General features: G+C 67.3%; 201 protein-coding genes, 4 tRNA genes and 3 riboswitches. Of the genes, 116 read left to right on the forward strand and 89 right to left on the reverse strand.

Annotation, left to right across the window (positions count from 1 at the left end; all coding sequences use genetic code 11):
- A partial coding sequence (locus CA234_RS02515) for an aconitase family protein (RefSeq protein WP_241213187.1) occupies window positions 1–818 on the reverse strand: 818 nt, incomplete at its 3' end.
- A 400-nt stretch (window positions 819–1,218) separates the two neighbouring features.
- On the opposite strand from CA234_RS02515, the gene CA234_RS02520 reads away from it, so the two are divergent.
- The 5 genes from CA234_RS02520 to nadA all read left to right on the forward strand — a co-directional run bounded on the left by CA234_RS02520 (window position 1,219) and on the right by nadA (window position 6,129).
- Complete coding sequence (locus CA234_RS02520) at window positions 1,219–1,587, forward strand: BlaI/MecI/CopY family transcriptional regulator (RefSeq protein WP_126000786.1); 369 nt, start codon at window positions 1,219–1,221, stop codon at window positions 1,585–1,587.
- Complete coding sequence (locus CA234_RS02525) at window positions 1,584–3,227, forward strand: M56 family metallopeptidase (RefSeq protein ID WP_125972813.1); 1,644 nt, start codon at window positions 1,584–1,586, stop codon at window positions 3,225–3,227. Before CA234_RS02520 ends, CA234_RS02525 begins: the two co-directional genes overlap by 4 nt.
- 136 nt (window positions 3,228–3,363) lie before the next feature.
- Window positions 3,364–4,230, forward strand: a complete 867-nt coding sequence (locus CA234_RS02530; protein WP_125972811.1) for an MBL fold metallo-hydrolase — start codon at window positions 3,364–3,366, stop codon at window positions 4,228–4,230.
- Window positions 4,231–4,317: 87 nt separating this feature from the next.
- Window positions 4,318–5,076: a hypothetical protein gene (locus CA234_RS02535; protein ID WP_241213189.1), complete on the forward strand. Its 759-nt coding sequence runs from the start codon at window positions 4,318–4,320 to the stop codon at window positions 5,074–5,076.
- A 51-nt stretch (window positions 5,077–5,127) separates the two neighbouring features.
- The gene (gene nadA, locus CA234_RS02540) at window positions 5,128–6,129 is read left to right on the forward strand and encodes a quinolinate synthase NadA (RefSeq protein WP_125972809.1); all 1,002 of its coding nucleotides are present in this window, start codon (window positions 5,128–5,130) and stop codon (window positions 6,127–6,129) included.
- Between the two features lie 4 nt (window positions 6,130–6,133).
- On the opposite strand, the gene CA234_RS02545 is transcribed toward nadA, so the two are convergent.
- Window positions 6,134–6,535, reverse strand: a complete 402-nt coding sequence (locus CA234_RS02545; RefSeq protein ID WP_125972807.1) for a helix-turn-helix transcriptional regulator — start codon at window positions 6,533–6,535, stop codon at window positions 6,134–6,136.
- 145 nt (window positions 6,536–6,680) lie between these two features.
- On the opposite strand from CA234_RS02545, the gene CA234_RS02550 reads away from it, so the two are divergent.
- The 4 genes from CA234_RS02550 to CA234_RS02565 are packed head-to-tail and all read left to right on the forward strand — an operon-like array spanning window position 6,681 to window position 9,626.
- Window positions 6,681–7,643, forward strand: a complete 963-nt coding sequence (locus CA234_RS02550) for a helix-turn-helix domain-containing protein (protein WP_241213191.1) — start codon at window positions 6,681–6,683, stop codon at window positions 7,641–7,643.
- Window positions 7,644–7,675: 32 nt separating this feature from the next.
- Window positions 7,676–8,521, forward strand: a complete 846-nt coding sequence (nadC, locus tag CA234_RS02555; protein WP_126000787.1) for a carboxylating nicotinate-nucleotide diphosphorylase — start codon at window positions 7,676–7,678, stop codon at window positions 8,519–8,521.
- Between the two features lie 11 nt (window positions 8,522–8,532).
- Window positions 8,533–9,249 (forward strand): ribonuclease T, encoded by a 717-nt coding sequence (locus CA234_RS02560; RefSeq protein WP_126000788.1) that lies wholly within the window; start codon window positions 8,533–8,535, stop codon window positions 9,247–9,249.
- On the forward strand, window positions 9,246–9,626 hold the full coding sequence (locus tag CA234_RS02565) for a putative quinol monooxygenase (RefSeq protein ID WP_126000789.1): 381 nt from the start codon (window positions 9,246–9,248) through the stop codon (window positions 9,624–9,626). Before CA234_RS02560 ends, CA234_RS02565 begins: the two co-directional genes overlap by 4 nt.
- Window positions 9,627–9,669: 43 nt before the next feature.
- On the opposite strand, the gene CA234_RS02570 is transcribed toward CA234_RS02565, so the two are convergent.
- Together CA234_RS02570 and CA234_RS02575 are read right to left on the reverse strand one after the other, a co-directional pair.
- Window positions 9,670–10,089 carry a DUF4112 domain-containing protein gene (locus CA234_RS02570; protein WP_125972797.1) on the reverse strand — a complete coding sequence of 140 codons (420 nt, stop codon included), beginning with the start codon at window positions 10,087–10,089 and terminating at the stop codon, window positions 9,670–9,672.
- A 9-nt stretch (window positions 10,090–10,098) separates the two neighbouring features.
- Window positions 10,099–11,559: an ABC transporter substrate-binding protein gene (locus CA234_RS02575; protein ID WP_125972795.1), complete on the reverse strand. Its 1,461-nt coding sequence runs from the start codon at window positions 11,557–11,559 to the stop codon at window positions 10,099–10,101.
- A 101-nt stretch (window positions 11,560–11,660) separates the two neighbouring features.
- Here CA234_RS02575 and CA234_RS02580 point away from each other — a divergent pair, with 101 nt between their 5' ends.
- A complete protein-coding gene (locus tag CA234_RS02580; RefSeq protein ID WP_125972793.1) occupies window positions 11,661–12,164 on the forward strand; it encodes an NUDIX domain-containing protein in 504 nt (167 codons plus the stop codon).
- 94 nt (window positions 12,165–12,258) lie between these two features.
- On the opposite strand, the gene CA234_RS02585 is transcribed toward CA234_RS02580, so the two are convergent.
- From CA234_RS02585 to aroA, 5 genes are all read right to left on the reverse strand, one after another.
- Window positions 12,259–12,345: transfer RNA gene (locus CA234_RS02585), tRNA-Leu, on the reverse strand.
- Between the two features lie 47 nt (window positions 12,346–12,392).
- Window positions 12,393–12,671 (reverse strand): integration host factor subunit beta, encoded by a 279-nt coding sequence (locus tag CA234_RS02590; RefSeq protein WP_066719245.1) that lies wholly within the window; start codon window positions 12,669–12,671, stop codon window positions 12,393–12,395.
- A 184-nt stretch (window positions 12,672–12,855) separates the two neighbouring features.
- Window positions 12,856–14,568: a 30S ribosomal protein S1 gene (gene rpsA / locus CA234_RS02595; protein ID WP_121074891.1), complete on the reverse strand. Its 1,713-nt coding sequence runs from the start codon at window positions 14,566–14,568 to the stop codon at window positions 12,856–12,858.
- Window positions 14,569–14,856: 288 nt separating this feature from the next.
- Entirely contained in the window at window positions 14,857–15,483 is a 627-nt protein-coding gene (locus tag CA234_RS02600; protein WP_125972791.1) for a d(CMP) kinase, read from the reverse strand.
- 58 nt (window positions 15,484–15,541) lie between these two features.
- The gene (gene aroA / locus CA234_RS02605; RefSeq protein WP_126000790.1) at window positions 15,542–16,870 is read right to left on the reverse strand and encodes a 3-phosphoshikimate 1-carboxyvinyltransferase; all 1,329 of its coding nucleotides are present in this window, start codon (window positions 16,868–16,870) and stop codon (window positions 15,542–15,544) included.
- 104 nt (window positions 16,871–16,974) lie between these two features.
- Between aroA and CA234_RS02610 the strand changes: the two genes are divergently transcribed.
- The 4 genes from CA234_RS02610 (at window position 16,975) to CA234_RS02625 (ending at window position 19,504) form a co-directional block, all read left to right on the forward strand.
- Window positions 16,975–17,301 (forward strand): TIGR02300 family protein, encoded by a 327-nt coding sequence (locus tag CA234_RS02610; RefSeq protein WP_121074901.1) that lies wholly within the window; start codon window positions 16,975–16,977, stop codon window positions 17,299–17,301.
- Between the two features lie 82 nt (window positions 17,302–17,383).
- A tRNA-Ala gene (locus tag CA234_RS02615) sits at window positions 17,384–17,459 on the forward strand.
- 669 nt (window positions 17,460–18,128) lie between these two features.
- Window positions 18,129–18,959, forward strand: a complete 831-nt coding sequence (locus CA234_RS02620; protein ID WP_125972912.1) for an alpha/beta hydrolase — start codon at window positions 18,129–18,131, stop codon at window positions 18,957–18,959.
- Between the two features lie 128 nt (window positions 18,960–19,087).
- Window positions 19,088–19,504: a flagellar biosynthesis protein FlgC gene (locus tag CA234_RS02625; protein WP_125972787.1), complete on the forward strand. Its 417-nt coding sequence runs from the start codon at window positions 19,088–19,090 to the stop codon at window positions 19,502–19,504.
- Between the two features lie 226 nt (window positions 19,505–19,730).
- On the opposite strand, the gene CA234_RS02635 is transcribed toward CA234_RS02625, so the two are convergent.
- Window positions 19,731–20,156, reverse strand: a complete 426-nt coding sequence (locus CA234_RS02635) for an organic hydroperoxide resistance protein (RefSeq protein ID WP_125972783.1) — start codon at window positions 20,154–20,156, stop codon at window positions 19,731–19,733.
- A gap of 140 nt (window positions 20,157–20,296) precedes the next feature.
- Here CA234_RS02635 and CA234_RS02640 point away from each other — a divergent pair, with 140 nt between their 5' ends.
- From CA234_RS02640 to CA234_RS02650, 3 genes are all read left to right on the forward strand, one after another.
- Window positions 20,297–20,728: a MarR family transcriptional regulator gene (locus tag CA234_RS02640; RefSeq protein WP_125972781.1), complete on the forward strand. Its 432-nt coding sequence runs from the start codon at window positions 20,297–20,299 to the stop codon at window positions 20,726–20,728.
- Window positions 20,729–20,956: 228 nt separating this feature from the next.
- On the forward strand, window positions 20,957–22,567 hold the full coding sequence (locus CA234_RS02645) for an FAD-dependent protein (protein ID WP_125972779.1): 1,611 nt from the start codon (window positions 20,957–20,959) through the stop codon (window positions 22,565–22,567).
- Between the two features lie 70 nt (window positions 22,568–22,637).
- Window positions 22,638–24,401, forward strand: coding sequence for a GGDEF and EAL domain-containing protein (locus CA234_RS02650; protein WP_126000791.1), 1,764 nt, complete (start codon window positions 22,638–22,640; stop codon window positions 24,399–24,401).
- Window positions 24,402–24,449: 48 nt separating this feature from the next.
- Here the strand turns inward: CA234_RS02650 and CA234_RS02655 are convergent, their stop codons facing one another.
- Window positions 24,450–26,228: an ABC transporter transmembrane domain-containing protein gene (locus CA234_RS02655; RefSeq protein ID WP_125972775.1), complete on the reverse strand. Its 1,779-nt coding sequence runs from the start codon at window positions 26,226–26,228 to the stop codon at window positions 24,450–24,452.
- A gap of 154 nt (window positions 26,229–26,382) precedes the next feature.
- Here CA234_RS02655 and phaZ point away from each other — a divergent pair, with 154 nt between their 5' ends.
- Entirely contained in the window at window positions 26,383–27,615 is a 1,233-nt protein-coding gene (phaZ, locus tag CA234_RS02660) for a polyhydroxyalkanoate depolymerase (RefSeq protein ID WP_125972773.1), read from the forward strand.
- Window positions 27,616–27,782: 167 nt separating this feature from the next.
- On the opposite strand, the gene putA is transcribed toward phaZ, so the two are convergent.
- On the reverse strand, window positions 27,783–30,827 hold the full coding sequence (gene putA / locus CA234_RS02665; protein WP_126000792.1) for a bifunctional proline dehydrogenase/L-glutamate gamma-semialdehyde dehydrogenase PutA: 3,045 nt from the start codon (window positions 30,825–30,827) through the stop codon (window positions 27,783–27,785).
- A 121-nt stretch (window positions 30,828–30,948) separates the two neighbouring features.
- Between putA and CA234_RS02670 the strand changes: the two genes are divergently transcribed.
- From CA234_RS02670 to CA234_RS02695, 6 genes are all read left to right on the forward strand, one after another.
- Window positions 30,949–31,380 carry a MaoC family dehydratase gene (locus CA234_RS02670; protein ID WP_125972910.1) on the forward strand — a complete coding sequence of 144 codons (432 nt, stop codon included), beginning with the start codon at window positions 30,949–30,951 and terminating at the stop codon, window positions 31,378–31,380.
- A gap of 47 nt (window positions 31,381–31,427) precedes the next feature.
- Window positions 31,428–32,603 (forward strand): acetyl-CoA C-acyltransferase, encoded by a 1,176-nt coding sequence (locus CA234_RS02675; protein ID WP_126000793.1) that lies wholly within the window; start codon window positions 31,428–31,430, stop codon window positions 32,601–32,603.
- Window positions 32,604–32,644: 41 nt separating this feature from the next.
- A complete protein-coding gene (locus CA234_RS02680) occupies window positions 32,645–33,136 on the forward strand; it encodes a DUF805 domain-containing protein (RefSeq protein WP_241213197.1) in 492 nt (163 codons plus the stop codon).
- A 112-nt stretch (window positions 33,137–33,248) separates the two neighbouring features.
- Window positions 33,249–34,199 carry a glucokinase gene (locus CA234_RS02685; RefSeq protein ID WP_125972767.1) on the forward strand — a complete coding sequence of 317 codons (951 nt, stop codon included), beginning with the start codon at window positions 33,249–33,251 and terminating at the stop codon, window positions 34,197–34,199.
- A 46-nt stretch (window positions 34,200–34,245) separates the two neighbouring features.
- On the forward strand, window positions 34,246–34,725 hold the full coding sequence (locus CA234_RS02690; protein ID WP_125972765.1) for a pyridoxamine 5'-phosphate oxidase family protein: 480 nt from the start codon (window positions 34,246–34,248) through the stop codon (window positions 34,723–34,725).
- A gap of 42 nt (window positions 34,726–34,767) precedes the next feature.
- Window positions 34,768–35,136: a YkvA family protein gene (locus CA234_RS02695; protein WP_125972763.1), complete on the forward strand. Its 369-nt coding sequence runs from the start codon at window positions 34,768–34,770 to the stop codon at window positions 35,134–35,136.
- A gap of 141 nt (window positions 35,137–35,277) precedes the next feature.
- On the opposite strand, the gene CA234_RS02700 is transcribed toward CA234_RS02695, so the two are convergent.
- Both CA234_RS02700 and CA234_RS02705 read right to left on the reverse strand, forming a co-directional pair.
- Window positions 35,278–36,444, reverse strand: coding sequence for a mechanosensitive ion channel family protein (locus tag CA234_RS02700; protein ID WP_125972761.1), 1,167 nt, complete (start codon window positions 36,442–36,444; stop codon window positions 35,278–35,280).
- 9 nt (window positions 36,445–36,453) lie between these two features.
- Window positions 36,454–37,470, reverse strand: coding sequence for a DNA topoisomerase IB (locus CA234_RS02705; protein WP_126000794.1), 1,017 nt, complete (start codon window positions 37,468–37,470; stop codon window positions 36,454–36,456).
- Window positions 37,471–37,589: 119 nt separating this feature from the next.
- Between CA234_RS02705 and CA234_RS02710 the strand changes: the two genes are divergently transcribed.
- Window positions 37,590–38,141, forward strand: coding sequence for a type 1 glutamine amidotransferase domain-containing protein (locus tag CA234_RS02710; protein ID WP_125972757.1), 552 nt, complete (start codon window positions 37,590–37,592; stop codon window positions 38,139–38,141).
- On the opposite strand, the gene CA234_RS02715 is transcribed toward CA234_RS02710, so the two are convergent.
- The 3 genes from CA234_RS02715 to CA234_RS24210 are packed head-to-tail and all read right to left on the reverse strand — an operon-like array spanning window position 38,092 to window position 40,662.
- Window positions 38,092–39,180, reverse strand: coding sequence for an acyltransferase (locus tag CA234_RS02715; protein ID WP_126000795.1), 1,089 nt, complete (start codon window positions 39,178–39,180; stop codon window positions 38,092–38,094). The genes CA234_RS02710 and CA234_RS02715 overlap by 50 nt on opposite strands.
- On the reverse strand, window positions 39,177–40,526 hold the full coding sequence (locus CA234_RS02720) for a putative O-glycosylation ligase, exosortase A system-associated (RefSeq protein WP_125972753.1): 1,350 nt from the start codon (window positions 40,524–40,526) through the stop codon (window positions 39,177–39,179). Before CA234_RS02720 ends, CA234_RS02715 begins: the two co-directional genes overlap by 4 nt.
- Window positions 40,519–40,662, reverse strand: coding sequence for a hypothetical protein (locus CA234_RS24210; RefSeq protein ID WP_164521687.1), 144 nt, complete (start codon window positions 40,660–40,662; stop codon window positions 40,519–40,521). Before CA234_RS24210 ends, CA234_RS02720 begins: the two co-directional genes overlap by 8 nt.
- Before the next feature lie 82 nt (window positions 40,663–40,744).
- On the opposite strand from CA234_RS24210, the gene CA234_RS02725 reads away from it, so the two are divergent.
- On the forward strand, window positions 40,745–41,947 hold the full coding sequence (locus tag CA234_RS02725; protein WP_126000891.1) for a TIGR04063 family PEP-CTERM/XrtA system glycosyltransferase: 1,203 nt from the start codon (window positions 40,745–40,747) through the stop codon (window positions 41,945–41,947).
- 34 nt (window positions 41,948–41,981) lie between these two features.
- Window positions 41,982–42,680, forward strand: coding sequence for a hypothetical protein (locus CA234_RS02730; protein ID WP_125972749.1), 699 nt, complete (start codon window positions 41,982–41,984; stop codon window positions 42,678–42,680).
- Between the two features lie 7 nt (window positions 42,681–42,687).
- Here the strand turns inward: CA234_RS02730 and CA234_RS02735 are convergent, their stop codons facing one another.
- Window positions 42,688–43,014, reverse strand: coding sequence for a hypothetical protein (locus tag CA234_RS02735; protein ID WP_241213199.1), 327 nt, complete (start codon window positions 43,012–43,014; stop codon window positions 42,688–42,690).
- The gene (locus CA234_RS02740) at window positions 42,957–43,187 is read right to left on the reverse strand and encodes a hypothetical protein (protein ID WP_346962879.1); all 231 of its coding nucleotides are present in this window, start codon (window positions 43,185–43,187) and stop codon (window positions 42,957–42,959) included. Before CA234_RS02740 ends, CA234_RS02735 begins: the two co-directional genes overlap by 58 nt.
- Window positions 43,188–43,287: 100 nt before the next feature.
- On the opposite strand from CA234_RS02740, the gene CA234_RS02745 reads away from it, so the two are divergent.
- On the forward strand, window positions 43,288–43,893 hold the full coding sequence (locus CA234_RS02745) for a S24 family peptidase (RefSeq protein WP_241213200.1): 606 nt from the start codon (window positions 43,288–43,290) through the stop codon (window positions 43,891–43,893).
- The gene (locus CA234_RS02750; protein ID WP_125972745.1) at window positions 43,890–44,510 is read left to right on the forward strand and encodes a 50S ribosomal protein L11 methyltransferase; all 621 of its coding nucleotides are present in this window, start codon (window positions 43,890–43,892) and stop codon (window positions 44,508–44,510) included. Before CA234_RS02745 ends, CA234_RS02750 begins: the two co-directional genes overlap by 4 nt.
- A gap of 30 nt (window positions 44,511–44,540) precedes the next feature.
- Here the strand turns inward: CA234_RS02750 and CA234_RS02755 are convergent, their stop codons facing one another.
- The 5 genes from CA234_RS02755 to CA234_RS25125 form a co-directional block, all read right to left on the reverse strand.
- Window positions 44,541–46,568, reverse strand: a complete 2,028-nt coding sequence (locus CA234_RS02755) for a M13 family metallopeptidase (RefSeq protein WP_126000797.1) — start codon at window positions 46,566–46,568, stop codon at window positions 44,541–44,543.
- Window positions 46,569–46,702: 134 nt separating this feature from the next.
- Window positions 46,703–47,866: an NF038132 family protein gene (locus CA234_RS02760; RefSeq protein WP_125972741.1), complete on the reverse strand. Its 1,164-nt coding sequence runs from the start codon at window positions 47,864–47,866 to the stop codon at window positions 46,703–46,705.
- Window positions 47,867–48,181: 315 nt separating this feature from the next.
- Window positions 48,182–49,594 carry a type I glutamate--ammonia ligase gene (gene glnA / locus CA234_RS02765; RefSeq protein ID WP_125972739.1) on the reverse strand — a complete coding sequence of 471 codons (1,413 nt, stop codon included), beginning with the start codon at window positions 49,592–49,594 and terminating at the stop codon, window positions 48,182–48,184.
- A gap of 92 nt (window positions 49,595–49,686) precedes the next feature.
- A complete protein-coding gene (locus tag CA234_RS02770; RefSeq protein WP_010544265.1) occupies window positions 49,687–50,025 on the reverse strand; it encodes a P-II family nitrogen regulator in 339 nt (112 codons plus the stop codon).
- A 167-nt stretch (window positions 50,026–50,192) separates the two neighbouring features.
- A complete protein-coding gene (locus tag CA234_RS25125) occupies window positions 50,193–51,500 on the reverse strand; it encodes a methyl-accepting chemotaxis protein (RefSeq protein ID WP_125972737.1) in 1,308 nt (435 codons plus the stop codon).
- Between the two features lie 167 nt (window positions 51,501–51,667).
- Here CA234_RS25125 and CA234_RS02780 point away from each other — a divergent pair, with 167 nt between their 5' ends.
- Together CA234_RS02780 and CA234_RS02785 are read left to right on the forward strand one after the other, a co-directional pair.
- The gene (locus CA234_RS02780) at window positions 51,668–51,907 is read left to right on the forward strand and encodes a hypothetical protein (RefSeq protein ID WP_125972735.1); all 240 of its coding nucleotides are present in this window, start codon (window positions 51,668–51,670) and stop codon (window positions 51,905–51,907) included.
- A gap of 127 nt (window positions 51,908–52,034) precedes the next feature.
- On the forward strand, window positions 52,035–52,850 hold the full coding sequence (locus CA234_RS02785; protein ID WP_125972733.1) for a ferredoxin--NADP reductase: 816 nt from the start codon (window positions 52,035–52,037) through the stop codon (window positions 52,848–52,850).
- Between the two features lie 170 nt (window positions 52,851–53,020).
- On the opposite strand, the gene CA234_RS02790 is transcribed toward CA234_RS02785, so the two are convergent.
- Window positions 53,021–54,073 (reverse strand): low specificity L-threonine aldolase, encoded by a 1,053-nt coding sequence (locus CA234_RS02790; RefSeq protein ID WP_126000798.1) that lies wholly within the window; start codon window positions 54,071–54,073, stop codon window positions 53,021–53,023.
- A 51-nt stretch (window positions 54,074–54,124) separates the two neighbouring features.
- Window positions 54,125–54,235: riboswitch (SAM-I-IV-variant riboswitch) on the reverse strand.
- A 179-nt stretch (window positions 54,236–54,414) separates the two neighbouring features.
- Window positions 54,415–55,239 (reverse strand): type I methionyl aminopeptidase, encoded by an 825-nt coding sequence (gene map / locus CA234_RS02795; RefSeq protein WP_126000799.1) that lies wholly within the window; start codon window positions 55,237–55,239, stop codon window positions 54,415–54,417.
- 55 nt (window positions 55,240–55,294) lie between these two features.
- Here map and CA234_RS02800 point away from each other — a divergent pair, with 55 nt between their 5' ends.
- Both CA234_RS02800 and CA234_RS02805 read left to right on the forward strand, forming a co-directional pair.
- Complete coding sequence (locus CA234_RS02800; protein ID WP_125972727.1) at window positions 55,295–55,798, forward strand: GFA family protein; 504 nt, start codon at window positions 55,295–55,297, stop codon at window positions 55,796–55,798.
- Window positions 55,798–56,553, forward strand: a complete 756-nt coding sequence (locus CA234_RS02805; RefSeq protein WP_126000800.1) for a molybdopterin-binding protein — start codon at window positions 55,798–55,800, stop codon at window positions 56,551–56,553. The genes CA234_RS02800 and CA234_RS02805 overlap by 1 nt, the downstream gene beginning before the upstream one ends.
- Window positions 56,554–56,662: 109 nt before the next feature.
- Here CA234_RS02805 and CA234_RS02810 read toward each other — a convergent pair whose 3' ends face one another.
- The 5 genes from CA234_RS02810 to CA234_RS02830 all read right to left on the reverse strand — a co-directional run bounded on the left by CA234_RS02810 (window position 56,663) and on the right by CA234_RS02830 (window position 63,494).
- Window positions 56,663–59,572, reverse strand: a complete 2,910-nt coding sequence (locus CA234_RS02810) for a TonB-dependent receptor (protein ID WP_241213213.1) — start codon at window positions 59,570–59,572, stop codon at window positions 56,663–56,665.
- A gap of 314 nt (window positions 59,573–59,886) precedes the next feature.
- Window positions 59,887–60,816 carry a bifunctional riboflavin kinase/FAD synthetase gene (locus CA234_RS02815; protein ID WP_125972723.1) on the reverse strand — a complete coding sequence of 310 codons (930 nt, stop codon included), beginning with the start codon at window positions 60,814–60,816 and terminating at the stop codon, window positions 59,887–59,889.
- 244 nt (window positions 60,817–61,060) lie between these two features.
- Entirely contained in the window at window positions 61,061–62,230 is a 1,170-nt protein-coding gene (locus CA234_RS02820) for a dipeptidase (protein ID WP_125972721.1), read from the reverse strand.
- Window positions 62,227–62,703, reverse strand: a complete 477-nt coding sequence (locus tag CA234_RS02825) for a dihydrofolate reductase (protein WP_126000801.1) — start codon at window positions 62,701–62,703, stop codon at window positions 62,227–62,229. The genes CA234_RS02820 and CA234_RS02825 overlap by 4 nt, the downstream gene beginning before the upstream one ends.
- The gene (locus CA234_RS02830; RefSeq protein WP_126000802.1) at window positions 62,700–63,494 is read right to left on the reverse strand and encodes a thymidylate synthase; all 795 of its coding nucleotides are present in this window, start codon (window positions 63,492–63,494) and stop codon (window positions 62,700–62,702) included. Before CA234_RS02830 ends, CA234_RS02825 begins: the two co-directional genes overlap by 4 nt.
- A gap of 115 nt (window positions 63,495–63,609) precedes the next feature.
- On the opposite strand from CA234_RS02830, the gene CA234_RS02835 reads away from it, so the two are divergent.
- Window positions 63,610–64,002, forward strand: a complete 393-nt coding sequence (locus CA234_RS02835) for a JAB domain-containing protein (protein ID WP_126000803.1) — start codon at window positions 63,610–63,612, stop codon at window positions 64,000–64,002.
- A gap of 110 nt (window positions 64,003–64,112) precedes the next feature.
- Here the strand turns inward: CA234_RS02835 and CA234_RS02840 are convergent, their stop codons facing one another.
- The gene (locus CA234_RS02840; protein ID WP_241213214.1) at window positions 64,113–65,285 is read right to left on the reverse strand and encodes an aminotransferase class V-fold PLP-dependent enzyme; all 1,173 of its coding nucleotides are present in this window, start codon (window positions 65,283–65,285) and stop codon (window positions 64,113–64,115) included.
- Between the two features lie 218 nt (window positions 65,286–65,503).
- On the opposite strand from CA234_RS02840, the gene CA234_RS02845 reads away from it, so the two are divergent.
- From CA234_RS02845 to crcB, 5 genes are all read left to right on the forward strand, one after another.
- Window positions 65,504–68,059: a TonB-dependent receptor gene (locus CA234_RS02845; RefSeq protein WP_126000804.1), complete on the forward strand. Its 2,556-nt coding sequence runs from the start codon at window positions 65,504–65,506 to the stop codon at window positions 68,057–68,059.
- Window positions 68,060–68,120: 61 nt separating this feature from the next.
- Window positions 68,121–68,197: riboswitch (Fluoride riboswitch) on the forward strand.
- A gap of 23 nt (window positions 68,198–68,220) precedes the next feature.
- On the forward strand, window positions 68,221–69,633 hold the full coding sequence (locus CA234_RS02850) for a voltage-gated chloride channel family protein (RefSeq protein ID WP_126000805.1): 1,413 nt from the start codon (window positions 68,221–68,223) through the stop codon (window positions 69,631–69,633).
- A 27-nt stretch (window positions 69,634–69,660) separates the two neighbouring features.
- A complete protein-coding gene (locus tag CA234_RS02855; RefSeq protein ID WP_241213215.1) occupies window positions 69,661–70,476 on the forward strand; it encodes a universal stress protein in 816 nt (271 codons plus the stop codon).
- Between the two features lie 15 nt (window positions 70,477–70,491).
- Entirely contained in the window at window positions 70,492–70,752 is a 261-nt protein-coding gene (locus tag CA234_RS02860) for a hypothetical protein (RefSeq protein ID WP_125972707.1), read from the forward strand.
- A gap of 3 nt (window positions 70,753–70,755) precedes the next feature.
- Window positions 70,756–71,142 (forward strand): fluoride efflux transporter CrcB, encoded by a 387-nt coding sequence (gene crcB, locus CA234_RS02865; RefSeq protein ID WP_241213216.1) that lies wholly within the window; start codon window positions 70,756–70,758, stop codon window positions 71,140–71,142.
- Between the two features lie 151 nt (window positions 71,143–71,293).
- Here the strand turns inward: crcB and CA234_RS02870 are convergent, their stop codons facing one another.
- The 5 genes from CA234_RS02870 to CA234_RS02890 form a co-directional block, all read right to left on the reverse strand.
- Window positions 71,294–72,700 carry an efflux transporter outer membrane subunit gene (locus tag CA234_RS02870; RefSeq protein ID WP_125972705.1) on the reverse strand — a complete coding sequence of 469 codons (1,407 nt, stop codon included), beginning with the start codon at window positions 72,698–72,700 and terminating at the stop codon, window positions 71,294–71,296.
- Window positions 72,693–73,856 carry an efflux RND transporter periplasmic adaptor subunit gene (locus CA234_RS02875; protein WP_126000806.1) on the reverse strand — a complete coding sequence of 388 codons (1,164 nt, stop codon included), beginning with the start codon at window positions 73,854–73,856 and terminating at the stop codon, window positions 72,693–72,695. The genes CA234_RS02870 and CA234_RS02875 overlap by 8 nt, the downstream gene beginning before the upstream one ends.
- Window positions 73,846–77,064, reverse strand: a complete 3,219-nt coding sequence (locus CA234_RS02880; RefSeq protein ID WP_126000807.1) for an efflux RND transporter permease subunit — start codon at window positions 77,062–77,064, stop codon at window positions 73,846–73,848. Before CA234_RS02880 ends, CA234_RS02875 begins: the two co-directional genes overlap by 11 nt.
- Window positions 77,065–77,187: 123 nt before the next feature.
- Window positions 77,188–78,543 (reverse strand): HAMP domain-containing sensor histidine kinase, encoded by a 1,356-nt coding sequence (locus CA234_RS02885; RefSeq protein WP_126000808.1) that lies wholly within the window; start codon window positions 78,541–78,543, stop codon window positions 77,188–77,190.
- Window positions 78,533–79,207 carry a response regulator transcription factor gene (locus CA234_RS02890; protein ID WP_125972697.1) on the reverse strand — a complete coding sequence of 225 codons (675 nt, stop codon included), beginning with the start codon at window positions 79,205–79,207 and terminating at the stop codon, window positions 78,533–78,535. Before CA234_RS02890 ends, CA234_RS02885 begins: the two co-directional genes overlap by 11 nt.
- Window positions 79,208–79,949: 742 nt before the next feature.
- Between CA234_RS02890 and CA234_RS02900 the strand changes: the two genes are divergently transcribed.
- Window positions 79,950–82,151 (forward strand): TonB-dependent hemoglobin/transferrin/lactoferrin family receptor, encoded by a 2,202-nt coding sequence (locus CA234_RS02900; protein WP_126000809.1) that lies wholly within the window; start codon window positions 79,950–79,952, stop codon window positions 82,149–82,151.
- Window positions 82,152–82,168: 17 nt separating this feature from the next.
- Window positions 82,169–83,152, forward strand: coding sequence for a DUF6607 family protein (locus tag CA234_RS02905; protein WP_126000810.1), 984 nt, complete (start codon window positions 82,169–82,171; stop codon window positions 83,150–83,152).
- A gap of 371 nt (window positions 83,153–83,523) precedes the next feature.
- Here the strand turns inward: CA234_RS02905 and CA234_RS02910 are convergent, their stop codons facing one another.
- The 16 genes from CA234_RS02910 to CA234_RS25135 all read right to left on the reverse strand — a co-directional run bounded on the left by CA234_RS02910 (window position 83,524) and on the right by CA234_RS25135 (window position 93,066).
- Window positions 83,524–83,763: an Arm DNA-binding domain-containing protein gene (locus CA234_RS02910; RefSeq protein WP_209092119.1), complete on the reverse strand. Its 240-nt coding sequence runs from the start codon at window positions 83,761–83,763 to the stop codon at window positions 83,524–83,526.
- A 229-nt stretch (window positions 83,764–83,992) separates the two neighbouring features.
- Entirely contained in the window at window positions 83,993–85,663 is a 1,671-nt protein-coding gene (locus CA234_RS02915; protein ID WP_241213217.1) for a recombinase family protein, read from the reverse strand.
- Between the two features lie 54 nt (window positions 85,664–85,717).
- Window positions 85,718–86,161, reverse strand: a complete 444-nt coding sequence (locus CA234_RS02920) for a hypothetical protein (RefSeq protein ID WP_126000811.1) — start codon at window positions 86,159–86,161, stop codon at window positions 85,718–85,720.
- On the reverse strand, window positions 86,158–86,952 hold the full coding sequence (locus tag CA234_RS02925) for a PRTRC system ThiF family protein (RefSeq protein WP_126000812.1): 795 nt from the start codon (window positions 86,950–86,952) through the stop codon (window positions 86,158–86,160). Before CA234_RS02925 ends, CA234_RS02920 begins: the two co-directional genes overlap by 4 nt.
- Window positions 86,942–87,454 (reverse strand): PRTRC system protein A, encoded by a 513-nt coding sequence (locus CA234_RS02930; protein ID WP_346962880.1) that lies wholly within the window; start codon window positions 87,452–87,454, stop codon window positions 86,942–86,944. The genes CA234_RS02925 and CA234_RS02930 overlap by 11 nt, the downstream gene beginning before the upstream one ends.
- A 143-nt stretch (window positions 87,455–87,597) precedes the next feature.
- Complete coding sequence (locus CA234_RS02935) at window positions 87,598–88,407, reverse strand: PRTRC system protein B (RefSeq protein WP_346962881.1); 810 nt, start codon at window positions 88,405–88,407, stop codon at window positions 87,598–87,600.
- Window positions 88,404–89,432: a hypothetical protein gene (locus tag CA234_RS02940; RefSeq protein ID WP_241213218.1), complete on the reverse strand. Its 1,029-nt coding sequence runs from the start codon at window positions 89,430–89,432 to the stop codon at window positions 88,404–88,406. Before CA234_RS02940 ends, CA234_RS02935 begins: the two co-directional genes overlap by 4 nt.
- A 138-nt stretch (window positions 89,433–89,570) precedes the next feature.
- Complete coding sequence (locus CA234_RS02950; RefSeq protein ID WP_010545922.1) at window positions 89,571–89,780, reverse strand: PRTRC system protein C; 210 nt, start codon at window positions 89,778–89,780, stop codon at window positions 89,571–89,573.
- Window positions 89,781–89,794: 14 nt separating this feature from the next.
- On the reverse strand, window positions 89,795–90,202 hold the full coding sequence (locus CA234_RS02955; RefSeq protein ID WP_126000815.1) for a PRTRC system protein E: 408 nt from the start codon (window positions 90,200–90,202) through the stop codon (window positions 89,795–89,797).
- A 4-nt stretch (window positions 90,203–90,206) separates the two neighbouring features.
- Entirely contained in the window at window positions 90,207–91,574 is a 1,368-nt protein-coding gene (locus CA234_RS02960; RefSeq protein ID WP_126000816.1) for a PRTRC system ParB family protein, read from the reverse strand.
- A 49-nt stretch (window positions 91,575–91,623) separates the two neighbouring features.
- Complete coding sequence (locus CA234_RS02965) at window positions 91,624–92,025, reverse strand: helix-turn-helix domain-containing protein (protein ID WP_126000817.1); 402 nt, start codon at window positions 92,023–92,025, stop codon at window positions 91,624–91,626.
- A gap of 1 nt (window position 92,026) precedes the next feature.
- Window positions 92,027–92,212, reverse strand: coding sequence for a hypothetical protein (locus CA234_RS02970; protein ID WP_126000818.1), 186 nt, complete (start codon window positions 92,210–92,212; stop codon window positions 92,027–92,029).
- Window positions 92,209–92,511, reverse strand: coding sequence for a hypothetical protein (locus CA234_RS02975; protein WP_126000819.1), 303 nt, complete (start codon window positions 92,509–92,511; stop codon window positions 92,209–92,211). Before CA234_RS02975 ends, CA234_RS02970 begins: the two co-directional genes overlap by 4 nt.
- On the reverse strand, window positions 92,508–92,801 hold the full coding sequence (locus CA234_RS02980; RefSeq protein WP_126000820.1) for a hypothetical protein: 294 nt from the start codon (window positions 92,799–92,801) through the stop codon (window positions 92,508–92,510). The genes CA234_RS02975 and CA234_RS02980 overlap by 4 nt, the downstream gene beginning before the upstream one ends.
- On the reverse strand, window positions 92,798–92,932 hold the full coding sequence (locus CA234_RS25130; protein WP_277600204.1) for a hypothetical protein: 135 nt from the start codon (window positions 92,930–92,932) through the stop codon (window positions 92,798–92,800). Before CA234_RS25130 ends, CA234_RS02980 begins: the two co-directional genes overlap by 4 nt.
- Window positions 92,932–93,066 carry a hypothetical protein gene (locus CA234_RS25135; RefSeq protein ID WP_277600205.1) on the reverse strand — a complete coding sequence of 45 codons (135 nt, stop codon included), beginning with the start codon at window positions 93,064–93,066 and terminating at the stop codon, window positions 92,932–92,934. The genes CA234_RS25130 and CA234_RS25135 overlap by 1 nt, the downstream gene beginning before the upstream one ends.
- 180 nt (window positions 93,067–93,246) lie before the next feature.
- Here CA234_RS25135 and CA234_RS24215 point away from each other — a divergent pair, with 180 nt between their 5' ends.
- Complete coding sequence (locus CA234_RS24215) at window positions 93,247–93,411, forward strand: hypothetical protein (protein WP_164521688.1); 165 nt, start codon at window positions 93,247–93,249, stop codon at window positions 93,409–93,411.
- Window positions 93,412–93,725: 314 nt separating this feature from the next.
- On the opposite strand, the gene CA234_RS02985 is transcribed toward CA234_RS24215, so the two are convergent.
- Entirely contained in the window at window positions 93,726–94,568 is an 843-nt protein-coding gene (locus CA234_RS02985; protein WP_126000821.1) for a S24 family peptidase, read from the reverse strand.
- Between the two features lie 268 nt (window positions 94,569–94,836).
- Here CA234_RS02985 and CA234_RS24220 point away from each other — a divergent pair, with 268 nt between their 5' ends.
- The 40 genes from CA234_RS24220 to CA234_RS03175 all read left to right on the forward strand — a co-directional run bounded on the left by CA234_RS24220 (window position 94,837) and on the right by CA234_RS03175 (window position 131,670).
- Window positions 94,837–95,331, forward strand: coding sequence for a phage regulatory CII family protein (locus CA234_RS24220; protein WP_164521689.1), 495 nt, complete (start codon window positions 94,837–94,839; stop codon window positions 95,329–95,331).
- Complete coding sequence (locus tag CA234_RS02995; protein ID WP_126000822.1) at window positions 95,328–95,726, forward strand: hypothetical protein; 399 nt, start codon at window positions 95,328–95,330, stop codon at window positions 95,724–95,726. The genes CA234_RS24220 and CA234_RS02995 overlap by 4 nt, the downstream gene beginning before the upstream one ends.
- 58 nt (window positions 95,727–95,784) lie before the next feature.
- A complete protein-coding gene (locus CA234_RS03000; protein WP_126000823.1) occupies window positions 95,785–96,135 on the forward strand; it encodes a hypothetical protein in 351 nt (116 codons plus the stop codon).
- A complete protein-coding gene (locus CA234_RS03005) occupies window positions 96,132–97,106 on the forward strand; it encodes a hypothetical protein (RefSeq protein WP_126000824.1) in 975 nt (324 codons plus the stop codon). The genes CA234_RS03000 and CA234_RS03005 overlap by 4 nt, the downstream gene beginning before the upstream one ends.
- Window positions 97,103–98,275 carry a DNA polymerase III subunit beta gene (dnaN, locus tag CA234_RS03010; protein ID WP_126000825.1) on the forward strand — a complete coding sequence of 391 codons (1,173 nt, stop codon included), beginning with the start codon at window positions 97,103–97,105 and terminating at the stop codon, window positions 98,273–98,275. Before CA234_RS03005 ends, dnaN begins: the two co-directional genes overlap by 4 nt.
- A 40-nt stretch (window positions 98,276–98,315) precedes the next feature.
- The gene (locus CA234_RS03015) at window positions 98,316–99,671 is read left to right on the forward strand and encodes a CHC2 zinc finger domain-containing protein (protein ID WP_241213219.1); all 1,356 of its coding nucleotides are present in this window, start codon (window positions 98,316–98,318) and stop codon (window positions 99,669–99,671) included.
- A complete protein-coding gene (locus CA234_RS24225) occupies window positions 99,661–99,864 on the forward strand; it encodes a hypothetical protein (protein ID WP_164521690.1) in 204 nt (67 codons plus the stop codon). Before CA234_RS03015 ends, CA234_RS24225 begins: the two co-directional genes overlap by 11 nt.
- A complete protein-coding gene (locus tag CA234_RS03020) occupies window positions 99,861–100,277 on the forward strand; it encodes a GapR family DNA-binding domain-containing protein (protein ID WP_164521691.1) in 417 nt (138 codons plus the stop codon). Before CA234_RS24225 ends, CA234_RS03020 begins: the two co-directional genes overlap by 4 nt.
- 17 nt (window positions 100,278–100,294) lie before the next feature.
- Window positions 100,295–101,878 (forward strand): phage/plasmid primase, P4 family, encoded by a 1,584-nt coding sequence (locus CA234_RS03025; protein ID WP_164521692.1) that lies wholly within the window; start codon window positions 100,295–100,297, stop codon window positions 101,876–101,878.
- A 331-nt stretch (window positions 101,879–102,209) separates the two neighbouring features.
- Entirely contained in the window at window positions 102,210–102,953 is a 744-nt protein-coding gene (locus tag CA234_RS03030; RefSeq protein ID WP_126000828.1) for a hypothetical protein, read from the forward strand.
- A 139-nt stretch (window positions 102,954–103,092) separates the two neighbouring features.
- Window positions 103,093–103,665, forward strand: coding sequence for a hypothetical protein (locus CA234_RS24720; RefSeq protein ID WP_241213220.1), 573 nt, complete (start codon window positions 103,093–103,095; stop codon window positions 103,663–103,665).
- Window positions 103,649–105,829, forward strand: coding sequence for a terminase gpA endonuclease subunit (locus CA234_RS03035; RefSeq protein WP_241213224.1), 2,181 nt, complete (start codon window positions 103,649–103,651; stop codon window positions 105,827–105,829). The genes CA234_RS24720 and CA234_RS03035 overlap by 17 nt, the downstream gene beginning before the upstream one ends.
- Window positions 105,830–105,915: 86 nt before the next feature.
- Window positions 105,916–106,419 carry a hypothetical protein gene (locus CA234_RS03040; protein ID WP_164521693.1) on the forward strand — a complete coding sequence of 168 codons (504 nt, stop codon included), beginning with the start codon at window positions 105,916–105,918 and terminating at the stop codon, window positions 106,417–106,419.
- A 173-nt stretch (window positions 106,420–106,592) separates the two neighbouring features.
- Complete coding sequence (locus tag CA234_RS03045; protein WP_126000831.1) at window positions 106,593–106,823, forward strand: hypothetical protein; 231 nt, start codon at window positions 106,593–106,595, stop codon at window positions 106,821–106,823.
- The gene (locus tag CA234_RS03050; protein WP_126000832.1) at window positions 106,823–108,532 is read left to right on the forward strand and encodes a phage portal protein; all 1,710 of its coding nucleotides are present in this window, start codon (window positions 106,823–106,825) and stop codon (window positions 108,530–108,532) included. Before CA234_RS03045 ends, CA234_RS03050 begins: the two co-directional genes overlap by 1 nt.
- Complete coding sequence (locus CA234_RS03055) at window positions 108,529–109,881, forward strand: S49 family peptidase (RefSeq protein WP_126000833.1); 1,353 nt, start codon at window positions 108,529–108,531, stop codon at window positions 109,879–109,881. The genes CA234_RS03050 and CA234_RS03055 overlap by 4 nt, the downstream gene beginning before the upstream one ends.
- 78 nt (window positions 109,882–109,959) lie before the next feature.
- A complete protein-coding gene (locus tag CA234_RS03060) occupies window positions 109,960–110,631 on the forward strand; it encodes a head decoration protein (RefSeq protein ID WP_126000834.1) in 672 nt (223 codons plus the stop codon).
- 102 nt (window positions 110,632–110,733) lie between these two features.
- Window positions 110,734–111,771, forward strand: coding sequence for a major capsid protein (locus CA234_RS03065; protein WP_126000835.1), 1,038 nt, complete (start codon window positions 110,734–110,736; stop codon window positions 111,769–111,771).
- Window positions 111,772–111,840: 69 nt separating this feature from the next.
- A complete protein-coding gene (locus tag CA234_RS03070) occupies window positions 111,841–112,431 on the forward strand; it encodes a hypothetical protein (protein WP_126000836.1) in 591 nt (196 codons plus the stop codon).
- 4 nt (window positions 112,432–112,435) lie between these two features.
- On the forward strand, window positions 112,436–112,798 hold the full coding sequence (locus CA234_RS03075) for a hypothetical protein (RefSeq protein WP_126000837.1): 363 nt from the start codon (window positions 112,436–112,438) through the stop codon (window positions 112,796–112,798).
- Window positions 112,795–113,391 carry a DUF6441 family protein gene (locus CA234_RS03080; protein ID WP_126000838.1) on the forward strand — a complete coding sequence of 199 codons (597 nt, stop codon included), beginning with the start codon at window positions 112,795–112,797 and terminating at the stop codon, window positions 113,389–113,391. Before CA234_RS03075 ends, CA234_RS03080 begins: the two co-directional genes overlap by 4 nt.
- Window positions 113,391–113,819, forward strand: coding sequence for a hypothetical protein (locus tag CA234_RS03085; protein ID WP_126000839.1), 429 nt, complete (start codon window positions 113,391–113,393; stop codon window positions 113,817–113,819). The genes CA234_RS03080 and CA234_RS03085 overlap by 1 nt, the downstream gene beginning before the upstream one ends.
- A 27-nt stretch (window positions 113,820–113,846) precedes the next feature.
- A complete protein-coding gene (locus tag CA234_RS03090; protein ID WP_126000840.1) occupies window positions 113,847–115,115 on the forward strand; it encodes a phage tail tube protein in 1,269 nt (422 codons plus the stop codon).
- Window positions 115,115–115,660, forward strand: a complete 546-nt coding sequence (locus CA234_RS03095; protein ID WP_126000841.1) for a hypothetical protein — start codon at window positions 115,115–115,117, stop codon at window positions 115,658–115,660. The genes CA234_RS03090 and CA234_RS03095 overlap by 1 nt, the downstream gene beginning before the upstream one ends.
- Window positions 115,661–115,695: 35 nt before the next feature.
- Window positions 115,696–115,869 (forward strand): hypothetical protein, encoded by a 174-nt coding sequence (locus tag CA234_RS03100; RefSeq protein ID WP_206431077.1) that lies wholly within the window; start codon window positions 115,696–115,698, stop codon window positions 115,867–115,869.
- Window positions 115,859–119,149, forward strand: coding sequence for a hypothetical protein (locus CA234_RS03105; protein WP_126000842.1), 3,291 nt, complete (start codon window positions 115,859–115,861; stop codon window positions 119,147–119,149). The genes CA234_RS03100 and CA234_RS03105 overlap by 11 nt, the downstream gene beginning before the upstream one ends.
- A gap of 1 nt (window position 119,150) precedes the next feature.
- Window positions 119,151–119,759: a hypothetical protein gene (locus tag CA234_RS03110; RefSeq protein ID WP_126000843.1), complete on the forward strand. Its 609-nt coding sequence runs from the start codon at window positions 119,151–119,153 to the stop codon at window positions 119,757–119,759.
- On the forward strand, window positions 119,756–120,409 hold the full coding sequence (locus CA234_RS03115; protein ID WP_126000844.1) for a hypothetical protein: 654 nt from the start codon (window positions 119,756–119,758) through the stop codon (window positions 120,407–120,409). Before CA234_RS03110 ends, CA234_RS03115 begins: the two co-directional genes overlap by 4 nt.
- On the forward strand, window positions 120,391–120,813 hold the full coding sequence (locus CA234_RS03120; protein ID WP_206431078.1) for a hypothetical protein: 423 nt from the start codon (window positions 120,391–120,393) through the stop codon (window positions 120,811–120,813). Before CA234_RS03115 ends, CA234_RS03120 begins: the two co-directional genes overlap by 19 nt.
- 119 nt (window positions 120,814–120,932) lie before the next feature.
- Window positions 120,933–124,535, forward strand: a complete 3,603-nt coding sequence (locus tag CA234_RS03125) for a phage tail protein (RefSeq protein WP_164521694.1) — start codon at window positions 120,933–120,935, stop codon at window positions 124,533–124,535.
- Window positions 124,535–124,813 carry a hypothetical protein gene (locus tag CA234_RS03130; RefSeq protein ID WP_126000846.1) on the forward strand — a complete coding sequence of 93 codons (279 nt, stop codon included), beginning with the start codon at window positions 124,535–124,537 and terminating at the stop codon, window positions 124,811–124,813. The genes CA234_RS03125 and CA234_RS03130 overlap by 1 nt, the downstream gene beginning before the upstream one ends.
- Window position 124,814: 1 nt before the next feature.
- Window positions 124,815–125,540, forward strand: coding sequence for a hypothetical protein (locus CA234_RS03135; protein WP_126000847.1), 726 nt, complete (start codon window positions 124,815–124,817; stop codon window positions 125,538–125,540).
- Between the two features lie 11 nt (window positions 125,541–125,551).
- Window positions 125,552–125,839 carry a hypothetical protein gene (locus CA234_RS03140; RefSeq protein ID WP_126000848.1) on the forward strand — a complete coding sequence of 96 codons (288 nt, stop codon included), beginning with the start codon at window positions 125,552–125,554 and terminating at the stop codon, window positions 125,837–125,839.
- Window positions 125,840–125,874: 35 nt separating this feature from the next.
- A complete protein-coding gene (locus CA234_RS03145) occupies window positions 125,875–126,513 on the forward strand; it encodes a DUF4376 domain-containing protein (RefSeq protein ID WP_126000849.1) in 639 nt (212 codons plus the stop codon).
- 23 nt (window positions 126,514–126,536) lie between these two features.
- Window positions 126,537–126,992, forward strand: coding sequence for a hypothetical protein (locus tag CA234_RS03150; RefSeq protein ID WP_126000850.1), 456 nt, complete (start codon window positions 126,537–126,539; stop codon window positions 126,990–126,992).
- A gap of 25 nt (window positions 126,993–127,017) precedes the next feature.
- Entirely contained in the window at window positions 127,018–127,713 is a 696-nt protein-coding gene (locus CA234_RS03155) for an N-acetylmuramidase family protein (RefSeq protein ID WP_126000851.1), read from the forward strand.
- 15 nt (window positions 127,714–127,728) lie between these two features.
- Entirely contained in the window at window positions 127,729–128,334 is a 606-nt protein-coding gene (locus CA234_RS03160; RefSeq protein WP_126000852.1) for a hypothetical protein, read from the forward strand.
- A 44-nt stretch (window positions 128,335–128,378) separates the two neighbouring features.
- Window positions 128,379–130,283: an SGNH/GDSL hydrolase family protein gene (locus CA234_RS03165; RefSeq protein ID WP_126000853.1), complete on the forward strand. Its 1,905-nt coding sequence runs from the start codon at window positions 128,379–128,381 to the stop codon at window positions 130,281–130,283.
- A 22-nt stretch (window positions 130,284–130,305) separates the two neighbouring features.
- Entirely contained in the window at window positions 130,306–131,328 is a 1,023-nt protein-coding gene (locus tag CA234_RS03170; RefSeq protein ID WP_126000854.1) for a right-handed parallel beta-helix repeat-containing protein, read from the forward strand.
- A 39-nt stretch (window positions 131,329–131,367) separates the two neighbouring features.
- Window positions 131,368–131,670 (forward strand): hypothetical protein, encoded by a 303-nt coding sequence (locus tag CA234_RS03175; protein ID WP_126000855.1) that lies wholly within the window; start codon window positions 131,368–131,370, stop codon window positions 131,668–131,670.
- Between the two features lie 38 nt (window positions 131,671–131,708).
- On the opposite strand, the gene CA234_RS03180 is transcribed toward CA234_RS03175, so the two are convergent.
- Window positions 131,709–132,062 carry an SHOCT domain-containing protein gene (locus CA234_RS03180; RefSeq protein WP_126000856.1) on the reverse strand — a complete coding sequence of 118 codons (354 nt, stop codon included), beginning with the start codon at window positions 132,060–132,062 and terminating at the stop codon, window positions 131,709–131,711.
- 229 nt (window positions 132,063–132,291) lie between these two features.
- Between CA234_RS03180 and CA234_RS03185 the strand changes: the two genes are divergently transcribed.
- The gene (locus CA234_RS03185; protein WP_126000857.1) at window positions 132,292–133,143 is read left to right on the forward strand and encodes a DNA adenine methylase; all 852 of its coding nucleotides are present in this window, start codon (window positions 132,292–132,294) and stop codon (window positions 133,141–133,143) included.
- A gap of 55 nt (window positions 133,144–133,198) precedes the next feature.
- On the opposite strand, the gene CA234_RS03190 is transcribed toward CA234_RS03185, so the two are convergent.
- Together CA234_RS03190 and CA234_RS03195 are read right to left on the reverse strand one after the other, a co-directional pair.
- Window positions 133,199–133,269 (reverse strand) — tRNA-Gly (locus tag CA234_RS03190).
- Window positions 133,270–133,448: 179 nt separating this feature from the next.
- Complete coding sequence (locus CA234_RS03195) at window positions 133,449–136,205, reverse strand: TonB-dependent receptor (RefSeq protein WP_126000858.1); 2,757 nt, start codon at window positions 136,203–136,205, stop codon at window positions 133,449–133,451.
- On the opposite strand from CA234_RS03195, the gene CA234_RS03200 reads away from it, so the two are divergent.
- The 5 genes from CA234_RS03200 (at window position 136,189) to CA234_RS03220 (ending at window position 140,263) form a co-directional block, all read left to right on the forward strand.
- On the forward strand, window positions 136,189–136,446 hold the full coding sequence (locus tag CA234_RS03200) for a hypothetical protein (RefSeq protein ID WP_125972687.1): 258 nt from the start codon (window positions 136,189–136,191) through the stop codon (window positions 136,444–136,446). The genes CA234_RS03195 and CA234_RS03200 overlap by 17 nt on opposite strands.
- Window positions 136,447–136,586: 140 nt before the next feature.
- A complete protein-coding gene (locus tag CA234_RS03205; protein ID WP_125972685.1) occupies window positions 136,587–137,807 on the forward strand; it encodes an FAD-dependent oxidoreductase in 1,221 nt (406 codons plus the stop codon).
- 57 nt (window positions 137,808–137,864) lie between these two features.
- On the forward strand, window positions 137,865–138,638 hold the full coding sequence (locus CA234_RS03210) for an enoyl-CoA hydratase-related protein (RefSeq protein ID WP_125972683.1): 774 nt from the start codon (window positions 137,865–137,867) through the stop codon (window positions 138,636–138,638).
- 39 nt (window positions 138,639–138,677) lie between these two features.
- The gene (locus CA234_RS03215; protein ID WP_125972681.1) at window positions 138,678–139,520 is read left to right on the forward strand and encodes a diacylglycerol kinase family protein; all 843 of its coding nucleotides are present in this window, start codon (window positions 138,678–138,680) and stop codon (window positions 139,518–139,520) included.
- Window positions 139,517–140,263, forward strand: a complete 747-nt coding sequence (locus CA234_RS03220; protein ID WP_125972679.1) for a metallophosphoesterase — start codon at window positions 139,517–139,519, stop codon at window positions 140,261–140,263. The genes CA234_RS03215 and CA234_RS03220 overlap by 4 nt, the downstream gene beginning before the upstream one ends.
- On the opposite strand, the gene CA234_RS03225 is transcribed toward CA234_RS03220, so the two are convergent.
- The 12 genes from CA234_RS03225 to CA234_RS03280 all read right to left on the reverse strand — a co-directional run bounded on the left by CA234_RS03225 (window position 140,260) and on the right by CA234_RS03280 (window position 151,025).
- Window positions 140,260–141,615 (reverse strand): DUF1501 domain-containing protein, encoded by a 1,356-nt coding sequence (locus CA234_RS03225; protein ID WP_126000859.1) that lies wholly within the window; start codon window positions 141,613–141,615, stop codon window positions 140,260–140,262. The two genes, CA234_RS03220 and CA234_RS03225, sit on opposite strands and share 4 nt — an antisense overlap.
- Before the next feature lie 12 nt (window positions 141,616–141,627).
- Window positions 141,628–143,316 (reverse strand): DUF1800 domain-containing protein, encoded by a 1,689-nt coding sequence (locus CA234_RS03230; RefSeq protein WP_126000860.1) that lies wholly within the window; start codon window positions 143,314–143,316, stop codon window positions 141,628–141,630.
- A 420-nt stretch (window positions 143,317–143,736) separates the two neighbouring features.
- Entirely contained in the window at window positions 143,737–144,306 is a 570-nt protein-coding gene (rpsI, locus tag CA234_RS03235; RefSeq protein ID WP_064310032.1) for a 30S ribosomal protein S9, read from the reverse strand.
- A complete protein-coding gene (gene rplM, locus CA234_RS03240) occupies window positions 144,306–144,785 on the reverse strand; it encodes a 50S ribosomal protein L13 (RefSeq protein ID WP_084253420.1) in 480 nt (159 codons plus the stop codon). The genes rpsI and rplM overlap by 1 nt, the downstream gene beginning before the upstream one ends.
- Window positions 144,786–144,921: 136 nt before the next feature.
- Window positions 144,922–145,236 (reverse strand): divalent-cation tolerance protein CutA, encoded by a 315-nt coding sequence (gene cutA, locus CA234_RS03245; protein ID WP_125972673.1) that lies wholly within the window; start codon window positions 145,234–145,236, stop codon window positions 144,922–144,924.
- A complete protein-coding gene (locus CA234_RS03250) occupies window positions 145,233–146,261 on the reverse strand; it encodes a COX15/CtaA family protein (RefSeq protein ID WP_126000861.1) in 1,029 nt (342 codons plus the stop codon). Before CA234_RS03250 ends, cutA begins: the two co-directional genes overlap by 4 nt.
- A 42-nt stretch (window positions 146,262–146,303) precedes the next feature.
- Entirely contained in the window at window positions 146,304–146,528 is a 225-nt protein-coding gene (locus CA234_RS03255) for a hypothetical protein (RefSeq protein WP_125972669.1), read from the reverse strand.
- A complete protein-coding gene (locus CA234_RS03260) occupies window positions 146,525–146,896 on the reverse strand; it encodes a hypothetical protein (RefSeq protein ID WP_125972667.1) in 372 nt (123 codons plus the stop codon). Before CA234_RS03260 ends, CA234_RS03255 begins: the two co-directional genes overlap by 4 nt.
- 225 nt (window positions 146,897–147,121) lie before the next feature.
- Window positions 147,122–149,047, reverse strand: coding sequence for a 1-deoxy-D-xylulose-5-phosphate synthase (gene dxs / locus CA234_RS03265; protein WP_125972665.1), 1,926 nt, complete (start codon window positions 149,045–149,047; stop codon window positions 147,122–147,124).
- A 51-nt stretch (window positions 149,048–149,098) separates the two neighbouring features.
- A complete protein-coding gene (locus tag CA234_RS03270; RefSeq protein WP_121075235.1) occupies window positions 149,099–149,557 on the reverse strand; it encodes a transcriptional repressor in 459 nt (152 codons plus the stop codon).
- A gap of 53 nt (window positions 149,558–149,610) precedes the next feature.
- Entirely contained in the window at window positions 149,611–150,006 is a 396-nt protein-coding gene (locus CA234_RS03275) for a MerC domain-containing protein (RefSeq protein WP_125972663.1), read from the reverse strand.
- A 296-nt stretch (window positions 150,007–150,302) separates the two neighbouring features.
- Window positions 150,303–151,025: an alpha/beta hydrolase gene (locus tag CA234_RS03280; RefSeq protein WP_125972661.1), complete on the reverse strand. Its 723-nt coding sequence runs from the start codon at window positions 151,023–151,025 to the stop codon at window positions 150,303–150,305.
- A 136-nt stretch (window positions 151,026–151,161) separates the two neighbouring features.
- Between CA234_RS03280 and CA234_RS03285 the strand changes: the two genes are divergently transcribed.
- The gene (locus CA234_RS03285; protein WP_125972660.1) at window positions 151,162–151,902 is read left to right on the forward strand and encodes a TlyA family RNA methyltransferase; all 741 of its coding nucleotides are present in this window, start codon (window positions 151,162–151,164) and stop codon (window positions 151,900–151,902) included.
- Here the strand turns inward: CA234_RS03285 and CA234_RS03290 are convergent.
- The gene (locus tag CA234_RS03290) at window positions 151,899–152,672 is read right to left on the reverse strand and encodes a TSUP family transporter (protein WP_126000862.1); all 774 of its coding nucleotides are present in this window, start codon (window positions 152,670–152,672) and stop codon (window positions 151,899–151,901) included. The genes CA234_RS03285 and CA234_RS03290 overlap by 4 nt on opposite strands.
- A gap of 161 nt (window positions 152,673–152,833) precedes the next feature.
- Between CA234_RS03290 and CA234_RS03295 the strand changes: the two genes are divergently transcribed.
- From CA234_RS03295 to CA234_RS03315, 5 genes are all read left to right on the forward strand, one after another.
- Entirely contained in the window at window positions 152,834–153,397 is a 564-nt protein-coding gene (locus tag CA234_RS03295; RefSeq protein WP_125972656.1) for a TspO/MBR family protein, read from the forward strand.
- Window positions 153,398–153,411: 14 nt separating this feature from the next.
- Window positions 153,412–153,672: an accessory factor UbiK family protein gene (locus CA234_RS03300; protein WP_125972654.1), complete on the forward strand. Its 261-nt coding sequence runs from the start codon at window positions 153,412–153,414 to the stop codon at window positions 153,670–153,672.
- 112 nt (window positions 153,673–153,784) lie between these two features.
- Entirely contained in the window at window positions 153,785–154,294 is a 510-nt protein-coding gene (locus CA234_RS03305) for a YbjN domain-containing protein (RefSeq protein ID WP_010544228.1), read from the forward strand.
- 1 nt (window position 154,295) lies between these two features.
- The gene (gene proC / locus CA234_RS03310) at window positions 154,296–155,099 is read left to right on the forward strand and encodes a pyrroline-5-carboxylate reductase (RefSeq protein WP_125972652.1); all 804 of its coding nucleotides are present in this window, start codon (window positions 154,296–154,298) and stop codon (window positions 155,097–155,099) included.
- A gap of 72 nt (window positions 155,100–155,171) precedes the next feature.
- A complete protein-coding gene (locus CA234_RS03315; RefSeq protein ID WP_125972650.1) occupies window positions 155,172–155,786 on the forward strand; it encodes a hemerythrin domain-containing protein in 615 nt (204 codons plus the stop codon).
- Window positions 155,787–155,808: 22 nt separating this feature from the next.
- Here the strand turns inward: CA234_RS03315 and CA234_RS03320 are convergent, their stop codons facing one another.
- Complete coding sequence (locus CA234_RS03320; protein WP_125972648.1) at window positions 155,809–156,294, reverse strand: helix-turn-helix domain-containing protein; 486 nt, start codon at window positions 156,292–156,294, stop codon at window positions 155,809–155,811.
- Between the two features lie 69 nt (window positions 156,295–156,363).
- Here CA234_RS03320 and CA234_RS03325 point away from each other — a divergent pair, with 69 nt between their 5' ends.
- Both CA234_RS03325 and CA234_RS03330 read left to right on the forward strand, forming a co-directional pair.
- Window positions 156,364–157,461 carry a branched-chain amino acid aminotransferase gene (locus CA234_RS03325; RefSeq protein WP_125972646.1) on the forward strand — a complete coding sequence of 366 codons (1,098 nt, stop codon included), beginning with the start codon at window positions 156,364–156,366 and terminating at the stop codon, window positions 157,459–157,461.
- A 23-nt stretch (window positions 157,462–157,484) separates the two neighbouring features.
- Window positions 157,485–157,559: transfer RNA gene (locus CA234_RS03330), tRNA-Gln, on the forward strand.
- Window positions 157,560–157,615: 56 nt separating this feature from the next.
- Here CA234_RS03330 and CA234_RS03335 read toward each other — a convergent pair.
- From CA234_RS03335 to CA234_RS03375, 9 genes are read right to left on the reverse strand one after another with little or no spacing between them, the layout of a single operon-like run.
- Window positions 157,616–159,289 carry a GMC family oxidoreductase gene (locus CA234_RS03335; protein WP_125972644.1) on the reverse strand — a complete coding sequence of 558 codons (1,674 nt, stop codon included), beginning with the start codon at window positions 159,287–159,289 and terminating at the stop codon, window positions 157,616–157,618.
- A 31-nt stretch (window positions 159,290–159,320) separates the two neighbouring features.
- The gene (locus CA234_RS03340; RefSeq protein ID WP_126000863.1) at window positions 159,321–160,166 is read right to left on the reverse strand and encodes a sugar phosphate isomerase/epimerase; all 846 of its coding nucleotides are present in this window, start codon (window positions 160,164–160,166) and stop codon (window positions 159,321–159,323) included.
- The gene (locus CA234_RS03345; protein ID WP_125972640.1) at window positions 160,163–160,726 is read right to left on the reverse strand and encodes a gluconate 2-dehydrogenase subunit 3 family protein; all 564 of its coding nucleotides are present in this window, start codon (window positions 160,724–160,726) and stop codon (window positions 160,163–160,165) included. The genes CA234_RS03340 and CA234_RS03345 overlap by 4 nt, the downstream gene beginning before the upstream one ends.
- Window positions 160,723–161,553 carry a DUF1080 domain-containing protein gene (locus CA234_RS03350; RefSeq protein ID WP_125972638.1) on the reverse strand — a complete coding sequence of 277 codons (831 nt, stop codon included), beginning with the start codon at window positions 161,551–161,553 and terminating at the stop codon, window positions 160,723–160,725. The genes CA234_RS03345 and CA234_RS03350 overlap by 4 nt, the downstream gene beginning before the upstream one ends.
- Window positions 161,554–161,567: 14 nt before the next feature.
- Window positions 161,568–162,470 carry a TIM barrel protein gene (locus CA234_RS03355; RefSeq protein ID WP_125972636.1) on the reverse strand — a complete coding sequence of 301 codons (903 nt, stop codon included), beginning with the start codon at window positions 162,468–162,470 and terminating at the stop codon, window positions 161,568–161,570.
- Entirely contained in the window at window positions 162,467–162,832 is a 366-nt protein-coding gene (locus tag CA234_RS03360; protein WP_125972634.1) for a c-type cytochrome, read from the reverse strand. The genes CA234_RS03355 and CA234_RS03360 overlap by 4 nt, the downstream gene beginning before the upstream one ends.
- The gene (locus tag CA234_RS03365) at window positions 162,829–163,974 is read right to left on the reverse strand and encodes a Gfo/Idh/MocA family oxidoreductase (RefSeq protein WP_126000864.1); all 1,146 of its coding nucleotides are present in this window, start codon (window positions 163,972–163,974) and stop codon (window positions 162,829–162,831) included. Before CA234_RS03365 ends, CA234_RS03360 begins: the two co-directional genes overlap by 4 nt.
- Window positions 163,971–165,035 (reverse strand): sugar phosphate isomerase/epimerase, encoded by a 1,065-nt coding sequence (locus CA234_RS03370; protein WP_126000865.1) that lies wholly within the window; start codon window positions 165,033–165,035, stop codon window positions 163,971–163,973. The genes CA234_RS03365 and CA234_RS03370 overlap by 4 nt, the downstream gene beginning before the upstream one ends.
- A complete protein-coding gene (locus tag CA234_RS03375) occupies window positions 165,032–166,255 on the reverse strand; it encodes an MFS transporter (RefSeq protein WP_126000866.1) in 1,224 nt (407 codons plus the stop codon). Before CA234_RS03375 ends, CA234_RS03370 begins: the two co-directional genes overlap by 4 nt.
- A 177-nt stretch (window positions 166,256–166,432) precedes the next feature.
- Between CA234_RS03375 and CA234_RS03380 the strand changes: the two genes are divergently transcribed.
- The 4 genes from CA234_RS03380 (at window position 166,433) to CA234_RS03395 (ending at window position 171,209) form a co-directional block, all read left to right on the forward strand.
- Window positions 166,433–167,440, forward strand: a complete 1,008-nt coding sequence (locus CA234_RS03380) for a LacI family DNA-binding transcriptional regulator (RefSeq protein ID WP_126000867.1) — start codon at window positions 166,433–166,435, stop codon at window positions 167,438–167,440.
- A gap of 67 nt (window positions 167,441–167,507) precedes the next feature.
- Window positions 167,508–168,434, forward strand: a complete 927-nt coding sequence (locus CA234_RS03385) for a VOC family protein (RefSeq protein ID WP_126000868.1) — start codon at window positions 167,508–167,510, stop codon at window positions 168,432–168,434.
- A gap of 123 nt (window positions 168,435–168,557) precedes the next feature.
- Window positions 168,558–169,583 (forward strand): helix-turn-helix domain-containing protein, encoded by a 1,026-nt coding sequence (locus CA234_RS03390; RefSeq protein ID WP_164521696.1) that lies wholly within the window; start codon window positions 168,558–168,560, stop codon window positions 169,581–169,583.
- Window positions 169,584–169,751: 168 nt separating this feature from the next.
- Window positions 169,752–171,209, forward strand: coding sequence for a carbohydrate porin (locus tag CA234_RS03395; RefSeq protein ID WP_126000870.1), 1,458 nt, complete (start codon window positions 169,752–169,754; stop codon window positions 171,207–171,209).
- Window positions 171,210–171,257: 48 nt separating this feature from the next.
- Here the strand turns inward: CA234_RS03395 and glpK are convergent, their stop codons facing one another.
- Window positions 171,258–172,742: a glycerol kinase GlpK gene (glpK, locus tag CA234_RS03400; protein WP_126000871.1), complete on the reverse strand. Its 1,485-nt coding sequence runs from the start codon at window positions 172,740–172,742 to the stop codon at window positions 171,258–171,260.
- 112 nt (window positions 172,743–172,854) lie between these two features.
- Between glpK and CA234_RS03405 the strand changes: the two genes are divergently transcribed.
- The 8 genes from CA234_RS03405 to CA234_RS03440 all read left to right on the forward strand — a co-directional run bounded on the left by CA234_RS03405 (window position 172,855) and on the right by CA234_RS03440 (window position 187,777).
- Entirely contained in the window at window positions 172,855–174,381 is a 1,527-nt protein-coding gene (locus CA234_RS03405; protein WP_126000872.1) for a glycerol-3-phosphate dehydrogenase, read from the forward strand.
- On the forward strand, window positions 174,381–175,163 hold the full coding sequence (locus CA234_RS03410) for a DeoR/GlpR family DNA-binding transcription regulator (RefSeq protein ID WP_126000873.1): 783 nt from the start codon (window positions 174,381–174,383) through the stop codon (window positions 175,161–175,163). The genes CA234_RS03405 and CA234_RS03410 overlap by 1 nt, the downstream gene beginning before the upstream one ends.
- Before the next feature lie 84 nt (window positions 175,164–175,247).
- Window positions 175,248–176,504 (forward strand): MFS transporter, encoded by a 1,257-nt coding sequence (locus tag CA234_RS03415; protein WP_126000874.1) that lies wholly within the window; start codon window positions 175,248–175,250, stop codon window positions 176,502–176,504.
- Window positions 176,501–178,888, forward strand: coding sequence for a glycoside hydrolase family 31 protein (locus CA234_RS03420; RefSeq protein ID WP_126000875.1), 2,388 nt, complete (start codon window positions 176,501–176,503; stop codon window positions 178,886–178,888). The genes CA234_RS03415 and CA234_RS03420 overlap by 4 nt, the downstream gene beginning before the upstream one ends.
- A 113-nt stretch (window positions 178,889–179,001) precedes the next feature.
- Window positions 179,002–181,296, forward strand: a complete 2,295-nt coding sequence (locus CA234_RS03425; protein ID WP_241213221.1) for a TonB-dependent receptor — start codon at window positions 179,002–179,004, stop codon at window positions 181,294–181,296.
- A 263-nt stretch (window positions 181,297–181,559) separates the two neighbouring features.
- Window positions 181,560–183,872 (forward strand): TonB-dependent receptor, encoded by a 2,313-nt coding sequence (locus CA234_RS03430; RefSeq protein WP_126000876.1) that lies wholly within the window; start codon window positions 181,560–181,562, stop codon window positions 183,870–183,872.
- Window positions 183,873–184,124: 252 nt separating this feature from the next.
- A complete protein-coding gene (locus tag CA234_RS03435) occupies window positions 184,125–186,407 on the forward strand; it encodes a TonB-dependent receptor (protein WP_126000877.1) in 2,283 nt (760 codons plus the stop codon).
- A 59-nt stretch (window positions 186,408–186,466) separates the two neighbouring features.
- Window positions 186,467–187,777 carry a dienelactone hydrolase gene (locus CA234_RS03440; protein WP_126000878.1) on the forward strand — a complete coding sequence of 437 codons (1,311 nt, stop codon included), beginning with the start codon at window positions 186,467–186,469 and terminating at the stop codon, window positions 187,775–187,777.
- A gap of 6 nt (window positions 187,778–187,783) precedes the next feature.
- Here CA234_RS03440 and CA234_RS03445 read toward each other — a convergent pair whose 3' ends face one another.
- Both CA234_RS03445 and CA234_RS03450 read right to left on the reverse strand, forming a co-directional pair.
- A complete protein-coding gene (locus tag CA234_RS03445; protein ID WP_126000879.1) occupies window positions 187,784–189,169 on the reverse strand; it encodes an L-serine ammonia-lyase in 1,386 nt (461 codons plus the stop codon).
- 102 nt (window positions 189,170–189,271) lie between these two features.
- Window positions 189,272–189,361, reverse strand: a riboswitch (glycine riboswitch).
- A gap of 28 nt (window positions 189,362–189,389) precedes the next feature.
- Entirely contained in the window at window positions 189,390–190,067 is a 678-nt protein-coding gene (locus CA234_RS03450; protein ID WP_126000880.1) for an HAD-IA family hydrolase, read from the reverse strand.
- 85 nt (window positions 190,068–190,152) lie between these two features.
- Between CA234_RS03450 and glmU the strand changes: the two genes are divergently transcribed.
- The 3 genes from glmU to glmS all read left to right on the forward strand — a co-directional run bounded on the left by glmU (window position 190,153) and on the right by glmS (window position 193,742).
- Entirely contained in the window at window positions 190,153–191,505 is a 1,353-nt protein-coding gene (gene glmU / locus CA234_RS03455; protein WP_126000881.1) for a bifunctional UDP-N-acetylglucosamine diphosphorylase/glucosamine-1-phosphate N-acetyltransferase GlmU, read from the forward strand.
- Window positions 191,502–191,813 carry a hypothetical protein gene (locus CA234_RS03460; protein ID WP_125972598.1) on the forward strand — a complete coding sequence of 104 codons (312 nt, stop codon included), beginning with the start codon at window positions 191,502–191,504 and terminating at the stop codon, window positions 191,811–191,813. The genes glmU and CA234_RS03460 overlap by 4 nt, the downstream gene beginning before the upstream one ends.
- A 105-nt stretch (window positions 191,814–191,918) precedes the next feature.
- Window positions 191,919–193,742 (forward strand): glutamine--fructose-6-phosphate transaminase (isomerizing), encoded by a 1,824-nt coding sequence (gene glmS, locus CA234_RS03465; protein ID WP_126000882.1) that lies wholly within the window; start codon window positions 191,919–191,921, stop codon window positions 193,740–193,742.
- A gap of 135 nt (window positions 193,743–193,877) precedes the next feature.
- Here glmS and CA234_RS24230 read toward each other — a convergent pair whose 3' ends face one another.
- Window positions 193,878–194,027: a hypothetical protein gene (locus tag CA234_RS24230; protein WP_164521698.1), complete on the reverse strand. Its 150-nt coding sequence runs from the start codon at window positions 194,025–194,027 to the stop codon at window positions 193,878–193,880.
- A gap of 591 nt (window positions 194,028–194,618) precedes the next feature.
- Between CA234_RS24230 and CA234_RS03470 the strand changes: the two genes are divergently transcribed.
- The 4 genes from CA234_RS03470 to CA234_RS03485 all read left to right on the forward strand — a co-directional run bounded on the left by CA234_RS03470 (window position 194,619) and on the right by CA234_RS03485 (window position 198,716).
- Window positions 194,619–195,047 (forward strand): DUF983 domain-containing protein, encoded by a 429-nt coding sequence (locus CA234_RS03470; RefSeq protein WP_126000883.1) that lies wholly within the window; start codon window positions 194,619–194,621, stop codon window positions 195,045–195,047.
- A gap of 135 nt (window positions 195,048–195,182) precedes the next feature.
- Complete coding sequence (locus CA234_RS03475; RefSeq protein WP_126000884.1) at window positions 195,183–196,565, forward strand: PLP-dependent aminotransferase family protein; 1,383 nt, start codon at window positions 195,183–195,185, stop codon at window positions 196,563–196,565.
- A gap of 205 nt (window positions 196,566–196,770) precedes the next feature.
- Entirely contained in the window at window positions 196,771–197,547 is a 777-nt protein-coding gene (locus CA234_RS03480) for a DUF2334 domain-containing protein (RefSeq protein WP_126000885.1), read from the forward strand.
- Complete coding sequence (locus CA234_RS03485; protein WP_126000886.1) at window positions 197,547–198,716, forward strand: glycosyltransferase; 1,170 nt, start codon at window positions 197,547–197,549, stop codon at window positions 198,714–198,716. Before CA234_RS03480 ends, CA234_RS03485 begins: the two co-directional genes overlap by 1 nt.
- A gap of 18 nt (window positions 198,717–198,734) precedes the next feature.
- On the opposite strand, the gene CA234_RS03490 is transcribed toward CA234_RS03485, so the two are convergent.
- Together CA234_RS03490 and CA234_RS03495 are read right to left on the reverse strand one after the other, a co-directional pair.
- Window positions 198,735–199,367, reverse strand: a complete 633-nt coding sequence (locus CA234_RS03490) for a twin-arginine translocation pathway signal protein (RefSeq protein WP_125972586.1) — start codon at window positions 199,365–199,367, stop codon at window positions 198,735–198,737.
- Window positions 199,368–199,441: 74 nt separating this feature from the next.
- Window positions 199,442–200,662 (reverse strand): histidine-type phosphatase, encoded by a 1,221-nt coding sequence (locus tag CA234_RS03495; RefSeq protein WP_126000887.1) that lies wholly within the window; start codon window positions 200,660–200,662, stop codon window positions 199,442–199,444.
- A gap of 232 nt (window positions 200,663–200,894) precedes the next feature.
- On the opposite strand from CA234_RS03495, the gene CA234_RS03500 reads away from it, so the two are divergent.
- A complete protein-coding gene (locus CA234_RS03500; RefSeq protein ID WP_126000888.1) occupies window positions 200,895–203,687 on the forward strand; it encodes a TonB-dependent receptor in 2,793 nt (930 codons plus the stop codon).
- 287 nt (window positions 203,688–203,974) lie between these two features.
- On the opposite strand, the gene CA234_RS03505 is transcribed toward CA234_RS03500, so the two are convergent.
- The 3 genes from CA234_RS03505 to cysD are packed head-to-tail and all read right to left on the reverse strand — an operon-like array spanning window position 203,975 to window position 207,551.
- Window positions 203,975–204,718, reverse strand: a complete 744-nt coding sequence (locus CA234_RS03505; RefSeq protein ID WP_126000889.1) for a 3'(2'),5'-bisphosphate nucleotidase CysQ — start codon at window positions 204,716–204,718, stop codon at window positions 203,975–203,977.
- Window positions 204,700–206,613 carry a sulfate adenylyltransferase subunit CysN gene (cysN, locus tag CA234_RS03510; RefSeq protein ID WP_126000890.1) on the reverse strand — a complete coding sequence of 638 codons (1,914 nt, stop codon included), beginning with the start codon at window positions 206,611–206,613 and terminating at the stop codon, window positions 204,700–204,702. Before cysN ends, CA234_RS03505 begins: the two co-directional genes overlap by 19 nt.
- Window positions 206,613–207,551 (reverse strand): sulfate adenylyltransferase subunit CysD, encoded by a 939-nt coding sequence (gene cysD, locus CA234_RS03515; protein WP_241213222.1) that lies wholly within the window; start codon window positions 207,549–207,551, stop codon window positions 206,613–206,615. The genes cysN and cysD overlap by 1 nt, the downstream gene beginning before the upstream one ends.
- Window positions 207,552–207,787: the final 236 nt, after the last annotated feature.

A 207,787-nucleotide genomic window follows, 5' to 3' on the forward strand; every position in this document is an offset into this window, starting at 1 on the left:
GTCTTCCAATAGGCGACGGCGCGGTCCCAGGCTTCGCCGGTCGGGGCAAGCGGGCGACCCTTGAGATAGTCGAAGGTCTTCTGGTCGGGCGCGATCAGCCCCGAGCGCGCGCCGCCCTCGATCGACATGTTGGAGATGGTGAGCCGCCCCTCGATCGAGAGGTTGCGGATCACCTCGCCGGTGAATTCGATGACATAGCCGGTGCCGCCGGCCGCGCCGATCTTGCCGATGATCGCCAGCACCACGTCCTTGGCACTGACGCCGTGGCCGAGCGTGCCGTCGACGCGAACTTCCATCGTCTTCGATTGCTTGAGCAGCAGCGTCTGCGTGGCGAGCACATGCTCGACCTCGCTGGTGCCGATGCCGAAGGCCAGCGCGCCCAGCGCGCCATGCGCCGAAGTGTGGCTGTCGCCGCAGACCAGCGTGGTGCCGGGCAGCGTGAAACCCTGTTCGGGCCCGACGACATGGACGATCCCCTGCCGCGCATCGAGCGCATCGATATAGGGCACGCCGAACTCGGCGACGTTACCGCGCAGCGCCGAGAGCTGGCCCGCGCTAGCCGGGTCGGCGATCGGCAGCGGATTGCCCGCAGTGTCGACGCGCGGGGTGGTCGGCAGGTTGTGGTCGGGCACCGCGAGGGTAAGGTCGGGGCGGCGCACCTTGCGACCGGCCGCGCGAAGGCCGGCAAAGGCCTGCGGGCTGGTGACTTCGTGGACGAGGTGCCGATCGATATAGATCAGGCAGGTGCCATCGTCCCGGCGCTCGACGACATGGTCGGCCCAGATCTTCTCGTACAGGGTGCGCGGTTCACTCGACATGCGCGCGCTTTAATCGAATCGTGCGCGGATGCAAGGTTCGGGGACATTTTCTGCCGTCGCGCCCCAGGGCGCTCGACGCGCTCTTTCGATCGCATGGCGCTCCCGGTGCGGGCGGGTCGATGGCCATGCCGGTGAACCATCGACCCGCCCGGAAGCGTCTTTGGGGGACGCTGGAGCATTTTTGGGGAATGCTCCGGGTGCCTTCAACGTTGCAGGCTGCGTGCCAGTTTCGGGAACGCACGGCATTGTGCGGGGTGCGATGGTGAAACGCGGTTAACCGTGCCACGCGGGTGTAAATTCTCCCGACGGTTTGGCTGCGGCGGGTGTGGTTCATCTGGCATTCAGTGCCTTGACTACAGACGTAATCGGAGCGATTACACGCGTAGTCAGTGAGGGGTGTATGACCGAGCGAATCAGCGAAGCCGAACATGCGGTGATGGAAGTGCTCTGGGAAGAGTCGCCGCTCACTGCGCAGGAGGTGGCCGAGCGCGTGCCCGCCGATCGCGACTGGAGCGCCAACACGGTCAAGACCCTGCTCGGGCGGCTGCTCGCCAAGAACGTCATCGCGCATGAGGAAGAGGGGCGGCGCTACCGCTATCGTCCGCTCGTCGCGCGCGGCGATTATGTCGTGGGCGAGTCGCGCAAGCTGATCGACCGACTGTTCGGCGGCCGGCTGACGCCGCTGGTGGCGCATCTGGCGGAACGCGACGCCATCACCGATCAGGACATCGCTGAAATCGAAGCTCTCCTGAAGGAGCTGAAGCAATGATCGGATGGTGGATCGAAACCCTGCTGGCGAGCACGCTGCTGATGCTGCTCGCGCTGGCTCTGCGCGGACCCGTGCGCAACGCGTTCGGGCCGCAGCTCGCCTATGCGCTGTGGGTGCTGCCCGCCGCGCGGATGCTGCTGCCGCCGCTGCCGGGGCAATGGCATCTGAGCCAATGGCTCGCACCGCTCACTCGCAACGCGGCCGAGGCGCCGCCGGTGGCGATGGGCCTGCTCAATCCCGACACGCTTCCGGCGACGATCGAACCGAGTGCGGTCGTCACCATCGACCTCGGCGCCGGCGGCCATCCTCTGCCCGCAGCACTGGTCGCGCCGACGCCGGTGGCCGACGGGCTGAACGTCACGCTGCTGCTGCTCGCGCTGTGGGGCGCAGGCGCGCTGCTGTTCCTCGCCTATCATCTGGTCGCCCATCGCCGCTTCTGCCGCCATCTGCTGTCGCGGGCGCGGGTCGATCGCACCGTGGCGCAGGGGCGGGTGCGGGTGATCGAGACCGATGCCGCGCACGGGCCGCTCGCCTTCGGCATCTTCCGCAAATACGTCGCCTTTCCGCGCGACTTTTCCGAGCGCTATGACGAGGTCGAACGCGATCTCGCGCTGGCCCACGAACTCGGCCACCATCTGCGCGGCGACCTGATCGCCAACTGGATCGCGCTGATCGTGCTGGCCGCCCATTGGTTCAATCCGGTCGCATGGCGGGCGTTCCGCGCCTTCCGCGCCGACCAGGAAATGGCCTGCGACGCCCTGGTGCTCGCCGGCCGCGCCCAGGCACTGCGCCATGCCTATGGCCGTGCGATCGTCAAGTCAGCGCATGGGGGCGCGGTCTCGGCGGCTTGTCACCTCCACACCATAAACGACGTCAAAGGGAGATTGCGCATGCTCTCGATCCACCGGAAGCTTTCCCCCATCCGCATCGGCGCGGGGCTGGCCGGGATCACCACCGTGTCGCTCGCCGCGCTGGCGCTGACCGCCTCGGGCAGCCAAGCCGCCGAGCGGATCCGCGATAAGGTGAGCGGGGCCATCCAGGCGCAGGACGTGCCGGTGGCACCCGTCGCGCCGGCAGCACCCGCGGCGCCGGCCGCGCCCGGTGCCCCCGCCGCGCCGCCCGCACCCCCGGCGCCGCCGGCCCCGGCTGCACCTGCGGTGCCCGAAGGCCCGACCGGCAAGCATCGTGTCGTCCGCATCGATCGCTCGGCGACCGGCGGGCACGCCATCAAGAAGATGGTCATCGTCCGGCAGGACGGGAAGCAGCAGGAAATCACCATGCCGGACATGGTGGCGATCCAGGCGAGCATCCCCGAGATCCGCAACGGCAGCTGTGGCAAGGGCAACGCGTCCACCGTCGAACATCGTGACGAGGGCGGCAAGCAGGTGATGATCATTTGCAGCGATCGCATCGCCGCGATGAGCGCCAGCGCGGCCCAAATGGCGATGCACGGCAAGGCCATGGCGATGAACACCAAGCAGATGGCGATGAACAGCGCGCTGATGAGCCTGCAGCACGCCCGCCGCACGATCGAGGTGCAGTCGAGCCTGAGCCCCCGGCAGCGTGCCGAAGCGCTGAAGGGCATCGACGAGGCGCTCGCCGAACTGCGCGACGACGCCAAGGACGACAGCGACGATTGAGTGTGGCGCGCCGCCGCAACGTCTCACGGCGGCGTGCTCGGCGGGACCGGTCGACTCCTTCGCGGCCGGTCCCGCTCCTCTTGCATCTTGCCCTCGACGCCTTGCTCTCGGGCGGCGAATGCCCAAATGCACCATCATGACCGATGACGCGCCCACGGGCCTGGCGATGACGCTCGAACCGCTGGTGGTGCGGGTGCTGGCGAACAATCCGTCGCCCTTCACCAACACGGGTACCCAGACCTATCTGGTCGGCACCACCGACGTGGCGGTGATCGATCCCGGCCCGGACGACGCCGAGCACCTCGCCGCGCTGCTGGCGGCGATCGGCGGGCGGCCCGTGCGCGCGATCCTGTGCACCCATACCCATCGCGACCACAGCCCCGCGGCGCCGGCCCTGAAAGCGGCGACGGGCGCGCCGATCATCGGCTGTGCGCCGCTGGTGCTCGACGATGCCGGTCCGCGTGCGGACGCCGCGTTCGACACCGGCTATGCCCCCGATCGGGTGCTGGCGGATGGCGAGCAGGTGGCGGGGCAGGGCTGGACGCTGACGTCGGTGGCGACGCCGGGCCACACCTCCAACCATCTCTGCTTCGCGCTGGAGGAAAGTGGCGCGCTGTTCACCGGCGATCATGTAATGGGCTGGTCGACCACGGTGGTGGCGCCGCCCGACGGCAACATGGCGGCCTATATGGCCAGCCTCGACACGCTGATGGCCCGCGTGCAGGACCGGATCTATTACCCGGCGCATGGCGACGCGATCGAGCGGCCGCAGCGCTTCGTGCGCGGGCTGGCCGGGCACCGCAAGCAGCGCGAGGGGCAGATCGTGCGGCTGCTGGCGGAGGGCGTCGGCGCGGTGCCGGCGATGGTGGCGCGGATGTATGTCGGGCTCGATCCGCAGCTGCACGGCGCGGCAGGGCGATCGGTACTCGCCCATCTGCTCGACCTGCAGGCACGCGGGCGGGTCGCCGCGGCAGACGACAGCTGGCAGCTGCTCCCCGCGTAACGCTCCGAAACGTGTATAGTAGAAGTGCGCTTGATTGTAGAATCTTCAAAGTAGAGTTATACCCTGCCCAAATTGGAGGGGTAGGTAATGGTAACGATTGTGCAGGCGCCGCTTCGGGTGCGCGCCGGGGACACGCGTTTCTTTCTGATAATGGCGTTCGTCATGGGTGCCATCGACGTCGCCGGATTCTCGCTCAACCTGGCGGCGGGGCGATCGAGCTTCGCGGTGCCGCTGATCTTCCACCTCCACGCCTTCGTCTTTTTCGGCTGGATCGTGTTGTACATCGCGCAGAACCTGCTGGTCGATGGCGGGTCGGTGGCGCTGCATCGGCGGCTGGGCTGGGTGGCGCTGTTCGGGGTGCCGCTGATGGTGGTGCTCGGCACGCTGATGACCGTGCTGTCGGTGCAGCGCGGCGCGCCTTTCTTCTTCGACGTCCGCCAGTTCCTGATCAGCAATCCATTGCAACTGCTGCTGTTCGCCGGCTTCGTCGGGGCCGCGCTGGTGCTGCGGCGGCAGACCAGCTGGCACCGCCGGCTGATGTATTGCGGCATGGCTGTCCTCTGCGGCCCCGGCCTTGGGCGGCTGCTGCCGATGCCCTTGCTCATCCCCTATGCCTGGTGGGTGACTCTGGTCGTCGTGCTGGTGTTGCTGGTGATCGGCGCGATCGCCGACCAGCGCCGCGCAGGCCGCGTCCACCCCGCCTGGCTGTGGGGAATCGGGCTAATGCTCGTGGTGCAGCTGATCGCCGACGCGATCGCGTTCAGCCCGGTGGGTACCGCCTTCACCCGCAGCATTACCGCCGGCACCGCCGGCAGCCATCGCCCGATCACGCCCGCCTTCCCTTGATCCCGCGGCGCGACCGGGCCATGTGGCGGGCGTACAATGGGAGTTTTGGGAATGGACGCGCGCAACGGCATCGGCGGCAGCCTCAGCGGACTCGATCTCCGCGCCGAGATCGAGCGGCTGCGTAAAGAACGCAACGCCGTCATTCTGGCGCATTACTACCAGAAGCCCGAGCTGCAGGACCTGGCCGATTTCGTCGGCGACAGCCTCGACCTCAGCCGCAAGGCGGCCGAGACCGACGCGGACGTGATCGCCTTTTGCGGCGTGCGCTTCATGGCGGAGACCGCCAAGATCCTCTCGCCCGACAAGATCGTCGTGCTGCCCGACATGGATGCCGGCTGCAGCCTGGAAGACAGCTGCCCGCCCGATCAGTTCGCCGCCTTCCGGGCGAAGCACCCCGATCACATCGCGCTGACCTATATCAACTGCTCGACCGAGGTGAAGGCGCTGAGCGACATCATCGTCACCAGCTCCTCGGCCGAAAAGATCCTCGCCCAGATCCCGGCGGACCAGAAGATCATCTTCGGCCCGGATCGCAATCTGGGTGGCTATCTCCAGCGCAAGACCGGGCGCGAGCTGCTGCTGTGGCCGGGCGTGTGCATCGTCCACGAAGCGTTCAGCGAGACCGAGCTGCTCAAGCTCAAGGCCGAGCATCCCGGCGCGCCGATCGCCGCGCATCCCGAATGCCCGGCCTATATCCTCGATCACGCCGATTATGTCGGCTCGACCAAGGGCATTCTCGACTTCTCCAAGACGATGCCCGGCGACACGCTGATTGTCGCGACCGAGCCGCACATCATCCACCAGATGCAGAAGGCGATGCCGGAGAAGAACTTCATCGGCGCGCCGGGGGCGGACGGCAACTGCAATTGCAACATCTGCCCGTACATGGCGCTCAACACGATGGAGAAGCTCTACCTCGCGCTGCGCGACCTGAGCCCCAGGATCGAGATCGAGGAGGGGCTGCGCGTACAGGCGAAGAAGAGCCTCGACCGCATGCTGGATCTGGCCAGCGGCACCGTTGGGCAGGGCGATCTGGGGCCGGTGCCCGCCTGATCGGCTAGCCGCGACCGTCGGAAAGCAGCGCCCCGAGCCGCGCTGCCGTGCTTGCGATGCCGAGATTGGGGATCCGCCGGCGTCGCGTTGCCGCAACCGGCGGCGCGGGCACGGGGCGGCGCGCTGCATGGCCGTCCCGGATCGCGACGAGGATCGGGGCTTCCTCCAGCGCCATCGCTCTTGCCGCCGCGCGTGCAAAGCCGATTGCATAGATCGGCGCGCCGCAGCAATCGAACCGGGCGGATTCGAGCGCGATCAGATGGTTGCGGCCGATGCAGGTGCGGTCGGCGAGCTGCTCGAGCGACCATCCCAACGCTTCGCGGCGGTCCCGCAGCGCTACCGCGGCGACAATCCAGCACTCGGGCCAGGTTCCGGCCCCATTTTCCGGCAGCATCATCTGTTTCATTTTGATACAGCGACCTCGGCTACGTCGACCAGCGCATTGATCTGGGCTAATAACGATTCGCTACTTTTGGATTACTCATTCTGGGTGGGGTGAATGAGTACTTGTGTTATTTTTCCCGCTGGGGCCGATTTTGCCGATGCAGGATATGATCCGATCCGCGCCTGTCGTCGATCGCAAGCAGATGGCGATGCCGCATGGCAGGCTGATCGCGCGGCTGATCGCGGCGCTGGAGACGACGATGGTCGCGGCCGGCGTTCGCGCGCTGGACGGCGACTTGGATCGGGCGATCATCTTCATGGTGGTGGCGCGCGCGAGCGAGATGCTGTCGCCGCACGGTGCCGGCCATGCCCGCGGCGATGGGCGCGGTGCCAAGGCGATCAGCATCAACGCGCTGGCGGCCTCGCTCGGCCGCCCCTTCGAGACAATGCGGCGCCATATCCATGCACTGTGCGCGGCGGGCCTGTGCGAGCGCGGGCCTGCCGGGGTAACGGTGCCGCAGGCGGTGCATGCCCGTCCCGAGATCGTCGCGCTGTTCCGCGGCAACCATGATGCGCTGGTCGCGATGGTCGAGGACCTGCGCAGCTTCGGCGTCACCCTGCCGGAGACGCGCGCGCATGTCGGCTATGATTGGCATACCGGGCTTGCCGCCGCGCACGACGTGCTGCTGACCGGCATCGAGTTTCACGCCCACCGCTTTCATTCCTGGACCGACCTGGTGCTGGCCAATGCGATCCTGTGCGCCAATGCGCGGCCGTTCACCGAAAATCGCGATCTGGCGCTTGCCTATGCCGAGTTCGGCACCTCGCCGCCGGATACCTTGCGCCAGCCGGTCTCGACCGGATCGGTGGCGCGGGCGCTGGGTCTGCCGCCCTCGACCGCGCATCGCCGCGTCGCCGCAATGATCGAGAGCGGCTGCCTCGCCCGCCGCGCGCGGGGGGTGGTGCTCACTGAAAAGGCGCTGACCGACCCGGAGCGGATCGAGGAACACCGGACGAGCATGCTCCACGTCCGCCAGATCCTGATCCGCCTCGCCGCCGGGGGCTTCCGCTTCGACCAGCCCGCCGCCAACTATCTCGACGGACGGCCGGCACCGCTGCAGATCGCGTAGACGCGCGCGGCCGGGGATTCTACAGCCCGGCCATGACCTTCGCGCTCCCCGGTTTCGATTGCGACTCGTTCGTCCGCGCCACGCTGGCCGAGGATCTCGGCCCCGGCGGTGACATCACCGCGGCCGCGGTGATCCCCGCCGAGGCGCGCTTCGAAGGCGTGATGGACAGCCGCGACCCGATCACCGTCGCCGGGCTCCCCATCGCCGAGGCGTTCTTCCGCGCGCTCGATCCCGAGGTGGAGGTCGAACGGCTGGTCGAGGACGGCGCGCAGGTCGCGCCGGGGACCGCGTTGCTGCGGCTGCGGGGAAAGGCGCGGGCGATGCTTACCGCCGAGCGCTCGGCGCTCAACACCGTCCAGCATCTCAGCGGGATCGCGACGATGACGCGCAGCTATGTCGATGCGATCGACGGCATCGGCGCGACGTTGCTCGATACGCGCAAGACGCTGCCGGGGCTGCGCGTGTTGGAGAAATACGCGACCCGCATGGGCGGCGCGACCAACCATCGCATGGGCCTGTGGGATGCGGCGATGATCAAGGACAACCATGTCGCCGTCGCCGGATCGGTCGAGGCGGCGGTGGCGCGCGCGGTGGCGGCGGGAATCGAACGGATCATCGTCGAGGTCGACCGGATCGACCAGATCGCGCCCGCGCTCGGCGCCGGCGCGACGCATCTGCTGCTCGACAATATGGGCCCGGCGATGCTGCGCGCGGCGGTGGCGCTAGTCGCCGGCCGGGTGCCGACCGAGGCTTCGGGCGGGGTGCGGCTCGACACGATCCGCGCGATCGCCGAAAGCGGCGTCACCTATGTCAGCGTCGGCCGGCTGACCCAGTCGGCCCCGGCGGCCGATATCGGCCTCGATTTCGCGAGCGTGTGAGGGAGATGGGGATGAAGGCGATTCTGGGAGGCTTCGGCGTCATTGCGGCGCTGGTGCCGGGTGCGGCGCTCGCGCAGGCGCAGATGTGCACGGCGCCGAGCAAGGTCGAGCGGCCGCTGCCCGACCTGCCCAGCGCCAAGGAGCCGCAGCGGATCCTGCCGATCGGCAGCTACACGCTGGCGCTCACCTGGGCGCCGGGCTTCTGCCGCGCGCATGGCGACGAGCCGGGCAAGGCGTTCCAGTGCGGCGGCACCAACCGCTTCGGCTTCACCCTGCACGGGCTGTGGCCCGACGGGCGCGGCAAGCTGTGGCCGCAATATTGCAAGGCAACCCCGATCCTGCCGCCCGCGCTGATCCGCAAGACGATGTGCGCGACCCCTTCCGAGCAGCTGATCCAGCACGAATGGGCCAAGCACGGCACCTGCATGAAAACGACGCCCGAGGCCTATTTCCAGCGCTCGACGAGCCTGTACCGGGCAATCCGCTATCCGGACATGGAGACGCTGGCGCAGGGCCCGCTGACCGTTGGCGACTTCAAGCGCGCCTTCGCGGCGAAGAACCGGGCGATCCCGGCAAGCGCGATCCGGGTGACGACGACTCGCGAGGGCTGGCTGGACGAATTGTGGCTCTGCCTCGACACACGCTTCCGCTATCGTCACTGCGAGGCGGGGACCGGCGGGGCCGCGGATGATGCGGCGCTGAAGATCTGGCGGGGAGCGAAGGCATGACCTTGGAGCGGCGCAGCTTCCTGGCGGGTGCTGCCGCGCTGAGTGTCGCCGCGCCGGCCGCTGCCGCTGCGCCGGCGGGGCCGATGTACGGCATGGTCGGCAAGATGACGGCAAAGCCCGGCATGCGCGATGCGCTGGCGGCGATCCTGGTTGAAGGCACGGCGGCGATGCCCGGATGCCTGAGCTATGTCGTGGCGAACGATGCGAGCGATGCCGACCTGCTGTGGATCACCGAGGTGTGGGAGTCGAAGGCGGCGCATGCGGGTTCGCTCGCGCTGCCGGCCGTACGTGCCGCCATCGCCAAGGGGCGGCCGATGATCGCCGCGATGGAGACGGTTGCGGAGACGGCGCCCGTGGGTGGTGCGGGGTTGCGGTAGCGTAAGCCTCTCCGCCAAGGAGGAAGGGGTTTAGCTCGTCCGCTCACCCCTCGATCACTACGCTCGCCGGGTGGTGCTTGTCGAGGTAGCGCTTGATCAGTCGCACATTGCGGGTGTTCGAGCGGAAGAAGAAATCGGGCACCGCGCCGACGAAGGGGATCATCCCCAGCGCCCAGTCGACGCCGATATTGCCCGCCATGCGCGCGATCGTCCGCTTCGGCATGCCCAGATTTCGGGCTTCCCAGGCAAGATAGGCGCCCATCGCCGCGGCGATGCTGGGGCCGACCGCCGGCACGAAATCGAGCAGCACGTCCAGCCCCACCTTGCGGCGCGTGCCGGGGATGGTGACGATGCCTTCCAGCAGATGCTCCATCGCCTCGATCCGCTGGCGCACCGCCGCGGCATCGGTGCCGATCGGCAGCCTCTGTGCGAAACCCTCATTCAACCGTGTCGCCCGTGCCATTCCCTGACCTCACTGCTTGCGCAGGTGGTTCAACGGGTGCCAGGCGCGCGCGTTCCCCTGCCAATTGGACAGGCGCAGCGCGACGATCGACCAGCGCAGCGGCTGGGCGAGCGGAATGAAGGCAACGTCGCTCGCCAGCATCGCATCGGCCTCGGCGATGCGATGGGTGCGGTTGTAGAGATCGGGCGCGTCGCGCGCCGCGGCGATCAGCGTCGCAGTGTCCTCCGAACAGGCGCGGCAGGCGTTCGCCAGATACCAGCGGCCGCTGTCATAGGGCGCCACGTCGTCGACCAGCGCGAGATCGGCGCGCGGATCGCCCAGGCCGACGCGGTGCGGGGTGAGGCCGACGGCGATCAGCGCGGAGGCGAGATGGCCCCAGAGCAGCGTTGCGCCCGCGCCGGAGGGCAATGCGAGGGTGATTTCCACCGGCCCGGGATGCACCGCCTGCCATTCGCGCACCCGCTGCCTGGCGAGCGCGCGGCGCTGGTCTGGCGCGACCGTCATCCAGCTGCCGGGGGCAGGGGGCGCGGCGGAGTCCATCTGCGCGGGCAGGATCGTCTCGGCTGCGGACCAATCGGGGGCGATCGCCTTGGTGATCGCGCTGCGATCGAACGCCATCGCGATGGCGGCACGGTTCTGCGGGGTGGAGAGGAAGCCCTCGCGATGCAGCATCGCCAGCCCGAACAGGCCCAAGGCGGAATCCAGCCGGACATTCTCGGGCGCGATTCCTGCCGCCTCGATGATCGGCCAATCCGCCAGTGATCCGCCAAGTACCAGATCGGACGCACCGGCGCGGAAGCGGGCGATGGCCGCGGCGGCGCGTTCGCCGCGCAGCCGTACATATTCCTGCGGCGTCGGTGCCGCCCTGGGGCCCTCGCCGGGCTCCTCCGCCGGACGCAGCAACAGCCCGTCGCGCTTGCCCGCCACGATGCGGAAGGGACCCGACCCGGCAAAATTGCGGCCGCGGAACACCGCCATTTCGGGCTGGGCGAACAGGTTGAGCAGATCGGGGCGGGGGCTCTTCAGCCGGACCTCGATCACCTGCGGGGTCATCTCGACGATCTCGTCGATCACCGCGAGATAGGGGGCGAGCCGGCTCTTCGTATTGGCCGCGACCGCGCGGCGCAGCACGCGGACGATCTCGCCGGCGGTGACCGGCTGGCCATCGGGCCAGGTCGCCTCGCCCAGCCGGAAGATATAGCTCCGCGCATCGTCGAACACCGCCCAGCGCTCGGCCAGCGCCGGCTCGATCTGGCCGGTACGATCGAAGCGGACCAGTCCCTGCGCAGTGGCTGCCAGCGCAACCGCCTGCGCCGTGTCGAGGGCGGTGGTGCCGGGATCGACCAGCAGCGCATCGCTGCCGATCGCGCTGACCACCACCGGCGTCGTGTCCTTGCGCTGGCCCGCGGGCCCGCCGCACGCGGTGGCGGTGAGCAGCAGGGCAAAAACGGGCAGGCGCAGGCGTGGCATCGGCGGGTCCCTGGCGGCGAAACCCAAGCTCTATGGGAGCACGCCCGTGCTGCCAACCCCGGTGGCTTCCGCGCAGGGGGTCCGAGGCCTATCAGGTGCTTATGGCATCGAATCGGCTCCATTCGAACCCGCTCACGGCGCTGGCGATCACGCTGGCGCTGCGCGGCTATCTGGCGGCGCGGACGGTGGGCTGGTTCGTCACCCGGCCGCAGACGCGCGGGGTGCGGGCGATCGCGGTGACGCCGACGGGCCAGGTGATCCTCGTCCGGCACAGCTATATCCCGGGCTGGCACCTGCCGGGCGGCGGGCATGAGGGTGGCGAGACTGCCGAACAGGCAGCGTTGCGCGAGCTTCGCGAGGAAGCCGGCATGTTGTCGCATGGCGCGGTGCGCGTACTCGGCACGCTGCAGCACCGCCCCAATTTCCGCCGCGATACGGTGACGATCGCGCTGGTGGAGCAGGTAGAATTCGCCTTCCGTCCCTCGCTGGAGATCGTCGAAGCGGGCGCCTTCGATCTGGATGCCTTGCCCGAGGGCGTCACCGCCGGCACCGTCCGCCGCCTCGCCGAGTGGCGCGAGGGGCTTCCGGTGGCGAAGGACTGGTAAGCGCGGGCTCTGCCCAATTCCCGGATGCGACAAGGTCCAGGCACCGGCTGCGATGCCGATTCCCTGGCCTTTTCAGCGTGGTACAAGCCCATGCTGGTGCGGACGGCGGGACTCGAACCCGCACGCCTCGAAAGGCAGAAGATTTTAAGTCTCCGGCGTCTACCGATTCCGCCACGTCCGCGTGGGCGGCAGGCAAGACGCTGCCGCACGCCGCGTGTCAAGCGCGCATCACATGTTGAGGCGAATGCGCATCTCCTTGCCGGGCTTGAAGTAGGGGACGCGCTTGGCATCCACTTCCACGGACTCGCCGGTTCGCGGGTTGCGACCCACGCGGGCATCGCGCGCGCGCGTCGAAAATGCACCGAAGCCGCGCAGTTCGACGCGACCATCTTCACTCAGTCGGCCGACGATCTCGTCGAAGAAGATCGAGACGATCTTTTCGACTTCCCGGACCGAAAGGCCCGGATTTTCCTGCACCAGCAATTGAACCAACTCAGACCGGATCATCCGGGCCCCTCCCTTGGCGAAACGCGCCCCCCAATGGCCGCGCAACGGCTATCCCCAAGGAAAGCTTAGCGCTTTTTCCCAATCTGCAGCAACCAGAAGATGTGGCTGATGCGGTCCTAAAATCAAAAAAGAAGGGCCCGGGAACCGCTTGCGCGGCGCCCGAGCCCCTCTTCAGGTCGAAAGATTAGTTGTTCTGGCTGCGGGCCTTGAGGGCCTCACCCAGAATGTCGCCCAGCGACGCGCCCGAGTCGGACGAGCCATATTGCTGCACGGCCTGCTTCTCTTCGGCGATCTGCATCGCCTTGACCGAGAAGGTCGGCTTCTTCGAACGATCGAAGCCGGTGACCATCGCATCGAACTTCTGGCCGACCTGGAAACGCTCCGGACGCTGCTCGTCGCGGTCGCGGCCGAGGTCGGTGCGCTTGATGAAGCCGGTCGCGCCATCGTCGCCAACCTGCACTTCGAGGCCCGCGTCGCGGACTTCGAGGACGGTGACGGTGACGACCGAGTTCTTGCCGAGACGATCGGCACCACCGGTCGAACCGGCAGCGGCGACGCCGCCACGCTCAAGCTGCTTCATGCCGAGCGAGATGCGCTCCTTGTCGGCTTCGACGGCCAGAACGATCGCGGTGACGGTCTCACCCTTGCGGTGCAGCGCCAGCGCGTCTTCCCCCGAGATGCCCCAGGCGATGTCCGACATGTGGACCATGCCGTCGACGTCGTTGTCCAGGCCGATGAACAGGCCGAACTCGGTGGCGTTCTTGACTTCGCCCTCGACGGTCGAACCGACCGGGTGCTCTTCGGCGAACTTTTCCCACGGATTCTGCTGGGCCTGCTTGAGGCCGAGCGAGATGCGGCGCTTTTCCTGATCGACCTCGAGCACGACGACTTCGACTTCCTGCGAGGTCGAGACGATCTTGCCCGGATGGACGTTCTTCTTGGTCCAGCTCATTTCCGAAACGTGGACCAGGCCCTCGATGCCGGCTTCCAGCTCGACGAACGCACCATATTCGGTGATGTTGGTCACACGGCCCGACAGCTTGGCGCCAACCGGATACTTTGCGCTCGCGCCATCCCACGGATCGCTCTCGAGCTGCTTCATGCCCAGCGAGATGCGCTGCGTGTCGCGGTTGATGCGGATGATCTGAACGCGGACGGTGTCGCCGATGTTCAGCACTTCCGACGGGTGGTTGACGCGCTTGTAGCTGAGGTCGGTGACGTGCAGCAGGCCGTCGATGCCGCCCAGGTCGACGAACGCACCGTAATCGGTGATGTTCTTGACGACGCCGTCGATCACCTGGCCCTCGGCGAGGCTCTGGATCAGGCCCGAGCGCTGCTCGGCGCGGGTTTCCTCGAGCACCGCGCGACGCGACACGACGATGTTGCCGCGCTTGCGGTCCATCTTGAGGATCTGGAAGGGCTGGGCGATGTCCATCAGCGGGGTGACGTCACGCACCGGACGGATGTCGACCTGGCTGCCCGGCAGGAAGGCCACGGCGCCGTTGAGGTCGACGGTGAAGCCGCCCTTGACGCGGCCGAAGATGACGCCTTCGACGCGGGTGTTCTGGGCGAATTCCGCCTCGAGCTTGTCCCAGGCGGCTTCGCGGCGGGCGCGGTCGCGGCTGAGCATCGCTTCGCCGTTCGCGTTCTCGACGCGGTCGACATAGACTTCGACTTCGTCGCCGACCTTGAGGTCCGCCTTCTGGCCGGGGGCTGCGAATTCGCGCAGCGGCACGCGGCCTTCGGACTTGAGGCCGACGTCGATGACGGCGAGGTCGTTCTCGATGCCGGTGACGGTGCCGATCACGACGCGGCCTTCAAAGCCGTCCGCCTGACCGAAGGTTTCGTCGAGCAGTGCCGCGAAATCGTCGCGGGATGGGGTTGCCGTAGTGGCCATAGAAAAGAGGTTCCTAACGTTCGTTTTTCCGGCCAGCCGGTTGGGTCCGGCGGTCTTGAGGGCCAGAATCGCCGCGGCGGCCGAATGCCGGTCGCGACATCCGTCGGTCGGGTTCAGGCGGGGGACGGCCGAGACGCGTCTAAACGCGAAAAGGGCGCATGGAAGCTAGGCTCCCAGCGCCATCCCCCACGAGCACCCGTCCGCAGGATGCGCGCGCCTTACTGCGGATGGGGTGGAAACGCAAGTTTTTCGGCAGATCCTGCTCCTCCCCGGCACGGGGAGGCGTTGTTACCCGGACGCCCGCTTCTTCTCGACGATCTCGACCGCGCGCTGCACCGCCGCGTCGATCGACAGGAAGCTGGTATCGAGCGTCACCGCATCGGCCGCCTGCACCAGCGGCGCCTCGCTGCGCTGCGAGTCGCGTTCGTCGCGGGCGCGGATGTCGGCGAGCACTTTGTCGAGGCTGACGTTGATGCCGTTCTTGCGCAGTTCCAGGTGGCGGCGCTGGGCGCGGATCATCGGGGTCGCCTTGACGAACAGCTTCACCTCGGCCTCGGGCGCGATCACCGTGCCGATGTCGCGGCCGTCGAGCAGCGCGCCGCCCGGCTGCTGGGCGAAGCGCTTCTGCCGGGCGAGCAGCGCCGCGCGCACCAGCGGATGCGCCGAGACGATCGAGGCGGTCTGGCCCACTTCGTCAGTGCGCAGGAAGGGGTCGGCAAGCAGCGAATCGTCAAATCCGCAGGCAGCGACGGCATCGGCTTCCTTGCTCGGATCAAGGCCCTCGCGCAGTACCGTCGCGGCGACGGCGCGATAGAGCAGGCCGGTATCAAGATGCGGCAAGTTGTACTGGCGGGCGAGGGCGCGCGCGATGGTGCCCTTGCCCGAAGCTGCCGGGCCGTCGACTGCGATAATCATGCGGTTCCCTCGCGAGACCGGCGCCGCGCGTCAAGGGACTTGCCGTGAACCTGTCGCATCAGCCGGCGGTCAGCGCGTCCAGCGTGGCGAAGAAGTTCGGATAGCTGGTCGCCACCGGCGCGACGTCGTCGATTGCGATCGGCTGTTCGGCGGCGAGCGCGGCGACGGTCATGCTCATCGCGATGCGGTGGTCGAGCAGCGTCGCGACCTTGCCGCCGCCGGCGAGCGGCGCGCCGGCCGACCCCTGGATGGCGAGGCCGTCCTCGAACTCCTCGGTGACCACGCCGCAGGCTTCGAGCGCGGTGCGCATCGCGGCGATCCGGTCCGATTCCTTGACTCGCAGCTCGTGCGCGCCGCGGGCGACGGTGCGCCCCTCGGCCAGCGACGCGGCGACAAACAGCACCGGATATTCGTCGATCATGCTCGGCGCGAGATCGGCGGGTACTTCGATCGCCTTCAAGGGCGCATGGCGGACGATCAGATCGGCGACCGGCTCGCCGCCGACGGTGCGAGCGTTGGTCTCGGCGATGTCGGCACCCATCAGGCGCAGCGCGGTGATCAGGCCGGTGCGGGTCGGGTTAATGCAGACATTGGCGATGGTGATTTCCGATCCCGGCACGATCGACGCGGCGACCATCCAGAAGCCCGCGGACGAGGGGTCGCCGGGGACGACGATGTGCTGGGGCTTCAGCTCGGCCTCGCCGGTGATCGAGATGATCTTGCCGTCGGGGCCGTCCTCGACGGTCAGTTCGGCGCCGAAGCCGCGGAGCATCCGCTCGCTATGGTCGCGGGTGGGGACGGGCTCGATCACGCGGGTGATGCCCGGCGTGTTGAGGCCGGCGAGCAGAACGGCCGACTTCACCTGCGCGGAGGCGACGGGCAGGGTATATTCGATCGGCACCGCCGGACAGAGCCCACGCAGCATCAGCGGCAGGCGACCGCCGGGGCTGGCGGTGATCTCGGCGCCCATCCGGCTCAAGGGTTCGATCACGCGGCCCATCGGGCGGCCCGAGAGCGAGGCGTCGCCGGTGAAGGTGGCGGTGATGCCATGGCTCGCCACCAGGCCCATCAGCAGGCGGGTCGAGGTGCCGCTATTGCCCATGTCGAGTGCCTGGGTCGGCTGCTGCAGCCCGCCGACGCCGACGCCGTGAACGCGCCACACGCCGTCCTCGCCACGTTCCACCTGGGCGCCCATCGCGCGCATCGCGGCGGCGGTGGCGAGCACGTCCTCGCCCTCCAGCAGCCCTTCGATCCGGCTTTCGCCGACCGCGAGCGCGGAAAACATGATCGCGCGGTGGCTGATCGACTTGTCGCCGGGAACGGTAACGGTGCCGCGCAGCGGACCGCGGGCGGCGAGGGTGAGAGGGCGGGGATCGGTGTTCGACATGGGCGCGGCTTTGACAGGCGGCTTGCAGCATGGCAAGGCGCGCCCCACTTTCCGGGATCATATCCCGAAATCTCCGAACACAGCGAAAGGCGAAGAGGCAACACATGGTGAAGCCGGAATGGGGCACCAAGCGCAGCTGCCCGAAGTGCGGTACGCGCTTCTATGATCTGACCAAGGACGAGCCGGTCACCTGCATCAACTGCGGTTTCGCCTGGGAGCCCGAGCCCATCCTGAAGTCGAAGCAGCCGCTGCCGTTCGAGGCAGTGAAGGCCAATACCGACAAGCCGGAAGCGGAAGATTCCGATCTGGTGGGCGATGACGATCTGGACATCGGTGCGGACGACGAGGAGCCCTCGCCGGACGACGACGTCGATCTGGGCGGCGACGACGACCTGGGCGTCGAGACCGTCAGCGACGACGACGAGCAGTAATTCGAAAAAATTTTGGCAAGCGCGAAAAAGGCGCTTGCCAACCCCGCAAGGCCCTTATAGAGGGGCCGCCTTCCCGGGGAATGGGGCCGTAGCTCAGCTGGGAGAGCGTCGCAATGGCATTGCGAAGGTCAGGGGTTCGATCCCCCTCGGCTCCACCATTTCCCCCGGAATTTCCGGTCTGAAATCCGCCCTTCGGGGCACCCCCCTAGCGGCGCAAGGCGCTGCTTGGTCCAGGTCGAAGACGCGCCACGCGGCGCGTGCCGCTTTCTTTTTCTTTTTCACACCTGCTCCGGCCGGCTGGCTGCCCCAAGAGCGCATCCGCTGGAGCGTCCCGCCGCGGCGAGCGCCGGGGTCGTCGATATGCCCATCCGCACCGCCGCGCGCAGAACCGGGGCGCGCGCATCGCACCGCGCCCTGGCTCCGGGGCGATGGTCTTTCGGGTCGTCGATTGCTCAGCGCGCCTAGGGGCGTTCCTAGAGCATTCCCGAACCGTACGCCGCGCGGACCGGCCGTGTCCCCGGGCACCGAAGTCGTTACGAGCGTAACCGGGTCTTTCTTCACCCGCCGGTGGGTCGCCCTATACCAGCGTTCGATTTCGCGGCCGTATCGATCCTGTCATGAACGGCCGCAGCCGATCGGGCGCACCGCGCGCCAACATCGAATCGGCGTTGGTTCGGAGGAGTGCGGGGATGAGCGGAATCGAAACTATGCTGGGCGTCACGCGCCGCGAATTGCTGGAAGGCGCGCTGGCGGTGGGTACCGTCGCGGCGCTCGCACCGACGGCGCAGGCGATGGCCCAGGGCCACTCACATCATGGAGAAGCGAACATGGCTACCATCACGGTCAAGGACGGCACGACAATCTTCTACAAGGACTGGGGCCCCAAGACCGCCCAGCCGATCGTGTTCCACCATGGCTGGCCGCTGAGCGCGGACGATTGGGATGCGCAGATGCTGTACTTCCTGCAGCACGGCTACCGCGTGATCGCGCATGATCGCCGCGGTCATGGTCGTTCGACCCAGACCGACACCGGCAACGACATGGCGACCTATGCCGCAGACGTGATCGAACTGGCCGACGCGCTGGACCTGAAGAACGCCGTGCATATCGGCCACTCGACCGGCGGCGGCGAAGTCGCGGCCTATGTCGCGCGCTCCAAGCCGGGCCGTGTCGCCAAGGCCGTGCTGGTCGGCGCGATCCCGCCGATCATGGTCAAGACCGCCAGCAACCCCGGCGGCCTGCCGATCGAGGTGTTCGACGGCTTCCGCGCCGCGCTCGCCGCGAACCGCGCGCAATTCTACCTCGATGTGCCGTCGGGCCCGTTCTACGGCTTCAACCGTCCGGGTGCGAAGATCTCGCAGGGCATCATCCAGAATTGGTGGCGCCAGGGCATGATGGGCGGCGCGAAGGCGCAGTATGACTGCATCAAGGCCTTCTCGGAAACCGACCAGACCGAGGATCTGAAGAAGATTCAGGTGCCGGTGCTGTTCATGCACGGCGACGACGACCAGATCGTGCCGATCGCGGATTCGGCGATGCTGGGCGTGAAGCTGGTCAAGAATGGCGAGCTGAAGGTCTACAAGGGCTATCCGCACGGCATGCTGACCACGCACGCTGACGTGCTGAACCCCGATCTGCTGGCGTTCATCCGCAAGTGATGCGCTGACAAACGGGCCGCGTCTGCCAGTTCGGCGGCGCGGCCCTTTTTGCGTGTGCGGCCGGTTAAGCATGTTCGGCAACCGCTTGTTCACGTGCTGCTGCGACACTGGCGCATCGGAGTAGCGCCATGATCGCCACCAACATTGCCCTTACGGGGGCCCAGGCCAGCGTCGCGCGGATCAACGTCAGCGCGCAGAACGTCGCCAACGCCAATACCACCGGCGAGACCGTCAAGGCGGTGACGGCGGCGAATGCGATCGGCAAGACGGTCAACCACGCCTATCAGCCGATCGCGATCTATCAGGCAGCGGCTGCCGCGGGCGGCGTCAACGCCAAGCCGGTGCCGGCGGTGCCGGGCACGGGGCCGCGCTACGATCCCGAATCGCAGGATGCCGATGCGGATGGAAACATCGAAGCGCCCGACGTCGATTTCGCGAGCGAGGATGTCGAACAGCGCAAGGCGCTCTTCTCGTTTCGCGCGAACCTCTCGGTGATCAAGACCGAGGACCGGATGATGGGGGCGCTGCTGGACATGCGGGTCTGAGAGCGCCGGCCTTCTTCCCCGAACATGACGACCGTTCGCTCGAGTGGAAGCACCGACAGCGCCTCTAAATTCATCGTCATTCCCGCGAAGGCGGGAATCCATTTGCCAGGACGTCGGAGAAAAGAGCCGCGGCGTCACCACCAATGGATCCCCGTCTTCGCGGGGATGACGGGGTATTTTGTCGAGAGTAATGGCCCTCTCCCAGCAGGGAGAGGGCGTAGCGTGATCACGCCAGCGTCAGGCCGACGTTCACGTTGCCGCGGGTCGCGTTCGAATAGGGGCAGACCTGGTGCGCGGCGTCGACCAGCTTCTGGGCCTCTTCGCGATCCATGCCCGGCAGGCTGACCAGCAGATCGGCGGTGATGCCGAAGCCGCCTTCCGAACGCGGGCCGATGCCCACCGTTGCCGTGACCGTGACGTCGGCCGGAACCTTGATCTTCATGCCCGCACCGACCGCCTTGAGCGCGCCGATGAAGCAGGCCGAATAGCCCGCCGCGAACAGCTGCTCGGGATTGGTGCCGTCACCGCCGGCGCCGCCCAGTTCCTTCGGGGTCGAGAGCTTGACGTCGAGAACGCCGTCTTCCGAGCGTGCGCTGCCGTCACGGCCGCCGGTTGCAGTTGCCTTGGTGGTGTACTTCACATCGACCGACATCGGATGTCTCCTTTAAGTTCCGCGATAATCATTATCGCGATAAGTAGTAGATAGGCGAGGCTGCTCCCCTTGTCCAGAGAAATCTTTATCGCGATATATGTTTCATCCCGCTGCGCTTTGGCGGGGAGGAGTTTCTGCCCATGCCTGCCCCGCTTCCGCTCGACGGCCAGCTCTGCTTCTCGCTCTACAGCGCGAGCATGGCGATCACACGCGTCTACAAGCCGATCCTCGATCGGCTGGGGATCACCTATCCGCAATATCTGGTGCTCCATGCGCTGTGGGAGAAGGACGGCCGCACGGTGGGCGCGATCGGCGAGCGGCTCGCGCTCGAATCGAGCACGATCACGCCACTGGTGAAGCGGCTGGAGGCTGCCGGGCTGGTCGAGCGCCGCCGCAATCCGGAAGATGAGCGCCAGGTCCAGGTGTTCCTCACCGAGCAAGGCCAAGCGATCCGCGAGCAATGCGGCTGCCTGGGGGAGGCGATCCTCGAGAAGACCGATCTGACGCTCGATCGACTGGCTGCGCTGAATAGCGAAGCGCAGGCGCTGCGCGACTCGCTGGCGCGGGAGTGAGGGCGTTTCCGTCGCCTCACACCCTGACGTCATCCCCGCGAAGGCGGAGATCCATTGGCGCTGAACCCGCGGTTCTATTCCCCAGCGCCCTGGCAAATGGATTCCCGCCTTTGCGGGAATGACAATGGGGTTTGTGGTACGGCCAGCGCGCAATCCCTGGTTTGCCGCTCCGTCCCACCACGCTAAGGGACGATCACGCCCCCCAACATCTGCTGGACCCAATTTTCGATGCTGCGCCTGTCCGGACTTTCCCTGCCGCTAGACCATCCCGCCGATGCGATTGCCCCCGCGATCGCGGCGAGGCTGGGGGTGGCGCCGGCCGAGGTGCGCGGCTTCACTGTGTTCAAGCGCGGCAACGATGCCCGGCGGCGCAATGCGATCCTGCTGGTCTACACCGTCGACGTCGACCTGACGGATGAGGCCGAGGTGCTGGCGCGCCTCGCCGGTGACAAGGACGTGCGGCCGACCCCGGACATGACCTACCGCCCGCCGGTCCACGCGCCCGAAGGCTGGCAGGGTCTCCGTCCGGTGGTGATCGGCGCGGGGCCGTGTGGGCTGTTCGCCGGCCTGATCCTCGCCCGGATGGGCTTCCGCCCGATCATCGTCGATCGCGGCAAGATCGTGCGCGAGCGCACCAAGGATACCTGGGGCCTGTGGCGACGCTCCGAGCTCAATCCGGATTCGAACGTCCAGTTCGGCGAGGGCGGGGCGGGGACCTTCTCGGACGGGAAGCTCTATTGCCGGGTCAAGGACCCGCGCTTCCTCGGCCGCAAGGTGCTCGAGGAATTTGTGAAGGCCGGCGCGCCCGACGACATCCTGTGGCAGGCCCACCCGCATATCGGCACCTTCCGCCTCGTGACGATGGTGGAGAGCATGCGCCGCACCATCGAGGAACTGGGCGGCGAATATCGCTGGCAGACCCGCGTCGACGCGATCGAGCTCGACGGCGCGCGCAAGATGCGCGGCCTGCACCTGCACGACGGCAGCTTCCTGGAGGCCGACCATGTCGTGCTCGCGGTGGGCCATAGCGCGCGGCCGACCTTCGAGATGCTCCACCGCATGGGCGTGCATCTGGAGGCCAAGCCCTTCTCGATCGGCGTGCGGATCGAGCATCCGCAGAGCTGGATCGACCAGGCGCGCTTCGGCAATTGCGCCAAGCATCCGGACCTGGGTGCGGCCGCCTATGCGCTGTCGCACCACTGCGCCAATGGCCGCACGGTCTACAGCTTCTGCATGTGCCCGGGCGGGCGGGTGGTGGCGGCAACCTCGGAGGAGGGCCGCGTCGTCACCAACGGCATGAGCCAATATTCGCGCGCCGAGTTCAACGCCAATTCGGGCCTGGTCGTCGCGATCGATCCTGCGCGCGATTATCCCGGAGGGCCGCTCGCGGGCATCGAGCTCCAGCGCAAATGGGAGGACGCCGCTTTCCTCGCCGGCGGCTCCAACTACCATGCGCCGGGCCAGCTGGTCGGCGATCTGCTCGCCGGAAGGCCCTCGACCGCGCTGGGCCAGGTGGTGCCAAGCTACAAGCCGGGCGTCACGCCCACCGATCTCTCGGCCTGCCTGCCCGATTTCGTGATCGAGGCGTTCCGCGAGGCTCTGCCGGTGTTCGGCCGGCAGATCGCGCGCTACGACCATCCCGAGGCGGTGATGACCGGGGTGGAGACGCGCACCTCCTCGCCGCTGCGGATCACCCGCGGGGCGGATCTGCAGAGCCTCAACACGCCGCGCTTGTTTCCGGCGGGCGAGGGCGCGGGTTATGCCGGCGGCATCCTCTCGGCGGCGATCGACGGAATCAAGGTCGCCGAGGCGGTCGCGAAGAGCATGACGGCCGGTTAACCACCGGATTTTCCCGGGATCCCGGATCGCCACGGCGCCGTGTCTATAATGAACGGCGAAGGGAACGATTGTGCAGGATTACCGGGAAGCCGCGCGGCTCGACGCGCTGCATCAGCTGAAGCTGCTCGACACGCCCCCGAGCGAGCATTTCGACCGCATCACGCGGATGGCGGCGCAGATCTTCGGCCTGCCAATCGCGGCGGTGTCGCTGACCGACAGGGACCGGCAATGGTTCAAGTCGCGCGTCGGCGTGGAGCATTGCAGCATCCCGCGCGACAAGGCGCCTTGCGCGGAAGTCGCCGAAACGCGCGATTTGGTCGTGATCGAGGATTTCGCGACGCACGCTTGTTACGCGGACAGCCTGCTGGCCGAACATGGCACGCGCTTCTATGCCGGGGCGCCGCTGGTGACCAGGGAGGGCTATGGGCTCGGCGCGCTGTGCGTGCTGGGCGTCGAGCCGCGCATCGCCAAGCCCGAGGAACTGGCGGCGCTGACCGATCTCGCCGCCATGGTGATGGAGCAGATCGAGCTGCAGCATTCCTTCGGTCGCATCGACCCGATCAGCGGACTGCCGACGCGCGCCCAGTTCTGCGAGGACCTGTCCGATCTGGCGCTGGACTGCCCAGGACAGGCGCGTATTGCCGTGGTCGCCGATCTTGCCCGCGACGACCAGATCGCCAAGATCGTCGGGGCGATGGGCGCCGCCCGGCTCGATGAAATGGTGCGCGAGGCAGCGCACGCGATCCAGAACGTGCTCGGTCCGAACCGGACCGCCTATCATGTCGGCACGACTCAGTTCGCCTTCCTGTCGCCCCCCGACATGGAGGTGCAGGCCTATATCACGGTGCTCGAACGCGGCTTCGAGGTAATTCGGGCGACGTCGAGCGTCCGATTCGTCACCAGCGTGGCCATCGGCGTTCGCCCGTTCCGGTTGGGCGAAGTTACACCCGAAGACGTGCTGCGCGGCGCTGCCAGCGCGGCGCAGGACGCGCGCCGCATCGATGGTGCTATCGCGCTTTATTCCGAAGCGCGCGACCATGCGATGCGGCGACACTACGATCTGCTGCAAGATTTTGGCGCGGCGCTGGAAGCGGAGGATCAGCTGCGGCTGGTCTTCCAGCCGCGTGTCGACCTCGCCACGGGGCGCTGCCTCAGCGCGGAGACGCTGCTGCGCTGGCGCCATCCGACTCTGGGCGAAGTGTCGCCGGGCGAATTCATCCCGATTATCGAGCAAACAGCGTTGGCTCGCCCGACAACGCAATGGGTGCTGGAGCACGCGCTCGACCAGCTTGCCGCCTGGCAGGCGGCCGGGCTCGACCTGACGCTGTCGGTCAACATCTCGGCCGCCAACCTTATGGAAGCGGACCTGATCCAGCGCATCCAGCTGGCGCTGATCGCCCGCCAGCTGCGCCCCTCTCAGTTGGAGGTCGAACTCACCGAAAGCGCGATGATGGCGCAGCCGGAAAAGGCGCTGGCGATGCTGCGCGAGCTGGCCGAGGCGGGGATCGCGCTGGCGATCGACGATTTCGGTACGGGGCACAGCAGCCTTGCCTATCTCCAGCAGGTGCCCGCGCATGTCGTGAAGATTGATCAGGCCTTCGTGCGGGGGCTAAGCTCCGTTTCGGGTGCCGATTTTGTGCTGGTCGAGACGATGGTCGGCCTGCTCCACAAGCTCGGCCGCCGCATCGTGGCCGAGGGGGTGGAAACCGCAGAGGCCGCCGCGATCCTGGCCGGCATGGGCTGCGAGGAAGCACAGGGCTATTGGTTCGCACGGCCGCTGGAAGTGCCGGCCTTCGCCGAATGGATCGCGTCCCGGACTGCACTGGCAGCCTGAGCATTCCTCCCCCGGCACGGCGGGAGAGGACATGCTCTTGTTTCGCTATTACGCCGCTTCGTTGAACTGCAGCGCGGCCAGCCGAGCATAGAGCCCGCCCTGCGCCACCAGTTCGGCATGGGTGCCGGTCTCGACGATCCGCCCGCCGTCCATCACGATGATCCGCCCGGCCGCGCGCACAGTCGCGAGGCGGTGCGCGATCACCAGCGTGGTGCGGCCCTGCATCAGATGCTCGAGCGCATCCTGCACCAGCTTCTCGCTCTCGGCGTCGAGCGCGCTGGTCGCTTCGTCGAGCAGCAGGATCGGCGCGTCGCGGAGCAGAGCGCGGGCGATGGCGAGACGCTGGCGCTGCCCGCCCGAAAGCCGCGCGCCGCCTTCGCCGAGGAAGGTATCGAGCCCATCCGGCAGGCTGCGCAGGAACTCGGCGGCGTTGGCCGCCTCGGCAGCGGCCCAGATCGCTTCGTCGCTGGCGTCCCAGGCGCCATAGCGGAGATTGTCGCGGGCGCTGGCGGCGAAGATCACCGTCTCCTGCGGCACCATCGCGATGCGCGCGCGCACCTCCGCCGGATCGGCCTTGGGGACGGCGACGCCGTCGATGCGAATCTCGCCGCTTTCGGGGTCGTAGAAGCGCTGGAGCAGCTGGAACAGCGTCGACTTTCCGGCGCCCGAGGGGCCGACCACCGCCACCGTCTCGCCGGGTGCGACGAACAGCGAGAAGTCCTGCAGCGCCGAAACCTCGGGCCGCGTCGGATAGCGGAAGGTCACCGCGTCGAACGCGATCGCGCCTTCGGCCGGGCTGGGCAGCGCCACCGGATTGGCGGGCGGGGCGATGTCCGATTCCTGCTGGAGCAATTCCGCGAGCCGGCTGGCGGCGCCCGAGGCGCGCAGCAGATCGCCATAGACTTCGGTCAGCGCGCCGAACGAGCCGGTGACGAGGCCGGCTGTGATCACGAACGCCGTAATCGCGCCGCCGCTGATCTGGCCGGCGGCGACACCCGAGACCGCGTCCCACATGATCAGCGTGATCGCGGTGAACAGCAGGCCGATCACCAGCGCGGTCATGATCGCGCGGAGCGCAAAGCGCTTCTGCGCGGCGGCGAAGCTGCGCACCACCGCGTCCTGGAAGCGCTGGCCCTCGCGCCGCTCCTGCCCGAAGGCCTGGACGATCCGCATCGCGCCCAGCGTTTCGGAGGCGATCGCGCCGATATCGGCGACGCGGTCCTGGCTGGCGCGCGAATATTGCCGCACGCGCCCGCCCAGCCAGACGATCGGCAGCACGGTGAGCGGCATGCCGACGATCAGATAGGCGGCAATCTTGGGCGACAGCACGAACAGATAGATCACCCCGCCGATACCGGTCAGCAGGTTGCGCAGCGCGATCGACACGGTCGAGCCGACCACCTGCTCGACCAGCGCGGTGTCCGAGGTGAGACGCGAGGCGATCTCCGAGGGCCGGTTCTCCTCGAACCATTTCGGTGGCAGGCGCAGCAGGTTGCGGTGCACTGCAATGCGCAGGTCCGCCACGGTGCGCTCGGCCACCCAGGAGATGAAGAAGAAGCGCACTGCCGTCGCGATCGACAGCACCAGGATCACCGCGAGCAGGCCCTGGAAATAGATCCCGATCCTGCTGGTATCGGCACCGGCCGAAAAGCCGTTGTCGACGATCTGTTTGAAGGTGCGCGGGATCCACAGCGTCGCGGCGGACGAGGTGAGCAGCGACACCATCGCGACGGCGATCTGCAGCGGATAGCGGCGGGTGAACTGCCAGATGACCAGCAGGCTGCTGAGCTTGCGGCGCGGCGCCGGCGGCGGGGTCGTGTCGGCCATGGGGAAAGCGACTAGCGCGGTTCGCGGGGCAGGGGAACTACCTCCGTTTGTCTCGGTTCCGCATAGGTACGACGTTGCGGCGCACAACGCCGCCGTCTATATGAGTGGTAAGACAACCCCCGCTGCAGGGATCGGGGCACGGGGAAGGAATTTTATGCTGTACGACGCTTACGAATTCCAACGTTCGATGCTCGCAGGTGCGAGTGCTCTGGCCAATTTCGGCGCGGGGCTGCTCAACAATCCGGCCAATCCGTTCGCCTATTTCGGCGGCGGGCCGGTGATGGCCTCGGCGCTGGAGGTGTTCGCGCACGCCTCCGCACCGCGCGGCAAGCCCGAATTCGCGCTCGACTTCACCGAGATCGACGGCCGCCGGGTCGAGGTGCATGAGGAGATCGTGCTGCGGAAGCCGTTTGGCCAGCTCAAGCGCTTCGTCCGCGAAGGCGTCGAGGGCGGGCCGAAGCTGCTGATCGTCGCGCCGATGTCCGGCCATTATGCCACGCTGCTGCGCGGCACGGTGCAGCGGATGCTGCCGGTGGCCGATGTGTACATCACCGACTGGCGCGACGCGAAGCTGGTGCCGACCAGCGAAGGCCGCTTCGACCTCGACGACTATGTCGATTATGTGATCGATTTCCTCGCGCATATCGGCGCGGAGGGTGCGCCCCGCCCGCACATGCTGGCGGTGTGCCAACCCTCGGTGCCCTGCTATGCCGCCGCGGCGGTGATGAGCGCGGACAATCACCCCAATCGCCCGGCGACGCTGACCATGATGGGCGGCCCGATCGACACGCGCGAGGCGCCCACCGCGGTCAACACGCTGGCGACCGAGCGGCCGTACAGCTGGTTCGAGCACAACGTCATCGCCACCGTCCCGATGACCTATGCGGGTGCGGGTCGGAAGGTCTATCCCGGCTTCCTCCAGCTCGCCGGCTTCATGACGATGAACCTCGGCAACCACCTCATCTCGCATTGGGAGATGTTCAAGCATCTCGTCCAGGGCGACGACGAGAGCGCCGACGCGACGATGAAGTTCTACGAGGAATATCGTTCGGTCTGCGACATGACCGCCGAATTCTATCTCCAGACGATCGAAGTGGTGTTCCAGACCCACGCGCTGCCCAAGGGCGAGATGCTGCACCGCGGCCGCAAGGTCGATCCGGGCGCGATCAAGGACATCGGCATCCTCGCGATCGAAGGCGAGCGCGACGACATCTCGGGCATCGGCCAGACCAAGGCGGCGCTGACGATCGCGACCAACCTGCCGGAATCGCACAAGCAATACCATCTGGCCGAAGGCGTCGGCCATTACGGCATCTTCAACGGCTCGAAATGGCGCAACCGCATTGCGCCGGTCGTCGAGCAGTGGATGGCCACGCACGGCGGGTGAGCGATTTATCCCTCTCCCCACCGGGGAGAGGGTGGGGCCCGCTGCCGAAGGCAGTGGGAGGGAGAGGGGCAGTCCGGCTATCGAACGGCTAGGCGGCGCTTGCGCGCCGCTCACCCTCTCCAAGCTTCGCTATCCCCTCCCTCAAGGGAGAGGATAGCTAGGCCAGCTCAAATCCCCCCTTCGTCCAGGCTGAGCAGGGTCGCATTGCCGCCGGCGCTGGTCGTGTCCACCGACACCGCCCGCTCCGCGCAGAAGCGGTGCAGATAGTGCGGGCCGCCCGCCTTGGGACCGGTGCCCGACAGGCCCTCGCCGCCGAAGGGCTGCGAGCCCACCACCGCACCGATCATCGAGCGGTTGATGTACAAATTGCCCACCCGCGCCTCCGCCTCGACCAGCTCGGCCGAGCGGGCGATGCGGCTGTGCAGGCCCATGGTCAGCCCAAAGCCCTTCGCATTCACCCGCGCCACCGTCTCCGCGAGCGTGCCCGCCTTCCAGGTGGCGACGTGGAGGATCGGCCCGAACCATTCGCGGGTCAGGTCCTCGGGCCGGTCGATGCGGATCATTGTCGGCGGCACGAACAGGCCGGTGGCGGGCACCGGCACGGTCTTGATCCACTGGGCCTTGGCGCTGTCGCGATAGGCTATCAGCTTGTCGTACGCCGCCTGGTCGATCACCGGGCCGATATCGGTGCGCGGATCGGCGGGGTCGCCGAGGATCAGCAGCTCCATCGCGCCGCGCAGCATCTCGATCACGCCCTCGGCGATCTCTTCCTGCAGCAACAGCAGCCGCAGCGCCGAGCAGCGCTGCCCGGCGGAGCGGAAGGCCGAGGTCAGCACGTCGGCCACCACCTGCTCGGGCAGGGCGGTCGAATCGACGATCATCGCGTTGATGCCGCCGGTCTCGGCGATCAGCGGCACCAGCGGGCGGTCGTTGCCTTCCAGCAGCGCGGCGGCGATCTTCTTGGCGGTCGGCGTCGAGCCGGTGAACGCCACTCCGGCGATGCGATGGTCGGAGGTGAGCGCGGCGCCGACTTCCGGCCCGCCGGTCACCAGCACCAGCGCATCCTCGGGCACGCCCGCCTGATGGGCGAGGCGCACCGCGGCGCGGGCGATCTCCGGCGTCTGCGGCGCGGGCTTGGCGACTACGGCGTTACCCGCGACCAGCGCGGCGGCGGTCTGGCCGAGGAAGATCGCCAGCGGGAAGTTCCACGGTGCGATCGTCGCCCACACGCCGCGGCCTTCCATGCGCAGCTCGTTGCGCTCGCCCGTCGGCCCGGGGAGGGTGATCGGCGCGAGGCCGGTGCGCGCCTGGAGCGCATAGTAGCGGCAGAAATCGGCGGCCTCGCGGACCTCGCCGAGAGCATCGGGGATGGTCTTGAAGGCTTCCTTGACGGCCAGCGCCATCAGCTCGATGCGGTTTTCCTCGAGCAGGTCGGCGAGGCGCTCGAGGATCGCGGCGCGCGTGGCGAGCGGGGTGGCCGCCCAGCCGGGGAAGGCGGCTGAGGCGCGGTCGATGGCTGAAGCAACCCCCTCCCGCGTGCGGGAGGGGGCAGGGGGTGGGCCCCCGGCTTCCACAGCCGGTTCGCTGGTGGTGAGCGTGGGCCCACCCCCCGGCCCCCTCCCGCGCGCGGGAGGGGGAGAGGCTGCAATCGCCGCCGCCGTCTCTGCAAGGATGGTCCGCTCGGCGAGATCGATCCCGCCCGAGTTCTTCCAAGCGCCGAACAGATCGACTGGCAGGGGAATGCTCGGATGCCGCGTGCCGCCAACGGCCGCGATCTTCTCCACCGGATCGGCGAGCAGCTCGGCTTCGCTCAACTGCTCGTCGGCCAGCTGGTGGACGAAGCTGGAGTTGGCGCCGTTCTCGAGCAGGCGGCGGACGAGGTACGCCAGCAGGTCGCGGTGCCCACCCACCGGCGCATAGATGCGGCAGTGATAGCCCTGTTCGTTGACCAGCCGCTCGTACAGCCCTTCGCCCATGCCATGGAGCCGCTGGAACTCGAAGTCGCGGCTGTCACCGGCCCAGTCGAGGATGGTGGCGACGGTCAACGCATTGTGGCTGGCAAAGGCAGGCACGATGTTCTTCGCCGCCAGCATGTCGCGCGCGCAGGCGAGGTACGACACGTCGGTCGCCGCCTTGCGGGTGAACAGGGGATAGTCCGCCAGGCCCTCGACCTGGGTGCGCTTGATCTCGCTGTCCCAATAGGCGCCCTTGACCAGGCGGACGTGCATCGGCCGGCCGAGATCGTCGGCCCAGCCGATCACCGCGCGGGCGCGCTTGCCATAGGCCTGTACCGCCATGCCGAAGCCGTTCCAGCCGCGCAGCTCGGGCCGCCTTGCGACCGAACCGATGATGTCGAGGCTCATCTCCAGCCGCTCGCTCTCCTCCGCGTCGACGGTGAGCGGGATGCCCTGCGCCGCCGATTCCGAGGCGAGCTGGGCCAGCATGTCGGTCAGCTCGGGCACGCAGCGATCATATTGCGCGACTTCGTAGCGCGGGTGCAGCGCGGAGAGCTTCACCGAGATCGAATGGCCCGCCTTGGGATCGCGGCCGACCGCGCGGATTGCCTCGAAATAGGCCTGGAAATAGCGTTCGGCATCGGCCTTGGTGCGCGCGGCCTCGCCCAGCATGTCGAAGCTGGCGGTGAAGCCCTTGTTCTCGGGCTTCTTCATCCGCTTCATCGCCTCGTCGATGGTGCGGCCCATCACGAACACCTCGCCCATCCGCTTCATCGCGGCGCCCACCGCCTGGCGGACGAAGGGCTCGCCGGCGCGCGAGATCAGGCGGCGGAGCACGCCCGTCTTCTCGTCGCCGACCAGCGCGCGGCCCAGCATCAGGCCCCAGGTCGCCGAATTGACCAGCACCGAGTTCGACTTGCCCGAATGCGCTTTCCAGTCGGCATCGCCGATCTTGTCGGCGATCAGCAGGTCGGCGGTTTCGGGATCGGGCACGCGCAGGAACGCCTCGGCCAGGCTGAGCAGCGCCACGCCCTCAGACGAGTTCAGCCGGTATTCCTGGAGGAACTGGTTCACCCAGCCGCGATTCTGCGCGGCGCGCAGGTCCGCCAGCAGCGCCAGCGCGTGGTCCATCACCCGCTCGCGCGAATCGGGCGTGAGTCGCGCCCGCTCCAGAAGCGGTTTTAGAACATCGGGTTCGGCCGCACGGTGCAGCTTGGCCATCGATTTGCGGTGGTGTGACGGTACGGCAGTCGGCATTTTCCAGTTTCCGGTCGGCTAAAGCTTGCAGGGAGGCCGGTGGCCCCACTAGATATGGCGTGCCTATGAAAGATAATTACGCGAGAGGATAGTCTTGGCGGCGACCGTCACCCCGCAGGAGATGGCCGAACGGGTCGGCACCGAGCATGTCTCGGACTGGGTGGAGGTCACCCAGGCGATGATCGACCAGTTCGCAGAGGCGACCGGCGACCACCAGTTCCTCCATGTCGATCCGGTGCGCGCGGCCGAGACTCCGTTCGGCGGCACGATCGCGCATGGCTTCCTCTCGCTGTCGCTGATGCCGATGCTCGCCGCGCGCACCGATGCGCCGGCGATCGAGGGCGTGCGGATGGGGGTGAACTATGGAGGGAACAAGGTTCGGTTCCTCACGCCGGTGCGCTCGGGCAAGCGGGTGCGCGGGCGCTTCACGCTCAAGAAGTTCGTCGAGCGCAAGCTCGGCGTCTGGGAACAGGTGCAGGAATATCAGCTCGAGATCGAAGGCGAGGAGAAGCCGGCGGTGATCGCCGAGTGGATCGCGCTGATTTACGTCTAATTTCCCCTCCCGCAAGCGGGAGGGGAGCGAAGAAGGAAGGACAGGAAATGCGCTCCGCAGTCATCGTTTCCACCGCCCGCACGGGCATCGGCCGGGCCTATCGCGGGGCGTTCAACGCCACGCCGGCGCCGACGCTGGGCGCGCACGCGATCCGCGCGGCGGTCGAGCGGGCAGGGCTAGAGCCGGGCCAGGTCGACGACGTCGTGTTCGGCGCCGCGCTCCAGCAGGGCAGCCAGGCGCCCAACATCGCCCGCCTCGCGCTGCTCCGCGCCGGCCTGCCGGTCGAAGTGCCGGGCATGTCGATCGACCGCCAGTGCGCCTCGGGCCTGATGGCGATCGCGACGGCGGCCAAGCAGATCGTCGTCGACAATATGGACATCACCCTTGGCGGCGGTGTCGAATCGATCAGCCTCGTCCAGACCCCGCAGATGCGCGTCGAGCCCGATCGCGAGCTGATCGCGATGCACAACGACACCTATATGCCGATGCTCCAGACCGCTGAAGTGGTCGCCGCACGCTACGGCATCGGCCGCGAGGCGTGCGACGCCTATGCCCTCCAGTCGCAGCAGCGCACCGCCGCCGCGCAGGCTGCGGGCAAGTTCGACGACGAGATCGTGCCGGTCACCGCGACGATGAACCTGGTCAACAAGGAGACCAAGGAAGTCTCGCAGAAGGAAATCACGCTTGCCAAGGACGAGGGCAATCGTCCGGAAACGACGCTGGAGGGCCTGCAGGCGCTCCAGCCGGTGGTGCCCAACGGCACCGTCACCGCGGGCAATGCCAGCCAGCTGTCCGACGGCGCTTCGGCCGCGGTGCTGATGGAGGAGAAGCTTGCCGAGCAGCGCGGCCTCACCCCGCTCGGCCGCTATATCGGCATGGCGGTGGCGGGCACCAAGCCCGACGAGATGGGCATCGGCCCGGTCTATGCCATTCCCAAGCTGCTCGAGCGCTTCAACCTGAAGATGGACGATATCGGCCTGTGGGAGCTCAACGAGGCGTTCGCGGTGCAGGTGCTCTATTGCCGCGACAAGCTGGGCATCCCCAATGAACTGCTCAACGTGAACGGCGGCGCCATCTCGATCGGCCACCCGTACGGCATGTCGGGCGCGCGGATGACCGGCCATGCGCTGATCGAAGGCAAGCGCCGCGGTGCCAAATATGTCGTCGTGACGATGTGCATCGGCGGCGGCATGGGCGCGGCGGGTCTTTTCGAGACGCTCTAAGGGGTTGACCGGAGGGTGTGCTGCGCTGCACCCTCCGGCCCATGACAGCAGCCAGCTATCGCGACGGGGTGTCGCTGCGGAACGGCCTCCGCGCCATCGGCCAGAGCTTCGTGTTCCACGGGCGCTCGACGCGCAGCGAGCTGACCAGCGCGCTGATCCTGATCGCGATCGGCGAGCTGCTGTTGTTCCTCGGCTTCCACTTCTTCCATCCGCCGACGCCGCTCAACCTCACGGTCTTCTGGCGCCGCGTCGCGGTGGAGGAGGCGCTGGCGCTGGCGCTGTTCGTGCCGCTGATCGGGCTGATCGTGCGGCGGCTGCACGATGTCGGGCTGCCGGCGATCCCGGGCCTGCTGCTTGCCGCGATCGGGGTGGCGGGCGATCTGGACCGCACCCAGGTGGCGATCGGGCTGCATCCCGGCGTGCCGATGCTGCCGCTGGCGGGGCAAGTCGCGCTCGCGATTCTGGCAGTCGCGCTCTACTGGTCGCCGGCCATCGGCGCCAATCGTTTCGGTGCGGACCCGCGAATTGTCTGAAATTCGCGTGAAAATCAAACTAATTGCGGCTTGTTTATTGCTACGGTAACCATTGTTAGCGATATCGCCTGGGCGAGCTTCGAGAAGAAGCCGGCAGGGGAGAGAGGGCTCGATGGAAGATGGCGTGGCGCTGGTGGCCGATATCGGCCGACAATCGGTTCGCTTCGGCCTGACCGGCGGCGCGGAAGGCGACGAGCCGCGCGAGATCAAGCGCTTTTCGAACGCCGACCATCAGACCTTCACCAGTGCCCTTGTGGCATATCTTTGCGGCGTCGGCCTGCGCGATGCGCGGCTGCCGAGCGTGCTTGCCGTCGCCGGTGCGGTGCGCGGCGACCTGATCAACCTCACCGGCAGCCGCTGGTACATCTCGCTTGCGGGTGTCGAAGCGGTGCTGCGCGAGAAGCCGTTGGCGCTCAACGAATGCGCCGCCAACGCGCTGGCGCTTACCCGGCTTCCGCCGACAACGTTTACCGCGCTCCCGGGCGCCGCGCCCAAGCCGATCGCGCCGGGCGGCAACTATGCCGTGATCGGGGTCGGCACGGGCCTCGGCGTCGCCGCGCTGATAGGTGCCGACGGTCGCCATGTGCCCGTTCAGAGCGAGGCGGGGCATATCGGCTTTGCTCCCCAGAACGGCGACGAGGAGCGGTTCGCGACCTTCTGCAAGGCGCGCGGCGGGCTGGTCGAGGTCGAGACCCTGCTCAGCGCCAACGGGCTGCTGCTCGCCTATGAGGCGCTGTCCGGCGGCAAGCGGCTGCCCGCGCCGGAGGATGTGACCCGCAACGCCGGCCGCGATCCGATCGCCGGCGCGGTGGTGCGGATGTTCGTCGAGCATCTCGGCGCGTTTGTCGGCGATCTGGCGCTGACCTTCGATGCCTGGGACGGCGTGTTCCTCACCGGCGCGATCGCCCGTGCGCTGGAGACTCAGCTGAAGCAGCCCGGCTTCCGCCGCCGGATGGAGGCGCGCACCGCCTTCCGCCGCCAGCTCGCCGAAACCCCGGTGGCGCTGGTCAACCGCGCCGACCTCGAACTGATCGGCGCCGCCGCCGCGATCCGGAACGCCTGAGCGGACCTGCACGTTACGGCCAGGTATCCAAACTCGGGAGACGATCATGGCCGACACGGTCGAACTGAAGAAGCATTTCTGGTCCAAGCTGGCGGACAGCCCCTTCGTGATGGCGGGCCTGCAGGACGGCCAGCACAGCGAGCCGCTGACCGCGCAGCTCGACGAGGACCAGGTCGACACGATCTTCTTCTTCATCGGCAAGGACAACCGCATGGCCAAGGGCGGCGCGGCGATGCTCCAGTTCGTCTCCAAGGGGCACGACTTTTTCGCCTGCCTATCGGGAACGGCGCGCGTCGACAACGACTTCGCGATGATCGACAAGCTGTGGAACAGCCAGGTCGAAGCCTGGTTTCCGGGCGGCAAGCAGGACCCGAACCTCGCGCTGCTCCGCGTCGACATCGACGATGCCGAGCTGTGGGAGACGGACATGTCGCTCACCGGCAAGGTGAAGATGCTGTTCGGCGGCACGATCAAGTCGGACGAGACCGGCAGCCACGCCAAGGTCGAGACCACGGCGGAGCGCTGAGCCGAGATTGACCGCGCGACGCGGCTGGGCGATCCAGGGGCCATGGGTCCTTCGCTCGCTCACCGCGTCCGCACCGAGGCGCATGCCGTATGGCTCGCCATCCGCGATCCGCGTACGCCCCTGGCGGCGCGGATCGTTGGCATCCTGGTCGCGGCCTATGCGCTGTCGCCGATCGACCTGATCCCCGATTTCGTCCCCGTGCTCGGGCTGGTGGACGATGCCATCCTGATCCCGCTCGGCGTCTGGCTGTTCGAGCGGCTGATCCCGGCCGAGCAGTTTGCCGAGCACCGCGCGGCGGCCGAGGACGCGAGCCACCGGCCGGTGAGCTGGGGCGGGGTCGCGATCGTGTTGGGCGTCTGGGCGCTTCTGGCTTGGGGCGTGTGGAGCTGGCTGGTGACGAAATATGATTGAGGGGCGGTCAACCTCACCCCCTTCGTCATTCCGGCGAAAGCCGGAATCCATTGGCGTCACCGGATCGGCGCCTGCCGCAGCCTAATGGCGGATGGATCCCGGCTTTCGCCGGGATGACGGCTGAGAGTATGTGGCTGCTCCTCAGCGCTCGCCCTCTTCCTTGTCCACCCGCATCACGGGCGTCACGTCCGGATAGGGCATGATGATCCGCCCGTCGGGTGCCGCGGTGAAGGTGGTCTGGGTCGGATAGGGGATGCTGATCCCCTCTTCCGCCAGCTTGCGGACGATGGCGATGAGGATGCGGTCGCGCGTCGGGTGGCCCACGTCCCAGTTCCCGGTCGCAACCTCGGCGATCAGTTCATAGTCGATCGAGCTCGCGCCGAACCCCACAAAGCCGTTGCGCACCGCGGTCGCGCCGTTCGCCTCGACGATCTCCTTGAACATCTCCGGCAGCCGCTCGAGCTTCTCCGGCGGCGTCTCATAGGCCACGCCGATCTTGAACGGCAGGCGGATGCGGGTGCGATCGGTAAGGTTCTGCAGCTCCTTGTCGAGCAGCTGGCGGTTCGAGATGATGTGCATCTCGCCGTCGAACGAGCGGACGCGGGTGGACTTGAGGCCGATTTCGGCGACCGTGCCGCTGGTCTGGTCGAACTTGATGTTGTCGCCGACGCGGAAGGGGCGGGTGAACAGGATCGACAGCGCCGCGATCAGGTCTCCGAAGATGCCCTGCGCGGCAAGACCGATGGCGATGCCGCCGACGCCGAGACCGGCGACCAGGCCGGTCACGTTCACCCCGATATTGCCGAGCACCATCACCAGCGCGATCGCGAACAGCGCGATCGAGATCAGCAGCCGGATGATGCCGACGGCGCTCGCCAGGCTCTCGCTGGGGCTGTCACCGCGGGTGCGGTGCTCGATCAGCCCGAAGATCACCTCGCGAACCCAGATCGCCACCTGGAACGTCACTGCGATGGTGAACAGGAAGGTGATCGTCTTGTCGAGCAGCGGCGGCGTCTCGGCGACGTTCACCACCAGCCGGATCGCGGTCATCACGATGAAGAAATTGTTGGTGCGCGAAATCGTGCGGCCGAAGATCGTGTACCAGTTGGCGCCGTTGCCGTCGCTGTTGCGGCACAGCCGCATGCCCCAGGAGCGCAGCGTGTGGAGGAACAGCGCGATGCCGATCGCGATGCCGGTGGCGACCAGGATGCTCAGCCAATGGTCGGCGATCCAATCGGGCGTGTCGCCGATGAAGGCCTGGAGCTGGCGCTCGAAATGGGAGGGCTTTGCGCGTGCGGTGATCAGCATCTTTTCTCGTCAGGCTGCCTTGGCGGGCTGTTCGGCCGGATCGGTCTCCAGGAAGACGATCAGGCCGCGTTCGTAGCGGTCGAGGTACTGCGTCGTGCGGGGCAGGTGCAACCCGGCGCGGAACAGCGCCTGCCCCGGCTTGTCGCGCGCCAGCTCGATCAGCCGCGGATGGACATAGGATTTGCGGGCAATGGCGGGGGTGTTGCCCAGCGCCTCGGTTACGGGCTCAAGCAGGGTCTTGAGGCCGATGGGCTCGGGTGCCTCCGCCAGGGTGCGATAGGCGATCACGCTCGCCCCCCAGGTGCGGAAATGCTTGGCGCTGAAATGCTCGCCCATCGCCTCGCGGATATAGGCGTTGACGTCGCTGGACGTGACCGGATGCGCCTCGCCGGAATCGTCGATCCAGCGGAACAGGTTCTGCCCCGGCAGGTCCTGGCAGCGCTTGACGAAGCGGCTGAGCGACTTGTCGGTTACCGTCATCACCCGCAGCTTGCCGGACTTGGCGCGGAACTGGAGCTTGAGCGTGCCGCCGGCGACCTTCACGTGCCGCTTGCGCAGCGTGGTTGCGCCGAAGCTCTTGTTCTCCTGCGCATAAGTCTCGTTGCCAACGCGGATCGAGCCGAGGTCGAGCAGCCGGACGACGGCGGCGACGGCCTTGTCCTTGCACAGTCCGCGCAGGCGCAGATCGGATTCCACCTTGCGGCGCAGGCGCGGCAGGCGCTCGCCGAACATGCCGCAGCGATCGTACTTCGCCGCCTCCTGGGCCTCGCGGAAACCGGTGTGATAGCGATACTGCTTGCGGCCCTTCCCGTCATAGCCGGTCGCCTGGATATGGCCGTTGGGGTCGGGGCAGAACCAGGCATTCTCATAGGCGGGCGGCAGGCCGATCGCGTTCAGCCGGTCGATCACATCGCGGTCGGTGATGCGGGTGCCGTCCGCGTGGAAATAGCCCCAGCCGTGGCGCATCTTGCGCCGGGTGATGCCGGGGGCCTGGTCTTCGACATAGACGATCTCGGCGCTGTCCATCGCGGCTCCTTGGGGCAGAGCCCAGGGAAATGCGCCGCAGCAACAATTCGTTCCGGAACAAGGAAAGGGGGCTCCGGGTTGGCCCGGCATATTCCGAACGACGGGAAAGGATGCCCCCCATGGCCAATCTGCAGAATGCGCGCGTGCTGATGCTCGCCACCGACGGCTTCGAGGAATCGGAACTGTTCGAGCCGCGCCAGGCGCTGCTCGACGCCGGCGCGCAGGTGACGCTTGCCTCGATCAAGACCGATCCGATCACCGGCGAAAGCGGCGGCGAGAAGGGCAAGAGCATCACGCCGGACACGACGCTCGATCAGGTGGAACTCGATCAGTTCGATGCGCTGGTGCTGCCGGGCGGCGTCGGCAACCCGGACAAGCTGCGGATGAACGCGAAGGCGGTCGAGATCGCCCGCAGCTTCATGGATTCGAAGCGGCTGGTCGCGGCGATCTGCCATGCGCCGTGGCTGCTCGCCGAGGCCGATGTGGTCGCCGGTCGCCGGCTGACCAGCTGGCCCTCGATCCGCACCGATCTCGCCAATGCCGGCGCCGATGTGGTCGACGAGGAAGTGGTGAGCGACGGCAACCTCATCACCAGCCGCAAGCCCGACGATATCCCCGCGTTCAACCGTGCGGTGATCGCCGCGCTGGAAGACGTGACCGCCGCGGCCTGAACCCGAGCCGGTTGATCCAGCGCTGCGCGGGGCGCTCCACCAGCCGGTGGAGCGCCACCGACGCCGCAAGGACCAGCAGCAGGTAGCACGCCGCGAGCGGCCAGCCGATCGTCGCGGTGCGGACGAAGGCGAGCTTGAAGGCGAACCACAGCAGGAAATGGCTGAGATAGGTCGCGTAGCTGATCTCGCCGAGGCGGTGGAGCAGCGCGCCTTCCAGCGGATTGCCCGCTTGGCCGGCCGTGAGGGCCAGCCCCAACAGCAGTGCCCCAAGGGCCGCGGGAACGGCCAGCGTTTCCGGTCCACCGAGCCACCATGCCATGCCGAACAGCGCCGCGATGCCGAAGCTGGCAAGGGCGACGCGGCCTACACGCCAGCGCTGCCAAAGGGCGTGGAGCAGCGTGCCGGTCGCGAACTCCAACAGGCAGCGCACGACCCCGAGATAGGGGATGTCCTGCCCGAGCGTGTCGGCACCGCGCAGTGCGAACACCGCGCTCAGTGCGAGCAGCAGCGCCCCGATCGCGCTCAGAAGGAAGGGCGTGCCGCGGCGGCGCCAGTCGATCGCCATCGCCCAGAGCGGGAACAGCAGGTACGCCGCCAGCTCGCACGAGATCGACCAGGCGGGGTCGTTCCAGCGTAACGGTTCGGCGAAGCCCCAGGCCTGGACGAGCAGCAGATGTGGCGGCAGCTCGGCCAGAGGGAATTCGGGCGCCGCTCGGCCGCTTGCGCGCAGGACCACCAGCAGCAGGAGCGCAAAGCCGAGCATGACCGCGTGCAGTGGCCATATCCGTGCGACCCGTCCGCGCAGGAAGTCGGGCATCACGGCAATACCGCCGCTGCGCAGCCGCTCGCCATGGCGCAGCGCCAGCACGAAGCCCGAGAGCAGGAAGAAGAAGTCGACCGCAAGATAGCCCTTGGCGAGAACGGCCTCGACCGTAAGGGGCAGGTCCGCGAGCGCGCCGCGCAGATGGTAGAGCACCACCCACCACGCCGCGACGCCGCGCGCGGAGGTAAGCGCCCGCAGCTCTACCCGCCCGCTCATGCCGCGGCAGGGTGTGCCTTGCGCAGCGGCCTCCAATCCGCCGCGGCGCGCTTGCGGGCGCAATAGGTGTCGAGCCCGATCTGCGCGCCGATCAGCATGTAGATAAAGGGCTGGAAGGCGATCGCCACGAACGCCGCGCCCAGCAGATAGACGATGTGCCCGTTCTGGAGCGCGGCGGCGAGGGGCGCGATCCATGCCTCGTCGCCCTCGGCGCGCGCATAGCGGCGGCGCAGCACCTCCATGCGGAACAGGCCTGCGAGGTTGATCGCCAGCCACAGCGAAAGCCCCGGATAGCCCTGCTCGCCCAGCATCTCGAAATAGGCGCTGTGATAGGCGCGCGCCTTGTCGAGCTCGATCGAGCGATCGACCACCGCGACGCCGCCCTGGTCCTCCACCGCCACCTTCTCGTAGCGGATCTGGTTCTGGCGATAGGCTTCGAACCCGCCGCCCAGCGGGTGCTCGCGGGCATAGTCGATCGTCCATTGCCAGACGGCGAGGCGGGTGGAGGCGGAGGCGTCGCCCTGATAGGACTTGATCGTCCCCATCCGCTCGGTGAAGGCGGAGGGCAGGAAGGGCAGGGCGACGAGCGCCAGCGCCGCCACGCCGCCCAGATAGGGCAGTTTCTTCCGGCTATCCCGCAGCATCAGCAGCGCGACCAGCCCGATGCAGAGCAGCCCGGTGCGGGTCGAGGTGCCGATGGGGATCAGCAGGCAGGCGAAGCACAGGGCATAGGCGAAGGTCTTCGTCCGCCAGTCGGGCGCGAAGATCGTGCCGTGCCGGGTGAACCACAGGATCAGCGGCAGGATCGCGATCGCGACGGTGGAGATGGTGCTGCCCTCGTACAGCCCCGAATTGTTCGAGACCATCAGGTTGAGCTCGCCATAGCCGCCGCCGGAGATCAGCGTCTTGATCGCGCCGACGATGATGATCGAGCTGGCCGAAAGCACCATGAACAGCAGCAGCGCCTCGATCCGCAGCCGCGTGCGCAGGGTGAGCGGCAGGAAGGCGGCGAAGGCCAGCGCCTTCCACACCCAGTCCCATTTGTCCTTGGCTTCCACCGGGAAATCGGCGTGGAGCGTGGTGAACCAGCAATAGCCGATCAGCGCCACGATCAGCAGCTGGCGCGGCGCCACGCGCACGTCGCGCTTGTCGTCGAACAGCAGGAACCCGGCGAGCGCCAGCGCCGCCGCCATCGCCGAGATCGGCAAGGCGTTGAGCAGCAGATAAGTCAGCCGCTGGGGTGCGACGATGTCGATATAGGCGTAGACCAGCACGAACAGGAACGGCTTGCGAAAGCCGGTGCCGAAGAACGCCGCGAGGAACAGGACGAAGACATAGTCACGCACCGCGCTTGCCCCAGCGGCCGCGCTTCTTCTCCCTGGGTGCTGCGTCCTCGCGATCGAGGTCTGGCCGGCGGAGCAGCAGGAAGGCCGCGAGCAGCATCAGCCCATGGGTGAGCGCAAGCGATAGATTGTCGATCATCGGGCGGGCCGTTCCTTCCGCGCGATTCCTAGCGCAGGTGCAGTTGACGTGCCGTTAAGCGCGGCGTGGCATGCAGGCGACCATGCGAGTCCTCCATCTTCTGGATCATGGCCTGCCGCTCCACAGCGGCTATGCCTTTCGCACCCGGGCGATCCTGAAGGCGGAATTGGCGCGGGGCTGGGAGGTGGCCGCGGTGACCGGCCCACGGCACGGCCCCGCGCCCGACGACGAGGAAGTCGTCGATGGCCTGCGCTTCTTCCGCACCCGGCCGGTCGCAGCCAAGCTGCCCGGCCTCAGCGAGTGGCGCGAGATCGATGCCTTTGCGCAGCGTATTCACCAGGTGATGAAAATTTTCCGCCCCGACGTGCTCCACGCCCACTCGCCGGTGCTCTGCGCGCTTGCCGGGCTGCGGGTGCGGCGCTGGAGCGGAGTGCCGCTGCTCTACGAGATCCGCGCCTTCTGGGAGGATGCCGCGGTCGGCAACGGCACGGGACGCGAGGGGAGTCTGCGCTACCGCGTCACCAAGGCGCTGGAGACCCATGCCGTTCGCCAGGCCGATGCGGTGGCGGTGATCTGCGAAGGCCTGCGCGGCGACCTGATCGCGCGGGGCATCGATCCGGCCAAGATCGCGGTCTCTCCCAACGGCGTCGACATGGCGCTGTTCGGCGAGCCCGTACCGCAGGATGCCGGCCTCGCCGCCCAGCTGGGTCTGGAAGGTGCCGAGACGATCGGGTTCATCGGCAGCTTCTACGATTATGAGGGGCTCGACGTGCTGATCGCCGCGATGCCTGCGCTGGTCGCGGCACGTCCCGCGATGCAACTGCTGCTCGTTGGCGGCGGCCCCGCCGAGCCGGCGTGGCGCGCGCAAGCGGCTTCATCGCCCGTCGCGGAGCGCATCCATTTCCTCGGCCGGGTGCCGCACGAGGCAGTCGAGCGCTATTACAGCCTGATCGACGTGCTGGTCTATCCGCGCAAGAAGATGCGGCTCACCGACCTCGTCACCCCGCTCAAGCCGTTGGAAGCAATGGCGCAGCAGCGGCTGGTCGCGGCGTCCGACGTGGGCGGGCACCGCGAGCTGATCGAGGACGGCGTAACCGGCACCTTGTTTCCGGCAGATGACCCGGCGGCGCTCGCAAAAGCGCTTGAGAAAGTTTTTTGTATGCGCGATCAATGGGATGTGCGCAGAAAACAGGCTCGCGCATATATCGAGGCCGAGCGCAACTGGTTTGTAAATATTGCACGCTATGACGGTTTGTATGAAAACCTTGCCATAAAGATGGCATGAGAACCACGTGGTCGCACACGTATCGGGTGAACGCATGAAGCTGCCGCTCGTCCCCATTGCCGCCCTTTTGCTCGGCGGCGTATCGGCTCTGGCCGTGGCCGCGCTGCCGGCGGCAGGGCTGCATCTACCGATGATCGATGCGGGGGCGACGCCGCGAGGGGCTGCTCTCCCGACGCTGCTGTTTGCGGTTTCTGCCGCTGCGATCGGCGCGTTCACCGCGCGCTGGCGCGTACGCCGTTCGCGCGTGGCCGCTGCGCCGTGCGACCTGGACATGCTGCCAACCCCGGTCATCCGCCGCGCCGATGCGCATCCCGATGCCCGGCCGCGCCCGCCGCTGCGCGCCAGTTACGATCTCGATATGCCCGCCTGGGCGCAGCCCAAGGCTCCGGTCGAGCAGGAAGGTGCAACCGCGGAGCGCGACCTGCCCGTCGATCTCGACCAGCCGCTCGCCGCCTTCGACCCCACCGCGATCCCGGCCGTGCCGCTGCCGCCGCCCGTACCGCCGCGCCGCGAGCGCGCGGCGAGCGCTGGCCAGCGGACGCCGGCTGGCCGCGACCCCAGCGACCGGCTGGTCCGGCCTGAGACCGACGCCTCGGTGCACGCGCTGCTCGAACGGCTCGAGCGGGGCGTCGTCCGCCGCAACCAGGCGTCGCAGGTACGCGGCCGCGTGCGGGCCGATCGCGGGCTCGACGACGCTCTTGCGGCGCTGCGCAGCCTCGCCCGCCAGGCCTGACCCCGCCTCAGCACTCCTCGACGGTCAGCGCCTCGATACCGGCGCACACTACGCCGTCGGCCGTCTCCACCATCGTCACCTGCAGATCCGCGACGAGATGGCCGCTGATCGGCAGCTCCAGCTCGGGCAGCGCGACCAGCCAAGCCTTTGCGACGATGCTTTCGTCCAGTTCCAGCGTCAACCGATGCCGGGCGCCGCTGAAGGTGACGCTCGCCCACGGCACCCAGCTCGCCTCGACGATCCGCAACACGCAGCCCTCCACGGCCGCCGCCGCGATCAGCGCCCGTTCGAGCCGCGCGCCGACATCGCGCCGCCGCGCCGTCCGGGCTTCCATGCCGGCGGGGCGGCGAGGAACGCGCGCAGGCGGGCCGTCAGCGCCGGCCCCGGTACACGGCCCCGCCGCAGATCGCCGACCAGTCGCGGATCTCCCGCCGCCAAGCGCCCGAACCGCGTCGCCGGCATCCGCGTGCGTTCCAGGAACGCTTCGATTTCCCCATGCAAGGACACCCATGTCCTCCTCCTTCGACTCGGATGATCACGATATGTTCTCATCTGAACCTTGCGTAGGAAAAATCCTATGTGTAGGAAAGGGGGTATGGAAGCCGATGTGCAACGGGCAAATTTTGCGAAGCTGGTGGCCGCCAAGGGGGTGCGTCTCGCCACGCTCTCGCGCGTACTCGGGCGCAATCCGGCCTATCTGCAGCAATATCTGATGCGCGGTTCGCCGCGCGAACTGCCCGAGCGCGACCGGGCACGGCTGGCGGAGTATCTGGGCGTCGACGAGACACTGCTGGGCGGCCGGCCGCAGGCGGCGCTGGTCACGGTCCCGCGGATCGATCTGGGTGCGTCGGCCGGCCCCGGCGGCTGGGCGGAGGATGAAAGCGTGCAGGCCCCGTTCGCCTTTCCGCCATTCCTGCTGCGCCAGCTGGGGGTGCGCCCCGAAGCCGCGTCGATGGTGCGCGTGGCAGGCGATTCGATGGCGCCGACGCTGAACGATGGCGACGAGATCCTGGTCGACCGCGATCGCTGCCGGATCGATGCCCGCGGCATCTTCGTGCTGCGGGTGGAGGGCGAGCTGCTGGTCAAGCGGCTACGCCCGGCGGTGGGTGGCGTCGAGCTGGTCAGCGACAATCCCGCCTATCCGGTGCGGCTGGCGCGCGCAGGGCGCTTCCAGCTGGTCGGGCGGGTCGCCTGGCTCGGGCGGGCGCTGTGAGCGAGGACGACGACATCGCCGCGTTCATCCGCGAGCATCTGCCGGTCGTGCCGGTACCTGGCGTGCCCGAGCTGCGCCTGCACAAGGCCGGGCCGGCAAGCGGCGTGGGCCGGCTGGGCGATGCGGCGCCCTATTGGGCCTATTGGTGGGGCGGCGGGCTGGCGCTGGCGCGGTACGTTCTTGACCATCCGGCGCAGCTGGTGGGGCGCCGCGTGCTAGATCTCGGCGCGGGATCGGGGTTGCTCGGGATCGCCGCCGCGCGCGCGGGTGCGGCCAGGGTAACGGCCTCTGAGATCGACCCGCATGCGCGCGCTGCGATTGCGCTCAACGCGGCTCTCAATCAGGTCACGCTGGCGGAGATCGTTGGGGACCTCACCGCCGGCCCGACCCCCGAGGCCGAGCTGTTGCTCGTCGGCGACGTGTTCTACGCGCCCGAGGTGGCGGTACGCGTGACCGCCTTCCTCGATCGCTGCGTGGCGGCCGGCATCACGGTGCTGGTCGGCGACCCCTGGCGGTCGCCGCTGCCGATCGAGCGCCTGACGCTGCTGGCGCGCTACGACGTCGCCGAAACCGGCGTGGCCAGGCCTGCGGGGGTATTCGCCTATCGCGCCGGGTGAGGCCGGGCGCAGGGCGCCCCCGGCGTTCGCTTACCAGACGTGCACGCGTGCTGCGGGCGCGAGGTACAACGCGTCGCTCGGCTTCACGCCGAACGCCGTGTACCAGGCGTCCATGTTCCGGACGATGCCGTTGACGCGATACTTGTCCGGGCTGTGCGGATCGGAGAGCAGCTGTGCCCGCACCGCGCCTTCGCGGGCCTTGCCCTGCCAGCTGGCGGCATAAGCGAGGAAGAAGCGCTGGTCCCCGGTGAGGCCGTCCAGCACCTTTGGCTCGCCGTGGCGGGTGACATAGCGGCGATAGGCGGCATAGGCGACTTCGAGCCCGCCCAGATCGGCCAGGTTCTCGCCGAGGGTCAGCTGGCCCTTGATGTGGACGCCGGGGATCGGCTCATAGGCGTCGAACTGCTTGACCAGCGCCTGGGCATGCGCGGTGTAGCGTTCGGCGGCCTGCTGCGTCCACCAGTCGCGCAGCTTGCCGCTGGCGTCGAACTGGCGGCCCTCGTCGTCGAAGCCATGGCCCATTTCATGGCCGATCGTGGCGCCCGTCTCGCCATAGTTCACCGCCGGATCGGCGGCCGGATCGAAAAAGGGCGGCTGGAGCTGGGCGGCCGGGAAGGTCACCTGGTTCATCACCGGGTCGTAATAGGCGTTCACCGTCTGCGGCGTCATCTCCCACAGCGTGCGATCGACCGGCTTGCCGAGCCGCGACAGCTGCAGCTTCCATTCGAAGTCGTCCGAGGCGAGATCGTTGGCCAGCGGATCGGTGGCGCTGACCGGCATCGACGCATAGTCGATATACTTGTCCGGATGGCCGATGCGCGGATCGAACGCGGCAAGCTTGGCAAGCGCTTCCTTGCGAGTGGGCGCGTCCATCCAGGCGGCGGCCTTGATCTTGTCGGCGTACGCCACACGCAGATCCTCGACCAGTTCCTTCGAGAGTGCCTCGGCGGCCGGGCCCCAATGGCGCTCGGCGTAGATCTTGCCGATCGCCTCCCCCAGCGCGCCGTTGACGACGCGGACGCCGCGCTTCCAGCGCTCCGACTGCGCCTGCACGTCGCGGAGGGTATGGCCGTAGAAGTCGAACTGCGCGGCGTCGAACGCCTTGGGCAGCACCGCGGCATGATCGCTGATGAAGCGGAAGCGCAGCCAGTCCTTCCAGGTGGCGAGCGGCACGTCGCCCAGCCGCTTGGCGGCGGCGGTGACGGCGGTCGTCTCGCGCACCACCACGGTCGGCATCCTGCCCAGGCCCTGATGGGCGAGCACCGCATCCCAGTCGAACTGGGGCGCCAGCCTGGCGAGCTGGGCGCGATCCATTGGGTTGTAGGTCTTCTGCGGGTCGCGGCGCGCCTCGGGCGTCCACTGGTCCTTGGCGAGGCTGGTCTCGAGCGCGAGGATCGCGTCGGCCTTGGCCTCTGCATCGGCAATGCCGGCCAGCTGCTGGATCTTGACGATATAGGCGCGGTAGGCCTTGCGGATCGTCTCGTACTTCTCGCCTGGCAGCAGATAATAGTCGCGGCTCGGCAGGCCCAGGCCCGCCTGGCCGGCCATCACGGTGTAGCGGGTAGGATCCTTCTCATCGGCAGAAATGCCGATGCCGATCGGGCTGGCATAGCCGTGGTCGGCCATCAGCAGTTCCAGCGAGCGGCGATCGTGCACGGCGTCGATGCGGGCGAGATACGGCTTGAGCGGCGCGGTGCCGCGCGCCTCGATCCCGGCTTCGTCCATGAAGGCGTGATAATAGGTCGCGACCTGCCGCAGCACCGGATCGCTGGGCGAGGGGCCGGCGTCCTCGATCAGCGTGCGCACCTCGATCTCGGTCTCGTCGGGCAGGTCGTAATTATAGCCGATCCGCGCCTTGTCGGCCGGGATCGGCGCATCGCGCAGCCAGCTGCCCAGCGCATAGGCGTAGAAATCGTCGCCTGGCTTCACGCCGCGATCCATGGTGGTGAGATCGACGCCCCAGGCGCCATATTTGGCCGTTGCGGCGGTCTGGGCGAGGGCGGGGGATGCGAGCAGGGAAGTACCGAGCAGCAGGGCTGCGAGACGCGGGAGGCGCATGAATCGGGTGTCCTCGAAGTGATCTATCCCGCTACCAGGGTCGAGGGGGCGACTCAATTCTCCCGGCACATGCGGCGCATGCCCGATCGGGATAGGCACGCCCGGCGGTGCCTGGCCCGATCGGTGCGCAGGAATCAGGCGGTCGCCGGGCTCGCGCGGCGCCGCCGCAACCCATGGCCGGCCAGCCCGAAGCCCAGTATCATCGTCGCCCAGCCTGCAGGCTCGGGCACGCCGGTGGTGGTGATGATCGGTGTCTGGGTCATCGTCACCGCGCCGCCGGCGATGAAGGTGAGCCCGGTGACGAAGGCGCCTCCATCGGTGGGGTCGAGCGCGGCGGTCAGGTCGATGCCCTTCAGCTTGAACCCGGTGACGCCCCCCGCGAACAGCGTGGTGAAATCGAAGCTGTAGACGCCGTGCGCCAGAAGCACATCGTTCAACCCGTAGACGTCATAGCCGTCCACGTCGCCGGGAACCGTGGGAAAGAGCGCGCTGGTGATGTTCGGCCCGGAAAGCACGTTGTAGATATAGCCGGTGGCATAGTCCGGATCGATGAAGATCGGCGTGGCGGGCGTTGCGACGAAATCGAAGGTGAACGCCTTGGTGACGGGGTCTTGGGGTACGCTCGGCTGAAAGGGGTTGGAGGGCGAGCTGCCGGTTTGCGTACCGTTCACGAACACGCCGGTGAACGCCATGCCGCTGTCGAGCGCGGAGTCGGACCAGTTTGCCGCCCCGAAGCGCAGCTGGTAATTGCCGGCCGTCGTGATGGTATATTCCGACTTGATCCAGCCGGTATAGCCGCAGCCGACGTCGTAACAGTCGCCGCTGCTGGGGCCGAGCGGGGTCCAGATCGGCCCGCCGCCGATGATCGGGACGACCGAAGGGGTCAGCACCGCGTTCACCGCGGGCATGCTCTGGCCGGGCACGATCGTCCCGCTCGGCTTGGTGCGGGCGGTGAACAGGTTGACCGCCAAGCTGTCGTCGGTGGCGCCGGCGGTGAGCAGTTGCGCGAAGGCATAGTCGGCGAAGCCTCCCCCGTCGGAGGTGACGTAGTTGAAGTAGAAGGACACCTTGTCCCCGACCCGCGCTGCGAACGCCGACGAGCGTAGCTCGGAGCCGTTGGTGGAGGCGCTGCTATAGCCGGTGATCTTGGCGGCGCCCTGCTGGCCGAGATAGGTCGACACCCAGCTCCAACTGGTCGCGCCACCGGGCGGCGCGGTGACGACGCCGTCCGCCGCGCTGGCGGTGCCGCAATTGCCGATGCAGGTATCCGCCCGCGCCGTGAAAGGCGCCGATACCATCACGAGCGCTGGCGCAATCCATGCGCATTTCCAATGCCGCATCAGGTCTCTCCACATCTATTCTATGAGTTTAATACCCCCATGCGAAGATATTCCAGATACGGCGGTGTTGCTATCGGTTGTGGCAGGATCTGCCCTGACTAGGTTCGGTCCGGATATTGTTATTCGACTTGTTCTGGCAGCGCGCTGATTTGTCACGCGCGGCATCATTGGCGAAGCCGCCACTTCGGCGGCATCGAAAGCACCGTCGGGGCGGCAAACGAAAAGGGCGCCCGGATCGCTCCGGACGCCCCTTTTTCAGCCGATCGCGAAGGATCAGCTCGAATAGTACATGTCGTACTCGACGGGGCTCGGGGTCATTTCCCAACGGGCCACCTCGGCGCGCTTGATCTCGATATAGGCCTCGATCTGGTCCTTCGAGAACACGTCGCCCTTCAACAGGAAGTCGAAATCGGCCTCCAGGCTGTCCAGCGCCTCGCGGAGCGAACCGCACACGGTCGGCACTTCGGCCAGCTCGGCCGGGGGCAGATCGTACAGGTTCTTGTCCATCGGGTCGCCCGGGTGGATCTTGTTCTGGATGCCGTCCAGACCGGCCATCAGCAGCGCCGAATAGCAGAGATACGGGTTGGCCAGCGCGTCCGGGAAGCGGAACTCGACACGCTTTGCCTTGCTGCCGGTGCCGTACGGGATGCGGCACGAGGCCGAGCGGTTGCGGCTCGAATAGGCGAGCAGCACCGGCGCCTCGTAGCCCGGGACCAGGCGCTTGTAGCTGTTGGTCGACGGGTTGGTGAAGGCGTTGAGCGCCTTGGCGTGCTTGATCACGCCGCCGATGAAGTAGAGGCAGGTCTCGGAGAGGCCCGCATAGCCGTTGCCGGCGAACAGGGGCTGGCCCTTTTCCCAGATCGACATGTGGGTGTGCATGCCCGAGCCGTTATCTTCCTTGATCGGCTTCGGCATGAAGGTCGCGGTCTTGCCATAGGCCTGGGCGACCTGGTGCACGACATACTTGTAGATCTGCATGCGATCGGCGGTGGTCACCAGCGTGCCGAAGGTCAGGCCCAGCTCGTGCTGCGCGGCGGCGACTTCGTGATGGTGCTTGTCGCACGGCAGGCCCATTTCGAGCATGGTCGAAACCATCTCGCCGCGGATGTCGACGGCGCTGTCGACCGGCGCGACGGGGAAATAGCCGCCCTTGGCGCGCGGACGGTGGCCGAGGTTGCCGGCTTCATACTCGCGGCCCGAATTGCCCGGCAGCTCGATGTCGTCGATCTTGTAGTAGCTGGTCGAGTAGCTGTTCTCGAACCGCACGTCATCGAACATAAAGAACTCGGCTTCGGGGCCGACATAGATGGTATCGCCGATGCCGGTGGTCTTCAGATACGCCTCGGCGCGCTTCGCGGTCGAGCGCGGATCGCGTGCATAGAGCTCGCCGGTCGAGGGCTCGACGATGTCGCACACCAGGATCAGCATCGGGGTGGCTGAGAACGGATCGACCCACACCGCGTCCAGATCCGGCTTCAGGATCATGTCGGACTCGTTGATCGCCTTCCAGCCCTCGATTGACGAACCGTCGAACATCAGGCCGTCGGTCAGCTCGTCCTCGCCGAGGACCGACGCGACCATGGTCAGGTGCTGCCACTTGCCCTTGGGATCGGTGAAGCGCAGGTCGATCCACTCGATCTCCTGGTCCTTCACCATCTTCAGGATGTCACTGGCCGAATTCGCCATCGTAATGCCCTTTCGCTCTCTTTCGTCTGCCCGACGAATCGGGCAATAAAATTTCTCGTGCGCCGGCCTCATCGCCGCCGCTTTACGCCACGTCAAACGGCGTTTTCGTTCCGCTCCCCGGTGCGGATGCGCAGCGCCGTCTCGACGGGGATCACGAAGATCTTGCCGTCGCCGATCCGGCCGGTCTGCGCGGCAGCGGCGATCGCCTCGACGACGCGCTCGGCCAGCGTGTCTTCCACCACCACTTCCAGCTTCACCTTGGGCAGGAAGTCCACGACATATTCGGCGCCGCGATAGAGCTCGGTATGGCCCTTCTGGCGGCCGAAGCCCTTGGCTTCGGTGACGGTGATCCCCGAGACGCCCACCTCGTGCAGCGCCTCCTTCACTTCATCCAGCTTGAACGGCTTGATGATGGCTTCGATCTTTTTCACATGGTCCCCCAGGCAGCGGTTTCGGGCCGCGACAGGTCTGATTCCTGGGTGTGTAGCAACCTGCATGCCAGAACGGGAATAGCCAGCGTGCCCCCCACGCGCCGAATGGATTTCGGCGCAGGAATCTGCCTGATAATCGGGCAATGGCTGCTCAATCGCGCAGCAGGTCAGGCGGCGCGGACCTCCATCAGGAAGCGGTCGACCTCGTCGGACAGTTCCTCCGCACCGCTGAGCAGGCCGGCGGAGAGATCGGCGATGGCGTGCGCGTTCCCGGAAGCTGCCTGTGCGGCGGCGCGGACCTGTTCGATGTCGGTTTGCACCGCACGGGTGCCGGAGACGCTTTCGGCGACGTTGCGGGCGATGCTGCGGGTCGCGTGATGCTGGTCGCGCACCGCGCATTCGATGCTGGAGGACAGGCCGGCAATGCCGGTGATCGCCTGCTCGACCCGCTGATGGTTGGTGGTGACTCGGTCGACCACGCCGCGGATGCCGGCGACCTTGGTGCTGACGCTCTGCGCGGCGTGCCGGACCTGGCTGGCCAGCGCCTTGATTTCGTTGGCCACCACGGTGAAGCCGCGGCCCGCTTCGCCGGCCCGTGCCGCCTCGATCGCGGCGTTGAGGGCGAGCAGGTTCACCTGCCCGGCGATCTCGCCGATCGTGGCGGTGACCGCGCCGACATTCTCGGCAAAGGCGTCGAGCTCGGCGGTGCCCAGCCGGCTGTCGTCGACCAGCGCCACGGCTTCGGCGGCCGAGGCGCGCGCGGTGACCGTGTCGCGGCCGATGGCGTCGAGCGTCGCCGCCAGCGCTTCGGATTCCCGGGCGATCGCGGCGAGATTGTCGTGGCTCTGTGCGACGGCGGCGGCAAGTGCGGTCGCCGACGCGCTGTTGGCGCTCGCACGCTCAACCGTGGCGGCGGCGCTGGAGCGCAGCGTTCCGGCAAGGTCGCGCAGCTGCCCAGCCATCGCGCCGACCTCGGCCTCGATCCGCTCGCTCGCCGCTTCGATGTGGCGGGCGCGGGCGGTCTGCTCGGCGGCCTCGCGCACCCGGTCCTCGGCGGCGAGCTGGATGATGCGACGGTTGCTGATCGCGGCGAACAGCTGGCCGCCGCGGGTGAGGATCATGCCTTCCTGCCCGTCGGCGGCCGAATAGGCGTCGACCAGCGCGCGGGGCGACTGGGCATAGTCGGCGACGGGGCAGGGGCGGACCATCGATTCCAGCCGTCGCCCATAGGCCGGGTTGCGCAACAGCGCGTGGCCATAGGGATTGAGCAGCAGCCGGCGCACGTCCTTCTCGAACACCGCGCCCAGCGGCTGGTGGCGGGCATCGAGCACCGGCAGCAGCCGGAGCGTCGGATCGTCCTGGAAGCAGCGCACCGCCTCGCCGAGCGGCGTCTCCAGCGTCAGCCAGGGCGGCGCGCGTTCGGCCTCGGTAAGCCACGCGAAGAGGAAGCGGAGATGGGCGGGCATGTCGAGCATCGCCGCCCCGGTACGGCAAGGCGGTAAACGAGCGATTAGTGTTTGATGACAGGTTTACGACATTCCCCCATGAAATCTTCGCACCTTTGCGGCTGTAGCTGCCCGTGAACGTTAACCGGCAAACGATCACGTGCTGGACAGGGGAAGCTTCGATGCGGTCGCCGCCGATGAATGCACCAGCCGAATTGCGGCGGCGGATCGCCGACGGCATGGCGTCGGCCGGTGCGCGATCGGTGGTGGTGGCGCGGGGCTCGCTGGTGCTGCTGGCGCATGGCCTTTCGGCGGTACAGCCCGAGCAGCGCGGCGACTGCTGGATCGAGACGGGAGGCGAGACGCTGACCGCCGAGGACACGATGGCGTTGCTGCGGCATTGGTCGACCGGCGTGCCCTTCGCACACGGCGTTTAGCGCCCCGAAGCGCTACTTTCTGGACGTGGGCGGCTTCTGGTGGCAGAGGGCCGCCTTTCATTATTTCAATCCCGGTACTGCCATGCGGGCGGCCGGGCCGACCAGAGCGTTACGAGGACCCGCTTTCATGACCGTCGACACGCGCGCGCCAGCGCTGCTCCCCGAACATCCCGCCTTCGCCACCGCCAAGGTGCTGTGGGTCCGCCACTGGAATGAGCATCTGTTCAGCTTCGCGATCGAGCGGCCGGCCAGCTTCCGCTTCCGCTCGGGCGAGTTCGTGATGATCGGGCTGGAAGGCGAGGGCGGCAAGCCTCTGATGCGCGCCTATTCGGTCGCCAGCCCGTCCTGGGCGGAGGAGCTCGAATTCCTGTCGATCAAGGTGCAGGACGGTCCGCTGACCTCCAAGCTGCAGAAGATCGTGCCGGGCGACGACATCTATCTCGGCAAGAAGTCGACCGGCACGCTGGTCGCCGACGCGTTGCTGCCGGGCCGCCGGCTGTTCCTGCTTTCCACTGGCACCGGGCTGGCGCCGTTCCTCAGCGTCGCGCGCGATCCCGAGATCTACGAGCGCTTCGAGCAGGTGATCGCGGTGCACAGCGTGCGCCGGGTGAGCGACCTTGCCTATCACGACGAACTCGCCGCCAAGCTGGCCGAGGATCCGCTGATCGGCGAGCAGGCCGCAGCGCAGTTCCACTATGTGCCTACCGTCACCCGCGAGCCGTTCCACACCAGCGAGCGGATCGGCGCGCTGCTCGAGAACGGCAAGCTGTTCGAAGGCGTGCCGGGCGACCCGGTGCTGCACCCGGAGACCGACCGCGTGATGCTGTGCGGATCGATGGACATGATCCGCGATTTCGCCACGCTGCTCGAAGGCAAGGGCTTCAAGGAAGGCTCGAACAACGCGCCCGGCGATTTCGTGATCGAGCGCGCCTTCGTCGGCTGAGGCCTTGCCGCTTCAACGAGCGTCTCCTCCCTCGGCGACGCCGGGAGGGGAACCGCCGCCGAAGGCGGTGGTGGAGGGGGAAAACCCTCCCGTCGTGGCAAGCCCCTTCCACCATTTGCTGGCGCAAATGGTCCCCCTCCCCCGGAGCTGCGCTCCGAGGGAGGAAACACTCAGGCGGCGAGGGCAGTCTCGCCGCTGACCGCGCGGATATCGGCGGCAAGCTGGTCCACCCGCCCCGGATCGGCATCCCAGGCAAACATGAACCGCGCCCCGCCGCCGATGAAGGTGTAGAAGCGCCAGCCCCGCGCGCGCAGTCCCTCCAGCACCGCCTCCGGAGCCCGGACGAACACGCCGTTGGCTTCCACCGGGAACATCAGCTCGACGCCCGGCAACCCCTGGATCTGCCCCGCGAGCCGCTGCGCGCAGGTATTGGCATGGCGCGCATTGCGCAGCCAGGCGCCGTTCTCCAGCATCCCCACCCAGGGGGCGGCCAGGAACCGCATCTTGGAGGCGAGCTGCCCGGCCTGCTTGCAGCGATAATCGAAGTCCTGCGCCAGCGCGCGGTCAAAGAACAGCACTGCTTCCCCGATCGCCATGCCGTTCTTGGTGCCGCCGAAGCAGAGCACGTCGACGCCGGCGCGCCAGGTGATGTCCGCCGGATCGCAGCCAAGCGTCGCCACGGCATGGGCGAAACGCGCGCCGTCCATGTGCAGCTTCAGGCCCAGCTCCCGGCACACCGCCGAAAGCGCCTGCACTTCGTCCACGGTGTAGACCTGTCCGGTCTCGGTCGGCTGGGTGATCGTCACCACGCGGGGCTTGGGGAAGTGGATGTCGGAACGGCTGGTCGCCACCGCGCGCACCGCGGCGGGGGTCAGCTTGCCGTCTTCGCCCTGCGCGACGAGCAGCTTGGAGCCGTTGGAGAAGAATTCGGGCGCGCCGCACTCGTCGGTCTCGACATGCGCGGCGGCCGAGCAGATCACGCTGTGATAGGATTGGCAGAGCGCCGCGAGTGCCAGCGAATTCGCCGCAGTGCCGTTGAACGCGAAGAACACTTCGCATTCGGTTTCGAACAGCGTCCGGAAAGCGTCCGCGGCGGTGTGGGTCCAGCGATCGTCGCCATAAGCCGGCGCGTGGCCGGTGTTGGCGGCTTCCATCGCTGCCCAGGCTTCGGGGCAGATTCCGGCATAATTATCGCTGGCGAATTGCTGGGCTTCGGTCGTCACGCTCTACTGCCTTCTTCCTGTTCCAGGAGGCGGGCGACGGCGGGAAATGTGGCGTGGACACCGTGTTGCCGGGTTCGGCCACATCCCTCCACTTGCCATGGAGGCACCACCTTGCACGGGGCAGGTTGGTGCCGGGCGTCGGCCCGACTCTTGATGCTGGCGAGGCGGATAGCGGAAGTTGCTGGCGGGCGCAAGATTGTTGCGAGCCAATTCCCCTCCCGCTTGCGGGAGGGGCTGACGTGGAGGTTCCAGCCAGATGACGCCTCAAGCGACCCGCTCATCCCCTCCCCCGACCCCTCACGTAAGCGGGAGGGGAGCGCTTGCCGTTAGCGCGGGACGCCTCAGTAGGGCGGCTGGTGCAGGCCCTTGGGGCTGGTCGTGAAGATCTCGCAGCCGGTTTCGGTGATGCCGATGGAATGCTCGAACTGCGCCGAGAGCGAGCGGTCGCGCGTTACCGCGGTCCAGCCGTCGTCGAGCAGCTTCACGTCCGGGCGGCCGATGTTGATCATCGGCTCGATCGTGAAGAACATGCCGGGGCGCAGCTCGGGGCCAGTGCCGGGGCGGCCGACATGGACCACCTCGGGCGCGTCATGGAATACTTGGCCGAGGCCGTGCCCGCAAAAATCGCGCACCACGCCGTAGCGGTGCTTCTCGGCGTGGCGCTGGATGGCGTGGCTGATGTCGCCCAGATGGTTGCCCGGCTTGGCCTGCTCGATGCCGAGCATCAGGCACTCATAGGTCACGTCGACCAGCCTGCGCGCCTTGATCGGCACGTCGCCGACCAGATACATGCGGCTGGTATCGCCATGCCAGCCGCCGAGCAGTGGGGTCACATCGATGTTGACGATGTCGCCGTCCTTCAGGACGCGGTCGCCCGGTATGCCGTGGCAGACGACATGGTTGATCGAGATGCAGCAGCTGTGCGTGTAGCCGCGATAGCCGAGCGTCGCTGGCACGCCGCCGCCGGCGATGGTCATCGTGCGGACGATATCGTCCAGCTCCTGCGTGGTCACGCCGGGCACGACGTGCGGCACCAGCGCGTCGAGAATCTCGGCGGCGAGGCGGCCGGCCTTGCGCATGCCGTCGAAGCCTTCCGGGCCATGGAGCTTGATCGCATGGCTGCGCGCCTGCTGCATGTCCGCCGTCACGTTCACATATTCGGTCATGCTTGCGATATAGGAGACCCGGGCGCAAAGGGCGAGGGGGCATGGGAGGATGCGGATGCAGGAATCGAGCGCGGCGTGGCTGGAAGGCGGGTGTGCTTGCGGCGAGGTGCGCTACCGCGTGGCCGCCGATCCGATCCTCGTCAACAATTGCTACTGCACGCTCTGCCAGCGCCAGACCGGCTCGACAAGCGTGGTCAACCTGTTCATCGAAACCGAGAAGCTGGAGTTGCTTGCGGGCGAGACCAGCAGCCATGTCGTGAAGGCAGGCTCCGGCGGCCCGCACGAGATCGTCCGCTGCGCGGCCTGCGGCACCGCGCTGTGGAGCTTCTACCCGCGGCTGGGCCGGCTGGGCGCCGGGGTGCGCGTCGCGACGCTCGACGAGCCGGCGCGCCTCCGGCCCGATGCGGCCATCTTCACCGCGGATCGCATGCCCTGGGTGACCCTCCCCGACGGCGTGCCGCAGTTCGAGGCCGCCTATGATCCGGCGACGGTCCTGCCGCCCGATCGGCTGGCCCGGATGCGCGCGCTGGCCGAGCGCAAGCGGGCGGCGGGTCTCTGATGGCGCCGCGGATCTGGACCGCCGCCCTGGTGGTGATCGGCGACGAAATCCTGTCGGGCCGCACCCAGGACAAGAATATCGCGCAACTCGCCACCTGGCTGAACGCGCAAGGCATCCGCCTCGCCGAGGTGCGGGTGGTGCCGGATCAGCAGGCGGCGATCGTCGAGGCGGTGAACGTGCTGCGCGCCCGCAACGATTACTGCTTCACCACCGGCGGCATCGGCCCGACCCATGACGACATCACCGTCGATGCGATCGCTGCGGCGCTGGGCGTGCGGGTGGTGGTGCATGCCGAGGCACGTGCGGCCCTCGCCGACTATTACGCCAGCAAGGGCGGGCTGACCGAGGCACGGCTGCGGATGGCGCGGGTGCCCGACGGTGCCGATCTGATCGTCAACCGAATGTCGGGCGCGCCGGGGATCCGCTGGGGCAATATCTTCATCCTGGCGGGCGTGCCGCATATTGCCGCGGGGATGCTCGACGCACTGACCGGCACGCTGGAAGGCGGCCTGCCCGTCGTATCGCGCACGATCGGCTGCTGGGTGGCGGAGAGCGAGATCGCCGACCTGCTCGGCGAGACCGAGCGTGCGCACGACGGCGTGTCGATCGGCAGCTATCCCTTTTTCCGCGAGGGGTGCGTCGGCGCCAATTTCGTGGTGCGCGCAACCGATGCGGCGCAGGTCGACTGCGTGACGGCCGTTCTCGTCGACGGGCTGGAAGCGCGCGGCTTCGAGGCGGTCGACGGCGGGATCTGATTGTCGGCTGCGTTACGCGGGGCGCCGCGACCGCCGACAATCTCCACAAAAAAAGAGCGGCACTCCGAAGAGTGCCGCTCCCATTCCATCCTGCCCTTGGCGGGCGTGATCAGAACTTGAAGGTCGCGCCGACGTACAGCATGCGGCCGTACAGGTCGTAGGTGTTCGCCACCGTCTGCGTGCCCGGGAAGGTCACCTGGTTGGTGTCGCCGAACACCGGCGGCTTGGTGTCGAGCAGGTTGTTGACGCCGGCATACAGCTCCATCTGCTGCTTGCCGCCGACCATCACCTTGCCCTGCAGATTGTGGTAGAAATAGGCCGAGATGCGCTGCGGGTTGGCGCTGGCGAGGTTGTCGACCAGCGGGCCCATATAGTCTAGGCGGTAGTTCAGCTGGAACTTCGGGGCGCTGAACGTGACATTGGCCACGCCCTTGCCCTTGAAGCCCGAACCGAGACGGCCGCAGCTATAGCAATCGGCCTGGCCCAGCTCGTTCTGCGGCGCGGCGCCCGGGAACGGCGTCTGCTGCTGCTTGAAGCGATGGTTGTACATCACGTCGAAGTCGAAGCGCGAGGCGCCGACCGGCACTGCGTAGCGCGCTTCGACGTCAATCCCCGACACCAGGTACGAACCGGTGTTGAAGTTGATGGCGTTGACGCGCGTGATGAAGCCGTTGCTGTCACGGATCACGTTGTTGCAGAACTGGGCGTTTCCGGTGGCAAGGCATTCGTCCGCCGAGACCTGCTGGCCGATGATGCCGATCGCGTTCTTCACCTTGATGGTGTAGTAGTCGACGGTCATGCTGAAGTTCTTGAAGAACGTCGGCGTTATCACGGCACCCGCGGTGAAGGTATCGGCGGTCTCTTCGCGCAGGTTTCGGTTGCCGCCGAGCAGGCCGTCGATCGACTGGATCTGTGCCGTCGAATAGGTGAACGATCCGCGGCTGGCGATGGTGTTCGCGCGACCCGGTACGTTCGCACAAGCTGCGGGGATCTTGTCGCTCTCGTTCGTGCCCTGGTCGCAAGGATCGTTGACCGAAGGGAAGGTCTGGCTGATCGATGCGTACAGTTCACCGATGTTCGGTGCACGGGTTGCGCGCGAGTAGACACCGCGGAAGCGGATGTCCGAAGTCGGTGCAAAGGTCGCGCCGCCCTTGAAGCTCCACACGCCGACGACGGTCGAATAGTCGGCGTAGCGCGCGGCACCTTCCAGGCCCAGATACTTCAGGCCCGGGCGGTCTTCCACGATCGGGGCGACGACTTCGACGAAGCCTTCCTTGACGTTGAAGCTGCCGCGGGTGTTGGTGATCTGGTTGCCCGCGCTCAGGCCCGCCTGGGTGAACGGGTCGAAGGTCTCGGTGCTCTTTTCGTGGCGATATTCGCCGCCGAACGACAGTGCGACCGGGCCGCCCCACAGCGAGAACAGGTCGCCGTTGATGCTGCCGGACACGACGTCCTGGTTGACCTTCGCCAGATAGTCATAGGCAACGTTGGTGCCGTTGACCAACTGCACGGTGCCGCCGTCGACGAGCGTCACGTTGCGGGTCGGGCCGGTATACTTCTGCAGGAACTGCGCGGCTGCCGCCGTGACGGTGTTGGCGCCGAAGATGTTGATCGGCACGCAGCCCGCCGCACGCGCCGCAGTATCCGAGCAGCGCACCTGGCCGTCGGGGCCGATCTCATTGCTCAGCGCCGCACCGTAGTTGGGCGTGTAGATCGACTGGGCGGTGGTGTGGTCGCGGCTTTCCGAGTGCTCGTAATAGATGTCATACGACCAGTTGGTGCCGGCAGTGAACTGCCCCTTCGCGCCGAGCACGCCGCGATAGAAATCGCGCTCGTTCTTGTTGCTGCGGCTGAAAATGTCGTTCGAACGACGAAGGAACTGGATCGTGTCCACACCGTTCGCGATGGCGGCGGCGCGGATCGCAGCCGGCACATAGGGGCTGCTGATCGGGATGCCGGCATAAGCAGAGCCATCGAAGTTCAGCGCCGCGCTCGGGCCGGTGTTCGAGATGGCTGCGGGCTCAAGCGAGGCGTTCGAGTTGGTGCGGCTGTACTGGCCCTGCGCATAAAGCTTGAAGGCATCGGAGAAGTCATAGTGCGCCAGCACTGCGCCCTGGTAGCGTTCGACCGGCACCGACAAGAGGCGATCCCCGTTTCGATTATACCCGTCGATGTTCGGACCCTGGTACCCCTTGAGGTTGTTGCCCGGACCAAAGGTGAAGGTGCTGGGGCTGTTCGGCGTGAAGGACTGCTGATTCGGCCCACTGACGTCGAACACGCCCTGCGAGGCATAGGCACTGCGGTTCGGGAGGTCGCGCGCGGAGAAGCTGCGATCACGCGAGTACAGGCCGTGATCATTGTCGTAGCTGAAGTTCGCGGTCACGTTGCCACGGCCGCCGCCGAAGTTCTGGCCACCGGTGATCGAGACATACTGGCGGGCTGCGTCGCCCTTGTCCGACAGCGTGTTCTGCGCACGGACGCGCAGGCCCTGGAAGTCGTTCTTGAGGACGAAGTTGACCACGCCCGCGATCGCTTCCGAACCATAGACGGCCGAGGCGCCGCCGGTGACGACTTCGACGCGCTGGACCAGATCGGTCGGGATGTTGTTGACGTCGACCGCCGGGCTGCCGGCGATGCCCAGCGTACGACGGCCGTCGATCAGCACCAGGGTGCGCGACGAGCCGAGATTGCGCAGGTTCACCGTCGCGGTGCCGTTGCCGGTGTTCGAGAAGTTCGAGCTGGTGCGGCTGACATTCTGGCCGACAGACGGCAGCGTGGCGAGCACGTCCTGGATGTTCGACGCACCGGTCTGCTCGATGCGCTCCGCGCTGACGACGGCGACCGGGGTCGACGACTGGAGGTCGGGACGCGCGATACGCGAGCCGGTCACGACGATTTCGGTGCCGGCACCCTGCTGGGCGGCATCGGCCGCGCCATTCTGGTCCTGTGCAAATGCGGGCGCGGCGAAAAACGCCACGGCGCCCATTCCTGCCAGCACCGTGCCGGCGCGGAGGGGCACGCGCTCTCCCTAGATGGTGTCGACAGCGCTGCTGGCGACGACACTGTGGCGGCGCATGAGCCGCTGTAACCAAGATGTAAAGAAGCTGTCCGCAGCGCGTGGCTTTGTTTTGGTGTTGTGGCTTGTACAACACAGTTGCGGTCGTTACAGGAAGGAGGAAAGAACCAAATCTATTATCTATGATGCGTTTGTGCAGCAATGTTTCACTGTTGCCTAACAGCATCAATCTGAAACGTGTCGCGACATGGTGTAACACCACGACATGACCAACTCTCACAAGAGCGGCGTGGCACGCAGGAGCAGGAACGGCGGGGTCAGGTTCGCGCTGAAAGCAGCTGGCGCGCGCGTGCGGCGTCCTCGTCCATCTGGGCGGTAAGCGCGTCGAGGCTGTCGAACTTGGCCTCGGGCCGGAGATATGCGATCAGTTCGATCTCGACCGTCTGGCCGTACAGGTCGCCGTTGAAATCGAAAAAGAAGCTCTCGAGCAATTCGGTCGGGGGATCGAAGCTCGGGCGGATTCCCAGGTTGGCTACCCCGTTCAGCACGCGCCCGTCGGGCAGCCGGCCACGGATTGCGTAGATGCCATATTTCGGACGAAGATAGCTGCTGAGGCGCATGTTCGCGGTGGGATAGCCGAGCTGGCGGCCCAGCTTGGCGCCGCCTTCGACTTCCGCGGCGATTGCGAAGGGGCGGGTGAGCAGCATCGCGGCACCGCGCGGGTCGCCGGCCTTGAGATGCTCGCGGATGCGGCTGGAGGATACGATCTGGCCGTCCAACGCTACCGCGCCCACCGTCTCTGCGGTGAAGCCTAGCTCGGCACCCAGCGCGGCCAGGGTCGCGACATTGCCCTCGCGGCCCTTGCCGAAAGTGAAGTCCTCGCCGGTCACCACCCCGGCGGCGGCGGCCGTGTCGACCAGCTGCTCGGCGAACTGGCGCGCGGTGAGCCGGGCGAGGGTAGCGTCGAAGTGGAACACCAGCATGCCGTCGGCGCCCGCGGCGGCGAACAGCCGCTCGCGTTGGTCGAGCGTGGTCAGCCGGAAGGGCGAGGCGTCGGGCTGGAAGAAGCGGCGCGGATGCGGATCGAAGGTGGCGACGATCGCCGGGCGTCCCTCGGCGCGGGCACGCGCCACCGCGCGGCCGACGACCGCCTGGTGCCCGAGATGGAAGCCATCGAAATTCCCGAGCGCGACGATCGCATCCCGGAGAGGAAGCGGAACCGCCGAGCCGCCGTCCAGCCGCTGCATGGGGTGGCTATAGGGATTGGCCGAGGGGATGCCAATGGTGTTAGAGAGTCGAGTGCGAAGCGCGCGCTTAAGCCCCTCCTCCTTGGAGGAGGGGTTGAGGTGGAGGGATTCCAGAACGAAAGTTTGGTCTCGGTGAGACACAGCCCCACCCCAACCCAGCGTCAGGTCGGTCCGCCTCCCAGGCGGACCTGAACCGCGCGGGGCGCGGTTCACCTGCCGCTCCTGAAGGGGAGGGGCTTGGGTTTTACCCTCGCTCCATCCCCGCCTTCAGTACCCGTAGCACATTACCCCCCATCACCTTGGCGATTTCCTGCTCGGAAAAGCCGCGATCGACCAGCGCCTGGGTCACCACCACCAGCTGCGATGCATCGAACCCCGTGGTCACCGCGCCGTCGAAGTCCGAACCCAGCCCGACATGGTCGATCCCCACCAGATCGCGGACATGCGCGATCGCCGCCGCCATCGCCTCGGGGCTGGTGGAGCAGACCGCCGCCTCCCAATAGCCGATCCCCACCACGCCGCCGGTGCGGGCGATGCCGCGGATCTCGGCGTCGGTGAGGTTGCGGTTGACCTTGCAGGTCGCCTGCACGCCGCCATGGCTGGAGACGACCGGCCGCCGCGCCAAGGCGAGGATGTCCGCCACCGCCGCATGGCTGGCATGGGCGACATCGACCACCATGCCCAGCGCCTCCATCCGCCGCAGCATCTGCCGGCCGAGCGGCGTCAACCCGCCCTTGGCCTGCCCATGCATCGAGCCCGCTGCTTCATTGTCGAAGAAATGTGCGAACCCGGCCACGCGGAACCCGGCCGCGTAGAGCCTATTGAGATTGGCCGGATTGCCCTCAAGGTCCTGCAGCCCCTCGATCGAGAGCAGGCCGCCGGTCACTTTCCGCCCGGCGGCGCGATCTGCGAGCAGTCGGGCGAGCTCGGCAGGCGTGCGGATCACCCGCAGCGCGCCGCCCGAGGCGGCGGCGGCGCGCTCCAGCTTCTCCGCATGCCAGAGCGAGCGCTGGAGCAGCGAGCCCCAGGTGCGCGGCGGCTGCGCTTGCGCGATGGCGAGCAGTGTGATGTTGTCGCTGTCGGCACCGTTGGCGTCGTAATTCTGGTGCCGCGGCGTCTTGGTGACCGAGGAAAAGACTTGCAGCGCGACATTTCCCGCCTGGAGCCGCGGCAGGTCGACCTGGCCGCGATTGGCGCGATCGAGCAGGTTGCGCCGCCACAGCAACGTATCGGCATGCATGTCGGCGATGGCGAGGCTGGCATGCAGCGCGCGGGTCTGCGGCGTGACATGGGGGAGACGCGTGGCCACGACGCGGTTCCTCCCCGCCTCCACCGCCGCCGGGGCGATCCCGAAAACGCCGAACGCTGCGACGGCGAGCACCGCCGCGACGCCGATCAGGATCGGGCGCTTCATCGCCGCCGGAGAAGCGTCACGAATTCATAGGCGGGGCGATCTCCTTCCGCCGGATGCGGCTCGCGCGCGGTCTCCGCCCAATCGGCGGGATCGAAGGCGGGAACGTGCGCGTCGCCCTCGGCATCGAGATGGACTTCGGTCAGCTCGATCCGATCGGCGCGGTCCAGGAACAGCGCGAACACCTCCGCGCCGCCGATCACCGCGACATCCTCGCCCGCCAGCGCCAGCGCCTGCCCGACGTCACGCGCAACCTCGGCGCCATCGGCTTGCCAGCCGGAGTCGCGGGTCAGCACGATATGGCGCCGGCCGGGCAGGGGGGCGGGAAAGGACTCGAAGGTCTTGCGGCCCATGATCATCGGCCGGCCCAGCGTCTGCGCCTTGAAACGCTTGAGGTCGGCGGGCAGCCGCCAGGGCAACTGGCCGTCGCGGCCAATCACGCCATTGTCCGCCCGGGCGAGGTGGAAGCTGATCATATCGCCACGGGTGCCTTGATGTGCGGCTGCGCGACATAGTCGTGGATCGCGAAATCCTCATACTCGTACGCGTCGATCGACGGCGCTTTGCGGAGGATCTCCAGTCGCGGCAGCGGCCCCGGCCTGCGGCTCAGCTGCTCCCGCGCCTGGTCGAGATGGTTGAGATAGAGGTGGCAGTCGCCGCCGGTCCAGATGAAGTCGCCGACCTCCAGCCCGGCCTGCTGCGCCAGCAGATGGGTGAGCAGCGCATAGCTGGCAATGTTGAACGGCACGCCGAGGAAGATGTCGGCCGAGCGCTGGTAGAGCTGCAGGCTCAGCCGGCCGTTCGCGACATGGCACTGGAACAGGCAGTGGCACGGCGCCAGCGCCATCGCGCCCAGCTCGCCGGGGTTCCAGGCGGAGACGACCATGCGGCGCGAGGCGGGGTTGGTCTTCAGCGTTGCGATCAGCTCGGCGATCTGGTCGATATGGCGGCCATCGGCGGCCTCCCAGTCGCGCCACTGCTTGCCATAGACCGGGCCGAGATCGCCGTTTTCGTCGGCCCATTCGTCCCAGATGCTCACCTTGCGCTCCTGCAGCCAGCGAACGTTGGTGTCGCCGCGCAGGAACCACAGCAGCTCGATCAGGATCGAGCGGAGGTGAAGCTTCTTGGTGGTGAGCAGCGGGAAGCCCTGGCGCAGGTCGAAGCGCATCTGCGCGCCGAACACGCTGCGGGTGCCGGTGCCGGTGCGGTCCATCACCTCCACGCCATCGTTGAGCGCGCGGGCCATCAGGTCGAGATATTGGTGCATGGCTGCGAACCTAGCGGCGCGCGCTGGCCGAGTCATCCGGCTTCGCACCATTCCGGAGGTCCGGAGCGGATCGGCTTGCCGTTCAGGCTGCCGGCATCGGGTGGCATGCCGGGCCATGGTGCTTGCGTGTCCGGATCCGTACATCCTCGACCTGCCGGCCGCGCGCGCGCTGTTCGGCAGACTTGCCGAGGCGCGCACCGAAATCGCTGCCTTCGCCTATCTGGCGCGCGACGGCCGCCTGCTCGGCATGCGGCACCTGCAGGGGGCGCACGGCGACATGGTCGACATCCCCGTGCGGCGGGTGGTGGCCGACGCGCTGGCCTTCGACGCTGCCGCAATGGTGATGGCGCACAACCACCCGAGCGGCGACCCGACGCCCAGCGCCGCCGACCGCGCGACCACCCGCCGGCTGCTCGTCGCCCTCGAACCGGTCCAGGTGCGGCTGGTCGACCATCTCGTGCTGGCGCGCGACGGCACAGCGAGCTTCCGCGCGCTGGGCTGGCTGTAGCGCGAGATGGCAGGATGTTGACCCACTTCGTCGGCGAACCACGCCAGGGGCGCAACGGGATCGAGCGCCGATCGCGCCAATTCGCCGCGCGATATCGCCAGCGCCTGACCTCAAGCAAATAGGCCGCGTTCTTCCTGTACTGCATGTGCCAGATGGTCGAGTTCATCATCGGTGTTGAAGAGAGAAGGGGTCACCCGCAGCACCGGGCCGGAGGCGAGCCCCTGCTTGGCGACGACCAGGACGCGATGCTTGTCGAGGAAGCGCTGCTGGGCGGCGCGCGTCTTGTCCCAACTGTTTTGGCCGGGCAGCCGGAAGGCCCCGATCACTGCGCAGCGATCGGCTTCCTCGGGGTGGACGATGGTGAGGCCCGGCACGTCCCGGACGCGGTCGACCCAGTAACGGCGCTTTTCGACCAGCGTCACCAGCTTCTGCGCCGGGCCCAGGGCATGGTGTTCGGCGATGGCCGCCGGGATCGTCAGGCGTGCGGCGAAGTCCACCGTGCCGGAAGGTATCCGCGCGCGGATGTCGGCGTCGGGGTGGATGCGGTTGCCGAGCCAGGGCGCGATGTCGCCCAGCCGGTCGGCACGGATGTAGACCGCACCCACGCCGAGCGGTGCCGCCACCCATTTGTGCAGGCTGAACCCCATGAAGTCGACGCCCAGTGCCGTCACGTCGACGGGCAGCAACCCGACCGACTGGGCGCTGTCGAGGATCACGTCCACCCCTTGCGCCTTGGCCATCGCGGCGATTTCGCGGACCGGCAGCACCAGCCCGTTGCGATTGGAGACATGGGTGATGAGCAGCAGCTTGAGCCGCGGCGTGTCGCGCAGGGCTTGGGAATAGGCGGCGAGGATGTTCGCCGTGGTGGCGGGCTCGGGTAGCGTGATCCGGACGTGCCGCGCATCGCGCGTTGCTGCCAGGTGTGCCATCGCGAACTGCATCTCGTCATAATCGGTATCGGCGGTGAGCACGGCCTCGCCGGCCTTCAGTGGACGATAGTTGACGATAAGTCCGTAGAGCGCCTCGGTACCGCCCGCGCACAGGGCAATCTCGCCGGGCTTCGCGCCGACCAGCGTGGCGACGCTCTCGATCGCGGGTTGCAGGCGCGCGTCGCGCGACGGGCCGGGGAGGGCGCTGCGCAGGAACAGCGCGTTGTGGCGGTTCACCCAGTCGCCATGCTGCCGATAGGCGGCAGCCACCGTCTTCGTCATCGCGCCATAATAAGCCGCGTCGAAATTGGCGATGCTGCGATCGACGTCGTAGCGGCCTGCCCAGTCGTCCACGGCAGGCCGTGCGTGCAACGGCCCCGCGAGCAGGCTTCCCGCAGCGGCGCTACCTGCCAGGCCCAGAACATCGCGACGTCCGTTCAATGTGTTGCCCCCCGCTTGACGGATCCCCGTCGGTCCTTCACACGCGTTCTGATACAATATATCATCGCTCTTTGAAGGGGGACCTGGTGAATCTTTCTGCACGTCGTGCTGCGTTCCTGATTCCTGCCGCAATGTCCATGCCCGCGCTCGCCCAGGAGCGCGCACCGGTCGCAGACGCCGAAGGCGACGCGATCATCGTCACCGGCAGCCGCTTCGGCGGGCGGAGCGCGACCCGGTCGGCGACGCCCGTCGACGCGATCGGGCGCGAGCAGTTGCAGCAGAGCGGCCGGGTCGACCTGATCCAGCAGCTGAAGGTGACGGTGCCGAGCTTCAACACCCCGCGCCCGCTCGGCTCGGGGGTGGGGGACTATCTGGTTCCGCCCTCGCTGCGCGGACTGGGGCCGGGCGAGGTGCTCGTGCTGGTCAACGGCAAGCGCCGGCATGCCGCCAGCGATCTGAACACCAGCAACGGCATCGGGCGCGGCGACGTGTCGGTCGACTTCAACGCCATCCCCTCCTTCGCGCTGGCACGCGCGGAAGTGCTGCGTGACGGCGCCTCGGCGCAATATGGCTCCGATGCGATCTCGGGCGTGATCAACCTGATCCTCGATCGTTCGGTGGGCACGCGCGTGCAGGCGACGGGCGGTATCACGACGCGCGGGGACGGCGCCTATGGCGAGGCCAGCGTCTCGTCCGGCTTGCGCATTGGCGAGAACGGCGTGCTGCGGCTGACCGCATCGTTCCAGCAGCACGAAGGCACCAACCGCGCCCGGCCCGATACGCGGCAGCAATATTTCGGCATCAACGCTGCCGGTCGGCCGACGGCGATCTCGGGCAATTACGGCTCCGGCACTGGGTTGACCCCGTCCAGTGGAACCCTCGATCCCCGCGAGGCGACGATCGACCGTAATGTGTTCCGCTTCGGCGACCAGCCGAGCAGCAACGTCCAGCTCTTCGCCAATTTCGCGGCGCCCGCTTCGGATCAGGTCGAGGTCTATGCGTTCGGCGGCTACAACCGGCTGGACGGCGACATCGAATATTTCTTCCGTCGCGCAGGCCAGGACGAGACGATCCGCGCGATCAATCCCGACGGCTATCGTCCGACCCTGGATTCGCGAATCGAGAACCTGTCGGTGGCGATGGGCCTGCGCGGCGACGCGCTCGCCGGGTTCGGATGGGACCTCTCGACCGTCTACGGGGTCAATACCCAGGACCTCCACTATGACAACAGCGTCAACGTCTCCTACGGCACGGCGACACCGCGGCGCTTCTACCGGCTGGGCTCGGACTTCTACCAGTGGACGAGCAACCTCGACCTCACCCGCGAAATCCCGCTGGGTGACGCCAATCCGCTGAAGCTCGCGGCGGGGCTGGAATATCGCGAGGAGACCTACCGCCTGTTCTCCGGCGATCTGGCCGGCTACCGGAACGGCGGGGTGCCGATCCTAGACGGGCCCAATGCTGGCCGGCCGGCGATCATCGGCGCGCAGCCCGGGCCGAGCAACGGGCCGGACGACCGGGCGTCGCTGGGCCGGCACAGCTGGGCAGTCTATGGCGATGCCGAGAAGACTTTGTTCGGCCGGCTGCTGCTGCAGGGCACGGTTCGCCATGAACAGTATTCGAACTTCGGCGACACCGCCAATTTCAAGGTCGCGGGGCGGCTGGAACTGGTCGGCGGGCTGGCGGCGCGTGCGTCGTACAACACCGGCTTCCGGGCGCCGGCGCTCGCGCAATCGGGCTACAACGCATCGAACACGCTGATCCTCAACGGGCAGCAGGCGATCGTTCGCGTCGCCGCCGTCGACAGCGCGGCCGCGCGGTTGGCGGGGGCGACCGATCTCAAGCCGGAGACCTCGCGCAATCTCTCGGCGGGACTGGTGTTCGAAGCGGGCGCGCTCACCGCGACGCTCGACGCCTATCGGATCCGGGTGCGCGATCGGATCGCGATTTCCTCCACCTTCCAGGATGCGCGGCTGACCGCCTTTCTTGCTGCGAACGGGCAGGGCAATTTCAGCGCGATTTCCTATCTGACCAACGCGGTCGACACCAACACGCGCGGCGTGGATCTGGTGCTGCACTATCGCACCCGGCTGGCGGGGGGCGTGCTCAGCGGCACGCTGGCCGGCAACTACAACAGGACCAGCTTCGACCGGATCGCCGGCACACCGGCGCCGCTCGCCGCACTCGGCCTCACCACGCCGCTGTTCGACCTGACGCAGCAACTGCGCTTCTCGGACAGCCTGCCGCGGACCAAGGCGACGCTCGACCTCAGCTACACGCGCGGGCCGTTCGCCGTGTCGCTGACCAATACGCGCTACGGCGAGGTCTCCACCGTCGCGCTGACCAATCGCACGCCGGCCCAGATCGCGGCGCTCGTCCCCGGCTATGACGTGCGGCTGGTGCCGGTGTCGCCGACCAGCGCCAATGCGGATATCGTCCAGCGCTTCGGCGCGGCGCTGCTGACCGATCTCGAACTGTCCTGGCAGGCAACCGGCACGCTACGATTCAGCGCCGGCGCGCAGAACCTGTTCGACGTCTATCCGGCCGAGAATATCGCGTCCTCGGCAGCCTCGGTAGCGGCGGGGACCAACGGGGCCGACAATGCGGGGACCCAGCCGTACAACGCGATTTCGCCGTTCGGCTTCAACGGAAGAACGGTGTTCGTGCGAATCGGGCTTGGGTTCTAAGGCGTATTCGGTCTTTCTGCGTGCCGTCGACGTTGACGAGTCCGTGCGGCGCCCGCATATGCGCGGCAGCGGCGATGGATTTCCGCCGGGCCTTCTGGCCGAACCGCCCTCGCAAGGGCCGATGATTCCTACCAGGCGCCGCAAGGCAGCAAGGAGGAATCGTGCGCGCTACTTTCCGTACTCTGATCGATCGGTTCAACCTGGTGGCGTTCGTCCGCGACCGCCACGACCATGCGCTCTCGGTGGTGCGCTGGGCATTGCTCCTCGTCCCGATGGCGGCGATGGTCGGAACCCTGTGCGCCGCCTTCCTGTGGAGCCTGGATGCGGCGACGAAGGCGCGGCTCGATCATCCCTGGCTGCTCTATCTGCTGCCGCTGGGTGGCGCGGCGATCGCGCTGCTCTATCACCGGCTCGGCCGATCGGTGGAGGCCGGCAACAACCTCATCGTCGAGCAGATCCACGCGCCGGGCGGCGGCGTGCCGCTGCGGATGGCGCCGCTCGTCTTTCTCGGCACCATCGCGACGCACCTGTTCGGCGGATCGGCGGGGCGCGAGGGGACCGCCGTGCAGCTGGGCGGCAGCCTGGCCAGCGCGGTGGCGAGCCGCTTCCGGCTCGATCCGCCGAGCGTGCGCATTCTGCTGATGGCCGGCGTGGCGGCGGGGTTCGGCGCGGTGTTCGGCACGCCGCTGGCGGGCGCGGTGTTCGCGCTGGAGGTGCTGGCGGTGGGCCGCGTCGAATATGCGGGCATCGTGCCGTGCCTGCTCGCCGCGCTGGTTGGCGACTGGACCTGCCATGCCTGGGGCATCCACCATACCCCCTACCATATCGCCACCGCGGGCGCGGTCGGCGGCGCGCTGGTGGTCGAGCCGCTGCTGCTTGCCAAGGCCGCGCTGGCCGGCGTGTTGTTCGGCGTGGCAGGCCTGGCCTTTGCCGAGGCGAACCATGCACTGGGCGGCTTGCTCAAGGCGCGCATCCCCTACGGCCCAGCGCGCGCGGCGCTGGGCGGGGTGCTGGTGATCGCGCTGGTGTGGATCACCGGCACGCGCGGCTATCTCGGGCTCGGGGTCTGGTCCGCCGTCCCGGGCGACCCGACGATCGTGGGGTTCTTCACCGGGCCGGTCGATCCCTGGAGCTGGGCGCTCAAGATGCTGTTCACGGTCGTTACGCTCAGCGCCGGCTTCAAGGGCGGCGAGGTGACGCCGTTGTTCTTCATCGGCGCCGCGCTCGGTAATGCGCTGGGCGGATTGCTCGGCGCGCCGATCGACCTGTTCGCCGGGCTCGGCTTCGTCGCGGTGTTCGCGGGCGCGGCCAATACCCCGCTCGCCTGCACGATCATGGGCATCGAGCTGTTCGGCGCCACCCATGCGGTGCCGATCGCGGTCGCCTGCTTCGTCGCCTATATCTGCTCGGGTCATAACGGCATCTATCTGTCGCAGCGGATCGCGGTGCCCAAGCGCGCCTCGCGCCTCTCCGCCGGTGCCGTGACCCTGCGCGAGGCGCGCGCCGCGCGCCTGGCGCAGGGCGTGCGCCACCAGGATGCCGCCCCCGATCTGCTGGCCGCCCAGCCCGACTGACCGCGCATCGCCCAAGGAGAGAATGCCATGAAGCTGCTCGCCATCCTCGTCGGCGCCGACAGCGCGCCCGCCTGTCTCGATGCCGCGACCGTCGCGGCGGCGTCGCTGGGCGGCGCCTCGGTCGAAGCGCTCAACGTGATCGTCGACCCGGAGCATATCGTCGCATCGAGCGAGGAAATCGAGTTCCAGCGCCTGCGCGAGCGCGACGAAGGTACGGCGCAGGCGCGCGGTGACGCCGCGCATGCCGCCTTCGTCGCCTGGAACGCCGGGGCCGGGGAGGGCATGCCAAGGGTGGACTGGCGGTCGATCGTCGGCACCGAAGAGGCGGTCGTGACGCGGGAAGCGGCAACGGCCGATGCACTGATCGTGATCGCGCGCGAACGAACCATGGACACGGCCGATGCGCTGCACGCGGCGATCTTCTCCACCGACAAGCCTGCGCTGATCGTGCCGCCGGGATGGCGGGCCAACGGCCGCACCCGCTTCGCGCACATGGCGGTGGGGCTCAGCGACAGCGACAATGCCCGGCACGCCATCGAGGCGGCCGCACCCTGGCTGCGGATGGCCGAGCGGGTCACCGCGATCCGCATCGGCGCGGCGGACGATCCGGCGCTCCAGCTGGAGCCGCTGCTCGACAGCATCTGCGTCCGCCACGAGCGGCACATCGTCCCCCGCCTCGACGACAATCTCGGCGCGCAGCTGGTCGCCGAAGCGAAGGCGGTCGGGGCGGATCTGCTGGTGACCGGCGCCTATCGTCACAACCAGCTGATCGAATGGCTGCTCGGCGGCACCACAAGGCACATCCTCGCCGCCGCCGACATGCCGCTGTTGATGGCGCACTAGCCAGGCTGGGCAGCGATGCGGGCGATCTTCACGCTGTTCGTCGGCGCCCATGTCGCGCGTGCAGCGACGACGGCGATCGCCAAGCATCTCGTAAAATGGGTCGTATACCAAAGGGTGGTTGTTCCAGGCGGGGCCATCTGCTCCCTTGCGACAGGGATGCGCGCCGGCACCTGGGCCGGCATGCGGTTGATGGAGCTGCTGCCCGTGGCGCGCTTTCGCCTGCCGGTCGCCGGGCTGTGGGCGAGGACCGCCGTTCAAACGCTGTGGATGGGATGATCGATGCCGTTGTGGCTTGGCTTTCTCGGCGTGTTTCTGGGTTCGGGGCTTGGCGGCATGGCCCGCTACGGCGTCGGCATTCTCGTCGCGCGGTGGACGACCACCGCATTTCCCTGGGGTACCTTCATCGTCAACGTTGCCGGCGCGGCGCTGATGGGGCTCATCATGGGCGCATTCGCTGGAAGCAAGATCGAGAACCCCGCGCTTCGCCTGTTTCTGACCACGGGCATCCTGGGCGGCTTGACCACCTGGTCGACCTTTTCGCTGGACGCGGTGGCGCTGTGGGAGCGCGGCGAGGCGCCGATGGCGGTCGGCTATGTCTTGTCCAGCCTGGTGCTTTCGCTAGGCGTGTTGGCCGCTGCCTTGGTCCTGTCGCGGCGCTTTTTCTGACGGCTTCCGGCGTAGAGCAGTCAGCCCGCCGCTTTCGACAGATCAGGACGCTCCTCGGCATGCGTTTCAACGGCAGCGCCAGTCCGAAGCTGCCGTTGAGGTTGGCGAGCGGTCGATCACCGCTACGCGGCGGCAAGCGATGCGGTGTAGATCAACGATCGCGCCATCCGCCGCCGATTGCGCCGATCAGGCGGATACAGGCATCCAGTCGGCGGGTTTGCAGATCGAGTGCCCTGCGCCGCGCCTGCAGCGCCGAGGCCTGGGCGGTCGCGACGTCGAGATAGGTGACCACGCCCTTCTCGTAGCGGTTCAGCGCCAGCTGCTCGGCCTCGTCCGACAGCCTGACGGCGTCCGCCTGGGCAGTCGCCTCGCCGCCGAAGTGATGCAGCTGGGCCAGCCCGTCTTCCACCTGCTGGAATGCCGTCAGCACCCGGCCGCGATAGTCCGCGGTGGCTTCGGTCCAGCGGGCGCGTGCCGCGGCGAGTTCCGCCCTTCGCCGCCCGCCATCGAAGATCGAGAGCAGGGCGCTGGGGCCGATCGACCAGAGCGTGTTGGGAGCAGCGACCAGCCCGGCAAGCGCGGTGTTCTGGACACCGCCGCTGCCGCCGATGCCGATCGAGGGGAAAAAGGCCGCGCGGGCTACGCCGATGCCCTGGTTCGCCGCGAACATGCGGCGCTCGGCGGCTGCGACGTCCGGCCGACGCTGCAGCAGCGTTGACGGCAGCACCGAAGGCAGCATCGGGATTGCCGGCTGACCGCCTTCGGCCGGGAGCGTGAAGCTGCTCGCAGCCTCCCCGACCAGACTGGCGATGGCATGCTCCACCAGCGCGCGCGATGCGGCGATGTCGGCAAGCTGCGCCCGCGCATCCGCAAGCAGCGCACCGGACCGGGCGACGTCGATACCCGAGGCGATGCCGCCGGCAAAACGCCGCCGGATCAGCGCATCGGCCTGGGCATAGGCGCTCACCGTGTCGCCGAGCATCTGCGCCTGCGCGTCGAGCCCCCGCAGCGCGACATAACGCTGCGCCAGCTCGATTTCGAGCGCCAGCCGGATGGCGGCGAGGTCGTCGCCGCTCGCCTGCGCTTCGGCACGGCCGGCTGCGACGCGCGCGTGGAGGCCGCCCCACAGGTCGGGCTCCCAGCTGAAGCCTGCCGAGAGGGTGTCGGCGGCATAGACATCGGGCTGGTTGCTGCCGCGCAACGGGCGGTTGTCGGACTGGCGGTTCTGGGTCACGTCCGCGCGGGCGTCGATGCTGGGCAGCAGCCCCGCGCCGGCCTGGCGGACATAGGCCTGTGCCGCCTCATAGCGGCCGAGCGCACCCTGCAAGGTGGGATTGTCGCTGGCCACCTTGCGCTCGAGGCCGTCGAGCACGGGGTCGGCGAAGATCGTCCACCAGCTGCCTTCGGCCGGCAGGGCCGGCGCCGCGGCGACCCAGGGGCCGGCTTCCTTGAAGGCCGGCGGGGCGGGGACGACCGGCGGGCGATAGGCCGGCGCCGCGCCGCAGCCCGACAGGGCAGTGGCGACAGCGAGGCAGGCGAAGGTCAGGCGGTTACGCATGGCTCTGCTGCACCCGCACCAGTTCGCCCTCGCTCACCGAGTCCGGCGGATTGTCGACGACGCGGTCGCCGGGCTTGAGTCCGCCCAGCACTTCCACCGTCGGGCCGAGATCGCGGCCGATGGTGATCGCCTGCAGGTGGACGTGCCCGTCGGCGCCGACCAGCGCGACACGCGCGCCCTCCGCCCGGAAGACCAGCGCGCTCGCCGGGACCTGTACCGTGCCCGCTTGGCCCGCGACGTTGAAGCCGACCTTGGCATAGCCGCCGGGCTTGAGCAGCGCGCCGGGATTGTCGGTGACGAGCTGCACCTGGAAGGCGCCGCTCTGCGGGCTGATCGCGCCCGATTGGCCGACCACCTGCGCGGTGAAGCTGCGGCCCGGATAGTCGGGCACGCTCAGCGTCGCAGGCAGGCCCGGATGGATCGCGGAGGAATAGACCTGCGGCACGCTCACATAGATGCGGATCTTGCGCACATCGGCGACCGAGAAGAGCGGCTGCTGGTTGCCGCTGCTCGGGCCCACGAGATCGCCGATGTCCGCGGCGCGCTGCGTCACCACGCCGGCAAAGGGCGAACGGATGGTGGCGAAGCCCTTCATCGCCAGCAACCGGTTCAGATTGGCGCGGGCGCCGTTGACCGCCGCATTGCGCACGGCGAGCTCGCCATTCTTCTCGTCCGCTTCCTGCTGTGAAACCGAATGGGTGGTGAGCAGGTCGTTCCAGCGCGCGGCCGTGCTCTTGGCGAGACCCGCATTGGCGATGGCGCTGGCAAGGTCGGCGCGCGCCTGCCCGATCTGCTGGTCGAGCTCGGGCGTGTCGATCTGGGCGAGCGGCGTGCCGGCCGCGACGGTGGCGCCGATATCCTTGTCCCAGCCGCGGACATAGCCGCCGACGCGGGCGTACAGCTTGGCGGCGTTCCACGCTTCTAGCGTGCCCGGCAGGCTGAGCGAACCGGTCGCGGCAGCGGCCTGGACGGGCACCAGATGCACCACCGGGATCGAGCGGGCATCGGACCAGTTCTGGGCCTCGCCATTGTCGTGCGCGCGGCTCATCGTGCCGAGCGCGATCACCGCACCGGCGATCACCACGGCGGCGATCCCGGCCGTCTTCAATCCACGCGGGGCGTGGGTCTGGGGGGAGAGGGGGGCTTCACTCTGCATATACGAGGTCCTCGGCTGCGAGGTCGGAGGGTTGACGGAGCTTGTCGCGGCGGTGCGCGATGCTGAACACGACGGGTACGAAGATCAGGGTGGCGAGCGTCGCGCAGATCAGTCCGCCGATCACGGCGCGGCCCAGCGGCGCGTTCTGTTCGCCGCCTTCGCCCAGGCCGAGCGCCATCGGCGCCATGCCGATGATCATGGCGAGCGCCGTCATCAGCACCGGGCGGAAGCGGGTGGCGCCCGCCTCCATCGCGGCCTTCAGCGCGTCGCCGGTCTCGGCAAGCCGCTCGCGGGCGAAGCTGACGACCAGCACCGAGTTGGCGGTGGCGACGCCCATGCACATGATCGCGCCGGTGAGTGCCGGCACCGAGAGTGGCGTGTGGGTGGCGAACAGCATCCAGACGATGCCCGCCAGCGCCGCCGGCAGCGCCGACACGATCACCGCCGGATCGATCCACGACTGAAAGTTGACGACGATCAGCAGGTAGATCAGCACCACGGCACCGGCGAGGCCGAACAGCAGGCCCGAGAAGGCGGTGTTCATCGTCTCGACCTGGCCGCGGAGCGTGACGGTGGCGCCCTTGGGCCGCTGGCCGGCGGTGTCCTTGATAACCTTCTGGATGCCGGCCGCCACCGCGCCGAGGTCACGGCCCTGGGTGGTCGCATAGACGTCGAACACCGGCTGCACCGCATAATGCGAGACCACCGCCGCGCTCGGCTCGCGGTGGAGCGTGCCGATGCCGCCGAGCAGCTGGGTGCTGCCCCGGGTGCCGGTGACCGGCAGGTTCTGCAGATCGGACAGGGTGTCCACGCGATATTGCGGCGCCTGGACGACGATGGGGTAGGAAACGCCGTTCTTCGGGTTGAGCCAGAAGGCGGGCGCCACCTGGAAGCTGCCGGCAAGATTGACCGACAGGCTCTTGGTCACGTCGTTCTCGGTGATGCCGACGCGGTTGGCCTGGGCGCGGTCCACGTCGAAGGCGAGTTCGGGATAGTCGTTCGCCTGCTGGACGCGGACGTCGGCGATGCCCGCGACATGGTTCATCTTTTCGGCGAGCAGATGGGCATAGGCCTCGTTGGCCTTCTTGGCCGGGCCGGCGACCTGCACGTCGATCGGTGCCGGGGCGCCGAAGTTCAGAATCTGGCTGATGATGTCGGCGGGCAGGAACGAGAAGGTGGAGCCCGGGAAGGCATCCGGCAGCGCCTTGCGCAGCGCCTTCACATAGCCGTCGGTCGGCTTGTGTTCCTTGGACAGGGTGATCAGGATGTCGCCGTCCTGCGGGCCGATGCCGCCGGTGTTGGAATAGGCGCGGTTGATGCCGCTGACCGGCAGGCCGATATTGTCGACGATCGACACCAGCTGGTCGGGCGGGACCACGCCGCGGATGCGATCTTCGATCCGGTCGAACAGCGCGGCCGTCTCCTCGATGCGCGTGCCCACGGGCGCGCGGACGTGCAGGTTGATCTGCCCGGCGTCGATCGAGGGGAAGAAGGTCTGCCCCAGCATCGGGATCAGCGCGAAGGAGGCGAGCACCACCAGCAGGAAGCCGGGCACGAACGCCTTGCGCCGGGCGAGCGCGAAGCCGAGCAGCGACAGATAATAGAGGCGGATCGTCTCGAAGCGCTGCTCGAAGCCGTGCTGGAAGCGGCGGAACGGATTGCGGCTCTTCGGCGTGCCGGCCATCGAGTCATGGCTGACCATGTGTTCGGCGGTGTGCGTGCCGGCATGCTGGCGGAGCAGGAAATTGCCCATGGTCGGCACCAGCGTGCGGCTGAGCACGAAGCTGGCGATCATCGCGAACACCACTGCCTCGGCCATCGGCGCGAACAGGAAGCCGGCGACGCCCGGCAGGAAGAACATCGGCAGGAACGCGATGCAGATGCAGAGCAGCGAGACGAAGGCGGGCTGCACGATCTGCCGCGCGCCGTCCAGGATGGCGTCCCGCACCGTCTTGCCCTGTTCGAGGTGCCAGTTGATGTTCTCGATGGTCACCGTCGCGTCGTCGACGAGGATGCCGACCGCGAGGGCGAGGCCGCCCAGCGTCATGATGTTGAGCGTCTGCCCGGCGGCGGCGAGGCCGGCGACCGCCGCCAGCACCGCCAGCGGGATCGACGCGGCAATGATCACGGTCGAGCGCCACGAGCCGAGGAACAGCAGGATCATCAGGCTGGTCAGCGCCGCCGCGATCGCGCCTTCGCGGACCACGCCGTTTACCGCCGCCTTGACGAACAGCGACTGGTCGGAAAGCGGCAGCACCTTCAGGTCGGGCGGCAGCGTTTCCGAAAGCTTGGGCAGCAGCGCCTTGACCCCGTCGACGATCGCGATGGTGGAGGCCGCGCCGCTCTTCAGGATCGTCATCAGCACGGCGCGGTGGCCGTCGACGCGGACGATGTTGCGCTGGGGCGGCGAGCCGTCATGGACATGGGCGACGTCGCGCATCAGCACCGTGGCGCCGTCGACGGTCTTGATCGGAAGGTCATTAAGCTGATCGATCACCTGCGGCGCGTTGTTGAGCCGGATATTGTATTCGTAGCTGCCGATCTTGGTGGTGCCGGCGGGCACGATCTGGTTCTGCTGGGCGAGCGCATTGCCCACATCGGTGGCGGAGAGATGATGCGCCTGGAGCGCGGCCGGATCGATGTCGATCTGGATCTGGCGCTCCTTGCCGCCATAGGGCGAGGGCACGGCGGCGCCCCCCACCGAGGCGAGCGCCGGGCGGATCGCGTTCTGGCCGAGGTCGAAGATCCTGGCTTCGGACAGCGTCTTGGACGAGAGTGCCAGCTGCACGATCGGCACCGTCGACGCGTTGTAGTTGAGGATCAGCGGTGGCGTGATGCCCGGCGGCATCTGCTTGAGCACGGTCTGGCTCATGCTCGTCACCTGCGCGGTGGCGGTGCGGATGTCGACGTTCGGGCGGAAGAAGATCTTGACGATGCCGATGCCGGCGAGGCTCTGGCTCTCGATGTGATCGATGTCGTTCACCGTCGAGGTAAGCTGCCGCTCGTAGTAATAGACGACGCGGCCGGACATCTCCTCGGGCGGCAGGCCGCGATAGGTCCAGACCGCGGCGATTACCGGGATCTTGATGTCGGGGAAAATGTCGGTCGGTGTCGTCAGCGCCGCCACGCCGCCGCCCAGCACGATCAGGATCGCGAGGACGACGAAGGTGAGCGGCTTGCTGAGCGCGATGCGGATGAGATGGAGCATGGGCAGCCTGCGCAACGGGAACCAGGGTGCCGGCGCTGGGCGCTAGGGGGTGGGTGGGGACGCCACAGCACCGGCGCCGCGCCATTTGCTCCCGCGCCGCAGCAATGGCGAATTAAATGAATTTCACGTCGGGTATGCGCGCAGCGCGATGCGGGCGATCAGGCCGGGCGTGGCGTCCTCGAAGGTCAGAGTGAAGCCGTGTAGATGGAGAATGGCGCTGACCACCGCGAGTCCCAGGCCGGTTCCTTCAATGCCGGCCGCCCCGCTGGCCCGATGGAAGCGGCGCAAGACCGCCTCCCGCTCTTCCGCGGGAATGCCGGGGCCGTCGTCGATCACCTCGATGACGGGCAGATCCTCGCGCTCGCGAAGCCGCAGCGTGACCTGGGATCGGGTGAACTTTATGGCATTGTCGAGTAGATTGCCCACCGCCTCGAACAGCAGTTCCGGGTCCGCCGTGATCCGGGGCCGATCCCGCAGGTCGACAGTCAGCGCAACGCCGCGCTCTTCGGCCAGCGGATCGTACAGCTCGGCGACTTCGCCCAGCAGCGTCTGGAGGTCGATGGATGCCATGCCCGCGCGGCGGCCGCTCGCCTCGAGTTCGGCGATGCGGAGCAGCGCCGCGAAGCGATCGACCACCGCGTCCAGATCCTCGATCGCCCGCTCGGTCACCCCGCGTGCCGCGTCGGGCAGCACGGTTTCCTGGCGCATCCGGTACAGCGTCGCGCGCACGCGGGTGAGCGGCGTGCGCAGGTCGTGTGCGATGGCGTCGGTCGCGCTCTTCACCTGGGCGACCACGTGCGCGACTTCGTCGAGCATCAGGTTTACCGTCGCGGCGAACTGGTCGAGCTCGTCGCGGCGACCGGCGACCGGCATGCGATGGTGGAGACCGCCGGCGGCAATGATGCGGCTGGTCCGTTCGAGATCGCGAACGCGCCGCAACGGGCCCAGGCTGAGCAGCATTGCCGCTGCGACGACCAGCGCCGTGCCGCCGAGCCCGCTGACCAACAGGATCTGGAGCAGCCGGACGCGCAAATCCTGGATCGGCGAGATGTCGCGGCCCATGACGATCGTCTCGCCTGCCGCGGTGCGGACCGCTAGGACGCGCAGCGGCCCGTGGACGCCCGCCGCGGCCGGAACTGCATAGGGCGCGCCGATCCGGGGCGGGGCGGGAAGATCGATGTCGCCGACCACCTGCTCGCCGTCCTGTCCGAACAGCGCGAAGTAATTGAGGCCGGGCGTGGCGTTGGCGATCTCCGCGCGCACGCGATCCGGCAGCGTCGACGGCGACGATGCGAGCAGGCTCTTCGCGCGCGTGAACAGGATCTGATCGCTACGCGCGGTGAGTTCGTGCGCGGTGAAGACATAGCTGGTCGCCAGCGTGGCCCAGAGCGCGGCGAGAAACGCCGATCCCAGCAGCAGGGTCAGCCGGAAGGGCGTCGTGGCATGCACGTCGCGCCAGCGCAGCCGGTCAGACGGCATCGAACCGATAGCCCTCGCCCTTCACGGTGGCGATCACCGAAGCGGCGCCGGGCACGTCCAGTTTGCGCCGCAAGCGGGCGACATGCACGTTGATCAGGTTGGCGCCTGGATCGAAGTGATAATTCCACACCTGCTCGAACAGCATCCTCCGGCTGACCGTGGTGCCCGCGTGTCGCATGAGAAACTCGAGCAGCTTGAACTCCATCTGGAGGAGCCGCACCGGTTGACCCGCGACCTCCACTTCGCGGCGGAGCAGGTCCAGGCGGACGCCGCCGAACTGCAGTGTCGTGTCGACGTCGGGACGGGCGCGGCGGAGCAGCACCTCTACCCGAACCGCGAGTTCTGCAGGAGAGAAGGGCTTGATCAGATAATCGTCGCCACCCGCGCGGAGGCCGGCGATGCGCTCGTCGACGTCGCCCAATGCGCTCACCATGAGAACCGGCGCCTGGATTCCCGCCTTGCGAAGATCGGCCAGCAAGGTCAAACCGTTGGTGTCCGGCAGCAGCCGGTCCAGCGTGAGGGCATCGGGGATGGCAGCGCGCGCCGACGCCATCGCCGCCTCGCCGGTTGCGGCAATGGCGACGGAATGACCATGCGCTCCAAGCTCGACCGCGATTGCTTCCGCGGTCGCCTGATCATCTTCCACTACCAGCACATGTGCCATGGCCGCACCATAGATTCACCGGCGCAATCGGCAAGATTGCCGCGTGCTGGATCTCATCCTGCGCGGCAAGGCGCGAACATGGCATTATTGGACGCGTGGCACTCGCCCAGGGGCTTCGCCAAGGGGGCAGCATCGACGAAGGGGGGCGGCAGGGTATCCGTCTGCGGCGTCGCCACATCCTGATGTATCGATGGCTCACCGCGTTGTTCACGCCTGTCTGTCAATCCGACAGCCGATTGCTCCCATTGATCCGGGACCGTGTGGTAGGTCCGCTGGCGAAACTATGGCCAGTCACCGCGATCCAAGCCGCCATGGTGAGTGGATTGGTGGGCAATCCGTTGCTGTCGCTGGGGCTGTGTGATGTCCTGGATGCCGCAGTGTCCGTTGCAGGGGCGCCTTGATCGCCCGAGCTCAGAGACCGTTTGGAAATTCGGCAGGGCGCATTTCCAACAGGCTCTCAGTGGTGATTGCCGGTGGAGACCGACGCTTTCGATCAGTTCAGGCCGTTCACGCCTAGCGCTTCGAACGGCAGGCTTTGCCAAAGCCGCTCGTTAGAACCAACTCCGGCGAAGCTCGTGAACCCAGCTGCCAGCGCGCCTTCGTGGGAGGGCTGCTTGGCGCTGAACTGACGTTGGGCGCTTATTAAGCCCACCCGCTAATCGTTACGGCGCCGTTTGACACCCTTTATTTTGTGGCTATAGCAAGTGCGAATCAGTTGCAGTAGCAAGTAAGGGGAGCCTTCGTGATTCATCCAATCGCCCGCCTGGCCGGGGCGGCGAGCCTGTTCGCCTACCTGTCGTCCGCGCCGGCATTCGCGCAGGCGCAGCAGACCGCCGCCGTCGCAGAGCAGGACGGCAAGCCCGATCCCGCCACGATCACCGTCACCGCGACTCGCCTCGCCACCGATACGCAGAAGGTGCCCGCGACGGTGACGGTCGTCACCGACGAGAAGATGGCCGACCAGTTGGTCAACGACGTGAAGGATCTGGTGCGCTTCGAGCCGGGCGTGAGCGTGCCGCGCCAGCCTGCCCGCTTCGGCGCGGCAGCGGGCACCACCGGGCGCGCAGGCAATGAGGGCTTCGTCGTGCGCGGCATCGGCGGCAACCGCGTGCTGATCCAGGTGGATGGCGTGCGTGTGCCCGATGGCTTCAGTTTCGGCGCACAGAGCGTCGGGCGCGGCGACTATGTCGATCTCGGGCTGGTCAAATCGGTGGAGATCCTGCGCGGGCCGGCCTCGGCGCTCTATGGCAGCGACGGTCTCGCTGGCGCGATCAGCTTCACCACCGCCGATCCCGGCGATTTCCTGACCGGCGGCAAGTCGATGGGCGGGCTGGTGCGCGCCGGCTACCAGTCGTCCGACCAGGAGTGGAGCGAGACCGGCATCCTGGCGGGCAAGTCCGGCGACTGGTCGGCGATGGTCGCCTATACCCGCCGCGACTTCGCCGAGCTGGAGAACAAGGGCAGCGTCGGCGGCAGCGGGGCGGCCCGCACCAAGGCCAATCCGCAGGACGGCGATTCGAACGCCGTGCTCAGCCGGATCGTCTACGAGCCCGGCAACGGGCACAAGCTGCGGCTGACTGGCGAATATCTGGACAACCATCTCGACAGCAACGTGCTGACCAGCGTCAGCGCCAGCGTCGCCGGTACCACCGCCAACGACAAGACCAGGCGCAAGCGCGCGGCATTTGACTGGACCTGGGCCGGGCAGGGCGCGATCCAGCACACGCGACTCAGTCTCTACTGGCAGCAGGCCAAGGACAGCCAGTTCTCCGCCGAGGACCGCACCGTGCTCGCCGATCGCACCCGGCTGAACACCTTCGACAATCGCGTGTTCGGCGGATCGGGCGAGATCATGTTCGGCTATGAAACCGGCGCGCTCCGCCACCGCCTCATCCTCGGGGCCGATGCCAGCCGCACCCGGCAGGAGGGCATCCGCGACGGCACCGTGCCGCCAGCGGGCGAGACCTATCCCACCCGCGCCTTCCCGATCACCGATTTCACGCTGGCCGGCCTGTTCGTCTCGGACGAGATCAGCCTTGGCCCGGTGACGCTGTTCCCGGCGCTGCGTTTCGACCATTACGCGCTCGATCCGCGCAAGGATGCCGCGCTGCCGACGTTCAATTCGGCCAGCCAGAGCGGCTCGCGCGTCTCGCCCAAGATCGGGGCGACGGTGGCGTTGGGGAGCGGGTTGAGCCTGTTCGCCAATTATGCCCAGGGATTCAAGGCGCCCGAACCCAGCCAGGTGAACCAGTTCTTCCAGAACCTCGCCTTCGGCTATCGCTCCGAGCCCAATCCGAACCTCAAGCCCGAGACCAGCCGCAGCGTCGAAGGCGGCATCCGCTTCGCCAGCGGCGGCGTGCGCGTGCAGCTGACCGGCTTCCATGCCGATTACGACAACTTCATCTCGCAGGAAGTGGTGGGCGGCGCGTTCACGCCCGCCAACCCGGCGGTCTACCAGTTCATCAATCTCGACGAGGCGCGGGTAAACGGTATCGAGGGGCGGGTGGATGCGCAGCTCGGCCGCGGCTTCAGCGCCAACCTCGCCTTCGCCTATGCCGATGGTGACGTGATCCGCAACGGGGCGCGGGCGTCGCTCTCGACGGTCGATCCCGCGAAGATCGTGGGCGGGTTCGGCTACCGCGCGCCCGACGGGGCGTTCGGGGGGCAGCTGATCGTGACGCACAGCACCCGCAAGGAAGCGACCGCCACCACCGGCGTGTGTACCGCCGCCTGCTACCGGCCGGATGCCTTCACCATCGTCGACGCCACCGCCTTCGTGCGGGTGACGGACGGGCTCACGCTGCGCGCCGGCATCTTCAACCTGCTCGACAAGAAATATGCCTGGTGGAACGACGTGCGCGGCCTCGCCGCCAGCTCGACGATCACCGACGCCTATACCCAGCCGGGACGCAACGGCAGCGTCTCGATCAGCTACCGCTTCTGACCATCGGAGGGCACATCATGAAGTTTCGTCGTTCCGGCCTGCTGGCCCTCAGCCTCGCGGCCATGGTGCCGGCGCTTCCTGCGGCAGCAGACGGCCCGGTCAAACCGCGCAGCGCCGCCGAGGAACAGGCCTCGTTCGCGGCCGACCGGCGCGACATCCTCGCCATGGCGGGCACCTTCAAGGTGCGCTTCGACATGCAGGAGTCGACCGCCTGGCGCGCCGACTACACCCCGATCGACCGATCGATCTCCGGCGGCAACGAAGTGGTGCGGGTGATTGAAGACACCGGCCGGAGGATCGTCCTCCAGCACTTGCTGGTGGTCGAGCAGGGTGGCAAGACCATGGTGATCAAGCACTGGCGCCAGGACTGGGACTATGAGCCCGCGCGTGTGCTCGTCTATGCCGGCCCGAACGAATGGAAGTGGGAAGCGGTGCCCGAGGTTATGCGGCGCGGCCGCTGGTCGCAGACCGTCTACCAGGTCGATGACAGCCCGCGCTATGGCGGCTGGGGCCAGTGGACCACCGAGGGTGGCGTGCGGCGCTGGCGCTCCGGGTGGACCTGGCGTCCACTCGCCCGGCGCGACGCGGTGCGCGGACCGGTCTATGACCGCTATCTCGGCATCAACCGGCACCAGCCGACCCCGACCGGCTGGATTCACTGGCAGGACAACACCAAGATGGGCCTGATCGACGGCACGCTGCAGCCGGTCGTCCAGGAATATGTGCTGAACAGCTACACCCGCTTCGACGGCTACGACGTGAAGGCGGCCGATGCCTATTGGGCGGCGACCAAGGGCTATTGGGCGGCGATCCGCGCGGAATGGGACCGCATCGCCAATGCCAAGAACGGTATCAGGATCACCGAGGCGGCGCAGGCGGGCACGGTGATCGCCAGTCGGCTGCTCGAGATCGCCGACGAGGTGCAGGCCGGCAAGAGGAAGGAAGCCGACGCGATCGTGCTGGCGAAGACGCTTATGGATCAGGCGACCAGGGCCGCCTGATCCTGCGCGCGGGCCGGGGAGTTCGAAGGCCACCGGCCCGCGCGCGAATTGCATGGTAGCTATGTGCCGCACATGGCGACGCAGCGGAAAATCAAGGCGCGCCTCACCGCGTGCGCGCGCGAGAGAGGACAGGGTGCGTTCACCTTTGCCTCGACCCCATATCAATGTGGAAAGCGGTGGAATGCGCCCGGTGCACTTGCTGTCATCTGCTACGCGATCACGTAGCCGAAGCTGCCGTTCGACATGGCGTTTGATGACGGCCGTCAAGGCCCACGAACCGTCGGCAGCGGCCGACCGGATAGCGTGGCGCGCCGGTTGGGCTTCGAACGGCAGCAGGGCTTGAAAGCGGACGGCGTTTATAATGCTAGGGGCTACGCATCCTTCCCCTCGGCAAAGACCTCGCGCGCGTCATCGCGCAGTTTACGCGCGTCGCGCAGGCTGACCTCCGGGTAGGAGCCGAAGCTGAGCCTCTTCTCCAGGCCACGGTGTTTGAACTTCATCCGCCAGAGGCGGGAGCTGGATGGCGACACGATGAGGTAGGGGCCCAACTCGTCATAAAGCTTGTAGGCCTTTTCGCGGGTCTTGGCCTTGCGGATCGACAGATCACTCAACGGTATGGTTCGGACCTCTCATCCCGAGGTCCCCCCGCTGTGGGGCCTCGTGCAAAAAAAGTGGGGCCCGCGATTTTAGAGAAGGCCCCATCTGCAGTTGCGATTTGATGAGATGAGACAAGCGACCACGAACCGGACGGCCCGAAAAATACCGCAGATTTCCGTGGTTTACAAAGCTCTGTGGGATGTCGTGAGATCGAGAATTGGAGCGGGTGAAGGGAATCACCTTTCAACCTACGTGACGGCGCAAACCCTCTTGACCGAGCTGTTCGCCGGTGGCGAGCGACAGCAGCTGATCCATCCGCCCCTCCACCTGGACGAGCACGCCGCGGCCGTCCGCGTTCGGCGTCAGCACGATCCGGTGGATCAGCGCGCGGAACTTCGGGACCGCTTCGAGGCTGGCTTCCGGCGCCTCGAGCGCCTCGTGCAGCGCGTCGATCTGCCGGCGATATTGCTCGGCCAGCCCGGGGAGCAGCGGGATCAGCTGCATCGCCTCGAGCTGCGCCAGCTCCGCCTTCGCTTCGTCGCGGATCTTCCGCTCGCTCGCGGCCAGGGCCACGATCTCCGCGACCTCGCCGGCGCCATTGGCGATCGCGTGCGCCAGGCGTTCGAGCTTCTTCGAGCTTTCCGCAAGGCGACGCTCGACCCGGGTGCGGTCGCGCTTTTGGTTCGAGATCCGCTCCGCCCGCGACGTCCGCCAGACGCGTTCATAGTGCGCAACCAGGTCCGGGTGCAGCAGATCGTTCTTCAGGGCGTGCTGCACCTCGCTGAGGTACCGCTTTGTCTCGATGATGCGGCCGTTGTCGCAGCCCTTGCCGTTCTTGCGGGCCGAGCATCCCCATTTCTCGCCGCTGATGCGGATGTAGCCGCTGCCGCAGGAGCCGCATTGCCCGAGCCCCGATAGGATGTGCTTGGGCCGCTGTTGCTTGTTGTACGGGGCATAGGCCGCGTTCGCGATGCGGTCCTGAACCGCGTCCCACACTTCCTGGTCGACGATGCGCAGCTCTGGCTTCTGCTGTGCCTGCCACTGATCCTCGGCGATCGGCCGGATCACCGTGCTGCCGGTGCGCGGGTTGACCAGCTTAGCGGTTCGGCCGACCACCAGCTCGCCGACATAGATCCGGTTCACCAGCATGCCGTTCTGGCGCTTGCGATCGCCGCGGATGGTGGTGATGCTCCAATGTGCGCCGCGCGGCCCGGGCACGCCCTCGGCGTTCAACGCCTCGGCGATCGCCTGAGGGCTTCGGCCGGCGGCAAACTCGGCGAAGATCCGCCGAACGATTTCGGCCTTGTCCTCGTCCACCTCCCGGATGCCGCGCACGAGCTCACCGCGATCGTCGAACCGGTTGGCCCGGCGATAGCCGTAGGCGATGCCAGCCGGTGCCCGGCCCTGCAGCACGCTGGTGCGCTGTCCGCGCCGGATGTTGTGCGCCAGATCGCGACGCTGCTGCGCGTCGACCGCCGCCTTGATCGATGCGGTAAGCCCCTGCACAACGCCGTCGGCCAAGGTGAACAGGCGACAGTTGGCGTGGGCGAGGATCTCGTGGATCTCGGCCGAGTCTCGCTCCCGTCGAGCGATGCGGCTGGTCGAGTCAGCGAGCACCTGGTCGATGCCGCCGGCTTCGACGGCCGCGAGCATGGCATTGAGCCCAGGGCGCGCCGCTTCGTCGATGCCCTTCGCGCCGCTGATCGCAGCATCCTGGAACTCGGCGACGATCGTCCAGCCTTCGCGCGCGCACCGATCCCGGCAGTCGGCGAGCTGGCCTTCGATCGAGCGACTATTCTGAAGCTGACTGGAGTAGCGGGCGTAGATTACGGTCCGCATCCGATTCCTTTCTGGCGCCGGCGCGTGAGCGGGCATAGTCCCGCGCTTCCGCGGCGCGCGCAAGGGCTTCGACAAAGGCAATCGCCTCGGCCGAGGGCGCCGATGTCCGCGGGAAGCGGGTGGGCGCGTTCATGCGATCACCGGCACGACGGGGGTGAAGGGCAGGGGCGGCAGCGCGCGATCGCGACGGGCGTAGAAGGCGCGGAAGTAGATGATCCACTCCAGGATCCAGCGGACGCCGGCTTGGCGGGATTCGAGATAGGCGTTGCCGGGCTTGGCACGGCAGGCCTGATCGCGGCCGACAAGCGCGCGATCGGCGGCTTCCTCGATCTCGCGCCAGTTTTCGTCGCCAGCGCCGGCGGCGAACAGCGCTGCGATCGAGCGCCAGGCGCGCAGATCTGCGGCTGCCTCGCTTTGCCCGATCTCGCGGCGTTGGATCATGGCGGGGTAGTGCTTCTCGCGAAGCGCGAGCTCCTGGGCGGCCACAGCGGCCAGCAGCGGGAGCGCGGCGCAGGAAAAGGGCGCGCCCGCCCGATGCATCGGGATCGACGCATGGGGGGCGCTGCAGGTCACTTGCTAGGTTTTCCCTCAAGCGCATCCTTGTACGCTGCGGGCATGGGGATGGGTGCTACCTGACCGGACGACAGGTTGATGAAGCCGCCGGCATTACCGATCGAGCCTCGGCCGAGCAGCTCGAACAACAGCGCCAAGGCATGGCTTGCAACCACCCGGTTCACGAAAAGAGATTGCTTCTCCAGCGCCTCGGCGACCGAGCAGGAGGGGGCATCGTCTTCGGCGATTGAATCGTCAGCCAATTCGGGGAAATGCTCGAGCACCGTCGGCAGGCGCCTGGGTTCATCCTTGCCGCTTCGCTTCGGGCAGCCGATCAGGAACTGTCCGTCTGTCGCGCGGTTGCCGAGGTCCATCCAGTAGCGCGGCGGCTGGCGATTGTAGAAGTCAGGCTCGGCGAAGATTGCCGTTCCGATGGCGCGTCTTGCCGCGGCGGTGTCGACGCAGGTGATCAGCAAGTCGAACGATTGGACGTCGACCGCCCCAGGCGCGCGGCCGTGTACCGCAGTCCAGTCCAGACCGTGCGCAAGGTTGATCCGCTCGACCAGCGTCCGCGCCTTCGATGCGCCGAGGTCGCAGCGGTAGAACGGCTGGCGCCCAAGGTTCGCCTCGCTGACCGTATCGTCGTCGACCACGGTCACATCGAGCGAGCGCGATGAGATCGCACGCATGGCGGTGTCGAGAGAGGCAAGACCCATCAGCATCTGCGCGCCGTTCCCGCCGCAGCCGACCAGCAGCAGCTTGATCCGGGCATCCTGCAGCTTGGCGGACAGGTAGTGGCGATCAGTCTGCATCGCGCGCCTCCGCGAAAGGAAGGCCGGGCAGGGTTAGGAACATGCCGCCGGCGCACAGGCGGGCGGCGAACGAGGGTGCTCCTGGCCGGCCGAGGCGGCCAACCACGATTGCCACCTTGGTGCTGTTCCGATCGTCCGCGTCGTCGGTTGCGCTGAAGAACGCAGCGCCGGTCCCGTGGCTGTGCAGGTCGCAAACGATGTGACAGTCGGGCTCGGGCTGGGGGGTGCGATAGACCAGGCGGGAGGGTGTGGCCCTCTCGATCACGGGGAAGTCGATCGAGAACTCGCCAGTCCGCTCGTTCCAGAGAACGAAGGCGGCATCCTCATTCGGCAGCGCCTGGCGGAAGTGATCGAGGATCTGGTTCAGCAGCGCGCCGGGGACCAGGCCGCATCGAAGCAGCACCGCGTCCGGCCCCGCCTCGCCATACGGCGCATGGCACTCCGGCCCTTCGGTAACCCGATAGTCCAGCTTCAGCCAAGGGCGTCGCAGGATCAGCATCATGCCATCGGCACCGATCGCGAACCCGTGACTCGCGCGGGCAGTGCGCAGCGCGTCGATCGCCGGCGATCGGCCGACTGGCGGCACCGGGTAGCAAGGGACCGCGTCAAGCACCGCGGCGCCTGTAGGATCTTCAGCAAGTCTCATCAGCATGCCCACTCGATTATCTGCGCCACCGTGATTGGCCGGTGCTCGGCTGGGCGACGTTGTTGCGGGAAGAAGGTCTTCAGGCGGCGAACTGGGAAGCGCTTCGCCTTGCGTGCAGCGAGCGCGTCCCACAGCCGGACGAGGCCGCTCTTACCGGTAACGGTCTGATCCTGGCCGGCGTTCGGGTGCGTCGACCAGGAATCGAAAACGGCGCGCTCATATTCCGCCATCGCTGACACGCTCAGCGCCCTCGGCTTCGCGATGTTGCCCCAACAGAGCTGGCCGCCGAGGAAGACGTTCAGGACCGGCGAGTGCAGCACCGGCGTTTCGGCCGCCGGCCGGGCGTTGGACGGAAGCGCGTAGACCCCAAGGCCAGTCCGTGTCGCGACGAACAGGTGCGCGGGATACGGCACGGCAATCGTCGTTTTCTGCGCCAAGGCTTGCAACCCCGTCGGCGGACGAGAAAGGTCGAAGTGCGCCGGACGGACCTGTTCCGGCACCCACCACGCCAGCACGTCCGGATGCGCGGCGATCACGTTCGCCGGTAGGATCTCGGGCTTCGCATTGCGGCCCAGGGCCTCGGCCCAACGGCGCAGGTGCTGGCGCGTCAGTGGCTTGCCGGCGGCGATGATCGGCCCATCCGTGCCATGCTCGACATCGTGGATGCTGGCGAATGCCGACGCGCTCTTGCCGATCGCGCTGCCGCCGCCGCTGTAGAGCAGGATGGCGTTGGCGAGAGTCATGCCGTCGCCGGCAGCCTCGAACTCGACCGAATTATCGGCCGAGCGCAATTCCTTGGCGGCGCTCACCGGAGCACCTCAGCCGGGTTGAAGTCGATCAGGTCCTGAGCGGCCGCGATCAACTCGGCGCCGAGGCGAAGCGTAGCGAACCACCGCTCGATCGCATCAGCCTCCGGCAGCGGGCAAAGCCCCGCGATGTTGAAGAACGCCGTTTCCATGCCGATCCGCCCGACCTCGTCCAGTTCCTGGGCGAATGCGTCGAAAGGGACGGTAGTCATCGGCGGTAGGTACGAGGCGTCCTCGTACTCCGGCAGGTAGTCGGACACCTCGCTGCGCTCGAAGAACCATGCGTTGCCCTGTCGCCAATGCTCTTTCAGCGCGTCATGAGCGGCGGACAGACGGCGCAGCTTCGCCCTCAGCGATGCCGGCAAGGCCTTCATCGGGGCAGCGTTCTCTGCCAGCATGAAGTCGGGCCGCCGGGCCTCGATATGCGAGGGTAGAGTTAGCTCTTCAGGGTCTTGCCCGAAGTATTCGACGAGCGAGTGCCGAGCACCCTCGTCGGTAGTCTCGCCGTCCCAATAATAGCCGCTCAGTTCTTCCATCATGCCGTCGAAATCGAACAGCGGCAGGACCAAGGCCAGCTTGCTCAGGCTCCGGTATGCGGCGGCCCTCCATCCAACCGGCGCGACGCTGGCGAAGAGCGAGTTTCGCAGGACGTTCGTCTGTTCGATCCAGCCGAGATCGATCTGGCCGACGCTGTCGCAGATGATAGCGATCGCCGGCGGCAACTCGGCGCCATTGCCAGCAAGCACCACCACCCGCAGATCGGCGAGGGTGTTGCCCCCCAGGATGCCAAGCACCTGGTGCTCGAAGCTGCGCTCGATCAGTTTGCGCGCTTCGCCCAATGTGATCGGGCCTTCGCCGCCGCCCTGCTCCGCTGCCCACCGTCCCAAGGCAACGTGATGGTGCGAGAGAGGTGCGTCATAGGCTGCCGGCACGGCGGGAGACAGGCGCACCGCCCGCCCGGCGAGGTCAACCGAGCGGGGCGAGGGCGAGACCTTGCGGGGGAGTGAGCGGCTCGCGCGCTTCGCCATGCGTCGGCTGGATGACGACTGCATGGTGAAGTGCGGTGAGCTTGGGGCTGCAGCTGGGGCGGCCATCATATGCAGGGTCGCTAGCATCGGTTTCGATCCATTCGAGCAGTGTCTTGCGGGGCGGCGGAGCTATCCCGTTCATCGCCCCTTCGTGCCCACGGCGCGCCGATACTCGGTCAGCAGGACGCCATTGGTGGGCCCGGTGTCGACGGTCTCGGCGTTCAAGATCGCGGGGTAGAGCGTCGAGTGGTAGGCGCGGAGGCCTGCAGGGTCGTTCGCGAGGTGCGGCGGCACCGGCAGGTCGATGCCGTCATAGCGATAGGTGCGGGTGAGCTGGGTGACTTGCATGGTGAGGTCCTCGATCAGAAGAGGCTGACGGGCTCGCCTGGGGCCGCCGTGGCGACCGCAGCGGCGGCGATTGTGGGTTCAAGCTTCGCTCCGGCGGGCTTCGTTGTTGGCTTGGCCTTCGCGCTGGCGCTCTTCGCGGTCTCGGTAGCAGCGCGGTGCTCGGCAAGCTGGTCGGCAAGCGTCTTGCGCGCGGCGAAGATCTGGCCGAGCGCGCCTTCCTCGCCGCGCGCAAGTTCGGCGTCGATCTCGGCAGCGGTTGCAGTGATCGAGATCGGTCGCGCCTCGCCGGCATCGAGGGCAGCCTTCGCTCCCTCCCCCTTGCGCGGGACAATGGTCAGGGTGACCGTGTCGTCAGGCCCGGCGACCAGGTCGAGGCCAAGCGAATAGCGGGCGAGCATCGGCAACAGGCTGGTTATCAGCATGGCATCAATCCTTGGTGATCGCGGAGGTCGGGCGCGCCTCAGCGGCGTGCGGCGGCTCATAGTTGCCGGCGAGCGACATGCTGCTTGGGATGCGCCCGGCCCAGTCGAAGCCGGGCGCGTTCAGCATGGTGCCGATCATCGTCTTCAACGGCTGGCTGACCACCGCCGCGAACTGCTTCTCACCCATGTGAGAGATCAGTCCGCATTCCTTGGCAACAAACTTGAGCTCGTCCCTCGTCATCAGCTCGAGGAAATCGCGATCGACACGCCAGTGCTGACGCAGGTCGACGTCGAACTCGGATGCTAGCGCGGTCACCTTCTCGAAGCCGACGGCTGTACCGCTTTTGATGAAGCTGCCGGCGAGATCCGCGACGCGAAGGTGGTCGGCGCTCTCCACGATTACGGCCGCGACCGCATCCCGCCATTCCCGCTGCCGAGTGGCCGTCAGCTTTGCGGCGAGTACCGTTGCGGTGACTTTGCCCTTGGCAGGTGCCACGGGCTTGTTCGCGGTGGCAGCGGGCGCCTCCGGTTTCCCATTGACTGCCGGCGCGCTGCTCGGCGCGCTCACGCGCTCTGCCGACTGCGCGGCTTCAACCTTGAGCGCGAAGCATGCCGCATTGGTGCAGTGGCCATCCTCGACATGCGTGTCGAACAGGGCGCACTGGCGGGCAGAGTTGTACCCGCAGCCGGCGCATTCCGCCTTGTCGAAGGTAGCTGCGGCGAGGCTGTGCGTCACGCGCATCAGCAGCTCGCGCGTCTTGGCGACATCGATGCCGCTGGTCAGGATCGTCTCGAGCGCCTTGTCCTGCTTATCGCCCGGCACTGCGGCGAGCAGCTCGGCATGCCCGACCTTGATTTTCCGCTCATCCAGCGCGGTCTTCACGGCGGGGGTGAGGTTGGCGAGGGCGAGGCGTCGATCGAGCTTGCTCGCGGACCAGCCCAGGCGGCGCGCGGCCTCCGCGCGGTCATCCGCACATGCCGCCAGCACGCGTACGGCCGCGTCGGCCTGCTCGGTTTCGGACGCATCCTCACGAACGTCGTTTTCGTCGATCGCCGCTTCGAGCGCCTCCTGGTCGCTCATCTCCCGGATGATCGCAGGCACCTGTCCGTCGGGCCCAAACGCCTCGATCGCGGCGCGGTACCGGCGTCCGCCGGCGACGACCGAATACCCGCCGTTCGGTTCGGGGGCTGGGCGCAGCAGGATCGGCTGCAGCATCCCACGCAGCCGCAGGGATGCGACGAGCTCGTCGTGCTTGCCCCGGTCGAAGTACCGGCGCGGGTTCTCACCAGCCCGGATGTTCGCCAACGGTACCGATGTGAACGGAGACTCGGCGAGCTGGGACAGCTTCGCCGTTGCGATGGTAGACTTCATGTGCCGTCCTTCAGTGCTGTGCGGCCGAGTCCCCGGCCGCTGGGGGATCTCATTCGGCGGCGATCGCGTCCTCGGCGCGGGCCTCGCGGCGGGCGAGCGTCAGCAGGCGGGCGCGGATCGAATTTGGCGGGCGGCCGGTGCGGCGCATGATGTCGCACACGCGAACACCCTCGCTGCGCATTGCCACCAGCAAGGCGTCTTCCTCCGGTGTGTAGGGCCGGACGACATGGCCGCGCCGGCTATACGGCTCCACCGGCTGAGTGCAGACGCCGCGCTTATGCGGCGGCGCATCGGCGCCGAACGACATGCATTGCCAGTCGATCGCGCTGGGGCTGATCTGCGTGCCGGCATCGGTGAAGTGCTTGGCGATCTGGTTGATCGTCCAGCCGTCTTCGCGCAGCGTGCACATTTCGTCGATCTGCGCGTCGGACAAGGTGCGCTTACCGCCCATGTCAGCCCTCCACCTTGGCGGATGCGGGCACGAGATCTTCGCGGACGTAGCGAACGCCGTGGTGATCGTCCTTCCAGGACTCGGGCATTTCGGCGCTCGGCCACCAGATCGACGGGCCGTGACTGCCCATGACGAGCGTGATCGATTCCGGTGCCGCGCGCGGCTCCAGCTTGGTGACGTCGGTCATCGTGTGTTGCTCCAGGGCTGCTGCTGGCCGGCGCGATGGACCTCCCGGCCGATCGGCGTGGCGTCGATGAAGGTGCGCAGCGGCGAGTTGAGGAAAGGGCCGTCGCGGAGGTCGCGGGTGGTGATCAGCCCCTTGCGGAGCAGCGCGATGAAAGTGCCCTGGCGCGCGCCGATGTTGCGCGACAGATCCGCCCAGGTGCGCGGGCCGTGCTGCACGCTGGACAGCAGCGCGCGCATCGGCACCGACAGTCGCGCGGCGGTGCGGATCCTTTCCAGGCGTGTGGCGCGATCGGGCTTCACTCGGCCGCCTCCGCTTCGGCGTGCTCGCCCATCTGCGCAGCGATCCGCGCATAGGCCCGCGCTGAGCGGGCAGCGGGGCCGTTGGCCTCCTCGGCGGGCTTGCGGCCCAGTGACTTGAGGATATGCGCCTCGGTGCGCTTGGCCAGGTGCGTCAGCTTGAGCCGGCGGAGCTTCGCGAGATGGTTGCGCAGCAGCGCGGGCACCTGGGCCCAGCACGCTTCGCAGACGAACTGCCAACCCTCGCGCGGGCAGGTGCAGCCGCGGCGCCTGCAGGTATAGGTGCGCGTCATTGCAGCGGGCTCCAGGAGATCAGCAGCACGATCGCAGCGAACAGGCACAGGCTCGCCACAACGGCGATGCCGAGCGCGCGGCACGCACCAAGGTCGGCGTCGGGGCCGAACGGGGTGGGATCGCGGCGCATCAGGCGTGCACCCCGGCGAACGCGAGCATGATGAACGCCCCCAGCAGCGCCGCGGCAAGGTGCGTCCAGCTCGGCCCCTGACGGGCGGGGCCGGTATTGCCGAAAGCCGCCCGATCAGAGCGAAGGTGGAGCATGCGCCAGCGCGACCGCGATGCGAGCACGTCGGGCCCAGAGACCATGGTTGCCCGAACGCGGCGGAGGCGGCTGCGCATCTCCGGATCGGTAGACTCGATGCGGCGACGTGCTAGGTTGGCGTCATCTTCGAGGAGCCGCCTGTCTTGGAAACTATCGTTGTGTATCCGCTGGGTAAAATCATGTTGGGCCGAGGCGAGGCCGACGGCGCACCGTCGATCGTCGCTGAGTTTCTCGACCAGAAGACTGGCGCGACCATCCGCATGATCTGGTCCGAAGCCGACTTCGTCTCGACCGCGAACAACCTCAGCGCGTTCGCCGCCGATTTCGTCGTCAAGCCGGACTGAGCTCGCGTCGGTTGACGCCGCAGCCGGCGGGTAGAACAGCCAGCGCACACCATATGTCCAGTTCACCTTGCGGTGCGCGCAGCCATTGGTCTCGAGGTGCCTCGCAAGCGCGAGGTCGCTGCTCGTCCAAGCAAGCGCGGCCCGCGCCTCCTCTAGCGAAAAGCCGCGAGACCGCGTCGACAGGCCAACCAACGGATCGGCCTGACTTCCATTGTTCTGGTGGTGCTGGTGCATGATGCGCCTCCGGTTGAACCGGAGACGCAAAAATCACATCACAATGTGTTTTGCAACCTCTTTATCACATTTGCATGTGATCAGATGTAGCGTGGCTTGTAGCCGCCGATGACAAGCCCGACGATTTCGATCGTCTCCACGTGGTCACCAGGGGTTTCGACATTGATCGGAAGCTGGTGCTCCGGATGCGTGGAGCGTGGCCAGAGCCAGCGTTTGCCGTCGTCGGTAACGCGCAACTCTTTCACGGTTGCTTCAATGGTGCCGTCGAACATGTGCAGGTAGACGATGACGTGGTCCTGGTCACGAGGCGGTCGCGCCTCAAGCATCGGCACCCAGATCACCAATGAGCGATCAGGATACTCCATGTTCATTGATGGACCTCGGACTTCCAAGGCCTTGGCTTTGCGTCGGAAACGTTCTTCGATGGGCACGTCAACGGCGTACCAAAGCGAGCGATCCCATTCTATAGCTTCACGAAACTTGCCTGCCTCGACGCTTCCAACGACCCAAATTGAAGTGGGGCTAGGGGGCTCGGGCTCGTCGCCGTTAAGCTTCCAGACGGGCACCTGCGCAGTTCGCGCCAGCTTGGCGTAGGTCAGCTGATCCAGGGCATCGGAGTGCCCGTTCAAGAAATTGTAGATCGAGTTGGCCGAAACGGCAGACTGCTTCGCCCAGCTTGCTGTTTTCAAGCCGCGCTCGTTCATGAAGCGACGTAAGATATCGCGGCGATCGTCAGGGGTTCGGGACATGTGGCGGATCTTACCGCGTACACATCCCATCCTGATGTGATTGCGCGCTTGCAAATCACATTCTGATGTGGTTTTTAGCCGCCCATGGTTGAAGCTGCCCTCGATCGCGTTCGCAAAGTGCTCGCCCTGCCTGGGATAACCCCCGCGGGGCTGGCTAAGCGTGCCAAGCTGCATCCCAATTCCCTCTACTCAGCGACGTCGCCCGAGTGGAACCCGAGCGCGAAGACGCTTCGGGCTCTCGAGCCGGTGCTGGGGGAGATCGAAGCGGAGCATGTTGCAAGCCATGGCCGTGACGATAGTTGCGGCCACGAACCGATGTCTCCCGATAGTTTCGCCGATCATATCGGATCGGCAAACCGTTCTGCGGCCGGCCTAACGGGCTCTGAAGCGGCCGTGGCCGAAGGGGAGGGTGCCCGTTTCACCCTCCCCGGAGGGCGCGGGCATGAGTGAGCAGCGCAACCTGACCCTGGGTGTCGCCGAGCAGGAGCTGAAGAGTGCCGAGCGCGCACTGATCCGGGAATTCGGTGGGCAGGTAGCCGCCGGCGAGCACTTTCGTCGCCCGCAGTCCCGGTACAGCGACTGTGGCAATGCTGCCACGCGCGTGCACCTCACCGTCCAGGAAGTGGCGGAGCTCGAGGACAACACCAACGGCCGCGTCGATCACCCGATCGTCACCCGGCATCTTGCCCGCAGGCAGGGGTTCGAGCTGGTCGGCCGTCCGCGCGCGCTGCCGACCGAAGGCAATCTGATGCTGGCGAGCGGCGACCTGGTGAAGGAGGCCGGCGACGTCGTCTCCTCCATCGGCCGTGCCCTCGCCGACCGCAAACTGGACGCGCGGGAGCGCGCCGAGATTCGGGGGGAGATCGACCAACTAATCGAGGTCGCGGTGACGCTCGGCGCGCTGGTCGACGCCGCCGCTGACGGGGAGGTTCTATGACGAAGATGCGTGTGCCGCTTGCGGTGCCGAACGATGGCGCTCACCGGCTTGCCTGGTTTGTGGCCGAGGCGCCGGCGCCGGATGAAGCGATCGAAGACCTGGCCGCCGGCACGCTGACATCGGTGGCGATGTTCGATCGCGTGCTGAGCGGCGAAGTAGTGCCGGCGGGCGGCTTTGCGGCCGCCATCGCGCGAGAGACCGGAGGCGCAATCCTGCCGTCTGATTGGAACCGTGCCGCAACCGGCCTCTGGGGTGATCGGCCGAAGCCGCGTCCCTTCGAAACCAATACGCGCCCGCCCTCGGGTCAAAAGAAAATGGACCGGGCGCGCCTCGCCGAGATCATGGGGGGTCGCGCCTCCATGCTCCCGGCCAAGGGTGCCGCCGTTCCCGCCTGAGCGGGGGCGGCGGCGCCGAACAGCGGAACCAAATGCCCGAGCGGGCGGGGATGGGAAAATGCACCAGGGAACGAATGAGGGCATCGGCGCGGCGATCGCGATCGATGCCGTGAAGCTGTATGACTGGCTGCCGCGCGCGCAGCCGAACGCTCGGCTGATCTATCACCACGGCTTCCACCTGGGCGGTGTCGACCAGGAGCTCGCCGAGATGCTGCGCTTCGAAGCGGAGCGCGGCATGCTGTACCTGGTGCAGGACAAGCGCGCCGCCGACGGCCGCGGCCACGACTATGTGGCGATACGATCCTCGCGGAAATGGGCCGCCGGCTCGGCGCGGGTGAAATCGAAAGGCTCGCTTTCGTCCCAGGCCCGCGCCGCAGGCGAGGCCCTGTTCCGGAGTTCGGGCAAGTGAGCGCGGCCGACGATCGCGCGGTCATCGCCGCGCTTCGGGCGGGTCATGCGGCGGCCGGGCCTGCGCGGGCGGCCGCCGGCCTGACGGCAGCCGCATTCAAGGCCGCCGTCCAGCGCTTGCGATATCAGGGCAAAGTGCAGTGGGACGCGCTGCAACTGACCCCATCGATGCTAGAACAACAGAACGTGGCGCCGCCTCCCCCCGGCACGGCGCCCGTATCGGCGGAGCCTGCCCCGGGCGATGCCGAAGAAGGGGAGGATGCCGGCGCTACTGCCCCCTCGGCGCCGGCATCCGAACCTGTAGCGGTGGAGGCAGTCCGACCGCCGAGCGCCGCGGAGCAGCTGCTGCGCGATATCGAACAGTGGTGCGCGCGGACCGGCACGCCCGAGATCAAGCTGGGCGCGGTCGCATTGCGACACCCCGGCTTCGTGGCGCTGCTGCGCAAGCGGCTGACGGCCACCGGCGACACGATCGCGAAGATCCGTGCGCTGATGGCCGAGCATCCCGACGGCATGTCGGAGGTGCCAATGCCGGCGAATAATATCTGTGTTCCGAAGGGGCCGAAGTCGGAGAGCGCGGCCCGAGCGATCGCAGCGCGGGCGGTCGACGAGATGGCTGAGCGAGGCATCAGCACGGTTGCTGAGGAAGTTCGGCAGGAAGCTGAAGCCGCAGGGCAACGCCGCAAGGCTTCGCGGATGATCTCTGGCCTTGCTGGCGCCAAGTTGGCCCTGCTCTCCGATCCCACGCCCGCCGAGGTGGTGACCACCGCGCTGGCGGAGACGGTGGACGATGCCGCCAAGGCGATGGCGCGGCGCTGGCCGAGGACCTGGGCGAGGGTGTTGGTCGCCGCGCGCGTGGCCGACGAGCGCCCCGGGCAGACGCTGATCCGCTTGCTCGAGATTGGGCTCGCCCACGCGGAAACGCCGCGTGTCGCGCGCGGCAACGCCGATCAAATGGAGAACAACGCATGACGATCACCCTGGAGGCGAAGCAGCTGCGCGCGATCGCGGTGGAGGCGAAGGACGTCGCCACCAGTAGTGGCGGCTCGGCGCCGATCTTTTCCAACGTGCTGATCCGCGAGGAAGCGGAGGGGCGGGTGGTGTTCGTCGCCACCGATCTCGACACCGCGATCGAGCGACAGCTGGTCGCCGTTCGCGGCGATTTGGCGCGGGCGCCGCTGCGCACCACCGTTTCGGCCAAGTACCTGGCCGACATCACCGCCAAGCTGCCCAAGGATGCCCAGGTGAAGCTGGAGCATGCCGACGGCAAGCTGAAGCTCACCTCGGGACGCGCCCGCTTCGTGCTATCGACGCTACCGGCGGAGGATTTCCCGGCATTCCCCCGCGCGGACTGGGATGCCGATTTCGAGATCGGCGGCAACGCCCTTGCAGAGCTGTACGATCGGCTGAACTTCGCGATCAGCACGGACGCCACCCGCTATTATCTGGGCGGGATCTTCCTCCATCGGGTGGAGATCGACGGGCAAGCGATGCTGCGCGCGGCGGCGACCGATGGCCATCGCCTCGCGCGTGCCCAGATCCCGCTGCCAGAAGGCGCGGAAGGGTTGCCCCAGCCCGGAGTGATCCTGCCGCGGCCAGCGCTGAAGGTGATCCGCGGGCTGATCGACCATATGCCGCCCGATACCGAGGACACGCCGCGCACGATCGGCGTCGCCGTAACGTCTTCTCGCGCCGAGTTCGACTTCGGCAAGGGCGAGCATGGCGAGACGCGGTTCACCTGCAAGCTGATCGACGGCACCTTCCCGGACTATGCCCGGGTGATCCCGACCTCGAACGACAAGCTGCTAACCGTGGAGAAGGCGGCGCTGCGCGAGGCGGTTGCCCGCGTAGCGACCATCATTTCCGACAAGACCCGCGTGGTGAAGCTGCAGCTTGCCGGCGAGCTGGTCACGGTGTCCGCAACTTCTGTCGAGGCCGGGCAGGCGACCGAGGAAGTCCCCTGCAGCTGGACGGGCGGACCGCTCGATATCGGTTTCAACGCTGCCTACCTGCAGGACGTGCTCGGCGCGATCGAGTCGGACACGGTTGCCGCCGAGATCCAGGATGCGGGCGCTTCGACGCTCTGGCGGGCCGACAAGGATCCCGACGCGCTGTTCGTGCTGATGCCGGTACGCGTCTGATGTCCTGGCAGTTCGAGAATGCGCGCCTGACGTCGACCCCGTGCACTTTCGTGCACAAGGGGCGGCGGTGGGCGTGGTTCCCGATCTGCCCGCAAACGGGGCGCTGGGTGCCCGATGCGACATGATCCAGGACCTGCGCGCCCGCATCGGACAGGTTCGCGACAAGGTGCCGCTGCGCGACGTCGTCGAGAAGGCCGGCGTCAAGCTGTTCGGGCGCGGGAAGAAGCTACGCGGGCAATGCCCGATGCATGGCTCGACCTCGCGGAGCTTCGTCGTCGATACCGATAGCGGCTATGGCCGCTGCTACGGGTGCGGATGGAACGGCGACGTCGTCCGCTTCGTGATGGACCGCTATGGCCTGTCCTTCCGCGATGCGATGGACGATCTGCAGCGCACCGGCGGGGTTTCGCGCGATGCGACGCCGGCAGCGCCGACCAGGCGGAAGCTGGCGGCCAAGGCCGAGCGGCCGTTCATCGATTCGGCCACGCTCGGGCGCTGGATCTGGCGGAGTGCCATTTCGCACCTCGAGCCCGTCCGGACCTATCTGCGCAGCCGGGGCGTGCCCGAGGCGGTGCTGCTCGCCGAGCGGCTGATCGACGTGCGGTTCCATGCACTGGCGCCGCTATATGGTTGGCCGGAGGGGCAGGATGGCCCCTCCGGCGAAACGCCGAAAGCGCCGGCGATGTGCGCGCTGATCCGCGAGCCGCAGCTGGGCGAGGATGGCCTGGTTCGGTTCGTCCCGGTGGGACTGCACGTAACCTTCCTGGCGCCGATGCTGGACGGCAAGATGGTGCGCGCGCGGCCAGACGGCAGTGCGTACGAGGCGCGGAAGGTACTCGGGCGGTCGGGGGGTGGGTGCATCCTGCTCGGCGCGCGGAGCGCGCCCGCCGCCGAAAAATGGGTCGGCATCGATCCCACGCGGCCGCTGTTCGCAGGGGAAGGCATCGAGACGGTGCTTTCCGGCATGGCGATCGCCGGCGCCGGGCCCGAGGCGCTCGGTCTGGCCGCAATCAGCCTCGACAACCTGCAGGGCGACCCTCTGCGCTGGCGTGGCGGGGTGTGGCCGCTGTTCGACATCAAGCCGGATCCGCACGGCCGCAAGGCGGTGTGCTTCAGCCATGTGGGTGCGGTGACCGGCCTGATCGATGCGGACATGAAGCCGCTGCCGGGCCCGATCGACCGCAAGAGCGGGCGGCACATGGGGGAGCTGGTGGTGGAGCATCGGGGCGGCGCAATCGTGCGTCGCGCAATCACCACGGCCGAACGGGCGGCGATCTGCGCGAGCCTGTTCGTGCAGAGCTGGCGCGCGGCGGGGTGCCGGCGCGTCGCCGCAGTGCGCCCGCACATGGGGCAGGATTTCAACGACGCAGTGAGAGAGGGGGCGTATGGGCAATGATCCTTGGAACCGCAACGAGGGGCGGTTCGATCGGCCGAGCTCGGCCGTCCCGACTGGCAAGGTGCCGGCGGCGAAGTCAGGGCGCGGCGTGATCGACATCGATCCCGTTGCGGAGGCGCGGTCGCTCCGCGGTATCGAGCCGGTGAGCAAGCGAAAGCGCGGACGCGGCGGTTCGACGGGGTCGCTGCTGTGAAGGATTCGATCGCCGCCGATGGACAGGAAGCGCGCCTGATCAAGGCGTTCTTCGAGCAGCTTCGCGCCATCGATGAAGAGCAGCTGGATCTGAACGAGCGCCGGAAGGACATCCTGAAGGCCGCCAAGGATGCCGAGGTCGATGGGAAGACGCTGCGCGTGATGATCATGCGCGCCCGCAAGGCGCCGGAAGAGGTGATGGAAGCCGATCGGCTGCTGGAAACCTATGAGGCGATCACCGGTACCGGTGCGAATGTGGGCGGGGCGCTTTCGACGAAGCGGAATGCCGACGGCACGTTCGAGGTGAAGATGGTGCAGCCCGCCGAGCCGGCGAAGCTCACCAATGCGGACAAGCGGCTGCGCGACAGCGTGCTGCTCGCCCAGCTCGAGGAAAGGGCGCGGCGGGGCGAATGACGGGGCAACTTATCCCCATGCCCGTGGACGATCCGCTCTCCACGGTGTGGTTGAAGACCAACGATATCGGGAACGCCGAACGCCTCGTTCGACTTAGCAAGGGGTTGCTGCGCTGGGTCCCGGATCTTGCCAGCTGGGTCGCCTATGACGGCAAGCGCTGGTCGGTGCGGGACGGCGAGCGAATCGCCACCGGCTATGCTCATGAGGTGGCGCGGCACATCGATCGCGAGCAGATCGCGCTGCGCAAGATCGCCGAGAGCCCCGACGCGCTCGAGGCCGCCTTCGGGTTCGAGGTGCCGCCTGACGTCGCCAAGGAACGGGTGATCGCCCTGGGCAAATGGGCGGTGAAGAGCGGCGACGCCTCCCGTACCTCGGCGATGCTGATGCAGGCGCGATCGCTGCTGACCGCGCAGCTGGACGAGTTCGACCGCGACAAGCTGGCGTTCAATACGCAGAATTGGACCCTGCGGTTCGTGAAGGGCGCCGATGGCAGTTGGACGGTGAAGCCGTCGCCGCACGATCCGGCCGACATGATCATGCAGATCGCCAATGTGGAGTATGATCCGAGGGCGGATTATCCCAAGTGGCGAGAGCGCGTCGAGCTGATCCAGCCGGATGGCGATCAGCGCGATTTTCTGCAGCAGCGGTACGGCTACTTCCTGACGGGGCTCATCTCCGAACAGAAATGGTTTATCGACCAGGGCCGTGGCGGCGACGGCAAGTCGGTCACCAACATGGCGATCGGCAACCTGATGGGGGACTATTACCGGCACGCCGGCATCGAGACCTTCCTGGAAGGCGGTACCAAGTCCGGATCCGATCATAGCAGCGATCTGGCCCGCCTGCAGGGCGATATCCGCTTCGTCAGCGCCGACGAGCCGAAGGCGCAATCGACGTGGAACAGTTCCCGCCTGAAGCAGGTGACGGGCGGCACGATCACTTGCCGCGCCATGCGGAAGGAAGAGATCGAATACGTCGCCCGCTGGAAGCTGGTGATCGAGGTCAACCCGCTGCCCAAGGTCTCGAACGACGACGACGGCTTCTGGCGGCGCGTCCACCTGACGCCATGGTCGTACCAGTTCGACAAGGGGCAGGCGAAGGCGCGGCCGATGGAGGAGCTGCTCGCCGAGCTCGCGGCGGAGAGCAGCGGCATCCTCAACTGGATGATCGCCGGGGCGTGCAAATGGCTGCAGACGCGACGCCTGCCGATGGCGGCCGCGGCCGACCTGGCGCTGACCAACTATCGCCAGTCCGCAAGCGCAATCGGCGCGTGGCTGATCGATCGGGCCGATCGGCGCGACAAGGATGCGGTGACGAAGGCGAGCGTGCTCTACGCCGACTTCAAGGCCTATTGCGAGCAGCTGGGCATCGAGAAACCGCCCAGCCAGACCGCTTTCGGCAACAAGCTCTCGGCCGAGCAGATTTACGGGAAGAAGGACGGCGCCGGCAACATCGTCCGCTTGGGTATCAAGCTGATGCCCGACGGCATTGGCGGCGGCCTGGGCGCTACCTCCGAAGCATCTGCGCCGCCTCCCGCTGCAGCTGCCGTGCCGCCCATATCCGGGGCGTGGGCGGTCGAGGATGGGGATGATCTGCCATGATCGTCGACCACAAGATGTTGTGTCTGGAGGGTACGGACAGTTGGGCTCTCAACTGTCCGGAATGGGCCCGCGCGGCGGCTGCAGGGCTGGGGCGGGTGGTCGGGGAAGCGAATTTTCCGGCGCTCTACGGAGGGGCTGGCGGCCGATTACGGACGGTCGTTGGCAACTGTCCGTACCTGCAAGCCATTGGAAAAGCACGGCTTACGGACGGTTACGGATAGTTCGGACAGTTTCCGGCGGGTTCGAGGGCTAGGCATGCCTGCGCCTACCTGTGCGGGAGAACCTGACCCTAACTGTCCGTACCCTTTTGAATGAGAATTGAGCACAAGATATGGATAAGAAAACACCAGAGGTGACCCAGCTGCCGGCAAGGCCGGCGCGCGGCGTGCGGCGGCCGATGGTGTCGCGGGTCGAGCCGGCGCTGGTCGAGATCCAGGTGGCGCCGCTGTCGCATGCACCAGCTGCACGGCCCTGGGAGGCACGCGGCTCGATTGACGTCGAGCAGCTGGCGGTGTGGGCGTTCCGGGATCAGCGGGCTCATCGGGTGGCGGCCCGCGGGCTGCACGATATCGAGGCGGCGGTCTCCGGCCTCGAGCCGCGCGGCCGATCGGCGGACGGCTGCGCAGCGATTGCCGACATCCAGCACATGGGATGCCGGGTCGATTGGGGCGGCGCGCAGGTCAAGGACCACGTCCATCCGGCTGCCGAGCTGCTCGAGCAGCTGGTCGCCGGCATGCAGGACGGCGCGCTGATCCGGCACTACGCCTTGCTCGCTGGGCGTCCCGAGGGCTGGCGCCAGCCGACGCGCTGGTACCGCCCCGTCCTTTGGGACAAGCCCGGTGAGGAAGCGGCATGGGAATGGACCAACGAAGGGCGCGGCGCGCGGGGATATCGCATGTGCCGCGTCGTCCCCACCATCACGCAACCCGAGCTGCAGGCGCAGCGTGCGATCTACGCGCGCTGGCTCGATGCTCTGGGCGTGCTGGCATGGGAGCTGTCGATGCATGCGCTCGGCTTCGCGGTGACCGGCCCGTCGGCACCGCCGCGGCCCTGGGTCGGGGAGGGCGGTCGATGACCCCGGGGGGGCACCCCCCTGCCGGGTCCTCCCGGGCCGCCCCCGGGGATATGCGGGCCGCAAGGCGCAATGCGTGGGAATTTTCCGGATCGGCGGATATCTTACGGTTTTCCTTTGCTTTTTTGTTCGGAGTGAAGCGGTGAGCGACGCCCTGATCGTCTCATTGGACGAGTTCGCCGAGCTTTGCGGCGTCAGTTCCGTCACGATGCGAACGCACCTGCGCGACCTGGGCCGGGATGGCGGCGACTTGCCGGCGTGGCTGATCGAACGCGGCGATCGGGGCCGGAATTACAAGATCGATGCCGAAGGCGGAGTGCGGTGGTGGCAGGCGCGCCGGGACGCCGAGGATCAGGGCAATGCTGAGCGCGCCCAGCGCATGCAGCAGCTGCGCCTCGATACGATCGGCGACGCCGCGGACGAACCCGAGGCCCTGGCGCTTTCCGGGAAGCAACGGCGCGAGGAATATGCCGCCGCTCAAGAGGCGATCAAGTATCGCAAGCTGATGGGACAGCTGGTCGAGAAGGCGCCCCTGCAGCGGGTGCTGACCAACGCGACCGTGGAACTGCGGAAACAGTTGCAGCGTGTCGCGCCCGAGGCGGCGATCAAGTTGGGCCTCTCTGCTGACCAGGCCCGCGATCTCGACGGGATCATCGAGCGAGCCGTCGCCCAGTTCGTCGCAACCATCGAGAAGCCGCATGCTTTTGAAGACTGATCAGGGGCCGCCGAAATTCGCGGACGCCGACTTGGTGGTGGCCGAATGCCTGGCTGAGCTGCGCTATCCGAAGAGAGTTTCGGTCACCGAGTGCGCCAACGACCATCGGCACCTCTCCAACCCCGGCGCCTATTCGGGCCCGTGGCGCGAGAGCCCGCACGATACGCGCTTCGCGGAACGGGCGCAGGACGCGCTGCATGTCGATTCCCCCTACCGCGAAGTGGTGGTTATGGGGCCAGCGCAGACGGGCAAGTCCGAAGTCGGCAACAACTGGCAGCTGCACACCGTGCTGTACGACCAGGTCGACATGATGTTCGTGATGCCCGACAAGACGTCGATCAATCAGTACGTCAAAACGCAGTGGGACAAGATGGTCGAGGTCTGCCCGGATCTCGAAAAGCGGCTGCTTCCCGGCGCATCGGCGGATACGATCAACCTAAAGCAGTTCAAGGGCTGCAGCTTCTTCTTCCAGTGGCCCGGCGGGCCGACGTTCCGCGCCAAGCCGGTCTCGCGCGGGCGCCTCGACGACTATGACGACATTCCGCAGGACGTTGGCGTCGCGGCCGGTGGTAAGGGCGGCCAAGGCAGCCCGCTATCGCTGATGCTCGGCCGCGGCGGCAGCTTTTCCGCCTATAGCGGGAGCAAGGTCTACGCGAATTCCACCCCGAAGCTGGGGGCGAAGCGCGGTATCGAGGCCCTAGTCTCCGCCGGCACCGATGAGCGCTGGTATGTCGACTGCCTTACCTGCGATCAGCCGTTCATCCTCGATACCGAGCATGTGCTGAAGTTCGATCGAACCGGAACGGCGGCCGAAGCGGCCGATTCGGCAGTCGTGATGTGTCCGGATCCCGAGTGCGGCGGGTATCACACCCAAGCCCACAAGCGGGCGCTGATGGATACGGGGCGCTGGGTGGGCAAGGGCGAGACAGCGGTCAGCCGGAAGATCCATTCCGAGGGCAAGGAAGGTGAGCTCCAGCGGAACAGCCGCCTGTCGCAGCGCTGGGACGGGTTGATGGGCTTTCGGCGCTGGTCGGAGATCGCCGAGTTATGGCGGGCCGCAGAGCTGAAGCTCGAGAACGAGCAGGACGAGACCGAGCTCGTCACCTTCTTCCAGACCACCGCCGGCAAGAACTACACACCCAAGGGCAACGGTGAGCCGCCGATCGCGGAGGACGAGCTGCTGCGGCGCGCTCGGCTGAGCCCGCACCGGTTCGGCTTCGTCCCGCGCGAGGCGGTCTGCCTGGTGATGTCGATCGACCAGGCCGTCAACCGTTTCGAGGTGAGTGCCTGGGCATTCGCGCCCGGCTATCGCGCCTGGTTGGTCGACCGCTTCCCCATAGTGAATTGCGGGGACGAGCCGCTGAAGCCTTTCACCAGGCCGGAGCATTTCGCCGTACTGCACCCGCGTGTTCTGGCAAAGCGCTACCCGGTGGCGGGTGCGCCGAACCTGTTCGTGAAGCCGCTGTGCACTGTGCTCGATACCGGCGGCATGGATTCGGCCACCGATAATGCATTCGCCTGGTGGCATTCGATGGTTGCCGGCGACATCGGTTCCGGTCGTGTGCCGGTGCCGCCATCTGCACTGATGCTGTACAAGGGGGGCAACAAGGCGGACGGCAAGTTGTTGCCACCGCCGACGATCGACGCGAAACGGCAGCTGCCCGGCGCGCCGCCGTGCGAGCTATGGGTGCCCAATGCCAACCGCATCAAGGATATGGCCGATGTCGGCCTCCGCCGGGGCGATGGCGGATCGGGATCGATCGTGTTTCCCGGCGACCTCGATGAAGACCAGCAACTACGGGCGGCACCTTACATCGCGGAGTTCACCGCCGAGGAGAAGATCGACGGCGCTTGGACGCGGCCGAAGGACACCAAGAACGAGACGCTCGACCTGTACGTCATGGCGCGCAGCGCGTTGATCCGGTTCGGCGGGCATGATCATTCGCTGTCGTGGGTTCCGTCCTGGGCGCGGCCGCCACGGCTTCGGCCGTTGCCAAGGCCAGAGGCGGCGGTGGTTGAGGAACAGGCGATTGCGGCGCTTGCACCTGAAACTGCTACTTCTGCGATGGAAGTGCCAAGGCGAACGCTGCCCGCAACACCGCCAGCACCCATGTCACCGCCAAGGAGACCACGACCCAAAATTCGGGTCACGCGTGCGCGATAGACTAGCCGTCGTCATTCCCCGTTTTCCACAACCGGTGATCTGGACTTGTCCGGGTCCGCCTTTAACTTGGTGCCTGAAAGGATGCCATGATGATTGCAGAGCTGCAGGCGGGATATGAAGGACTGAAGGCGGCGTTCGAGATTGCGAAGGGCTTCCAGGCTCTCAAGCTGGATGTGGCGGTGAAAGAAGCTGTCATCAACCTGATGCGAGAATTAACTACAGCCCAGATGGCCCTCACGTCGGCAGATCAGGTGCATTCAGCCGACCTTCGCAAAATCGAGGAGCTAGAGCGAAAAATCGCCGCCTACGACAGGTGGGAGGAGGAGAAGGCCAATTACGAGCTGGCCGACGCGGGCCAAGGTTCTTACGCATACAGGTATAAGATCGAAGGCGAGGGCGCCCAACCTCCTCATTGGATTTGTCCGCACTGCTACGAGCAGCGGACTAAATCCATTCTGAAGAAGGAGACGTTGCCAGTTGGAAGAGCCGAAACGTTGGTCTGCCATCCGTGCGGATTTGACATTATCACGCGCGGCGTACGTCATGAACAGGCCCCTCGACGCGTGCTAAGTTCTGGGATCAAGAGGTAGGGGCACTTGCGGCGGGTGCCTTGCGATACTTGCACTGCAGAAAGCCCCTAGACAGGGAGTCGAGATATTTGACAGGGGCAAAAACGTAGACGTGCCGTGCCCGAGAGAGACGAGCCCGCCCCGGTAGATCCGGCGGCGGGCTTTTTTGTGCCCGGCCCACCTGGAGAAACCCCATGGCCTTGCCGCCGGATCAGATCGCAGAGCTGAACGCTCGCCTCGCGCGCTATCTCGCGGCCGAGGCGGCGGTGCTTACCAACCAGGAATATGAGCTCGCGGGCCGCAAGGTAGTGCGCGCGGATCTCGCCGAGATCCGCGCCGCCGTCGAGGACCTGCGCGGTCAGCTCAACCGTGCCCAGGGTATCAGCCCGCGGCGCGGCCGCGTGCGGCGGGTGGTGCTGCGCTGATGCTCAATGTCCGCATGAATGTGCTCGATCGCGCAGCCGCCGCCATCTCGCCCAGCTGGGGAATGAAGCGGATGGCGGCGCGGGCCACGCTTAGCGCCGCCTCGGCGCTCACCAGCTCGCCGACGAGCCCCGATGGGGGCCGCATCGGCGGACAGGGTGGGTATAAGGGCGGCCACACCAACCGCCGGCAGACGCGCGGTTGGTTCGCCCGTCCGCGCAGTGCCAATGCCGACACCCTCGGCAACCAGAAGACCGTCATCGGCCGCGCCCGCGACGCGGCAATGAACATGCCGCTGGCAACGGCGGCGATCGAACGGCCGGTCACCTTCACGGTCGGCACCGGCCTGATGGCGATTCCCGACCTGAAGGCCGACGAGCTCGGCATCAGCGCGGACGAGGCGCGCACGCTGGGCGCACAGATCGCGGCGGACTTCGACAACTACATGTCGTCGACCGATCCGGATGCGGCGCGGACAGCGACGGGGTACGACCAGCAGGAAATCGTCCTGCGCGGTGTGCTGGAAAGCGGCGATATTCTCGGCGTCCGCGTGATGCCGCAGAACCAGATCGGGCGGTACCACGAGACCGCGTGGAAGCTGTACGAGGCCGATCGCGTCGTCTCGCCGGCGAACCATGATGAGGGCGCGCGCGTCGACGGTACCGGCAACGTCGTCGCCGGCGGCGTGGAGGTCGACGATTTCACGGCACCGATCGCCTATCATGTGCTGAAGTCGCCCCCCAACGGCTTCAACGGCGTCGCGATCGGCCGCACCCCCGACGATACCGTGCGGCTCGATGCCTGGGGTGAGAAGTCGGAGCTTCCGACCTGCGTCCATGTGATGACGGTGAAGCGGCCCGAGCAGTTCCGGGGCGCGTCCGTCCTGGCGCCGGTGCTGGAGATCCTGCAGCAGGTTTCCACGCTCACCGAGGCGGAGGCGTTTGCGGCCGTGCTGACCAGCATGGTCGCGATCATCTACAAGAGTAAAAGCGGCAACCCGATGCCGGAGCCGGATTACGGCACCGATCGGATGGTCGATGCCGCCGAGGGCTGGCAGACCGCCGCTACGGATGCAGGCGCCCGCGCATCCGATCTGCCGATGGAAGTCGGCTCGACCTGGGAAATCGAGCATGACGACGAAGTCGAAATGAAGTCGCCTGGGCGGCCGAACCCCGCGTTTGAGCCGTTCTTCAAGGCGCTGGCCAACCAGATCGCCGCCGCGGTTGAGGTGCCGTACGAGGTGCTGATGCTCGCATTCAATGCCAGCTATTCGGCAAGCCGCGGTGCGCTCGAGGTGTTCTACCAGACCGTGCGCAAGCGCCGCGACTGGCTGGCCGCGCACTGGTGCACCCCGGTCTATCGCGCCTGGCTGTACGAGCAGGTGGCGAAGGGCCGGTACCGGATGCCCGGCTTCCTCACCAACCGCACCCTGCGGGAGCGCTGGTCGAACGTGCGCTTCCGCGGCGACGGCAAGATCTCGCTCGACCCGGGCCGCGAGGCCAACGCGCTCGAGGTGCACGAGGCGCATGCCTGGAAGACTGGCGCCGAGATCACCGCCGAACTGACCGGTGGCGACTATGACGCCAATGTCGAGCGCCGCGCCGGCGAGCATCGTCGCTTCGTCGACGCCGGCTTGCCGATCCCGAACCAACAGGGTGGGGGCAGCGCGCCGGCGACTGACCAGCCCCAGCAAACGGAGGTACCGGCATGAGTCTACGGGCCTATAGCCGCGCGGAAGTGATGCGGCGCCTGTTCAACGCGCCCCTGCAGGTGCTTCCCGACACCGCCGCGATCGTCATCGGCGCGGTCGGCAAGCGCTACGATATCGAGCAGCTGCTATTCGCCGGGGAAGGGCGCGCACTTTCGATCGGCGAGCTCGAAACACGCGCGGCCGCGGCACGGGTCGAGATCTCGGCGCGTGCCGGCGTCGACCAGCGCGCCCCGAAGATGGCGGCCGAGCAGCTGATGCCGGTGATCGACAACGTCGCGCATATCGAGGTGCGTGGCGAGACGGTTGCCGAGAACGGCATCGGCCCGATTTCCGGCTTTACCGGCTATGACGGTATCCGCGCCCAGGTCATCGCGGCAGACGCCGATCCCTCGGTGCGTGGGCTGCTCCTCGACATCAACTCGCCCGGGGGCGAGGTGGATTCGCTGTACGAATGCGTCGGGTCGCTGATGGGCCGGCGTGGTGCCAAGCCGATGCGCGCCGTGATCCGCGGTACCGGCGCCAGCGCGGCCTACGCTCTCGCCGCCTGCGCCGACGAGATCACCATCAACGCGCTCGGTATGGCTGGGTCCGTCGGTACGATCGCCATGCACGCGGACTTCTCGCAGCAGCTGGAGCAGGAAGGCGTCAGGGTCACGCTGATCACCGCCGGCGCGCACAAGGCCGATGCGAACCCGTTCGAGCCGCTGCCGCCCGAGGTTCGCGATCGTATCGCCTCGCTGGTGAACATGGCGAACGACCAGTTCATCGCACATGTCGCCGAGGCTCGCAGCCTTTCGCAGGATCAGGTCCGCGGTCAGCAGGCGCAACTCTATCGCGGCGAGGAGGCTGTCCAGGCCGGCCTCGTCAACAAGGTCATGAGCTGGGCCGATTCGATCGCCGAATTCGCCCAGCAAGTGAATGGCGGGCTTTCGTCAGGCCGCCCCGCCCGGTCCGCGCCCGGTGCGCGATCTCAGGAGAAGAAGATGAACACCGAACAGACCGCGCCGGCGGCGGACACGCCGGAATATAGCGCCGCAACCCAAGAGGCCGCAGTGCAGGCTGCGCTCACCGGTGAGCGGGCCCGTGTTGGTCAGCTGATCGAGCTGGATGCCGAGAGCCGCTGCACGCCGGCCCTGACTTCCGCGATCTCCAGCGGCACCAGCGCCGGCGAGTTCGCGATCGCGCAGATGAAGTCGACGGCGCAGCAGCAGCGGACCGCGCTGGAAAGCGCCCGCGACGAGGCCGCTCAGCCGGATGCGCTGCCCAAGGCCCGCACCGACGCGACCGGTAATCAGCAGAAGACCAATCGCGGCCTCGCCTTCGTCAACCGGAACAAGAAGGCCGGCTGATCCCACTGAACCCTCGCGCCGCGGCGCGACGTCTGGGCGGCTTCGGCCGCCCTTCGCTTTTCTGGAAAGGACATCGCAATGGCATATGAACGTGCCGGCTATGAGGTGAGCACGCCCACCTCGTTCACGACGCTCCTGGCGCGCACCGCCGGCGTTACGACCCGCAAGGTCACCATCATGGCGGGCGAGGGCGTTCGCATCCTCGGTTCGGTGCTCGGCAAGGTGCCGACCGCGGCGCAGACCGTTGCGGCCAGCGCCGTTGTCAGCGGCAGCGGCGGCACGCCCGGCAACGGCACCGTCACCGCCCTTACCGCCGATACCGGCGCGCCGGCGGGCGTGTATCAGGTGCGTATCCTCAACCCTGCCACCAATGCGGGCAGCTTCGAGGTGATCCGCCCCGATGGCGTCGTCGACGGCAATGGCACGGTCGGCGTTGCCTATAACGGCATCGTCAACTTCACGCTGAATGACGGTAGCGTCGACTTCGTCGAGGATGACCGCATCGCGATCACCGTCAGCTATGCCGACGACAGCGGCAAGTATCGCCTCTCGGCGGCCGCCGCGGTGGACGGCTCGCAGACGCCGGACATGATCCTGGCCGAGACCGTCGACGCGACGTCGGCCGACGTCGAGGCGATCGCCTACGAAACCGCCACGGTGGTGAAGTCGGCGCTCGTTCTCGGCCCTGGCCACACCATCGCGACCATCCGTGACCATCTGCGCCGGCGCGGCATCACGATCGACGACTGAGCCCAGGCCCAGATCACACGCTGAAACAGCTCTCCCGGGGTGGGGGGCGGCGGCGGCGCGGGAGTGATCCCGTGCCGCCGTTTCGATTCGGAAGGGAATCCCATGCTTGAAGCCGATTATCTCTACGGCACCGAAGAAATGATGCCGATGGTCGAGGCACTGGACGTGCCCGGCAACTTCCTCCTCAAACTCGTCTTCCCCGAAGTGATGGAGTTCGAGACCGAGAACGTCCATTTCGATCGGCTGCAGGCCGATCGCCGCCTGGCACCGCTGGTTTCGCCGCTTGCACCCGGCAAGATCCAGCAGCCGCGCGGCTTCCAGGTCGAAACGCTGATCCCGGCTTATCTGAAGCCGAAGAACAAGGTGGAGGCATCGCAGGTGATGCGTCGCCGTGCCGGCGAGGCACGCGGCGGTACCATGTCCCCCGGCGAGCGCCGAGCGGCGCAGCTGAACGATTACCTGCTGCAGCATCGCACCCGCATCGAGCGTCGCCTCGAATGGATGGCGAGCTCGGTACTGCGCACCGGCCAGCTGATCCTGGTCAGCGATGATTATCCCGCCACCACCGTCAACTATCGTCGCAACGCGGCGCTCAGCATCCAGCTTTCCGGCGGCTTGCGCTGGGGTCAGAACGGCGTTTCGCCGTACGACAATGTGCAGACCTGGATCGATCTCGTCGGCACCACGTCGAACAGCGCCGTGAATGTCGTGGTGATGGACGCGAAGGCGTGGAAGCTGTTCATCGACGATCCGAAGTCGCAGAAGGCTCTCGACCTCACGTTGGGCCAGACTTCCGCCGTGCAGCTGGGTCTGACGGCTGGCTTGCCTGGCTCGCCCACCTTCAAGGGTCGGATCGGCGACGTGGAGTTCTACGTCTACAACGATCTGTACGAAGCCGACGACGGCACCACCCAGCAGCTGATCCCCGATTTCACGGTCATGCTGATCAGCCAGGGCGGTGTGGAAGGGGCGCAGCTTTTCGGCGCGATCCAGGATCCGCGGAACAATTTCGGCGCGGCCCGCTACTTCGCGAAGAACTGGATCGATGAAGATCCCGCGGGCGAATTCGTCATGACGCAGTCGGCGCCGGTGCTCGGTCCCCGCCGCATCGACGCGTGCGCCTGCGCCACGGTGCAGTGATCGACTGATCGGTCGACCCCCTCGGGCGGCGCCACCGCGTCGCCCACTTTTATTTCGGGAGAATTCCCCATGTCTCGTATTATTCTGATCGCCGCGGTCACGCTGGCCGGTGGCACCGTCGCAGATCCGTTCACGCTAGCCTCGGGCCGTGAGCTGACCGAGGAAGCCGCCACCTCGCTCGGCCTGAATCCGAAAGAAGTGAAGCGCCTCGTCGATACCGGCGCCCTCGTCCAGAAGACGGTGCTCGACGCAAGTGCAGGCGGCGATGAAGTGGTGGACGGCATTTCCGTGCTCGAGCTGCACGATTTCCTCACTCGCCTCGGCATCCCGTGGACCGAAGCCATGTCGATCGACGAGCTGCTCGATCTCAGCCCGCCCGTATTCAATGGTCTGGCGATCGACGACATGCGCGACCTGCTTATGGCAGGCGGCATCGCGTTCGAGCCGAGCGACACGGCCGACCAGCTGTTCGAGCGCGCGATCGCCTATGCGCCGCCGATCGACATCGATGGCGCTGCGGCGGCGATCGAAAGCAGCAACAATGCCGACGAGATCGCCGCTGCGCTTACCGACCTGAAGGTCCCGTTCGCCAGCAGCGCGAAAAAGGCGGATCTCGCGCGGCTGCTCGCCCAGGTCCGCGCGGTGACGTCGGCGGCCTGAGCCCGTGCCGATCGAGTCGGCCGCCGATCGCGCGGCCCTCTTCAACGAAGACGAGCTCGCTACGCCGGCGGTGTACACCGCACCGGCGGGCGGGCCCGCCCTGCGCTGTTCGGTGATCTTCGACGTCGAGCGTAGCGATCCGCTCGACGTCGGCACCGATGGCGGAGCGCGCTCGGTGCGGACGTGGCAGGGCGCGCAGGTGCTTGCCGATCAGGTGCCGCAGGTCGAGCAGAAGGGCCGGCTGCAGCTGGGCAGCATGTCTGCCGGCGCGTTCGTTCCCGATGGCCTTCTGCTCGAGGTGATCGGGCGCCCGAAGCGCGACGTGTCGGGCGAGGTGTGGGACGTCACCGTGCGGGAAGTCGCGTGAAGGTCGACGTCAAGATGGTGGGCCTCGCCAAGGCGGCGCAAGCTGGGCTCGACCAGGTGGCACGCGGCACCACTGCGGGAATGCGCGAGGCCACGGGCGGCCTGAAGGATGAACTGCGCGACCAGGTGCTGCGCGCCGGCTTCAACCAGCGGCTGGCGAACACCTGGCAGGGCAATACCTATCCGAAGCAGGGCGTCAGCCTCGAGCCGGCAGCCTATGTCTACTCGAAGGCCCCGAAGATCGTCTTTGCCTTCACGAATGGCGTTACGATCCGTCCCGTAAATGGGGCTCGCTACCTGTGGCTCCCCACGGACAACGTACCTAAGAAGCGGTCGCGCGGCGGCAGCGTGGCGATTTCGCCCGAGGAGGTTGAGCAGCGCTTCGGCAGGTTCTTCTTCCGGCCCGCCAAGCGCGGCGGCCTGGTTGCCATGGTGGTGTCGACCCGCCGAAAGCGTGGCGCCCATCGCGGCCCGGGTGTGGCGATGTTCAACCTCCGCCGCTCGGTGGACATGCCGGAACTGCTTGAGCTGCAGCGGCCCGCCCAGACCTGGGCGGCGCGCGCGGCCGTGCTGATCGAAAGGAATATCCGCTGATGACGCCGCAGCTGCAAATCTTGCTGGCGCTGAAGGGGTTGATCCAGAAGGCCCTTCCGCAGGCCGATGTCCGCGGTTTCGATGGTGACTCGAGCGTGCCGGAGATCATTCCCGCCGGCGGCGTCGTGATCGGCCATTTCGGGGACCCCGGCGACCCGGATGTGACGCTGAATCCGCCGACCTATAGCTATCGTCATCGCATCCCGCTCGAGATCGCGGCGCCGGGGGGCGTCGGTGGGCTCACCTTGGACGCGATGCTGCCGCCGATCGGGGCGATCATCGCGGCCAACCCGTTTCTGGGTGGGCTCTGCGAATATCTCTCGGTCGAACAGGCGTCGCGGGAGGATGAAACCCGCGACGAGATTTCGATCAACTGGGCGGACGTGAATGTGTTCGCCCACTATTCGACAACCAACCCGCTGGGCTGATCCCCGGGTTTCTCAAAGGAGTGAAGCATGGCTGGACGCGCATTTGGCGCGAACGCGCGGCGTGCCGTTGCGTTCGAGGCTTCCTATGGGGCTATCCCGGCGCCGGGTAATGCCTGGAAGAAGCTGGCCTTTGTCAGCAGCGCCCTGGGCGAGGAAGGCGGGCTGATCGAGGATGATCTGCTCGGGCTCGGCCGCGAACCGCAGGATCCCACCGACGACGTGCTCAACAATACCGGCGATGTCGTCGTGCCCGTCGATGCGCGCGCCTTCGGCTACTGGCTGATGCTGTATTTCGGGGCTCCAGCGAGCGGCAACGGCGATCCCGCCATGGGCAAGATCATCTTCACCGCGCAGCCTGCCGTCGATTCGACGGTGTCTGTCGCGGGCGTCGCCTTCACCTTCAAGGCTTCCGGCGCCGCCGGCAACCAGGTGAACCTCGGCGCGGACCTCCCGGCAACCCTTGCCGCGCTGGCGACGAAACTCAACGCCAGTGCGGATGCCGGCGTGTCCGCGGCGACCTACAGCAGCGATGCGACGTCGCTCACCGTGACGCACGATACGCCGAACGCCACCGGGAACGCGTTTGCGCTCGCGGCTGGTGTCGGCAGCAATGGAACCACGAGTGGCGACACGCTCAGCGGCGGTACATACGCTCACGTCTTCACCACCGGCGCCAGCATCCTGCCGTCCGTGTCGATCGAAGACGGTAACCCCGAGCTCCCGTCCTATTCGACGCACTTCGGCGCCAAGGGCAACACGATGCGGATCCAGATGCAGCGGTCGGGCCAGCTGAACGCAACGCTGGGGCTGATTGCCCAGGGCGAAACGGCGCCGGCGGCCGTGAGCGGCGCGACCGGCGCCGTGGCAGTGCAGGTGGCCCGCTTTGCCCAGGCCACGGGTTCGGTGACCGACAACGGCCAGGTGCTCGCCACCGTCAGGACGGCGGAGGTGAATTTCTCCAACAATCTGGACCTGGACGAGACGATCCGGGCCGATCGCCGCATCAACGGCGCCGATCCGGGCAAGGTGGCCGTCAGCGTCCGCCTTTCGCTCAACTTCGTCGACCGCGACTCCGTCAACCGGGTCGGTACCGCCTTCCCGCGGGCGCTCACCTTCGGCTGGAAGAACGCGGTCGGCTCGCTGACGTTCAGCCTCCCGCGTGTGTTCCTCCCTCGCGCCAAGCGGGCCATCAACGGCCCCGGCGGCATCCTTGCCGAACATAACGGCCAGGCATCGGGCGCGCAGGCCGCGTCGATGACGATCACCCTCAAGAACGATGTGCAGAGCTACACCTGATGCTGAAGCTGCAGAAAACGGCCACGGGGCCGGAATGGGCCGACCTGATGGGCGCGCGGTTCTGCTTCGCGCCGCTGACCCGCGCGATGGCGCGTCGCGCGCGGGTGGCGGCCGCCAAGGCCGTCGAGCCCCAGCGCGGGAAGATCAGCGACGTCGAGTTCGGCGAGGCCCTGGGCGATGCCTATAGCGAGGAGCTGATCGTCGCCGGCCTAGTCGACTGGGAAGGGGTCGGCGACGCCGAGGGCAAGCCGCTGGCCTGCACCGAGGAGAGCAAGCGATTGCTTGTTGCCGACCCGGCCTGCTTCGACCGGCTCGACGCCCACTATGTCCTGCCCTTCGCGCTGCGGGTGGCGGAGGGAAACGCATCGCGCGCCTCGCCGAATGGCACTGGAGCGGGGGCGAGGCGGGCGCGCGCTACTGCCGGATCCAGTGCGAAGCCCAGGGCGAAGACTGGTGCGAAGGCTGCGCCTACCGCCAGCACGCCTGCCAAACGGCCGAAGGCGAAGAAGCCTGGGCGCTCCTCACGGGGTGCGAAACCCAGCTGAGGCTGCGCCTGGTGCCCGTGCCGATCGCCATGGGGATGACGGTGCGGAGCGAGCCTTGCGGGCTCGATTTCGGGGCAGTGATGATGGTGGCCACCGCGGCCGGCGCCGACACGGCGCTGGTGGCGGATGTGCTGCCGGCGGTCGAGCAGGCGATCCTGCTCGGCCAGCGGAACGACGAGGAAGCGGAGGACATCGAAGATGACGGCTAACGTCGCGATCCGCCTGGGGACCGAGGGCAAGGCCCGCGTGGTCGGCGACTTCGCCGAGATCGCCGATGCGGGAGATCGCACCGCCCAGCGCTGGCAGCGCTCGTACGAACGCGCCAGCGCCGACGTCGAGGCGGCGATCAAGCGGCAGGCAAACGCCGCCGCGCGCCTTGCGGCCGCGCAGCCCCAGACCGCCACGCAACAGGCGTTCCAGGCTGCCGCCAGCACCAACTATGCCGGCCCAAGCGCGCGCGAGTCGGCGGAGGCGTTCCGTGATGCGGCCGCGCAGCAAGCTCAGCTCGAGGCGCGTACCCGTGCGCTGCTGACCGCGATCGATCCGACGCTGGCCGCGCAGCAGCGGCTCAACACCTCGCTTGCAGAGGCAAAGGAGCTGTATGAGGCGGGCGCGATCAGCGGGGCTCGCTATACGCAGGTGGTGCGGCAGCTGAACGGCGCGGCCGCCGCGGATGCCGGCGTCGGCGCGATCGGCAAGAGCGCGCAGGAATCCGCGTCCGTCTTTTCGGCCGCATTCGCGCAGATGGAGCAGCGGGCGCAGGCGCTGCGCATTTCGCTCGATCCCGCCTATGCCGCCCAGGTTCGCTACGATCGTGAGATCGCCAACGCGCGCGAGCTGATCCGCGCGGGGGCTATCTCCCTGGATGATTACGTTGCCGTCCTGCGGCGGGAGCGTGCCGCGCTGAACGCGAGCGCGGAGAGCATCCGGCGCCACGGCACCGCGATGGCGGCGATCGCACCGCAGGCGCAGGATTTCTTCACACAGATTTCCATGGGTGCGAACGTCTTCAGCGTTCTCGCCATTCAGGGCGGGCAGGCGGCTGGCCAGATGATCTATCTGGAAGGTGCGGCAGGCAAGTTCGCCAGGTTCATGCTTGGTCCATGGGGGCTTGCGATCACGGCAGGTCTTCTCGTCCTCGGCGCATTGTCCAGCAAACTCTTCGAGACCAGCGACGCGTCGAAGCGGGCCGAAGAGGCTATGGCTGATTTCCAGAAGCGCCAGTCGGACATCAAGAGCTTCATCGACGAGACCACCGGGGCGTTGAAGGAGCAGAATAAGACCCTCGTGCTTAACGCGATCCTCGCGCGACAAGCCCAGATCGCCGAGAACGAGAAGTCGATAGCCGACAGCCGGCGGAAGGCGTTCGACCTGGCGGGTACGGCCAGTCTGAAGGCCGCTGCCGCCGCACCCGGCACAACCACCTCGGGTGTCAGCTTCACCGACGATCGCGACGTCCAGCGCGTCATCCGGGAGGCCGGCGGCGACGTGGACAAGCTCTCGCAGGGGCTGGCTTCGCTCGCGAAGGCGCGCCCCGAGCTTGCGAAGGTTGCGCTCGGCGTGAGCAGCATCGGCGGGCAGGCGATCCTGGCGCAGCGCGATAATGAGCGGCTTGGGAAGGAGCTCGCCGCGTTGGGTGGAGACGCCAGCGCTCTCGCGAAGGCTGACACCGGGATGATTGAGGCTCGGGCGAAGCTTGCCGGCGCGACGACATCGCTCGAGCGGGCGCAGGCGCAGTACACGATCTCCATCAAAGAGGCGGACGCGGCCTATGATCGGAGCAAGAAGACACAGGCCGATCAGAAGCAACTGCTCGAGGCGCGCACTGCCGCTGAGCGGAAGCTCAACGAGGCACGGGACGCGGCAAAGACGGACCGCCACAGCGAGTCCCTTGCGCGGAACGCCGATGCGATGCGGGTCAATGCTTCTGCTGGGCTCGAATTGGCCGAAGCTTACCTCGAAGGTGGCGCAGCGGCCCTGAAGGCGGAGGCTGCGCGCAAGGGGCTGACCGATGCGACCCGGAAGGGCATCGATGCCGATGCGCAGGTCGCGCGCCAGTTGCAGATCCTGGTTGCCGACCAGCTGGTGACCAGCGCACAGGGGCTCGACCAGCTGCGCGCGGAGACGCTGGCGCGCCATGCCGCGAACGACAATGTGGCTGCCGGCACGCTGCTCGCCGGCGACCTGAACCGGAAGCTCTCCGACGAGGCTGCGCTACGGCCGCTCCTGCGGCTGCAGCTGGTCGCGCAGGGGGATGCCCTGAAGCTACTGACCCGGATCATCGCCGATTACCGCAAGGCGCTGGCAGATGCGCATGAGGAAGAGGGCAGGGGCGCGGCGCTGGCTGCGACAGAGGCGGCTAGGAACCGCGCGACCGACTATCGCGCCGCGATCGCCGATCTCGGCAAGGATCCTCGCGCACAGGCACTCGCTGCCGCGCGCCGCGCCGCGGAGAGCGAGGCGGCGAATGGCGGCTATGCCAAGGGGGAGCGGCCGACGTTCGTCGAGGCCCGGGTCAACGAGGCGGCGGCGCAGTACGACCTGCAGCGGGCACAGGCTGCGCGACAGCAGCTGCTCGATCAGGAAGACCGGATCGCCCTCGCGCAGCGCGAGCTGCAGCTGGTCGGGGCGAGCGACGCGGTGCGCGAGGGCGAGCTGGCGAAGATGCAGCTGATCCTCGGCGCCAAGCGCGACGGCGTGGCGGTCGACAGCGAAGCGTTCCAGAGCCTGATGCGCAACCAGGAGGCGCTCGACCAGATCAATCGCGAGCTCGACCGCCAGCGCGGGATCTGGGACGAGATCCGACAGACCGGCGGCCGTTTCATCGACGATGTGCTCAACACCGACAATTGGAAGGACTGGGGCGATTTCGGCCGCAAGATCATCCAGGATCTGATCAACGATTTCATCCGCCTGGCTGCGATCAACCCGCTGAAGAATGCCCTATTCGGCGAGAATCTGCCCACCGCGAGCGGCGTATTCGGCCGCCTGTTCGGCGGGAAGGGTGACTTCGCTTCCGGCGTCGGCGGGGATCCACTGGGGCTTGGCGGCCTGGGGATCGTCGCGGGGGAGCATGACTATGATCCCAAGCCGCGCAATCCCTTCGGAAGCGTCGGCAGTGGTGTCGGCGCGGTCGGCGCCGGGCTCGGAATCGTCAAATCCCTTTTCTCGATCTTCGGCAATGCCGTCGGCACCGAGAACTGGTCGGGCGGGATGATGCTCGCGGGCGAGAACGGGCCGGAGATCCTCTACGCCCCGCGGGGAACCCGGGTGGGGAACGCCCCGGAGACGCGTCGTGCGCTTTCGGCGGCGAACGAGGGCAATATGGGCGTGCTGCGGGTGGAGCTGGCGCTGACCGACGATCTGAACGCGCGGATCGACGATCGTGCCGCCAACGTGTCGGTGGAGGTAGTCCGTCAGGCGGCGCCGTCGATCATCGACGCGTCGTCCTCGGCGACGGTCGCCCAGCTAAGCCGCCGGAAGATCTGACATGGCGATCATCATCCCGCCGGCGCCGCTTCCGCTGCGCGACAAGAAAGTGCGCCTGCGCGACCCGTCGCAGGAAAATACCTCCAAATGGACCGGAACCTCGAAAATCATCGGGTTGCCCGGGGCGGCCGAGTGGCTGGTGTCCGGAACCTTCGCCTCGATCTCGGACGAGGCTAAAGCGCGCCCCTGGCGTGCCTTCTTCGTTGCGCTGCGTGGGAAGCGCAACGCCTTCCGTATCCGGGTTGGTCTCGATCAGCAGACCGCGGTCGGCAATCCGACGGTTCGCGCGGGCGGCAGCGCCGGCCTCACGGTTCCGCTGCAGGGCTTGCCGGCCTCGCAGACCGTGCTCGAGGCGGGCCACCTGATGACCGTCACGCTTCCCAGCGGCCACGAGCGGCTCGTCTGTCTCACCGCGAGCCTGGTGTCGGATGCCCAGGGTAGAGCGACGGCAACCTTCGCGCCGGAGCTCGGTGAGGTTCCGCAGGCCGGTGCTGCGGTGGAAATCCAGTGGCCGCACGCCCTGGTGCGAATGTCCGACGACACCAATGGCTGGGAATTCAGCGAGAGGATCAAGCACGGCTTCGCCATCGATACGAAGGAAGCGAAATGAGCCGCATGGACGCCGCCGCTTCGGCCGCGCTGAACGCCCAAGTCATCCGGCCCGTCTTCTTCGTCTACCTGGACGTCGTGGGGGATCCGCTGCGGGCCTGTACGGCAGAGGCGTCGCTGCTGCCGACCGGGAGCGGCGATCCGGATCTCGACGGCCATGTGTTCGATGCACTGAATCCGACATTCGTCGACATCGGGCCGGTGGCGATGAAGTCGGGCGGGTCGGACAGCCTCACGGCGCAGCTTTCCGGCCTCGTCGGCCTCGACGACGATCTGCTCACCGTGATCGGCAACCCCGCCAACTGGCAGGGCAGGCCGGCGCGGCTGTGGCGAATGATCCGGGACGAGAACGGCAGCCAGCGGGGCGCGATCCAGCATTACTACACCGGCTACATGGTCTCGCTCGACATCAACGGGTCGGCCGACAGCCAAACGATCAACCTCACGATCGAAAGCTATCTCGTCGCCTTCAGCCAGGCCTCGAACCGCACCTATCTCGATCAGGACAGCTTCGATCCCGGCGACCTGTCGGCAAAGGCGGCGATCGCGATCGCCAACGGCATCAGCGGCAACCCGCTCGTCAACAACACGCCTGCCGTCGACAGAGGACCGAACCTCGGCGGGAGCAGAAATTGGAACAGCTTTCAATGACGCGCCTGCTCGACTGGGAAGCCCGCCTCGCCGACTATCTGGCGAGCGTTGCGGATAGGCCGATGGCCTGGGGCAGCCATGACTGCGCGCTGCATGCGGCGCATGCGATCCTGGCGTTGACGGGCGAGGACCACGCCACGGCGTATCGCGGCCGGTACCAGACCGCGCGTGGCGCGGCGCGGGCGCTCCGCCGGCAGGGCCACGCCGATGTGGAGGCGCAGTTCGACGTGCTGTTCCCGGCGATCGCCCCCGCATTCGCGCAGCGCGGGGATATCGTCCAGCGCGGGGATGCGGTGGGCGTGTGCATCGGCGCCGAGGCGCTGTTCGTGGGTGAGGAGGGGGAGCGGGAAGGCCTCGTGCGGGTGCCTCGGCGCGAATGGACGAAGGCCTGGGCCATCCGATGAGCAAGGTTCTCAAAATCGCGGGTGCGATCGTCGGGGTTGTAGCGATTGTGGCCAGCGGCGGCCTCGGGGCAGGTTTGGCGGCAGCCGTCACCGGAGCCTTGGGCGTCGGAGCTTCGACCTTGACGCTGATCTCCGCCGGCCTTGCGATCGGCAGCTCGCTCCTCGCTCCGAAGCCGAAGGCGCCGACATCCAGCCAGGCCGCGTCAGACCGGCTGTTCGCCTCGATCAACCTGCGCGCAGCGCGGCACCTGGTGTTCGGCCACACCGCGATGGCAACCGAGGTGCGCGACCAGGAATATACCGAGAACCAGACCGTCCTGCACCGCTTCCTCGTCATTGCCAGCCACAAGGTGCAGGCGGTCGAGCAGATCTGGTTCGACGACAAGCTCGCCTGGGCAGCGTCCGGCGGCGCGCAGGGGGAATTCTCCGGCTATTTAACCGTGACGCCGGTTCTCGAGGGGTCGGCGGCGAACGCCATCAACATCTCGAGCCGCATGGGTTCTTCGCGGCGGTTCACGGGCCTCGCGTACCTGCACCTTCGCTACAAGCTCACCGGAAACGGGAAGAACAGCGACAGCCCCTTCGCGCAGTCGATTCCCACCCGAGTGACGGTGATCGGCAAGGCGGCGCTGGTCTACGATCCGCGATTGGACAGCACCGCCGGCGGTGTCGGTCCCCAGCGCGCGGGCGATCAGTCGACCTGGGTGTGGAGCGATGACGCGGCGCGCAACCCCGCGCTGCAGCTGCTCTGGTATCTCCTCGGCTGGCGCATCCAGAACCCGGTAACGGGGCAGTGGAAGCTGGCGGTGGGCAAGGGCATCCCTCCCGAGCGCATCGATCTCGACAGCTTCATCACCGCCGCGAATCTCTGCGACGAGCAGGTCGCCCGCGCGGCCGGCGGCACCGAGCCCCGGTACCGCAGCGACGGCATCTTCAGCGAGGCCGACGATCCATCGCTGGTGCTCGACAACCTGAAGGCGGCGATGAATGCCGACCTGGACGACGTCGACGGCAAGCTGCGGATCACGGTGCTGCACAACGATCTGGGATCGCCCCAGATCGGGCTCACCGCTGCGGACGTGCTGGATTCGTTCAAATGGACGCAGACGCCGCCGCTGACCGACAGCTTCAATATCATCCGGGGTAGCTACACCGATCCGTCGACCACGTCGCTATACCAGCAGGTCGACTATCCCGAGGTGCGGATCGACAGCCCAGACGGCATCGATCGGGTGGAGACGGTCAACCTGACGATGGTGCAATCGCCGAGCCAGGCCCAGCGGCTGGTGAAGCAGCGACTGCAACGGGCGCTGTACGGCGGCATGTTCGAGGCGGTGTTCCAGGCAACCGCCTGGCGCTATCGCAAGGGCGACGTGGTGCCGTTTACCTTCCCGGCGCTCGGGTGGGTGAACAAGCTGTTCCGGGTTGTCTCGATGACGATCCAGGTCGACGGCACGGTGCCGATGACGCTTCGGGAGGAGCATCCCGACATCTACCTCTGGGATGCCAGCGATGCGCCTGCGGTGCAGGGCGCCGATCCCACGACCTACAGCAATGCACTGTTGCCGATCGTGCGGGACATCAACGATCTCGGCGAGCTTATTGTGAGCGCGTCCGCGGTCGCCGATCAGGCGCTGAGCCAGATCGCAGCGCTGTCGGACGATGGCGTGCTCACCCCCAACGAGAAGATCACCAAGCTCGTGCCGCTGCAGGGGGAGCTCGCCAATGCCTTCGGCCTGCTCGACACACAGGCCGCCCAGCTGTCCGGCGTCCCCGCTGTGGCCGAAGCGCGCAGCGTGGCGGACGACGCCTACAACGCCTGGGCCGACTATCTTGCGACGCTGTCGCCGGCATGGAACGACACCGGCAACACCACCTTCGTCAACCGCGAGGTTTTCGACGGCAAGATCAACGACCTTCGCTACGCCCTGGCGATGCTGCAGGTCGCGCTACAGCGCGCCGCCTCGATCACCGGCTATCTGACGAGCGAGAGCGTCGTCCTCGCTGCGGACAGTGCTGGTGAGGTCAGCAGCTTCACCGATGCAGGCGGCGCCTTCAAGGTGTTCGTCGGCCTCAGCGATGTGTCGACTGGGGCGGGCACGGCCTATTCGGTCCTGTCGACCAACGGCGTCGCGATCGCGATCGATGCGGCTAGCGGCGTCTACACGGTCAGCGGGATGTCGGCGGACACAGGATCCGCCACGCTGCGCGCATCCTATGGCGGCGTCATGATCGATCGCGTCTACAGGATCGCGAAGGCCAGGGCAGGCGCCGGTTCCGACGGCGCGCCGGCGAACGTCTTGGTGCTGACCAAGCATTCGATCCAGTTGCGGGCCTATGCGGACGGGGCAGTCCGTGGATACGATAGCGCGAACGGGCAGGCGACCGTCCGTTCCGGCAATACCGACATCACCTCGGGGGTGGTGCTTTCGCTCAGCGCGGTCGGCTGTACGGCGACGATCAACACCGGCTTCGGCAACCCGGTCGCCGGCAAGCCCAAGGGCTGGTACCAAGTGACCGACATGGCGTCGGACGACGCTTCGCTCACCATCAGCGCGACTGTCGGCGGGCAGACGCTGAGTGACGTCGTTTCCGTGGCGAAGCTGATCGGGGGGTACGAGATCCTCGATACCGTGCCTTCGGACGATGACCCGTATAACTTCGAGGGCCGCCAGGTGCAGAGCAGGGCCGACGGCAAGCTCTGGCGCTTCCACAATGGGCATTGGAGCAGTTCGGTACCCGCGGCCGACCTGGTCGGCACGGTGGCCTCGTCGCAGCTCGGAATCGGCGTCGGCGGCAACCAGCTGATCGGGGCGGTGCCCGGCACGAACCCGCGCAACTACATGCGCTTTGCCTACAATCCTGACGGTGTGCAGTATTACGACGTGACCACCGGCAATGTCACGACCGGCGGGCAGGGCGTGCTCCAGTCGTTGAACTTCGGCTATGACCCCGGACCCTTCTACTCGCTTCCGGACGGCTCCACGTTCATGATCTACCAGCCCAACACCCAGACGGGTGGCGCGGGCTTCTCGGACATCCGCATGGCCAGGATGAAGAACCAGAACGGCGATCTGGACGAGATGTGGCCTATCGAGGAGGGCAAGACCTACGAGTTCAGTCTCTGGGCGTGCACCTACGGCTGCCGTGCTGCTGTTCTGATCGTCTGGTTCGATGGAGACGGAAACGCTCTCTCGGAGACTCCCACCGGCGATCCCGTGGCGAACTCCTACGCCCTTCTGGAGCCCGACGAGGTGTCGGGTCACACTACGCTCGACGGCTACAAGCGCATCTACAATCGCGGGAAGTCGCCGCCCGGTGGGCGGCAGGCTATGCTGGTGTTCCGGAAGGCGCACACTGCCCCGAACCCTGCCAATTCCAGCCGTCTGTTCGGTATGCGACCGATGTTCGCCGAGACCACGGAGAACGCGACGGAGATGCTCCCGTACAGCGTGCCACCCTATGGTTTCTTCATGGCCGAAAATGTCGTCGCTCGCTCGATCGTCGGCGACAAAGTCGCTTTCAACACTCTCGTCGGCAATCACATGCAGATCGGCTCGATCGATGCTGCCCGCCTCGCGGTGACCGAGCTGTCGGCGATCACCGCGCGGATCGGCGTGCTTCGTACTGCCGGCAGCGGCGCCCGGGTGGAGGTGCGCGATAACGCCATCCTCCTGTACGGGTCGAACAACGTCTTGCGCGGTCGCTGGGCGGTGGTGTGATGGAGGGGCTCGAGCTCTGGGACGAGAACGGCAATTCGATCGCCAGCATCTACACCGCGACGGTCAGCCAATTGGGGACCGAGGTCGGCAGGACGAGTGCCTTCACCATCACCGATGATCGGTTCCTGAAGGGCATTCCGTGGGCCTTCTACATCCCCGCCGGTGTCTACAACGTGGAGAATCCACCCTTCGGTGAGCCTGTGATGACGCTCTCCGGCAACCAGCTGATCGTCAACGGCAGCAACTTCAACGGCACCTTTCTGTACGGGATCCGCTGACATGGCCGAAGCGATGCTGGAGTTCTTCACGGCAGCGAACCGCCTGCAGTTCGCGATCTACGCGAAGATGCCGGTGCTCGCTGCGCGGGGTGTGCATTCGAGCGGTACCAACCCGGGGTCGAGCAATACTCCCGGTTGGACCGCTACAAGGCTGGATATCGGAGGCCTGACGACGCAATCCTTTCTGGCATTCGTGCCCAACGACGGGGTCATGTGGGCGCCGCACTATGTCGAGCGGAACGGCTCGACCTCGAGCTTTCACTTCTTCGTAAATGGAAGCTCGTCGATCACCTGGTTCGCCTTCGATGCGCTTACGCCTCAACCGGCAAGTGGGGCCGTCTTCGAATTGATGGACGAGAACGGCGTCCCGTTCTGGCAACTGCAGGCGAAGCCGGCGATCGCGTCCGACTATCTGCAGCAGCCGATCGGCGAGGGGAGTCTTGGCCCGTCGTCGACGTCGATTCCGGCCGGTCGCCGCTATGCGGCGGCCTTCGGCGGCCGGTCCGGATACACCCGATACGACAGTATCGGCGCGCCTGACGGGCAGCCGGATCGCTACCGGTACAAATACCTGATGGACGCTGTGCAGGCGTCCGGCGGGCAGCTGACGGTCTCCCTGCAGATCGTCGATCAGTCGGCCGGCTACATCACGAACGCCGGCCAAGCTGCGCAGCGCAAATTCAGCGGTCCACGCAACGTGATGATTTTGGACGTCACTTCCTACTGAAGAGGTTCACCATGAAAAACATCTCCCTGCCAATTCTGGCAGCGCTTTCGCTTGCCCTGACGCCGTCCACCACCGTCGTCGCGCAGGTGCGGCCGGTCCTCGTAATTGCCGACAATCGCGCCGAGTGCGGCATCTATCGCCTCGCGCTGAAGAAGCGGGAGGAGAACGAGGCGACCGCCCGCCGGATCGCTGCCGACATGCGGGCCAAGGGCATTCCCGCCCGAGTTGTGGTGCTGCAGCCGGGCCAACTCCTCGCCCAGGCGCAGGGCGCTCCGGTGCGTGTCGTCAACGCCTGCTGAAGGCGGCCCTCGGCTCTGATCCTGAAGGAATCGCTATGTTTATTCTGGAAAAACTCATGCCCAACGGAGCGCAGGCGCGCTTCCACCAGGCGGCGCGGTTCGAGGTCCACCAAGATGCCACCCATGCGGTGGTGAACAGCTACCACCTCGAGGACATGCTGCTGACGTCTTGGCAGGACACCTATGTCATCCCGCGGGAGCTCAAGATCTCGACGCTGGACGACGTCGAGCGGATTCTGTCGCTGCCGGGTGCGCCGTTCGCAGGCGCAACCGTCGTCGACCCGGCAGCGGGGGACCTCGACACGGCGCGCGCTAGAGCCTGGGTGTCCGTAAAGGCAGAGCGCGACAAGTGCGCAAGCGGCGGGTGCGAAACCGCTCTAGGCCGTGTCGACAGCGACGAGCGGAGCCGAATCCTCATCGCCGGCGCCGTGCAGATGGCGCAGATCGCGCAGGCCGCGGGCCAACCTTATTCCGTCGATTGGGTCATGGCCGACAATCAGCCGGTCACCCACGACGCGTCCGCCATGATCGCGCTGGGCATGGCCGTGGGCGAGCACATCGCCGCGTGCTGGGAACGCGCGCAGGCGCTTCGGGCGGAGATCGACGCGGCCGACACGGTCGATGCGGTTTCCGCGATCAATTTCGTCAGCGGCTGGCCGGGGGTGGCCGCATGAACTCAATCAAAGGGGCAATGCCGATGACGCCGGTATTTGAAACGGTGCTGGCGAAGTACGGCTGGATCCTGATCGGGATCACGTTCGGGTTCGCGGCGAAATATGCGATGCTGCTGAAGCGCGGGGTGCAGGTGAAGGCGCGGCTGGTCTTCGCCGACTTGCTGCTGCTGCCGCTGGTGGCGCTGATCGCCTACTGGATGGCGACGCGCGCCGGGGTCGAAGCGGAGGCGGCGGCGCTGTTCTCCGCCTTCTCGACGGTGGGCGCCGACCGCCTGGTCAAGCTGCTCACCGATCGGTTCCTGCAGCGTGTCGACGCGGAGGCAGCGGCGGTCGCCGAGAGTATCGTCGGGGCGGCGCGCAACACCACTCAGGCAGAACTGGCCGCTGCCGCGATCAAGGAAGCGGCGCGCGAGGGGCGCCTGCACCCGGAATATGCGGCCCTGAAGCCGCACCCCCAGGCGCCCAAGCTGGACGGCTGACCTCCTCCAACCTCGGAGAATTTCCATGGACATGACGACGCTGCGGCGTCGGCTGGTGGCACTAGGCTATCAGCCGGCGGCCGAGGGCATGCCGTTCGGCGCCGCCGATCGCGAGGCGATCCTTGCCGCGCTGAAGGATGGCCCGGACTATGAGCTGGACGAACACGATATCGAGGACGTTGCCGACCAACTGAAGGTCGATCCGGCGACGGTCTGGGCGGTATGGGACGTGGAGGCAAGCGGGACGCCGTTTATCGACGGCCGCCCGACGATCCTGTTCGAGCCGCATCGGTTCAGCCGTGCGACTGGCCACCGTTTCGACGCCAGCCACCCGACGATCTCGTCGCGCACCTGGAACCGGAAGCTGTACCCCGGCAGCCAGATCGGCCGGTGGCAGCAGCTGCTCGAGGCGGTCTCGCTCGACGTCGATGCTGGGTTCGCATCGGCCAGCTATGGCGGCTTTCAGATCCTCGGCGAGAATTACGAGATCTGCGGTGCGATCTCACCCTGGGCGTTCGCGCTGCAGCAGTCGCAAACCGAAGCCGACCAGCTGGCCGCCTTCCTCAAGTTCGTCGAGGGCAGGGGCCTTGCGGCGGCACTTCGCGCCCGGGACTGGGCGAAGTTCGCCGCCGGCTACAACGGCACCGCCTTCGCGCTGAACGCCTACGACACCCGCCTCGCCGCCGCATACGCCAAGCGCCGCGCTGCGCGCGCAGCCTGATCTCAGGAGCAGTCCATGAACCCGCTGAAATACGTGTCGCTGGGGCTCGCCCTGGCGCTGGCAATCGCGCTCGCCGTGATCGGCGACCTCTCGCACAAGGTCGGCGCGCTGCTCTCCACCACCGCGATCGCGGCGCATGCGACGGACAAGGCAGGCCAGCCGCGTGACCTCTCCACCAAGGACGCGATCGCGCAGATCCGGATCCTCGGTGCCGCGGTCGACCAGGCGCGGAAGGCCAGTGCCGACGCCAAGGCCGCAGACGCCGCCCACGTCATCAACGTCGAGCGCGCCGACGCGCGCGCCACCCAGGAGGTATCCACCGATGTTCTCGCGAAATTCGATAGTGTCCAGGCGGAGCTTGCCGCTTCTCGCGCTCTCGCTGCTCAGCGCATGCGCGAGCTCGCCGCCGCCCGAGCCGATCAAGGTAGTGGCGGAGCGCCGGCAATCGCCGCAGATCCCGACGCCACCTGCCGCGCTCACTTCGCCGCTTCGTGTGACGAAGTTCTTACCCTCCTCGCGGAAGCCGAGCGCAACACCGCCGTCGCCCTCGGCTGGCAGGCCTTCTGGGCGCGAGTAGCGGCGAACCATGCAGAGCCGGAGGACGCCCCCGACCCGCGCTGAGCGGCGGTCGCAGCCGCACTGACTTTCAATCAACAGGAGTTCTCATGGCAACAGTACATATCTCGGTCGGCCGGGTGGCCGGCCGCGCCGCAGTGACGGGCGACACGCTGCAGGTGCTCGGCGCTATTCCCACCAAGACGGTTCAGGCGGCCAGCACGAGTGCAAGTGCCATCGTGGCCGGTATCCAGGCCAAGCGAGGCGATATCTGGACGGTCTACGCAGCGGACGGCGCCGTCCGCGTCGCCTTCGGCGCTACGCCGAATGCGGCCGGCACCGCCTATTGGCCGATCGGGCAGGGAACCTCCCGGGACTTCCTCTGCGAAGATGATGCGCCGCAATCCGTCGCGATCATGGATCTCTCTGCCGGCACCGTTTCTCCAACTCCAACGCCAACGCCAACGCCCACTCCAACCCCCACGCCGACACCCACGCCGACACCGACGCCAAGTGCCCCGATCCCGGCCAACAGGGACGTGATCTTCTTCGGCGACAGCCGCACGGAAGACGGCGTCGGGTCGAACGCGTCTCAGACGAACGGCTACAGCTTCGGCACTCAGAACATTGGCTATGCCGGCTGGCTTCACTGCGTTTCCGGCGGCAAGCTGCGCCTGGGCCAATATCCGAACTTCGGTATCTCGGCCTCGACGCTCCAGCAGATGGCAGCGGTCCCCCGCCTCGACGCACTTGGCAATCCGACGACGGGTCGCTGGGATCGCCCGGGCGGCTCCAGCAACTACGCGAGCAATAAGGGTGCCGACTACGCCAAGAACCACCCGGCGGGCATCGTCGCGATCCTGGCCGGAACCAACTGGCCGAGTGGCACCGTCTCGGACCAGCTTGGCTACATCGACACCATTCTGAACAACATCGGCACCGGCAAGGTTGTGGTTCTCAGCAACGAGTTGCCGCGTGGCATCGACTACACGGGTGCGGTGCAGAACGGCGGCGGCGATTCGACTGATCGCTACACGCTGAGCCGCGAGATCCTGAAGTACGACTATGCGAGCGGCGATGCCAAGTCGCGGCCCAACGTTATCGTCGTCAACTCGTGGGACGAGTTTGCGGATACGCCCGCGCCGCCTGTTTACAACAACAAGCGCGGCTACCTTCGCGATGGCCTGCACATGACCCCTTACGGCGCGATGCGGCACATGCAGGTGTTTGTCGACCGGCTGAAGGCGGCGTGGGGCCTGACGTACTGGAACGCTCTGCCGAACCTGGTGACTTTCCCGACGGCAAACGGGCTGACCACCCCGGCCAATGCCCAGCCGTTCATCAACAGCAATCCGACGATGACTGCGGGCGGTAACGGCGCGCTGGTCGGCACACTCGCGACGGCACCTGCGCTCAGCACGATTCCGCAGGGTTGGACTCTGGCAGCAGCATCCGGCTCGTCCGGAATCAACGTTGCGTCGGAAAAGGGAGTCGAAACGGACCCGAACGGCAACGGCGTCTGGAAACTCGATATCTCCGGCACGATCGCGGCGAACTCGAACGTTTCGATTCAGGCGTATCAGCTGATCGCGGGCAGCTATCTCACCAGCCTGCTCTCGAACAATCTCCTGTCGATCAACGACAAGCTGCGCGCGATGATGACGGCAAAGATCGAACTTGGATCGCAGTACCTGCAGGCAGTCGGACTCGTGATGACTTTGCAGGATACCACCTCGTCCCGCAGCATCCAGTCGCGTGCGCGAGTTGGCGTGTCGAACGGCGTCGGTGCGGCGGTCAACTCGTATCTCGATACCGCCGGCACATGGCGGGTCGATATGACCGAGCTCGTCGATCAGCAGGATCCCAATCTGGTGGCGCAGAACCAGAACATCGCGGCCTACCAGCAGATCCAGATCATCTCCGACATCAAGTTCGTGAACCCGACCGCCTCGGCGGTGACGATCGGCGCAACCGTGCGCTTGGGCGCCACCGGCATCTTCCGGGCAACGTCGTAACCCGCTCCTAAAGGAGAATGCCATGCTGAAGTTTCTCGCGTTCCTCCTCGCTCTGGCCACCCCTGCGGTGGCCGGAGCAGCGACCGTCCAGGCATCGACGCCTGCGCAGCTCACCGCTGCGCTCAAGGCGGCGAAGGGCGGTGATACCATCGCGCTTACCCCTGGTAATTACGGCGCGCTGGTGCTCAACGACCAGATGTTCGACAAGCCGGTGACCGTCACCAGCGCCGACCCGACGCGGCCCGCTGTCATCGCGCAGATGGTCCTCAACCGAGCGGTGAACATCACCTTCTCCAACCTGGAGGTGACGTCGTTCACCCGGCTCTACGACTACCTGGTCCGGGTGAACGGCGGCTCGGGGATCACGCTCGACAAGCTGTACATCCATGGCCTGCTCGACGGTGCGCCTACGGATCGGCAGGGCGTCATGGTCGCACAGAGCAACGGCTTCACGATCTCGGGCTCGCGCATTGTCCAGATCGGGGTGGGCATCGCGGTGAACCAGAGCCGCAATATCGTCATCCGCGACAACGACATCAGCATGATTGGGATCGACGCCATCGAGATCCCGGGCGTCGACGGGGCGCTGATTGCGTGGAACAAGTTCTCGAAGTTCCGAACGATCGGCTCCTACCACCCCGACGGTATCCAGTGCTGGACGACGGGGATGGCGGCCGCGTGTAAGAACATCCGCATCATCGCGAACCAGTTTATCGGCGATGCGCAGCCTGGCGCGGACTATGTGTACCCGCAAGGCATCTGGTTCGGGGACGAGATGCAGCGCGGCGACTACACGAACATCGAGATCACCGGCAACCTGTTCAAGTGCGTCAATTGGCAGGCGATCGCGCTCTATGTAACCCAAGCCCGCGGAACGATCGTGCGGTACAATCGCATCGACGCGTGCCCCGGCGTGACGCCGTGGATCCGGATCAACGATCCTGGCGCGGTGGTCGAGGGCAACGTGGCACCGGTCTTCTACGTCAACAGCACGGTCAACGCGCTGCCGGCGGGCAACTATATCGGCGGAGCGCCTGGGCCATAGTCGCTCGACTCGCGCCCGTGTTCCCGGCATGTTCCGCGCATGCGTCCCATCGCCGCCCTGCTCGGAACCGACATCAACATCACCACCAGCTGCCGCTGCATGCGCATCGTCCAGTACAGTCCTGAGCAGCTGGTGAGCCGGTTCGGAGCCGATGCTACCCTGGATGACGTCGAGGGGCGGCTGCGCTGCAAGGCCTGCGGTCAGCGGCCGAAGCTGATTTGTCGATGGAGTTGGGGAAACGTCATGGGCCTGGGCCGCGGCGTGAAGCTACCTGACCTGCCGGAGTGGACTGGGCTCACTCCGGATATGGCGAGGGCGGCAGCCCTCCGGTCCGGGCAATAGAAGGGTCCGGCAAGGCGCGGAGCCGGAGCGAGGCTCGCTTACAGCTGTTTGAGCAGAGAGGCCTTGGCAGAGGCGAATTCTTCATCGGTGAGCGCTCCCCGATCGCGGAGATCCGCCAGCTTGCTAAGCGCGTCGGGAACGTCGTCTCGTTTCGGCGAGGCATGCTCGGTCGACGGTAGTTCTTGTTCTGGGACGGGTCCTGCGGTCGGCGTCTGCGCCACAGCCGGCGGCGGCAGAATAGCGGCCACTACCAACCCAATCGGTCCAAAAAACAGGCCGAGAAAGAAGCACACGAGACCGTCGATGCCGCGCGCGCTGCCGATCAAAGCAGAGGCGCCCCCGAAGATCAGGGCTCCGAAGAACGCGAAAACTAGGAATGTAACCCCGTCCATTTGGCCCTCCCTGCTTCAAGGATAGGGTGATCGCCCCCATCCGTCTAGCGGCGCTCCGGACGGGCATGAGAACCGAGATATTCAGAGACACCGTCGCCGGCGAAGGCCGAGCGGGGGTGCCGTGCAGGAACACGGCAACCGACGAGCGCCAACTCGTCACGGCAGCCTGGCCAAGACTGGCCGCCCCGCACCCGGGCCACGGGCGGGGTCCCTTTGATGAGAACCAACAATGGAGTCGAGTCTTCTATTCAATGATTTCGTGCGGCCGATCAGCCCGGCCGCGAGCTACATCGGCGGCAAGCGGCGGTTGGCGCGAGCGATCACCACCGCCATAGATCGCATTCCTCACACCACGTACGCCGAGCCGTTCATGGGCATGGGCGGCGTTTTCCTTCGGCGCGGCCGCAAGCCTCAGGTCGAGGTCGTGAATGATTGGTCGGAAGATGTGGCTACCTTCTTCCGGATCCTGCAGCGACATTACGTCGCGTTCCTCGACATGCTCAAATTCCAGCTGACCACGCGCGCGGGCTTCGAGCGGCTGCTGAAAGTTGATCCGTCCACCCAGACTGACCTCGAGCGGGCGGCGCGGTTCCTCTACCTGCAGCGTCTATCATTCGGCGGAAAAGTCAGCGGCCGGTCATTCGGCGTCGACCCGATGGCGCCGGCGGCGTTCAACGTGGTGCGCCTGGCGCCCGTCCTCGAGGAGATCCACGAACGCCTGTCCGGCGTCGTGATCGAGCGACTCCCATGGCAGGATTTCCTGCCGCGCTACGATCGCGAAGGAACGCTCTTCTACCTCGACCCGCCATACTATGGCTGCGAGTCGGACTATGGTGCGGCGCTCTTCGACCGACCGCAGTTTGAGCGCATGGCTGACGTGCTGGAGGGGCTGTCGGGGAAGTTCCTGCTCAGCCTCAACGACCGTCCCGAGGTCCGGGCCACCTTCGCGCGATTCGCGATGGTTCAGGTTTCGCTGCAATATGGTGTGGGCGGCGGGGCCGTCGAGGCGAACGAAGTGATCATCAGCAGCTTGCGGGCCGATCGGCTCCGCGAACTGTTCCCTCGATCGCTTCCTATCTGACGGTCGCGCTGACCGCTTTCAGCGACCGCTAGAGCCGCACGTAGGTTGTAGGGTGAGCGGGTGAAGGGAATCGAACCCTCGTCGTAAGCTTGGGAAGCTTCTGCTCTACCATTGAGCTACACCCGCAATCCGTTGAGCTGGCTCAACTTTTTGCCACTGCCGCTGGATGGTGTGCAAAGCGTTTTGCAAACCGGCGGCCTGTGGAAGTCGAAATAGCGGCGCCGCGCGTCGCTGGCAATGCCCTACATGCCCCTCGCCGCGCGACGATCCCGCCCCCTCGCCGCAGCAAGGGGGCGGGGCCGGGATCAGAACTGGACGCGGCCGCCCAGGCTGATGCGGCTGCCGGACAGTTCGTAGGTCGCCGGGAACGACGGATCCATCGTATAGCCCTTGGTCTTGGCGTTGCCGACGTTGATGCCCTGCAGCTCGACGCGGAAGTTCCTGGTCACCTGGTAGCTCGCGGCGACGTCGAACTGGCCATAGGCCGAGCGATAGACCGGATAGAAGTTGCGTTCGATCCGCTCCACATAGGCGCCCTTCCAGTTGTACGAGCCGCGGATCGAGAAAGGCCCCTTGTCGTAGAACAGCGTGGCATTGTAGGTGTTGTCCGATAGGCCGATCGGCGCGGTCGGGATCTTGAGGTCCGACTGGCCGGTCAGTGAGCTGTCGAGGAAGGTATAGTTGGCGTTGACGCCGAAGCCGTCGAGCCAGCCGACCAGCATGCCGAACGGCACCACCGCATTCAATTCGACGCCGCTCACCTTGTACGAGCCTTCGGCGTTGACCGGCTGGTAGACGTCGAATTCATAGACGCCGTCGATCGTGCCATTGGCATTGTACTTGGTGACGTTCGGCACCGTGCCGGTCAGCTTGTTGACCACCACGCCCTTGATCTTCTTCCAGAAATAGGACGCGGCGAGGATGCCGCCGTCGCCGACATATTTCTCGACGCCGATTTCCCACTGATCGGCGTAGGTCGGCTTCAGGTTCGGATTGCCGTCCGAATAGCGGAAATCGTTGAAGCTCGCGGTGCGCTTGTAGGCGAGGTTGGTCAGCGCCGGGCGGATCAGCGTCTGCGAGGCGGCGGCGCGCAGATAGAGGCTGTTGGTCAGCTCGGCACGGGCGTTCAGCGCCGGCAGCAGCTTGCTGTAGCGGCCCTCGCTGGAGACCGGCGCATCGGTGAGGCCGGTCTGGCCGTTGGGCTTCTGCACCTGGTGGAAGCCTTCGGACGTCACCGTCGTGCGGACGTAGCGCGCGCCGAGATTGACGAACACCGGCACGGCGACGTCGAATTCGAAATCGACCATGCCATAGCCGGCCCAGGTCGTCTCGCGCACCTTGTAATATTGGCCCGGATCGAACGGCGTGACGAAGCCCTGCGGGCGGAAGAAGCTGCGCGCATAGTCGTTCGAGATCTGCGACCAGCTCAGGTCCCGCGCCTGATAGGGCTTGCCGCCGGCGATGGCGATCACGTTCTCCAGCGGGCTGTCGGCCAACGTGCGCTTGTTGACATAGGCGGTGCTGCCGCGCGTCGGGCCCTGGATCTTCTCCTCGCCATATTCGCGCTCGTTGGTCTTGTTGGTGTAGCGCGCGCCGAAATTGACGCGCTTCAGCGCCTCGAACCCGCCGAAATCGGCGAGATAGGTGACGTCGGCCTGCGCTGCGTACTTGTCGTCCTTGATCCGCTCCAGCGTGGTTTCATACGCCTCGAACAGATAGGCAGACGGCGCGTTGTACATGTCGATCGACTTTGGGTTGTCGCTCTTGATCGTCTCGCCGCCGGTCGCCGTGTAGCGGGTACGCGAGGGCGCATAGGCGACATGCTTCAGATTGGCATAGTCGCGGGTCTTCTTGGCGCCCGAATAGCCGCCGAGCACGTTGATCTGCCACTGGCCGGTTTCCCAGTTCAGCTCGCCGCCGAACTGGCGATAGTCGATGTCGTTGCGATACTGCTTGCTGAGGAATTCGTGCTGGGTGTTGGTGTAGGCGACGTCGCGCAGCACGACGATGCCCGACTGCGACAGCGTGGTCTTGTCGGCATCGTAGATCCGCTCGAGCGTCGAGTTGCTCGAAGCCGAATAGCCAGCGGCGTCATATTCGTCCTCGACCGTGTCGTAGGAGCCGACGAAGGCGTCGAAGCTGAGCGAGAATTTGTCGCTCGGCTTGTACTGCACCGCGCCCGAGACGCCGAGGCGGTCCTGGTCGTTGAAATAGACGCGGTCGCCGACCTTGTCGAGGAACACGATCTTGTTCTTGTCGGCATCCGAATAGGTGACGCCGGCGTCGCGCGCGAGGACCGCGATCGCCTGGTTGCGGTTGGTGCCGGCGCGGTCGGTCCAGCGGGAGATCGGGCGGAAGTTGATGCCGGAGTTGCTGTCAGTGCGGTTGCTGCGCTTCTGCCGCGCGACCGAGACGAGCACGCCGAAATCGCCGAAGGTGTTGCTGGCGAGCACCGAGAAATTGGGGTCGATCTTCTCCGAAATCGAGTTGTACGCACCCTCGGCGCTGCCGACGAGCCGGAAACCCGGCGTGTCGAAGGGCCGCGCGGTGCGGATCGCGACCGAGCCGGCGATGCCACCTTCCTCGTCCGAGGCGCGCGGCGACTTCTGGACCGTCACCGATTGGATCAGCTCCGAGGCGAAGATGTCGAACTCGACGTCGCGGCCGCCCGAGCCCGAGGCGGTGGCCAGCTTGTTGATCGAGACGAAGGTGAATTCGCTGGGCAGGCCGCGGACGTTGACGCGCGTGCCCAGGCCCTTGTTGCGTTCGATCGTCACGCCCGGCACGCGCTGCAGCGCTTCGGACAGGTTCTGGTCGGGGAAGTCGGCGATGTCGGTGGCGACGATCGAATCGGAGAAGCCGACATTCTCGCGCTTGAGCTCGATTGCTTCCTGCAGGCTGCGGCGATAGCCGGAGACGACGATTTCCTCGCCCGCCTCGGCCTGGCCGGCGTCGGCGGCGTCGCTGGTCTGCGCGGCGGCAGGCATGGCGAGCAGTGCGGCGATGGCGGCGCCGGCGAGCAGGCCGGCGTTGCGGCGCCAGTTGGTGACGTTCTGGTACATGGTTCCCCCTTTGGATGTCGTGGACGCGCGGGTGCCGGCACGCGATCCGTCGATTGCGCGCGGTGCCGCGCCCGTTGAATCAGTGTTGCCGATGAAGCAGCGGCGCGCGCTGTTGCTGCTGCGCCGATGCGGAATCAGCCCTGTGGCTGGGCCGCCCGAAGATCTGATGTCGCTGTGGCCAAACCCCGTTCCTCCCTGCCGGGCGCAGGTGCGCAAGACTTGTGACGCGAACATTACGTAACGAAAAAATTTACATGTCGCGGCGACGCACGGTGCGGAATGATTGGCGCGACGGTTCGCGGGCGATAGATCTTCGCGCGACCGTTGGCGCCTTGATAGGGTTGGCGGGAGAACAGGGCTGGGTCGTGTGGGGAGGACAGGTTGGACAGGTTCGATATTCTGATCGTCGGCAGCGGCCATGGCGGGGCGCAGTGCGCGGTGGCGCTCCGGCAGGCGGGGTTTGCCGGCACGCTCGCGGTGATCGGCGAGGATCCCGAGCTTCCCTATGAGCGCCCGCCGCTTTCCAAGGATTATCTGAAGGGCGAGAAGAGCTTCGAGCGCATCCTGATCCGCGCGCCGGCTTTCTGGGAAGAGCGGGCGGTGACCATGCTCGCCGGCCGGCGTGTCGTCGCGGTCGATCCCGCGGCGAAGACCGTCACCGATGCGGCGGGCGCGACGATCGGCTATGGCGCGCTGGTCTGGTCGGCGGGCGGCAGCGCGCGGCGGCTGGCGTGCAGCGGGCATGATCTCGCCGGCGTCCACGCGATCCGCACGCGGCGTGATGTCGACCAGCTGCTCGCCGAGCTGCCGACGACCCAGCGCATCGTCGTGATCGGCGGCGGCTATATCGGTCTGGAGGCGGCCGCCGCGCTGATCAAGGCCGACAAGCAGGTCGTGGTGCTGGAGGCGATGGACCGGGTGCTCGCCCGCGTCGCCGGCGAACCGCTGTCGCGCTTCTACGAAGCCGAGCACCGCGCACACGGCGTCGAGATCCGTACCGGCGCGTTGGTGGAATGCCTGGAGGAACAAGACGGGCGCGTCTGCGGCGTGCGGCTGTCGGGGGGCGAGGTGCTGCCGGCCGACATGGTGATCGTCGGCATCGGCATCGTCCCCGAAGTCGCGCCGCTGCTCGACGCGGGCGCGGCGGGCGGCAATGGCGTGCGGGTCGACGCGCAGTGCCGCACCAGCCTGCCGGACGTCTATGCGATCGGCGACTGCGCGCTGCATGTGAATGCCTATGCCGACGGCGCCGAGATTCGGCTGGAATCGGTGCAGAATGCCAACGACCAGGCGAACATGGTCGCCAAGCTGCTCACGGGGCAGGCGGCGCATTATGATGCGGTGCCGTGGTTCTGGTCGAACCAGTACGACCTCAAGCTGCAGACCGTCGGCCTGTCGATCGGGCACGACGCGACGGTGCTGCGCGGCGACCTGTCGGCGCGCAGCTTCTCGGTGATCTACCTCAAGCAGGGGCGGGTGATCGCGCTCGACTGCGTCAACGCCATGCGGGACTATGTGCAGGGCAAGCGGCTGGTCGCCGAGCGGATGATGGTCGATCCTGCGGTGCTCGCCGATCCGGCGACGGTGCTCAAGGAGCTTTGAGTTGCGCGAGCCAGCGCGCGCGGGCATCCCTTCTTCCAACCAGAAGGAGAAGTGAGGATGTCCGACGCGCCGGTGCTGCTTGCGATGGAAGGCCATGTCGCGGTGGTGCAGCTGAACCGCCCCGACCGGCTCAACGCGCTCACCCCCGACATGCTCGACCTGCTCGCGGCGACGCTACGGCGCGCGGCGGAGGACGGGGCGCGGGCGGTGCTGCTCACCGGCGAGGGTCGGGCGTTCTGCGCGGGCGCGGACCTCACCGCCAGCGTCGGCATGCGCGATTCGGGCGAGGCGCTGCGGCGGCACTATAATCCGGTGATCGCGACGATGGCCGAGCTGCCGATCCCGATCGTCGCCGCGGTCAACGGCGCGGCGGCCGGGGCAGGGGCCTCGATCGCGCTCGCCGCCGACATCGTGGTGATGGCGCAATCGGCCTATCTGCTGCTCGCCTTCGCCAATATCGGGCTGGTGCCCGATGCCGGCGCGACCTGGCTGATCGGCAAGGCGGCGGGCCGGGCGCGGCTGCTCGAGATGGCGCTGCTCGGCGAGCGGATGCTGGCCGAGGAGGCGCTGGCCAACGGCCTCGTCACGCGGGTGGTGGAAGATGGCGGGCTGATGCAGGTGTCGCACGGGCTGGCGGCGAAGCTGGCGGGGATGCCCACCGTCGCGCTGGGGCTGATCCGCAAGCAGGTGAGCGTGGCGCTCTCGGGCACGCTGGCCGAGACGATGGAGATCGAGGCCGATCACCAGAGCATCGCCGCCAGGACCGACGATTGCCGCGAGGCGATTGCCGCATTCCTCGAAAAGCGCGAGGCGCATTTCACCGGCCACTGAGCGACGCCACGAAATCGGTTCTCGGGCGTTACGAGGGCCATGCAGACGCTCTGGTTCATTACCAATCCCAATTCCGGCACCACCTCGCAGGCCAAGTGCGACGCGATGGAGGCGGTGTTCGAGGAACGCGGGCTGAGGCTCGCCGGCCGTACCGATTTCCCGCAGGACGCCCTGCCGGAGGGCGCTGCGCTCGATGCGGCGGGGGTGGATACGGTAGTGCTGTTCGCCGGCGACGGCACGATCAACGCGGCGCTGCGCGCGCTGGCCACGTGGGAAGGCGCCTTCCTGATCCTGCCCGGCGGGACGATGAACCTGCTGGCCAAGGCGCTGCACGACGAGACCGATCCGCACAAGATCATCCACGCCGCGCATGGCTGCGACCGTCGCGTGGCGCTGCCCTATATCGTCGCGGGTGAGCATCGCGCGTTCGTCGGCCTGATCCTCGGCCCGGCGGCGAGCTGGTTCCGCGCACGCGAGGTGGTCCGCAAAGGCCGGTTCGGGCGGCTGGCGGCGGCGGTGCGCGGCGCCTGGCGGAACACCTTCCACCGCCGGGGCGTGCGGGTGCAGGGCGCGCGCGCGCTCGGCGACAGCTACCAGGCAGTGTTCGTCACGCCGACGCTCGACGGACTGGAGGTCGCCGCGGTCGATGCGCGCGATTGGGGCTCCATCGCGCAGCTCGGCTGGGAATGGGTGACCGGCGACTGGGTCGCGGCGCGCGCGGTGACCGAAAGCCGAACCGAGCAGCTCACGCTCGCCGAGCGCAAGCCAGTACTCGCCTTGTTCGACGGCGAGCCCGAGACGCTCGATCCCGGCACGACGATCCGCGCCGGGCGCAGCCTGGAGACGTTCATCGCCACCCGCGCGGAGGCGACCGCCGCATGACCCGCTTCTTCCATGTCAGCGACGTGCATTTCGGCCGCGAGAATCGCGAGGCGGTCGACTGGTTCAACGCCAGGGTACGCGACGAGATGCCCGCCGCGGTGATCATGACCGGCGATCTCACCATGCGCGCGCGCGCCAGGGAGTTCGCCGCCGCCGCCGAATGGCTGGAGAGCCTGGCGGTGCCGATCACGGTGGAGGTAGGCAATCACGACCTGCCCTATTTCAATCCGTTCGCGCGGCTGGCGATGCCGTATCGCCGCTATCGCGCGCTGGAGCGGATGATCGAGCGCCCCCTCGACATTCGGGGCGTGTCGATCGTACCACTCAAGACCACCGCGCGCTTCCAGTTCCGCACCAATTGGTCGAAGGGCCATGTCAGCCGCCATGCGCTGCAGAAGTCGCTGGCGCTGGCCGAGGCCGTGCCGGCGGGCGGGGTGGTGTTCGTTGCCGCGCACCATCCGCTGGTGGAGGCGGGCACCCGCGCCACTTCCCGCACCCGCGGCGGGCGGCGGGCGCTGGAGGCGCTGGCCCAGGCCGGCGCCAATGCGGTGCTGACCGGGCATGTCCACGACCCGTTCGATATCGAGCATCCCGTCGGCGAGCGCACGGTGCGGCTGATCGGGGCGGGTACGCTTTCCGAACGTACCCGCGACCAGCCGCCCTCGTTCAACGAGATCACCGTCGACGGCACCAGCTTCTCCACCCGCGCCCGCTTCCTCGGCGAGCCGAGCGTCGCGCTCTAGCGGAACAGCGGCAAGGGGCCCCGCCCGGCGGTCGACCAGGTCTGCCAGTTGGGGAAGACATAGGGCAGGTCGGCATTGCTCACCCCGTGCCAGCGGGCGATGGCGCCGAGATATTCCTCCTGCGCGATCCCGGGGATGAAGCGGCCTTCGTTGGTGATGTCGTCGGCGCCGCCCAGCACCGGATCGGGATAGGTGCCGAAGATGCCGCCCTTGGCGACATCGCCGCCCATCACGAGGTGGTTGTTGCCCCAGGCATGATCGGTGCCGTTCTGCGCGTTGCTGGCATAGGTGCGGCCGAAGTCGCTCATCGTGAAGGTGGTGACGTTGGCGCCGACGCCCAGTGCCTTCATCGCGCGGTGGAAAGCGGCCATCGCGTCCGCCAGGGCGCCCAGCTGGTTCGCATGGTCGCCCGCAATGGGGCTGCCGGCGACTTGGTTGGCGTGATGGTCGAAGGTCGCCATGCTGAGCAGGAAGGTCTGGCGGCTATGGCCGAGCGTGCCGCGCGCCTCGATCATCTTGGCGGTGCCGAGCAGCTGCGCCGCGATGTCGCTGGTCAGCGCGCGGCCGTTCGCATCGACAAAATGGCGGGCGACGCTGTTCCCGCCCGACAATACGCTGTTGGCAAGATCGGCCTGTTCGAACGTGTCGCGCAGCGTCGTCTTGACGCCGTCCATGACCGGACCGCCCTCGCTGTCGGCCAGCAGCGCGGTTGCGAGGTTCTTCGCGGTATCCCGGGCGCTGTAGCCCGCGCGTCCGGGCAGGCCGGAGGCGGGGAGCACCAGCGGCACCGCGGTCTTGCCGATCAGCGCCAGCGTCGATCCGCTGAGCGAGATCAGCGGTGGCAGCCGACCGCCGGGCATGCGATCGGCCATGCGCCCCATGAAGCCGTCGCTGGCGGAGTCGCGGGCGCGGAGGCCCTGCCAGTGCGCCTGCTCGTCCGAATGGCTCATCAGGTTGCTAGGGCGCAGATCGGGCCGTGACAGGTACGTTGCCTTGGTCAACGGCGCGAACAGGGTCCCGGTATTGAGCACGAGCGATAGCGCGCCTTCGTCCCACACCGGGCGCAGTGCTGCCATTGCCGGGTGCAGCGCATAGCTGGCGTTGGTCAGCGGCGTCAGCGTGTTGCGGGGCAGGGCGACGGCGCCGCGCGCGGCCTGGTAGGCGGCGTGGCGGTCGTCGGTGGGCACCACCATGTTCCAGCCATCATTGCCGCCGTAGAGGAAGATGCCCACCATCGCCCGGTAGCTGCCGCTGGGAGCCGCGACGGCGGCGGTCCGGCCGAGCTGCGCCAGGGCGGCGGCCGCACCTGTGCCGGCGGTGAGGCGAACGAAATCGCGTCGGGAAAGCGTCATCGGATCGGTTCCTTACCGGTCGACCAGGAATTGCGGGCTGGAGGCGGCGATGAAGAGCAGCATCTGCGCGCGCTTGCGCGCACGGACTTGCAAATTCTTGTCGTTAATGGCGAGTGCGGCCGTGCGCAGTGCGGCACGCTGGCCTGGCGTAATGCTATTGCCTAGCAATAACACATCTACCGCGGCGACCATGGCATCGACATTGTCGCCGAAGGACGCCCAGGTGGCCCAGGCGAAGCGGGTTCCCGAAGCGGCGCCAAAACCGGTAGGGGCCTTGAACTCAGCGGTCGCTACGTCGCTGCGCACCGTCCATTCGTACATCATGTTGTGGAGGCGCAGCACCGTGCTGCTGTTGAGCAGCTTCGATGCCGGGTTGTAGAGGGTAGCGCTGCCCTGCAGCGGATAGTCGATCGGATAGAAGTTGAACACCGAGGGCGCGTTCATCACCGGCTGACCGAGGCTGGTATCGCGCATGGCAAAGGCGAAGCCGTCGGTGGTCATGCCGATCGCGCGGGCCAGCGAGACCATCGCCAGCACCGGCTCCTTCAGCTTGCCGCGATCCTGGCGAGGCGCGGTGCGCGCCTCGGGGTCGGTGAGGATCGCGCGGACGACGGCCTTCAGGTCGCCGCGGACGCCATGACCGTTGTTGGCGAACACTGCCGCCACCCGTCCGATATAGTTGGGACTGGGGTTGGCGGTCACCAGATGGACGATCAGGTGGCGCGACACGAAGGGCGCGGTGGAAGGATGGTCGAACGCGGCGTCCACCACCGCATCGACGCTCGCTTCCTGGCTCGCGCCGGCCGGCACGCGGATGCCGAGGAACCGCTTCTCGCCGGCATCGTAGCGATCCGGCACCGGGATCATCGGCTTCACGTCGTCGCCGGCCAGCTGGTTGGTGATCGGCGCGTTGCCGATCCGGGCGCGGTCCCACCCGGTCAATGCGCGGGCGACGCCGCGAATGTCGTCGGGGCCATAATTAGGGACGGTCCCCCCAGTGGCATCGCGGCGCGGCGTGCCATTCTGGTTGAGCATGTTGGGGCCCATCGAGAACAGCTGCAACAGCTCTCGTGCGTAGTTCTCGGACGGGGCGGTCTTGTTGCTCCCCGCCATGTTGAGATAGCGGCCCATATAGGGATTGAGCGTCACCGCCTTGAGCAGCGTGCGGTAATTGCCGAAGGCGTTGTCGAGGAACAGCTGGTTGAACGCGGCGATTCCCGCGGCGGAGCGCACTTCCTGTTCGGAGGCGACGATCATCTGCGAAAGCGCGAATGCCACGCGCTGGCGCAACTGGTCCGGTGCGGAAACGGCGTTCGCGTAGAAGCGCATCGCCACCGGCGTGCGGCTGAAATAGCGGCGATTGCAGGGGACGTCCTTGCAATAGTCGATCCGCCGCGCCACGGCGAGATCGGCATAGGTGCTGCCGCTGGCGGCGAATTGCTGGTTGAGCCAGCCCTCGGTACCCAGCTTCGAGATCTGCTCGAGCACCTGCGGCGTCGGCCCGAAGGTGGTCTGTCGCGCCAGGCGGATGCCGTCGGTCACCTGGGATTGCGCCGGCGACATGCCGGCATTGGCGGCGGAAAGATCGACCAGTCCGCTGGTCATCCGGCTGTCCGCCAGGTTGATGTTGTCGCTGCTGCCGTCGCAAGCCGACAGCAGGCCCGCCGCGCCAAGCGCAGCTGCCGTCCATATCCGTCGCATGTTCTTGAATTCCCCGCCCGCAGGTTTTGCCGCGTTGCACCCAAGCTTTACGGGCTAGCGGTTTTTTAAGGAAGACCTGTCCCAGAGTGGGATATCTGCAACTCTTAGCACAATGTCGGTTTTCAGGGGAACGATGCGACATCGTATCGAAATTCGCTGCGGCGGGCCGTTGCGAGTCCACGGCGATCGTTCGGGAACTTGTGCATCCGACGCGCGTCTCACGACGTAGTCGTGTGCCGGTGCGGGATCTGGCTGGCGCAGTCGAACGAGCGGGCCTTGCCTATTTTGAGCTGCGGTGCACCATTTCGGGTAAGGGCGGGCGGCCGCCCGCGACGATGTCTTGGTGCCTTTCGCGGTCGCCCACGAAAAAGGGCGGCCCGTTGCCGGACCGCCCCATTTCCTTGGCCGAAGCCGAGACGCTTAGCGCTTCGAGAACTGGAAGCTGCGGCGAGCCTTGGCCTTGCCGTACTTCTTACGCTCGACGGCGCGGCTGTCGCGGGTCAGGAAGCCGGCCTTCTTCACCGGGGCGCGCAGCACCGGCTCATACTTGGTCAGCGCCTGCGAGATGCCGTGCTTCACGGCACCTGCCTGGCCCGAGAGACCGCCGCCCTTGACGGTGCAGATCACGTCATACTGGCCCTCGCGCTCGGCGACACCGAACGGCTGGTTGATGACGAGACGCAGCGTCGGACGCGCGAAATAGATTTCCTGGTCACGACCGTTGATCGTGATCTTGCCGGTGCCCGGCTTCAGCCACACGCGGGCCACGGCGTCCTTACGACGGCCGGTGGCATAGGCGCGGCCATACTGGTCCAGCTCCTGCGCACGCAGCGGCGTGGTCGGGGCGGCCGGCTCGTCGATCTGGCCGGCGAGATAGGCGTCGGCAGCGGCGGCAGCAGCCGGAGCGGCGGCCTGGCCTTCGGTCGGCGCGGCGGGCTGCTGGCCCAGCGCTGCGCCCAGGTCGGAAAGCGACTGGCGGTTGTCAGACATTATGCACCCACCTTGTTCTTGCGGCTCATGCCGGCGATGTCGAGAACCTCGGGGTTCTGAGCTTCATGCGGATGCTCCGAACCGGCGAAGATGCGCAGGTTGCGCATCTGCTGGCGGCCGAGCGGGCCGCGCGGGATCATGCGCTCCACGGCCTTCTCCAGAACGCGCTCCGGGAAGCGGCCTTCGAGAACCTTGGCGGCGGTGACGCCCTTGATGCCGCCCGCATAGCCGGTGTGCTTGTAGTACACCTTCTGGCCGAGCTTCTTGCCGGTGAAACGGATCTTGTCCGCGTTGATCACGATGACATTGTCACCGCAGTCGACGTGCGGGGTGAAGCTGGTCTTGTGCTTGCCGCGCAGGACGTTCGCGATCACCACCGCTGCACGACCGACGACGAGCCCTTCGGCGTCGACGATGTGCCACTTCTTCTCCACCTCGGCCGGCTTGGCCGACTTGGTGGTCTTCATCAGCGCCTTCATGGCCTGTGACCTTTCGCGTAGGAAATGCATACGCGCCACCGTTGCCGGCAGCGCGATTGATGCCCCTCTGACGATTTGGGGCCTGAAAGTCAAGAAATGCGTGGGTTTGCTGACGGGTAAAATGATACCTGTCGGTTCAGCGTGTCTCGTCGGCGATCCAGCGGGCGACGGCGGCGCCCGCCTCGACCGGCCATTGTTCGATCACCGGCAGGTCATAGTCATGGATCGCGGCGATCCGCTCGCGGAGGCGCAGCGCGAGGGCAGGGCGGGTCTTGAACAGCGCGGGGACTTCCTCGCCACGCTCGATGCCACCCTGCCAGCGATAGATCGAGATGCAGGGCGCGAGGAGGTTGACGCAGGCCGCGAGCTGCTCCGCCAGCACGGTCTCCGCCACGCGCTCGGCATCGGCGCGGCTGGCGAAGGTGACGTAGAGCAGCGCGGTGTCGCTCACCGGGTGCGGCCGACGGCGTGGACGCCCCATACCGTAGCGCACACCAGCAGCGCGCCGACCAGCTGGTGGGTGGCGGCCAGGTGGAGGTTCACCCCGGTCATCACGGTCGCGATGCCGAGCAGGATCTGGATGCCGAACGCCGAGTGGATCGCGATCGAGGCGCGGCGATCACCGGCAGCCTTGGCCTTGCGGGCGAGGACGATTAGGCCGGCGACCACGACCCAGGCCCACCAGCGGTGGATGAAGTGGACGATTGCCGGATCGTAGAGCGCGGCATGGAGCGGGCTCTCGCCGATCTGGCTGACACCGGGGAAGAAATGGTCGTTCATCAGCGGCCACTGGTTGGTGACCAGCCCCGCATCGAGGCCTGCTACCAGCGCCCCGTAGAAGAGCTGGACCGCCAGCAGTACCAGCACGCCCGCGCCGAGCCCGGTCAGTCGGGCAGGGCGCTCGGCATGGTTGGCGGCAAGCGCGCGCAGGTCGAGCATCGTCCAGACGATGCCGCCCAGCGTGAACAGCGCGGTCATCAGGTGGGTCGCCAGCCAGAAATGGCTAACCGAGGTGCGGGTGTGGTTGAGCCCCGACTTCACCATCCACCAGCCGAACGCGCCCTGCAGCCCGCCTAGCGCGAGCAGCGCGACCAGCCGCCAGCCATAGCCCTGCGGGATCTGCTTGCGGACGGCGAACCACAGCAGCGGCAGCGCGAACACCATGCCGATCAGCCGGCCGAGCAGGCGGTGGATATATTCCCAGAAGAAGATGCTCTTGAACCCGCCGAGCGTCATGCCCTGGTTGAGCTGCTCATACTGGCCGATCTGCTTGTAGTGGTCGAACTCGGCCTGCCACTGCGCGTCGTTGAGCGGGGGCACGATGCCGGAGATTGGCTTCCATTCGGTGATCGACAGGCCCGATTCGGTGAGCCGGGTAATGCCCCCGACCACGACCATCGCGACGATCATCGCGGCGACGACGAACAGCCAGTGCGCGAGCGCGCGGGGGCGGGCGGTGAGGGGAAGGATGGTCATTTTCAGCACGTACCGCGATGTACGCGCTCGGGGAAGCGGGCGCTAGCTGCCGGTTTGTGGACTTTCGGGAAGCGCAGGCGGCGTAGGCGGTGCTGCGGGCTGGCGTCTCATCGCGATGTCGATCAGCGTCTCAAGCCGGATCACCCGCTCGCGCGTCTCGATTGAATGGCGGCGGGCTTCCTCGGCGGTGGTCAGCGCCTGCTCGACCTTGTGCTGGAGCAGCGCGACCTGCTGGAGCGCGCGTAGCGCATCGGTCCAGAAGCTCACTGGCGCGCCCAGCCGGAAAGGGCAGTGGACAGCGCATCCCAGTCGATTGAGGTATCGGTCAGCAGCTGTTCGCGGACCTCGGCGCGATACGCCTCCTCGTCGAACGCGGTGGCGGCGGCGCGCGCAGCTTCGAGCTGGGCAAAGGCCGCGTCCGTGCGGGCATTGGCCTGTTCGAGCTGGGCGAGCAGGTCGCGCATCAGCGCCATCTCGGCGTCGGTCGGCTCGGTATAGCGTTCGGCGGCGGTGCGCATGAAGTCGCTGACCGTCATGTCCGCCGCTTCCGCATTGGCGGAAATGCGCCGTTTTTCCTCGGGCGATACCAGCACGACAACGCGGCTGGAGCGAGTCTGGGGAAGCTGCGTAGCCATGTGCATGTACATGGCATGTGCATGTTGGAGATTCAAGGTGGGGCAGGACCCAGATCCTCCCCGGAACGGGGAGGGGGACCATTCGCGCCAGCGAATGGTGGGGGGGGCGCGCCGCAAGGCGCGGATCGCTCTCAGCCTGGGAAACCGCTGCGTGCCGCAGCGGCCCCTCCACCACCGCCTTCGGCGGCGGTTCCCCTCCCCGTTCCGGGGAGGATCTGGCGTCGTTTACGCCCGCACCCCGTCGGCCAGCTCGGCCTCGTTGTAGCGGAGCGCCTTCAGCACCGTGTCGACGATGTTGGCGGCGTTCAGCCCCGCTTCGTCATACTGCTTCTCGGGCTTGTCCTGGTCCTGGAATATGTCCGGCAGGCGCATGGTGCGCAGCTTGAGGCCGGCGTCGATCAGGCCGGTATCGCTGGCGAGCGTCAGCACATGCGCACCGAGGCCGCCGATCGCGCCTTCCTCGATCGTCACCGCCACTTCGTGGGTGGTGAGCAGGCGGCGGATCAGATCCTCGTCGAGCGGTTTGGCGAAGCGCAGGTCGGCGACGGTGGTCGAGAGGCCCTTGGCCTCGAGCGTGTCGGCGGCCTTTAGTGCTTCCGCAAGGCGCGTGCCGAGCGACAGGATCGCTACCTTCTTGCCCTCTCGGACCACGCGACCCTTGCCGATTTCCAGCCGCTCCGGAACCTTGGGCAGCGCCAGTCCGACGCCGTTGCCGCGTGGATAGCGCAGCGCGATCGGGCCGCTGTCGTGCATCGCCGCCGTGTGGGTCATGTGGACGAGCTCGACCTCGTCCGCGGCCGCCATCACCACGAAATTGGGCAGGCTGGCGAGATAGGTCACGTCGAAGCTGCCGGCATGGGTCGCGCCGTCGGCACCGACCAGGCCCGCGCGGTCGATCGCGAAGCGGACCGGCAGGTTCTGGATCGCGACGTCGTGGACGACCTGGTCGTAGGCGCGCTGCAGGAAGGTCGAGTAGATCGCGCAGAACGGCCGCATCCCCTGCGCGGCAAGGCCCGCTGCGAAGGTGACCGCGTGCTGTTCGGCAATGCCCACGTCGAAGGTGCGATCGGGGAACGTCGCCTGGAACTTGTCGAGCCCGGTGCCCGAGGGCATCGCCGCGGTGATCGCGCAGACCGACGCATCACGCTCCGCTTCGGCGAGCAGCGCATCGGCGAACACCTTGGTATAGGCGGGCGGGCCCGGGGGTGCCTTGGCCTGTGCCCCGGTGATCACGTCGAACTTCTGGACGCCGTGATACTTGTCCGCCGCCGCTTCGGCCGGGGCATAGCCCTTGCCCTTCTTGGTCACGACATGGATCAGGATCGGGCCCTGCTCGCTGTCGCGGACATTCTCCAGCACCGGGATCAGATGCTCGAGATTGTGGCCGTCGATCGGGCCGACATAATAGAAGCCAAGTTCCTCGAACAGCGTGCCGCCGGTCGCCATGCCGCGGGCGAATTCCTCCGCCTTGCCGGCTGCCGCGGTGAGGCGGCGCGAAAGCTTGCGGGTGAAGCGCTTGGCGAGCTCGCGCAGGCCGAGATATTCGGACGAGGAAATGAGGCGCGCAAGATAGGCCGAAAGCCCGCCCACCGGCGGGGCGATCGACATGTCGTTGTCGTTGAGGATCACCACCAGCCGGTTGCCGGCGGCCTCGGCGTTGTTCATCGCCTCATAGGCCATGCCCGCGCTCATCGCGCCGTCGCCGATCACCGCGATCGCCTTGCCCGGCGCCTCGTTGAGCTTGTTGGCGATCGCAAAGCCGAGTGCGGCCGAGATCGAGGTCGACGAGTGCGCGGCACCGAACGGATCATACTCGCTCTCGCTGCGCTTGGTGAAGCCGGAGAGGCCTCCACCCTGACGAATCGTGCGGATCCGATCGCGCCGACCGGTGAGGATCTTGTGCGGATAGCATTGGTGCCCGACGTCCCAGATCAGCCGGTCGTCGGGGGTGTTGAATACATAGTGGATCGCCACCGTCAGTTCGACGACGCCCAGGCCGGAGCCTAGATGCCCGCCGGTGGAGCCCACCGCACTGATGGTTTCGGCACGAAGCTCGTCGGCCAGCTGGCGCAGCTGGGCGGGGGCGAGCTTCCGGAGGTCCTGCGGCGTGTCGACCGTGTCGAGCAGCGGCGTCTTGGGTAGGTCAGCCATGGGCTTTGTTAGCGCAACGTTAGTCTCAAGTCGAACGGTCTGTTGGACAGGTCAGTCACACTTGCCGCACTTGCCGCGCACCTCGATCACCGGCCGGACCGGCGAAAAACCGGCGTGCTGGGCTGCGGACCGTACGTTTTTCGTGATCGAATCGTCGTCGATATGCGTGGTCTGGCCGCAGCTGTCGCAGACCAGGAAGATGCAATCATGCAGGCATTCGGGATGTGCATTGGCAACATAGGCGTTCGCGCTTTCCACCCGGCGGGCCAGATTGGAGCCGACGAACAGGTCGAGGATGCGGTAGACGCTGTTGGCCGCGACCCGGCGGCCTTCGGCCTTCGAGACGGCCTCGGCGATGTCATAGGCCGAGGCGGGCTTGTCGAACCCGGCCAGCGCCTCGAACACGCGCTCGCGCATCGCGGTCCACTGCTCGCCGGCCTCTTCCAGCCGGGTGCGGGCCGCCTTGGTGAGATCGGCCCCGTGGTGCTCGTGATGATTGTGCGCGGACATGAAGACGATTTAGGCGTTGCGGCCGCATCCGGCAAGCAGTGGCCGGTCTGGGCTCAATAGGTCGCGCGGCGATTGAGATCGTGGCCGAGCGCGACCAGCGACACGCCGATCAGCGTCCAGATCGTCTCGAACCCGCCATGCGGCAGGCTCAGCGCGCCGCTCATGATGCCGAGCCCGAACGCGCCGACGGCGGCGGGAGCCATATAGCCGTGATGGACGATGCCGCGGCCGAGCGCATAGATGCCGAAGCCGATCGCCAGCACCAGGCCATATTCATGGATATGCGGATCGAGCAGGCCGCCCGCGGTCGACACGATCGTCAGCAGCACGGTGGTCGCGATGCAATGAATCAGGCACAAGCCACTGATGCCGATCGCAACGCGATCGAAGGCGCCATCCAGGCCCGACCACCAGCGGCTCAGGGGGGTACTCAACGACATGGGCGCCATATAGAGCCGCGATGAAGGCGGTACAATATATCATGGCGCAATTTCGGGGTTAATCGACGCGTACATGCGGGTGCCGGACGCGCAATGCGCGCTTAAAGGCGAAGGCTTGCGATTCCGAGCGGTCTGGTCAGGAGCGACATGATGTACCGGGTTGCGATAATTGCAACAACGCATTGCCAGATCTTGTGACACTTTGGTGAAGTGAACGGCGCGTTGCAAGGGTAGGCCGGATGACGCTCTAGGGTACGCCACCCGGCCATGCCCATGCCGAGTATTATAGGTCGTCCTCCCTGTGTTTACCAGTGTGCTTGGGTCGATTTCGCCGCGTTTTGTGCGGAGCTGGCCGGGCGGCTGCCGAGATAATGCGCTTGTGCGGAATCGGTGGCGTTGATCGCGAGCAGCGAGCGCGCCTCCGCCATAGCTTGCACCGATCCGCTGCGCTCGGCGGCGGTATCGAGCAGCCGGTCGAGCAGCAGTTGGCCTTCCTCCCACCAGCCGATTCCGCTGGCGGCATTGAGGTGTCCCTGCGGCCCCGGATCGACGAACAGGCTGCCCCAGCCGCGGGCAAGATCCTCCGCACGTTCGATCGACATCCAGGGGTCGTCGCTGCTCGTCACCACCACGCTGGGGAAGGGGAACAGGGTCGCCGGCGTCGGGCGGAAAGCGTGGAGCTCCGCCGGCGCCGAGTCGCGGTCGACGTCCGCCGGTGCCACCAGCAGCGCGCCGGCGACCGGCGTGCCGAAGGTCTGGCCGGCGAGGGTGGCCCACCAGGCGACCGCCAGACAGCCCAGGCTGTGCGCGGCGAGTACCACCGGCGCCTGTGCCTGGCGGATCGCCTGGTCGAGTTTGGTCACCCAGGCGTTGCGGTGGGGCGTGTCCCACATGCCGAGCTCGACTCGGCGGGTATCGGGGCGGGACTGCTCCCACAGCGTCTGCCAGTGCGACGGCCCGGAGCCGCCGAGGCCGGGGACGGTGAGGATGATCGGCGAGCGATCATCGATCGGCGAAAAGATCGTCATTGCGTTCCTCTCCTTGTGTCCTGGGAGGGGCTGGCCGGACCTTCTCTATAACCCCTACTGGATTGATGGGCGATAAGCCTTGCGTCGAATGGAGGAGCGGTTGCGCCGGGGCGTTGGCCGCGCCTAAAGGGCGGGCATGGCAAAGCTTCGCGCCGATCAACTGCTCGTCGACCGCGGGCTCGCCGAGAGCCGCACGCGGGCGCAGGCGCTCATCATGGCGGGGCTCGTCTTTGCCGGCGAGCGCAAGATCGAGAAGGCGGGCCAGATGCTCGCAGAGGACGCGGCCCTCGAGGTGCGCGGCCGCGACCATCCCTGGGTATCGCGTGGCGGCATCAAGCTCGCCCATGCGCTCGAGCATTTCGGCTGGGACGTGACGGGCGCGGTGGCGATCGACGTCGGTTCCTCGACCGGCGGCTTCACCGACGTGCTGCTGACGAACGGCGCGGCGCGGATCTATGCGGTGGACAGCGGCACCAACCAGCTCGCCTGGAAGCTGCGGCAGGACGCGCGGGTGGTGGTCTACGAGCAGACCAGTGCGCGCATCCTCACGCCAGCGCACATCCCCGAACCGATCGACTTGGTAGTCTGCGACGCGAGCTTCATCGGGCTTTCGAAGGTGCTAGACGTGCCTTTGGGCTTTACCCGGCCCGGCGCGCGGCTGGCGGCGCTGATCAAGCCGCAGTTCGAGGCGGGGCGCGAGGAAGTCGGCAAGGGCGGGGTGGTCCGCGATCCGGCCGTGCACGATCGGGTGTGTGCCGAAGTGGCCGCTTGGCTGGAAGGCAAGGGCTGGCAGGTGCTGGGCGTGACGCGCAGCCCGATCACCGGGCCTGAGGGCAATGTGGAGTTTCTGATCGGCGCGGTGCGAGCTGCAGGCTAAAGCCACTGCCACAACGGGTTTTTGGGATCGGCCAGCAGCTTGATCGTCAGCGCGAACGACATCACCACCAGCAGCGGCCGCACGCCCTTCCCGCCGAAGCGGATGGCACACCAAGCGCCGAGCTGGTTGCCGCACACATTCGCCGCAGCCATGCCGATGCCGAGCAGCCAGAGCACCTTGCCTCCGGCAATCATTGCCAGCAGCCCGGCCAGGTTGGTCGCGAGGTTGAGGAACTTGGTGTTGGCAATGGCGCGCACCAGCCCGAGGCCGCCCAGCGCGACCAGCGCCATCGTCAGGAACGATCCCGTGCCTGGGCCAAAGAACCCGTCGTAAAAGCCGATCGCGGCGCATACGGCAGCCAGACCCCAGCGGCCGAGACGCGCATGCCGGTCGGCCTCGCTCATCTTCGGCGCCAGCAGGAAATAGAAGCCCATCGAGATCAGCAATACGGGCACGAAAGCGGCCAGAAAGCCGGGGTCGATCCGTTGAATCGCTGTTGCTCCCAGAGCGGAGCCGACAAAGGCACCGCATGCGGGTATCGCAAAGCCGCGAATGTCAACGCGGCCGGCGCGCAAATAGGCGAGCACGGCCGATCCGGTGCCGATCATGCTCTGCAGTTTGTTCGTCGCTAGCGCGGCGACCGGCGGCACTCCGGCCGTCAACAGCGCGGGGATCGTCAGCAGCCCGCCGCCGCCAGCCATCGCATCCACGCAACCAGCCAGGAAGGCGACAAAGAGCAGGAAGGCGAGCGCATCGACGGTCAGGTGCATGGCCCCGGCTAGACGAAGGCGGGGGCGGCTGACAATCGTTCGAGCGAACGAGGGGCGCATCCAGACCGGGGACAACCAAAGGCCGGCGCCTTCTCATTCGCGTTCCGATCGCCTAGGGCTGGCGAACAAGGGCCGGGCGCCCGTGCATTGGGGAGACGCGCATGAACGCACTGGCATCGAAGGCGCAACTGCGGCGCGGTTTCTGGCGGCGCGCGTTGGTGACGGTGCCGCTCGTGGTGCTGCTCGGCTTCGGATCGGCGATGGTCGCGCCCGCCGGCGACGAGAACCCCTGGTTCATGGCGCTCGCCAAGCCCGCAATCCAGCCGCCCAACATCGCCTTTCCGGTCGTCTGGACCATCCTCTACGTGCTGATGGGGCTCGCCCTGGCACTGGTGCTGAGCGCGCGCGGGGCGCGGGGGCGGGCGGCGGCGGTGGTGCTGTTCGTCCTCCAGCTTGGCGTCAACCTCGCCTGGTCGCCGATCTTCTTCCGCTTCCATATGCTCGACCTCGCGTTGATCGTGATCGTCGCGCTGGCGGTGCTCGTCGCGGTGACGATGGTCGCCTTCTGGCGCGTCCGCACGCTCGCCGGGCTGATGCTGCTGCCCTATCTGGCGTGGGTGTGCTTCGCGAGCGTGCTGTTCTCGCAGGTCCGCGATCTCAATCCCGATGCAGAAAAGATTGCGTCGGCGGCGTCGAACGCCCACATCCACCTCGAAACGCTTTGAGTGGGGTTTTTGACATGCAGACCGACAACCGCCTGTTCGACGATCTGGTGAAGATGGTGAACGGCGCCGCCGGCACCTTCGCCGGGGTGGCGCGCGAAGCCGAGGCCGGCGCCCGCGAGCGCGCCCGCGAATGGATCGGCGGGCTCGACTTCGTCAGCCGCGACGAGTTCGAGGCCGTGAAGGCGATGGCCGTCGCCGCGCGCGACGAGGCCGATGCGCTGAAGGCGCGCCTCGATGCGCTGGAGGCCAAGCTGAATCCGCAAGGGAATGCGTGACGCTGGCCGAGACTTCCTTGTCCACAGCTTTCGGCGGCGGGGCGCAGGCGCAAGCTTGTGCCCCGTCCGCGCGCTTGGCACTAGCGGGCATGGCTACACGACCGGGGGCTGAATGGGCATGCTAGACGAGGCGGAATTCGACCGCGACGCGGCCGCGCCCATCGACATGCTCGAGACCTATTTCGCCGCCCATGGCTGGACCCATGAGCGCGAGGACGACGAGATCGTCGCCAAGGTGAAGGGCAGCTGGACCCAGTACGAGCTCCGCGCGATCTGGCGCGAGGATGACGGCGTGCTGCAGTTCATGGGCTTCCCCGACGTGCGCGTCCCCGAGGAGCGGCGCGGGCTGGTCTACGAGACGATCGGGCTGGTCAACGAGCAGCTGTGGATCGGCCATTTCGAGCTCTGGTCGTCGACCGGCATCCTGCTGTTCCGCCACGCCGCGCTGATCGACGGCGACGAGGGCGCGTCGCTGACGCTCGCCCAGGCCGAGCTGCTGGTGGAAAGCGCGATCGACGAGTGCGAGCGCTTCTACCCCGTCTTCCAGTTCGTGCTGTGGGGCGGCAAGACGCCGAGCGAGGCGATCGCCGCGGCGCTGATCGAGACCCAGGGCGAAGCCTGACATGGCGCTGCTGGATCGGATCTGGCTGGTCGGTGCCGGCAACATGGGCGGGGCGATGCTCCGCCGCTGGGCAGGGGCGGGGATCGACGCGTCCGCGATCACCGTCATCGATCCGGGCAGCCCGGCCATTCCCGAGGGCGTGCGGCATGTGACCGCGCCGCCCGAGGGCGAGCGGCCGACCGCACTGGTGCTGGCGGTGAAGCCGCAGCAGCTCCACAATGTCGCGCCGGTACTCGCGCCGTTCGTCGCGGGCGTGCCGCTGCTGGTGTCCATCCTGGCGGGGGTTGAAGTTGCGACGCTGGCGGATGCGCTTGGCGCAAAGACCGTGGTGCGTGCGATGCCCAACCTCCCGGTCGCGATCGGCAAGGGTGTCGTCGGCCTCACCACCCCGAGCGACGATGCGGAGGCACGCGTTGCCGCCGAGACGCTGATGCAGCCGCTCGGGCTGGTCGAATGGGTGCCGAGCGAGACGATGCTCGATGCACTGACCGCGCTCGCGGGTTGCGGCCCGGGCTTCGTCTTCCGCTTCGTTGATGCGCTGGCGGAGGCGGGGGCCGCGCTTGGCCTGCCTGCGGGCCAGGCGCAGCGGCTGGCGCTCGCTACCGTCGAGGGTTCAGGCCTGATGGCCGCGGCTGCCAGCGAAAGCCCGGCGGTGCTGGCGGACCGTGTCGCCAGTCCCGGCGGCTCGACCCGCGAAGGGCTGAACGTGCTCGATCGCGACGAGGCGCTGAAGACGCTGCTGCGCGATACGCTGGCGGCTTCGGCTCGCCGCAACGCCGAGATGGCCGCCGAAGCGCGCAAATAGCGCGGTACGCGACGGAACGCCTGGTATGCCGGATGGTTAACCTCCCGATCCCACGTATCGACGGAGGCTATCATGGCTACCACGACCGAATCGAAGCGTAACACCAAGACCAACGCGAACAACACCGCCAAGACCAGCAGCAACGGCGCCAGCCTGGGCGTGATCGCCGGCGCGGCGGCGGGCGGGGCGGCGCTGGGCCTGCTCGCGATGCTCGGTCGCAAGGCGGCGGTGCAGGCGCCGAGCGCGCTCGCCGGCAACTGGGACGATGCATTGAAGGCCGAGCACAAGGCAGTGCTCAAGGTGTTCGACACGCTCGAAGCCACCGACGACAAGGCGACGATCCGCCGCAACATGCTGCTCGCGCACATCAAGCATGCGCTGGTGAAGCATGCGATCGAGGAAGAGAATGTCATCTACCCGGCGCTCCGCGAGGCGGGCAAGACCGAGCAGGCCGACGAGCTCAACGCCGAACATGGCTATGTGAAGCAGTTCCTCTACGAGCTCGAGAACATGCCGAGCACCTCGCCCAAGTGGCTGGAGAAGGTGAAGGAATTCCGCGCCGCGCTGGAAAAGCACATCCGCGAGGAAGAGGATACGCTGTTCCCCGAGCTCCGCGCCCAGCTGAGCGAGGAAAAGAACAAGGCGCTTACCCTTGCGATGAACAAGGAAGGCTTCAAGGTCGCCTGAACAAGGGCGGCGTCGGGCGCGCTCAGCGCCCCAGCGTCGCTACCCGGCCGCGCTCGTCCTCGGGCATCAGCCCTTCGAGCACGGCCCAGAATCCCCCGACGGCTCCCTGGCCGGCGCTCGAATAGGCGCCGGCCATTTTTTCGCGCAGCGCCTCGAACAGTTCGGACTCGAGCTTGGCGCCCGCGTCGGTGAGCCGCAGCAGCCGCTGCCGCCGGTCGCGCGTGCCCGCCCGCGTCTCGACCAGCCCGCGCTCGGCCAGTTCCCCCAGCACCCGGCCCAGCGACTGTTTGGTGATCGCCAGCAGCGAGAGCAGCTCGCTCACCGTCAGGTCGGGCTTGCGGGCGATGAAATAGAGCGCGCGGTGGTGCGCCCGGCCCAGCCCCTGGCGCGCCAGCCCGTCGTCGATCGAGCGGGTGAGGTGCGAATAGCCGAAATAGAGCAGCTCGATGCCGCGCCGGATTTCGGGCTCGCGCAGGAAGAGGGGAGAGGCAGGAATTGGGGCAGCCATGTTGACCGTTTCTGCCACCGCGCCTAGTCCTGCGCAACCCGAGCCTCTGGGGACGAGAAAGACCGAGTGATGGAAGACGCGACGATCCTGGATTTCGAATTCGAAGCCCACACCAACCCGCGCACCCGCGACGAGCGCGCGACGATCCTCGCGAACCCCGGCTTCGGCAAGGTATTTACCGATCACATGGCGGTGATCCGCTATTCGGCCGACAAGGGCTGGCACGATGCACGCATCCAGCCCTATGCGCCGCTCCAGATCGATCCCGCCTGCGCGGTGCTCCATTATGCGCAGGAGATTTTCGAGGGGCTCAAGGCCTATCGCCTGCCCGATGGCGGCGCGGGGCTGTTCCGCCCGGGCGAGAATGCCCGCCGCTTCCGCGAATCCGCCGAGCGCATGGCGATGGCGCCGCTGCCGGAGGACCTGTTCCTCGCCTCGATCCGCGCAATGGTGAAGGCCGATCGCGACTGGATTCCGGAGGGCGAGGGCGCCTCGCTGTACCTCCGCCCCTTCATGTTCGCGAGCGAGACCTTCCTGGGCGTGAAGCCGGCGAGCGAATATCTCTACCTCGTCATCGCCTCGCCCGCGGGTGCCTATTTCAAGGGCGGCGCGCCCTCGGTGACGCTGTGGGTGTCCGATCACTATACCCGCGCTGCGCCGGGCGGCACGGGCGCGGCCAAGTGCGGCGGCAACTATGCCGCCAGCCTGGTCGCCCAGGCCGAGGCGATCCGCCAGGGCTGCGACCAGGTGGTGTTCCTCGACGCGGTCGAGAACCGCTATGTCGAGGAGTTGGGCGGCATGAACGTGTTCTTCGTGTTCGACGACGGGACCATCGCCACGCCGCCGCTCTCGGGCACGATCCTGCCGGGCATCACCCGCGAATCGCTGATCACGCTGGCGCGCGGCGCGGGCGTCGAGGTGCGCGAGGAGCGCTATTCGATCGACCAGTGGCGCGAGGACGCCAAGAGCGGCCGCCTGCGCGAAGCCTTCGCCTGCGGCACCGCCGCGGTGGTAACGCCGATCGGCGCGGTGCGTGGGCAAGGCTTCGAGTTCCAGATCGGCAATGGCGGCCCGGGCCTGCTCACCGAGAAGCTGCGCGAGCAATTGGTGGGAATCCAGCGCGGGGTCGCACCGGACCCGCATGGGTGGCTTGAACGTCTGTTCTGAGGCTCTATAAGCCCGCTTCCCGTTGGGGCGTCGCCAAGTGGTAAGGCAACGGTTTTTGGTACCGTCATTCGGAGGTTCGAATCCTCCCGCCCCAGCCAGGTTCTAGAAATTCCCAGCCATAACGGAGCGCGCCACCCGGGCGCGCTCCTTCGGTTCATCCCCGCAGCTGCTTCACCGCATGGTCCGCAGCGCGCATGGTCAGGGCCATGAAGGTCAGCGACGGGTTGACGCACGAGGCCGAGGCCATCTGCGCGCCGTCGGTGACGTAGAGGTTCGGCGCGTCGTGCGCCTGGCTGAAGCCGTTGAGTACCGAATTGCGCGGATCGCTGCCCATGCGCGCGCCGCCCATTTCGTGGATGGCGTCGCCGGGGACGTGCTCGCCTTCGTTGCTCCGCACATTCTGCAGCCCCGCGGCGCGGAGCATCGCTTCGCCCTGCACCTTGGCGTCGGCGATCAGCTTGAGCTCGTTCTCGCGGAAGGTCACGTCGAAGCGCATCAGCGGCACCCCGAAGCGATCCACCTTGCTGGGGTGGAGCGAGACGCGATTGTCCTTATAGGGCAGGCACTCGCCGAACGCGCCCATGCTGAACCGCCAGGGGCCATAGCGGCGCATGCCGTGCTTCATCTCGGCGCCGAAGCCCACCGGACCTGCCGGCTGGCGCCAGGCGCTGCCCTGATAGCCATAGCCGCGCTTGAAGCCCACGCCTTCCTCGCCGCCGATGTTGCGGAAGCGGGGAATGTAGACGCCGCCCGGGCGCCGGCCATATTCGATGAAGTCGGTCATGCCCGGGATCTCGCCGTCGATGCCGACGCGGAAGATATGGTCCATCACATAGCGGCCCAGCGTGCCGCTGCTGTCGAAATGGCTGCGCTCGCTGCCCGGTGCGCGCGAGTTGAGCAGGATCTGGTTCGATCCCATCGCCGAGGCGCAGAGGAACACCAGGTCGGCGTTCACCACCTGTGCCTGACCCGTCTTGGCATCGACATAGCGCACGCCGGTGACGCGCTTCTTTGCCGCGTCATATTCGATATTGGTCACCACCGCGTCCGATTGGAGCGTCAGCTTGCCCGTGGCGCGGGCAGCGGGGAGGGTGACTGCCTGGGTCGAGAAATAGGCGCCGAACGAACAGCCATTGCCGCACTGGTTGCGGAACTGGCACTTGGTGCGGCCTTGGTCGGGCTTGTCCTCGGTCATGTTCGAGAGGCGGGTGTTGATCAGCTTGCGGCCGGGGAACTTGGACTCCAGCCGTTCCTTCAGCCACTTCTCGGCGACGTTCATCGGCATCGGCGGCTGAAAGTTGCTGTCCGGCAGATAGGGCAGGTTCTCGCGCGAGCCCGAGACGCCGATATAATCCTCTACTTTGGCATACCAGGGGGCGATGTCGTCATAGCCGATCGGCCAGGCGCCATCCACGCCCTCGCGCTTGTTCGCCTCGAAATCCTCCGGCGCCCAGCGGAAGCTCCAGCGGCCCCAGATCAGCGACTTGCCGCCCACCGCACCGGGGCGGATCCAGTAGAATTTGCTGCCCTCGTCGAACGCATAGGGGTTCATGCGGTCGTTGTTGTAGAAGCCCATGTTGCTGGGCTGCACATAGCCGCGCTTGGCGATGAAATAATCGCGCTCCTGCAGCGGCTTGGGCATGATGTTGTGCGCGGGCACCTCATAGGCGGGCTTGCCGTCGTACGGATAGTCCTCGCCATGCTCGACCATGCGGCCCCGATCTAGCATCAGCACGCGGAGGCCCTTCTCGGTGAGTTCCTTGGCGGCAAAGCCGCCGCTCACGCCCGAGCCGATGACGATTGCATCGAACCTGTTGGTTGCAGCCATTATATGTCCCTCTCCCAGGGCGTGTTGTTGGTTAGAAGCGCAGCGCTTGCAGCGTCTTGAAGCTGGTGGTGATGTCCGGAAGATAGGGCGCAGGGGCCTGATCATTCTCGACATAGAAGTGGCGGACATGCGCGCTCGACGGACGCTTGAACAACGCCGCGAAGTCGATCGTGCCGGTGCCGACCGCAGACATGCTGCCATCGGCGCGCATGTCCTTGACGTGGTACGAATAGAGCCGCTTGTTCAGCCGGTCGATCAGCGCGCCCAGATCCTGGCCCGCGCGCTTGGCCCAGTAGAGGTCGAGCTCGACCTTCACCAGCGCGGGATCGGTCGCCTTAAGCAGCCGGTCATAGAGGCTGACGCCGCCGGGCTTGTTGGTGAACTCGAAGTCGTGGTTGTGATAGGCGAAGTCGAAGCCCGCCTTCTTCAGGTCGTGGGCGAACTTGTTGAAGTTCGGCAGCGCCGCGTTCCAGCCCGCCTCGGTGCGGTGCTCGTCGGTCATATAGGGCAGCACTACGGTCTTGGCGCCGAGGGTGCGGGCCATCGCCACCGACTTGTCGAACTGGCCGAGCAGCGCGTCATAGCCGATGTGGAGCGACGGGCAGCGCAGGCCGGCCTTGTCCATGGTGGCGCGGAGCATCGCCGGATCCATGCTGTCATAGCCGCCACCGCCGAACTCGATCTCGCGATAGCCGATCTTCGCGATCGCCTGCAGCGTGCCGACCGGATCCTTCTGGAAGATGTCGCGGACGGTGTAGAGCTGGATGCCCACCGCTGGGATCTGCGCGGCGAAAGCCTGCGGAATGAGGCGATCGAAAAGCGCGAGGGCGGTGACGCCGCCCGCACCGGCGAGCAGGGTACGACGAGTGATCATCATGCGCTGTACACCTTGTTGACCTGAGCATAGGGGAAGGCGCCGTTATATTCGCCCGGCACCGGCAGATATTCGCGTTCCTGGGTGATGCCGATCTCCGAGGTGTAGTACCCGGTGATCACCAGCTGGCGGAACGCCTCGAAGAAGGTCTTGCCGCCCGCGATCTGGCCGTTCATCGCCAGGGTGAGCAGCGCGTCCTGCTGCGCCGGCGTCGCCTTGGCGGCGGCGACCTTATAGTCCTGCTGGGACCGCGCCTCGATCGCATCCAGCCCGGCGACGATCGGCACGCGGTCCTCCGGCATCGCCCAGTCGGCGAGCAGCTTCTCGATGAAGGCGGGCACGCCCGCGGCGATGGCGCCCGGCGTGTCGGTGGTGGGGATCACCCGCTCGCTGAGCGCGGTCATCAGCGCGCGCTGGGCGGGGGTGAACACCGCGACGCTGGGCGGCCCCTCCGGGATCATCTGCGTCGCGGTCATCTGCGCGGCGCGGGCGATGGGGGCAAACACGCCCGCCCCGAACAGGGCGAGGACACCGGTCAGCGCGGCGCGACGGTCGATGTTCATTTGCGGTCTCCCGGAAGGTCCTGCGCGATCGCCGTTTCGGGCAGTGGGCGCACCCAGATGTTGCGGAACGACACCGGCGAGTCATGGTCCTGCAGCTGGATCGGCAGGGCATCGGCATGCGCGGTATATTCGGCGATGTGGCGCCAGTTGGTGGTGCCGAGCATCGCCTGGTGGTTCTGCACCAGCACGCCGTTGAGGAAGGCGGTGATATAGGCCGGGCGCAGCAGCTTGCCGTCGGCGGCGAAGCGGGGGCGCTCGAAGACGATGTCGTAGCTCTGCCACTCACCGGGCTTGCGCGACGGGTTCACCAGCGGCGGCTTCCAGCCATAGACGCCGCCCACCGTGCCATCGGCATAGGTGGGATTCTGATAGCCGTCGAGGATCTGGATCTCGTAGCGCTGCATGAACCAGATGCCGCTATTGCCGCGATCCTGCGAGCTCTTGGTCGGCGGATTGGGCGAGCGGAACTCGAGGTGGAGCTGGACGTCGCCGAAATTCTGCTTGGTGATCAGCGCATTCTCGCCGCCGCTGCTCGCGCGGGTGGGCACGGTGAGCACGCCGTTCGCCACCGGCCAGAGCTTGCGCTGCGCGGTCCAGGCATCGAGCGAGCGGCCGTCGAACAATATGATCGCATCCGAGGGCGCGCCGCCGGGCTGCGCCGCAGGGGTGACGACGGTCGGGTAGGGGCGGTCCGAATCATGGACGTGCCAGTTGCCGCCGCCCGGCAGGATCGGGGTGTCCTTGAACCCCGGCTTGTCCTGTGCCGCGGCGGGCGTCGCGGCAAGGACCGCCAGACCCGCGAGCAGCACGCTTGTGCGTCTCGACATGCTTCTCTCTCCCCTCAGACGGCGTCGATCGTGCGATAGGCGGCGATCAGCCGCTCCTCGCCCGCGCGCCCTTTGACCGAATTGCCATGTTCCATGCCGATCGTTCCGGCATATTTCCGCTCGCGCAGCCAGCGGACGATGTTCGTGAAGTTGATTTCGCCGGTGCCCGGCTCGTTGCGGCCGGGATTGTCGCCGAACTGGATATAGCCGATCTCGCTCCAGCAGGTGTCGAGCACGGGGATCAGGTTCCCGGACTGGATCTGCTCGTGATACAGGTCGGCTAGGATCTTCACCCCCGGGCTGTTCGCGCCGCGCGCCACCGCATAGCCCTGCGCGATGCCCTGCATGTAGACGCCGGGATGGTTGGTACGGGTGTTGAGCGGCTCCATCACCAGCGCCATCCCGTGCGGCGCGACGAGATCGCCGGCGCGCCGCATCAGGTCGATCACCCGCGCGGTCTGGATGTCGAGCGGCACCTTGGGATCGAGGAACCCGGTCACCACCGTCATCCGCGTCGCGTTCAGCCTTTTGGCGACGTCGATCGACGCGCGGATGTCCGCCAGGAACGCCTCGCGCTCGGCGCCGTCGTTCGCGCCGAGGATCGGCCGCGACTGGCCCCACTTCGGCATCGAGGCGACGAACACGCCCATCGTCATGCCGCGGCTGGACAGCGCCTTGGCCATCGCCACCTGCTCGTCGACCGGGCGCGCGGCGGCCTCATTGTCCTCCCAGGCGGTGAAGCCCTGGTCGGCGGCGAAGGCGATCTGCTCCAGCCGGTTGCCGCGGCTGGCGAAGCTGCCCTCGTGCGGCGCGAAATGGAGCGAGAAGCGCGCCGCATTCGACTGGCCGCGCGCCGAGGATGCCACCAGGGGCATCGCCGTCGCGCCTACCAATACGGTGCGGCGCGTCAGGCTCATTTGCCGCTCATCGCCTTCAGATAGGCGATGATCTGCTGGCGCTTGGCGGGATCGGCCATGCCGATCGGCATGCGGGTGCCCGGCACCTTCTTCATCGGCGCCGCGATGAACTGGTCGAGAGTCGCCGGATCCCAGGTCAGCTTGGAATTCTTGAGCGCAGTCGAATAGTTGAAGCCGGGCGCCGAGGCCGCAGGACGGCCGACCACGCCGTTTAGGTTGGGACCGACACCGTTCCTGCCGCCCTTTTCCACGGTGTGGCACGCCTTGCATGCGGCAAAAGCGGGCGGGGCGGCGGTCTGCGCCCAGGCAGGCGCGCTCGCCGTCAACGCCGCGGTTGCGGCAAGGCCAATCCAGAACTTCATCTACGCTCTCCGGTTACAATCTCGGTCCATTTGGTGTCGGCCTTTGCATTGGCGATCATCGCCTCGACAAAAGCCATCGTCCGCAACCCGTCCGCGACGCCCGGCACTTGCGCTGAATCACCGCGAAGCAGCCTCGCGAACCCACGATAAAGGTTTGCAAACGCTTCGATATACCCTTCCGGATGTCCAGCAGGTGTACGAAGCAACGGCGTCGTGCTGTCGCCCAGTCCGGGCCCGCCGGCGCGGAGGATTTCCGCAGGGCGATCGAGCCAGCGCAGGGTGAGCGTGTTCGGCTCCATCTGCGCCCATTCCAGCCCGCCGCGCTCGCCATGGATGCGCAGGCGCAGGCCGTTTTCCTCGCCGGCGGCAACCTGCGTCGCCTTGAGCGTGCCGCGCGCACCGCCTTCGAAGCGGAGCAGCGCGCTGACATCGTCGTCCAGTCGCCGGCCGGGGAGGTGTGTCGCGAGTTCGGCGGACAGGGTCTCGACGCGGAGCCCGGATACCAGCTCGGCGAGGTGGAAGGCATGCGTGCCGATGTCGCCGAGGCAGCCGCCGAGGCCGGCGCGGGCCGGATCGGTGCGCCACTCGGCCTGTTTGTTGCCTTGGGCGTCGAGCGAACCGCTCAGCCAGCCCTGGATATATTCCACCTGTACCAGCCGGATCGCGCCGAAATCGCCGCGGGCGACACGGGCACGCGCCTCCTCGACCAGCGGGTAGCCGCTATAGGTGAAGGCGAGGGCGAACTGCTTGCCGCTCGCCTGCGCTGCGGCGGCGATGGCGCGGGCCTCGCCGCCGTTCATCGCCATCGGCTTTTCGCAGAACACGTGGAAGCCGGCGGTCAGCGCGGCGATGGCGACGGGTGCGTGGAGGTGGTTCGGCGTGACGATCGCCACCGCGTCGATGCGCTCGCCCGCCGGCAGCGCCGCTTCGCCCGCGAGCAGCGCCTCATAGGTCGCATAGACCCGTGCCGGATCGAGCCCGAGCAGGTCGCCGGTGCGCGTGTTCTTGCCGGCATCGGTGCTGAACGCGCCGGCGGCCAGCCGCCAGTCGCCGTCGAGCGCCGCCGCCATGCGGTGCACGGCGCCGATGAACGCGCCTTCGCCGCCGCCGACCATGCCGAGTTTCAGCGGATGCCGGATCATGCGTTGCGGTTTCCCAACCCCAGCAGATTGCGGATCGCACCCTTGTCGACGCCGCTCGAGGCGAAGTCGTCGAACGCGCGCTCGGTGACGCGGATGATGTGGTCGCGGATGAACGGCGCGCCCTCGCGGGCGCCGTCCTCGCTGTTCTTGAGCGCGCATTCCCATTCGATCACCGCCCAGCCGCGATAGCCGTACTGGGCGAGCTTGCTGAAGATGCCGACGAAGTCGACCTGGCCGTCGCCGGTCGAACGGAAGCGGCCGGCGCGGTTCACCCAGCTCTCGTATCCGCCATAGACGCCGCTGCGGCCTGTGGGGTTGAACTCGGCATCCTTCACATGGAAGCAGGAAATCCGATCGTGATAGCGATCGATGAAGTCGAGATAGTCGAGCTGCTGCAGCACATAATGCGACGGATCGAACAGGATGCGCGCGCGGGGGTGGTGGTTCACCGCCTCGAGGAAGCGCTCCCAGGTGGCGCCGTCATGGATGTCTTCGCCGGGGTGGATCTCATAGGCGCAGTCGACACCGGCTTCCTCGAACACGTCGAGGATCGGCAGCCAGCGGCGGGCGAGCTCGGCGAAGGCCTCTTCGACGAGGCCCGCGGGGCGCTGAGGCCACGGATAGACATAGGGCCAGGCGAGGGCGCCCGAGAAGGTGGCGTGCGCCTTCAGCCCCAGCCGGCCGCTCGCGCGGGCGGCGAGCTTGACCTGCTCGACCGCCCAGGCCTGGCGCTCGGCGGGCTTGCCGTGCAGTTCGGCCGGCGCGAAGCCGTCGAACAGCGTGTCGTAGGCGGGGTGCACCGCGACCAGCTGGCCCTGCAGGTGCGTGGAAAGCTCGGTCGGCTGGATGCCGAACTTGTCGAGCCGGGCGCGGAGGTCGTCGCAATAGGCCTGGCTTTCGGCGGCCTGCTTCAGATCGATCAGCCGCGGGTCGCACGGGATCTGCACCCCGACATAGCCGAGGCCCGCGGCCCATTCGGCCATGTGGTCGAGCGTGTCGAACGGCGCGGTGTCGCCGAGAAACTGGGCGAGGAAAATGCCCGGACCCTGCATCGCGGTCATGCCTGCACCTCGTTACGGTTGTTCTTGAAGGTGAACTGGAAAAGCAGCGCGATCACGGCGGCGGCGATCGCCGGATACCACCAGAGATGGTGCCAGTCAGCGACGGTCGCGTTGGCCGGCAGCTGGGCATAGAGCAGGCCGCCGATCTGCGAGCCGAGCAGCATGCCCACGCCGTAGGTGAACAGCGTCAGCATGCCCTGCGCCTGCGCGTTGACGCCCTTGGGCGTGGCGATGGTGCCGGTGTAGATCGCGCCGGCGACGAAAAAGAAATCGTAGCAAACACCGTGCAGCGCGACGCCGAGATAGATCGCCCAGATGCCTGCGCCGCCGTCGCCTATTGCGAACAGCGCATAGCGCAGCGCCCAGGCGATCATGCCGACGAGCAGCAGCGGCTTCACCCCGAAGCGGCGATAAAGGAACGGCATCGAGAACATGAAGACCAGTTCGGACATCTGCCCGATCGCCAGCGTGCCGCCGACATTCTCGATCCCCGCCGCGCCCACGTACGGCGAGGCATAGGCATAGTACATCGCCAGGGGGATCGAGATGAGCGTGGCGCAGAGAATGAAGATCAGGAACGAGCGGTTGCGCATCAGCCCGAAGGCTTCGGTGCAGAACACCTCGGCGACCAGGCTCTTGCCCTGCGGCGCATCGGGCTGAACATTGGGCAGGGTGATGCTGTACAGGCCGAGCGCGAGCGAGACGACGCCCGCCACCTGGAAGATCTGCGGACTGGCGGAGAGGCCTGCCCAGCCGATGATCAGCCCTGCGACGATCCAGCCGAGCGTCCCGAAGGCGCGGACAAAGGGAAAGCGGTCGACGCGCTCGCCGAAGCTCTTGAGCGCGATGGTATTCGCAAGGCCCACCGTCGGCATGTAGAGGATCATGTAGCCGAGCAGCAGCCAGACGAAGCTGGCGCCATGCTCGGGGGTGAGCAGCGTCGGCAGGATGAAGAGCAGCACGCCGCCGATCAGGTGGAGCACCACCATCAGCATCTTGGGGCTGAGGAACCGCGCCGCGGCCATGCCGAGCAGGAACGAGCCGACGATCGAGGCGATCGGGCCGACCGAAAACGCATTGGCGATCAGGCTGCCGACGCCGACGGTCTGCATCACCAGGCCCAGCGTGACGTTCCATGCACCCCAGACGAAGAACTGCATGAACATCAGCGCGCTAAGTCGCCCCGTGAGCAATCCCGATACGGGCTGCGTGCTGTTCATGGTGATCCCTCCAGCAGCGACCATGCGCTTCCTCTCCCCCCGGCGCGGCTTTGCCGCTCTTCGACCAGTGCGGCTTTGCCGCTGTTCGACTCGCAGCCTATGCAGAGCCGGATACGATGTAAAGGATTACATTGGCAGGGCTCGACACGGCCTGCCGCGCGCGACAAAGATATCTGCATGGCTACGATTATCGACGTCGCCGCGGCCGCAGGCGTTTCCACCGCCACGGTGTCGCGCGTGCTCAGCCAGCCGGGGCGGGTGGCGGAGGCGACGCGGGCGCGGGTGATGGAGGTGGTCGAGGCGCTCGACTATCGGCCCAATGTCGCGGCGCGGACGCTGCGCACGCTGCGCGCCGCCAAGATCCTGCTGACCGTGCCGGACATCTCCAACCCCTTCTTCGCCAGCGTCATCCGCGGCGCCGAGGAAGCGGCGCGCGATGCGGGCTATGCGGTGGTGCTGGGCGACACCCGGCACGATCCCGAGGTGGAGGACCAATATGCCGAGATGCTGTCGCGGCGCGAGGTCGACGGGCTGGTGTTCCTCGGCCACCGGCTGCCGGCAAGCCTGGAGGCGCTGGTCGCGCGGGAGGGCGCGTCGGCGCCGATCGTCAACGGGTGCGAATACAGCCCCGAGCTTGGCGTGCCGAGCGTGCATATCGACAATGCCGCCGGCAGCGCCGACGCGATCGAGCATCTCGTCGAATTCGGCCACCGCGACATCGGCATCATCACCGGGCCACCGATCAGCCCGATCAGCCGCGACCGCCTGGCCGGCGTGCTGCGCGCGGCCGATCGCCACGGCCTCAGGGACCGGCTGCACCTGCGCGAGGGGGATTACGGCGCCGACTCCGCCCACCGCGCCGCCTGCGCGCTGATCGCGGAAGGCGTGACCGCATTTTTCTGCTTCAGCGACGAGATGGCGCTCGGCGCGATCAGCGCGGTGAGTGCCGCCGGCCTGTCCTGCCCGGGCGACGTCTCGGTGATCGGCTTCGACGACCTGCCCCTGGCGCGCTTCTTCCATCCGGCGCTCACCACCATCGCCCAGCCCAAGGGAATGATCGGGCAGCGCGCGGTGGAGCTGCTGGTCGGCATCCTGCGCGGCAGCGAGCCGGTCGAGCGGCAGCTGACGCTCGCCCATGAGCTGATTCGCCGCGCCAGCACGGGGCCCGCGCCGACCCCCCGGTGACACGCGGCACCTGCGTGCTATGCTGCAGGAAAGGCGATCGAAAGCATCGCCTGCCGGGAGAGACACGATGCCGATGTTCCGCAAGCTTACCGCGCTCGGGCTGATCGCCGCCGCGATGATCGGCGCTGCGCCGCCGGACGCGGTCCGGCCGCCGATCACCGGCATCTCGCACCTCGCCGTCTATGCGACCGACATGGCGGCGAGCGATCATTTCTACCGGGTGGTGCTCGGCGCACGGAAGGGCGCCGACCCGGAAGATCCGGCAGGCGTCCGCTATTATTTCAGCCCGCGCCAGTTCGTCGAGGTGCTGCCCGCGCCCAAGGACCATGGCCCGAGCATGCTCGCCCATGTCGGCTATATCACCGCCGATGCCGCCAAGCTGCGCGCGTGGCTCACCGCGCGCGGCGTGCGCGATCTGACCCCGGTGCGGCGCGGGGAGGGCGGCGACCAATGGTTCGGCGGACGCGATCCCGAGGGCAACCAGGTCCAGTTCGTCCAGCCCGGCAGCGCCGCCACCGCGGCGGAGAAGGGGGCGATCAGCGGGCGGATCATCCATGTCGGCCATGCGGTGCACGACCGCGCCAAGCAGGACGGCTTCTACCGCACGCTGCTCGGCTTCCGCCCCTATTGGTTCGGTGCCTTCCACGCGGACAAGGTCGACTGGGTGTCGCAGCAGCTGCCAGACGGGCGCGACTGGCTGGAATATATGATGGTGGGCGAGGGTTCGGACGTGACGCTCGACAAGGTGGATGCGCGGCAGCTGGGCGTGCTCAACCACCTGTCGCTCGGCGTGGTCAACATGCAGGCGGCGGTGACGACGCTCTACCGCGAGAACCGGCTGAGCTCGCGCCATGACGGCCCGCAAATGGGCCTCGACGGCAAGTGGCAGGCCAATTTCTACGATCCAGACGGCACGCGGGTGGAGCTGATGGAGTTCAAGCCCGCGACCAAGCCGTGCTGCTCGCCCTTCACCGCTGAGAGTCCCGACCCGTAACACGCTTGTCCACGGCTGGGACGGCAAGCCTGTGCAAAACACAACGCATGCGTTACGAATCCAAGGTAGATGGGGGAGGTGCAGGAACAGCGGAACTTACGGGTCCGGGCGGAGCCGCCCGGTGTGCCCTATTTCAACGTCTCGAACGCACCGCCCGAACTGCGCTTCGACGCCTATGCGGAATCGGTCGATCCGATCTTCGATACCCGGCGCGAGGCGGTGTCGGACGCGTTCAGCGTCGGGCTCGACGGGTTCAACGCCGGCCCGGTGCTGATCGGCCGCTCGCGCATGTGGGGCGCGGCGTTCCACTACGACCGCGACATCCGCAAGGTCGCCCAGACCGGGGTCGAGGCGGTGCTGGTCCAGATCATCACCCGCGGCGGCGACGTGCGGCTGCACGACGGCGAGGCGATAGTGACCCGCCCCGGCGACATCTGCGTCGCCGACATGACCCGCCCCTTCGCCACCCGCACCGATGGCTGCGAGAACATCAGCATGGTGGTCCACCACGGCGCGCTGGGGCTCGACGAGCCGCGGCTCGACGGGCTGCACGGGCTGGTGCTCCGCCGCGAGACGCTGGCCGCGCAGCTGCTGGGCGAGCATGCCCGGATGCTGGTCGAGCGGCTGCCGCAGGCGGGCGCGGACGATGCGCTGGCGGTGGCCCGCGCGACGGGGCTGATGATGGGTGGGCTGATCGCGCCCACCCTGCAGGAGAGCGGGCCGCGCGCCTCGGTCGCGGTGGCGGCGCTGTTCCGGATCAAGCGGTTCATCCGCGCCAATCTCGCGCATCCGGAGCTCGGGCCGGACATGGTCGCCCGCGCGATGGGCATGTCGCGCGCCTCGCTCTACCGTGCCTTTGCGCCGCTGGGCAGCATCGGCGACTTCATCCGGCGCCAGCGGCTGGAGCGGGTGCTGAGCGATCTGGGGGACGCGGCGCAGCGCGGCAAGTCGATCGCCGAGATCGCCTATGGCTGGGGCTTCGCCGACTGGTCCACCTTCTCGCGCGCGTTCAAGGCGGCGTTCGGCATCACGCCCAGCGAGGCCCGCACCGGGGCCGGGCTGGTGCTGCACCAGCCCGAGGCCGGCGCCGGCGACGTGCTGCTGCCGCACTGGATCCGCACGATGGAAACGCTCCGCCTTCCAGCCTGACGCGGATCGGGCAGCCCTTGGTATGGGTTCGCGCCAAAGGCCTATGCGCCAGGGCACGCCATCCCCTATGCGGCGCGGCGTGCCGCTCCCCGAGCTCGGGGCTTGCACCGCCACGCAACCAAAAGGCCGCTCGGCTCTTTGGTGCGCCGCGAGCTAAAAGGATATGCAATGAAGCGTGGGAATTGGCGTGCGGGGCGGGGGGCCCTGCTCGCGATCATGGCGTTCGGATCGGCGATGCCGGCCTTGGCGCAGCAGGTGGACGTGGGCGCACCGCCGCCACCGGCGGACGAACTGAACAAGCCCAAGCCCGATACGGCGCAGGAAGACGCCGGCTCCGGGCCGCGCGCCGATACCCAGCGCCGCGCGCGCAGCCATATGCTCCACCCGCGCGATCCCTCGCCGTCGTCGCTGGCCGGTGACACCCAGAGTTCGCCGCCGCCGGGGCTGATCGGCGACTGGCAGGACATCCGCACCCGTCTGGGCGAGCGCGGCATCGGCCTGTCGGCGCGCTATGCCTCGGAGACCGCCTACAACTTCACCGGCGGCGACCGCAGCCTGGTGGCCGAGACCGGCCAGTTCGACGTCGGCGCGCTGCTCGATCTGGACAAGCTGCTCGGCTGGGGCGGGGCGGCGCTGCAGGGCACCGTCACCTGGCGCCGCGGCATCGACCTCACCACCACCGCGGGCCTTGGCGCGCTGCAGCAGGTGCAGGAAGTCTATGGCCGCGGCCAGACCGTGCGCGTGACGCAGCTGTGGCTCCAGCAGAAGCTGGGCGACAAGGTGGAGGTGAAGCTGGGCCGCACCAATCCGGGTGAGGACTTCGCGGTCTTCTCCTGCCACTTCCAGAATCTGAGCTTCTGCGGCGCGCAGCCGGGCAATCTCGCGGGCGATTACTGGTACAATTGGCCGGTCAGCCAGTGGGGCGCGAACGTCCATGTCGACGTGGCCCCCGGTGTCTATGTCCAGGGCGGCGCCTATGAGGTGAACCCGCGCAACCTGGAGAGCACCTTCTTCATCGGCCATTTCAAGGGCGCGACGGGCGTGCTGCTCCCCGCCGAGATCGGCTGGACGCGCGGCGGCGACAAGGGCCATGTCGGCTCGTACAAGCTGGGCGGCTGGGTCTCGACCGCTGATGGCGACGATCTGGTGCTGGACATCAACCGCCAGCCGCGCGCGGTGACGGGCCTCGCGCCGCTCCAGCATTCGAGCCGCTACGGCGTGTTCGCCAGCGTCCAGCAGCAGCTGACCGGCACCTCGAAGGACGGGCGCTCGCTGACCGGCTTCAGCATGTTCGCCAATGTCACCTTCGCCGATCGCGCGACCTCGCTGACCGACAACCAGGTGTCGGTGGGTCTGTTCTACAAGGGGCTCGCGCCGAGCCTGCCGGGGGACGTGATCGGCCTGGCGGTCGCGCGCACCAATGTGAACGGGCGGATCGACACTGCGGATCGCCTCGCGGGCAAGCCGGCGCGCGATGCCGAATATGCGGCCGAGCTCTACTACAGCGTGTCGCCGACCGAGTGGCTGGTGGTGCAGCCCAACGTGCAGTGGATCCACCAGCCGGGCGGGGTGAAGAACGCCAAGGATGTCGGCGTGCTCGGCCTGAAGTTCGCGCTGACGTTGTAGGGTACATCCAAGCCCCTCCCCTGAAGGGAGGGGCTAGAGAATGAAGTATCACCCCAGCGTCCGCCGCAGGGCGTCGTGCCAGCCGGCGAGCAGCGTGGTCCGGTGTCCGGCCTCCATCGCCGGCTCGAAGCACGCCTGGCGCGACCAGATCGCCGAGAGTTCGTCCACCCCCGACCACAGACCTACCGCCAGCCCGGCATGGAAGGCGGCGCCGCGCGCGGTGGTCTCCAGATCGTCGGGTCGCTCCACCGCGACGTCGAGAATGTCGGCGAGGAAGCGGCACAGCCAGTCGTTTGCCGCCATGCCGCCGTCGACACGCAGCATCGCCGGTCGCACCCCGCCATCCTGCACCATCGCCGCGACGAGGTCGTAGGTCTGGTAGGCCACCGCCTCCAGCGCAGCCCGGGCGAGATGCGCCTGGGTGGCGCTGAGCGTCAGCCCGAAGATCGCGCCGCGCGCCTCGGGGTCCCAGTGCGGCGCGCCGAGCCCGACGAAGGCAGGGACCATGTAGACGCCGTGGCTGTCAGACACGCGCGTCGCCATGTCGTTGGTCTGGCGGGCATGGGTGATCACGCCGATGCCGTCGCGCAGCCATTTGATCGCAGCACCGGCAACGAAGATCGAGCCTTCCAGCGCATAGGCGGTCCGCCCGTTGATGCGGTAGGCGGGGGTGGTGAGCATCCGATGTTCGGAGGCGACCGCCTTTTCGCCGGTGTTGAGCAGCAGGAAGCAGCCGGTGCCATAGGTCGACTTGGCAGTGCCCGGCGCGAAGCAGCATTGGCCGAACAGTGCCGCCTGCTGGTCCCCCGCCATGCCGGCGATCGGGATCGGCAGGCCGAACCATTCGGGATCGGTCATCCCATAAATATGGGCATTGTCGTGCACCGCGGGCAGCAGCGCCATCGGAATGCCGAACAGCCGGCACAGCTCCGCGTCCCACTCGCCCGTATGGATGTTGAACAGCGACGTGCGCGAGGCATTGGTCACGTCGGTCGCATGCACCGCGCCCTTGGTCAGCCGCCAGAGCAGGAAGCTGTCGATCGTGCCGAAGGCGAGCTCGCCGCGCTCGGCCCGCGCCCGTGCGCCCGGCACATGGTCGAGAATCCAGCCGAGCTTGGTCGCCGAAAAATAGGGATCGACCAGCAGACCGGTGCGTGCCCGCACCTCCGCTTCGACACCTTCGGCCTTGAGCTGCAGGCAGCGATCGGCGGTGCGGCGGTCCTGCCAGACGATCGCGCGGTGGATCGGCGCGCCGGTGGTGCGGTCCCACACCAAGGTCGTCTCGCGCTGGTTGGTGATGCCGATCGCGGCGATGCTCGCCACGCCGACGCCGCTCTTGAGCAGCGCCTCGCGCGCGGTGGTCAGCGCGTCGCGCCAGATCGTCTCGGGGTCATGCTCGACCCAGCCCTGGTCGGGATAATGCTGTTCGAATTCGGTCTGCGCGGTGGCGACGCGGCGGCCCGCCGAATCGAAGATCACGCTGCGCGTCGAGGTGGTGCCCTGATCGATCGCGAGAATGTGATTCCGGTCCACCAAGCCCCTCCTATGTTCGTTCGGACGCTCGTAGATTTTCGTTCGCGCGTCAACGCTTTCGTTTATGTTCGCTTGATGCTATAAACGAAAAATAGCGAACATGAGGCGAAGCATGGCGGCCGCACATTCCGAGGAGCGTTTCGATCTGCTGGTGGTCGGCGGCGGCATCAACGGCGCCGGCATCGCCCGCGACGCGGCGGGGCGGGGCCTGTCGGTGCTGCTGGTCGAGAAGGAAGACCTTGCCAGCCACACCTCCTCGGCCTCGACCAAGCTGATCCATGGCGGGCTGCGCTACCTCGAATATGGCGAGTTCCGGCTGGTGCGCGAGGCGCTGATCGAGCGCGAGCGGCTGTGGGGCATGGCGCCGCACATCATCTGGCCGCTGCGCTTCGTGCTGCCCCAGACCCAGTCGCCGCGCCCGGCCTGGATGGTGCGGCTGGGGCTGTTCCTCTACGACCATCTCGGTGGCCGCAAGAAGCTGCCGGGCACCGACACGATCGACCTCGCCCGCACGCCGTTCGGGCGCGGGCTCAAGACGGCGAAGGGCGAGGCCTTCGTCTATTCGGACTGCTGGGTGGAAGACAGCCGGCTGGTGGTGCTCAACGCGATGGATGCGGCGGAGAAGGGCGCGGACATCCGCACCCGCACCGCGCTGCGCGGGGCGCGGCGCGAGGGGCGCGAATGGATCGCAACCATTGCCGACGACGCGGGTGAGCGCACGGTGCGCGCTAGGGCCCTGGTCAACGCCGCCGGCCCCTGGGTGGCGGACGTGCTGGGCCGCGTGCCGGACGTGGTTGCAGATCGCGGGCTGCGGCTCGTCAAGGGCAGCCATCTCGTCGTGCCCAGGCTCTATCCGGGCGACCACGCCTTCATGCTGCAGAACCCCGATCGCCGGATCGTGTTCACCGTGCCCTATGAGGGCAAGTACACGCTGATCGGCACCACCGACGAGGTGTGGGAAGGCGCGCCGGGCAAGGCGCAGATCAGTGCCGAAGAGACGCGGTACCTGCTCGATACCGCCGCGCGCTATTTCGCCGATCCGCCGTCTGAAAAGGACGTGGTGTGGAGCTATGCCGGCATTCGCCCGCTCTATGATGACAAGGCCGGCAACGCCTCGGCGGTGACGCGCGACTATGTGCTCGACCTCGATGGCGACGACGACCGCGCGCCGATGCTGAGCATCTTCGGCGGCAAGATCACCACCTATCGCAAGCTCGCCGAGCACGCGATGGCCGAGCTGGCGCGCTTCTTCCCGCAGGCGCCGGGTGCCTGGACCGCGGGTGCGGCGCTGCCCGGCGGCGACCTGCCCGAGGGCGATTTCGATCGCTTCGTCGCCAGTCTGCAATATGCGCGACCGGGCATGCCCGCCGAGCTGCTGCGGCGGCTCGCCCGCGCCTATGGCACGCGGGTCCATGCGCTGCTCGGTGATGCGATGACTCCGTTCGATCTGGGCGCCGATCTGGGCGGCGGGCTGACGCTGCGCGAAGTCGACTATCTGCGCGCCAACGAATGGGCGGTGACCGCGGAGGACATCCTTTATCGCCGCAGCAAGCTGGGGCTGCACGCACCCGAGGGTACCGAAGCGCGCCTCGCGGAGTATCTCGCGGGCGAGCCCCGGCGGATGGCGCGATCGGCCTGATGGCCGAGGACCTGCCCGATCTGGTCGCGGGGCGCCATGCGCGGATCCTCGAACTCGCCCGCCGCACCGGCAGCGTGAGCGTCGAGGCGCTGGCGACGGCGCTGGAGGTCACGCCGCAGACGATCCGCCGCGACCTCAACCAGCTCGCCAGACAGGCGATGCTTTCGCGCGTCCATGGCGGCGCGGTGGTGACCTCGGGGGTCGACAATCTCGATCGCGAGGCGCGGCGCCAGGTCGCGGCCGAAGCCAAGGCCGCGATCGGCACGGCGGCGGCGGCGCTGGTGCCGGACGGCGCCAGCCTGTTCATCAATATCGGCACTACCACCGAGGCGATCGCCCGCGCGCTGGTGCAGCACCGAAACCTGCTTGTGGTGACCAACAATCTCAACGTCGCCGATATCCTCGGCGGGGTGCCGACGATCGAGGTGGTGGTGGTCGGCGGCCGGGTGCGCGCCAGCGACCGTGCGGTGGTGGGCGCACTGGCGATGGATTTCCTGCGCGGCTTCAAGCTCGATTATGCACTGATCGGCGCCTCGGCGATCGACGAGGAGGGCACGCTGCTCGATTTCGACATGGACGAGGTGCGCGTCTCGCAGACGATCATCGAGCAGGCGCGCACCGTGATCCTCGCAACCGACCAGACCAAGTTCGGCAGGCCAGCCCCGGTGCGGATCGCCGAGATCGGAGTCGTTGATCATTTGGTCACCGATCGCCTCCTACATCCCGGTATCGCTGCCGCCTGCGCTGCGGGGCAAGTGAAGGTTACACAGACGGACACTTGATTGGTCAGGCCAATCCGTGCAGGATTGCCGAAACCGAAGAACAGAATGGCCGGGGGGCCGTTCAGAGAGGGCAGTGAAAGGTTTATGCGGCGTATTGCCCATCTTCGCTGGTGGATCGTCGGGCTTATCTGCGCCGGCACCATTGCCAATTATCTCGCACGCAACTCGCTGGGCGTACTCGCGCCCGAGCTGAAGACCGTGATGCACATGACCACCGAGCAGTACAGCTATGTGGTCGGCGGCTTCCAGCTCGCCTATACGGTGATGCAGCCGATCGCGGGCATGATCGTCGATCGGATCGGGCTGCGCGCCGGCTTCGCGCTGTTCGGCGCGGCGTGGTCGGTCGCCAACATGCTGCATGCGCTCGCGGCGGGATGGCTGGGGCTGATGTTCTTCCGCGGGCTGCTCGGCATGTTCGAATCCGCGGCCATCCCGTCGGGCATCAAGGCGATCGCCGAATGGTTTCCGGCGCGCGAGCGATCGGTGGCGGTGGGCTGGTTCAATGCCGGTACGTCGCTCGGCGCGCTGCTGGCGCCGCCCGTCGTCGCCATCGTGATGATCTATACCGACTGGCGCATGGCCTTTGTGGTGACCGGGGCGGTGGGGCTGCTCTGGTCGGTCGCCTGGTGGATCTTCTATCGCAGCCCCGGCAGCCATCCGAAGATCACCGAGAAGGAACGCGCACTGATCGCCGAGGGACGGCCCAAGCCGCTCGCCCGGCGTGCCTCGGCGCGCGAGATCCTGGGCACCGCGCGCTTCTGGATCATCGCGGTGCCGCGCTTCCTCGCCGAGCCGGCCTGGCAGACCTTCAGCTTCTGGATCCCGCTCTACCTCGCCACCGAGCGGGGCATGGACCTCAAGCAGATCGCGCTGTTCGCCTGGCTGCCCTTCCTCGCCGCCGATCTGGGCGGGGTGCTGGGCGGCTATCTCTCGCCCTTCCTGGTGCAGCGCTTCCGCCTGCCGCTGATCGCCTCGCGTGTGGCGGGTGTCGCGCTGGCGGCGGTGCTGATGATCGCGCCGGGCTGCATCGGGCTGGTGTCGAGCCCCTATAGCGCGATCGCGCTGTTCTGCATCGGCGGCTTCGCGCACCAGATGATCTCGGTGCTGATCAACACGCTTTCCGCCGACGTGTTCACCGCCGAGGAAGTCGGCGCCGCCAACGGCTTTATCGGCCAGGCCGGCTGGGTGGGCGGGCTGCTCTTCTCGCTGCTGATCGGGCAGTTGGCCGATACCGTCGGCTATGCGCCGCTGTTCGGCATGCTTTCCGTCTTCGACATCGTCGGCGCGGTCGTGCTGATCGCCGGCCTGCGCCATCTTCGCCTTCCGGAGCCTGTGAAATGAGACGCGCCACGCTTTCCAATCCCCCGCGGTTCACGGTCGCCGAGGAGGGGCAGGGGCGGATCACGCTGGAATCCGATACCGGCGCCGTCGCGCACCTGTTCGTGCTCGAGCAGGACATGGTGCGGCTGCTGCTGCTCCCCGGGGGCACCGTCACCAGCCCGCCCAGCTGGGCGATCGCGCCGGGGCAGGAGGACATCGCCGAGCCGGGCCGCGACCGGATGGACGTCTCCGGCTTCGCCTGCCCCGACTATCGGCTGTTCCACGATGCCGAGCAGCTGGTGCTGGAAACCGACCGCATCCGCCTCACCGCGCGGCTGCACGGGCTGCACTGCTGCTGGGAACAGCGCGACGGCGACGACTGGATCTTGATGGCGCAGGATCGGCCGACCCATGCCTATGATTTCGGCTGGTGGGACGGCAAGGCGCACCATTATGTCGCGCGCCGTCCGGGCGAGCGCTTCTACGGCCTGGGCGACCGCACCGGCGATGCGAACCGGGCCGGCCGCAGCTTCCGGCTGACCAACCTCGATCCGATGGGCTATGACGCGGAGACGAGCGATCCGCAGTACAAGTCCATTCCCTATGTGCTGGTCGCCGACGAGGCGGGGCGTTGCCACGGCGCCTTCTACGACACGGTGGCCGACGTCGCGTTCGATTTCGGACGCGAGCTCGACAACTACCACGGCTTCTACCGGCACATGGTCGCCGATCATGGCGATGTCGATCTGTGGATGATCGCCGGCCCCGATCCGCTGGCGGTGACCAAGCGCTTCACCTGGCTGACCGGTCGTCCGGCGCTGATGCCGCGCTGGTCGCTCGGCTATTCGGGCTCGACCATGACCTATACCGATGCGCCCGACGCGGCGGCGCAGATGGGCGGGTTCCTGGAGAAGCTGGCCGAGCACGACATCGGCTGCACTTCGTTCCACCTCTCCTCGGGCTACACCTCGATCGGTGACAAGCGCTACGTGTTCCACTGGAACCGCGACAAGTTCCCCGATCCCAAGGCGTTCGTGAAGAGCTATGCCGACGCCGGCGTCGAGCTGGTGCCGAACATCAAGCCCGCGCTGCTGCGCAGCCACCCGCGCTATGATGAGGTCGCTGCCGCCGGTTATTTCGTCGGCGACGCCGACGGCCAGCCGGTCGAGGCGCAGTTCTGGGACGAAGTCGGCAGCTATATCGACTTCACCAATCCCGACGCCGCCGCCTGGTGGCGCGGGCAGGTGACATCGGCGCTGCTCGACCAGGGCATCCGCTCGACCTGGAACGACAACAACGAATATGAAGTGTGGGACGCACGCGCCCGCTTCGCCGGTTTCGGGACCTCGGTGCCCGCCGCGGCGATGCGGCCGGTGCAGCCGCTGCTGATGATGCGCGCCTCACGCCGCGCGCAGATCGAGGCGCGGCCGGACGAACTCCCCTATGTCGTCACCCGTGCCGGCATGGCCGGGCTGCAGCGCTACGCTCAGACCTGGACCGGCGACAACCGCACCGAGTGGAAGACGCTGCGCTACAATGCGCGAATGGCGATCGGCCTGGCGCTGTCGGGCGTGTCCAACAGCGGGCACGACGTGGGCGGGTTCGCCGGGCCGGCGCCCGACGCCGAGTTGCTGGTCCGCTGGGTGCAGGCGGGCGTGCTGATGCCGCGCTTCAGCATCCATAGCTGGAACGACGATCGGACCGTCAATGAGCCCTGGATGTACCCGGAGGCGCTGCCCGCGATCCGGGCGCTGATGCGGCTGCGTCAGCGGCTGGTGCCGTTCTTCCACGATCTGCTGCACCGCTATCACTCGGACTATATGCCGATGGTGCTGCCGACCTGGGCCGTCTTCCCCCGGGATCCGCACTGCTGGGCGGAAAGCGACGAGCATCTGCTCGGGCCCGACGTGCTCGCCGCGCCGGTGGTGGAGCAGGGCGCGACCGAGCGGCGGCTTTATCTGCCGGCCGGGGCGGAGTGGACGCATGTATGGACCGGCGAGACCTTCGCCGGCGGGGCCTGGGTGACGGTCGCCGCGCCGCTGGACGGGCCGCCGCCGCTGTTCGCGCGGGCCGGTTCGGTGATGCTGGTCGACCTGGCGGAGGGCGGCTGGCGGCCGGATGCGCCGCGCCGCGGCCTGTGGCTGTTCCCGCCGCGTGAGGGCGCGTTCCGCTGCGAAGCGATGGAAGATGCGGTCGGCGCCGATGAAGCGGTTGTGCGCTGGCAGATTGAGGGAGAGGCGCGGGCAAATCGAGTTGTGGTTCATGTTACATCGGCAGGTATGCAATTGGATAGCACCGATATAACCTTGTTGCTACCAAGTAACGATTCCCGCAAGCTAGTTATCGAGGGTGGCAGCGCTGTCAGTGTGGCGTCGATGCAACAAAACGGGCAAGACGGGAACTAAAAAACGATTGCATACCGTGTTTCTCCGATATTTCTCGGAGTGTCGGGGAACCTATTGTCCGGCTGTCTAAAAAAGAAGTGCGGGTAGAACCCTGCCGGACAAGGGGAGTATTAATGAGAGGTTACCAGGTATCGGTCGCGCATGCCGCGCTGGTTGCGGCTTGCATGGCGGGCAGCGCACACGCGCAGACCCAGGCCTCGGCCGTCGACACGTCCGCCGCGGCCACGGTTGCCGCAGGCGCCGCCGCCGCGCAGTCCGCTGGCAAGATGGCGCAGGACGATGGTGAGATCGTCGTCACTACGACCGCGCAGAAGCGCTTCGAGAATATCCAGAACGTGCCGCTGCCGGTCCAGGTTCTGACGGCGGAGCAGCTCGAGGCGCAGGGCGTCCGCAACTTCCAGGATCTGACCAAGGTTGCGCCCTCCCTCGTCATTCGCCCTGCGGAGCATCCCGTCAACGCCAATGTGTCGTTGCGTGGCGTCGGTACCTTCGCCTTTGGCATCGGCGTCGAGTCCAGCGTCGCCGTGACGGTCGACGGCGTCCCGCTGGCCTTCCAGGCGCGTGCTTTCACCGACTTGCCTGACGTCGCGCAGATCGAAGTGCTGCGCGGACCGCAAAGCACCCTGTACGGCAAAGCCGCCTCGGCCGGCCTGATCAAGATCATGACGGTCCAGCCGACCAAGGATTTTCACCTAAAGGTGAATACGACCGTCACCACCGACGACGAATATGGCGCCAACTTCAGCGCCACGGGCCCGATCAACGAGGATCTGGGCTATGTCGTCTCGGCAAGCTATTCCAATTGGGGCGGCAATGTCCGCAACGTGTATAATGGCAAGGACGTCAATGGCCGCGAGACGCTGAATGCCCGCGGCAAGCTCAACTGGGAGGCATCTTCCGACGTCAAGTTCCGGCTGAGCGCCAACTATCTCAACGGCAACACCACGGTGGGCCGCCCCTTCATCGCGCTCGCCGATGGCGCGCTCCTGCGCAACACCGCCGGCCAGACCGCAGCGGTGACCATGCCGGGCGTCACGCCGGGGCCGCTCAATCAGCAGGTCAGCAACGACTATCCTTCGCGCACCAAATATTGGGGCTGGGGCTCGATGCTCCGCACGGACATCAAACTCGGCAAGCTCAGCGTGCTGGGCCTGACCTCGTACGACAAATTCCGTCTCGACGACTATCTTGACCATGATGATACCGCGTCGCCGACGATCAAGAATCTACAGATCGGCGCGTTCAAGTCCCGGCTGTTCACGCAGGAAGTACGCCTGCTTTCGCCCGACGACGAGGCGTTCCGCTATGCCCTCGGCGTATATTATGCCGACGTTGCGTTCCAGCGTCCGTTCCTCCGCGGTCCGGCCTTCTCTCCGGCTGACTGGTACGCCACGTCGGGCTCCCGCCAGGTTGCCGCATTCGGCCAGATCGACTGGGAGTTCATCAGGCATCTCACCGCCACCGTCGGCGGTCGTGCGCAGAACGAGCGCGTCAAATATACCTTCCGCGACAATATCGCGAAGGGCAGCTGGGCGGGCCACGCCAGCGACAACGCCACCACCTACCGGCTGGGCCTGAGCTATCAGGCGACGCCGGACATCATGGTGTTCGGCAACTATGCCACCGGCTACAAGGGCCAGACCTACGATCTGACCACCGGCTTCAACACCGCGCGCGCCAATCTCGGCCCGATCCGTCCCGAGACCTCGAAGGACAAGGAAATCGGCATCCGCACCCAGTTCTTCAATCGCCGGATGACGTTCAACGTCACCTATTTCGACACGAACTACACGGATCTGCAGGCGCAGACGATCGAGACGATCAACGGAACCTCCAACTTCCGCCTCACCAATGTGGGTGGCCTGAACACCAAGGGCCTGGAGTTCGAGACGGCTGCCCGCGTGACGCGGGACCTGACGCTGAGCGGTTCTGCAACCTATCTCGATGCGACGTACACGTCCTTCCCGGCGGCGCCCTGTTTCCCGACCCAGACCGTTGCACAAGGCTGTATCCAGGGGCCGCCGAACTATCAGAACCTCACCGGTACCCGAGCGGTACAGGCTCCCGAGTGGAAGGGGTCGGCCAATATCGACTACGCCCCTGCCATCACGGACAAGCTGAACGGCGTGGTCCAGGCCAGCTGGCAGTACACCTCCAGCCTCTATTACGTCTCGCGGGATCCGCAGACGTTCCAGCCCGCGTTCAGCATCTTCAACCTGAACCTGGGCGTGCGCGATCACAAGCGCCGCTGGGAGGGGGTGCTCTTCGTTAACAACCTGTTCGACAAGCAATATTATCCGTCTTTGATCAACTCCGACGGCAATTTCGGCAATAAGTTGGCGACCCAGGCCGTGCTGCCGCGAGACTTCCGTCGCTATGCCGGTGTTCGCTTCGGTCTGAACTACTGAACGACCGCGCTGATCGGGCAGAGCTGAAAGGCGGAAGCAATGCTTCCGCCTTTCTTTTTTGTGCTGATGCAAACGTTTGCTGTTCTGTTGCTTTGGTGTCACGCTGCTCTCGCTATCGTGGCAGAGGCCGCTCATAATTCTCAACCAAATTTGGGAATTGCCTCGCTGGTCCTACAATTGTCAGGACAGGGCGACCGGTGGCCAGAGAGTATACCGGCGTGGGGAGAGGAGGGATGAGGTTCACCTTCCAAGGGGCATGATAGATGAGGGGTTACCAGTTTCCGCTGTGCACGCTTGCGCTCGCCGCATCGTTCATCGGCAGCGCGGCGCATGCGCATGCGCATGCGCATGCGGGGGAAGAGCATCGTGATCCGGCCGCAGCGCCCGCGCCGGCCCAGGCCACGACGGCGGCGAAGGGCGATGGCGAGATCGTCGTCACCACCACCGCGCAGAAGCGCTTCGAGAACATCCAGAACGTGCCGCTCGCGGTGCAGGTGGTCACGCCTGCCCAGCTCGAGGCGCAGGGCGTTCGCCACTTCCAGGATCTCGGCAAGGTCGCGCCCTCGCTAACCGTCCGCACCGCCGAAAACCCGGTCAACGCGAACGTCTCGCTGCGCGGCGTCGGCACCTTCGCGTTCGGCATCGGTGTCGAGTCCTCGGTCGCAGTGACCGTCGACGGCGTGCCGCTCGCCTTCCAGGCGCGCGCCTTCACCGATCTGCCCGACGTGGCGATGATCGAAGTGCTCCGCGGCCCGCAGAGCACGCTGTACGGCAAGGCCGCCTCGGCCGGCCTGATCAAGATCATGACCACCCAGCCGACCAACGATTTCCACGTCAAGGCGAACCTGCTCGCCACCGACGACAAGGAATATGGCGGCAATTTCAGTGTCACCGGCCCGATCAACGAGACGCTCGGCTATGTCTTCTCGGCCAGCTATTCGAACTGGGGCGGCAACGTGCGCAATGTGGTCGACGGCAAGGACGTCAACGGCCGCGAGACGCTCAGCACCCGCGGCAAGCTGAAGTGGAAGGCAAGCCCGGACGTCGTCTTCACCGCCTCGGCCAACTATCTCAATGGCAACACCACGGTCGGACGCCCGTTCATCCGCATGGCGCCGGGCGCGCTGCTGCGGGGCCAGGCCGGCCTCACCGCCGACGTCGTGCTGCCGGGCATCACCATCAGCCCGCTGAACCAGAAGGTCGCCAACAACGACCGCGCCGGCACCAAGTACTGGGGCTGGGGCAGCATGCTGCGCACCGACATCAATGTCGGCAAGATGCAGGTGCTGGGCCTGACCTCCTATGACAAGTTCCGCATGGACGACTATATCGACCATGACGACACGGCCGCGCCCGGCCCCTACGGCCGCAACATCCAGGTCGGTGCGTTCAAATCGCGGCTGTTCACGCAGGAAATCCGACTGCTGTCGCCGGGCACCGACGCGTTCCGCTACGCGCTCGGCCTCTACTACGCCAATACGGGCTTCCAGCGTCCGTTCATGCGCGGGCCGGTGTTCGCACAGCAAAACTGGTACGCCACCTCGGGCTCGCGCCAGGTCGCCGCGTTCGGCCAGATCGACTGGGAATTCGTGAAGAACCTCACCGCCACCGTCGGCGGTCGCGCGCAGACCGAGCGAGTGAAGTACACCTTCCGCGACAACAATGCGAACGGCAGCTGGGCAGGCCATGCCAGCGACAATGCCACCACCTATCGCCTGGGCCTGCAGTACCAGGCGACCCGCGACGTGATGCTCTTCGGCAGCTACGCCACCGGCTACAAGGGCCAGACCTACGATCTGACCAGCAACTTCAACCAGGCGCGTGCCGATGCCGGCCCGATCCGGCCGGAGACGTCGAAGGACAAGGAATTCGGTGTCCGCACCCAGTTCTTCGGTCGTCGGATGACCTTCAACGTCACCTATTTCGACACCAACTACAAGGACCTCCAGGCGCAGTCGATCGAGACGGTCAATGGTGCCAGCAACTATCGCCTGACCAATGTGGGCGGCATGAACACCAAGGGCCTGGAATTCGAAAGCGCCGCGCGCATCACCCATGATCTGACGATCAGCGGTGCGGTGACCTATCTCGACGCCACCTACACCTCGTTCCCGGCCGCGCAATGCTATCCGCTGCAGACGCAGGCGCAGGGGTGTAATCCGGGCAAGCCGGCGTTCCAGAACCTGACCGGCACCCGCGCGATCCAGGCGCCGGAATGGAAGAGCAACGCGAGCATCGAATATGCGCCCGCGCTCACCGAGAAGCTGACCGGCGTGTTCCAGGGCAGCTGGCAGTACCAGTCGAGCGTCTATTATGTCGCGCACGATCCCGAGACCTTCCAGCCGACCTACAGCATCTTCAACGTCAGCGTCGGCGTGCGCGATCACAAGCGCCGGTGGGAAGCGACGCTGTTTGTCAACAACCTGTTCGACAAGCAGTATTTCCAGTCGCTGGTGAATACCTCGTCGAATTTCATGAGCGCCGGGGCGAATTCGTCGAACGTCATCGCCACCCAGGCGGTGCTGCCGCGCGATTTCCGCCGCTATGCGGGCATTCGCTTCGGCCTGAACTACTGATCCCTTCGCTCAGCGAACGGTACCCAGGGGAGGGGCGGAGGCGATGCTTCCGCCCCTTTTTCGTTGGGCGGTGCGCAAGCGCGCAACGTCCGGAACAGGCCCAGCCAAAAACATTTCGAGGCCGTTTTCGGTCAGGCCACAACACTTATCCTATAATTCTCACAAAATCAGCGTCGGCGCGCGCACCCGCGTAGCCGGCCGTTCCAGCTTGGGAGAGGCAAACGATAGCATCACGCAAGGGGTTCAAGTTTCATGAGGGGTTTCCCATTTTCGGCACGCGCCGTCGCGCTGGCCGCCACGTTCCTCGCCGGCAGCGCCTATGCCGCGACGCCCGAGGAAGCTGACAAGGGTGCGGGGGCACCCGCCCAGGCCGCGCCGGCCGCCGGCCAGGACGATGGCGAGATCATCGTCACCACCACCGCGCAGAAGCGCTTCGAGAACATCCAGAACGTCCCCCTCGCGGTGCAGGTGGTGACGCCCGCCGATCTCGAGGCGCAGGGCGTCCGCCACTTCCAGGATCTCGGCAAGGTCTCGCCCTCGCTGGTGATCCGCCCCTCGGAAAACCCGGTCAACGCCAACGTCTCGCTGCGCGGCATCGGCACCTTTGCCTATGCGATCGGCGTCGAATCCTCGGTGGCGGTGACCGTCGACGGCGTGCCGCTCGCCTTCCAGGCGCGTGCCTTCTCCGACCTGCCCGACGTGGCGATGATCGAAGTGCTGCGCGGGCCGCAGAGCACGCTGTACGGCAAGGCGGCCTCGGCCGGCCTGATCAAGATCATGACGGTTCAGCCGACCAAGGACTTCCATGTGAAGGCCAATGTGCTGGCGACCGACGACCGCGAATATGGCGGCAATTTCAGCGTCACCGGGCCGATCAACGACAATCTCGGCTATGTCGTCTCGGCGAGCTATTCGAACTGGGACGGCAACGTCCTCAACGTGTTCAACAACAAGCGCGTCAACGGCCGCGAGACGCTGAACACCCGCGCCAAGCTGAAGTGGAAGGCGACGCCGGACGTGATCTTCACGCTCTCCGGCAACTATGTCGACGGCAAGACCGATTTCGGCCGCCCGTTCATCCGCGTCACCCCGGGGGCGACCTTCCTCAACACTCCGGGCCTGACCACCGACGTGGTGCTGCCGGGGATCACGATCGAGCCGGACAACCAGAAGATCGCCAACAATGATCGCGCCGGCACCAAGTTCGCCGGCGGCGGCGGCATCCTGCGTACCGACATCAATATCGGCAAGATGCAGGTGCTGGGCCTGACCTCGTACGACAAGTTCCACATGAACGACTATATCGACCAGGACGACACCGTCGCCCCGGGCGCGATCGGCCGCAACATCCAGGACGGCCGCTTCCAGTCGCGCCTGTTCACCCAGGAAATCCGCCTGCTCTCGCCGGGCGAGGACGCGTTCCGCTATGCGCTGGGCGTCTACTACGCCGATGCCGCCTTCCAGCGCCGCTTCTATCGCGGGCCGGTGACCTCGCCGCAGAACTGGTTCGCCACCTCGGGCTCGCGCCAGATCGCGGCGTTCGGCCAGATCGACTGGGAGTTCATCCAGCACCTTACCGCCACCGTCGGCGGCCGCGCGCAGAACGAGCGCGTGGAATACACGTTCGACGACCGGCGCCTGGCGACCAGCTATGCTGGCCATGCCAGCGACGACGCCACCACCTACCGGCTGGGCCTCAACTGGCAGGCGACGCGCGACATCCTCGCGTTCGGCAGCTATGCCACCGGCTACAAGGGCCAGACCTACGATCTGACCAGCAACTTCGACAAGAACCGCGCCGCCGCCGGTCCGATCCGGCCCGAAACCTCGAAGGACTGGGAGTTCGGCCTCCGCTCGCAGTTCTTCGGGCGCCGCGTGACGTTTAACGTCACCTATTTCAGCACCGACTATACCGACCTGCAGGCACAGACGATCGAGCAGCTGGCGGACGGGACCTCCAATTTCCGCCTGACCAACGTCGGCAAGATGAACACCAAGGGCCTGGAGTTCGAAGCCGCGGCACGCGTGATGCGTGACCTGACGATCAACGGCGGCCTCACCTATCTCGACGCGACCTATCTCTCGTTCCCGGCGGCGCCGTGCTACACCCAGCAGGGTCCGGCGCAGGGCTGCATCACGCAGGGCAAGCTTAGCTATCAGGTGCTCACCGGCACGCGGGCGATCCAGGCGCCCGAATGGAAGGGGTCGATGGCGATCGACTATAGCCCGGCGCTGACCGAGAAGCTGAACGGCGTGCTCGTCGGCAGCTGGCAGTATCAGTCGAGCGTCTATTATGCGGCGCGCGATCCGGAGACCTTCCAGCCCGCGTTCAGCATCTTCAACCTGAGCGCCGGCGTGCGCGACCACAAGCGCCGCTGGGAAGCGACGCTGTTCGTCAACAACCTGTTCGACAAGCAGTATTTCCCGGCGCTGGTCAACTCGGGCGGCAATTTCGGCAAGCAGATCGCCACCCAGTCGGTCCTGCCGCGCGATTTCCGTCGCTATGCAGGCCTGCGCTTCGGTGTAAATTACTGATGCACACGCGGGAGGGCGGGGGCGATGCCTCCGCCCTCTCCATCAGGAGAGGGGACCGAATGATCGGCAGAATTGGAATCGCGGCCGCAGCATGCGCAGCCGCGATTTTTGCGTTTCAGGGCCACGCGCAGCAGGCACCGGCACGGCCCAGCGTCGACGCGCCGGAGCTGGCGGCGCTCGGCAGCTACGGCGTCGGGGTGGCCGATCTCGAGTTCGTGGAAGCGGGCCGGGCCGATCCGCTACAGGGCGCCGACAAGCCCGCGATCGTCGACCGGCACATCCCGATCAAGCTCTGGTATCCGGCCGCGGCAAAAGGCGCGGGCACCCGCTATCGGACCGCGCTGCCGGGCGAGAAGGGCAGCGACGTGCCGTTCGAGGTGCCGGGGCTCGCCACGCCGGGCGCGGCGGCCGCCAAGGGGCGCTTCCCGCTGGTGATCCTCGCCCATGGCTATAGCAACACCCCGGAGGTGCTGTCCTGGCTCGGCGAGAACCTCGCAAGCAAGGGCTATGTCGTGGTCGCGCCCGCCTTCCGCGATCCGCCGATCACCATCCGCACGCCGGCCGCGCGCGCCGGACCGTTGACCAGCCGCCCGCTCGACATCGCCTTCGTCGCTGCCGAGGCCCAGCGCCGGGCGCAGGCCGGGCAGGGGGCGTTCGCCGCCGCCGATGCCGCGCGCACCGCGCTGATCGGCTATTCGATGGGCGGTTACGGCGTGCTCACCGCCGCCGGCGCGCCGCTCGATCCGGCGGTGGCGGGCGCGACGCGCGGCGTGCTCGCGCCCTATGTGGCCGGGGCGGAGAAGGCGGAGCGCCTCAAGGTCGCCGATCTCAAGGCGGTGGTGGCGATCTCGCCCGCCAGCAACCTCTACGGCACGCCGCTCTGGGCCGCACCGGGCGTTGCGGCGATCCGTGCGCCGACGCTGTTCATCGTCGGCAGCCAGGACCATGTCGTCGGCTATGATCCGGGCGTGCGCACGCTGTTCGACCAGGAAGTGCATGCCCCGCGTTACCTGCTCACCTTCCGCGAGGCGGCGCACAGCATTGCGCTGATCGGCGCGCCCCCGGCGATGCGCGAAAGCTTCTGGGACCTGGACTGGTTCGAGGACGCGGTGTGGCGCAAGGACCGGCTGATGGCAGTGCAGGCGCACTTCATCACCGCGTTCCTCGATCGCTATGTGAAGGGCGAGGAAGCCAAGGCCGCGTACATCGACGGCTTGGTGCCGAACTCGAACGACGGCAAATGGCAAGGCGCGCCCGGCGGCCGCTACGCCGGGTTCAGCCCCGGCGCGCCGGCCTCGACGATCTGGAAGGGCTTCCAGCCCAGCCGAATCTCGGGGATGAACTTCGAGTTCAAGCCCGCGCAGCCCTGAGCCCGGTCAGCACTCGACGACGTTGACCGCCAGGCCGCCCAGGCTCGTCTCCTTGTACTTGGAGCGCATGTCGAGGCCGGTCTGGCGCATCGTCTCGATCACCGCATCGAGCGAGACCTTGTGCGTGCCGTCGCCGTGAAGCGCGAGCATCGCGGCGTTGATCGCCTTGACCGCGCCCATCGTGTTGCGCTCGATGCAGGGGATCTGCACCAGCCCGCCGATCGGATCGCAGGTGAGGCCGAGATTATGCTCCATGCCGATCTCGGCGGCATTCTCGATCTGCGCGTTGCTGCCGCCCAGCGCCGCGGCGAGGCCTGCCGCCGCCATCGAGCAGGCGACGCCCACTTCGCCCTGGCATCCCATCTCGGCCGCCGAAATCGACGCCTGGCGCTTGTAGAGGATGCCGATCGCCGCGGCGGTGAGCAGCAGGCGGCGCGCCCCGTCCTTGGTCGCATTGCCGACGAAGCATTCGTAGTAGCGCAGCACCGCCGGGATCACCCCTGCCGCGCCATTGGTGGGAGCGGTGACGACGCGGCCGCCGGCGGCATTTTCCTCGTTCACCGCGAGTGCCCAGAGGCTCACCCATTCGAGCACCGAGGCGGGCTCGACGCGGGGGCCGCGCGCGATCAGCTTCTGGTGGAGCTTGCGTGCGCGGCGGGGGACTTCCAGGCCGCCGGGCAGGATGCCGTCCTGCGCCATGCCGCGATCCATGCACGCGTTCATCGCATCATGGATGCCGTCGACAAAGGCGAGCGTCGCCGCATCGTCGCGCCAGCCGCGTTCGTTGGCGAGCATCAGCCCGGCGATGTCGAGCCCGAGCTCGTCGCAGCGCTGCAGCATCTCGCGGGCGCTGGCGAAGGGATGGTTGGTACCGGCGGAAAGGCCTGCCGCGGCTTCCTCGCCCTCGCGCCGGATCGCGCCGCCGCCGACCGAATAATATGTCCGCTCCAGCACCGCGCCGTCGATCAGCGTGGCGCGCAGCTTCATGCCGTTGGGATGGCCGGGGAGGAACTGGCGCTTGCGGAACTTGATGTCGGTTTCGGGATCGAACGGCACCAGCGCAGTGCCGCCAAGCCGCAGCCGGCGCTGCGCAGCGATGTCTGCTAGCATCGGCTCCACCGCATCGGGATCGACACCCTCGGGCCGCTCGCCCGCCAGCCCCAGCACCACCGCGCGATCGGTGGCGTGGCCCTTGCCGGTCAGTGCCAGCGAGCCGAACAGCTCGCAGCACAGCTTGGTGACGCTCCGCCCGTCGGCGATTACCCAGGCGGCGAAGTCGCGCGCGGCGCGCATCGGCCCCACGGTATGCGAGCTCGACGGCCCGATGCCGATGGTGAACACGTCGGTGATGCTGATCGGCCCTGCATTCGGCCCGACGCCTTTGGTCGCCACGGAACCCGTCTCCTGAAACACTCGGTTGCGGGCCCCTTCTGTCCGTTTGCCTGAGATCGCTATCCCGTCGGCGGGCGCGCGCGGCGCCACTCTCCAGAATGTTGTGGCCGGAAGGTCCTTTTGCCTGAGAGTTTCCGGGGCGGTTGCTCCTTCGGCGATCCGGTTGCCCGGATTCTCTCCCTTTCCGACAGCGTGTGTTTCGCCGTGCGGCCGCGCGCTGTCAAACGCTGATTGGGCGAAGGGCTTCCAGCGCGGGCAGCAGTTCGGCGAAGGAATCGATCACCGCCTCGGCGCCGAGCGTGGTCACCGGCACCTGCGAGAAGCCGAAGCTGCACGCGATCACGGGGACGCTCGCCGCCTGCGCCGCCTGCACGTCGTAGATCGAATCGCCGACGAACGCCGCCGGGTCGCCGCAGCGCCGGACCATCTCCAGGATCGGCGCGGGCGAAGGCTTGGCGGTGCCGGGGCCGAGCGTGTCGCCGCCGATCACGGTGGTGAAGCGCGGGAGCAGGCCGGTCGCCTCCAGCAGCGGCAGGCTGAGCGCCTCCAGCTTGTTGGTGACCACCGCCAGCTTGATGCCCTGCGCGGCCAGCGCATCGAGCGCGTCGAGCACGCCGGGATAAAGGCGGCTATGCTCGGCGATATGGTCGCCATAGGTCGCGACGAAGCGCGGATAGACCCGTGCCACCACCGCCGCATCGCCGCCGCCTGTCGCCGCGACCGCCTGCTCCAGCAGCTTGTGCACGCCGCGGCCGACCATGGACAGGATGCGGTCGAGCGGCAGGGCCGGCCGGCCGTCCTCGGCGAGCACGCGGTTGAGCGTCGCGGCAAGGTCGCCGCTGGTATCGAGCAGCGTGCCGTCGAGGTCGAATCCGATGGTCCGGAAGGGCAGGGGCATGGCGTGCCGCATGGCAGCATCGTGCTGGAAAAGCCATGTCCAGCGTGGCAGGGGTTGCACCCCATTTCGACCGGAGACTGGCCACGTGACTGCACCCATCGCCGCGATCATCCTCGCCGCCGGCAAGGGCACGCGGATGAAATCCGATACCCACAAGGTGCTGCACCCGATTGCCGGACGGCCGATGCTGCTCCACCTGATCGACAGCGTGAAGGCGCTGGGCGCCGCGCGCGAGGTCGTGGTGGTCGGCGCCGGGCGCGAGCAGGTGGAGGTTGCCGTCACCCCACTGGGCGCGGAGACGGCGCATCAGGCCGAGCAGCTCGGCACCGGGCACGCCGTGCTCCAGGCCAAGGACGCGCTGGCGGGCTTCGACGGCGACGTGCTGATCCTCTATGGCGACGTGCCCCTCGTCACCACCGCGACGATGCGGCGGATGGTCGAGCGGCTGCATGGCGCGGACCAGCCCGCCGTCGTGGTGCTCGGCTTCCGCCCGGCCGATCCCGGCGCCTATGGCCGGCTGATCATCGAGGGCGGCGATCGCCTGTCGAAGATCGTCGAGTACAAGGACGCTTCGCCGGAGGAGCGCGCCGTCACCCTGTGCAATTCGGGGCTGATGGCGGTGCGGGGCGCCGATCTGTTCGTGCTGCTCGACCGGCTGAAGAACGACAACGCCGCCAGCGAATATTACCTGACCGACATCGTCGAGATCGCCAATGACGACGGCCGGGTCGCGGCGGTGATCGAGACGGGGGTCGCCGAAGTCACCGGCGTCAACAGCCGGGGCGAACTGGCGGCGGTGGAGGGGGCGTGGCAGCAGGCTCGCCGCGCCCGTGCCATGGCGGAGGGCGCGACGCTGATCGCGCCGGAGACGGTGTGGTTCGCCTACGACACGCAGATCGGCCGCGACGTGACGATCGAGCCCAACGTGGTGTTCGGCCCCGGCGTCACCGTGGCCGACGGGGTCGTGCTGCGCGCGTTCAGCCACATCGAGGGCGCAACGATCGCCAGCGGCGCGATCGTTGGTCCCTATGCCCGGCTGCGCCCCGGTGCGGTGCTGGAGACGGACTCCCATGTTGGCAATTTCGTCGAACTGAAGAACGCGGTGCTCGGCAAGGGCGCCAAGGCCAACCACCTGACCTATCTGGGCGATGCCAGCGTCGGCGCCGGGGCGAACATCGGCGCGGGCACGATCACTTGCAATTACAACGGCTTCCTAAAGCAGAAGACGGTGATCGGGGCGGGCGCCTTCATCGGATCGAACAGCGCGCTGGTGGCCCCGGTGGCGATCGGCGACGGCGCGATCATCGGCGCGGGATCGGTGATCACCCGCGATGTCGAGGCCGATGCGCTGGCGGTTACCCGCCCGGAAACATTGACGAAGCAGGGCTGGGCCACGACCTTCCGTGCGATAATGAAGGCACGAAAGGCCGCGAAATGACCGACCGCTATACCGACAAGCCGTTCCTCAAGCTGCTCGACGCCTATGTGCTCGACGCGATCGGCCATCTCGACGAGAAGAGCGACGCCCAACTCACCGCCGCCGAGCCGGCGCTGCGCGAAGCCTTCGGCGGGGAGAGCGATTGGCGGGGCATCGTCGTCGAGCGGATGCAGTTCCCCGAGGGGATCGCCGGGGCGATCCGCGAAGTCTGGGAAAAGGGCGCCGTGCGTTTCCGCGAGGAACAGGGGCATGAGCCCGATCCGGCCGAGTTTACCCGGATTTTCAACGACACCAACTTTCCGCACTGAGGGACAGGGCGCTTAGTAGGCGGACCCATTCAGCCATCCGTCAGTATGCCCCCGCTAGCGGCGGCCGCCCACCCGCGCTAGGGCTGGGGCAGGAGGACGGATGCGATGTGCGGAATCGTTGGAATCGTGGGCAAGGAAGACGTCGCAGAACGTCTGTTCGAAGGCCTCAAGCGCCTCGAGTATCGCGGTTATGACTCGGCCGGCATCGCCACGGACGTAGACGGCACGATCGAGCGCCGCCGCGCCTCGGGCAAGCTGGTCAATCTGGGCAAGGAACTCGCCGCCCACCCGCTGCCCGGCACCACGGGTATCGCGCACACCCGCTGGGCGACGCATGGCGGCCCGACGACCAACAATGCGCACCCGCACGCGACCGGCGAAGTGGCCCTCGTCCACAACGGCATCATCGAGAATTTCAAGGCGCTGCGCGAGGAACTCACCGCGCGCGGCCGCACCTTCACCAGCGAGACCGACACCGAAGTCGTCGCCCATCTGGTGAGCGAGAAGGTCGAGGCGGGCATGGCCCCGGCCGAGGCGGTGCGCGAAGTGCTGCCGCGCCTCCACGGTGCCTTCGCGCTTGCCATCCTGTTCCGCCAGCATCCCGATCTCCTGATCGGCGCGCGGCTCGGCTCGCCTTTGGTTGTCGGCTATGGCGAGGGCGAGACCTATCTCGGCTCGGACGCGCTGGCGCTGGCGCCGCTCACCCAGCGCATCGCCTATCTGGAGGAGGGCGACTGGGTCGTCATCACCAAGGACGGCGCCGAGATCTTCGACAAGGACAATAATCCGGTCGAGCGGCCGATCACCATCTCGGGCGTGACCGGCGAGCTCATCTCCAAGGGAAACCATCGGCATTACATGCTGAAGGAGATCTACGAGCAGCCGATCGTCGTCGCGCAGACGCTGCGCGCCTATCTCCAGCGCATGGAGGAGAAGGTGACGCTGCCGATTCCGGAGTTCGATCTCTCGGCGATCAAGCGCGTCACCATCGTCGCCTGCGGCACCAGTTATTATGCCGGCATGGTGGCGAAATACTGGTTCGAGCAGTTCGCCCGCGTGCCGGTGGACATCGATGTCGCCTCCGAATTCCGCTACCGTGCGCCGGTCATGGAAGACGGCGGGCTGATGATCGTGATCAGCCAGTCGGGCGAAACCGCGGACACGCTTGCTGCGCTCCGCCACGCCCGCAGCGAGGGGCAGACGATCGCCGCGGTGGTCAATGTGCCGACCAGCACCATGGCGCGCGAGGCGGACCTGCTGCTGCCGACCCATGCCGGGCCGGAGATCGGCGTGGCCTCGACCAAGGCGTTCAGCTGCCAGCTGGCGGTGCTGGCCGCGCTGGCGGCCAATCTCGCCAAGGCCAAGGGCAAGCTGGACGAAGCCGAGGAACGCCGCATCGTCCGCCATCTGGCCGAAGCGCCGGCTTCGCTCAACGCCGCGCTGGCCTATGACGAATCGATTCAGACGATGGCCGGGGTGATCGCGGCGGCGCGCGACGTGCTGTATCTCGGTCGCGGCACCGATTATCCGCTGGCGCTGGAAGGCGCGCTGAAGCTCAAGGAAATCAGCTATATCCATGCCGAGGGCTATGCCGCCGGCGAGATGAAACACGGGCCGATCGCGCTGATCGACGATGCCGTGCCGGTGATCGTGATCGCGCCTTCGGGCCCGCTCTTCGACAAGACCGTCAGCAACATGCAGGAAGTGCAGGCACGTGGCGGCAAGGTGGTGCTGATCTCGGACTATGACGGCATCCAGGCCGCGGGGGACGGCTGCATCGCCACCATCACCATGCCCAAGGTCCACCCGCTGATCGCGCCGCTGGTCTATGCGGTGCCGGTGCAGTTGCTCGCCTATCACGTTGCCGTCGCCAAGGGCACCGATGTCGACCAGCCGCGCAACCTGGCCAAGTCCGTCACCGTCGAGTGACGGGCTGGCGTGGCCGGGGTGTACTCGCGGCCACGCTATCCGCAGCTTCGCCTCATTCGTGCAGGAACAGGCCTGGCTGCACGTTCGGCAGATGCTGCCGGAGGTACATCGTCGTGGCGGGCGGCCGAGGCGCCGTCACATGCCGGTAGGCGCAGCGGTACGGTGGGCGGGAGTCTCGTCGAACGGCATCGCCTGGGCGCGGCGCGGGCTGCGCGGCTGGGAATTGTCGAGCAGAATGCGTACCGCCCAGGGGCGGCCGGCATTGCGGGCATAGTTCACGCGCATCTTCGGTCTCCTGAAGTGTTGCAGCCATAAGCACCGATCCGCGCGGCCGCTCCATCCTATGCGGGGCATGGCGCCCGCATACGTGCGTTTAGGTTCGCTGGCCGCGCGGCTGGGGACGGGGCAGCGACCGGTACGGTGGAGGTGGAATCCTCCATGCTGATCGGGGAAGGTTGTCGGGCGGCGAGGGGCAGGGGGGCAATGCCGCCCGACCCTTTTGGTGTACCGAACGGCCTGCGGCGACGTCAGTATACGGGAGTATCTGCCAACCCATCTTCCGGCGAGGCGATCCTATCCCTCATGCGGGAATGCGCCGCGTCGACGCAGTCGACCGGGCAGGGCTTCCGAACAGGCGATCTTCTCCACCTGCCTCTTTCCGACGCCGGATACCACCTCGCGTCCCGGATGATGCGCGATGCCCTCCGCGAACGAGGCGCGATGGCGTTGCAGTCGATCGGATCCCGCGCGGGCGGCCGCCGGCGCTGAGGAGACGTTCTGCATACATTAAGCAGGCAAAATTCCGTTCATGGAAATTGTGTATGGGTTATGTAGTGACTATGTGGCAGCTGGATGGTGCGACTCAGGAGTTGGGTCATGACGGTATCGACCAAGGCAGCGTTTCCCTGGATCCTGAAATGCGGGTGGAAGGGGCTGTGCCCGCGCTGCGGAAAGGGGCGCATGTTCCGCTCCTGGCTGAAGGTGGTCGACAAATGCGATGCATGCGGCCTGGACTATCGCTTCGCCGCGCCGGACGACGGCCCCGCCTTCTTCTCGCTGTGCATCGTCGTTTTCCCGCTCACCTTCGTGGTGGTGTGGGTGCAGGTGGCCTTCGATCCGCCCTTGTGGGTGCATCTGTTCACCTCGCTGCCGCTGATGGCGCTGGGCAGCCTGTTGCCGCTGCGGCCGATCAAGGGCTGGCTGGTCGCCTCGCAATATGTGAACCGCGCCCGCGAGGCGGGGACCGAGCGGCTGTGGAACCGGCTCGACGGCCGCGCCGCCGGCAGCGATCCGTTCGAGGGATGATCGCCATCGCGTCGCCTGTTGCCCGGCGCGAAGCGGCGCGCGCGGCCGCGACGGCTTCGCCCAGCACCGGGATTGAGGGCGGGACCATGCGCGGAACGTCTGTAAATTTAGATGCGATCGGCTAGGCCTCGAACCATGCAAAGCTGGAAACCCGACATCGCCGGAACCCTGGGTCCGAAGTACCTCGCCATCGCTGATGCGATCGCGCGCGACATCGAGGCAGGCGCGCTGCAGCCCGGCGACCGGCTGCCGCCGCAGCGGATGCTGGCCGAGGCGCTGGGCGTGGACCTGACCACCGTCACCCGCGCCTATGGCGAGGCGCAGCGGCTGGGGCTGATCGAAGGCGATGGCCGCCGCGGCAGCTTCGTGCGCAGCAAGGCCGTCGAGCCCAGCGGCATTCCCTATACCGAGCCGGCCGATGCCGGGATGAACGCGCCCCCCGAAGCCGCGGACCGGCAGCTGGAAAAGGCGTTCGCCGCCTCGGCGGCGAACCTGCTCGGCCGGGCGGACGGGCCAGCGCCGTTCCACTATCAGCCACGCGGCGGCATGCCGCTGGCGCGTGCGGCGGGCGCCGCCCTGCTGCAGGGCCGCGGCATCCCGGCCCAGGACGATACCGTGCTGGTCAGCGCCGGCGGGCAGCACGCGCTGCATGCGGTGATCAGCACCGAGCTGCGCCCCGGCGACGTGCTGGCGGTGGGCGCGTTCGCCTATCCCGGGCTGCTCGCGGTCGCGCGGCGCTATGGCCTGACGCTGCGGGTGATCGCGAGCGACGGCGAGGGCATGATGCCCGAGGCGCTGGCGGACGCCTGTGCGGACGGGGTTGCGGCGGCCTATGTCGTTCCCACCAACGACAATCCGACTACCGCGACGATGGGCCCGGCGCGGCGCACGGCGCTGGCGGCAGTGGTGCGCCGCCACGGGCTGAAGCTGATCGAGGACGATGCCTATGGGCTGCTCCCCGAGGCGCCCTTGCCGCCGCTCGCCGCGCTGGTGCCGGAACGCTGCTGGCACATCGCCAGCGTTTCGAAGATCCTGTCGCCCGGCCTCCGCGTCGCCTGGATCGCCGCGCCCGACGTCGCGGCGGCGTGGCGGCTCGCGGCCGATCTGCACGAAACCGCGGTGATGGCGCCGCCGCTCAACGTCGCGGTGGTCGCCGACTGGCTGCACGGCGGCAGCTTCGATGCGCTGCGTGCCGCGGTGCGCGAAGAAGCACGCGCGCGGCAGGCGATCGCCCGCGCGGTGCTGCGTCCCGGCAGCTTCCACGCGCAGGAAGAAGGCTATCATCTGTGGATGCCGCTCCCGGCAGGGGCGAATGCGGCCGAAATTGTCAACGCGCTGCGGCCGCAGGGGCTGGGCGTGGTCGGCGGCGATGTGTTTGCGGTGGATCCCGGGACGGCGCCGCCCGCGTTGCGCGTTTCGATCGGAGGATCGACGCCGCGCGAGCGTGTCGAGCGTGCGCTGCGGTTGGTCGACGCGCTGACCACCCCCGAGGCGACCCGCAAAATCGCGCTCGTCTAAGCGCTGCCAACCCCAAGGTAGAGGGGCCCTAGACCGAAGATGGATGTCCGCTTCGCGTCGATTATGGCAGCGTTGGTGCGGATCGAGGGGCCTCGCGTCGTTTAGTCCTTGGTATTCCGCGCGTTAGAAAAAGCCGGAATTCCGCCCGCTTGCCGCCCAGTTCCGGCGGTCTATATCGCTCGCACCTGCAGCAAAGAACGATAGCATGACCGCAACCACCCGCCCCCAAGGGCCCCGAGGCCCCAGCCTGCTCGCATCGATCCACGATGTCGGGCCCCGTTCCGAGGGCGCGGTCGACCAGCTTTCCGAGCTGTTCCTGCGGCATATCGGCGCGCCCCGCTATGCGATGCTGGTGGTGCCGGACCATTGGGGATCGGCCCCGCTGGTCCCCGGCAGCCCCTTCGCCACCCGGCTGCGTGGCTGGGCTGATTCGGGGATCGAGATGTTCCTGCACGGCTGGTTCCACAAGGACGTCTCCGAGCACGCCTCGGCCGGCGCGCGCTTCAAGGCCAGGCACATGACCGCGGGCGAGGGCGAGTTCCTTGGCCTCGACTATGCCACCGCGCGCGACCGGATGGCGCGCGGCCGGGCGCTGGTGGAGGACATTATCGGCCGCCCGGTCACCGGCTTCATCGCCCCCGCCTGGCTCTATGGCGACGGCGCCCGCGAAGCGCTGCGCGATCTCGATTTCGCGCTCGCCGAGGATCATTTCCGCGTCTGGGCGCCGCAGCAGCAGGACCGCGTGCTCGCCAAGGGCCCGGTGATCACCTGGGCCAGCCGCAGCAAGAGCCGGATTGCCTCCTCGCTCGCCGTGGCCGCGCTCGCCCGCACGCTGCTGCCGCGCCGCCCGGCGATGCGGCTTGGCGTGCATCCGGGGGACATCACCGTGCCGGCGCTGCTGACGAGCATCGACAAGACGCTCGGTGCGCTGACCAAGGGCGGCCGCTTCGGCCAATATCGCGAACTGCTGGAGACGCATTGATGCGCATCCTCGACGTCTGCGCCTTCTACAGCCCCTATGGCGGCGGCGTGAAAACCTATGTCCGTCGCAAGATGGAGCTGGGTGCCAAGCTGGGCCACGAGATCATCATCCTCGCCCCCGGCGAGCGCGAGGAGATCCTCGAGGCGCGCGACGGCGCGATCCTTGCGACGATCCCGGCCCCGCTGCTGCCGCTCGACCGCCGCTACCGCTATTTCGACGACGAGCCCGCGCTCCACGCCGCGCTGGACCGCTGGCGGCCCGATTTCGTCGAGGCCTCGTCGCCTTGGCGCAGCGCCTCGATGGTCGCGCGCTGGCAGGGATCGGCGGCGCGGTCGCTGGTGATGCACGCCGATCCGCTGGCCGCCTATGCCTATCGCTGGTTCGGCACGATTGCCAACCGCGAGACGATCGACAAGGGCTTCTCCTCCTTCTGGCAGCATCTCCGCCGGCTCGACGACGGGTTCGACCAGGTGGTGACGGCGGGGCAGGGGCTTGCGCGCCGGCTGACCGAAGGCGGTCTGACCAAGGTGGCGACGATCCCGATGGGCGTCGAGCCCGGCTATTTCAGCCCTACCCTGCGCGACGAATCGCTCCGTGCCGAACTGCTGGCGAGCTGCGGGCTGGGGCCCGAGGCGACGTTGCTGATCGGCGTCGGCCGGCTGGCGCCGGAGAAGCGCTGGCCGATGGTGATCGAGGCGGCCGAGGCGGCGGCGGGGCGGCATCCCATGGGGCTGGTCCTGATCGGCACCGGCACCGCCCGCTCCAAGGTGATCACCGCGATCGGCCGCAACCCGCACGCCCAATTGTTCGAGCCGACCAGCAACCGCGAGCAGCTCGCCCGGGTGCTGGCGAGCGCCGACGCGCTGGTCCATGGCTGCGAGGCGGAGACCTTCTGCATGGTCGCCGCCGAAGCGCGCGCCAGTGGCCTGCCGTTGATCGTTCCCGACGAGGGCGGCGCCGCCGACCAGTTCGTCGAAGGGCAGGGGATGCTCTATCGTTCGGCCGACCCGGTGTCCTTGCGCGATGCGCTGACCCACTTCGTCGACACCACCCCGATGTTCCACCGCATGCGCGCCACCGCGGACGCGCCGTCGACGCGGACGATGGACCAGCATTTCGAGGAACTGTTCGCGAGCTACCAGGCGATGGCGTACTCGCGCGCGGCGTAAGGGCGCGGCGCCTCGCGCTTACGGTCCCGGGCGCGGCCGTTTCGCTGCTTCCGCGGCAACGGCTGCGTCCCAGGTTCCCCAGTCGATCGACCGGCCGGGATAGGCCACCCGCGCGAACGGCCAGTCCGTGCGGATCCACTCGGTGACCCACGCATAGAGTTCGGCGTCGAACCCGGCGTCATGGTCCGCCTTGGTCACCCACAGCCGCACCATGGCGTCGTAGCCGGGGATCGGGCTGGGCGAGACATACACCGATCCTCGCTCGCGGCGACCATCGGGGGAGAGCACCGCATAGGCGAAGGACCGACGCGCGCGGAAGCGGGCCTGTTCCGTCTCCATGTCGCGCATGGCATCGGCATCGGTGATGCCGGGGTGCGGCCATGCGGTGCTGCGCGTGAAGGTCTTCTGGAGATGGTCGATCGACGACATATAGGCGTCGAAGTCGATCTTGACCAAAGCGGGCCCGAGCGGGACGAGCTTGAACCTTTGCGCGTCCACCAGGGTCGGTGGTGCGAATCCGGCAGGCACGAAGGGCGAAGCTCCGCCCGCTTCCTCCGCGGCGGCAGGCGCGGGCAGCTGCTGCGCCAGCGCTGCTGGCGACACCGCGGCGGCGGCCAAGGCCAGGGTCAGGCTGCGAAGTACCGTCGTCATGCGTGCAATCTCCCCGGGCTGGATCGAGCCCGCAGGTCGCTGCAACAATACGACGTTTACCCCAGCCGCGGGGTCTAGCCGCGCGCAGGTGCCGTCGCTGTCTCCAGCCGCTTCAGGAACGCCGGCAGCGCACAGCGGTGCTCGGCGCCCTCGTCGCAGCCCTTGAGGCGGAGCGGCGTCCAGACCGTGCGGTCGCGGGCGGCGCGCATGTCGGCGGCGCTCTGGCTGCGGTACCAGAGGCGCACCGCCTGGCGGCCATTGGGTGCCTTGACCAGCGCGATGGCGATGCCGCCGCCCGGCGAGGGATCGTTGGTCGCGAAGCCCGGCGCCTTGACCGGCACGCCCAGCACCGCCGCCAGTGCCGCGACGTTGGTATCGTGGCCGATCAGCACGTCCAGCTTGGGCGCGTCGGCGGCGGTCAGGTCGCGGGTGATGCGGTCGACCGTCGGCGCCATCTGGAAGGCGGCCATATAGGGCGGGCGGCTGAATATGTCGAACAGCGCGCCGTGGACCGCGCCCAGTGCTTCCAGCCGCGCCGGCGTCGCGCGGCCCCAGCCGACCTGCGCCAGCGGCAGGCCTTCGAGATATTGCAGCATCAGCACCTGCGCGGTGCCCGACGCGGCGCGGATCGGACCCTTGAGGTCGATCCCATGGCCGTCTTCGCTGGCGCGGACCGAGGAGGGCTCGACCGGGCTGCACGGCGCGATGGGGCAGGCGAGCACCTGCTCCAGCAGCGTGAGCCCTTCGGCATGGCGCCGGGTCAGCGCCTCGCCGCCGCCGGTATAGCGGTTGATCGATTCTACCGCGCGGGCCGCGTCGAACGCGGCGGGATGGGCGCCCAGCGGCTCGAAGATCGGGTCGTTGGTGCCTTCGGGCTTGTGGCCCACCACGACCTGGCAAGCGGGCGCGAAGCCCGCCGCATAGGCCTGGCCGCTGGCGATCGTGCGCGGCGAGCTGTTGGTCCAGAGCCGCAGCGCCGCGGGATCGGGGCAGCCGTTGGCGGCGACCAGCCCGGCGGCGGCGAACCAGCGTCGATCGGCCTTGGCCAGCGCGCGGAGTGCCGCAGCGCCGTGCGGCGTCACCTGCTCGGCCGGTCCGTTCCAGCGCGGCCAGGGCTGGCCGGTGCGCGTCGCGGGCGGCACCTCGCCGTCCAGCGGCGCGCGCACGCCGTGGCGCATCAGCAGCACCAGCCGCTCGACATGCAGCGGCTTTGGCGTCGTCGTTGCCTGGACGGCGGTGGGGAACAGGGCGAGCGCAGCAAGCGCGCCGACGCGCGCGAGAGGAGAGGTGGTCATCGGCGGATGCTAGCCTTCGCGCGTGAAAGCTGTGTGACGAAAAAGAATACCAATTTAATAATTGGTATTGCTCCTGTGATTTCCGCGATTTGCGCTGCATCGCAGCAAAAATGTAACCCCGGGATACTGAAATTGCCACGGAGGCTACGCTGAATTGCCGCCAGCCGCAGCTAGCGGCGGCAGCGACCAGCAGGAACAGGCTGGCACCAATATCCAGCGAAGGACATAACCAATGGGACACTGGAACAAGCGCACCGCGCTGCTCCTGGGCGGGGGCATGGTCGCACTCATCGCACAGGGGCAGGCATGGGCCGCCACGCCGCGCGAGAACACCGTCGCGGCAGCCGCGTCGGACACCCCGACCTCGGACAATGACGATCAGACGCGCGACGGCGAGACGATCGTCGTCACCGGCCAGCGCGCCGCGATCAAGACGGTGCAGGAGGAGCAGGTGAAGAGCGCCTCGCTCGTCACCATCGTCTCGGGCGAGGAACTGCGCGCGCAGCCGCAGCAGAACCTGGCCGACCTGCTCACCCGCCTGCCGGGCGTCAGTTCCTCGGTCGACCAGTCGCGCAACGCCGCCTCGACCGGCGAGGCGCAGTATCTGTCGATCCGCGGGCTCGACACCGCCTACAACGCCTATGCGCTCGACGGCGTCCGCCTGGCGCAGACCGATGCGCGCACCCGCGCCATCTCGATGAACCTGTTGTCGCCCTTCGCGCTCTCCGAGGTTCGCGTCGACAAGGCACCGACCGCGGCGCAGGACGGCGACGCCATCGCCGGCGTGATCGACCTGCGCACCGCCTCGCCCTTCGATTTCGGCGCGCACCATTTCCAGATCCGCGCACAGGGCCAGATCGCCGGCCGCGCGGCTGCGCGCGACCAGGATCCCTGGGGCGGCACGATCGCGCTCGAAACCGCCCAGCAGTTCGGCAGTTTCGGCGTCTATGCCTCGGGCTATTACGGCAAGAAGAACGTCTTCAGCGAGTCGGTGGCGATCCACAAGGATTACACCAAGCAGAACGGCAATGTGCCGGGCGCGGTGCGCGACAACCTCGCCAACGCGGTGCCGGTCGGCGTCGAGTGGAACATCTTCCAGAACAAGATCGAGCGCTTCGGCGGCACGGTGAACCTGGAATGGAAGGGCGACAGCACCGACCTCTATGCCCGCACGACCTATGGCGAATACCGCCTCAAGAACTGGATGGACCAGACTGCCGCGCGCAGCGTGGGCCTCACCGCCGGCCAGACCAACCCGAACGCGGGCAGCAAGCTGGGTTCCAACTATGACAGCGCCGGCTATCTGGCGATGTACGGTCTCGGCGGCACCAACTATTTCCGTACCGAGCACAGCAACCAGCGGCTTTTCACCACCAAGATCGGCGGTGAGAGCCGGCTGGGCGACCTGACGCTCGACTATAACGGCGCCTATTCGCGCGGCGCGACGAGCTATCCGCTGCGCATCCAGGCCAAGTGGGGCAGCCCGACCTATATCGGGCCGAATGCGACGGGCCCGGCTACCTACAAGCTGATCACCGGCCTGGCCGATCGCACCAACCCGCAGGTGGTGCTGACCGACGACGCCCGCAACACGATCACCAATCTCGACAATTTCGCCCAGGCCTACACCACGGCGCAGTTCGAGGATTCGTGGGAATCGAAGCTCGAGGGCCGGCTGGACGGCACCTGGCGCTTCGGCGATCGCGGGCTTTCCTCGATCCAGGCAGGCACCAAGTACGAAGCCTCGAAGCGCTATTCGAACAGCCTCGGCGACGATGGTGCGCTCGAATATGATTTCACCGCCACCGACCCGAACATGACCAAGCTCACCGCGGTGCCGGGCAAGCGGCTGAACGGCTTCATGAACGACGTGCAGGTGCCGTTCTACATCCCCGATCATGCCTGGATCGAGGCGCAGAACGCCAAGCTGTCGCTGTCGAAGCTGTCCGGCATCGATCCGGTGAAGCTGGAAGAGAACCGGCTCGACGGCAAGGAGCATCGCGCCAGCGGCTATATCCTCGCCAATTTCGCGTTCGGCGGCCTGACGATCACGCCGGGCCTGCGCTACGAGCACAACTGGTTCCAGGGCCGCTATTGGCAGGACAATGGCAAGACCGCAGGCTTCACCACCAGCGCGCGCAGCTACGACCAGTGGTTGCCGAGCCTGATCGCCTCCTATCGCCCGGGCGCGAACACCGTGTACCGCTTCTCGGTGCGCAAGAGCTATTCGCGCCCGGCGTTCGACCTGCTGCTCGGGCCGACCAGCGTCTCGCGCGACGACAGCGGCAAGATCACCTCGATCTTCGTGCCGAACCCCAATCTCGATGCGGTGGAGGCGTGGAACGTCGATACCTCGATCGAGCACAAGGGGGCGGGCACCGATCTGTTCTCGGCGTCGCTCTACTACAAGCGCCTGAACCATGTGATGTTCTCGACCGGCTCGACCAACGCGACCGGCGACCTCAACGTGTGGACCTCGCCCAACAGCCAGCTCTCGCCCGACGGGGTCGAGATCGAGACGCTCGACACCAGCGGCAAGGGCAGCGTCTACGGCGTGGAACTGTTCGCGCGCTACAGCCTGAAGGGCCTGCCGGGCCTGCTCGACGGGCTGGGTTTCCAGGGCAACGTGACGCTGCAGCGGGCGGATGCGACGGTGTACGTCTCGAACGGCTATCGCCGTCAGCGCATGCCGCAGGCGCCGCAGGTGATGTTCAACACCGAGCTGTTCTGGGTGCATGGCGGGTTCAACGCCGCGCTGAACTACGCCTATACCGGCAACAAGCTGTACGACCTGCGCTCGTCGCAGCCGGACACCTATGTCCAGCCGGTCTCCACGATGAACGCGATCCTCAGCTATGCGGTGAACCAGCATCTCACCGCCGGCGTGTCGGTGCAGAACCTGCTCGATTCGCACAGCTACTGGTCGACGGCCGGAGTCGGCAAGGCGCTGCTCTCGGTGGATCGCAAGGGCGGCTATGTCGAGGTGGGGCGCACCTACATGCTCAACCTGTCCTACGCGTTCTGAACAAAAAGGCCGGTCCGCCTAGGGAGGGAAGCGGACCGGCCCGTCATGCGCAAGCGATACGCTCGTACGTGGAAAACAAGTCGGCGCCCCACTGGGGGGATCGGTCGTGGAACGCCGACTTGTTCCAAACTGGCTATGCCCTGCGTCAGTTCAGGGCTGGCCGATACGCGGTTACCGGCGAAGGGAGCGGGGGGAAGCGCTGCCGTTCGCGTGCCCTCCAGATAGCCGCACGGGCCGATTCCGGCCATTCGGGGGGAGTCCGATCCGGGTTTCTCCGTAACGCTTTCTCAACGATCCAATCGATTGCAGTCGGCCACCGCGGCCAGCACGGGCTCTGCCCATTCGCGGCGGCAGATCAGCAGATCGGGCACGCTGGTGCTCGCCTGGTTGTAGACGATGGGCGCGCCGTCGATGCGCGAAGCGTGCAGCCCCGCCGCCAGCGCCACTGCTACAGGTGCGCAATTGTCCCACTGATGCTGGCCGCCGGAATGGAGGTAGATCTCGGCCTCGCCGCGCACCACCGCCATCGCCTTGGCGCCTGCCGAGCCCATGCCGACATGGACGGCGCCGATCGAACTGCCGACTTCGGCGCAAAGCTGGCTGGCGCGGGTGCGGCTGACCAGCATGCGCGGCGGCTGCTGGGGCGTGGCGAGCGCGGGCGGCGTGTCGCTGGCCAGCGTCAGCCCCAGCCGGGGCAGGGCGACCGCGCCCACGGCGGGGGCGCCGTCGATGGCGAGTGCGACGTGGACCGCCCAATCCTCGCGCCGCTCGGCGAATTCGCGGGTGCCGTCGAGCGGGTCGATGATCCACACCCGGCTGCGGCCGAGGCGGACGGGATCGTCGGCGGACTCTTCGGAAAGGATCGCATCGTCGGGCCGGGCGGCGCGCAGCCGGTCGAGGATCAGCGCATTCGCTTCCTCGTCCCCGCGTGCACCCCCGGCGCATTCGCCCTGGATGCGGAGCAGCAGCGCGCCGGCTTCCTCGGCGATGGCATGGGCCAGCTGGGCGTCGTTCACAGCATCGGGCTCCATACGCCCATGATCGCCTCGACGATCTGCTCCGCGGCCTCCTCGGGGCTCGTGCGGGTGGTGTCGATGCGGATCTCCGGGGCGAGGGGCGGCTCATAGGGGCTGGAGATGCCGGTGAAATTGGCGATCTCGCCGGCGCGGGCCTTCTTGTAGAGCCCCTTTACGTCGCGGCGCTCGGCCTCCTCGATCGGGGTATCGACAAAGATCTCGAAGAACTCTCCCTCGGGCAGCAGCGAGCGCACCATCGCCCGCTCGGCGCGGAAGGGCGAGATGAAGGCAGTGAGCACGATCAGCCCGGCATCGGTCATCAGCTTGGCAACTTCGCCGATCCGGCGGATGTTTTCCACCCGGTCCTGATCGCTGAAGCCGAGATCGCGGTTTAGCCCGTGGCGGATATTGTCGCCGTCGAGCAGGAAGCTGTGCTTGCCCAGCGCGTGCAGCTTCTTCTCGACGAGATTGGCGATCGTCGACTTGCCCGAGCCGGACAGGCCGGTGAACCACAGCAGGCGCGGCTGCTGGCCCTTTTGCTGGGCATGGGCCTCGCGGGTGATCTCCACCGCCTGCCAGTGGACGTTCTGCGCGCGGCGCAGCGCGAAATCGAGCATGCCGGCGCCGACGGTGGCGTTGGTCAGCTTGTCGATCAGGATGAAGCCGCCGAGATCGTGGCTCTCGGCATAGGGCTCGAAGACGATCGCGCGGTCGGTGACCACCTCGGCCACGCCGATGTCGTTCAGCGCCAGCGTCTTGGCGGGCGCGCGTGCCATGGTGTTGACGTCGATCGCATATTCGGGCGCGCGGATCACCGCGCTGACCGTCTGGGTGCCGAGCTTGAGCCAATAGGCGCGGCCGGGCAGCAGCTCGGCCGGGTCCATCCAGACGATGGTCGCCTTGAACTGGTCCGCGGCCTGCGGGGGCGCGTCGGCGGTGGCGATCACGTCGCCGCGCGAGCAATCGACTTCGTCGGCGAGGGTGAGGGTGACCGATTCCCCTGCGACCGCGATGTCCTTGTCGCCGCCCATCGCGACGATGCGCGCGACGGTGCTGGTGCGGCCCGAGGGCAGGATCCGGACCGGGTCGCCCGGGCGTATGGTGCCGCTGGCGATCAATCCGGCAAAGCCGCGAAAGTCGAGATTGGGTCGGTTGACCCATTGCACCGGCATGCGGAACGGCTTGATGCGATCGATGTCGCCGTTGACTTCGACGCTTTCGAGATGGTCGAGCAGCACCGGGCCGCCGAACCAGGGCATCGCATCGCTGCGCGTCGTGACGTTGTCGCCCTGGAAGCCCGAGATCGGGATCGGCGTGAAATCCTGGATGCCGATCGACTGGGCGAACTCGGCATAGGCATCGACGATGCGGTCGAACACCGCCTGGTCATAGTCGACCAGGTCCATCTTGTTCACCGCCACCACCAGGTGCCGAATGCCGAGCAGATGCGCGAGGAAGCTGTGCCGTTTGGTCTGAGTCAGCACGCCCTTGCGCGCATCGATCAGGATGACGGCGAGGTCGGCGGTTGAGGCGCCGGTGACCATGTTGCGGGTGTACTGCTCGTGCCCGGGCGTATCCGCCACGATGAACTTCCGCTTCTCGGTCGCGAAGAAGCGATAGGCGACGTCGATGGTGATGCCCTGCTCGCGCTCGGCGGCGAGGCCGTCGACCAGCAGCGCGAAGTCGATCGCCTGGCCCTGGGTGCCGACGCGCTTCGAGTCACTCTCCAGCGCCGAGAGCTGGTCCTCGAAGATCTGCTTCGAATCGTACAGGAGGCGACCGATCAACGTCGACTTGCCGTCGTCCACCGAGCCGCAGGTGAGGAAGCGCAGCAGGGACTTGTGCTGGTGCAGCTCGAGATAGGCCGAGATGTCGGAAGCGATCAGCGCGTCGGGGCGGTAGGCGGTCATCAGAAATACCCCTCCTGCTTCTTCTTCTCCATGCTGGCTGTCTGGTCGTGGTCGATCGCGCGGCCCTGGCGTTCGCTGGTGGTGGTGAGCAGCATCTCCTGGATCACGCTCTCCAGCGTGTTCGCCGTGCTCTCCACTGCGCCGGTGAGCGGGTAGCAGCCGAGCGTGCGGAAGCGGATCGAGCGCTCGACCGGGACTTCGCCGGGGTGCAGCCGGAAGCGCTCGTCATCGACCATCAGCAGCATGCCGTCACGCTCCACCGTCGGCCGGGTGGCGGCGAAGTAGAGCGGCACGATCTCGATGCCCTCGGCGAGGATGTATTGCCAGATGTCGAGCTCGGTCCAGTTGGAGAGCGGGAAGACGCGGATGCTCTCGCCCTTGGCCTTGCGGGCATTGTACAGCCGCCAAAGCTCGGGCCGCTGGTTCTTGGGGTCCCAACGGTGGCTGGCGGTACGGAAGCTGAAGATCCGCTCCTTGGCGCGGCTTTTCTCCTCGTCGCGCCGCGCGCCGCCGAACGCCGCGTCGAAGCCGTATTTGTCGAGCGCCTGCTTCAGCCCCTCGGTCTTCCACAGGTCGGTATGGAGGCCACCATGATCGAACGGGTTGATCCCGCGCGCCTTGGCCTCGGGATTCTGGTGGACGAGCAGTTCCATGCCCGCTTTCGCTGCCGAGCGCTCGCGCAGTTCGTACATCGCCTTGAACTTCCAGGTCGTGTCGACATGGAGGAGCGGGAAGGGCGGGGGCGCCGGATAGAAGGCCTTGCGCGCGAGGTGGAGCATCACCGCGCTGTCCTTGCCGATCGAATAGAGCATCACCGGCCGCTCGGCCTCGGCGACGACTTCGCGCAGGATGTGGATGCTCTCGGCCTCGAGCCGCTGGAGATGAGTCAGCGGGGCGGGGAACGCGGTGGCGGAATCCATGGTGCTCGTTTGCAGCATGGAAGGGCATGTAAAAAGCCCCGGGCGCCCGCGCGATCTAGTAAATGTTTAGTGCGGCATACCCGCCCCCGGCCGATCCTGCGGCGGGGGCGGGCAGCGGGATCAGTCGCGGCTCGGCTTGCCGACGCCGGTGTACTGCAGGCCGGCGCGCTCGAGCTCCGCGGGCGGATAGATGTTGCGCAGGTCGACGAGGACCGGGCTGTTCAGGCTGTTCTTGATGCGGGTGAGGTCGAGCG

The sequence above is a fragment of the Sphingomonas sp. ABOLE genome, assembly GCF_003950455.1.
Lineage (GTDB): Bacteria > Pseudomonadota > Alphaproteobacteria > Sphingomonadales > Sphingomonadaceae > Sphingomonas > Sphingomonas trueperi.

Excerpts from the sequence above, each read along its gene's own strand:
- CA234_RS02930 (WP_346962880.1), bottom strand. The coding sequence starts at position 87,454 with ATGATGCTGATCCTGCGACGCCCTTGGCTGAAGCTGGACTATCGGGTT.
- glmS (WP_126000882.1), top strand. The coding sequence starts at position 191,919 with ATGTGCGGAATCGTTGGAATCGTGGGCAAGGAAGACGTCGCAGAACGT.
- CA234_RS03085 (WP_126000839.1), top strand. The coding sequence starts at position 113,391 with ATGACGCCGCAGCTGCAAATCTTGCTGGCGCTGAAGGGGTTGATCCAG.
- dxs (WP_125972665.1), bottom strand. The coding sequence starts at position 149,047 with ATGGCTGACCTACCCAAGACGCCGCTGCTCGACACGGTCGACACGCCG.
- CA234_RS02780 (WP_125972735.1), top strand. The coding sequence starts at position 51,668 with ATGAATGCACCAGCCGAATTGCGGCGGCGGATCGCCGACGGCATGGCG.
- CA234_RS03315 (WP_125972650.1), top strand. The coding sequence starts at position 155,172 with ATGGCTACCACGACCGAATCGAAGCGTAACACCAAGACCAACGCGAAC.
- CA234_RS03340 (WP_126000863.1), bottom strand. The coding sequence starts at position 160,166 with ATGATGATCACTCGTCGTACCCTGCTCGCCGGTGCGGGCGGCGTCACC.
- CA234_RS02735 (WP_241213199.1), bottom strand. The coding sequence starts at position 43,014 with ATGGAAGCCCGGACGGCGCGGCGGCGCGATGTCGGCGCGCGGCTCGAA.
- CA234_RS03260 (WP_125972667.1), bottom strand. The coding sequence starts at position 146,896 with ATGGCTACGCAGCTTCCCCAGACTCGCTCCAGCCGCGTTGTCGTGCTG.
- CA234_RS03050 (WP_126000832.1), top strand. The coding sequence starts at position 106,823 with ATGCTCAATGTCCGCATGAATGTGCTCGATCGCGCAGCCGCCGCCATC.
- CA234_RS03185 (WP_126000857.1), top strand. The coding sequence starts at position 132,292 with ATGGAGTCGAGTCTTCTATTCAATGATTTCGTGCGGCCGATCAGCCCG.
- cysD (WP_241213222.1), bottom strand. The coding sequence starts at position 207,551 with ATGCTGCAAACGAGCACCATGGATTCCGCCACCGCGTTCCCCGCCCCG.
- CA234_RS02970 (WP_126000818.1), bottom strand. The coding sequence starts at position 92,212 with ATGACCGACGTCACCAAGCTGGAGCCGCGCGCGGCACCGGAATCGATC.
- proC (WP_125972652.1), top strand. The coding sequence starts at position 154,296 with ATGGCGCTGCTGGATCGGATCTGGCTGGTCGGTGCCGGCAACATGGGC.
- CA234_RS02700 (WP_125972761.1), bottom strand. The coding sequence starts at position 36,444 with ATGCTGATCACCGCACGCGCAAAGCCCTCCCATTTCGAGCGCCAGCTC.
- CA234_RS02730 (WP_125972749.1), top strand. The coding sequence starts at position 41,982 with ATGAAGCTGCCGCTCGTCCCCATTGCCGCCCTTTTGCTCGGCGGCGTA.
- CA234_RS02640 (WP_125972781.1), top strand. The coding sequence starts at position 20,297 with ATGCCTGCCCCGCTTCCGCTCGACGGCCAGCTCTGCTTCTCGCTCTAC.
- CA234_RS03430 (WP_126000876.1), top strand. The coding sequence starts at position 181,560 with ATGAGGGGTTACCAGTTTCCGCTGTGCACGCTTGCGCTCGCCGCATCG.
- CA234_RS25130 (WP_277600204.1), bottom strand. The coding sequence starts at position 92,932 with ATGCGCCGCGATCCCACCCCGTTCGGCCCCGACGCCGACCTTGGTGCG.
- CA234_RS03320 (WP_125972648.1), bottom strand. The coding sequence starts at position 156,294 with ATGGCTGCCCCAATTCCTGCCTCTCCCCTCTTCCTGCGCGAGCCCGAA.
- CA234_RS03215 (WP_125972681.1), top strand. The coding sequence starts at position 138,678 with ATGCAGACGCTCTGGTTCATTACCAATCCCAATTCCGGCACCACCTCG.
- CA234_RS03110 (WP_126000843.1), top strand. The coding sequence starts at position 119,151 with ATGGCGATCATCATCCCGCCGGCGCCGCTTCCGCTGCGCGACAAGAAA.
- CA234_RS03385 (WP_126000868.1), top strand. The coding sequence starts at position 167,508 with ATGCCGATGTTCCGCAAGCTTACCGCGCTCGGGCTGATCGCCGCCGCG.
- nadA (WP_125972809.1), top strand. The coding sequence starts at position 5,128 with ATGGACGCGCGCAACGGCATCGGCGGCAGCCTCAGCGGACTCGATCTC.
- CA234_RS02545 (WP_125972807.1), bottom strand. The coding sequence starts at position 6,535 with ATGAAACAGATGATGCTGCCGGAAAATGGGGCCGGAACCTGGCCCGAG.
- CA234_RS03435 (WP_126000877.1), top strand. The coding sequence starts at position 184,125 with ATGAGGGGTTTCCCATTTTCGGCACGCGCCGTCGCGCTGGCCGCCACG.
- CA234_RS02880 (WP_126000807.1), bottom strand. The coding sequence starts at position 77,064 with ATGCTCCATCTCATCCGCATCGCGCTCAGCAAGCCGCTCACCTTCGTC.
- CA234_RS03350 (WP_125972638.1), bottom strand. The coding sequence starts at position 161,553 with ATGTCGAGACGCACAAGCGTGCTGCTCGCGGGTCTGGCGGTCCTTGCC.
- CA234_RS02950 (WP_010545922.1), bottom strand. The coding sequence starts at position 89,780 with ATGCAAGTCACCCAGCTCACCCGCACCTATCGCTATGACGGCATCGAC.
- CA234_RS03060 (WP_126000834.1), top strand. The coding sequence starts at position 109,960 with ATGGCATATGAACGTGCCGGCTATGAGGTGAGCACGCCCACCTCGTTC.
- CA234_RS02800 (WP_125972727.1), top strand. The coding sequence starts at position 55,295 with ATGCAGGAATCGAGCGCGGCGTGGCTGGAAGGCGGGTGTGCTTGCGGC.
- CA234_RS25135 (WP_277600205.1), bottom strand. The coding sequence starts at position 93,066 with ATGCTCCACCTTCGCTCTGATCGGGCGGCTTTCGGCAATACCGGCCCC.
- CA234_RS03295 (WP_125972656.1), top strand. The coding sequence starts at position 152,834 with ATGAACGCACTGGCATCGAAGGCGCAACTGCGGCGCGGTTTCTGGCGG.
- CA234_RS03210 (WP_125972683.1), top strand. The coding sequence starts at position 137,865 with ATGTCCGACGCGCCGGTGCTGCTTGCGATGGAAGGCCATGTCGCGGTG.
- CA234_RS03025 (WP_164521692.1), top strand. The coding sequence starts at position 100,295 with ATGCCCGTGGACGATCCGCTCTCCACGGTGTGGTTGAAGACCAACGAT.
- CA234_RS03040 (WP_164521693.1), top strand. The coding sequence starts at position 105,916 with ATGATGATTGCAGAGCTGCAGGCGGGATATGAAGGACTGAAGGCGGCG.
- CA234_RS03145 (WP_126000849.1), top strand. The coding sequence starts at position 125,875 with ATGTTTATTCTGGAAAAACTCATGCCCAACGGAGCGCAGGCGCGCTTC.
- CA234_RS02760 (WP_125972741.1), bottom strand. The coding sequence starts at position 47,866 with ATGGTATCGGCGCCTTTCACGGCGCGGGCGGATACCTGCATCGGCAAT.
- CA234_RS02530 (WP_125972811.1), top strand. The coding sequence starts at position 3,364 with ATGACCGATGACGCGCCCACGGGCCTGGCGATGACGCTCGAACCGCTG.
- CA234_RS02620 (WP_125972912.1), top strand. The coding sequence starts at position 18,129 with ATGGCTACCATCACGGTCAAGGACGGCACGACAATCTTCTACAAGGAC.
- CA234_RS03170 (WP_126000854.1), top strand. The coding sequence starts at position 130,306 with ATGCTGAAGTTTCTCGCGTTCCTCCTCGCTCTGGCCACCCCTGCGGTG.
- CA234_RS03475 (WP_126000884.1), top strand. The coding sequence starts at position 195,183 with ATGCAAAGCTGGAAACCCGACATCGCCGGAACCCTGGGTCCGAAGTAC.
- CA234_RS02715 (WP_126000795.1), bottom strand. The coding sequence starts at position 39,180 with ATGAGCGGGCGGGTAGAGCTGCGGGCGCTTACCTCCGCGCGCGGCGTC.
- CA234_RS02820 (WP_125972721.1), bottom strand. The coding sequence starts at position 62,230 with ATGAAGCGCCCGATCCTGATCGGCGTCGCGGCGGTGCTCGCCGTCGCA.
- CA234_RS03130 (WP_126000846.1), top strand. The coding sequence starts at position 124,535 with ATGGAGGGGCTCGAGCTCTGGGACGAGAACGGCAATTCGATCGCCAGC.
- CA234_RS24230 (WP_164521698.1), bottom strand. The coding sequence starts at position 194,027 with ATGCGCGTGAACTATGCCCGCAATGCCGGCCGCCCCTGGGCGGTACGC.
- CA234_RS02675 (WP_126000793.1), top strand. The coding sequence starts at position 31,428 with ATGCGCTCCGCAGTCATCGTTTCCACCGCCCGCACGGGCATCGGCCGG.
- CA234_RS03070 (WP_126000836.1), top strand. The coding sequence starts at position 111,841 with ATGTCTCGTATTATTCTGATCGCCGCGGTCACGCTGGCCGGTGGCACC.
- rpsA (WP_121074891.1), bottom strand. The coding sequence starts at position 14,568 with ATGGCCACTACGGCAACCCCATCCCGCGACGATTTCGCGGCACTGCTC.
- CA234_RS02925 (WP_126000812.1), bottom strand. The coding sequence starts at position 86,952 with ATGCAGACTGATCGCCACTACCTGTCCGCCAAGCTGCAGGATGCCCGG.
- cysN (WP_126000890.1), bottom strand. The coding sequence starts at position 206,613 with ATGACCGCCTACCGCCCCGACGCGCTGATCGCTTCCGACATCTCGGCC.
- CA234_RS02725 (WP_126000891.1), top strand. The coding sequence starts at position 40,745 with ATGCGAGTCCTCCATCTTCTGGATCATGGCCTGCCGCTCCACAGCGGC.
- CA234_RS24220 (WP_164521689.1), top strand. The coding sequence starts at position 94,837 with ATGAGTGAGCAGCGCAACCTGACCCTGGGTGTCGCCGAGCAGGAGCTG.
- CA234_RS02695 (WP_125972763.1), top strand. The coding sequence starts at position 34,768 with ATGGGTCCTTCGCTCGCTCACCGCGTCCGCACCGAGGCGCATGCCGTA.
- CA234_RS02960 (WP_126000816.1), bottom strand. The coding sequence starts at position 91,574 with ATGAAGTCTACCATCGCAACGGCGAAGCTGTCCCAGCTCGCCGAGTCT.
- CA234_RS03460 (WP_125972598.1), top strand. The coding sequence starts at position 191,502 with ATGACCGACCGCTATACCGACAAGCCGTTCCTCAAGCTGCTCGACGCC.
- CA234_RS02985 (WP_126000821.1), bottom strand. The coding sequence starts at position 94,568 with ATGCAGCTTGGCACGCTTAGCCAGCCCCGCGGGGGTTATCCCAGGCAG.
- CA234_RS02590 (WP_066719245.1), bottom strand. The coding sequence starts at position 12,671 with ATGATCCGGTCTGAGTTGGTTCAATTGCTGGTGCAGGAAAATCCGGGC.
- CA234_RS03375 (WP_126000866.1), bottom strand. The coding sequence starts at position 166,255 with ATGAACAGCACGCAGCCCGTATCGGGATTGCTCACGGGGCGACTTAGC.
- CA234_RS03355 (WP_125972636.1), bottom strand. The coding sequence starts at position 162,470 with ATGAGCCTGACGCGCCGCACCGTATTGGTAGGCGCGACGGCGATGCCC.
- CA234_RS03225 (WP_126000859.1), bottom strand. The coding sequence starts at position 141,615 with ATGACGCTTTCCCGACGCGATTTCGTTCGCCTCACCGCCGGCACAGGT.
- nadC (WP_126000787.1), top strand. The coding sequence starts at position 7,676 with ATGACCTTCGCGCTCCCCGGTTTCGATTGCGACTCGTTCGTCCGCGCC.
- CA234_RS02670 (WP_125972910.1), top strand. The coding sequence starts at position 30,949 with ATGGCCGAACGGGTCGGCACCGAGCATGTCTCGGACTGGGTGGAGGTC.
- CA234_RS03365 (WP_126000864.1), bottom strand. The coding sequence starts at position 163,974 with ATGATCCGGCATCCGCTGAAACTCGGCATGGTCGGCGGCGGCGAAGGC.
- CA234_RS03405 (WP_126000872.1), top strand. The coding sequence starts at position 172,855 with ATGGCGGCCGCACATTCCGAGGAGCGTTTCGATCTGCTGGTGGTCGGC.
- CA234_RS03335 (WP_125972644.1), bottom strand. The coding sequence starts at position 159,289 with ATGGCTGCAACCAACAGGTTCGATGCAATCGTCATCGGCTCGGGCGTG.
- CA234_RS02655 (WP_125972775.1), bottom strand. The coding sequence starts at position 26,228 with ATGGCCGACACGACCCCGCCGCCGGCGCCGCGCCGCAAGCTCAGCAGC.
- putA (WP_126000792.1), bottom strand. The coding sequence starts at position 30,827 with ATGCCGACTGCCGTACCGTCACACCACCGCAAATCGATGGCCAAGCTG.
- CA234_RS03370 (WP_126000865.1), bottom strand. The coding sequence starts at position 165,035 with ATGACCGCGATGCAGGGTCCGGGCATTTTCCTCGCCCAGTTTCTCGGC.
- CA234_RS02825 (WP_126000801.1), bottom strand. The coding sequence starts at position 62,703 with ATGATCAGCTTCCACCTCGCCCGGGCGGACAATGGCGTGATTGGCCGC.
- CA234_RS03485 (WP_126000886.1), top strand. The coding sequence starts at position 197,547 with ATGCGCATCCTCGACGTCTGCGCCTTCTACAGCCCCTATGGCGGCGGC.
- crcB (WP_241213216.1), top strand. The coding sequence starts at position 70,756 with ATGCCGTTGTGGCTTGGCTTTCTCGGCGTGTTTCTGGGTTCGGGGCTT.
- CA234_RS02565 (WP_126000789.1), top strand. The coding sequence starts at position 9,246 with ATGACCTTGGAGCGGCGCAGCTTCCTGGCGGGTGCTGCCGCGCTGAGT.
- CA234_RS03000 (WP_126000823.1), top strand. The coding sequence starts at position 95,785 with ATGCACCAGGGAACGAATGAGGGCATCGGCGCGGCGATCGCGATCGAT.
- CA234_RS03425 (WP_241213221.1), top strand. The coding sequence starts at position 179,002 with ATGAGAGGTTACCAGGTATCGGTCGCGCATGCCGCGCTGGTTGCGGCT.
- CA234_RS03380 (WP_126000867.1), top strand. The coding sequence starts at position 166,433 with ATGGCTACGATTATCGACGTCGCCGCGGCCGCAGGCGTTTCCACCGCC.
- CA234_RS02610 (WP_121074901.1), top strand. The coding sequence starts at position 16,975 with ATGGTGAAGCCGGAATGGGGCACCAAGCGCAGCTGCCCGAAGTGCGGT.
- CA234_RS02600 (WP_125972791.1), bottom strand. The coding sequence starts at position 15,483 with ATGATTATCGCAGTCGACGGCCCGGCAGCTTCGGGCAAGGGCACCATC.
- CA234_RS02955 (WP_126000815.1), bottom strand. The coding sequence starts at position 90,202 with ATGCTGATAACCAGCCTGTTGCCGATGCTCGCCCGCTATTCGCTTGGC.
- CA234_RS03290 (WP_126000862.1), bottom strand. The coding sequence starts at position 152,672 with ATGCACCTGACCGTCGATGCGCTCGCCTTCCTGCTCTTTGTCGCCTTC.
- CA234_RS03325 (WP_125972646.1), top strand. The coding sequence starts at position 156,364 with ATGGAAGACGCGACGATCCTGGATTTCGAATTCGAAGCCCACACCAAC.
- CA234_RS02940 (WP_241213218.1), bottom strand. The coding sequence starts at position 89,432 with ATGGCGAAGCGCGCGAGCCGCTCACTCCCCCGCAAGGTCTCGCCCTCG.
- CA234_RS03360 (WP_125972634.1), bottom strand. The coding sequence starts at position 162,832 with ATGAAGTTCTGGATTGGCCTTGCCGCAACCGCGGCGTTGACGGCGAGC.
- CA234_RS02835 (WP_126000803.1), top strand. The coding sequence starts at position 63,610 with ATGGTGCTTGCGTGTCCGGATCCGTACATCCTCGACCTGCCGGCCGCG.
- CA234_RS03415 (WP_126000874.1), top strand. The coding sequence starts at position 175,248 with ATGCGGCGTATTGCCCATCTTCGCTGGTGGATCGTCGGGCTTATCTGC.
- CA234_RS03305 (WP_010544228.1), top strand. The coding sequence starts at position 153,785 with ATGGGCATGCTAGACGAGGCGGAATTCGACCGCGACGCGGCCGCGCCC.
- CA234_RS02570 (WP_125972797.1), bottom strand. The coding sequence starts at position 10,089 with ATGGCACGGGCGACACGGTTGAATGAGGGTTTCGCACAGAGGCTGCCG.
- CA234_RS02845 (WP_126000804.1), top strand. The coding sequence starts at position 65,504 with ATGTCCATGCCCGCGCTCGCCCAGGAGCGCGCACCGGTCGCAGACGCC.
- CA234_RS03490 (WP_125972586.1), bottom strand. The coding sequence starts at position 199,367 with ATGACGACGGTACTTCGCAGCCTGACCCTGGCCTTGGCCGCCGCCGCG.
- CA234_RS02830 (WP_126000802.1), bottom strand. The coding sequence starts at position 63,494 with ATGCACCAATATCTCGACCTGATGGCCCGCGCGCTCAACGATGGCGTG.
- CA234_RS03275 (WP_125972663.1), bottom strand. The coding sequence starts at position 150,006 with ATGGCGCCCATGTCGTTGAGTACCCCCCTGAGCCGCTGGTGGTCGGGC.
- aroA (WP_126000790.1), bottom strand. The coding sequence starts at position 16,870 with ATGTCGAACACCGATCCCCGCCCTCTCACCCTCGCCGCCCGCGGTCCG.
- CA234_RS02690 (WP_125972765.1), top strand. The coding sequence starts at position 34,246 with ATGGCCGACACGGTCGAACTGAAGAAGCATTTCTGGTCCAAGCTGGCG.
- CA234_RS02705 (WP_126000794.1), bottom strand. The coding sequence starts at position 37,470 with ATGGACAGCGCCGAGATCGTCTATGTCGAAGACCAGGCCCCCGGCATC.
- CA234_RS03095 (WP_126000841.1), top strand. The coding sequence starts at position 115,115 with ATGCTGAAGCTGCAGAAAACGGCCACGGGGCCGGAATGGGCCGACCTG.
- CA234_RS03195 (WP_126000858.1), bottom strand. The coding sequence starts at position 136,205 with ATGTACCAGAACGTCACCAACTGGCGCCGCAACGCCGGCCTGCTCGCC.
- CA234_RS03480 (WP_126000885.1), top strand. The coding sequence starts at position 196,771 with ATGACCGCAACCACCCGCCCCCAAGGGCCCCGAGGCCCCAGCCTGCTC.
- CA234_RS02525 (WP_125972813.1), top strand. The coding sequence starts at position 1,584 with ATGATCGGATGGTGGATCGAAACCCTGCTGGCGAGCACGCTGCTGATG.
- CA234_RS02645 (WP_125972779.1), top strand. The coding sequence starts at position 20,957 with ATGCTGCGCCTGTCCGGACTTTCCCTGCCGCTAGACCATCCCGCCGAT.
- CA234_RS02710 (WP_125972757.1), top strand. The coding sequence starts at position 37,590 with ATGGCCAATCTGCAGAATGCGCGCGTGCTGATGCTCGCCACCGACGGC.
- CA234_RS24210 (WP_164521687.1), bottom strand. The coding sequence starts at position 40,662 with ATGATCGACAATCTATCGCTTGCGCTCACCCATGGGCTGATGCTGCTC.
- CA234_RS03065 (WP_126000835.1), top strand. The coding sequence starts at position 110,734 with ATGCTTGAAGCCGATTATCTCTACGGCACCGAAGAAATGATGCCGATG.
- CA234_RS02805 (WP_126000800.1), top strand. The coding sequence starts at position 55,798 with ATGGCGCCGCGGATCTGGACCGCCGCCCTGGTGGTGATCGGCGACGAA.
- CA234_RS02685 (WP_125972767.1), top strand. The coding sequence starts at position 33,249 with ATGGAAGATGGCGTGGCGCTGGTGGCCGATATCGGCCGACAATCGGTT.
- CA234_RS02535 (WP_241213189.1), top strand. The coding sequence starts at position 4,318 with ATGGTAACGATTGTGCAGGCGCCGCTTCGGGTGCGCGCCGGGGACACG.
- dnaN (WP_126000825.1), top strand. The coding sequence starts at position 97,103 with ATGACGATCACCCTGGAGGCGAAGCAGCTGCGCGCGATCGCGGTGGAG.
- CA234_RS02680 (WP_241213197.1), top strand. The coding sequence starts at position 32,645 with ATGACAGCAGCCAGCTATCGCGACGGGGTGTCGCTGCGGAACGGCCTC.
- phaZ (WP_125972773.1), top strand. The coding sequence starts at position 26,383 with ATGCTGTACGACGCTTACGAATTCCAACGTTCGATGCTCGCAGGTGCG.
- CA234_RS02580 (WP_125972793.1), top strand. The coding sequence starts at position 11,661 with ATGGCATCGAATCGGCTCCATTCGAACCCGCTCACGGCGCTGGCGATC.
- CA234_RS03090 (WP_126000840.1), top strand. The coding sequence starts at position 113,847 with ATGGCTGGACGCGCATTTGGCGCGAACGCGCGGCGTGCCGTTGCGTTC.
- CA234_RS03285 (WP_125972660.1), top strand. The coding sequence starts at position 151,162 with ATGGCAAAGCTTCGCGCCGATCAACTGCTCGTCGACCGCGGGCTCGCC.
- CA234_RS03030 (WP_126000828.1), top strand. The coding sequence starts at position 102,210 with ATGGATAAGAAAACACCAGAGGTGACCCAGCTGCCGGCAAGGCCGGCG.
- CA234_RS03105 (WP_126000842.1), top strand. The coding sequence starts at position 115,859 with ATGACGGCTAACGTCGCGATCCGCCTGGGGACCGAGGGCAAGGCCCGC.
- CA234_RS02755 (WP_126000797.1), bottom strand. The coding sequence starts at position 46,568 with ATGCGCCTCCCGCGTCTCGCAGCCCTGCTGCTCGGTACTTCCCTGCTC.
- CA234_RS03420 (WP_126000875.1), top strand. The coding sequence starts at position 176,501 with ATGAGACGCGCCACGCTTTCCAATCCCCCGCGGTTCACGGTCGCCGAG.
- CA234_RS24225 (WP_164521690.1), top strand. The coding sequence starts at position 99,661 with ATGGGCAATGATCCTTGGAACCGCAACGAGGGGCGGTTCGATCGGCCG.
- CA234_RS03410 (WP_126000873.1), top strand. The coding sequence starts at position 174,381 with ATGGCCGAGGACCTGCCCGATCTGGTCGCGGGGCGCCATGCGCGGATC.
- CA234_RS25125 (WP_125972737.1), bottom strand. The coding sequence starts at position 51,500 with ATGCTCGACATGCCCGCCCATCTCCGCTTCCTCTTCGCGTGGCTTACC.
- CA234_RS02520 (WP_126000786.1), top strand. The coding sequence starts at position 1,219 with ATGACCGAGCGAATCAGCGAAGCCGAACATGCGGTGATGGAAGTGCTC.
- CA234_RS02785 (WP_125972733.1), top strand. The coding sequence starts at position 52,035 with ATGACCGTCGACACGCGCGCGCCAGCGCTGCTCCCCGAACATCCCGCC.
- CA234_RS03230 (WP_126000860.1), bottom strand. The coding sequence starts at position 143,316 with ATGCGACGGATATGGACGGCAGCTGCGCTTGGCGCGGCGGGCCTGCTG.
- rplM (WP_084253420.1), bottom strand. The coding sequence starts at position 144,785 with ATGAAGGCGCTGATGAAGACCACCAAGTCGGCCAAGCCGGCCGAGGTG.
- CA234_RS03500 (WP_126000888.1), top strand. The coding sequence starts at position 200,895 with ATGGGACACTGGAACAAGCGCACCGCGCTGCTCCTGGGCGGGGGCATG.
- CA234_RS02860 (WP_125972707.1), top strand. The coding sequence starts at position 70,492 with ATGCGGGCGATCTTCACGCTGTTCGTCGGCGCCCATGTCGCGCGTGCA.
- CA234_RS03270 (WP_121075235.1), bottom strand. The coding sequence starts at position 149,557 with ATGTCCGCGCACAATCATCACGAGCACCACGGGGCCGATCTCACCAAG.
- CA234_RS03440 (WP_126000878.1), top strand. The coding sequence starts at position 186,467 with ATGATCGGCAGAATTGGAATCGCGGCCGCAGCATGCGCAGCCGCGATT.
- CA234_RS03220 (WP_125972679.1), top strand. The coding sequence starts at position 139,517 with ATGACCCGCTTCTTCCATGTCAGCGACGTGCATTTCGGCCGCGAGAAT.
- CA234_RS02635 (WP_125972783.1), bottom strand. The coding sequence starts at position 20,156 with ATGTCGGTCGATGTGAAGTACACCACCAAGGCAACTGCAACCGGCGGC.
- CA234_RS02980 (WP_126000820.1), bottom strand. The coding sequence starts at position 92,801 with ATGACGCGCACCTATACCTGCAGGCGCCGCGGCTGCACCTGCCCGCGC.
- CA234_RS03165 (WP_126000853.1), top strand. The coding sequence starts at position 128,379 with ATGGCAACAGTACATATCTCGGTCGGCCGGGTGGCCGGCCGCGCCGCA.
- CA234_RS03395 (WP_126000870.1), top strand. The coding sequence starts at position 169,752 with ATGAAGCGTGGGAATTGGCGTGCGGGGCGGGGGGCCCTGCTCGCGATC.
- CA234_RS03175 (WP_126000855.1), top strand. The coding sequence starts at position 131,368 with ATGCGTCCCATCGCCGCCCTGCTCGGAACCGACATCAACATCACCACC.
- CA234_RS02870 (WP_125972705.1), bottom strand. The coding sequence starts at position 72,700 with ATGCGTAACCGCCTGACCTTCGCCTGCCTCGCTGTCGCCACTGCCCTG.
- CA234_RS02995 (WP_126000822.1), top strand. The coding sequence starts at position 95,328 with ATGACGAAGATGCGTGTGCCGCTTGCGGTGCCGAACGATGGCGCTCAC.
- CA234_RS02965 (WP_126000817.1), bottom strand. The coding sequence starts at position 92,025 with ATGGGCGGTAAGCGCACCTTGTCCGACGCGCAGATCGACGAAATGTGC.
- map (WP_126000799.1), bottom strand. The coding sequence starts at position 55,239 with ATGACCGAATATGTGAACGTGACGGCGGACATGCAGCAGGCGCGCAGC.
- CA234_RS02875 (WP_126000806.1), bottom strand. The coding sequence starts at position 73,856 with ATGCAGAGTGAAGCCCCCCTCTCCCCCCAGACCCACGCCCCGCGTGGA.
- glnA (WP_125972739.1), bottom strand. The coding sequence starts at position 49,594 with ATGGCGAATTCGGCCAGTGACATCCTGAAGATGGTGAAGGACCAGGAG.
- CA234_RS02890 (WP_125972697.1), bottom strand. The coding sequence starts at position 79,207 with ATGGCACATGTGCTGGTAGTGGAAGATGATCAGGCGACCGCGGAAGCA.
- CA234_RS24215 (WP_164521688.1), top strand. The coding sequence starts at position 93,247 with ATGTTGGGCCGAGGCGAGGCCGACGGCGCACCGTCGATCGTCGCTGAG.
- CA234_RS02905 (WP_126000810.1), top strand. The coding sequence starts at position 82,169 with ATGAAGTTTCGTCGTTCCGGCCTGCTGGCCCTCAGCCTCGCGGCCATG.
- CA234_RS03160 (WP_126000852.1), top strand. The coding sequence starts at position 127,729 with ATGAACCCGCTGAAATACGTGTCGCTGGGGCTCGCCCTGGCGCTGGCA.
- CA234_RS03045 (WP_126000831.1), top strand. The coding sequence starts at position 106,593 with ATGGCCTTGCCGCCGGATCAGATCGCAGAGCTGAACGCTCGCCTCGCG.
- CA234_RS02575 (WP_125972795.1), bottom strand. The coding sequence starts at position 11,559 with ATGCCACGCCTGCGCCTGCCCGTTTTTGCCCTGCTGCTCACCGCCACC.
- CA234_RS02560 (WP_126000788.1), top strand. The coding sequence starts at position 8,533 with ATGAAGGCGATTCTGGGAGGCTTCGGCGTCATTGCGGCGCTGGTGCCG.
- CA234_RS02855 (WP_241213215.1), top strand. The coding sequence starts at position 69,661 with ATGAAGCTGCTCGCCATCCTCGTCGGCGCCGACAGCGCGCCCGCCTGT.
- CA234_RS03180 (WP_126000856.1), bottom strand. The coding sequence starts at position 132,062 with ATGGACGGGGTTACATTCCTAGTTTTCGCGTTCTTCGGAGCCCTGATC.
- CA234_RS03115 (WP_126000844.1), top strand. The coding sequence starts at position 119,756 with ATGAGCCGCATGGACGCCGCCGCTTCGGCCGCGCTGAACGCCCAAGTC.
- CA234_RS03035 (WP_241213224.1), top strand. The coding sequence starts at position 103,649 with ATGCTTTTGAAGACTGATCAGGGGCCGCCGAAATTCGCGGACGCCGAC.
- CA234_RS03140 (WP_126000848.1), top strand. The coding sequence starts at position 125,552 with ATGAAAAACATCTCCCTGCCAATTCTGGCAGCGCTTTCGCTTGCCCTG.
- CA234_RS03135 (WP_126000847.1), top strand. The coding sequence starts at position 124,815 with ATGGCCGAAGCGATGCTGGAGTTCTTCACGGCAGCGAACCGCCTGCAG.
- CA234_RS02885 (WP_126000808.1), bottom strand. The coding sequence starts at position 78,543 with ATGCCGTCTGACCGGCTGCGCTGGCGCGACGTGCATGCCACGACGCCC.
- CA234_RS03450 (WP_126000880.1), bottom strand. The coding sequence starts at position 190,067 with ATGCCCCTGCCCTTCCGGACCATCGGATTCGACCTCGACGGCACGCTG.
- CA234_RS02550 (WP_241213191.1), top strand. The coding sequence starts at position 6,681 with ATGATCCGATCCGCGCCTGTCGTCGATCGCAAGCAGATGGCGATGCCG.
- CA234_RS02625 (WP_125972787.1), top strand. The coding sequence starts at position 19,088 with ATGATCGCCACCAACATTGCCCTTACGGGGGCCCAGGCCAGCGTCGCG.
- CA234_RS03155 (WP_126000851.1), top strand. The coding sequence starts at position 127,018 with ATGGACATGACGACGCTGCGGCGTCGGCTGGTGGCACTAGGCTATCAG.
- CA234_RS03100 (WP_206431077.1), top strand. The coding sequence starts at position 115,696 with ATGACGGTGCGGAGCGAGCCTTGCGGGCTCGATTTCGGGGCAGTGATG.
- CA234_RS03470 (WP_126000883.1), top strand. The coding sequence starts at position 194,619 with ATGACGGTATCGACCAAGGCAGCGTTTCCCTGGATCCTGAAATGCGGG.
- CA234_RS03280 (WP_125972661.1), bottom strand. The coding sequence starts at position 151,025 with ATGACGATCTTTTCGCCGATCGATGATCGCTCGCCGATCATCCTCACC.
- CA234_RS03495 (WP_126000887.1), bottom strand. The coding sequence starts at position 200,662 with ATGACCACCTCTCCTCTCGCGCGCGTCGGCGCGCTTGCTGCGCTCGCC.
- CA234_RS03345 (WP_125972640.1), bottom strand. The coding sequence starts at position 160,726 with ATGAACATCGACCGTCGCGCCGCGCTGACCGGTGTCCTCGCCCTGTTC.
- CA234_RS03055 (WP_126000833.1), top strand. The coding sequence starts at position 108,529 with ATGAGTCTACGGGCCTATAGCCGCGCGGAAGTGATGCGGCGCCTGTTC.
- CA234_RS03300 (WP_125972654.1), top strand. The coding sequence starts at position 153,412 with ATGCAGACCGACAACCGCCTGTTCGACGATCTGGTGAAGATGGTGAAC.
- rpsI (WP_064310032.1), bottom strand. The coding sequence starts at position 144,306 with ATGTCTGACAACCGCCAGTCGCTTTCCGACCTGGGCGCAGCGCTGGGC.
- CA234_RS03505 (WP_126000889.1), bottom strand. The coding sequence starts at position 204,718 with ATGGAGCCCGATGCTGTGAACGACGCCCAGCTGGCCCATGCCATCGCC.
- CA234_RS03150 (WP_126000850.1), top strand. The coding sequence starts at position 126,537 with ATGACGCCGGTATTTGAAACGGTGCTGGCGAAGTACGGCTGGATCCTG.
- CA234_RS03250 (WP_126000861.1), bottom strand. The coding sequence starts at position 146,261 with ATGACCATCCTTCCCCTCACCGCCCGCCCCCGCGCGCTCGCGCACTGG.
- CA234_RS02815 (WP_125972723.1), bottom strand. The coding sequence starts at position 60,816 with ATGCAGCGGCTGGACGGCGGCTCGGCGGTTCCGCTTCCTCTCCGGGAT.